General features: G+C 69.2%; 220 protein-coding genes, 1 tRNA gene and 1 pseudogene (1 of these 222 running past the window's edge). 129 read left to right on the top strand and 93 right to left on the bottom strand.

Annotation, left to right across the window (positions count from 1 at the left end; all coding sequences use genetic code 11):
• Positions 1-91: 91 nt before the first annotated feature.
• A complete protein-coding gene (locus AMYAL_RS0143905; protein ID WP_020637673.1) occupies positions 92-883 on the bottom strand; it encodes a hypothetical protein in 792 nt (263 codons plus the stop codon).
• Between the two features lie 130 nt (positions 884-1013).
• A complete protein-coding gene (locus AMYAL_RS0143900; RefSeq protein WP_020637672.1) occupies positions 1014-3065 on the bottom strand; it encodes a Stk1 family PASTA domain-containing Ser/Thr kinase in 2052 nt (683 codons plus the stop codon).
• A 184-nt stretch (positions 3066-3249) separates the two neighbouring features.
• On the opposite strand from AMYAL_RS0143900, the gene AMYAL_RS0143895 reads away from it, so the two are divergent.
• Positions 3250-3618 (top strand): Rv2175c family DNA-binding protein, encoded by a 369-nt coding sequence (locus AMYAL_RS0143895; protein ID WP_020637671.1) that lies wholly within the window; start codon positions 3250-3252, stop codon positions 3616-3618.
• Here AMYAL_RS0143895 and AMYAL_RS0143890 read toward each other — a convergent pair.
• The gene (locus AMYAL_RS0143890) at positions 3587-4765 is read right to left on the bottom strand and encodes an MFS transporter (protein WP_026467956.1); all 1179 of its coding nucleotides are present in this window, start codon (positions 4763-4765) and stop codon (positions 3587-3589) included. The genes AMYAL_RS0143895 and AMYAL_RS0143890 overlap by 32 nt on opposite strands.
• A gap of 22 nt (positions 4766-4787) precedes the next feature.
• Between AMYAL_RS0143890 and AMYAL_RS0143885 the strand changes: the two genes are divergently transcribed.
• Positions 4788-5339: a CGNR zinc finger domain-containing protein gene (locus AMYAL_RS0143885; protein WP_020637669.1), complete on the top strand. Its 552-nt coding sequence runs from the start codon at positions 4788-4790 to the stop codon at positions 5337-5339.
• Between the two features lie 135 nt (positions 5340-5474).
• Here AMYAL_RS0143885 and AMYAL_RS0143880 read toward each other — a convergent pair whose 3' ends face one another.
• The 5 genes from AMYAL_RS0143880 to AMYAL_RS0143860 form a co-directional block, all read right to left on the bottom strand.
• On the bottom strand, positions 5475-6260 hold the full coding sequence (locus AMYAL_RS0143880) for an LLM class F420-dependent oxidoreductase (RefSeq protein WP_020637668.1): 786 nt from the start codon (positions 6258-6260) through the stop codon (positions 5475-5477).
• Positions 6257-7186 carry a phytoene/squalene synthase family protein gene (locus AMYAL_RS0143875; RefSeq protein WP_020637667.1) on the bottom strand — a complete coding sequence of 310 codons (930 nt, stop codon included), beginning with the start codon at positions 7184-7186 and terminating at the stop codon, positions 6257-6259. The genes AMYAL_RS0143880 and AMYAL_RS0143875 overlap by 4 nt, the downstream gene beginning before the upstream one ends.
• Positions 7183-8658 carry a phytoene desaturase family protein gene (gene crtI, locus AMYAL_RS0143870; RefSeq protein WP_020637666.1) on the bottom strand — a complete coding sequence of 492 codons (1476 nt, stop codon included), beginning with the start codon at positions 8656-8658 and terminating at the stop codon, positions 7183-7185. Before crtI ends, AMYAL_RS0143875 begins: the two co-directional genes overlap by 4 nt.
• Positions 8658-9749, bottom strand: a complete 1092-nt coding sequence (locus AMYAL_RS0143865; protein WP_020637665.1) for a polyprenyl synthetase family protein — start codon at positions 9747-9749, stop codon at positions 8658-8660. The genes crtI and AMYAL_RS0143865 overlap by 1 nt, the downstream gene beginning before the upstream one ends.
• A gap of 68 nt (positions 9750-9817) precedes the next feature.
• Entirely contained in the window at positions 9818-10366 is a 549-nt protein-coding gene (locus AMYAL_RS0143860) for a CGNR zinc finger domain-containing protein (protein ID WP_020637664.1), read from the bottom strand.
• A 48-nt stretch (positions 10367-10414) separates the two neighbouring features.
• Between AMYAL_RS0143860 and AMYAL_RS0143855 the strand changes: the two genes are divergently transcribed.
• Positions 10415-11083: an AzlC family ABC transporter permease gene (locus AMYAL_RS0143855; protein ID WP_020637663.1), complete on the top strand. Its 669-nt coding sequence runs from the start codon at positions 10415-10417 to the stop codon at positions 11081-11083.
• Positions 11080-11385, top strand: a complete 306-nt coding sequence (locus AMYAL_RS0143850; RefSeq protein WP_020637662.1) for an AzlD domain-containing protein — start codon at positions 11080-11082, stop codon at positions 11383-11385. Before AMYAL_RS0143855 ends, AMYAL_RS0143850 begins: the two co-directional genes overlap by 4 nt.
• Here the strand turns inward: AMYAL_RS0143850 and merB are convergent.
• Complete coding sequence (gene merB, locus AMYAL_RS0143845) at positions 11382-12059, bottom strand: organomercurial lyase (protein WP_020637661.1); 678 nt, start codon at positions 12057-12059, stop codon at positions 11382-11384. The two genes, AMYAL_RS0143850 and merB, sit on opposite strands and share 4 nt — an antisense overlap.
• 137 nt (positions 12060-12196) lie before the next feature.
• Between merB and metF the strand changes: the two genes are divergently transcribed.
• From metF to AMYAL_RS0143825, 3 genes are all read left to right on the top strand, one after another.
• A complete protein-coding gene (gene metF / locus AMYAL_RS0143840) occupies positions 12197-13081 on the top strand; it encodes a methylenetetrahydrofolate reductase [NAD(P)H] (protein WP_026467955.1) in 885 nt (294 codons plus the stop codon).
• A 42-nt stretch (positions 13082-13123) separates the two neighbouring features.
• Complete coding sequence (locus tag AMYAL_RS0143835) at positions 13124-14809, top strand: DUF885 domain-containing protein (protein ID WP_039794998.1); 1686 nt, start codon at positions 13124-13126, stop codon at positions 14807-14809.
• A gap of 244 nt (positions 14810-15053) precedes the next feature.
• Positions 15054-15935 carry a DMT family transporter gene (locus AMYAL_RS0143825; RefSeq protein ID WP_020637657.1) on the top strand — a complete coding sequence of 294 codons (882 nt, stop codon included), beginning with the start codon at positions 15054-15056 and terminating at the stop codon, positions 15933-15935.
• Here the strand turns inward: AMYAL_RS0143825 and AMYAL_RS0143820 are convergent.
• Together AMYAL_RS0143820 and AMYAL_RS0143815 are read right to left on the bottom strand one after the other, a co-directional pair.
• Entirely contained in the window at positions 15932-16495 is a 564-nt protein-coding gene (locus tag AMYAL_RS0143820; protein ID WP_020637656.1) for a GNAT family N-acetyltransferase, read from the bottom strand. The two genes, AMYAL_RS0143825 and AMYAL_RS0143820, sit on opposite strands and share 4 nt — an antisense overlap.
• The gene (locus tag AMYAL_RS0143815; protein WP_020637655.1) at positions 16492-17022 is read right to left on the bottom strand and encodes a YbaK/EbsC family protein; all 531 of its coding nucleotides are present in this window, start codon (positions 17020-17022) and stop codon (positions 16492-16494) included. Before AMYAL_RS0143815 ends, AMYAL_RS0143820 begins: the two co-directional genes overlap by 4 nt.
• Before the next feature lie 221 nt (positions 17023-17243).
• Here AMYAL_RS0143815 and AMYAL_RS0143810 point away from each other — a divergent pair, with 221 nt between their 5' ends.
• The 4 genes from AMYAL_RS0143810 (at position 17244) to AMYAL_RS0143795 (ending at position 20602) form a co-directional block, all read left to right on the top strand.
• Positions 17244-17726 (top strand): SAV_6107 family HEPN domain-containing protein, encoded by a 483-nt coding sequence (locus tag AMYAL_RS0143810; protein ID WP_020637654.1) that lies wholly within the window; start codon positions 17244-17246, stop codon positions 17724-17726.
• 24 nt (positions 17727-17750) lie between these two features.
• On the top strand, positions 17751-18515 hold the full coding sequence (locus AMYAL_RS0143805) for a maleylpyruvate isomerase family mycothiol-dependent enzyme (protein WP_020637653.1): 765 nt from the start codon (positions 17751-17753) through the stop codon (positions 18513-18515).
• A gap of 236 nt (positions 18516-18751) precedes the next feature.
• Positions 18752-19420: a VOC family protein gene (locus tag AMYAL_RS0143800; RefSeq protein ID WP_026467954.1), complete on the top strand. Its 669-nt coding sequence runs from the start codon at positions 18752-18754 to the stop codon at positions 19418-19420.
• Positions 19421-19516: 96 nt separating this feature from the next.
• Positions 19517-20602, top strand: coding sequence for a GNAT family N-acetyltransferase (locus tag AMYAL_RS0143795; RefSeq protein ID WP_020637651.1), 1086 nt, complete (start codon positions 19517-19519; stop codon positions 20600-20602).
• An 18-nt stretch (positions 20603-20620) separates the two neighbouring features.
• Here the strand turns inward: AMYAL_RS0143795 and def are convergent, their stop codons facing one another.
• Together def and AMYAL_RS0143785 are read right to left on the bottom strand one after the other, a co-directional pair.
• Positions 20621-21121: a peptide deformylase gene (gene def, locus AMYAL_RS0143790; RefSeq protein WP_020637650.1), complete on the bottom strand. Its 501-nt coding sequence runs from the start codon at positions 21119-21121 to the stop codon at positions 20621-20623.
• 37 nt (positions 21122-21158) lie between these two features.
• The gene (locus AMYAL_RS0143785; RefSeq protein ID WP_020637649.1) at positions 21159-25781 is read right to left on the bottom strand and encodes an ATP-dependent helicase; all 4623 of its coding nucleotides are present in this window, start codon (positions 25779-25781) and stop codon (positions 21159-21161) included.
• Positions 25782-25942: 161 nt separating this feature from the next.
• On the opposite strand from AMYAL_RS0143785, the gene AMYAL_RS0143780 reads away from it, so the two are divergent.
• The 7 genes from AMYAL_RS0143780 (at position 25943) to AMYAL_RS0143750 (ending at position 32281) form a co-directional block, all read left to right on the top strand.
• Positions 25943-27853, top strand: a complete 1911-nt coding sequence (locus tag AMYAL_RS0143780) for an Hsp70 family protein (protein ID WP_020637648.1) — start codon at positions 25943-25945, stop codon at positions 27851-27853.
• 337 nt (positions 27854-28190) lie between these two features.
• Positions 28191-28385, top strand: coding sequence for a DUF3046 domain-containing protein (locus AMYAL_RS0143775; protein WP_020637647.1), 195 nt, complete (start codon positions 28191-28193; stop codon positions 28383-28385).
• A gap of 205 nt (positions 28386-28590) precedes the next feature.
• On the top strand, positions 28591-29631 hold the full coding sequence (gene recA, locus AMYAL_RS0143770; protein WP_020637646.1) for a recombinase RecA: 1041 nt from the start codon (positions 28591-28593) through the stop codon (positions 29629-29631).
• 77 nt (positions 29632-29708) lie between these two features.
• Positions 29709-30236 (top strand): regulatory protein RecX, encoded by a 528-nt coding sequence (locus AMYAL_RS0143765; RefSeq protein ID WP_093976639.1) that lies wholly within the window; start codon positions 29709-29711, stop codon positions 30234-30236.
• Between the two features lie 407 nt (positions 30237-30643).
• Positions 30644-31267, top strand: a complete 624-nt coding sequence (locus AMYAL_RS0143760; protein WP_020637644.1) for a VOC family protein — start codon at positions 30644-30646, stop codon at positions 31265-31267.
• A 50-nt stretch (positions 31268-31317) separates the two neighbouring features.
• A complete protein-coding gene (locus AMYAL_RS0143755; protein WP_026467951.1) occupies positions 31318-31758 on the top strand; it encodes an iron chaperone in 441 nt (146 codons plus the stop codon).
• An 85-nt stretch (positions 31759-31843) separates the two neighbouring features.
• Positions 31844-32281 carry a GNAT family N-acetyltransferase gene (locus tag AMYAL_RS0143750; RefSeq protein WP_020637642.1) on the top strand — a complete coding sequence of 146 codons (438 nt, stop codon included), beginning with the start codon at positions 31844-31846 and terminating at the stop codon, positions 32279-32281.
• Positions 32282-32325: 44 nt separating this feature from the next.
• On the opposite strand, the gene eda is transcribed toward AMYAL_RS0143750, so the two are convergent.
• Both eda and edd read right to left on the bottom strand, forming a co-directional pair.
• Complete coding sequence (gene eda, locus AMYAL_RS0143745) at positions 32326-32946, bottom strand: bifunctional 4-hydroxy-2-oxoglutarate aldolase/2-dehydro-3-deoxy-phosphogluconate aldolase (RefSeq protein ID WP_005164729.1); 621 nt, start codon at positions 32944-32946, stop codon at positions 32326-32328.
• A complete protein-coding gene (edd, locus tag AMYAL_RS0143740; RefSeq protein WP_020637641.1) occupies positions 32943-34832 on the bottom strand; it encodes a phosphogluconate dehydratase in 1890 nt (629 codons plus the stop codon). The genes eda and edd overlap by 4 nt, the downstream gene beginning before the upstream one ends.
• Before the next feature lie 263 nt (positions 34833-35095).
• On the opposite strand from edd, the gene AMYAL_RS0143735 reads away from it, so the two are divergent.
• Genes AMYAL_RS0143735 through AMYAL_RS0143720 form a run of 4 tightly spaced genes read left to right on the top strand, consistent with a single transcriptional unit; the run spans position 35096 to position 38930 of the window.
• Positions 35096-35383, top strand: a complete 288-nt coding sequence (locus tag AMYAL_RS0143735) for a hypothetical protein (protein WP_020637640.1) — start codon at positions 35096-35098, stop codon at positions 35381-35383.
• The gene (locus AMYAL_RS0143730) at positions 35380-36210 is read left to right on the top strand and encodes a hypothetical protein (RefSeq protein ID WP_020637639.1); all 831 of its coding nucleotides are present in this window, start codon (positions 35380-35382) and stop codon (positions 36208-36210) included. Before AMYAL_RS0143735 ends, AMYAL_RS0143730 begins: the two co-directional genes overlap by 4 nt.
• A gap of 54 nt (positions 36211-36264) precedes the next feature.
• Positions 36265-38181 carry a fumarate reductase/succinate dehydrogenase flavoprotein subunit gene (locus tag AMYAL_RS0143725; protein ID WP_020637638.1) on the top strand — a complete coding sequence of 639 codons (1917 nt, stop codon included), beginning with the start codon at positions 36265-36267 and terminating at the stop codon, positions 38179-38181.
• Entirely contained in the window at positions 38178-38930 is a 753-nt protein-coding gene (locus AMYAL_RS0143720; RefSeq protein ID WP_005164720.1) for a succinate dehydrogenase/fumarate reductase iron-sulfur subunit, read from the top strand. The genes AMYAL_RS0143725 and AMYAL_RS0143720 overlap by 4 nt, the downstream gene beginning before the upstream one ends.
• 299 nt (positions 38931-39229) lie before the next feature.
• Here the strand turns inward: AMYAL_RS0143720 and AMYAL_RS0143715 are convergent, their stop codons facing one another.
• Together AMYAL_RS0143715 and AMYAL_RS0143710 are read right to left on the bottom strand one after the other, a co-directional pair.
• Positions 39230-39640 (bottom strand): hypothetical protein, encoded by a 411-nt coding sequence (locus AMYAL_RS0143715; protein ID WP_020637637.1) that lies wholly within the window; start codon positions 39638-39640, stop codon positions 39230-39232.
• Positions 39641-39654: 14 nt separating this feature from the next.
• On the bottom strand, positions 39655-40125 hold the full coding sequence (locus tag AMYAL_RS0143710; RefSeq protein ID WP_020637636.1) for a hypothetical protein: 471 nt from the start codon (positions 40123-40125) through the stop codon (positions 39655-39657).
• Between the two features lie 353 nt (positions 40126-40478).
• Between AMYAL_RS0143710 and AMYAL_RS0143705 the strand changes: the two genes are divergently transcribed.
• Positions 40479-40550, top strand: a tRNA-Arg gene (locus tag AMYAL_RS0143705).
• A gap of 206 nt (positions 40551-40756) precedes the next feature.
• On the opposite strand, the gene AMYAL_RS0143700 is transcribed toward AMYAL_RS0143705, so the two are convergent.
• The 5 genes from AMYAL_RS0143700 to AMYAL_RS0143680 form a co-directional block, all read right to left on the bottom strand.
• The gene (locus tag AMYAL_RS0143700; RefSeq protein WP_020637635.1) at positions 40757-41200 is read right to left on the bottom strand and encodes a class I SAM-dependent methyltransferase; all 444 of its coding nucleotides are present in this window, start codon (positions 41198-41200) and stop codon (positions 40757-40759) included.
• A 124-nt stretch (positions 41201-41324) separates the two neighbouring features.
• Positions 41325-42233: an amino acid ABC transporter permease gene (locus AMYAL_RS0143695; protein ID WP_020637634.1), complete on the bottom strand. Its 909-nt coding sequence runs from the start codon at positions 42231-42233 to the stop codon at positions 41325-41327.
• On the bottom strand, positions 42230-42925 hold the full coding sequence (locus tag AMYAL_RS0143690) for an amino acid ABC transporter permease (RefSeq protein ID WP_020637633.1): 696 nt from the start codon (positions 42923-42925) through the stop codon (positions 42230-42232). The genes AMYAL_RS0143695 and AMYAL_RS0143690 overlap by 4 nt, the downstream gene beginning before the upstream one ends.
• 83 nt (positions 42926-43008) lie before the next feature.
• A complete protein-coding gene (locus AMYAL_RS0143685; protein WP_026467949.1) occupies positions 43009-43866 on the bottom strand; it encodes a glutamate ABC transporter substrate-binding protein in 858 nt (285 codons plus the stop codon).
• A 55-nt stretch (positions 43867-43921) separates the two neighbouring features.
• Positions 43922-44650, bottom strand: a complete 729-nt coding sequence (locus tag AMYAL_RS0143680; protein WP_209447355.1) for an amino acid ABC transporter ATP-binding protein — start codon at positions 44648-44650, stop codon at positions 43922-43924.
• A 383-nt stretch (positions 44651-45033) separates the two neighbouring features.
• On the opposite strand from AMYAL_RS0143680, the gene AMYAL_RS0143675 reads away from it, so the two are divergent.
• Positions 45034-45723, top strand: coding sequence for a response regulator transcription factor (locus tag AMYAL_RS0143675; protein ID WP_020637630.1), 690 nt, complete (start codon positions 45034-45036; stop codon positions 45721-45723).
• 4 nt (positions 45724-45727) lie between these two features.
• Positions 45728-47134: a sensor histidine kinase gene (locus AMYAL_RS0143670; protein ID WP_020637629.1), complete on the top strand. Its 1407-nt coding sequence runs from the start codon at positions 45728-45730 to the stop codon at positions 47132-47134.
• Here the strand turns inward: AMYAL_RS0143670 and AMYAL_RS0143665 are convergent.
• A complete protein-coding gene (locus AMYAL_RS0143665) occupies positions 47124-48035 on the bottom strand; it encodes a TAXI family TRAP transporter solute-binding subunit (RefSeq protein ID WP_026467948.1) in 912 nt (303 codons plus the stop codon). The two genes, AMYAL_RS0143670 and AMYAL_RS0143665, sit on opposite strands and share 11 nt — an antisense overlap.
• 16 nt (positions 48036-48051) lie before the next feature.
• Here AMYAL_RS0143665 and miaB point away from each other — a divergent pair, with 16 nt between their 5' ends.
• Both miaB and AMYAL_RS0143655 read left to right on the top strand, forming a co-directional pair.
• Complete coding sequence (miaB, locus tag AMYAL_RS0143660; RefSeq protein WP_020637627.1) at positions 48052-49566, top strand: tRNA (N6-isopentenyl adenosine(37)-C2)-methylthiotransferase MiaB; 1515 nt, start codon at positions 48052-48054, stop codon at positions 49564-49566.
• Positions 49563-50024: an Rv2732c family membrane protein gene (locus tag AMYAL_RS0143655; RefSeq protein WP_020637626.1), complete on the top strand. Its 462-nt coding sequence runs from the start codon at positions 49563-49565 to the stop codon at positions 50022-50024. Before miaB ends, AMYAL_RS0143655 begins: the two co-directional genes overlap by 4 nt.
• Here the strand turns inward: AMYAL_RS0143655 and AMYAL_RS0143650 are convergent.
• Both AMYAL_RS0143650 and AMYAL_RS0143645 read right to left on the bottom strand, forming a co-directional pair.
• Positions 50021-50479 carry a hypothetical protein gene (locus AMYAL_RS0143650; RefSeq protein WP_020637625.1) on the bottom strand — a complete coding sequence of 153 codons (459 nt, stop codon included), beginning with the start codon at positions 50477-50479 and terminating at the stop codon, positions 50021-50023. The genes AMYAL_RS0143655 and AMYAL_RS0143650 overlap by 4 nt on opposite strands.
• A 420-nt stretch (positions 50480-50899) precedes the next feature.
• Positions 50900-52213, bottom strand: coding sequence for a DUF349 domain-containing protein (locus tag AMYAL_RS0143645; protein ID WP_020637624.1), 1314 nt, complete (start codon positions 52211-52213; stop codon positions 50900-50902).
• A gap of 235 nt (positions 52214-52448) precedes the next feature.
• Between AMYAL_RS0143645 and AMYAL_RS0143640 the strand changes: the two genes are divergently transcribed.
• Genes AMYAL_RS0143640 through dapF form a run of 3 tightly spaced genes read left to right on the top strand, consistent with a single transcriptional unit; the run spans position 52449 to position 54875 of the window.
• Complete coding sequence (locus AMYAL_RS0143640) at positions 52449-53138, top strand: class III extradiol dioxygenase subunit B-like domain-containing protein (RefSeq protein ID WP_020637623.1); 690 nt, start codon at positions 52449-52451, stop codon at positions 53136-53138.
• On the top strand, positions 53135-54037 hold the full coding sequence (gene miaA / locus AMYAL_RS0143635; protein ID WP_020637622.1) for a tRNA (adenosine(37)-N6)-dimethylallyltransferase MiaA: 903 nt from the start codon (positions 53135-53137) through the stop codon (positions 54035-54037). Before AMYAL_RS0143640 ends, miaA begins: the two co-directional genes overlap by 4 nt.
• 10 nt (positions 54038-54047) lie before the next feature.
• Positions 54048-54875, top strand: a complete 828-nt coding sequence (dapF, locus tag AMYAL_RS0143630) for a diaminopimelate epimerase (RefSeq protein ID WP_020637621.1) — start codon at positions 54048-54050, stop codon at positions 54873-54875.
• On the opposite strand, the gene AMYAL_RS0143625 is transcribed toward dapF, so the two are convergent.
• Positions 54872-56116, bottom strand: coding sequence for an MFS transporter (locus AMYAL_RS0143625; RefSeq protein ID WP_026467945.1), 1245 nt, complete (start codon positions 56114-56116; stop codon positions 54872-54874). The genes dapF and AMYAL_RS0143625 overlap by 4 nt on opposite strands.
• A gap of 63 nt (positions 56117-56179) precedes the next feature.
• Here AMYAL_RS0143625 and AMYAL_RS0143620 point away from each other — a divergent pair, with 63 nt between their 5' ends.
• From AMYAL_RS0143620 to AMYAL_RS0143610, 3 genes are all read left to right on the top strand, one after another.
• On the top strand, positions 56180-56677 hold the full coding sequence (locus AMYAL_RS0143620; protein ID WP_020637619.1) for an ArsR/SmtB family transcription factor: 498 nt from the start codon (positions 56180-56182) through the stop codon (positions 56675-56677).
• Positions 56678-56720: 43 nt separating this feature from the next.
• Complete coding sequence (hflX, locus tag AMYAL_RS0143615) at positions 56721-58154, top strand: GTPase HflX (protein WP_020637618.1); 1434 nt, start codon at positions 56721-56723, stop codon at positions 58152-58154.
• A 516-nt stretch (positions 58155-58670) separates the two neighbouring features.
• Positions 58671-59684, top strand: coding sequence for an SdiA-regulated/phytase-like domain-containing protein (locus tag AMYAL_RS0143610; protein ID WP_026467944.1), 1014 nt, complete (start codon positions 58671-58673; stop codon positions 59682-59684).
• Between the two features lie 111 nt (positions 59685-59795).
• Here the strand turns inward: AMYAL_RS0143610 and lexA are convergent, their stop codons facing one another.
• Positions 59796-60512, bottom strand: coding sequence for a transcriptional repressor LexA (gene lexA, locus AMYAL_RS0143605; RefSeq protein ID WP_039794990.1), 717 nt, complete (start codon positions 60510-60512; stop codon positions 59796-59798).
• Between the two features lie 319 nt (positions 60513-60831).
• Between lexA and AMYAL_RS50695 the strand changes: the two genes are divergently transcribed.
• The 5 genes from AMYAL_RS50695 to AMYAL_RS0143580 all read left to right on the top strand — a co-directional run bounded on the left by AMYAL_RS50695 (position 60832) and on the right by AMYAL_RS0143580 (position 67788).
• On the top strand, positions 60832-61326 hold the full coding sequence (locus AMYAL_RS50695; RefSeq protein WP_026467943.1) for a LysM peptidoglycan-binding domain-containing protein: 495 nt from the start codon (positions 60832-60834) through the stop codon (positions 61324-61326).
• Between the two features lie 301 nt (positions 61327-61627).
• On the top strand, positions 61628-62116 hold the full coding sequence (nrdR, locus tag AMYAL_RS0143595; protein WP_026467942.1) for a transcriptional regulator NrdR: 489 nt from the start codon (positions 61628-61630) through the stop codon (positions 62114-62116).
• A 34-nt stretch (positions 62117-62150) separates the two neighbouring features.
• Positions 62151-66038, top strand: a complete 3888-nt coding sequence (locus tag AMYAL_RS0143590) for a vitamin B12-dependent ribonucleotide reductase (RefSeq protein ID WP_020637613.1) — start codon at positions 62151-62153, stop codon at positions 66036-66038.
• Positions 66039-66137: 99 nt separating this feature from the next.
• The gene (locus AMYAL_RS0143585; RefSeq protein ID WP_020637612.1) at positions 66138-67136 is read left to right on the top strand and encodes an outer membrane protein assembly factor BamB family protein; all 999 of its coding nucleotides are present in this window, start codon (positions 66138-66140) and stop codon (positions 67134-67136) included.
• The gene (locus AMYAL_RS0143580; protein ID WP_020637611.1) at positions 67126-67788 is read left to right on the top strand and encodes a hypothetical protein; all 663 of its coding nucleotides are present in this window, start codon (positions 67126-67128) and stop codon (positions 67786-67788) included. The genes AMYAL_RS0143585 and AMYAL_RS0143580 overlap by 11 nt, the downstream gene beginning before the upstream one ends.
• Here AMYAL_RS0143580 and AMYAL_RS0143575 read toward each other — a convergent pair.
• From AMYAL_RS0143575 to AMYAL_RS0143565, 3 genes are all read right to left on the bottom strand, one after another.
• On the bottom strand, positions 67776-68132 hold the full coding sequence (locus tag AMYAL_RS0143575) for a DoxX family protein (RefSeq protein ID WP_020637610.1): 357 nt from the start codon (positions 68130-68132) through the stop codon (positions 67776-67778). The genes AMYAL_RS0143580 and AMYAL_RS0143575 overlap by 13 nt on opposite strands.
• A 39-nt stretch (positions 68133-68171) precedes the next feature.
• Positions 68172-69221: a DUF2293 domain-containing protein gene (locus tag AMYAL_RS0143570; protein WP_020637609.1), complete on the bottom strand. Its 1050-nt coding sequence runs from the start codon at positions 69219-69221 to the stop codon at positions 68172-68174.
• A gap of 100 nt (positions 69222-69321) precedes the next feature.
• Entirely contained in the window at positions 69322-69909 is a 588-nt protein-coding gene (locus AMYAL_RS0143565) for a TetR/AcrR family transcriptional regulator (protein ID WP_020637608.1), read from the bottom strand.
• A 93-nt stretch (positions 69910-70002) separates the two neighbouring features.
• On the opposite strand from AMYAL_RS0143565, the gene AMYAL_RS0143560 reads away from it, so the two are divergent.
• Complete coding sequence (locus tag AMYAL_RS0143560; RefSeq protein WP_020637607.1) at positions 70003-70659, top strand: FMN-dependent NADH-azoreductase; 657 nt, start codon at positions 70003-70005, stop codon at positions 70657-70659.
• Entirely contained in the window at positions 70659-70973 is a 315-nt protein-coding gene (locus AMYAL_RS0143555) for a DMT family transporter (protein WP_020637606.1), read from the top strand. The genes AMYAL_RS0143560 and AMYAL_RS0143555 overlap by 1 nt, the downstream gene beginning before the upstream one ends.
• Positions 70974-71021: 48 nt before the next feature.
• Here AMYAL_RS0143555 and AMYAL_RS0143550 read toward each other — a convergent pair whose 3' ends face one another.
• The gene (locus AMYAL_RS0143550; RefSeq protein ID WP_020637605.1) at positions 71022-73028 is read right to left on the bottom strand and encodes a prolyl oligopeptidase family serine peptidase; all 2007 of its coding nucleotides are present in this window, start codon (positions 73026-73028) and stop codon (positions 71022-71024) included.
• 118 nt (positions 73029-73146) lie between these two features.
• Here AMYAL_RS0143550 and AMYAL_RS0143545 point away from each other — a divergent pair, with 118 nt between their 5' ends.
• From AMYAL_RS0143545 to AMYAL_RS0143535, 3 genes are read left to right on the top strand one after another with little or no spacing between them, the layout of a single operon-like run.
• Complete coding sequence (locus AMYAL_RS0143545; RefSeq protein WP_020637604.1) at positions 73147-74079, top strand: neutral zinc metallopeptidase; 933 nt, start codon at positions 73147-73149, stop codon at positions 74077-74079.
• Positions 74076-74558, top strand: coding sequence for a hypothetical protein (locus tag AMYAL_RS0143540; protein ID WP_026467941.1), 483 nt, complete (start codon positions 74076-74078; stop codon positions 74556-74558). The genes AMYAL_RS0143545 and AMYAL_RS0143540 overlap by 4 nt, the downstream gene beginning before the upstream one ends.
• 47 nt (positions 74559-74605) lie before the next feature.
• Complete coding sequence (locus tag AMYAL_RS0143535) at positions 74606-75037, top strand: CBS domain-containing protein (RefSeq protein WP_020637602.1); 432 nt, start codon at positions 74606-74608, stop codon at positions 75035-75037.
• Positions 75038-75096: 59 nt separating this feature from the next.
• On the opposite strand, the gene AMYAL_RS0143530 is transcribed toward AMYAL_RS0143535, so the two are convergent.
• Positions 75097-76662, bottom strand: a complete 1566-nt coding sequence (locus AMYAL_RS0143530) for a DUF4139 domain-containing protein (RefSeq protein WP_020637601.1) — start codon at positions 76660-76662, stop codon at positions 75097-75099.
• Positions 76663-76744: 82 nt separating this feature from the next.
• On the opposite strand from AMYAL_RS0143530, the gene AMYAL_RS0143525 reads away from it, so the two are divergent.
• The 3 genes from AMYAL_RS0143525 (at position 76745) to AMYAL_RS0143515 (ending at position 80780) form a co-directional block, all read left to right on the top strand.
• Positions 76745-78556 carry a Xaa-Pro dipeptidyl-peptidase gene (locus AMYAL_RS0143525; protein WP_026467940.1) on the top strand — a complete coding sequence of 604 codons (1812 nt, stop codon included), beginning with the start codon at positions 76745-76747 and terminating at the stop codon, positions 78554-78556.
• Between the two features lie 154 nt (positions 78557-78710).
• Positions 78711-79565, top strand: a complete 855-nt coding sequence (locus AMYAL_RS0143520; RefSeq protein ID WP_020637599.1) for a M23 family metallopeptidase — start codon at positions 78711-78713, stop codon at positions 79563-79565.
• Between the two features lie 150 nt (positions 79566-79715).
• Complete coding sequence (locus tag AMYAL_RS0143515) at positions 79716-80780, top strand: DUF4192 domain-containing protein (protein ID WP_020637598.1); 1065 nt, start codon at positions 79716-79718, stop codon at positions 80778-80780.
• On the opposite strand, the gene galE is transcribed toward AMYAL_RS0143515, so the two are convergent.
• The 3 genes from galE to AMYAL_RS0143500 form a co-directional block, all read right to left on the bottom strand.
• Positions 80755-81708, bottom strand: a complete 954-nt coding sequence (gene galE, locus AMYAL_RS0143510) for a UDP-glucose 4-epimerase GalE (RefSeq protein ID WP_093976540.1) — start codon at positions 81706-81708, stop codon at positions 80755-80757. The genes AMYAL_RS0143515 and galE overlap by 26 nt on opposite strands.
• A 114-nt stretch (positions 81709-81822) precedes the next feature.
• The gene (gene galK / locus AMYAL_RS0143505; protein ID WP_020637596.1) at positions 81823-83004 is read right to left on the bottom strand and encodes a galactokinase; all 1182 of its coding nucleotides are present in this window, start codon (positions 83002-83004) and stop codon (positions 81823-81825) included.
• A complete protein-coding gene (locus AMYAL_RS0143500) occupies positions 83001-83720 on the bottom strand; it encodes an iron-dependent transcriptional repressor DtxR (protein ID WP_020637595.1) in 720 nt (239 codons plus the stop codon). The genes galK and AMYAL_RS0143500 overlap by 4 nt, the downstream gene beginning before the upstream one ends.
• Before the next feature lie 109 nt (positions 83721-83829).
• Between AMYAL_RS0143500 and AMYAL_RS0143495 the strand changes: the two genes are divergently transcribed.
• Genes AMYAL_RS0143495 through AMYAL_RS0143485 form a run of 3 tightly spaced genes read left to right on the top strand, consistent with a single transcriptional unit; the run spans position 83830 to position 88603 of the window.
• Positions 83830-84678: a sulfurtransferase gene (locus AMYAL_RS0143495; RefSeq protein WP_026467938.1), complete on the top strand. Its 849-nt coding sequence runs from the start codon at positions 83830-83832 to the stop codon at positions 84676-84678.
• Between the two features lie 54 nt (positions 84679-84732).
• Positions 84733-85905: an acetoin utilization protein AcuC gene (locus AMYAL_RS0143490; RefSeq protein WP_020637593.1), complete on the top strand. Its 1173-nt coding sequence runs from the start codon at positions 84733-84735 to the stop codon at positions 85903-85905.
• Position 85906: 1 nt separating this feature from the next.
• Positions 85907-88603: a bifunctional acetate--CoA ligase family protein/GNAT family N-acetyltransferase gene (locus AMYAL_RS0143485; protein WP_020637592.1), complete on the top strand. Its 2697-nt coding sequence runs from the start codon at positions 85907-85909 to the stop codon at positions 88601-88603.
• On the opposite strand, the gene AMYAL_RS0143480 is transcribed toward AMYAL_RS0143485, so the two are convergent.
• Positions 88596-89486 (bottom strand): hypothetical protein, encoded by an 891-nt coding sequence (locus AMYAL_RS0143480; protein WP_020637591.1) that lies wholly within the window; start codon positions 89484-89486, stop codon positions 88596-88598. The two genes, AMYAL_RS0143485 and AMYAL_RS0143480, sit on opposite strands and share 8 nt — an antisense overlap.
• A gap of 28 nt (positions 89487-89514) precedes the next feature.
• Positions 89515-89940, bottom strand: coding sequence for an SgcJ/EcaC family oxidoreductase (locus AMYAL_RS0143475; protein ID WP_020637590.1), 426 nt, complete (start codon positions 89938-89940; stop codon positions 89515-89517).
• Between the two features lie 63 nt (positions 89941-90003).
• On the opposite strand from AMYAL_RS0143475, the gene AMYAL_RS0143470 reads away from it, so the two are divergent.
• Positions 90004-90609, top strand: coding sequence for a TetR/AcrR family transcriptional regulator (locus AMYAL_RS0143470; protein WP_020637589.1), 606 nt, complete (start codon positions 90004-90006; stop codon positions 90607-90609).
• Here AMYAL_RS0143470 and AMYAL_RS0143465 read toward each other — a convergent pair.
• The 4 genes from AMYAL_RS0143465 to AMYAL_RS0143450 form a co-directional block, all read right to left on the bottom strand.
• The gene (locus tag AMYAL_RS0143465; protein WP_026467937.1) at positions 90561-91658 is read right to left on the bottom strand and encodes an alpha/beta hydrolase family protein; all 1098 of its coding nucleotides are present in this window, start codon (positions 91656-91658) and stop codon (positions 90561-90563) included. The two genes, AMYAL_RS0143470 and AMYAL_RS0143465, sit on opposite strands and share 49 nt — an antisense overlap.
• 66 nt (positions 91659-91724) lie before the next feature.
• Positions 91725-93236 (bottom strand): long-chain-fatty-acid--CoA ligase, encoded by a 1512-nt coding sequence (locus AMYAL_RS0143460; RefSeq protein ID WP_020637587.1) that lies wholly within the window; start codon positions 93234-93236, stop codon positions 91725-91727.
• Complete coding sequence (locus AMYAL_RS0143455; RefSeq protein ID WP_020637586.1) at positions 93233-94306, bottom strand: acyl-CoA dehydrogenase family protein; 1074 nt, start codon at positions 94304-94306, stop codon at positions 93233-93235. The genes AMYAL_RS0143460 and AMYAL_RS0143455 overlap by 4 nt, the downstream gene beginning before the upstream one ends.
• 11 nt (positions 94307-94317) lie before the next feature.
• Positions 94318-95499: an acyl-CoA dehydrogenase family protein gene (locus tag AMYAL_RS0143450; RefSeq protein WP_020637585.1), complete on the bottom strand. Its 1182-nt coding sequence runs from the start codon at positions 95497-95499 to the stop codon at positions 94318-94320.
• A gap of 103 nt (positions 95500-95602) precedes the next feature.
• Between AMYAL_RS0143450 and AMYAL_RS0143445 the strand changes: the two genes are divergently transcribed.
• From AMYAL_RS0143445 to AMYAL_RS0143385, 13 genes are all read left to right on the top strand, one after another.
• On the top strand, positions 95603-95794 hold the full coding sequence (locus AMYAL_RS0143445; RefSeq protein ID WP_020637584.1) for a ferredoxin: 192 nt from the start codon (positions 95603-95605) through the stop codon (positions 95792-95794).
• A gap of 71 nt (positions 95795-95865) precedes the next feature.
• The gene (locus tag AMYAL_RS0143440) at positions 95866-96750 is read left to right on the top strand and encodes a 3-oxoacyl-ACP reductase (protein ID WP_020637583.1); all 885 of its coding nucleotides are present in this window, start codon (positions 95866-95868) and stop codon (positions 96748-96750) included.
• Positions 96751-96760: 10 nt separating this feature from the next.
• Positions 96761-97522 carry a glucose 1-dehydrogenase gene (locus AMYAL_RS0143435; protein ID WP_020637582.1) on the top strand — a complete coding sequence of 254 codons (762 nt, stop codon included), beginning with the start codon at positions 96761-96763 and terminating at the stop codon, positions 97520-97522.
• Between the two features lie 91 nt (positions 97523-97613).
• Positions 97614-98399, top strand: a complete 786-nt coding sequence (locus tag AMYAL_RS0143430; RefSeq protein ID WP_020637581.1) for an MlaE family ABC transporter permease — start codon at positions 97614-97616, stop codon at positions 98397-98399.
• A 1-nt stretch (position 98400) separates the two neighbouring features.
• Positions 98401-99249 (top strand): MlaE family ABC transporter permease, encoded by an 849-nt coding sequence (locus tag AMYAL_RS0143425; protein ID WP_005164605.1) that lies wholly within the window; start codon positions 98401-98403, stop codon positions 99247-99249.
• Positions 99246-100577, top strand: coding sequence for an MCE family protein (locus tag AMYAL_RS0143420; protein WP_020637580.1), 1332 nt, complete (start codon positions 99246-99248; stop codon positions 100575-100577). The genes AMYAL_RS0143425 and AMYAL_RS0143420 overlap by 4 nt, the downstream gene beginning before the upstream one ends.
• A gap of 274 nt (positions 100578-100851) precedes the next feature.
• Positions 100852-101889 (top strand): MCE family protein, encoded by a 1038-nt coding sequence (locus AMYAL_RS0143415; protein ID WP_020637579.1) that lies wholly within the window; start codon positions 100852-100854, stop codon positions 101887-101889.
• Positions 101886-102917: an MCE family protein gene (locus AMYAL_RS0143410; RefSeq protein ID WP_026467935.1), complete on the top strand. Its 1032-nt coding sequence runs from the start codon at positions 101886-101888 to the stop codon at positions 102915-102917. The genes AMYAL_RS0143415 and AMYAL_RS0143410 overlap by 4 nt, the downstream gene beginning before the upstream one ends.
• Positions 102914-104104: an MCE family protein gene (locus AMYAL_RS0143405; RefSeq protein ID WP_020637577.1), complete on the top strand. Its 1191-nt coding sequence runs from the start codon at positions 102914-102916 to the stop codon at positions 104102-104104. Before AMYAL_RS0143410 ends, AMYAL_RS0143405 begins: the two co-directional genes overlap by 4 nt.
• Positions 104101-105315 carry an MCE family protein gene (locus tag AMYAL_RS0143400; RefSeq protein ID WP_020637576.1) on the top strand — a complete coding sequence of 405 codons (1215 nt, stop codon included), beginning with the start codon at positions 104101-104103 and terminating at the stop codon, positions 105313-105315. The genes AMYAL_RS0143405 and AMYAL_RS0143400 overlap by 4 nt, the downstream gene beginning before the upstream one ends.
• Entirely contained in the window at positions 105312-106547 is a 1236-nt protein-coding gene (locus AMYAL_RS0143395) for an MCE family protein (protein WP_020637575.1), read from the top strand. The genes AMYAL_RS0143400 and AMYAL_RS0143395 overlap by 4 nt, the downstream gene beginning before the upstream one ends.
• Positions 106547-107035: a hypothetical protein gene (locus AMYAL_RS0143390; RefSeq protein ID WP_020637574.1), complete on the top strand. Its 489-nt coding sequence runs from the start codon at positions 106547-106549 to the stop codon at positions 107033-107035. The genes AMYAL_RS0143395 and AMYAL_RS0143390 overlap by 1 nt, the downstream gene beginning before the upstream one ends.
• Positions 107032-107526 carry a hypothetical protein gene (locus AMYAL_RS0143385; RefSeq protein ID WP_020637573.1) on the top strand — a complete coding sequence of 165 codons (495 nt, stop codon included), beginning with the start codon at positions 107032-107034 and terminating at the stop codon, positions 107524-107526. Before AMYAL_RS0143390 ends, AMYAL_RS0143385 begins: the two co-directional genes overlap by 4 nt.
• Here the strand turns inward: AMYAL_RS0143385 and AMYAL_RS0143380 are convergent, their stop codons facing one another.
• Positions 107527-108030: a hypothetical protein gene (locus AMYAL_RS0143380; RefSeq protein ID WP_020637572.1), complete on the bottom strand. Its 504-nt coding sequence runs from the start codon at positions 108028-108030 to the stop codon at positions 107527-107529.
• 175 nt (positions 108031-108205) lie between these two features.
• Here AMYAL_RS0143380 and AMYAL_RS0143375 point away from each other — a divergent pair, with 175 nt between their 5' ends.
• The 3 genes from AMYAL_RS0143375 to AMYAL_RS0143365 all read left to right on the top strand — a co-directional run bounded on the left by AMYAL_RS0143375 (position 108206) and on the right by AMYAL_RS0143365 (position 111915).
• A complete protein-coding gene (locus AMYAL_RS0143375; RefSeq protein ID WP_020637571.1) occupies positions 108206-109450 on the top strand; it encodes an aspartate aminotransferase type Ic in 1245 nt (414 codons plus the stop codon).
• A 357-nt stretch (positions 109451-109807) separates the two neighbouring features.
• Entirely contained in the window at positions 109808-110749 is a 942-nt protein-coding gene (locus AMYAL_RS0143370) for a ferritin-like domain-containing protein (RefSeq protein WP_026467934.1), read from the top strand.
• Between the two features lie 65 nt (positions 110750-110814).
• The gene (locus tag AMYAL_RS0143365) at positions 110815-111915 is read left to right on the top strand and encodes an FAD-dependent oxidoreductase (protein WP_026467933.1); all 1101 of its coding nucleotides are present in this window, start codon (positions 110815-110817) and stop codon (positions 111913-111915) included.
• Between the two features lie 243 nt (positions 111916-112158).
• On the opposite strand, the gene AMYAL_RS0143355 is transcribed toward AMYAL_RS0143365, so the two are convergent.
• Positions 112159-113955 (bottom strand): AMP-dependent synthetase/ligase, encoded by a 1797-nt coding sequence (locus tag AMYAL_RS0143355; protein ID WP_020637567.1) that lies wholly within the window; start codon positions 113953-113955, stop codon positions 112159-112161.
• 127 nt (positions 113956-114082) lie between these two features.
• On the opposite strand from AMYAL_RS0143355, the gene AMYAL_RS0143350 reads away from it, so the two are divergent.
• From AMYAL_RS0143350 to AMYAL_RS0143320, 7 genes are read left to right on the top strand one after another with little or no spacing between them, the layout of a single operon-like run.
• Entirely contained in the window at positions 114083-114493 is a 411-nt protein-coding gene (locus tag AMYAL_RS0143350) for a hypothetical protein (protein WP_020637566.1), read from the top strand.
• Between the two features lie 24 nt (positions 114494-114517).
• Entirely contained in the window at positions 114518-115306 is a 789-nt protein-coding gene (locus AMYAL_RS0143345) for a metallophosphoesterase family protein (protein ID WP_020637565.1), read from the top strand.
• 27 nt (positions 115307-115333) lie between these two features.
• The gene (locus tag AMYAL_RS0143340) at positions 115334-115774 is read left to right on the top strand and encodes an SRPBCC family protein (protein WP_020637564.1); all 441 of its coding nucleotides are present in this window, start codon (positions 115334-115336) and stop codon (positions 115772-115774) included.
• A 14-nt stretch (positions 115775-115788) separates the two neighbouring features.
• Positions 115789-116931 (top strand): ArsA family ATPase, encoded by a 1143-nt coding sequence (locus tag AMYAL_RS0143335; RefSeq protein WP_020637563.1) that lies wholly within the window; start codon positions 115789-115791, stop codon positions 116929-116931.
• Entirely contained in the window at positions 116928-117350 is a 423-nt protein-coding gene (locus tag AMYAL_RS0143330) for a hypothetical protein (RefSeq protein WP_020637562.1), read from the top strand. Before AMYAL_RS0143335 ends, AMYAL_RS0143330 begins: the two co-directional genes overlap by 4 nt.
• A 16-nt stretch (positions 117351-117366) precedes the next feature.
• A complete protein-coding gene (locus AMYAL_RS0143325) occupies positions 117367-118326 on the top strand; it encodes an ROK family protein (protein ID WP_020637561.1) in 960 nt (319 codons plus the stop codon).
• Between the two features lie 4 nt (positions 118327-118330).
• Complete coding sequence (locus AMYAL_RS0143320; RefSeq protein ID WP_020637560.1) at positions 118331-119200, top strand: NUDIX domain-containing protein; 870 nt, start codon at positions 118331-118333, stop codon at positions 119198-119200.
• 37 nt (positions 119201-119237) lie between these two features.
• Here the strand turns inward: AMYAL_RS0143320 and AMYAL_RS0143315 are convergent, their stop codons facing one another.
• From AMYAL_RS0143315 to AMYAL_RS0143305, 3 genes are read right to left on the bottom strand one after another with little or no spacing between them, the layout of a single operon-like run.
• The gene (locus AMYAL_RS0143315; RefSeq protein WP_020637559.1) at positions 119238-120380 is read right to left on the bottom strand and encodes a glutamate--cysteine ligase; all 1143 of its coding nucleotides are present in this window, start codon (positions 120378-120380) and stop codon (positions 119238-119240) included.
• Between the two features lie 20 nt (positions 120381-120400).
• Complete coding sequence (locus tag AMYAL_RS0143310) at positions 120401-120910, bottom strand: hypothetical protein (RefSeq protein WP_020637558.1); 510 nt, start codon at positions 120908-120910, stop codon at positions 120401-120403.
• On the bottom strand, positions 120907-121677 hold the full coding sequence (locus tag AMYAL_RS0143305; RefSeq protein WP_020637557.1) for an alpha/beta hydrolase: 771 nt from the start codon (positions 121675-121677) through the stop codon (positions 120907-120909). The genes AMYAL_RS0143310 and AMYAL_RS0143305 overlap by 4 nt, the downstream gene beginning before the upstream one ends.
• 214 nt (positions 121678-121891) lie before the next feature.
• Between AMYAL_RS0143305 and AMYAL_RS0143300 the strand changes: the two genes are divergently transcribed.
• Together AMYAL_RS0143300 and AMYAL_RS0143295 are read left to right on the top strand one after the other, a co-directional pair.
• The gene (locus AMYAL_RS0143300; protein ID WP_020637556.1) at positions 121892-122653 is read left to right on the top strand and encodes a lysophospholipid acyltransferase family protein; all 762 of its coding nucleotides are present in this window, start codon (positions 121892-121894) and stop codon (positions 122651-122653) included.
• Between the two features lie 20 nt (positions 122654-122673).
• Positions 122674-123159 (top strand): polyadenylate-specific 3'-exoribonuclease AS, encoded by a 486-nt coding sequence (locus tag AMYAL_RS0143295; protein WP_020637555.1) that lies wholly within the window; start codon positions 122674-122676, stop codon positions 123157-123159.
• Between the two features lie 528 nt (positions 123160-123687).
• On the opposite strand, the gene AMYAL_RS47505 is transcribed toward AMYAL_RS0143295, so the two are convergent.
• Positions 123688-124803, bottom strand: a complete 1116-nt coding sequence (locus AMYAL_RS47505) for a 3-deoxy-7-phosphoheptulonate synthase (protein ID WP_020637554.1) — start codon at positions 124801-124803, stop codon at positions 123688-123690.
• Between the two features lie 284 nt (positions 124804-125087).
• On the opposite strand from AMYAL_RS47505, the gene AMYAL_RS0143285 reads away from it, so the two are divergent.
• Positions 125088-126113, top strand: a complete 1026-nt coding sequence (locus AMYAL_RS0143285) for a 6-phosphofructokinase (protein WP_005164556.1) — start codon at positions 125088-125090, stop codon at positions 126111-126113.
• A gap of 132 nt (positions 126114-126245) precedes the next feature.
• On the top strand, positions 126246-127757 hold the full coding sequence (locus AMYAL_RS0143280; RefSeq protein WP_020637553.1) for an amidohydrolase family protein: 1512 nt from the start codon (positions 126246-126248) through the stop codon (positions 127755-127757).
• Here the strand turns inward: AMYAL_RS0143280 and AMYAL_RS0143275 are convergent, their stop codons facing one another.
• The 4 genes from AMYAL_RS0143275 to AMYAL_RS0143260 all read right to left on the bottom strand — a co-directional run bounded on the left by AMYAL_RS0143275 (position 127758) and on the right by AMYAL_RS0143260 (position 130642).
• Positions 127758-128195, bottom strand: a complete 438-nt coding sequence (locus tag AMYAL_RS0143275; RefSeq protein WP_020637552.1) for a VOC family protein — start codon at positions 128193-128195, stop codon at positions 127758-127760. It lies immediately after the preceding gene.
• A gap of 76 nt (positions 128196-128271) precedes the next feature.
• Positions 128272-129714 (bottom strand): aromatic amino acid ammonia-lyase, encoded by a 1443-nt coding sequence (locus AMYAL_RS0143270; RefSeq protein ID WP_020637551.1) that lies wholly within the window; start codon positions 129712-129714, stop codon positions 128272-128274.
• Positions 129715-129780: 66 nt separating this feature from the next.
• Entirely contained in the window at positions 129781-130251 is a 471-nt protein-coding gene (locus AMYAL_RS0143265) for a group II truncated hemoglobin (RefSeq protein ID WP_020637550.1), read from the bottom strand.
• Positions 130252-130333: 82 nt separating this feature from the next.
• Positions 130334-130642: an ArsR/SmtB family transcription factor gene (locus AMYAL_RS0143260; RefSeq protein WP_020637549.1), complete on the bottom strand. Its 309-nt coding sequence runs from the start codon at positions 130640-130642 to the stop codon at positions 130334-130336.
• Positions 130643-130806: 164 nt separating this feature from the next.
• Between AMYAL_RS0143260 and AMYAL_RS0143255 the strand changes: the two genes are divergently transcribed.
• The 8 genes from AMYAL_RS0143255 to AMYAL_RS0143215 all read left to right on the top strand — a co-directional run bounded on the left by AMYAL_RS0143255 (position 130807) and on the right by AMYAL_RS0143215 (position 140397).
• Positions 130807-132027 carry a glycoside hydrolase family 18 protein gene (locus AMYAL_RS0143255; RefSeq protein WP_020637548.1) on the top strand — a complete coding sequence of 407 codons (1221 nt, stop codon included), beginning with the start codon at positions 130807-130809 and terminating at the stop codon, positions 132025-132027.
• A 91-nt stretch (positions 132028-132118) separates the two neighbouring features.
• Positions 132119-132784, top strand: coding sequence for a DUF2461 domain-containing protein (locus AMYAL_RS0143250; RefSeq protein ID WP_020637547.1), 666 nt, complete (start codon positions 132119-132121; stop codon positions 132782-132784).
• 109 nt (positions 132785-132893) lie between these two features.
• A complete protein-coding gene (gene pyk / locus AMYAL_RS0143245; RefSeq protein ID WP_026467932.1) occupies positions 132894-134318 on the top strand; it encodes a pyruvate kinase in 1425 nt (474 codons plus the stop codon).
• Between the two features lie 147 nt (positions 134319-134465).
• A complete protein-coding gene (locus AMYAL_RS0143235; protein WP_020637544.1) occupies positions 134466-135365 on the top strand; it encodes an acyl-CoA thioesterase in 900 nt (299 codons plus the stop codon).
• Positions 135366-135824: 459 nt separating this feature from the next.
• Positions 135825-136712: a helix-turn-helix domain-containing protein gene (locus tag AMYAL_RS0143230; protein ID WP_026467931.1), complete on the top strand. Its 888-nt coding sequence runs from the start codon at positions 135825-135827 to the stop codon at positions 136710-136712.
• A 12-nt stretch (positions 136713-136724) separates the two neighbouring features.
• Positions 136725-136934, top strand: coding sequence for a DUF397 domain-containing protein (locus AMYAL_RS0143225; protein WP_020637542.1), 210 nt, complete (start codon positions 136725-136727; stop codon positions 136932-136934).
• Between the two features lie 160 nt (positions 136935-137094).
• On the top strand, positions 137095-137307 hold the full coding sequence (locus AMYAL_RS0143220) for a hypothetical protein (RefSeq protein WP_020637541.1): 213 nt from the start codon (positions 137095-137097) through the stop codon (positions 137305-137307).
• Positions 137308-137370: 63 nt separating this feature from the next.
• Entirely contained in the window at positions 137371-140397 is a 3027-nt protein-coding gene (locus AMYAL_RS0143215; protein WP_020637540.1) for a helix-turn-helix transcriptional regulator, read from the top strand.
• A 9-nt stretch (positions 140398-140406) separates the two neighbouring features.
• On the opposite strand, the gene AMYAL_RS0143210 is transcribed toward AMYAL_RS0143215, so the two are convergent.
• The 8 genes from AMYAL_RS0143210 to AMYAL_RS0143175 all read right to left on the bottom strand — a co-directional run bounded on the left by AMYAL_RS0143210 (position 140407) and on the right by AMYAL_RS0143175 (position 146103).
• Positions 140407-142029: a succinic semialdehyde dehydrogenase gene (locus AMYAL_RS0143210; protein WP_020637539.1), complete on the bottom strand. Its 1623-nt coding sequence runs from the start codon at positions 142027-142029 to the stop codon at positions 140407-140409.
• Positions 142030-142145: 116 nt separating this feature from the next.
• On the bottom strand, positions 142146-142964 hold the full coding sequence (locus AMYAL_RS0143205; RefSeq protein ID WP_020637538.1) for a hypothetical protein: 819 nt from the start codon (positions 142962-142964) through the stop codon (positions 142146-142148).
• A 103-nt stretch (positions 142965-143067) separates the two neighbouring features.
• The gene (locus AMYAL_RS0143200) at positions 143068-143661 is read right to left on the bottom strand and encodes a DUF3558 domain-containing protein (protein ID WP_020637537.1); all 594 of its coding nucleotides are present in this window, start codon (positions 143659-143661) and stop codon (positions 143068-143070) included.
• The gene (locus tag AMYAL_RS0143195) at positions 143658-144368 is read right to left on the bottom strand and encodes a hypothetical protein (RefSeq protein ID WP_020637536.1); all 711 of its coding nucleotides are present in this window, start codon (positions 144366-144368) and stop codon (positions 143658-143660) included. Before AMYAL_RS0143195 ends, AMYAL_RS0143200 begins: the two co-directional genes overlap by 4 nt.
• Entirely contained in the window at positions 144365-144748 is a 384-nt protein-coding gene (locus AMYAL_RS0143190; protein WP_020637535.1) for a hypothetical protein, read from the bottom strand. The genes AMYAL_RS0143195 and AMYAL_RS0143190 overlap by 4 nt, the downstream gene beginning before the upstream one ends.
• Positions 144745-145011: a hypothetical protein gene (locus AMYAL_RS0143185; RefSeq protein WP_020637534.1), complete on the bottom strand. Its 267-nt coding sequence runs from the start codon at positions 145009-145011 to the stop codon at positions 144745-144747. The genes AMYAL_RS0143190 and AMYAL_RS0143185 overlap by 4 nt, the downstream gene beginning before the upstream one ends.
• A complete protein-coding gene (locus AMYAL_RS47500; protein ID WP_020637533.1) occupies positions 145008-145367 on the bottom strand; it encodes a YbaB/EbfC family nucleoid-associated protein in 360 nt (119 codons plus the stop codon). The genes AMYAL_RS0143185 and AMYAL_RS47500 overlap by 4 nt, the downstream gene beginning before the upstream one ends.
• A 127-nt stretch (positions 145368-145494) precedes the next feature.
• Entirely contained in the window at positions 145495-146103 is a 609-nt protein-coding gene (locus tag AMYAL_RS0143175; protein ID WP_093976538.1) for a TetR/AcrR family transcriptional regulator, read from the bottom strand.
• A 110-nt stretch (positions 146104-146213) separates the two neighbouring features.
• On the opposite strand from AMYAL_RS0143175, the gene AMYAL_RS0143170 reads away from it, so the two are divergent.
• Entirely contained in the window at positions 146214-147365 is a 1152-nt protein-coding gene (locus AMYAL_RS0143170) for an acyl-CoA dehydrogenase family protein (protein ID WP_020637531.1), read from the top strand.
• A gap of 3 nt (positions 147366-147368) precedes the next feature.
• Positions 147369-148541 (top strand): CaiB/BaiF CoA transferase family protein, encoded by a 1173-nt coding sequence (locus tag AMYAL_RS0143165; protein ID WP_020637530.1) that lies wholly within the window; start codon positions 147369-147371, stop codon positions 148539-148541.
• On the opposite strand, the gene AMYAL_RS0143160 is transcribed toward AMYAL_RS0143165, so the two are convergent.
• Positions 148538-149062: a GNAT family N-acetyltransferase gene (locus AMYAL_RS0143160; protein ID WP_020637529.1), complete on the bottom strand. Its 525-nt coding sequence runs from the start codon at positions 149060-149062 to the stop codon at positions 148538-148540. The two genes, AMYAL_RS0143165 and AMYAL_RS0143160, sit on opposite strands and share 4 nt — an antisense overlap.
• A gap of 19 nt (positions 149063-149081) precedes the next feature.
• Positions 149082-149858, bottom strand: a complete 777-nt coding sequence (locus AMYAL_RS0143155; RefSeq protein ID WP_020637528.1) for a crotonase/enoyl-CoA hydratase family protein — start codon at positions 149856-149858, stop codon at positions 149082-149084.
• A gap of 132 nt (positions 149859-149990) precedes the next feature.
• On the opposite strand from AMYAL_RS0143155, the gene AMYAL_RS50090 reads away from it, so the two are divergent.
• The 5 genes from AMYAL_RS50090 to AMYAL_RS0143130 all read left to right on the top strand — a co-directional run bounded on the left by AMYAL_RS50090 (position 149991) and on the right by AMYAL_RS0143130 (position 152998).
• Positions 149991-150146: a hypothetical protein gene (locus AMYAL_RS50090; RefSeq protein ID WP_162182762.1), complete on the top strand. Its 156-nt coding sequence runs from the start codon at positions 149991-149993 to the stop codon at positions 150144-150146.
• A 349-nt stretch (positions 150147-150495) separates the two neighbouring features.
• Positions 150496-150978 (top strand): helix-turn-helix transcriptional regulator, encoded by a 483-nt coding sequence (locus AMYAL_RS0143145; RefSeq protein WP_020637527.1) that lies wholly within the window; start codon positions 150496-150498, stop codon positions 150976-150978.
• A 131-nt stretch (positions 150979-151109) separates the two neighbouring features.
• On the top strand, positions 151110-151994 hold the full coding sequence (locus tag AMYAL_RS0143140) for a lytic transglycosylase domain-containing protein (protein WP_020637526.1): 885 nt from the start codon (positions 151110-151112) through the stop codon (positions 151992-151994).
• 255 nt (positions 151995-152249) lie between these two features.
• A complete protein-coding gene (locus AMYAL_RS0143135; RefSeq protein WP_020637525.1) occupies positions 152250-152621 on the top strand; it encodes a hypothetical protein in 372 nt (123 codons plus the stop codon).
• Positions 152622-152644: 23 nt separating this feature from the next.
• Positions 152645-152998: a DUF3817 domain-containing protein gene (locus tag AMYAL_RS0143130; protein ID WP_020637524.1), complete on the top strand. Its 354-nt coding sequence runs from the start codon at positions 152645-152647 to the stop codon at positions 152996-152998.
• Here the strand turns inward: AMYAL_RS0143130 and AMYAL_RS0143125 are convergent.
• Positions 152995-154419 (bottom strand): MFS transporter, encoded by a 1425-nt coding sequence (locus AMYAL_RS0143125; RefSeq protein WP_039796121.1) that lies wholly within the window; start codon positions 154417-154419, stop codon positions 152995-152997. The two genes, AMYAL_RS0143130 and AMYAL_RS0143125, sit on opposite strands and share 4 nt — an antisense overlap.
• A 136-nt stretch (positions 154420-154555) precedes the next feature.
• On the opposite strand from AMYAL_RS0143125, the gene AMYAL_RS0143120 reads away from it, so the two are divergent.
• Positions 154556-155125 carry a TetR/AcrR family transcriptional regulator gene (locus AMYAL_RS0143120; RefSeq protein ID WP_020637522.1) on the top strand — a complete coding sequence of 190 codons (570 nt, stop codon included), beginning with the start codon at positions 154556-154558 and terminating at the stop codon, positions 155123-155125.
• 105 nt (positions 155126-155230) lie between these two features.
• Here AMYAL_RS0143120 and AMYAL_RS0143115 read toward each other — a convergent pair whose 3' ends face one another.
• Positions 155231-156805, bottom strand: coding sequence for a solute symporter family protein (locus tag AMYAL_RS0143115; RefSeq protein ID WP_020637521.1), 1575 nt, complete (start codon positions 156803-156805; stop codon positions 155231-155233).
• Positions 156802-157224, bottom strand: coding sequence for a DUF485 domain-containing protein (locus AMYAL_RS0143110; protein ID WP_020637520.1), 423 nt, complete (start codon positions 157222-157224; stop codon positions 156802-156804). Before AMYAL_RS0143110 ends, AMYAL_RS0143115 begins: the two co-directional genes overlap by 4 nt.
• Before the next feature lie 972 nt (positions 157225-158196).
• Between AMYAL_RS0143110 and AMYAL_RS0143105 the strand changes: the two genes are divergently transcribed.
• Genes AMYAL_RS0143105 through AMYAL_RS0143090 form a run of 4 tightly spaced genes read left to right on the top strand, consistent with a single transcriptional unit; the run spans position 158197 to position 163381 of the window.
• The gene (locus AMYAL_RS0143105) at positions 158197-161586 is read left to right on the top strand and encodes a sensor histidine kinase (protein WP_020637519.1); all 3390 of its coding nucleotides are present in this window, start codon (positions 158197-158199) and stop codon (positions 161584-161586) included.
• Positions 161583-162035 (top strand): roadblock/LC7 domain-containing protein, encoded by a 453-nt coding sequence (locus AMYAL_RS0143100; protein ID WP_005166055.1) that lies wholly within the window; start codon positions 161583-161585, stop codon positions 162033-162035. Before AMYAL_RS0143105 ends, AMYAL_RS0143100 begins: the two co-directional genes overlap by 4 nt.
• 7 nt (positions 162036-162042) lie before the next feature.
• Entirely contained in the window at positions 162043-162789 is a 747-nt protein-coding gene (locus tag AMYAL_RS50690; protein WP_020637518.1) for a DUF742 domain-containing protein, read from the top strand.
• 28 nt (positions 162790-162817) lie between these two features.
• Entirely contained in the window at positions 162818-163381 is a 564-nt protein-coding gene (locus tag AMYAL_RS0143090; protein ID WP_020637517.1) for a GTP-binding protein, read from the top strand.
• Between the two features lie 36 nt (positions 163382-163417).
• Here the strand turns inward: AMYAL_RS0143090 and AMYAL_RS0143085 are convergent, their stop codons facing one another.
• From AMYAL_RS0143085 to AMYAL_RS0143070, 4 genes are all read right to left on the bottom strand, one after another.
• The gene (locus AMYAL_RS0143085; RefSeq protein ID WP_020637516.1) at positions 163418-163975 is read right to left on the bottom strand and encodes a dihydrofolate reductase family protein; all 558 of its coding nucleotides are present in this window, start codon (positions 163973-163975) and stop codon (positions 163418-163420) included.
• Between the two features lie 122 nt (positions 163976-164097).
• On the bottom strand, positions 164098-164745 hold the full coding sequence (locus tag AMYAL_RS0143080) for a DUF899 domain-containing protein (RefSeq protein WP_020637515.1): 648 nt from the start codon (positions 164743-164745) through the stop codon (positions 164098-164100).
• On the bottom strand, positions 164742-165185 hold the full coding sequence (locus tag AMYAL_RS0143075) for an SRPBCC family protein (RefSeq protein WP_020637514.1): 444 nt from the start codon (positions 165183-165185) through the stop codon (positions 164742-164744). Before AMYAL_RS0143075 ends, AMYAL_RS0143080 begins: the two co-directional genes overlap by 4 nt.
• Positions 165178-165516 (bottom strand): ArsR/SmtB family transcription factor, encoded by a 339-nt coding sequence (locus AMYAL_RS0143070; RefSeq protein ID WP_020637513.1) that lies wholly within the window; start codon positions 165514-165516, stop codon positions 165178-165180. The genes AMYAL_RS0143075 and AMYAL_RS0143070 overlap by 8 nt, the downstream gene beginning before the upstream one ends.
• A gap of 135 nt (positions 165517-165651) precedes the next feature.
• On the opposite strand from AMYAL_RS0143070, the gene icmF reads away from it, so the two are divergent.
• Genes icmF through AMYAL_RS0143055 form a run of 3 tightly spaced genes read left to right on the top strand, consistent with a single transcriptional unit; the run spans position 165652 to position 170762 of the window.
• Entirely contained in the window at positions 165652-168888 is a 3237-nt protein-coding gene (gene icmF / locus AMYAL_RS0143065) for a fused isobutyryl-CoA mutase/GTPase IcmF (protein WP_020637512.1), read from the top strand.
• 42 nt (positions 168889-168930) lie between these two features.
• Complete coding sequence (locus AMYAL_RS0143060) at positions 168931-169776, top strand: LLM class F420-dependent oxidoreductase (protein ID WP_020637511.1); 846 nt, start codon at positions 168931-168933, stop codon at positions 169774-169776.
• Positions 169773-170762 (top strand): TIGR03557 family F420-dependent LLM class oxidoreductase, encoded by a 990-nt coding sequence (locus AMYAL_RS0143055; RefSeq protein WP_020637510.1) that lies wholly within the window; start codon positions 169773-169775, stop codon positions 170760-170762. The genes AMYAL_RS0143060 and AMYAL_RS0143055 overlap by 4 nt, the downstream gene beginning before the upstream one ends.
• Before the next feature lie 161 nt (positions 170763-170923).
• On the opposite strand, the gene kstR is transcribed toward AMYAL_RS0143055, so the two are convergent.
• Entirely contained in the window at positions 170924-171571 is a 648-nt protein-coding gene (gene kstR, locus AMYAL_RS0143050; protein WP_039796120.1) for a cholesterol catabolism transcriptional regulator KstR, read from the bottom strand.
• Between the two features lie 157 nt (positions 171572-171728).
• On the opposite strand from kstR, the gene AMYAL_RS0143045 reads away from it, so the two are divergent.
• From AMYAL_RS0143045 to AMYAL_RS48985, 4 genes and pseudogenes are all read left to right on the top strand, one after another.
• The gene (locus tag AMYAL_RS0143045) at positions 171729-173804 is read left to right on the top strand and encodes an acyl-CoA dehydrogenase family protein (RefSeq protein WP_020637508.1); all 2076 of its coding nucleotides are present in this window, start codon (positions 171729-171731) and stop codon (positions 173802-173804) included.
• A 115-nt stretch (positions 173805-173919) separates the two neighbouring features.
• Complete coding sequence (locus tag AMYAL_RS0143040; protein WP_020637507.1) at positions 173920-176685, top strand: DEAD/DEAH box helicase; 2766 nt, start codon at positions 173920-173922, stop codon at positions 176683-176685.
• Positions 176685-177860 (top strand): SWIM zinc finger family protein, encoded by a 1176-nt coding sequence (locus AMYAL_RS0143035; protein ID WP_020637506.1) that lies wholly within the window; start codon positions 176685-176687, stop codon positions 177858-177860. Before AMYAL_RS0143040 ends, AMYAL_RS0143035 begins: the two co-directional genes overlap by 1 nt.
• A gap of 275 nt (positions 177861-178135) precedes the next feature.
• Positions 178136-179004: pseudogene (locus tag AMYAL_RS48985) on the top strand (IS5 family transposase).
• Between the two features lie 15 nt (positions 179005-179019).
• Here the strand turns inward: AMYAL_RS48985 and AMYAL_RS0143020 are convergent.
• The gene (locus AMYAL_RS0143020; protein ID WP_020637505.1) at positions 179020-180279 is read right to left on the bottom strand and encodes an alpha/beta hydrolase; all 1260 of its coding nucleotides are present in this window, start codon (positions 180277-180279) and stop codon (positions 179020-179022) included.
• A 66-nt stretch (positions 180280-180345) separates the two neighbouring features.
• Between AMYAL_RS0143020 and AMYAL_RS0143015 the strand changes: the two genes are divergently transcribed.
• From AMYAL_RS0143015 to AMYAL_RS0142985, 7 genes are all read left to right on the top strand, one after another.
• On the top strand, positions 180346-181737 hold the full coding sequence (locus tag AMYAL_RS0143015; protein WP_020637504.1) for a WS/DGAT/MGAT family O-acyltransferase: 1392 nt from the start codon (positions 180346-180348) through the stop codon (positions 181735-181737).
• A gap of 84 nt (positions 181738-181821) precedes the next feature.
• Positions 181822-182886, top strand: coding sequence for an acyl-CoA dehydrogenase family protein (locus AMYAL_RS0143010; protein WP_020637503.1), 1065 nt, complete (start codon positions 181822-181824; stop codon positions 182884-182886).
• A gap of 2 nt (positions 182887-182888) precedes the next feature.
• Positions 182889-184061 carry an acyl-CoA dehydrogenase family protein gene (locus tag AMYAL_RS0143005; RefSeq protein WP_026467927.1) on the top strand — a complete coding sequence of 391 codons (1173 nt, stop codon included), beginning with the start codon at positions 182889-182891 and terminating at the stop codon, positions 184059-184061.
• Positions 184058-184972, top strand: a complete 915-nt coding sequence (locus AMYAL_RS0143000; RefSeq protein ID WP_020637501.1) for a bifunctional MaoC family dehydratase N-terminal/OB-fold nucleic acid binding domain-containing protein — start codon at positions 184058-184060, stop codon at positions 184970-184972. The genes AMYAL_RS0143005 and AMYAL_RS0143000 overlap by 4 nt, the downstream gene beginning before the upstream one ends.
• Positions 184969-185364, top strand: a complete 396-nt coding sequence (locus tag AMYAL_RS0142995) for a MaoC family dehydratase (RefSeq protein WP_020637500.1) — start codon at positions 184969-184971, stop codon at positions 185362-185364. The genes AMYAL_RS0143000 and AMYAL_RS0142995 overlap by 4 nt, the downstream gene beginning before the upstream one ends.
• Positions 185364-186533: a lipid-transfer protein gene (locus tag AMYAL_RS0142990; RefSeq protein WP_020637499.1), complete on the top strand. Its 1170-nt coding sequence runs from the start codon at positions 185364-185366 to the stop codon at positions 186531-186533. The genes AMYAL_RS0142995 and AMYAL_RS0142990 overlap by 1 nt, the downstream gene beginning before the upstream one ends.
• A gap of 73 nt (positions 186534-186606) precedes the next feature.
• Positions 186607-187176, top strand: a complete 570-nt coding sequence (locus AMYAL_RS0142985; protein ID WP_020637498.1) for a DUF5134 domain-containing protein — start codon at positions 186607-186609, stop codon at positions 187174-187176.
• Between the two features lie 283 nt (positions 187177-187459).
• Here AMYAL_RS0142985 and AMYAL_RS0142980 read toward each other — a convergent pair whose 3' ends face one another.
• From AMYAL_RS0142980 to kstD, 7 genes are all read right to left on the bottom strand, one after another.
• On the bottom strand, positions 187460-187915 hold the full coding sequence (locus AMYAL_RS0142980; RefSeq protein WP_020637497.1) for a riboflavin kinase: 456 nt from the start codon (positions 187913-187915) through the stop codon (positions 187460-187462).
• A 273-nt stretch (positions 187916-188188) separates the two neighbouring features.
• Entirely contained in the window at positions 188189-188938 is a 750-nt protein-coding gene (locus AMYAL_RS0142975; RefSeq protein ID WP_020637496.1) for a class I SAM-dependent methyltransferase, read from the bottom strand.
• 52 nt (positions 188939-188990) lie between these two features.
• A complete protein-coding gene (locus AMYAL_RS0142970) occupies positions 188991-189854 on the bottom strand; it encodes a MaoC/PaaZ C-terminal domain-containing protein (RefSeq protein ID WP_020637495.1) in 864 nt (287 codons plus the stop codon).
• Positions 189855-189864: 10 nt separating this feature from the next.
• Entirely contained in the window at positions 189865-190890 is a 1026-nt protein-coding gene (locus AMYAL_RS0142965; RefSeq protein WP_020637494.1) for a ferredoxin--NADP reductase, read from the bottom strand.
• A complete protein-coding gene (locus tag AMYAL_RS0142960; RefSeq protein ID WP_020637493.1) occupies positions 190887-191147 on the bottom strand; it encodes a hypothetical protein in 261 nt (86 codons plus the stop codon). The genes AMYAL_RS0142965 and AMYAL_RS0142960 overlap by 4 nt, the downstream gene beginning before the upstream one ends.
• Positions 191144-192283 carry a 3-ketosteroid-9-alpha-monooxygenase, oxygenase component gene (locus AMYAL_RS0142955; protein WP_020637492.1) on the bottom strand — a complete coding sequence of 380 codons (1140 nt, stop codon included), beginning with the start codon at positions 192281-192283 and terminating at the stop codon, positions 191144-191146. The genes AMYAL_RS0142960 and AMYAL_RS0142955 overlap by 4 nt, the downstream gene beginning before the upstream one ends.
• Positions 192280-193950 (bottom strand): 3-oxosteroid 1-dehydrogenase, encoded by a 1671-nt coding sequence (kstD, locus tag AMYAL_RS0142950; protein ID WP_020637491.1) that lies wholly within the window; start codon positions 193948-193950, stop codon positions 192280-192282. Before kstD ends, AMYAL_RS0142955 begins: the two co-directional genes overlap by 4 nt.
• A 99-nt stretch (positions 193951-194049) precedes the next feature.
• Between kstD and AMYAL_RS0142945 the strand changes: the two genes are divergently transcribed.
• From AMYAL_RS0142945 to AMYAL_RS0142920, 6 genes are all read left to right on the top strand, one after another.
• The gene (locus tag AMYAL_RS0142945; protein ID WP_020637490.1) at positions 194050-195648 is read left to right on the top strand and encodes an FAD-binding protein; all 1599 of its coding nucleotides are present in this window, start codon (positions 194050-194052) and stop codon (positions 195646-195648) included.
• A gap of 43 nt (positions 195649-195691) precedes the next feature.
• Positions 195692-196867 carry a 3-hydroxy-9,10-secoandrosta-1,3,5(10)-triene-9,17-dione monooxygenase oxygenase subunit gene (hsaA, locus tag AMYAL_RS0142940; protein ID WP_020637489.1) on the top strand — a complete coding sequence of 392 codons (1176 nt, stop codon included), beginning with the start codon at positions 195692-195694 and terminating at the stop codon, positions 196865-196867.
• Positions 196867-197715 carry a 4,5:9,10-diseco-3-hydroxy-5,9,17-trioxoandrosta-1(10),2-diene-4-oate hydrolase gene (hsaD, locus tag AMYAL_RS0142935; RefSeq protein WP_020637488.1) on the top strand — a complete coding sequence of 283 codons (849 nt, stop codon included), beginning with the start codon at positions 196867-196869 and terminating at the stop codon, positions 197713-197715. Before hsaA ends, hsaD begins: the two co-directional genes overlap by 1 nt.
• On the top strand, positions 197715-198629 hold the full coding sequence (hsaC, locus tag AMYAL_RS0142930; RefSeq protein WP_020637487.1) for an iron-dependent extradiol dioxygenase HsaC: 915 nt from the start codon (positions 197715-197717) through the stop codon (positions 198627-198629). Before hsaD ends, hsaC begins: the two co-directional genes overlap by 1 nt.
• The gene (hsaB, locus tag AMYAL_RS0142925; protein WP_020637486.1) at positions 198626-199192 is read left to right on the top strand and encodes a 3-hydroxy-9,10-secoandrosta-1,3,5(10)-triene-9,17-dione monooxygenase reductase subunit; all 567 of its coding nucleotides are present in this window, start codon (positions 198626-198628) and stop codon (positions 199190-199192) included. Before hsaC ends, hsaB begins: the two co-directional genes overlap by 4 nt.
• 99 nt (positions 199193-199291) lie before the next feature.
• Complete coding sequence (locus AMYAL_RS0142920; RefSeq protein ID WP_026467926.1) at positions 199292-200455, top strand: S8 family peptidase; 1164 nt, start codon at positions 199292-199294, stop codon at positions 200453-200455.
• Here the strand turns inward: AMYAL_RS0142920 and AMYAL_RS0142915 are convergent.
• Both AMYAL_RS0142915 and AMYAL_RS0142910 read right to left on the bottom strand, forming a co-directional pair.
• The gene (locus AMYAL_RS0142915; RefSeq protein WP_020637484.1) at positions 200443-200793 is read right to left on the bottom strand and encodes a hypothetical protein; all 351 of its coding nucleotides are present in this window, start codon (positions 200791-200793) and stop codon (positions 200443-200445) included. The two genes, AMYAL_RS0142920 and AMYAL_RS0142915, sit on opposite strands and share 13 nt — an antisense overlap.
• Before the next feature lie 31 nt (positions 200794-200824).
• Entirely contained in the window at positions 200825-201871 is a 1047-nt protein-coding gene (locus tag AMYAL_RS0142910; protein WP_020637483.1) for a fatty acid desaturase family protein, read from the bottom strand.
• A gap of 262 nt (positions 201872-202133) precedes the next feature.
• On the opposite strand from AMYAL_RS0142910, the gene AMYAL_RS0142905 reads away from it, so the two are divergent.
• Positions 202134-202592 carry a MarR family winged helix-turn-helix transcriptional regulator gene (locus tag AMYAL_RS0142905; protein ID WP_020637482.1) on the top strand — a complete coding sequence of 153 codons (459 nt, stop codon included), beginning with the start codon at positions 202134-202136 and terminating at the stop codon, positions 202590-202592.
• 209 nt (positions 202593-202801) lie between these two features.
• Here AMYAL_RS0142905 and AMYAL_RS0142900 read toward each other — a convergent pair whose 3' ends face one another.
• Entirely contained in the window at positions 202802-203410 is a 609-nt protein-coding gene (locus AMYAL_RS0142900; RefSeq protein ID WP_020637481.1) for a TetR/AcrR family transcriptional regulator, read from the bottom strand.
• Positions 203411-203577: 167 nt separating this feature from the next.
• Between AMYAL_RS0142900 and AMYAL_RS47490 the strand changes: the two genes are divergently transcribed.
• From AMYAL_RS47490 to AMYAL_RS0142890, 3 genes are all read left to right on the top strand, one after another.
• Positions 203578-204093, top strand: coding sequence for an SDR family NAD(P)-dependent oxidoreductase (locus tag AMYAL_RS47490; RefSeq protein WP_245193351.1), 516 nt, complete (start codon positions 203578-203580; stop codon positions 204091-204093).
• Positions 204090-204293 carry an SDR family oxidoreductase gene (locus AMYAL_RS50685; protein WP_020637480.1) on the top strand — a complete coding sequence of 68 codons (204 nt, stop codon included), beginning with the start codon at positions 204090-204092 and terminating at the stop codon, positions 204291-204293. The genes AMYAL_RS47490 and AMYAL_RS50685 overlap by 4 nt, the downstream gene beginning before the upstream one ends.
• A 737-nt stretch (positions 204294-205030) precedes the next feature.
• Positions 205031-206212 carry an HNH endonuclease signature motif containing protein gene (locus tag AMYAL_RS0142890; protein WP_084702352.1) on the top strand — a complete coding sequence of 394 codons (1182 nt, stop codon included), beginning with the start codon at positions 205031-205033 and terminating at the stop codon, positions 206210-206212.
• A 420-nt stretch (positions 206213-206632) separates the two neighbouring features.
• Here the strand turns inward: AMYAL_RS0142890 and AMYAL_RS0142885 are convergent, their stop codons facing one another.
• Positions 206633-207007 (bottom strand): nuclear transport factor 2 family protein, encoded by a 375-nt coding sequence (locus AMYAL_RS0142885; protein ID WP_020637478.1) that lies wholly within the window; start codon positions 207005-207007, stop codon positions 206633-206635.
• A gap of 88 nt (positions 207008-207095) precedes the next feature.
• On the opposite strand from AMYAL_RS0142885, the gene AMYAL_RS0142880 reads away from it, so the two are divergent.
• Positions 207096-208010, top strand: coding sequence for an RNA polymerase subunit sigma-70 (locus tag AMYAL_RS0142880; protein WP_020637477.1), 915 nt, complete (start codon positions 207096-207098; stop codon positions 208008-208010).
• Here AMYAL_RS0142880 and AMYAL_RS0142875 read toward each other — a convergent pair.
• Genes AMYAL_RS0142875 through AMYAL_RS0142840 form a run of 6 tightly spaced genes read right to left on the bottom strand, consistent with a single transcriptional unit; the run spans position 208001 to position 213766 of the window.
• On the bottom strand, positions 208001-208408 hold the full coding sequence (locus AMYAL_RS0142875; RefSeq protein WP_020637476.1) for an HIT family protein: 408 nt from the start codon (positions 208406-208408) through the stop codon (positions 208001-208003). The genes AMYAL_RS0142880 and AMYAL_RS0142875 overlap by 10 nt on opposite strands.
• 4 nt (positions 208409-208412) lie before the next feature.
• A complete protein-coding gene (locus tag AMYAL_RS47485) occupies positions 208413-209384 on the bottom strand; it encodes an acyl-CoA dehydrogenase family protein (protein WP_020637475.1) in 972 nt (323 codons plus the stop codon).
• Positions 209381-210310, bottom strand: a complete 930-nt coding sequence (locus AMYAL_RS0142855; RefSeq protein ID WP_020637474.1) for an acyl-CoA dehydrogenase family protein — start codon at positions 210308-210310, stop codon at positions 209381-209383. Before AMYAL_RS0142855 ends, AMYAL_RS47485 begins: the two co-directional genes overlap by 4 nt.
• The gene (locus AMYAL_RS0142850) at positions 210307-211440 is read right to left on the bottom strand and encodes an acyl-CoA dehydrogenase family protein (protein ID WP_020637473.1); all 1134 of its coding nucleotides are present in this window, start codon (positions 211438-211440) and stop codon (positions 210307-210309) included. Before AMYAL_RS0142850 ends, AMYAL_RS0142855 begins: the two co-directional genes overlap by 4 nt.
• On the bottom strand, positions 211440-212279 hold the full coding sequence (locus AMYAL_RS0142845) for an enoyl-CoA hydratase (RefSeq protein WP_005162224.1): 840 nt from the start codon (positions 212277-212279) through the stop codon (positions 211440-211442). Before AMYAL_RS0142845 ends, AMYAL_RS0142850 begins: the two co-directional genes overlap by 1 nt.
• Positions 212276-213766 (bottom strand): FadD3 family acyl-CoA ligase, encoded by a 1491-nt coding sequence (locus tag AMYAL_RS0142840; RefSeq protein ID WP_020637472.1) that lies wholly within the window; start codon positions 213764-213766, stop codon positions 212276-212278. The genes AMYAL_RS0142845 and AMYAL_RS0142840 overlap by 4 nt, the downstream gene beginning before the upstream one ends.
• A 71-nt stretch (positions 213767-213837) precedes the next feature.
• On the opposite strand from AMYAL_RS0142840, the gene AMYAL_RS0142835 reads away from it, so the two are divergent.
• From AMYAL_RS0142835 to AMYAL_RS0142820, 4 genes are read left to right on the top strand one after another with little or no spacing between them, the layout of a single operon-like run.
• The gene (locus AMYAL_RS0142835) at positions 213838-214956 is read left to right on the top strand and encodes an acyl-CoA dehydrogenase family protein (RefSeq protein WP_020637471.1); all 1119 of its coding nucleotides are present in this window, start codon (positions 213838-213840) and stop codon (positions 214954-214956) included.
• Positions 214953-215720: an SDR family oxidoreductase gene (locus tag AMYAL_RS0142830; RefSeq protein WP_020637470.1), complete on the top strand. Its 768-nt coding sequence runs from the start codon at positions 214953-214955 to the stop codon at positions 215718-215720. The genes AMYAL_RS0142835 and AMYAL_RS0142830 overlap by 4 nt, the downstream gene beginning before the upstream one ends.
• Before the next feature lie 7 nt (positions 215721-215727).
• Positions 215728-216330, top strand: a complete 603-nt coding sequence (locus tag AMYAL_RS0142825; RefSeq protein WP_020637469.1) for a TetR/AcrR family transcriptional regulator — start codon at positions 215728-215730, stop codon at positions 216328-216330.
• The gene (locus AMYAL_RS0142820) at positions 216323-217474 is read left to right on the top strand and encodes an acetyl-CoA C-acetyltransferase (protein WP_020637468.1); all 1152 of its coding nucleotides are present in this window, start codon (positions 216323-216325) and stop codon (positions 217472-217474) included. The genes AMYAL_RS0142825 and AMYAL_RS0142820 overlap by 8 nt, the downstream gene beginning before the upstream one ends.
• Here the strand turns inward: AMYAL_RS0142820 and AMYAL_RS47480 are convergent.
• Positions 217458-218597: an MFS transporter gene (locus AMYAL_RS47480; protein WP_020637467.1), complete on the bottom strand. Its 1140-nt coding sequence runs from the start codon at positions 218595-218597 to the stop codon at positions 217458-217460. The two genes, AMYAL_RS0142820 and AMYAL_RS47480, sit on opposite strands and share 17 nt — an antisense overlap.
• A 68-nt stretch (positions 218598-218665) precedes the next feature.
• On the opposite strand from AMYAL_RS47480, the gene AMYAL_RS0142810 reads away from it, so the two are divergent.
• On the top strand, positions 218666-219118 hold the full coding sequence (locus tag AMYAL_RS0142810; RefSeq protein WP_020637466.1) for a winged helix-turn-helix transcriptional regulator: 453 nt from the start codon (positions 218666-218668) through the stop codon (positions 219116-219118).
• 684 nt (positions 219119-219802) lie between these two features.
• Here AMYAL_RS0142810 and AMYAL_RS0142805 read toward each other — a convergent pair.
• From AMYAL_RS0142805 to AMYAL_RS0142785, 5 genes are read right to left on the bottom strand one after another with little or no spacing between them, the layout of a single operon-like run.
• On the bottom strand, positions 219803-221140 hold the full coding sequence (locus AMYAL_RS0142805) for an NAD(P)/FAD-dependent oxidoreductase (RefSeq protein ID WP_020637465.1): 1338 nt from the start codon (positions 221138-221140) through the stop codon (positions 219803-219805).
• A complete protein-coding gene (locus AMYAL_RS0142800) occupies positions 221133-221369 on the bottom strand; it encodes a ferredoxin (RefSeq protein ID WP_020637464.1) in 237 nt (78 codons plus the stop codon). Before AMYAL_RS0142800 ends, AMYAL_RS0142805 begins: the two co-directional genes overlap by 8 nt.
• Positions 221370-221403: 34 nt before the next feature.
• Positions 221404-222009 carry a ferric reductase-like transmembrane domain-containing protein gene (locus AMYAL_RS0142795; RefSeq protein ID WP_020637463.1) on the bottom strand — a complete coding sequence of 202 codons (606 nt, stop codon included), beginning with the start codon at positions 222007-222009 and terminating at the stop codon, positions 221404-221406.
• Complete coding sequence (locus tag AMYAL_RS0142790) at positions 222002-222769, bottom strand: DUF4142 domain-containing protein (RefSeq protein ID WP_020637462.1); 768 nt, start codon at positions 222767-222769, stop codon at positions 222002-222004. The genes AMYAL_RS0142795 and AMYAL_RS0142790 overlap by 8 nt, the downstream gene beginning before the upstream one ends.
• The gene (locus tag AMYAL_RS0142785; RefSeq protein ID WP_026467923.1) at positions 222753-223313 is read right to left on the bottom strand and encodes a hypothetical protein; all 561 of its coding nucleotides are present in this window, start codon (positions 223311-223313) and stop codon (positions 222753-222755) included. Before AMYAL_RS0142785 ends, AMYAL_RS0142790 begins: the two co-directional genes overlap by 17 nt.
• Before the next feature lie 236 nt (positions 223314-223549).
• On the opposite strand from AMYAL_RS0142785, the gene AMYAL_RS0142780 reads away from it, so the two are divergent.
• Together AMYAL_RS0142780 and AMYAL_RS0142775 are read left to right on the top strand one after the other, a co-directional pair.
• On the top strand, positions 223550-224101 hold the full coding sequence (locus AMYAL_RS0142780) for a sigma-70 family RNA polymerase sigma factor (protein WP_026467922.1): 552 nt from the start codon (positions 223550-223552) through the stop codon (positions 224099-224101).
• Positions 224098-224689 carry the 5' portion of an anti-sigma factor family protein gene (locus AMYAL_RS0142775; protein WP_020637460.1) on the top strand. It continues 158 nt past the right edge of the window, so only the first 592 of its 750 coding nucleotides appear in the window; it begins with the start codon at positions 224098-224100; its stop codon lies off the right edge, out of view. Before AMYAL_RS0142780 ends, AMYAL_RS0142775 begins: the two co-directional genes overlap by 4 nt.

The raw sequence follows: 224689 nt of genomic DNA, 5'->3' as shown, positions 1-224689 counted from the left end.
TGCTTGAGGACGTAACTCACGTGCTTGGAGGCGGAACTCCTGTGTTCCGGCTTCAAGCACGCGAGTCACGGCCAGGGACACGCGAGATACGTCAGCGAGCCCGGCGGGGGAGGCGGGTCGGCAGCGGCGCACCGCGTCGCGGCTGGTCCGCCGTCGCTTGAGCGGGCGGTGGCGACGGCGGTGACGTGCGTTTCGGCTGGGGAAGTGGAGGCGGCGCCTGTGACTCGCGGGGCCAGGCGGGGGTGATCATCGCCTGCGCCCCGACCCGGCGGAACGGCAGCCCGTGCGCCTCCCGCGCGGGCAGGCCGGGCCAGATCTCGCTCGCCTCCTTGGCGGCGTCGCGGATCGCGGTGCCGTCGAGCGGGGTGCGCGTCTCCTCGATGTCGCGGTCGAGCCACTGGACGATGAACTCCAGCGGCCCGTCGGGCGGCAGCGGCCACAGGAAGATCTCGTGGTCGACGTGGAACGACGTGCCGCCCAGCCCCTGCGCGCGCAGTACCGGCTGATCCGGTTTGGCGGCGGACGGCACGGAGATGGTCTCCGAACTGGCCCGGCGGCCGTCGGGGAACAGCACCCCGACCAGCAGCGCGTTGTAGTCCGGGACCCGTCGATGGTCGATCAGGCCTTCGCCGGGCTCGTCCAGCAAGAGATCCCGCGCGTACACCGACAGCTGGAAGGTCACCGACTCCGGCCACACCTCGATGCCGCGCAGCGCCACGATGGTCCGTTCGGCGCGGCCCAGCGGCATCGACCAGGGCAGGATCGCCGGGACGATGTACTCGTGCGGCGATTCCACCCACGGGCGGCCGTTGTAGCCGAACAGCTCCTGCTCCGGCACCGGGAAGAGAGGGCGGCCGCGGGGGCTGTCCGTGAAGAAGCTCATCGTGGACCGGGTGCGACCGGACGCGAGGTGAACCTGTCCGACCTGCCGCTCACGTCGTCAACGACCACCATGCGGTTCACGGTATCCGATGACCGCGCCGGTACTGAACGGTTTCACCGCACCTTTCGCGTCACCCGAAGACCCTGAGCCGCACTTTCGTGCCCTTCGGCACCTTGGCGCCCGGCTGCGGATCCTGCTGCACGACGAAGTCGAAACCACCGTTTCCGCCGCCGTGGCCATTGCCGTTTCCGTGACCCTCACGGTCGGCGTCCAGCCCCGCCTGGCGCAGGATCTGGACCGCCTCTTCCCACCGCTTGAAGGTCACATTCGGTACTTCGACGGCGTTCGAAACGAATACGCCGATCCGGCGGTTGCTCGCCTTGCCGCCGCCCTTCGGGTCGGTGCGGATCACCTGCCCGGCGACGAACTGGTCCGAGAACTCCTCGCCTGCCTGGAACGGCTGGAACCCGGCCTGCTGCAGGATCTGGAAGGCGGCGTCCTTGGCCTGGCCCGTGACGTCCGGGACCGGCGGCAGCGGCTCGGGGCCCTTCGACAGGATGAGCGTGACCTGCCCGCCGATGTTCAGCTGCGAACCGGGGCTCGGGTCGACGCGGATCACCTTGCCCTTGGCGACGTCGCTGTACTCCTGCTCGCCCTGGGCCGGGGTCAGCTGCGCGGCCTTGATCGCCGTCTCCGCGTCCTGCTGGCTCGTGCCGGCCTGGATGTCCGGCACGATCGGGCGGCCCTTCGACAGCACGACGTTGACCGTGGCGCCCGGCGCGAGCGACGTGCCCGCCGCGGGGTCGGACCGGATCACCGTGTGCTGCGCGGCGGTGTCGCTGTACTCCTCGGTGTAGGCGGGGGTCAGCTTCGCCGACCGGAGCGCGTCACCGGCGGCGGCCTGGTTCATCCCGGCCAGCTTCGGCACCGACGACGACGTCGGGCCGGTGTCGTTGAGGATGAAGGCGAACGCGCCGATCAGGCCGCCGAGGATCACCACGGCGGCCGCGATCATCAGGTAGAGGCGCTTGCGCGACCCCGGCTTCTCGTCGTCCGCGGGTGGTTTGGGACGCGGTGGAGAGGTCCGGGGCGGCTGGGCGGCGAAGTGGGGCTCCCGCTGCATCGCCTGCGTTCCGCGCGGTCCGGTGACCGGCATGGTCGCTTCGGCGACCGGCGTCAGCACCGTCGTCGCCGCGGTCGGGCTCGCCGCCGGGACGGCCGGGATGCCGGGGGTGGTGCGCTCGGCGTCGGTCTCCCGGTCGGCGTCCGCGGGCAGCGGCACGGGTACCGGGACCGGCGGGACACCGAGGGCGGTGCGCAGGTGGTTCAGTTCGGCGAGGAACGCCGAGGCGTCGGCCGGGCGCTGGCCGGGATCGCGCCTGGTGGCGCGCAGGATCAGCTCGTCCAGCATCGGCGGGATGTCCGGGCGCAGTTCGCTCGGGCGCGGGACGTCGTCGTTGACGTGCCGGTACGCCACCGAGATCGCGGTGTCGCCGGTGTAGGGCGCGCGTCCGGTGAGCATTTCGTACAGCAGGATCCCGGCCGAGTAGACGTCGCCGCTGGACGTGGTCGCGCCGGTGGAGACCTGTTCGGGCGAGACGTAGGCGACGGTGCCGAGGATGACGCTCGAACTCGTGGTGCCCGCGCTCGCGACCGCGCGGACCAGGCCGAAGTCGCCCACCTTGACCACGCCGCCCGAAAGCGCCGTGCCGCCGCGGCCGATGAGCACGTTCTCCGGTTTGACGTCGCGGTGCACCAGTCCGGCGGCGTGCGCCGCGGCGAGCGCGGACAGCACCGGTTCGGCGATGCTCAGCGCGAGCGCGACGTCCAGCGGGCCGCGTTCGGTGAGCAGTTCGCGCAGGGTCCCGCCGTCGACGAGTTCCATCACCAGGAACGCGCGGCCGGACTCCTCGCCGCCGGGGGTGTCGAAGCCCTGGTCGTGCACCGCCACCACGTGCGGGTGGTGCAGCCGGGCCGCCGAGCGGGCCTCCCGTTCGAAGCGCTCGACGAACGAGCGGTCGTCGGCGAACCGCGGGTCCATGATCTTGATGGCGACCTGGCGGTCCAGGCGGGTGTCGACGCCGCGGTACACCGACGACATCCCACCGCGTGCGAGCAGCTTGTCCACCCGGTAGCGGCCCTCGAGCAGAGTGCCCACCAACGTGGGATCCGTGCGTGTCACGGCTATGGATCGTACGGAAGTACCCATGTTCTGGTGTACGGGACCTGGCTCGCCGAGGATCACGATTTCCGGCAATTCGTCGAAACGGTGGTATGCGTGACCAGTCGGACACGTTCCGTCATGGCCGGGTCGTCACCCAAGCGTACTAACGGAGCGGAAGACGGAATGTGGCACAGTGTCACCTGTGAGTGGTATTCCCGTCGCCGACGACGTTCTCGATGCAGATGTGGCCGTTCTCCCGATCACGGAGGTCGCGACCGCGCTGAACGTTTCGGCCAACAAGGTCCGCCAGATGTTGCGCGACGGTCACCTGATCGCCGTCCGGCGCAAGGGCGACCTGTACGTCCCGGCCGCGTTCCTGGTGAAGGACGGCGTGGTCAAGGGCCTGGCGGGCACGATCACCGTGCTCGCGGATTCCGGCTTCAGCCGGACGGAGATGTTGCGCTGGCTCTTCGCCGAGGACGACACGCTGCCGGGGGCCACCCCGGTCAACGCGCTGCGCACCAGCCACGGCACCGAGGTCAAGCGGCGCGCTCAGGCGATGGCGTTCTAGTCCGCCCGGACGGTTTGACCAGTACATACGTCGCAGCCGCGAGCAGCTGACAACCCGCCGCGGCACTCAAGGCGGCGGTTACGGAGAGTGCGCTCAGCGGTCCTGCTGCCGCCGCTCCCGTCGCGAGTCCGGTGATCTTCACGCTCGCAGCCGTCGTGAAAACCTGAGCCCGGACGTCCGCGGGCGCTTCGCGATGCCGGATGGCGAAAAGCGCCGAAAGTTGTGGTCCCTCGGCGAAACCGGCGAGTACGGCCGCGGCCAGCAGGGTCACCGCGTCGTCGCCGGTCGCCGCGAGCAGAAAACTCGCGCCCAGCAGGACGGTGGTGACGAGCACGGTGCTGTCCGGCGGTGGTGGTTTGCGGGCCAGTACGGCGTTCGCGATCAGTGACGCGGCGGCCAGCACGGTGAGCAGGAGCGCGCCGAAACCCGGATTCCCCAGCCGCTGGGCGCCGAGCAGCGGATAGCAGACCAAGGCGACCCCGATCCCGACGAAGGACACCGTGGACGTCGCGGTGGCCCTCAGCAGCGAGCGGTTGCGGAAGAGGACCGCGAACCCGTCGGCGAGCCGGCGAAGGATCGGTTTCGCGGGCTTCGCTTCGACGGCGGGCAGCGACCAGGCCGCCGGGAACGCCACCGCGACCAGCGTGATCGCGACGGCGACCGCGGCCGGAGCGCCGGCGTACGCGGCCACGAGCCCGGCGAGTCCCGGCCCGGCGAGGCTCGCGGCGGTGAACGTCATCGCGTCCAGCGCGCTCGCCCTCGCCAGCGGTGTCCCGCCGCGGACATTCGGCAGCTGCGCCGTCCATCCGCCCGCCAAGGCGGGGTTGAGCAGCCCGGCCGCGACGGCCACCGCGATCGCGGCCGGGACTTCGACGAGGGCGAGCACCGCCCCGAGCCCGCCCGCGTAGGCCAGCAACGCCCACGCCAGCAGCCGACCCGGCCGGGGACTGCGGTCGAGCAGCGCGCCGAGCAGCGGCCCGCCCGCCGCGGCCGAGATCGTCAGGCCCGCGAGCAGTGCGGACCCGGTGGCTGCCGAGCCGTCGACGCTGAGCCCCAGCAAGAGCAACGCGGGTCCGGACAGCTCGTCGCCGGTCCTGGCGACCGTCGCGCCGGTCAAGTAGACGGCTAGCCTGTAACGGCTTCTCATAATCAAGACGTTACAGTGGGGTATGACTTCGGCGCAGCAGGATTTCCTACCCGGCCGTTCGGCGCGCGCGGGGGCGCAGCGGGCGGTCGACCTGCTGGCGGTCCTGCTCGTTCCGGAGCCCTCGGTTTCTGCGGTCCGGTCCGTGCTGGAGGCGCACGGCGAGACCTCTGTCGAGCTGGGGCCTTCGGATGTCGCTTCGTTGCGTGAAGCGGCTTCGGAGCTGCGTGAGGTCTTCGCGGCGCGGGACGCCGCGGAGGCGGCCGGGGTGCTGAACCGGCTGCTGGCCCGCTACGCGCACGCGCCGCGGCTGACCGACCACGACGCCGGGTTCGGCTGGCATCTGCACGTGGACGCCGCCGACGACGGACCGTGGGGCGCGTGGCTGGTGACGTCGTCCGCGCTGGTGCTGGCGGTCCTGCTGGCGGACCGTCAGGCGCCGCCGGGTGGGCTGTGTGCAGCTTCGGGCTGTGGGAAACCCTTCGCGCACTTGGGCGGAGGGAGCCCGCGCCGGTACTGCTCGACTCGGTGCGCCACTCGGGAGCGGGTCGCGGCGCACCGCCGGAAACGCTCGTGAGGGCGAGCAGAGCCAAGCGTGTCGTCCAGCCAGTCACGCCTGTCGTCCATTCAGCCGCACTGTCCGTGAAGGCCTCCTTCCCTACCTTGAGAGTAGGGAAGGAGGCCTTCACGGACTTTCGCCTCGCCCCAGAGCTCAGCCCTGCTTGTCCCGCCAAGCGATCCAGGACCGCAGCTTGTCGAGGTTGTAGTCCGGCCCGCCGGTCGCCACGGTGAACAGTGAGACACCGTGCTCCAGCAGCTTCGGACCCAGCTCCTCCGGCTCGCCTTCGACGGCGACCGAACGCTCGATCTCCTTCGGGTCCCGGCCGACGTCGGCGCAGTGCTGGTCGAGGATCTTCACCTTGCGCTCCACAACCTCCGGGTCGCCGAAGCCGTGCCAGATGTCGGCGTGCTTCGCGACCAGGCGCAGCGTCTTCTTCTCGCCGCCGCCACCGATCAGCACCGGGATGTCGCGGACCGGCTGCGGGTTCAGCTTGCCGAGCCTGCTCTCGATGCGCGGGAGCGCCTCGGCGAGGTTGTCGAGCCGCCCGCCGGCGGTGCCGAACTCGTAGCCGTACTCGTCGTAGTCCTTCTCGAACCAGCCGGAGCCGATGCCGAGGATCAGCCGTCCGTCGGAGATGTTGTCGACGGTGCGGGCCATGTCGGCGAGCAGTTCCGGGTTGCGGTAGCTGTTGCACGTCACCAGCGCGCCGATCTCGACCCGTGACGTGGACTCCGCCCAGGCGCCCAGCATGGTCCAGCACTCGTAGTGCAGGCCCTCGGGCTCGCCGTAGAGCGGGTAGAAGTGGTCCCAGTTGAAGACGATGTCCACGCCGAGGTCTTCGGCCTCCGAAGCCGCCCGGCGGATCGCCTTGTACTCGGCGTGCTGAGGCTGCAGCTGGACGCCGATCCGGATCTTCCTGTTCGAAGCAGAGGTCATGACCGAACCTTAAGCCTGGAGTTGCTCCACGTGCTCGCCAGCAGCCTCGGCAGGGCGACAGCCGCGCGACGACGGCGAGGGACGACGGCGCGGGTGTTCAGCACGTCGTAACCGAGGGCCGCGATCTCGTCGAGGATGCCTTCGTACAGCGTGAGCGCGGTCCGCACGCAGTCACGGGATTCCGGGCGCAGCAACGGGATCCCCGCTTCGGCGCGGCGGTACACCGCCCGGTTGCGCGCCACCGCGACGGCGAGCGCGCGCCGCACTCGCCGGTCCGGCAGCCCGCGCGCACGGGACCATTCGAGCAGTTCGCGGTCGACGCCGAACGCGGCCAGTTCACCGGTGGGCAGATACAGCCTTCCCCGGTCGAGGTCCTCGCCGACGTCGCGGAGGAAGTTGGTCAGCTGGAACGCCTCACCGAGCGCGGCCGCACCGGGCATCGCCTCCTCGACCGGTACCACGGTGCCGAAGACCGGCAGCATCTGCAGGCCGATCACCTCGGCCGAACCGTGGATGTACTCCTTGAGGTCGGCGTAGGTCGCGTACTCGGTGACCTTGAGGTCCATCGCCATGGACCACAGGAACGCGTCGAACAGTTCGCGGTCCAGGTCGTGGCGCCGCACCGTGTCGGCGAGCGCGGCCAGCACCGGATCGGCGGGTGTGCCGCCGTCGAAGACCTGCCCGACCATGACGGCGACGTCGTCCAGCGCGACGGCGGGATCGGTGCCGGGCGCGGGGTTGTCGACCACTTCGTCCGCCATCCGCGCGAAGCCGTACAGCGCGTGCGCGAACGGCCGCGTCCTGGCAGGCAGCAGACGGGTCGCGAGGAAGAACGTGCGGCCGTGGTGCGCGTTGATGCGGCGGCATTCGGTGTACGCGGCCCGCAACGCCGGTGCGGTGATACCCGCGGCGTCGAGTTCGCTCATCGGCCGGTGACCCTTCCCGCGGCGAGCCTGCCGGAGATCACCACCGGCGGGATGCCGACGCCCGGTGTCGTCCCGCAGCCCGCCAGTACGACGTTGTCCGCCGCCCGCACCAGGTTCCCCGGCCGGAACGGGCCGGTCTGGGCGAAGGTGTGCGCGAGCGAGAACGGGGTGCCCGCGGTGAGCCCGCGTTCCGCCCAGCCTGCCGGGGTGATCGTCTCGTCGACGGTGAAGCCGCCCGCGAAGCCGGCGAGACCGCGGTTTTCCAGTGTGCGCAGGAGTTCCGTGCGATACGCGGGCCCGACCCGGCCCCAGTCGATCTTGCCGCGGCGCAGGTTCGGTGCCGGGGCCAGCACCGAGATCACCTGGTCGCCGCCGGGGGCGAGGCCTGGTTCGGTCGCGGTCGGCCGGGTCACCAGCAGCGACGGATCGCTCATCAGCCTGCCCTCGTGGATGATCTCCGAGAACGTCTTCTCCCAGGCCTGACCGAAGAAGATGGTGTGGTGGCCCAGTTCCGGCCACGATTTCGGCGCGTGCCCGTGCAGCACGACGGCCGACGGCGAGTACCGCAGCGGCAGCGGACGACGCGGGCGTGCTCCGAGCAGCCGGTACGCGGTTCCGAGTTCGGTCGCGAGAACCACGGTGTCGCAAGGGATCCGCTCGCCCGAGCGGGTCCGTACCGCGCGCACCCGCGAGGAAACCCTTTCCAGCCAAGCGGCTTCGGTGCCGAAGCGCACCTCCGCGCCCGCGCGCTCGGCGGCGTTCGCCATCGACCGCGCGATCTCGCCCATCCCGCCCGACGGGTAGTAGACCCCGCCGACGGTGTCCATATAGGAGATGACGCCGTACGCGCCGATCGCGCGTGCCGGGTCGAGCCCCGCGTAGAGCGCCTGGAAGGAGAACAGGCGCCGCACCCGGTCGTCGTGCAGGAAACCGCCGATCTTCGGGCCGAGCCGCCCGAATCCGCCCAGCGCGGCCAGTTTCGCCAGTTCCGGGCGCACGAGATCGAACGGCGAGTCGAAGTTCGCGCCGATGAACTGATCCTTCTGCACCGCGTACAGCTCGGTCAGCCAGCGCCGCAGCCGCCGGTAGCCCTCGGCTTCGGCCGGACCGGCGGCCGCGCGGATCTCGGCCTCCATCGCCGCCGCCTCGGTGTGCACGGCGATCGTGCTGCCGTCGGCGAACCTCGCGCGGTACGCCGGGTCGAGCCGTGTCAGCGTCAGGTTGTCCGCCAGGGATTCGCCGACCGCCGAGAACGCCTCGTCGAGCAGTTCCGGCATGGTCAGCACGCTGGCGCCGGTGTCGACGGTGTTGCCGCCGAAATCCGCCTGACCGGCCCGGCCGCCGGGAGTCTTGTCCTGCTCCAGCAGGGTCACGCGGCGTCCGGCGCCGAGCAGATGCAGCGTCGCCGACAGCCCGGCGAGCCCGCCACCGATCACCACCACGTGGTCACTCGGACCGGTGACGGTGCGCATCAGTACGTCCGCTGGGTCGCCTTGACGACCAGCCCGGTCAGCGCGGCGGGAGCGGGCTCGGCCAGGTGGGCGCGGTCCAGCGCCGCCATCGCGGACTCGGTGAGCTCGTCGATGCGGCGTTCCACCGCGTCGACGGCGCCGACGTCCTGCAGTGCCTCGCGAACGGTCTCGACGGCGTCTTCGGACAGGTGCGCGTCGCCGATGGCGTCGGAAATGACCTTGGACGCGGCGTTCTTGCCCTGTTCGGCCGCGCGCTGGAGACCCAGCGCGACCAGCAGCGTCCGCTTGCCTTCGCGCAGGTCGTCGCCCGCGGGCTTGCCGGTGACCGACGGGTCGCCGAACACGCCGAGCAGGTCGTCCCGCAGCTGGAACGCCACGCCGACCTCGTCGCCGAACTCGCGCAGCGTCGCGATCAGGGCGTCGTCGGCGCCACCGAGCGCGGCACCGAGGTGCAGCGGGCGCATCACGGTGTACGCGGCCGTCTTGAGCTTGCAGATGTGCAGCGCGGCCTCGGGGGAGGCGTCGCCGGTGGCCTGGGTGCGGACGTCGAGGTACTGCCCGGCGAGCACCTCGGTGCGCATCGCGCGCCACGCGGGCCGCGCCGCCGCGAGGGCCGCGGGCGGGAGCGGGGCCTCGCCGAACATGTCGTCGGCCCAGGCCAGCGCGAGGTCGCCGACCAGGACGGCGGTCGCGAGCCCGAACGTGCTCGGCGAACCCAGCCAGCCGCTGTCGGCGTGCAGTTTGGCGCCCGCGATGTGCACCGTCGGGGAACCGCGGCGCGAATCGGAAGAGTCGATGAGGTCGTCGTGGATCAGCGCGCACGCCTGGATCAGCTCCAGGCTCGCCACCGCCTGCAGCACGCCTTCGACGTCCGGCCCCGACGGATCGCCGCCCGCGCCGCGCCAGCCCCACCAGGCGAACGTCGGGCGCAGCCGTTTGCCGCCGCCCAGCACGAACCCGGCCAGCGCGTCGATCCCGACGCCCACGGTCGGTTCGGTGCGGCGGATTTCGGCACCGGCGCGCTCGAGGAACCCGGCCAGCGCCCGCTCGACGTGGGCGGGCAGATCGGCGTCGTAGGCGGACGTGTCCATGAGCACATCCTCCGGGAAGGACACCGCCGTGACCCAGTCGGGTGCCTTCGAATGTGGCGAAACAGACGTCAGCCACGGCCCTTGTCGTAGTGCCGCTTCGCCCGCGCCCGGTTTCCGCAGTCCGACGAACTGCACCAGCGCCGCGACCTGTTACGCGTGTGGTCGGTGAAGATCCAGCCGCACCCCGGCCCCTCGCATTCCCGGATCCGTTCGAGGTCTCCGGAGCGAAGCAGGTCCTCGGCCGCCAGCGCGAGAAAGTGCGGCAGCGCGGCGCCGTCGGACAAGGGCACGGTCCACCGCAGCGGGAAGGACGGTGCGAGTTCGGCGTGCCGGTACGCCGAGAGCAGTGGCTTTCGCAGCGGTGTGACGTCCGGCGGAGCCGACACGAGCACGCGGTAGAGCGTCTCGCGGAAGGACTTCACCGCCTCCAGGACGGCCTCGGAGATCTCGATCCGTTCGGTGCCCGCGCCGACCAGGACGACCCACTCGGACAGCCTTTCCGGACTCGAAAGCCGGTCGTCCCGCCTGACCGGATCACGCCGCCAGGAAACGGTGTTGACCAGGTCCAACGGCACACTCCCGCCGATGCTGTCGTACCCGTCCCAGTGGCCGTCCATGGATCCTCCTAATGGTCAAAATCAGTTTAGCTTGTTAGGGTCGGGGGCATGACAACGCTCCGGCGGCACTATCTGGCCGGCGCCCGCGTCGGGCTCGGGCTGGGTGTCGCGACCTTCGTCCTCGGCGTCACCTTCGGCGCCTACAGTCAGACTCTGGGCTGGGGGATCGCGGCCCCGATCGTCGCTTCGATCGTCGTGTTCTCCGGCTCGGCCCAGTTCGCGATGGCCACCGCGCTCGCGGGCGGCGGCAACCTCGCCGTCGCGGTCGGCGCCGCGGCCCTGATCAACGCCCGGTTCCTGCCGATGGGCGCCGCCGTCGCCGCGGACCTGCGCGGCGGGCGGCTGCGCCGGGCGTGGGAGGGCCAGGCCGTCGTCGACGGTTCGTGGGTGGCCGCTCATCTCGGTGAAGGGCGCTTCGACCGCGAGAAACTCATCGGCTGCACGCTCGTCCAGCTGCCCGCATGGGTGCTGGGCACGGTGCTCGGGGTGCTGGCCGCGCCACCGCCGGACGTCGTCGCGCGGTTCGGGCTCGACGTCGTGTTCCCCGGCTTCTTCCTGGTCCTGCTCATCGACGAACTGCGCCGTTCGCGCCAGGCGGTCCGGACCGCGGCCCTCGCCGCCTGCCTCGCCGGGGTCCTGGTGCTGTTCGTCCCGGTCGGGCTCGCGCTGATCGGTGCCTCGGCCGCCGCGCTGCTGGGCCTGGGGGTGCGGCGATGACGCTCTGGCTCGCCATCGTCCTGGTGGCGCTGGTCAGTATCGGGTTCAAGGCGGTGGGCCCGGTCCTGCTCGGCGACCGGGAAATGCCGCCGCGCGTGGCAGGCGTGATCGCGCTGCTCGCGCCCGCGCTGCTGGCCGGTCTCGTGCTCACCGAGGTGACCGGCCCGGCCTGGTCCGGGGTCGACTGGACGCTCTGCGCGGGACTGGCCGCGATCGCGGTGACCTACGTGCTACGCGTCCCGGTGCTCGCCGCGATCCTCTGCGGCGTCGTCGTCACGGCCTTGCTGCGGTTCCTGGTCTAGCTCCAGAACGGGCCGCTCAGCCCGGCCTGGGTGAAGTACGCGGCCGCGGCGGCCGGGTCCCGGCGGGTGTAACCGTGCTCGAGCCTGCCGTCGTACCAGCCGGCCGCCAGCCGCCACAAGGTCGCCAGATCCATGACGTAACCCTTGTCCTGCCCCGTTTCCGTGAGCCATTCGTCCACACAGGACTCACCGCAGAACAGCCGCTGGTTGCCGCAGGTGTGCACGACGTCGTCCCACATCCGCGCCGCCGGGACCAGGAAATGCGCGACCAGCCCGCTCTTCGGCGGGGCCTGGTCGTTCACCATCAGGGCCTGCGGTTCGCCGCAACCCCGGCAGCGCGTGGACACCAGCACCTCGGGTTCGGCCTTGACCAGATGCGGGATCGCGAACGCGTCCCACGCGCAGCCGCCCCACCACAGCGTCCGCTCACCCATCACGGAGAACCCCAGCGGGATCGCCGCGAACGGGTGAGCCATCACGACGTGCTCGCAGTCGTCGAGCACCAGGTGCCGCTGCTCCGCGAGCCGGTGCAGCGCCTGTTTCGCCACCGCGAGCGATCCGTGGGCGGCGTCGGCCAGTTCCGGCGCCGTCGGCGGCCTCCCGTGCTCCGCGAACGCGCGGTAGACCGCGACGCGGACGTCCTCGTCCCAGCTGGTGTCGTTTTCGGCGCTCATGACGGCTCCTTGTGCTCGCCCCCGAGTCTCCCCAGGCGGGCGCCACTCGGCAACCGCTCGTGAGCGGCTGAAGCGGCACGCCCATAGCCTGAGAGGGGGCTCCCAGCAAGCGGACTTTCCCCCTTAACATGAGCGGTATGACGTCCGTGGTCGAGCGGTTGCAGGGTGATGGTCCCGTGTTCTCCATCGAGTTCTTCCCGCCTCGCGACACGGCGGACGAGGCCGTGCTGTGGAAGTCGATCCGGGAACTCGAGCCACTGGACCCGGCGTACATGTCGATCACCTACGGCGCCGGCGGCTCCAGCCGGGACGGCACGATCCGCAGCATCGCCCGCGTCGCCACCGAAACCACGCTGGTGCCGATGGCGCACCTCACCGCGGTGAACCACTCGGTCGCGGAACTGCGCAACGTCATCGGCTGGTACGCCGCCGTCGGCGTGCGGAACATCCTCGCGCTGCGGGGCGACCCGCCTGGCGACGTCTACGGCGACTGGGTCCCGCATCCGAACGGGCTCAACTACGCCGAGGAACTCGTCGAACTGGTGCGTTCCCTCGGCGACTTCTGCGTCGGCGTCTCGGCCTTCCCGTACGGCCACCCGAGGTCGGCGAACCTCGAAGCCGACACCGAGTACCTGGTGCGCAAGCTCCGCGCGGGCGCGGATTTCGCGATCGCGCAGCTGTTCTTCGAACCGGAAGACTTCCTCCGCCTGCGGGACCGGGTGGCGGCCACCGGCTGCGAGGCGCTGGTCATCCCCGGCATCATGCCGCTGACCACGCTGCGGACGCTGCACACGTCGATCAAGCTGTCCGGCGCGCCCGCCCCGCGGCGGCTGCTGGACCGGCTCGAACCGCTGGCCGATGACCCGAAGGCCTTCCGCGCGGCGGGAATCGACGCGGTCACCGAACTGTGCGAACGGCTCATCGCCGAAGGCGTCCCCGACCTGCACTTCTACACGTTCAACCGGTCCAAGGCCACGCGTGAGGTGGTCAGCAGGCTCGGCCTGGTCCCGGCTCGCGCGTAACTCCGTACCGAAGGCGCCCGCGGTCCGGGTAGCGTTCGCCGCATGGCTTCAACCGCGCAAAGTGTGCACCAGATCTGTGACCGGTACGTCGACGAGATCGCGGCGGCGGACCCCGTCGAGGCGACGATCCTCGGGGTCGCCGGGTACGACGATCAGCTGACCGACTTCTCGCCCGCCGGGCACGCGGCGCGGGCCGCGATCGCCGCCCGCGCGCTCGCCGACATCGAGGCGGCCGAACCCGCCGACGACGCGGAGCGCGCGGCCAAGGCGGTGTTCGCCGAGCGGATCGGGCTGGTGCTGGAGATCCACGAGGCGGGCCTCGACCTTTCGTCGCTGAACGTGATCGAGAGCCCGGCGCAGAACCTGCGGATGGTCTTCGACCTCATGCCCGCCGAGACCGAGTCGGACTGGGCGACGATCGCCGTCCGGATGGCGAAGCTTCCCGAGGCGCTGGGTCAGCTGAGGGCGGGGCTGCTCGCCGGTGCCGACGCGGGTCACGTCTCCGCGTTGCGCCAGGTCCGCAAGGTCGCGGAGCAGGCGGAGACCTGGGCCGGGCTCAAGGAGGACACCGGGTACTTCACCACGCTGGTCTCGGGGGCGAAGGACGTCAGCGACAGCCTTCGCACCGAACTCGGCCACGCCGCCACCATCGCGCAGGAGGCGTACGCCGAGTTCGCCGGTTTCCTCCGGGCCGAACTCGCCCCGCTGGCGCCGGTCAAGGACGCCGTCGGCGCCGAGGTGTACAAGCTGTGGTCACGGATGTTCACCGGGGCCACCCTCGACCTGGACGAGGCCTACGCCTGGGGCTGGGCCGAATTCACCCGCATCGAAACGGAGATGCGCGAGGTCGCCGGCCGGATCAAACCCGGCGCCACCCTCGCCGAGGCGGCCGCCGTCCTCGACGCCGACCCCAAGTACGTCGTCCGCGGCCGGGCGGAATTCCAGGCCTGGATGCAGAACCTGTCCGACAACGCGCTGAAGCTGCTGCGCGGCAAGCACTTCGACATCTCCGACCGGGTGATGGAGCTGGAGTGCAAGATCGCCCCGCCCGGCGGCACCGTCGGCGCGTACTACACCGGCCCGAACGAGGACTTCTCGCGGCCCGGCCGCATGTGGTGGTCGCTGCCGCAGGGCCGGGACGAGTTCACCACCTGGCGCGAGGTCAGCACCGTCTACCACGAGGGCGCGCCGGGCCATCACCTGCAGATCGCGACCGCGGTCGACCAGTCGGGCTCGCTCAACAAGTACCAGCGGATGCTGGCGTTCACCTCCGGGCACGCCGAGGGCTGGGCGCTGTACTCCGAGCGGCTGATGGAGGACCTCGGGTTCCTGTCCGACGACGGTGAACTGCTGGGCATGCTGTCCGAGCAGCTGTTCCGTGCCGCGCGCGTGATCGTCGACATCGGCATGCACCTGGAGCTGGAGATCCCGGCGGGCACCGGTTTCCACGAGGGCGAGCGGTGGACGCCCGAACTGGGCCTGGAGTTCATGCTCACCAGGACCGTCACCGACCCGGCCCACGTGCACGACGAGATCGACCGCTACCTGGGCTGGCCAGGGCAGGCGCCGTCGTACAAGCTCGGCGAACGCCTCTGGCTCACCGCACGCGACGAGGTCCGTGCCCGGCAGGGCGACGCCTTCGACATCAAGCAGTTCCACACGCGGGCCCTGGCGCTCGGCGGGATGGGCTTGGACACCCTCCGCGAAATGCTCGCGTCCCTGGACTGAAGTCCTCGTATGTCCGTGAAGGCCTCCTTGAGGGACTCAGAGTCCCTCAAGGAGGCCTTCACGGACTTCGGGCGGTATGTTCCCCTCGTGCACCGGATCTTTCTCGTCACCCCACCCCCCGCCTCCTGAGCGGGGTGTCTCCGGCCGCGCGGCGTTCCAGCCGCCCGGCCGATCCGTGCTGCACTGAAGCACCCCGCGTCGTCGACGTCCCTTCCGACCGACACAGACGCAGGAGCGTTTCCCCATGTCCGTTGCCGTACCCACGCGCGCCCGATCGTCGGCCGCGCTCGTCCTCGCCGGTGTCCTCTGGGGGACCGGCGGCCTCGCCGGATCCCTGCTCGCCTCCCGCGCGGGACTCCATCCGCTGAGCGTCGCCGCGTACCGGCTGCTCATCGGCGGCGTGATCGCCACCGGCTACCTCTGGCTCACCGGCGGCCTCCGCGGCCTTCCCCGTACTTCGGAGGTCCGCCGCCGTCTGCTGACGGTCGGCGGCCTGTTCGCGCTCTTCCAGACCAGCTATTTCGCCGCGGTCTCGCTGAGTTCCGTGAGCGTCGCGACCATGACCACCATCGGCAGCGCGCCCGTCCTGCTCGCCGTCGCGACGGCCGCCAAAACCCGCCGCCTGCCCGGAGCGCGGACGGCGGTGTCCCTGGCCGGGTCCCTTGTCGGACTCGCGTTGCTGCAAGGGACACCGGGGGAGAAGGTCAACGTCGCCGGAGTGTTCTTCGCGCTCCTCGCCGCGGCCGGATTCGCCGCGCTGACCCTGGTGACCGCGAACCGTGTCGAGGGCCTGGATCCCTTGCCCACCACGGCTTTCGGCTGCCTGATCGGCGGTGCCGCGCTCATTCCCGCCGCGTGGTGGTTCGGGATGGCCGTGCCGCTGCAGGCCGACGTGCTCGCGCTCGTCCTCTACTTCGGTGTCGTGCCCACGGCGCTGGCGTACGCGGCGTACTTTCGCGGTCTCGAAGGCGCGCATCCCGTGCTCGCGGCGCTGTCCGCCCTGCTCGAACCGTTGACGGCCGCGCTGCTGTCCACGGTCGTGCTGGGGGAACGGCTCGGCGCCGTGGGGTGGTGCGGCGCGGCGGTGCTCATCGCCGCGCTCGCCGTCGCCTACTCCAAACCCTAGAGGGGCAGTGTCCGGCCGAGGATCGCGAACGCGCGGGGATCCCCGGCGAAGTGGTAGTCCCGCAGCACATCGACGAATCCGACGCGCCGGTACAGGTTCCAGGCCCGGCTGGTGCCTTCCGGCGTGGAAAGGAGGACGTGGGCGCTGGGCACGCCGTCGAGCAGCCGTCGCAGGAGGTCCTCGCCGATCCGTTTCCCCTGGCTTCCGGGGCTGACGTGGATCTCGGTGAGCTCGAAGTAGTCGGACATCCAGTGCTCGGCGGCGGCCTGGCCGTCACGCCGGGTCAGGCCGTGGCGGACCTGCTCGTGCCACCACTGGCCGCCGCGGCCCTTGTAGCCGTAGGCGAGCCCGAGCAGGACACCGTCCGCGTCGAGCGCGGCCATGCAACGCCAGCCTTCGCGCAGCGCGTGCGTGAGCCACATCGGGGCGCGTTGTTCCGCCGTGCCCTCGGGGTAGCGCATGGCGTCGACGTAGATGGTCAGCGCCTCGGGGAGCCGGGCGCGGAACTCGTCCGCGGACAGCTGGACGTAACGAGTGCATTCCGAGGACATCGCGGTCACGGGCGCCCATCCTGCCCGTCGCCCGCGACGTCCGCGGGAGTGCCCCCGGTCAGCGCGACGAGGCCGTCGAACGTCGTGGGGTACACCGACTTCGGATGCCCGGCGGCGGCCCAGACGACGTCGTGAGCGCGTAACGCGGTGTCGACGAGAGTGGTCAACGCCTTCGGGTGACCGACCGGGGCGACGCCGCCGATGGGCTGCCCGGTGTGCGCGCGCACGAAATCCGCGTCCGCCTTGCCTATCTTGTCGGCGCCGGTCAGTGAAGCCAGTAGCCCGGTGTCGGCCCGGTGCGCGCCGGAAGTCAACACGAGCAGGGCCGTGTCCGTGTCGCCGGTGCGGCTGCGGAACACGAGGCTGTTCGCGATCGCGCCGACCTCGACACCGAGCGCTTCGGCGGCCTGCACGGCCGTGCGGACTTCGGCGGGGAGGATCCGGATCCCGTCGGCGGCGGCCTGCTGGCCCGCCTCGGCGAGTGCGGTCGCGACCTTCGCCACCGAGGGATGACCGGACTGGTCGATGGTGCTCATGAGCCTATGAGATCACGTGGCCGATCCCGTGTCCCGCACCACATGCGGCGATCACCCGGCTACGGGGTTGAAGAAATGGGCTGTTCGGGGTTACATTGGACTCGTTCGAACAGACGTTCGACATTCGGTGAGCGCGCACCGGTAGGTGCCCGGCGCGGGGGCGGGGGAAGCGCCTCGGCGCCGGGCACCGGCCGGCGCTCACGTACAGGAGGAGGGTCGTCATGTCCGTTTCGGTCGTGTCCCCCGACGAAGCCGAGAGGCCGGGGGGCACCGCGCAGCCCGCCCTGCCGATGTCGTTGCGCCCGCCGGCACCACCCGCGGCGGTCTCCTTGTACGCGCAGGCGAGGCGGGGGCTCGCCGAGGCAGAGCGGGAGGACGATCCCGCGGAGCGGTTCATCGGGGCCTATCTCGCCGCGCTGCGGGGCGCCGCGGCGGTCCTGGAGGCCCGCGGCCGGCCGCACCGGGGCCGTGCCCGGCCGGCGAGCGGCTGGGTGCTGCTCGACTCCGTCGCCCCCGAACTGAAGGAGTGGGCGGCGTTCTTCGCGGCCAACTCGGCGACACGGGCCGCCGCGCAGGCGGGCATCACCGGGAAGGTCACCGTCGAGATGGCGGACGAGCTGGTGCGGGCCGCCACCGTGTTCCTGGAACTGGTGCGACGGGTGGTGCACGGGCTGCCGATGGGTGATTCGGCGTATGTCGCCTGAGCCACCGCAGAGAGGGGGTGCCCGATGGCCGGGCAGGCCATGATCGACCAGAGCAGATTCCTGGAGGTGATCGGCGCCGAAACCGAGCTGATGGCTCAGGTGGCGCATACCGCGTCCGCCGACGCGCCGGTCCCGACCTGCCCAGGCTGGACGCTCGGCGAAGTGCTCAGGCACGTCGGCAGCGTGTACCGGGTCACCCGCCGCTGGATCACCGACGGACGCCGTCCCGAGCACTGGCAGCGCAAACCGGGGCCGCAGCAGACCCTGGAGGAGTACTTCCGCGAGGGCCGGGACGAACTGGTCGCCGAACTGTCCGCGCACGATCCGGACGAACTGGCGCCGACCTGGTGGCCGGCGGACCGCAGCTACGGGTTCTGGCGGCGGCGGATGGCGCACGAGGCGACGATCCACCGGATCGACGCGGAGAACGCGGCCGGACGGGAGGTGTCGGAGATCCCCGAAGACGTGGCGCTCGACGGCATCGACGAGGCGCTGGTGCTCTGGTTCGGCCAGCGGCTGCCGTTGCTGGGACTGTCCGGCACCAAGACCGGATCGGTCGGCGTGCGGACCGCGGGCCACACCTGGATCGCCAGAGCGGGGCCCACGGAAACGGTCGCCTGGCGATGCTCGGCCGAGGAGGCCCAGCGCGCGGACGATCTGATCACCGGGCAGCCGGACAAGATCTACCGCTGGCTCTGGGGCCGGGCGGGTCCGACGGCGGTGACGGTCAGCGGAGACCAGGACATGGCGGGACAACTCTGGGCCCTTTTGCGGCTCGCGACCCGATGACCGGTCGGTGGGGAAGCCAAACCGGTCAGCGCCAGTCGGCGGAGCTGAAGATGTGCCAGAGAAGTGACCGAACACGTGAACCCGCCCCGGCCGAAGGCCCCGCTATCGCGGTGGCAGGGCGCCCTGCTCGCTCAGCGTGACGTGCTTGACCGGCGAGCGCCCTGCCGACGTCGATCGCGGACGCGGGTTCACCTAAACGAACAAAAGTGTCGGTGGTGCCGTCTAGGTTCACCGGGGTGACAGCACGTCTGGTGAACCTGGTCTTCGACTCGGCCCTTCCCAGAGATCTGGCGGGTTTCTGGGAAGGGCTGTTCAGCTGGGACGCCCCGTTCGAACCGGCCTTCCGCTCCGAGCCGGGGGCCAAACAGGGCAAGAACCGGCTGCACCTGGATCTGGCGAGCCGATCGCCGGAACACCAGGCCGAGCTGGTGGACCGTGCGCTGTCCCTCGGCGCACGGCACACCGACGTCGGCCAGGGCCCGCCGGAGGAGAAACGGGTGCCGTGGGTGGTGCTGGCGGATCCCGAGGGCAACGAGTTCTGCGTCCTCGAGCCCCGCGAGCAGTACGCGGGCACCGGTGCGATCGCGTCGGTCGTCATCGACGCTCTCGACCCGGAGCGGCTCGCGCGGTTCTGGTCGGCCGCGCTGGGCTGGGAGATCGGCCTCCGGGAAGCGACGATCGTGGGCCTGCGGCCGCCGGACGGCCGCGGTCCGTGGGTCGAGTTCCTCGCCACGAGCGAGGAGAAACGGCGCCGGAACCGGCTGCGGTTCGAGATCGCGCCGCGTCGAGGCGGCAGCCGGGCGGCCGAGGTCCGGCGTCTGCGGGCGCTGGGCGCGACAGGGCAGAACGCCGAGGCGATGGCTGATCCGGAGGGCAACGAGTTCGGCGTGCTCACGCCCCGCTGAGTTGTTTCGTCCGGGTTGCGCCGCGGCATCGAACGCTGACCTGCGCGAAACACCCGCGCCGTTGGCAGGCAACAACCGGCCGGGACCGTGGAGGTCATGGAGACCTATCGAGTCCTTCCCGCCCCGGTCCACCTCGGTGACGAGACAGCGGCCGCGTCGGCCTGGCGGGTCCGCATCCGCGTCGACGACAGGCCCGGCACCCTGGCCAGGATCGCGATCCGGCTGGCCGACCTCGAATGCAACATCCTCGGGCTGTCGGTGCTCCCGGTCCCCGGCGGCGTGCTCGACGAGATCGTCCTGCGGCCCGCCACCGGCCTGCCGAAGCAGCTGCTCGTCGACGCGATCCGCGACGAAGGCTGCGAATGCTCCGCCGTCGTCGACGCGGATCTGGCCGAACTGGTCGATCCGGCCACCGCGACGCTCACCGCGGTCAAGAGAGCCGTCGAGGACCCCAGCGGCCTCGAGGAAGTGCTCCGCGGCGTCCTCGCGGCCGACGTCGTCACGAAGGTGCCGTCGATCGAGGCGAACCCGGCCCGGACGGAGGGCGGGCACCGGGCGGTGTTCCCGGCGGGGGACGGCACCGCGTTCGTCGCGCGCCGCCGGTGGTCGCCGTTCGTCGAACTGGAACTGAGCCGGGCGATCGCGCTCACCGGCCTGATGGCCGCGGTCCGTGACAACGTGACCGGGCCGATCGTGCTCGACCGGCCAGACGGCGCCGCGATCGTCCTGCGGAAGGGCGTCCCCGGCGACGCGGAAGCGGTGTCCGCGCTGCACCAGCGATGCTCGATGACCACGCTTTTCCACCGCTACCACACCGGGATGCGCACGGTGCCGCGTCGCTGGCTGCACCGGCTCCTGATGCCGCCGCGGGGGATCAGCCTGCTCGCGGTCTGCGGCCGGGACGTGATCGGTCTCGGCCAGCTGATCCCGTCGGCCGACGGCGGCGCGGCCGAAGTCTCGCTCCTGGTCGAGGATTCCTGGCAGCGTCAAGGCATCGGCACGGCCTTGCTGACCCGGCTGGCCGTCCTCGCCATGGCCAAGGGGGAGCGTGAACTCGCCGCTGTCTGCCTGCCCGGCGACGACTCCCTCTACCGCACCGCCACCCGCGTGGGGCTCCGCCCCGAACGCGTCACCGGCGACTCCGCCACCCTGCGCTTCGCCCTGCCCGACCCGCGCGTTTAGTCCGCTGAATGCGGTGGGTCAGCGGTTCCAGAACCAGTCTTTGCCACGGGCCTCGCCCAGCGCGCGCTTCTTGCGCTCGGGCGTGAGGCGCTGCAGGTACAGCTTGCCGTCAAGGTGGTCGATCTCGTGCTGCAGGCATTGGGCGAGCACCTCGGTGCCTTCGACCTCGACGGGCTCGTTGCGCAGGTCGACCCCGCGCACCACGGCGTGCTTCGCGCGGACGACCGGGAACCACAGCTCCGGCACGGACAGGCAGCCTTCGCCGATCTCGTGCGTCTCCTCGGACAGTGAGACGATCTCCGGATTGATCACGTACCCGCTCAGCCCGCCGACGTCGTAGCTGAACACCCGCAGGCCGACCCCGATCTGCGGTGCGGCGAGACCCGCGCGACCGGCCGGTTTCACCCCGTCCATCAGATCGGTCACCAGCGACGCGATCCTCTTGTCGAAGGTCGTGACCGGATCGCATACGGTCTTGAGCACGGGATCCCCGAAGTAGCGCAGGTCGCGCATCACCATGTTCGAACGTCCTTATCCACTGGCCTGAGCGAAGAGTCTAGGCCCGCAGCCGCAGTCCCTTGGGAGTCGCCCGGAATCCCGCCTCCTGAAGGACGGTCGAAAGCTCCGAGGTGAGCGCCACCTCACCGTCGGCCTTCTGCACCGCGAGCTGACCCAGCCAGCCTTCCCGCACCGCCGTGGACAGCGCCCGCGCGGCCGACCGCAACGTCTCCTGATCGTCGGTGAAACTCAGCAGCGACCGGCCGCCGCGTTCGACGTACATCGCGGGGACACCGTCCACGAGCACCGCCAGCGCGCCCGCTTTCCTTGCCGGACGGTGCTTCGTGTCGCCGGTCGCGGTGGGCCACGGCAACGCGGCACCGTAGGGCTGCGCGGGGTCGGCGGCGGCGAGCACGACCGCGCCCTCGGTGGTGGTGCGCTGGTTCCCGGACTGCGCGCGCAGCCTGTCGACGGCGCCCTTCGCCGCGAACTGCGCGGCACCGAGCCCTTCCACCACGTAACCCCGGACGACCTGGCCCGAATCCTCCATGCCGCGCAAAACCTTGTAGATCCCGGAAAAACCGCCCGTCACCCGCTCGGTGTCGAGCGCTCCCCTGGTGAGGACGCCGTGCCGTTCCAGGAACGCCTCTGTCCGCGCGTGCGCCCGCCTGGTCGGATCCGGTTCGCGGTCCGGGGTCAGCGCCCAGCGTCCGGCCACCGTCGGCGGCCCGGTGCGTGAGGGCATCGCCGGGCGCCCGGCCCGGAGCCGCGCGTACCGGCCGCGAGGAGCTTGCCGACGGGGCTTGTGCGCCGCGCCGGAACCGGAGACCTGTGCCCGCAGCGGGCCCAGCGTGTCCCCGGTGACCAGCCCTGCCCATACGAGATCCCACAGCGCGGCAACGACTTCGCCGTCGTTGGGCGGGGTTTCGACCAGGGGTGACGCACGCTCCACGAGCTGGCGGAAGAACTGCGCGCCACCCTCCAAAGTGGACAGGATGGCCTGATGGAGCGGGCCGGACGGCAGATCGTCTTCGAGGTCGGGAAGCAGCAGATCGGCGACGTCCGTGGGCGCGAGCGCCAGCCAGCCGTCCCCGCCGGAGAGGGAACCGCAGCCGCACCAGGTGACCTCACCCGCCGTCGTGAGTTCGTCCAGCAGTGACGGGGTGTAGCCCGGCAGCCTGCTCGGCAGGATCAGGGACTCGACAGCGCTCGCCGGCAGCGGTGCCCCGGCCAGTTGCTCGACCACGGACAGCACGTCGTCCGCCGTCGGCGCCGACCGCACTCGCGCGCCGATGCCGTGCCATGACGGCAGGAACCGGCCCAGTGCCGCCGGTTCGACCGGTTCGACCTCGGCCCGCAGCCGGGCCAGCGACGCCCTCCGGAGCCTGCGCAGCACCGACGCGTCACAGAACTCCATCCCCACGCCGTGGGTCTCCGGATGCCCGACCGGGCTCAGCTCGCCCCGGACCAGCCTGCCCTGGGCGGTCAGCCTGTCCAGCACACCGGTGACCACAGCCGTCCCGAGCCCGAAGCGCTCGGCGGCCTGGCGGGCGCTGAACGGGCCGCGGCTGCGCGAATAGCGGGAAAGCAGGTCTCCCACGGGATCCTCGACCGGCTCGGTGAACGCCTCCGGCACACCGACCGGCAGCGCCGTGCCCAGCGCGTCCCGCACCCGGCCCGCGTCCTCGATGGCGATGAAGCGTTCGCCACCGCCGATGCGCACCCGGATCACCCGCCGCGCGGCTTCCAGTTCCTCCAGCCATTCCCGCTGGATGCCCCTGGCAGCGGCTTCCTCGATCGAGAGATCCCCGAGGAACCGCAACAGATCCGCGGCCTCCTCGGCGTTGCGGGCGTGCCTGTCCGGATCGAGGCGCTGCAACGAGCGTTCGACTTCGGCGACGACCTCGGCGTCCAGCAGTTCCCGGATCGCCTCGGTGCCGAGCAGCTCGGCCAGCAGTGTCGAATCCAGCGCCAGCGCCGCCGCGCGCCGTTCCGCGAGCGGGGCGTCCGTCTCGTACAGGAACATCCCGACGTAGCCGAAGAGCAGGCTGCGCGCGAACGGGGACGCCGACGGTGTTTCGACCTCGACCAGCTTGACCTTCCGCGACCGCACGTCGGCCATCAGTTCGCGCAGCCCGCCGACGTCGTACACGTCCTGCAGTACTTCCCGCATCGCTTCCAGCACCACGGGGAACCGCTCGTACTTGGCCGCGACCGAAAGCAGTTGCGACGCGCGCTGCCGTTGCTGCCACAGCGGCGTGCGGCGGCGCGGATCCCGGCGGGGGAGCAGCAGCGACCGCGCCGCGCATTCCCGGAACCGCGCGGCGAACACCGCCGAGCCACCGACCTCGGTGACGATCAGCTGCTCGACCTCTTCCGGATCGAGCAGCACGTCCTCGACGCCGATGGTGACCTCGGCGCCGTCCATGTCCAGCGCCTCGGGCAGCCGCAGCACGATGCCGTCGTCGGAATGCGCCACCTGGGCGTCGACCCCGCGGTTCTCCCGCAGCCGGGCCGCGATCGCGAGCGCCCACGGCGCGTTGACCTGTGCCCCGAACGGCGAGTGCAGGATGACCCGCCAGTCACCCAGTTCGTCGCGGAACTTTTCCAGCAGCACGGTCTTGTCGTTGGGCACGTGCCGCGTGGCCGACTTCTGTTCTTCCAGATACGCCAGCAGGTTGTCGCACGCGTACTCGTCCAGCCCGGCGACGGCGGCGCGCTCCCTGGCCGCCGATGGCTCCGAAGTGGACAGTTCGCGGACGAACGCGCCCAGCGCCCGCCCCAGCTCCAGCGGACGGCCCGGTGCGTCGCCCTTCCAGAACGGCATCCTGGCGGGCTCACCCGGCGCGGGCACCACGATCACGCGGTCGTGGGTGATGTCGGTGACCCGCCAGGAAGAGGTGCCGAGCAGGATCGTGTCCCCGACGCGGGACTCGTAGACCATCTCCTCGTCGAGCTCGCCCACCCGCGACCCTGGTTTGTCGTCGGCTCCCGGCGTCATCACGGTGAACAGGCCACGATCGGGGATCGTGCCGCCCGAGGTCACCGCCAGCCGCTGAGAACCCGGACGGCCGTGCAGTTCGCCGCTGACCCTGTCCCAGGTGATCCGGGCGCGCAGCTCACCGAACTCCTCGCTCGGATACCGGCCGGCGAGCATGTCGAGGACGGCCAGCAGCGCGTCGTCCGGCAGGGACGCGAACGGCGCGGCGCGGCGGGCGAGGGCGGCCAGCTCGTCGACCGTCCACGATTCGAGCGCCACCATCGCCACGATCTGCTGGGCGAGCACGTCCAGCGGATTCCTCGGATACCGCACCGCTTCGATCGCCCCGGACGCCATCCGCTCCGCGACCACCGCGCAGGAGACGAGGTCGCCCCGGAACTTCGGGAACATCACCCCGCTCGACACCGCGCCGACCTGGTGCCCGGCCCGGCCGACCCGCTGCAGCCCCGAAGCGACCGTCGGCGGTGCCTCGATCTGCACGACCAGATCGACCGCGCCCATGTCGATGCCCAGTTCCAAAGAGGACGTCGCCACGACACACGCCAGCCGCCCGGACTTGAGCTCCTCTTCCACGTGCGTGCGCTGTTCACGGGACATCGACCCGTGGTGGGCCCGCGCGATCACCGGCGCCGCGCCGGTGGTGAGCCCGGACTGGCCGATCGCCTCGGCCGGATACCGCTGATCCGGCTCCAGTTCGCTCTGCTCGGCGACGAGTTCGTTGAGCCGGGCCGTCATCCGCTCGGTGAGCCGCCGCGAGTTGGCGAACACGATCGTCGACCGGTGCGCCTGGATCAGCTCGAGGACCCGCTCCTCCACCGCGGGCCAGATCGACGGCCGCCGCGGTGTGCCATCGACCTCGTCCAGCGATCCGGGGAGCCGCGCGAGGCCCGCGTCGAGGTCTTCGTTCTGCTTCGGCCCTTGTGGACCGTCGAGATTGGACATGTCCTCGACCGGGACCTCGACGCGGACCTCGATCGTCTTCGCGAGTTTCGGCTGGACGATGGTGACCGGCCTGCCACCGGCCAGGAACGACGCGACCTCGTCGATCGGCCGGACCGTCGCCGACAGCCCGATCCGCTGGGCGGGTTTCTCCAGAAGGGCGTCTAGCCGTTCGAGCGACAACGCCAGATGCGCGCCGCGTTTGCCGCCCGCGACCGCGTGGACCTCGTCGATGATCACCGTCTCCACGCCGCGCAGGGAGTCGCGCGCGGACGAGGTGAGGATGAGGAACAGCGACTCCGGCGTGGTGACCAGCACGTCCGGCGGCGTTTTGCCGAACGAGCGCCGCTCGGCGGCCGTCGTGTCACCGGTGCGCATGCCGACGCCGATGTCCGGCACCGGCAGCCCCAGCCGCCGCGACGCCTGCGAGATCCCGGCCAGCGGCGCCCGCAGGTTGCGCTGGACGTCGACCGCCAGCGCCTTCAGAGGCGATACGTAGAGGACGCGGCAGCGTTTCCGCGGTTCGGACGGCGGCGGCTCGACCGACAGCCTGTCCAGCGCCCAGAGGAACGCCGAGAGCGTCTTGCCGGAGCCTGTGGGGGCCACGACCAGCGCGTGTTCCTTCGCGTGCGCGGCACGCCACGCCCCCTCCTGCGCGCGGGTGGGCGCGGCGAAGGCCCCGGTGAACCAGTCCCTGGTCGCGGGGGAGAAGAGGTCGAGTACGTCTGCCACGCTGTCCATAGTGCGCCGGACCACCGACAGTTTCGCTCCGGGCCCTGTGACACGGGACGAGTTCGGCGGGTTCCGCACGTGCGGCGACGTCGCTCATGGGAGCATCACGCCCAGCGCGGCCGGATCGGTACTGGGGCGGCCGCCGTTCGTCTGTTGAAGGGGTATGAGCTGTGCGGATCCTGTCGGTGGACCTCGGGACGTCCAACACCGTGGCCGTCCTTTCGGCGCACGGGAGGCCGCCGCGGGTGGTCGAGGTCGACGGTTCGGCCAACATGCCGTCCGCGGTGTTCGCCACCGAGGACGGCACGATCATGGTGGGCCGGGACGCCGAGCGCCGGGCCCGGCTCGACCCGACCCGGTTCGAGCCCAACCCCAAGCGCCGCATCGACGAACAGACGCTCCTGCTGGGCACCGACGTCATCCCGGTCACCGAGGTGCTGGCCGCGATCCTGCGCCGCGTCCTCGACGAGACCACCCGTCAGCTCGGCGGCGAACTGCCCGACGAGGTCCGGCTCACCCACCCCGCGCAGTGGGGGCAGACCCGCCGCAACGTGCTGCTGTCCGCCGCCCGGCTCGCCGGGATGGGCGGCAACCTGGTGCTCGTCCCCGAGCCGGTCGCCGCGGCGGCGCATTTCGCGTCGTTCCCCGGCAAGACACTCGCGCCCGGCCAGGCGCTCGCCGTGTACGACCTCGGTGCCGGCACCTTCGACGTCGCGATCGTCGGCGCGACCCCGAACGGCGGCTTCACCGTCGTCGCCGAAGACGGCCTTCCCGACCTCGGTGGCCTCGACGTCGACCAGGCGCTGCTGGTGCACGTCGGCCGTGAGGTCTCGCACAAGGATCCCCAGCGCTGGCAGCGGGTTCTGCGGCCCGAGTCCACTCCGGACCGTCGTACGCGACGCGCGCTGCAGGAGGACGTGAAGGCCGCGAAGGAAGCCCTTTCGCGGCACCCGCAGACCGAGGTCCCGATGCCGGAGCCGTTCGAGGACGTCCTCGTCACGCGAGGCGAACTTGAAGCCCTCGTGCGGCCGTCGATGCTGCGCAGTGTCGAGCTGATGGCGCGGGTGGTCCGGTCCGCCGGGATGACCCCCGACCGGCTCGCCGGTATCTACCTCGTCGGCGGTTCGAGCAGGCTTCCGCTGGTCGGCAGCCTGATCGCGGAGAAGCTCGGCGTCGTTCCCGGCAGCCTCGACCAGCCAGAGACCGCGGTCGCCCTCGGCGCGCAGCACGTCGCCTCCGACGGCATCAGCACGCGGACGCAGGGCGTCGAAGGCCAGGTCGCGGCGGGAACGGGCGCGCATCAGGTCGGCCCCGGCGCTTCGGGCCCGTACGCGCCGCCGCAGCAGCAGGTCGCGTCGATCCCCGGTTATCAAGGCGGCCCCGGCCAGTCCGGTGGTTTCCCCCAGTCGGGTTATCCGAACAGCGGCCCGCAGCAGGTGCAGCAGCCCGCGCCGACGAACTTCCCGACGTACTCCCTCGCCGGGCAGACCGCCGGTGAGAAGGCGACGGCGAACAAGAAGAAGCCGCTCGTCATCGGCGCCATCGTGGCCGTCGTCGTGCTGATCGCCGCCGGACTCACGTACTTCCTGACGTCCTCGTCGGCGACCACCTACACGGCAGACGAGTGCAAGACACCCGCCGCGGCCGACGACAAAGGCCTCACCGGCTGCCTGCGCCAGCTCGCCGGGAAGATCGCCGACACCGGCGACTGCAAGCCGGGGATGGGCAACGGGCCGGCGAAACCGGCGGAGGACCTCGGCGTGACGTCGACCTGCTCCGCGCCGGGCCGTGCCGGGACCCAGGTGACCTACCTGCAGAGCGGTTCGGCGGAGAAACTCAAGGCCTACACCGACGGGCTGCTCAAGTCGGCGGGCGGGGACCGCACCGAGGCGAAGTGGGCGGGCAACGCCCTGGAAGGCCAGTACTCCTCGGCCGCCGGGCGGAACGCCGCCGTTCTGGTGTTCACCGTGACCGACCGGCCGCTGGTCGGCTTCATCTACCAGGTCCCGGCCGAAGGACAGACCCCGACGCCGGGCGAACTGGCCGATTACTTCGAAAAGAGCGTCCAGCCGGGCGAGTAGTCCCGTTTTATAGAGCGGTAGGGCAAAGGTCCTGTCGGATGCCAAGTCCGTGAAGGCCTCCTTCACTACCTTCAGGGTAGGGAAGGAGGCCTTCACCGCGGATCTTGTGGTCTCGTGGGCGGCGGAGTCCCGGAAGCGTTGAGAAAGCCCCTTTCGCAACCTTCAACGTTGCGGAAGTGGCTTTCGCGACACCCGAGGTCGGCGTGCGGGCGAGTGACTGAGCACGCCACCTTTGCCTTATCCCTCCAACCGCGCGTGAAAGCCCCTTCCCACGGCTCAGCTGCGGGAAGGGGGCCTTCACGCGTTTCGAGCCGGAGGCAGGGCTAGACTCCGCTCGATGCGTATCACGGTTTTCCGGCGGCTGATGGCCGACGAGTTCGGTCCTGGACGTGCGGAAACCCTGTCCAGGGATCACAGTTTCGGCGAACTCGGGGGCCGGACCGTCGAACAGGCCCTCGACGCGGGAACCTCGGCCAAGGACGTCTGGCGAGCGGTCTGCGACGCCTTCGAGATCCCGCCGGAGCGGCGCTGACCTCGGGATGAGGGCGAGCACCCTAGCGTGACGGCGTGTCGGCCACGGCCTCGAACACACGTTCGTCTATGGTGTTGTCCACAACGGGGTCAGCGATCCACAGCTTGGGCGCGAGGCCTGGAATTGTCGGTGGTCGCCCGTAGCGTCGGACCCGACAGCTCAGAACTGAACAAGCCCTACCGGCTCAACCAACGAGGTGGACTCCATGGCACCAGCAGCACCCGACAAGGACAAGGCGCTCGAACTGGCACTGGCCCAGATCGACAAGCAGTACGGCAAGGGCTCGGTCATGCGCCTCGGCGAAGAGGGCCGTGCCCCGATCGCCGTCATCCCCACCGGTGCCATCGCGCTCGACGTCGCGCTCGGGATCGGCGGCCTGCCCCGAGGCCGGGTCATCGAGATCTACGGTCCGGAATCCTCCGGTAAGACCACCGTCGCGCTGCACGCGGTCGCCAACGCGCAGAAGAACGGCGGCATCGCCGCGTTCATCGACGCGGAGCACGCGCTGGACCCGGAGTACGCCAAGAAGCTGGGCGTCGACACCGACGCGCTGCTGGTCTCCCAGCCGGACACCGGTGAGCAGGCGCTTGAGATCGCGGACATGCTGATCCGCTCCGGCGCGCTCGACATCCTGGTCATCGACTCGGTCGCCGCGCTCGTGCCGCGCGCCGAGATCGAGGGCGAGATGGGTGACAACCACGTCGGTCTGCAGGCCCGGCTGATGAGCCAGGCGCTGCGGAAGATGACCGGTGCGATGAACAACTCCGGCACCACCGCGATCTTCATCAACCAGCTGCGCGAGAAGATCGGCGTCATGTTCGGTTCCCCGGAGACCACGACCGGTGGTAAGGCGCTGAAGTTCTACGCGTCGGTCCGCCTGGACGTCCGCCGGATCGAGACGCTGAAGGACGGCGGCGAGCCCGTCGGTAACCGCACCCGTGTCAAGGTCGTGAAGAACAAGGTCGCGCCGCCCTTCAAGCAGGCCGAGTTCGACATCCTCTACGGCAAGGGTGTCTCCCGCGAGGGCTCGCTGATCGACATGGGTGTCGACCAGGGCATCCTGCGCAAGTCGGGCGCCTGGTACACCTACGAGGGCGACCAGCTGGGCCAGGGTAAGGAAAACGCCCGCAAGTTCCTGCTGGACAACCCGGACATCGCCAACGAGATCGAGAAGCGCATCAAGGAGAAGCTCGGTATCGGCGCCGTCGTCGACGCCGAAGCCGCCCCCGCGCCGGTCGACTTCTGAGTTCCAGCGCCCCGCCAGGGGTGAAGTCGCCGATCGATCGTTTCGACTGGAGTGATAGCTGAATGCGTGCGCCCAAAGTGGATCCGGCGGACCTGCCGCCGGACGAGCGGAGGAAGAAGGCCAAGGAGATCTGCTTCGATCTCCTGGCCGCGCGCCCGCGTTCCACGGATGAACTGCGTCAGGCCCTCAAGCGCAAGGGCTTCGACGAAGAGACGACGGAGACCCTGCTCGGTAAGCTGGACCAGGCAGGGCTCATCAACGACGCCGAGTTCGCCGAGATGTGGGTTCGTTCCCGTCATGCCAACATGGGGCTGGCGCGGAACGCTCTCGTGGCCGAACTCAAACGCAAAGGAATCGATGGGGATATCGCCGTCCAGGCCGCCGACGAGGTGGACCGAGAGGCAGAGGAGCAGCGCGCCCGAGAGCTGGTACGGAAGCGCCTGCGCTCCTTGGGCAACGTCGACGAGCAGACGGCGATCCGCCGCCTGCTGGGCTTCCTCGCCCGCAAGGGCTATCCCCAGGGGCTGGCCTACACCGTGATCCGCGAAGAACTCCGCGAGTTCGGTGCCGAATCGGCCCTCCTGGACGACGCCACCCTCGACTGAGCTTCCCCTTCACGCGAACTGCTCACCGGCCGAGCGGGCACCTGCCCGACGGCCGGTGTTTGCGTTCTCAAGGGGCACGGCAGCTGGGCGTAGAACCGGCGGCAGATCGCCAGACGGTGTCGCGAAAGCCACTTTCGGGACACCAGACGTCGCGAAAGTGGCTTTCGCGACACGCCTGAAGCCACGCTTGGCTTAGGTACCGAAGGTCGGACGACACACGTGACTGGATGGACGACTCGCGGTGAGACCTGGTCGCGAGCGTGTCGTCCGTCTGATCACATGTGACGTCCACTCAGTCACGCGAAAGAACTGGCTCGGCCCACCAAGCCGAGGCTCTGACCAGCGCCGATGCGAACGATCAGGAATCAAGAAGCACCGAAGGCCCGCCCGGAAATAGCGTTACCGGCATGAACTTCATCGACGCCATCACCCTCGAAGTGGCCGACACCGAGGCCGCCGGACGCTTCTACTCCACCGCCTTCGGGCTCGACAACCAGCTGCGTCTGCGTGCTTCGCAGGAGCCCTCCACCGGCTTCCGCGGCTACACCCTCTCCCTCACGGTTTCCCAGCCCGCCAACGTCGACGCGCTCGTCGACGCCGCCATCGCCGCCGGTGCGACCGTGATCAAGCCCGCCGCGAAATCGATGTGGGGTTACGGCGGCACCGTCCAGGCCCCGGACGGCGCGATCTGGAAGATCGCCACCTCGGCGAAGAAGAACACCGGCCCGGCCACTCGCGAGATCGACGACATCGTGCTGCTGCTGGGCGTCGCCGACGTGGCCGCGAGCAAGAAGTTCTACGTCGAGCACGGTCTCACCGTCGGGAAGAGCTTCGGCCGCATGTACGTCGAGTTCGAGTCCGGGTCGGACCCGGTCAAGCTGGCGCTGTACCGGCGCAAGGCCCTGGCCAAGGACGCCGGCGTGTCCCCGGAGGGCACCGGCTCGCACCGGATCGCGATCTGCGGCGCCGCCCCGTACACCGACCCGGACGGGTTCGCCTGGGAGACCGCCACCCTCGCCGCCCAGTCCTGATGTGCCACTTCCGGATGCCCCCGCTCGCCGCCTACCTCGGAGACACCGCCATGACCACCACGTACGAAGGATTCACGGCCGAAGAGAAGGCCGCGATGAAGGAACACGCCCAGGACATGAAGAAGGCCGCGCGCCGCGCTTCGACCGCGGACAAGGCAGCGGCGGCGGAGCAGGACGTGGTCGCGAAGATCGCCGAGATGACCGGCGAGGACCGGGTGCTGGCCGAACTGGTCCACTCCGTCGTGACGGCGAACGCCCCGATGCTCGCGCCGAAACTCTGGTACGGCCAGCCCGCTTACGCGCTGGACGGCAAGATCGTCTGCTTCTTCCAGGCGTCGGCCAAGTTCAAGACGCGGTACGCGACACTCGGCTTCAACGAGGCCGCCCAGCTGGACGACGGCGCGATGTGGGCGACAGCCTTCGCGCTGACCGACGCCACTCCTGCGGTGAAGAAGCGCGTCGCCGCTCTGGTGAAACAGGCCGTCAGCTGAGAGTGGCAGCCCGTTTTACCGCGTGAGTGGCCACTCGCGAGACGGCGGCGGAACCTTAGGCTCGGGTGATCACCGGGAGGACCACATGATCACCATCGAGCCACTGAAGACCGAAGACCGCGAAGCCTGGGAGAACCTGTTCCGCGCGTACATTGCCTTTTACGAACGTATTGCGCCCCAAGAGGTCTACGACCGCGCCTGGCGCGAATTCCGCACGGGGGAGCGGATGCACGCGTTCGGAGCCCATGTGGACGGCACACTCGCCGGGATCGTGCATTTCCTGGTGCATCCCAGCACTTCCGCGCTCACCGACGTCTGCTACCTGCAAGACCTGTTCACCGCGCCGGAAGCCCGCGGCAAGGGGGTCGCGCGGGCGCTGATCGAGGCAGTCGCCGACTGGGCGCGTGACCGAGGCTACGAGCGCGTTTACTGGCACACCAAGGAATCCAACGTCACCGCGCGCCGCCTGTACGACCGGGTCGCGGTCAACCGAGGGTTCATCCAGTACCAGCTCCCGCTCTGAAACTGTGAAGGCCACCTTCGCGAAGGTGGCCTTCACGAGAAGGATCAGAGCTTGGAAGCTTCGGCCGCGAAGGCCTCGATCTTCCCGAAGTCCTTGGCCGCCAAAGCGTCCTTCGGCGTCAGCCACGAACCGCCGATGCAGCCCACATTGGACAGTGCGAGGTAGTCCGGCGCGGTCTTCACGGTGATCCCGCCGGTCGGGCAGAAGCGCAGCCCCGGCAGCGGTCCGCCGATCGACTTCAGGTACGCGACGCCGCCGCTGGCCTCGGCGGGGAAGAACTTGAGGGCGGTCAGTCCGCGTTCGGCCAGCCGCATCGCCTCGGACACCGTGCTCGCACCCGGCAGGAACGGCAGGCCGGTGTCGAACGCGGCGTCCAGCACCGAGTCGGTGCAGCCCGGCGTGACCAGGAACTTCGCGCCGGCGTCGGCGGCCTGCTTGGCGTGCTCGGGCGCGGTGACGGTCCCGGCGCCGATCACGATCTCCGGGACCTCCGCGGCGATCCGTTCGATGGAGGCGAGCGCCGCCGGGGTGCGCAGGGTCAGCTCGATCACGCCGATCCCGCCCGCGAGCAGCGCCCGCGCGGTGGGCACCGCGTCGGCGGCGTCGTCGAGCACGACGACGGGCATCACGGGGGACAGGCCGAGCAGGTCGGCGCCGGTGGTCACTGGGTTACCTCCACAGGGTTCAACGTGTGCGCCGGAGCGCCGAAGTGTTCCGGCGTGAGCGGTCCGAACACGCTCGCGCCCTGATCGGCGGGACCGACCGCGCGGCGCAGCGCCGCGAACAGCTCCCGGCCGGTGCCGGTCCAGGATGCCTCCGAAGGCGGGGAGTCCACCAGTTCACGGCGGGCGAGTTCTTCGTCACCCACGAGGACGTCCAGCGTCCCGGCCCTGGCGTCGAGGCGGACGACGTCGCCGTCGGCGATCCGTGCGATCGGGCCGCCCGCGGCGGCTTCCGGGGTCACCTGGATCGCCGCCGGGATCTTGCCGGACGCACCGGACATCCGGCCGTCGGTGAGCAACGCCACCTGGTGCCCGCGGTCCATCAGCACCCCGAGCGCGGGGGTGAGCCCGTGCAGTTCCGGCATCCCGTTGGCCCGCGGGCCCTGCTGCCGGATGACCACGACGACGTCGCGGTCCAGTTCGCCCGCCTCGAAAGCGTCCTTGAAGGACTGCTGGTCGGTGAACACCCGTGCCGGGGCCTGGACGATCCGGTGTTCCGGGGCCACCGCGGACACCTTGATCACCGCGCGGCCGAGGTTGCCCGCGACCATCCGCAGCCCGCCGTCGGCGGCGAAGGGACGCCACGCCGGGCGGAGGACGTCCTCGTCGAGGCTGCGCGTCGGGACGTCCCGCCAGACCAGTTCGCCTTCGGAGAGGATCGGCTCCTGCTGGTAGCGGTGCAGCCCCGGTCCGGCGACGGTCTGGACGTCCTCGTGCAGCAGGCCCGCGTCGAGCAGGGTGCCGACCAGGAACTGGATGCCCCCGGCGGCGTGGAAGTGGTTGATGTCCGCGCTGCCGTTCGGGTACACGCGGGCCAGCAGCGGGATCACAGACGACAGGTCCGAGAAGTCGTCCCAGGTCAGCTGGATGCCCGCGGCCGCGGCGATCGCGACGAGGTGCATCGTGTGGTTGGTCGAACCGCCCGTGGCGAGCAGCGCGATGACGCCGTTGACGACGGCCTTCTCGTCGATCACCCGCGAGACCGGGGTGTATTCCTCGCCGCGCGAGAGCTTCACGACGCGGCGCCCGGCCTCTTCGGTGAGGACACGCCGCAGCGGCGAGTTCGGCTGCACGAAGCTGGCGCCCGGCAGGTGCAGGCCCATCACCTCGACGACCATCTGGTTCGAGTTGGCCGTGCCGTAGAACGTGCACGTTCCCGCCGAGTGGTACGAAGCAGCTTCGGCGTCGAGCAAGTCTTCGCGGGTCGCCTTGCCCTCGGCGTAAAGCTGGCGCACACGCGCCTTCTCCTTGTTCGGCAGGCCCGAGTTCATCGGCCCCGCGGGCACGAGGATCGCCGGGAGATGCCCGAACGACAGCGACCCGATCAGCAGGCCGGGCACGATCTTGTCGCAGACGCCGAGCAGCAGCGCCGCGTCGAACATGTCGTGGGAGAGCGCGATCGCGGTCGACATCGCGATCACCTCGCGGCTGAACAGCGACAGCTCCATCCCAGGGCGGCCCTGCGTGACCCCGTCGCACATCGCGGGCACGCCGCCGGCGAACTGGGCCACGCCACCCGCCTGGCGGACCGACCCCTTCAGCATCGCGGGGTACTCCTGCATCGGCTGGTGCGCCGAAAGCATGTCGTTGTAGGACGAGACGATCGCGACGCCCGGCGCCCGCAAGGCGCGCAGTGCCGCTTTGTCGACACCTTCCATGGCGGCGAAGCCGTGGGCGAGGTTGCTGCAGTCGAGTCCGCGCCGCACCGGCCCTTCTTCGTGGGCGGCGGAGACGCGCTCGAGGTACGCGGCGCGGGTCTCGGCGCTGCGGGCGGCGACGCGTTCGGTGACTTCGGCGATGATGGGGTGGACGTTCGGGGCGGTGCTCATTGTCCGGCTCCGGATCACTGGTCGTGGTGGTCCGCGGGACGGCAACGCTGACGCCGCTGGGTCGTGACAGTGGCCACAGTAACCCAGGGGAAAGCCCGAATCAAAATCGATACAGAAGATCGACTCGCGTGACCTCCGTCACGCCCTTAGGTTCTACTGTGCTACTTGTCACATTGCACAACGCGCGGCAGAGTCGAGATGGCGAGGATCGCTTGCCTTCGAAGGCTCAAGCGGCCAACCGAACCGACCATCGGGAGGTACCGATGTCCACCACAGAGATCGCCGAGCTTCGGCGAGCCATCGGTCAGCTGAGGCAGTGCGTCGGCGCGCTGCGGTCCCGATACGGCGACGCGTCAGCGGTGCAGCGCCTGGCGAACGACGTGGAGCGGCTCGACATCGACGCGACGGATCTGGACACGACCCCGCACGCGGTACCCGCGCAGGCGAAGGCCGCCGAACGCGTCCCCGTGCCGGATACGCCGTACGACCCGGCGCTGTGGCACGGCGCCGATGACGAAGGCGTCGGCGGCTACAAGCGCGACCAGCGGTGAGCGCCCCCGCCGGCCAGGGAGCCGGACGGGGTACGGGGGTCCGCGCACCGTCGCGGGCCCGGATCGCCGAGAAAACGCTGCGCACCGACCGGTGGTGGCTGTCCCCGCTGCTGACCGTCCTCGGCCTCTCCACCTTCATCGTCTACGCGACCATCAGGGCCTTCGTGCGCACCGCGTACTGGGTGCCCGAGTACCACTACCTGACGCCGTTCTATTCGCCCTGCGTCTCGGAATCCTGCGTCGAAGGCTCCCGGCATTTCGGGGCCTGGTTCGGCGAGCTGCCGGGTTTCATCCCGCTCGGCTTCCTCGTCCTGCCGTTCCTGCTGGGCTTCCGGCTGACCTGCTACTACTACCGCAAGGCCTACTACCGGGCCGTCTGGTTCTCGCCGCCCGCGTGCGCGGTCGCCGAGCCGCACGCGAAGTACACCGGGGAGACCCGGCTGCCGCTGATCATCCAGAACGTCCACCGCTACTTCTTCTACGTGGCCGTGGTCGTTTCGCTGATCAACACCTACGACGCGATCACCGCGTTCCACGGCATCGACGGCGGGTTCGGTTTCGGGCTCGGCAACATCGTGCTGACCGGCAACGTGATCCTGTTGTGGGCGTACACGTTGTCGTGCCACTCGTGCCGTCACGTGACCGGCGGCAGGCTCAAGCACTTCTCCAAACATCCGGTCCGCTATTGGATCTGGACCCAGATCACGAAACTCAACACCCGCCACATGGCGCTGGCGTGGACGACGCTCGGCACGCTCGTGCTGACCGATCTCTACGTGATGCTCGTGTCCAGCGGCGCGATTTCGGATCTGCGGTTCATCAACTAGCGGCGCGGGAATCTCCCGTCCCCCCGGCGACAAGCTTTCGAGGTGGCTCTTTCTATGACCGAGGTCGAACGGCTCAACTATGACGTGGTGGTGATCGGTGCCGGCGGTGCCGGTCTCCGCGCGGTCATCGAGGCCCGTGAACGCGGCTTCAGCGTCGCGGTGGTGTGCAAATCGCTGTTCGGCAAAGCGCATACGGTGATGGCCGAAGGCGGCTGCGCGGCGTCGATGGGCAACGCGAACTCGAACGACAACTGGCAGGTGCACTTCCGCGACACCATGCGCGGCGGGAAGTTCCTCAACAACTGGCGGATGGCCGAACTCCACGCCAGGGAGGCGCCGGACCGGGTCTGGGAACTGGAGACCTACGGCGCGCTGTTCGACCGCACCGCCGACGGCCGGATCAGCCAGCGCAACTTCGGCGGGCACACGTATCCGCGGCTGGCGCACGTCGGCGACCGCACCGGGCTCGAACTGATCCGCACGATGCAGCAGAAAATCGTTTCGCTGCAACAAGAAGACTTCAAGGAGACCGGCGACTACGAGGCGCGGATCAAGGTCTTCGCCGAATGCACGATCACCGAACTGCTGACCGAGGACGGCCGGATCTCGGGCGCCTTCGGGTACTGGCGCGAGAGCGGCCGGTTCATCCTGTTCGAGACACCGGCGGTGGTGCTGGCCACCGGCGGCATCGGGAAGTCGTTCAAGGTCACCTCGAACTCGTGGGAGTACACCGGTGACGGGCACGCGCTTGCGCTGCGGGCCGGGGCGACGCTCATCAACATGGAGTTCGTCCAGTTCCACCCGACGGGCATGGTCTGGCCGCCGAGTGTGAAGGGCATCCTGGTCACCGAAGGCGTCCGCGGCGACGGCGGGGTCCTCAAGAACACCGAGGACAAGCGGTTCATGTTCGAGTACGTCCCCGACGTGTTCAAGGGGCAGTACGCGGACAGCGAGGAAGAAGCCGACCGCTGGTACACCGATCAGGAGAAGAACCGGCGCACCCCGGACCTGCTGCCGCGCGACGAAGTGGCGCGCGCGATCAACTCCGAGGTCAAGGCGGGCCGGGGATCGCCGCACGGCGGGGTCTTCCTCGACATCGCCAGCAGGCTGCCCGCGGAGGAGATCCGCAAACGGCTGCCGTCGATGTACCACCAGTTCAAGGAACTCGCCGACGTCGACATCACGAAGGAACCGATGGAGGTCGGCCCGACCTGCCATTACGTGATGGGCGGGATCGAGGTCGACCCGGACACCGCGTCGTCGAGCGTGCCGGGGCTGTTCGCCGCCGGTGAGTGCTCGGGCGGGATGCACGGGTCGAACCGGCTCGGCGGCAACTCGCTTTCGGATCTGCTCGTCTTCGGCCGCCGGGCGGGTCTCGGCGCCGCGTCCTATGTCGCGGAACTGAAGGACCGCCCCAAGGTCAGTCAGTCCGATGTGGACGCTGCCGCGAAGATGGCGCTCGCGCCGTTCGACCCGCCGGGCGACGGCGTCGAGGAGAACCCGTACAGCCTGCACACCGAACTGCAGCAGTCGATGAACGACCTGGTCGGCATCATCCGCAAGTCGGAAGAGATCGAGCGGGCGCTGGAGAAGCTCGGGGAACTGCGCGAGCGGATCAAGCGGGTCACCGTCGAAGGGCACCGGCAGTTCAACCCCGGCTGGCATCTCGCCGTCGACCTGCGGAACATGCTGATGGTCAGCGAATGCGTCGCCAGGGCCGCGCTCACCAGGACCGAAAGCCGTGGCGGGCATACGCGCGACGACCATCCGGGCATGGATTCCCAGTGGCGCAACAAACTCCTGGTCTGCTCGGCCACACCGGGGGAGAACCCGGTGGTGCCGGACATCGGCATCGAGGTCAAGGCGCAGCTCCCGCTGCGGCAGGACCTGCTGGAGTTGTTCGAGCTGTCCGAGCTGGGGAAGTACTACACCGACGAAGAACTGACTTCGCACCCTGGGAGTCCGGCATGAGCTACAAGGCGAGTTTCCGGGTCTGGCGCGGCGACGCCGATTCCGGTGAGCTGCAGGACTACAGCGTCGAGGTCAACGAGGGCGAGGTCGTCCTCGACATCATCCACCGGTTGCAGGCCACCCAGGCCTCGGATCTGGCGGTGCGGTGGAACTGCAAGGCGGGTAAATGCGGTTCGTGCTCGGCGGAGATCAACGGCAAACCGCGGCTGCTGTGCATGACCCGGATGTCGACCTTCACCGAGGACGAGGTCATCACCGTGACGCCGATGCGGACGTTCCCGGTGATCCGCGACCTGGTGACCGACGTGTCGTTCAACTACACGAAGGCACGGGAGATCCCGTCGTTCACCCCGCCGCCGGAGCTGAAGCCGGGGGAGTACCGGATGCAGCAGGTCGACGTCGAGCGCTCGCAGGAGTTCCGCAAGTGCATCGAATGCTTCCTGTGCCAGAACACCTGTCACGTGGTGCGCGACCACGAGGAGAACAAGGAGGCCTTCGCCGGGCCCCGGTACCTGATGCGGATCGCCGAACTCGAAATGCACCCCCTCGACGTCGCCGACCGGCGTGACGAGGCGCAGGAGGAGCACGGGCTCGGCTACTGCAACATCACCAAGTGCTGTTCGGACGTGTGCCCGGAGGGCATCCACATCACCGACAACGCGCTGATCCCGATGAAGGAACGCGTCGCGGACCGGAAGTACGACCCCATCGTGTGGCTGGGGAACAAGCTGTTCCGGCGGGACAAGTAGCCGAAACCTCGTGAGGACGGTTCCACTGAGGGGCAAGGCGAAGCTGTCATGCTCGCTCATCGGTGTGCCGGCTTCGGGTGATGCGAAAGCCACTTTCACAACCTTCAACGTTGCGAAAGTGGCTTTCGCAACGTCGTCGGCTCACCAGCACCTCGACCCGATGCGCTCCGGCAGGACCCAACGTCGCGAAGGCCACTTTCGGGACATCAGACGTCCCGAAAGTGGCCTTCGCGATATCCGAAGCCGGCAGGCACGCGAGCGGTCGAGCACGGCACGTTTGCCTTACCCCTCAAGAGATGTCAGCCGTTGGGGTCGTAGGTGACGTCCCGTTCGGTCGAGAGCGACGCCTTCGACGGCGGTGCCGCGTTGAACGTCACCGACACCTTGACGTGCTTCGAAACGAGTGGCGCCGGATTCGGCAGATCCACGTACGTGACGGGAAAAGGCGTCTGTGTGTCGTTGATGGCGGGCTGGAACTTGCCGGACCGGATCACGGCGCCGTCCGAGGACACGGTCCAGTCCGCGTCGTAGTCGCCCCCGGTGACGGGCTGGCAGGTGTACAGCCCGCCCCATTCGATCGCGCTGCCGAGATCTCGCCCCGCGATGTTCAGCTGGCCCCAGCAGGCCGGGAAGCCGGCTTGCGCGACAGCGGGAATCGACGTCATGGCCAGGGTCGCCACACCGGCGAGCAGCCAGGTCTTCTTGTTCATGGCAAACCCCTCCCTCAGCTCCAGCAGACGACGCCTGAGTCCTGGGTCAGCGTGCCGCCGCCCGACGGGTCTCCGGCCACGCCGCTGTAGTACACGGTCGCCGAAGCGCAGTACTGGTCGAAACCGGTGGGCGGAGCGCTGGCCTGGGCGAGCATCTGGCGCGCGTTCGGCGGTCCCTTGACCAGGTGGTTGCCCGTGGTCGGGCCGACGAATTCGGTCCGGCTGCCGTTGCTCGCGATGCCGTAGAAGAGCAATTCGGTCTGGATCTGCAGGACGAGTGGCTCGTTCGCGTTGCAGCCGGAAGAAACGTTGAGCTGTTCCCAGGAACCGGACTGATCGGACGTCGTGAAACCCTGTAACCGGGCCGTGCAATTGCCCTTGCCGAATGGCGTGTCCGTGTCCGCGTAAGCCGGTGACGCCAGGAACAAAGCCGCCGATAATCCCGCGGTGGCGACGATTCCCGCCGCCTTGTGAATGGCTTTCATGAATACTTCCCTCCCCAGGGGAATCTCGACTCTCAGCCAGCGCCCCCTGCGCTTCGACAATCGATCACCAAAAACGTAGCAGTATGGTGAACAGGTTGCAACAGGCGTCTGACCAGCATGTTCGTTCGGGTGGAAAAGAAATTGACCACGATCGGGTGGTCACGGAAGATGGTCGCAGACACCCGCCGAGGAGGCCGAATGACGAACATGATGTGGCGACGCGAGTTCGCCGACGCATGTCCGGCTCGCCTCGGCATGGTGAAAAAGAACGGCTCCCCGTCGTCGTCCTAGTGCGACGTCGCAGAGGTGGAGCCGCCCTTCGGGAAACCGAACGGGCGGCTTTTTCGTGATGAACCCTTGTAGCTCAACGGAAAGAGTACGGCGCTACGAACGCCGGGGTCCAGGTTCGATTCCTGGCAGGGGTACTTCTGGAACGAAACGCCTCCGGTGCGCAGTGTGCGCCGGAGGCGTGTTCCAGGCCAAACCCCCGGCACGGCGGGGAAACCTGTTCCGTCGTACCGGTGCGGCGGTGTGGGGTCCGTGCGTTCCACACCGCCAGAACGCGCACGGTCCGGCGACCGGCCGGGATTCATAGCCCCGGCCAGCCTGGCTCGACACCAGGGTGCGCGACTCAGGACGCCTTGCGGGCGCTGTGCACGTCGCCGCTTTCGTGGCGGTGCCGCACGATGTCCTGGAAACCGTTGTCACGCAAGCTTTCCTCCAGCGAGATCCCGGTGGGCGCGACGATCACGAGCAGTCCGCCGGGTGCGAGGCTCGCCGCGACGCGGCCGAGCGGGCCGGGCGAGTCCAGAAACGCTGTCACGATGTCGAAGGTCCCCATCACCGGCAGCCGGGCGAGCTGGTGGACCTCGTAGGAGATCCCGGCCGGGTCGCGTTCCTCTTCGCGTTGCGCCACCGCGATCAGCGCCTGATCCGCGTCGACCCCGACCACCCGGCGGGCACCGTTGCCGCGGAACAGACGGGGAAAGCGGCCATCGCCGCACCCGACGACCAGGACCGCCCTGCCCGCCAGGTCCGGCAGCGCTTCGAGCAACGCCCCGGCCTGGTCCGCCATACGGACGACGCTAGCCGACCGGACCGCCGTCCCGACAGGACCAACAGGCCTATCCCGAAGTACATGAAGGCCCCCTTCCTGTGCCCAGGAGCAAGGAAGGGGGCCTTCGTGTACTTCTCCGGAGCTACAGCGCCCCGCCGCTCGCGTCGTCGCGGGTGAGGACGACATTCGCTGTCGCCGCCATGACCGGCGCGGCGCCCTTGGGCGCCTTCTTCCGCCGGGCCAGCTTGTTCTCCAGCCAGCGGGCGAACTGGGTCAGGAGCAGGTTCAGCACGATGAAGATGATCGCGACGACGATCAGCGTCGGGATCGTGTTGCTGTAGAGACCGGTGAGCGGACCGGAAGCCCGGATCAGCTCGTCGAAACCGATGGTCAGCTGACCGGCCAGCGCGGTGTCCTTCAGGATGACGACCAGCTGGCTGACCAGCGCGGGCAGCATCAGCGTGACCGCCTGCGGAAGCAGGACGTTGATCATCGTCTGGGTCTTGCGCAGGCCCAGCGCGGACGACGCCTCCGCCTGCCCCTTGGGCAGCGCCAGGATGCCCGCCCGGAACACCTCGGCCAGGACTGAACCGTTGTAGAGCACCAGACCGGTCACCGCGGCGAAAAGCGGGCGGATCTCGGAGTCGATGCCGGTGTAGTACGCGTAGAAGGCCGCGGCGAAGACCATCAGCAGCAGCACCGGGATGGCCCGGAAGAACTCGACGATCCAGCTGACCGGCAGCCGGATCCACTTGTGCTCGGACAGCCGTCCGATGCCCAGCAGCGCACCGATCGGCAGCGCGATCACGATCGAAAGCCCGGCCGCCTTCAAGGTGTTGAGCAGCCCCGGAAGGAGGAATTGTGTCCACGTCGCACCGTCGACGAAGGGCTTCCAGAGCGCGCCCGCCCACTGGCCCTTCTCGTCGAAGCCGGTGTAGACGAGGTAGACCACCAGCGCCAGGACGAGTACGAAAAGAACGCTGTAGAGCCAGTTCCGTGCCCGTGCCTTGGGACCGGGGATGTCGTACAGGACGGTCTGCGTGCTGCTCATCGCTTGACCTCGACCTTCTTGGCGACCCAGCCCAGCAGCAGGCCGAGGGGGAGGACCAGGATGACGAACCCGAGGGCGAAGATGAGGAAGACCAGGAGCAGCGAGTCGGACTCGTTCTCCACCATCGTCGACATCAGCAGCGAGGCTTCGGCGACACCGATGATCGAAGCGACCGTGGTGTTCTTCAGCAGCGCGATCATGACGTTGGTCAGCGGCGCGATCACCGACCGGAACGCCTGCGGCAGCACGATCAGCGTCAGCACCTGGAAGAAGCCGAGGCCCAGCGCGCGGGCCGCTTCGGCCTGGCCGACCGGGACGGTGTTGATGCCCGACCGCAGCGATTCACAGACGAACGTCGCCGTGTAGGCGATGAAGCCGAGGATCGCGAGCCGGAAGGCGTTGTCCTCCAACGACGTCGTCGAATCCTGCGAGGCCAGGTTGATCCCCAGCGTGGAGGACAATCCCAGCGACGTGAAGACGATGATCACCGTCAGCGGGGTGTTCCGGAAGATGTTGACGTAGGCGGTGCCGAACGCCCGCATGATCGGAACCGGGCTCACCCGCATCCCCACCAGGATCGTCCCCCAGATCAGGGAACCGATGGCGGAGAAGAAGGTCAGCTTGATCGTCATCCAGAAGGCGCCGAGCAAGTCGTAATTGGGATTGTCGAGGAAATCGAACAAGGTGCTCAACCCAGCCTCGGTATGGGAACGGTGCGCCGCGGTACACGGCGCACCGTTCGATTCCTTCAGTTCAGCGGCTCAGGGGAGCCGGGTCACGAGATGGCCGGGGGCTCCGGGATCTTGTAGCCCGACGGGCCGACGTTCTTCTCCAGAGCGGCCTTCCACGCGCCGTCCTGCTGCATCTTCTTGATCGCGTTGTTGATCGCGGTGATGCTCTCGGTGTCGTCCTTCTTCAGGCCGACGCCGTACTTCTCGTCGGTGAAGCCCTTGCCGACCAGCTTCAGCTTGCCGGGCTGCTGCGCGGCGTAGCCGGCGAGGATCACGTCATCGGTGGTCATCGCGTCGACGGTCTTGTTGAGCAGCGAGGTGACGCAGTCGGTGTACTTGCCGCGCTCTTCGAGCTGAACTTCCTTGGCGTACTTTTCCTTGACGTTCTGCGCCGGGGTGGAACCCTTGACCGAGCAGAGCTTCTTGTTGCCGGTCAGCGACTCCGGGCCGGTGATGTCGGTGGAGTCGGCGCGGACCAGCAGGTCCTGGTGGGCGATGAAGTACGGGCCCGCGAAGGACACGTCGTTCTTGCGCTTGTCGGTGATCGAGTAGGTGGCGACGATGTAGTCGACCTCACCCTTCTTGATCAGGTCCTCACGCTGCGCGGACTGCGCTTCCTTCCACGTGATCCCCGACTCTTCGACGCCGAGCTCCTTGGCGATGTACTTCGCCACGTCGACGTCGAACCCGGCATAGCTGCCGTCCTGCTGCTTCTGGCCGAGGCCCGGCTGGTCGAACTTGATGCCGATGGTCAGCTTCTTGTCGTTCTTGGCCTTCGCCACCACGTTCTTGGCGCCGCTGGAGCCGCTGCCGGCGTCGGACCCGCCGCCGCCACAGGCGGACAGGGCGAGACCGGCCGCCACGACGGCCGCGCTCATTCGCAGAACTCGGTTCAACCGCATGCTTCTCAGTTTCCTTCCGGATCTTGTCCAGCCATACCGGCCGGCGGGGAAGTCCTCAGTGGGTCAGGATCTTGCCGAGGAAGTCCTTGGCACGGTCCGTCTTCGGCTTGGTGAAGAAGTCGTCCGGGGTGGAGTCCTCGACGATCTCGCCGTCGGACATGAACACCACCCGGTTCGCCGCGCGCCGCGCGAAGCCCATCTCATGCGTGACGACGAGCATCGTCATCCCGTCCTTCGCGAGCGTGGTCATCACGTCGAGGACCTCCTGGACCATTTCCGGGTCCAGTGCCGAGGTCGGCTCGTCGAACAGCATCACCTTGGGGCGCATGGCCAGCGCGCGGGCGATCGCCACGCGCTGCTGCTGCCCGCCGGAAAGCTGCGCGGGGTACTTGTCGGCCTGGTTGGCGATGCCGACGCGTTCGAGCAGGTCCATCGCGGTCTTGCGGGCTTCGGCCGAGTTGACCTTGCGGACCTTCATCGGCGCGAGCATGACGTTCTCGAGGATCGTCTTGTGCGCGAACAGGTTGAACGACTGGAACACCATGCCGACGTCGGCGCGCAGCGCGGCCAGCGCCTTCCCTTCGGCGGGCAGCGGAACGCCGTCCACCGCGATCTCGCCGGAGTTGATGGGTTCCAGCCGGTTGATCGCCCGGCACAGCGTCGACTTGCCAGACCCGGACGGCCCGAGCACCACCACGACCTGCCCACGCGGCACCTCGAAGTTGATCTCCTTGAGCACGTGCAGGTCGCCGAAGTACTTGTTCACGGCGGCCGCCTTGATCATCGGCGCCGCCACCTCCGCGGTCATCTGGCCTCCAGGAGCGTTCGTTTGCAGGGGACTGCGGGGTCAGGCACCACGCGATGGCGGAAACCTACTCCCGTCGGACCGCTTGTAAAGACGGCTTGACCAATACTTAGGGTTTCAAGTCCGTATCGTTCTCAAGCCACCGGACGGCCCGATCCGCCACCGTCCGGCGCTGATCAGCCTAGACAAGGCAGGGGTATCCCGTAACCGGGGTCACAACAGATCTGTGACGCATCGTGACCATTACCGCGTGCGACGGGTCGCTCACAAGGCCGGGACAGGCAGCGCGAGGGGTGACTCACCCCATAGAGTCGTTCTTCAAGTCGTCGCGGTGCGGGGACGGCGTGAAAGGGAAAACACGGGTGCGGGTACTGCTGGTGGAGGACGACGACCGGGTGGCGGGCGCCCTGACGCCCGCGCTGGCGCGGCGCGGCCTGACGATCAAACGCCTGGCCTCCGGCGCCGGGGTGCTCGATCTGGTGCACGAGGTCGACGTCGTGCTGCTCGACCTGGGGCTCCCCGATATCGACGGGATCGTCCTGTGCCGCCGGATCCGCGAGGTCAGCGACGTCGCGGTGATCGTCGTTTCGGCGCGGGGCGAGGTCGACGACCGGATCCAGGGCCTGCGGTCCGGTGCCGACGACTATCTGGTGAAGCCCTACGACGTCGACGAGCTCGTCGCCAGGGTCGAGGCCGTACGTCGTCGCCGCGGTGAACGCCCGGCCGCGCCAGAACCGCCCGGCGTCATCCAGGCGGGTGATGTCTCGGTCGATATCGGGCGCCACGAGGTGCAGGTCGACGGGCAGCCGGTTTCGTTGTCCCGCAAAGAGTTCCAGGTACTCGCGCTGGTGGTCACCGCCCGCGGGGCGGTCTGCGCCCGTGACCACGTGCTGAACGAGGTCTGGGGGCATCGGGGACCGGCGGAGAGCCGCTCGCTCGACGTCCACGTCGCCACCCTGCGGACCAAACTGGGCAGGCCCGCGCTGATCGAGACCGTCCGCGGCGTCGGGTACCGCCTCGGCGGCGCCTACGGCCCGGCCGAAGAGGGCTGAGCCGGTGCGCGTCCGGCTCCAGGCGATCGTGCTGACGCTGGTCGCGGCGCTCGTGTTCGGCCTCGGCATCCCGCTCGCGCTCAGCGTGGCGGCCAGTGTGCAGCTCGACCTCTTCCTCGACCGGCTCACCGACACTTCCCGGTTCGCGTCGCTGGCCCAGCGCCCGCTGGTGGAGAACCGGCCGGACCTGATCGTGGACGAGCTCCGCCGCTACACCGAGGTCTACGGGGTGCCGGTCGCGATCGCCGACCAGGACGGCGAGGCCGTGGCCCGAGGGCCCGAGGCGGCCGCGATCGACCTCAAGGACCCCGTCATCGCCGCACATCTGCAAGAGGCGCTGGCGGGACGGCGTTCCGAGCCGGGACCGCTGCTGATGCCGTGGACCACCGAGCCGCTGGTGCTGGCCGAGCCGATCCTCATCGACGGCGAGGTGCGGGGCGCGGTGATCACCGTGTCCTCGACCGGCAAGGCCCGCACCGAACTGCTGTGGTGGTGGCTGCTCATCGCGGCGGGCGCGGTGCTGGCCTTCGGGTTCGCGCTGCTGATCGCGGTGCCGGTGGTGCGCTGGATCCTGCGCCCCGTCCGGCGGCTCGACGACGCCACCGGCGCACTGGTCGCCGCCGTGGTCAGCGGGCGCGAGGTGAAACGGGTCGAGGAATCCGGCGGGCCGCCGGAACTGCGCCAGCTCGAACGGTCCTTCGACCGGATGGCCGCCAGCGTCGACGAGGCACTGTCGGCGCAGCGCGCGTTCGTCGCCGACGCCTCCCACCAGCTGCGGAACCCGTTGACCGCGTTGAAGATCCGGCTCGGCAACCTCGACGGCCACGTCGACGACGACCTGGCCGCCGCGGACCTCGAAGCCGCCGTCGTCGACGCGCGACGGCTCAACCAGATCCTCGACGAACTCCTCTCGCTGGCCCGCGCCGAGGCCTCCGGCGGCGAGCTGGTCCCGGTCGGCCTCGACGAGGTGGTGGGCGCCAGGGTCGCCGACTGGACCGTGGTCGGCGCGGCGCGCGACATCCCGCTGGCCGCGTCCGGGCTGGGCGGCGGACTGCGGGTGCGCACCCCCGCGCGCGGGCTCGAAGTCGTGCTCGACGCGCTGCTGGACAACGCGCTCAAGTTCACCGAGCCGGGGACGGAGGTCACCGTCACCGTCGGCGTCGTGGGGGAGAAGGTCGAGATCGCCGTCCGCGACCACGGGCCCGGCCTCCGCGACGACGAACTCGAGCGCGCCGCGGACCGGTTCTGGCGCAGCACCGCACACCAGAACGTGCCCGGATCCGGCCTCGGCCTGGCGATCGTCACCGAGATCATGATCCGCTCGGACGGCTCGCTGCGGCTGAGCTCACCCGAGGGCGGCGGGCTCGAAGTGACCGTGACCCTGCCGGTCGCCGGCGGTGCTAGTCCTTGAGCGACCGGAAGTACCGCAGCGCACCGGGATGCAGCGGCAGAGGAGAGGTCTCGATGGCGGGATGGACGTCGATCGACAGCGCCGCCCCGGCCGCCTCGACCAGCTGACCCCGCGCGTCGAACAGCCCGCGCACCAGCGCCTCGGCGACGTCGTCGCGCATCGACGTGGGCACCACCAGGAAGTTCGGCAGGACGAGCGTGGTCACCGGCTGCGACAGGTTGTAGGCGGTCACCGGGATGGTCGCCGTGCGGTACACCGGGCTGCTCTCCCGCAGGGCGTCCGCCAGGTCGGTGATGTCGAGCAGCCGCAGCCCGACCGTCCGGATCCGTTCCGTGATCGACGGCGTCGGCAGGCCACCCGACCAGATGACCGCGTCGATCTGCCGGTTCTCCAGCGCGGGCAGCGCCTCGGTGAGCCCGAGGTTGCGCCGGTCGATCGCGCCGGTCAGCCCGGACGCCTTCAGCAGCTGCTTCGACAGGAACTCGACGCCCGAATCCGGCGAGCCGATCGCGACCTTGCGCCCGCGAAGCTGGGTGAACGACTGGATCGAAGAGTCGGCGCGGACGATGACGTGCAGGTAGTCGTCGTGCACACGGGCCAGCGCGGCCAGCCCGGCGGTGTTCTCGGTGGCGACGTCGGCGGCCACGAACGCGACGTCGGCCTTGCCCGCGCGCACCCGGTTGACGTTGTCCAGTGAACCCTGCGTCTCCTGGATCTCGGGCCGCCGGGTGCCCAGCTGCGAGGCCCACGCGGTGGCCAGCGCCTCGGCCAGTTTGTCGTAGACGCCGCCGTTGAGCCCCGCCGCGATCCGCACGTTCGTGTCGGACAGATCCGGTCCGCACCCGGTGACCAGGGCGCAGACCACGGCGATCACCGCCGCCAGTACGCCTGGTCTCCTCATGAGGGTCGATCGTGCCATGGAACGCCGCCCGCGTACCCTCGGAGTCGAGATGAGCGCGCGTACTTACCAGATCCGCACCTTCGGCTGCCAGATGAACGTGCATGACTCCGAACGTCTTGCCGGGCAGCTCGAGGACGCCGGCTACGTTCCGGGTGACGGCGAGGCCACACCCGACCTGATCGTGTTCAACACCTGCGCGGTGCGGGAGAACGCGGACAACAAGCTGTACGGCACCCTGGGGCACATCCGGCCGCAGAAGACCGCGAAACCGGGCATGCAGATCGCCGTCGGCGGCTGCCTCGCGCAGAAGGACCGCGGCGAGATCGTCAAGCGCGCGCCCTGGGTCGACGTCGTGTTCGGCACGCACAACATCGGCGCGCTGCCGACGCTGCTGGAACGCGCGCGGCACAACGCCGAGGCCGAGGTCGAGATCCTCGAATCGCTCGAGACCTTCCCCTCGACGCTCCCGGCGAAGCGCGACTCGGCGTACGCGGGCTGGGTGTCGATTTCGGTCGGCTGCAACAACACCTGCACCTTCTGCATCGTCCCGGCGCTGCGCGGCAAGGAACGCGACCGCCGCCCCGGCGAGATCCTGGCCGAGGTCGAGGCGCTCGTGGCCGAAGGCGTGCTCGAAGTGACCCTGCTCGGCCAGAACGTGAACTCCTACGGCGTCGAATTCGGCGACCGGCTCGCCTTCGGCAAGCTCCTGCGCGCCTGCGGTTCGGTGGAGGGCCTGGAGCGCGTCCGCTTCACTTCGCCGCATCCGGCGGCGTTCACCGAAGACGTCATCGACGCGATGGCCGAGACGCCGAACGTGTGCCACCAGCTGCACATGCCGCTGCAGTCCGGCTCGGACCGGGTGCTGCGCGAGATGAAGCGGTCCTACCGGTCGGCGCGCTACCTCAAGATCCTCGACCGCGTGCGCGAGTCGATGCCCGACGCCGCGATCACCACCGACATCATCGTCGGCTTCCCCGGCGAGACCGAGGAAGACTTCCAGGCGACGCTCGACGTCGTCGCGCAGGCGCGGTTCTCCAGCGCGTTCACCTTCCAGTACTCGATCCGGCCCGGCACGCCCGCCGCCGAGATGGACGGGCAGCTGCCGAAGGAGGTCGTGCAGGAGCGCTACGAACGGCTCGTCCAGCTGCAGAACGACATCTCCTGGGACGAGAACAAGAAGATCGTCGGACGCCGGGTCGAGCTGCTGGTCGCCTCCGGTGAGGGTCGCAAGGACACCGAGACCCAGCGGATGAGCGGCCGCGCCCGTGACGGCAGGCTCGTCCACTTCACGCCGACGGGAGCCCTGGTCGACCGCTCGGTGCGGCCGGGTGACGTCGTCGAGACCGTGGTGACCTACGGCGCCCCGCACCACCTGGTCGCCGATGGTGACCTGCTGTCGCACCGGCGCACGAAGGCGGGCGACAACTCCGAGGCCGGACTCCGGCCGAAGACCAGCGGCGTGACCTTGGGGCTGCCGAGCTTCGGCGCCCCCGCCGTCACACCGGAACCGGTGAGCGGGTGTGCACTGTGACCGAACCGAAGATCGACGAACTCGCCGCCGAGATCGACGAGGTCGGCGAGCGCGCGGCCAAGACGATCGAACTCGGCAGGCGCGGGTTCTCCATCGCCGTGCTGGTGTTCGTGCTGCTGATCGCGCAGCTGCTGCCGTGGGTCGGCGAGCACGCGGGCTGGGAGGTGCTGCTCGGCCGGGGCGGCGGGATCCCGCAGCTGTTCGCGGCGACCTCCACCGGGATCGGGGTGTTCGCCGGCGCCGTCACGCTGGTGACCCGGCGCTGGTGGCTGGCCTGGGTCTGCGCCGCGGGCGGCTGGTTCGCCTCCGTCGACGGCATGCTCGCGATCTGGTCCCAGCAGTCCTCGCACGCCACCGGCGCGGCCGGTGGCGGTCCGGGCTTCGGGATGCTCCTCGCCTGGTTCGCCACCGTCGCGCTGGCCATCTACTGGATGCGGTCCGCGTTCTCGCGCAGCTAAACGACCACGACGCCGAAGACGCTCGACGTCGCGCTGGCGTAGAGCGTGGTTTCCGGGTGGTACACCCTCAGCGTGAGTGAGGCTTTGACGCTGAAGCTCAGGCTCAGCACGAAGCTGCCGTTGGGCTTGCAGGAGCCGTTGCTCAGGTCGACCCAGACGCCCGCGACGAGCTTCTGGACGACGATGAGCTCCAGGGCGTCGGCCGCGTCCCTCCCGTCGTCGGCGACGACGTCGAGACGGCCCTTGAGCTTGGTCTCCTCGCCGACCTTGACCTTGCTCTTGTCGGCCTTCGCCTCGAGTTTGACCTTTTTCTTCTTGTGGACGCTCGTCTGCTCCGACGAGGTCGGCGACGCGGGTGCCGCGACGGCCGCCGCCGGGACGAGCCCGGCCAGGACGATCCCTGTCACCAGGACGGCGAACGTCTTGGTGATCCGTGAAATCGGCGTGTGGTTCATGACCGCAGTGGAGCACGGCTGAGCGCCGAGAGCGCCCCGATACGCACGAACGTGCGAGCCTTCGCTCCACAATGGAGTGACACGCGTGAAGGGCGAAGGTGGTGTGATGCGTGCGCTGCCGGATGTCGCGAAAGCCACTTTCGAGACGTCTGATGTCCCGAAAGTGGCTTTCGCGCCGCCGCCTGCGTTGCCGTACTGGCGTGAAGTCCCGAGCGCCACGTTCGAGACCCACCCAGATGGAGATTCGTGACCGGCACGGCCTTGATCAAGGGAGGGTCGGGGACGTTGAGTGTCCCGATTCCGGTCGGTTCGTGTGACGGGACGGACGACACGCGCACGGCCGGGCGCTTGCTGCCCAAGTACATGAAGGCCCCCTTCCTTGCGCAAGGAAGGGGGCCTTCATGCGGTTCGGGTCAGGAGTTACCGGTCCGCGATGGCCGCTTCCGCCGCTTCGAGCCACTCACGCCACTGCGCGGCCTGCTCGTCCGCCTTCTTCGCGCGGCGTTCGTCGCCTGCCGCACGGGCCTTCTCCGCCTGCGACTCGAACTGCTCGACCCGCTCGCGGAACTGCGCCGCCCTGGCCTGCGCCTCCGGGTCCGTCCGGCGCCACTTGCTGTCCTCGGCCGACTTGATCCCGTCCTGCACGGTCTTCAGGCGACCGTCCAGCTCGCGGATGCGCTCGCGCGGGACCTTGCCGATCTCGTCCCACTGCTCCTGGATCTTGCGCAGGTGCTGCTTCGCCGCGTCGAGGTTCGCCGCGGGGTCGATCTTCTCGGCCTCGACGAGCAGTTCCTCCTTTTGCTGCGCGTTGGCCGCGAACTCGGCGTCCCGCTCGGAGAACACCGAAGACCGGCGCGCGAAGAACTTGTCCTGCGCGGCGCGGAAGCGCTGCCAGAGGGCCTCGTCGCTGTCCTTGGGCGCGCGACCGGCGGCCTTCCACTCGGTCATCAGGTCCTTGTAGCGGCCCGCCGTGTCGCCCCAGTCCGACGACTCCGAGATCGCCTCGGCCTCGGCGATCAGCTCTTCCTTGCGGTTCTTGGCACCCGCGCGCTGCTTGTCGAGCTCGGCGAAGTGCGAGCCGCGGCGCCGGTTGAACGCCTCGCGGGCCTTGGAGAACCGCTTCCACAGCTCGTCGTCGGTCTTGCGGTCGACACCCTTGACGGTCTTCCACTCGTCCAGGATGGCGCGCAGCCGGTCTCCGGCGGCCTTCCACTGCGTCGACTCGGCGGCCAGCTTCTCGGCTTCGTCGGCGAGCGCCTGCTTGCGGACGACGGCGGCCGCGCGGGCCTCTTCGCGCTCCTGCTTGGCCGAGGCCAGCGCCTTCTCGGCGTGGGCGATGACCTGCTCGATGCGGCCGCTCAGCGCGGCGATGTCGCCGACGACGGCGGCTTCGGCGAGGCCGTCACGCAGCTGCGTGGCCGTCGCCAGCGCGTGCTTCGGGTCGCCCGCGCCGGACTCCAGCCGCGTCTCCAGCAGCTCGACCTCGGTGCGCAGGTCGTCGAAGCGGCGCGCGTAGTGGAGCAGACCCTCGTCCGGGCTCCCGGCCTGCCACACACCGACCGCACGCTCGCCGTCGGCCGTGGTGACGTAGACAGTTCCTTCTTCGTCGACCCTGCCCCAAGCGGACGGGCTCGGCTCGGCGGGCGGCACGGGGGGTGCGGCGTGCCCGCCACCGAGCGCGTGCGGCACGGGGTGCGGTGCCGGGGTACCGGTGGACGTGTTCTCCTGGGCCATCGCAGGCTCCTTATCGCCTGTACGCCCGCTGGTGCGGGCGCCCCGCCTAGCGGCGGGGCCGGGTAATGCGTTGCCGTCTTGCTTCGGGGGTATCAACCCCTTGCGGCATTCAAGCAGCTCAGCGTCCACCGTGGAACCAGATGAATCACCAGAGGGCAGTGATCCTACTTCCGGTGGACCCTCCGTGTCGGTCGGTTGCGGGTGGTGAAGGGCGGGGAAGGTAACGTCGGCGGCCGTGATCCGCCGTGTCGCCGTGCTCCCGCAACCCCCGCTGCTCATCCCCGAACTGGCCGCCGGAGCGGCGGACGAGTGCGCCGAGCTGCGCGAAGCCTGTCTTGCCGCCGCGAGGCGCCTGACCAGTGCTTCGCCGGACTGGGTCGTCGTCGGCGCGGCCCCTGGCGCCCCCGCCGTGCCGGAACACGCGAGCGGTTCCTTCCGGGGGTACGGCGTCGACCTCGGCGTCTCACTCAGCCGGGTGACAGCGCCCGAAACCGAGCTGCCGCTGCCCGCACTCGTGGCCGGATGGCTGCGCGAACGGGCAGACGCGTCCTCCGTCCGCGTCCACCTCGTCGACCCCGCGACCCCTCCCGGCCAGTGCGAACTGTTCGGCCGTCGGCTGGGGGAGCCCGCCGCGGTCCTCGTCCTCGGCGACGGTTCGAGCAGGCATGGGCCCCGTTCCCCCGGCGGCGAGGACGACCGGGCGGGGTTCTTCGACAACCGTGTCCGCGACGCGCTGGCCGAAGCCGACGCGCACTCTCTCGGCGGGCTCGATCCGGATTTCGCCGTGGAACTCGGGGCGGGCGGCCGCGCGCCCTGGCAGGTTCTCGCCGGGTTGGCGGCGGGCGGCGACTGGACCGCCGACGTCCTCTACTCGGCCGCGCCGTTCGGTGTCGGCTACCACGTCGCCGTCTGGGAGCAGGCGTGATCAGGCCGGTCGCGGTCGTCGGTCCCACGGCGACCGGGAAGACCGCGCTCGCCGTCGAACTCGCCCTCACCCTCGGGGGTGAGGTGGTCAACGCCGACGCGCTGCAGCTGTACCGCGGGATGGACATCGGGACGGCCAAGGCGACCGCCGAGGAGCGGCGAGGCGTGCCGCATCACCTGCTGGACGTCCTCGACGTCACCGAGACGGCGTCCGTCGCCGCGTACCAGCGCGACGCCCGCGAACGCGTCGAAGAGCTCCTCGGCGCCGGTCGTGTGCCGATCCTCACCGGCGGGTCGGGCCTCTACGTCCAAGCCGTGCTCGACGACCTCAAGTTCCCCGGCACCGATCCCGCCGTGCGCACCAGGTTGACCGCCGAAGCCGACGAGATCGGCGTCGCCGCGATGCACGCCAGGCTCACCGAACTGGACCCGATCGCCGCCACGGCCATCCTGCCGACCAATACGCGCCGGATCGTGCGGGCACTGGAAGTCATCGAGATCACCGGTGAACCGTTCTCGGCGAACCTGCCGAAACCGGGACCCGCGCGGTACGGCACGGTCCTGATCGGCATCGACCGCGAACCGGCCGAACTCGACGCCCGCGTCGACCGCCGCGTCGAGATCATGTTCGAGGCCGGACTGGTCGGCGAAGTCGAGACGCTGCTGGGGCTAGGACTCCGTGACGGGCTCACCGCGTCGAGGGCGCTGGGCTACCAGCAGGTGATCGCCGCGCTCGACGGCGACGGCGACTTCCAGGCCGCCGCCGAGGCGACCGCGCAGGCCACCCGGAGGTTCGTGCGCAGGCAACGTTCCTGGTTCCGGCGGGACAAGCGCGTCGAGTGGTTCGACGGTGGTTCGGACCGGCTGGCCGAGCGCGTCCTCGAGGTGGCGGCCCAGTAATCTGGACGCCATGGGCGGCATCGAATTCCTTAAGGGACACGGCACACAGAACGATTTCGTGCTGCTTCCCGACCCTGAAGGCCGCCTCGAGCTGACCGAGGCGCGGGTGGCGGCGCTGTGCGACCGCCAGCGTGGTCTCGGCGCCGACGGTGTGCTTCGCGTCGTGCGGTCGGCCTCGCTGGGCGTGGAGTCCGGTGGCGAATGGTTCATGGACTACCGCAACGCCGACGGATCCATCGCGGAGATGTGCGGCAACGGCGTCCGGGTCTTCGTCCGCTACCTGGTCGACACCGGTCTCGTGGCCGAGCGCGACTTCGTCATCGGCACCCGCGCCGGCGACCGGCCGGTCGAGATGCACGCGGACGGCTCGGTGACCGTGCAGATGGGACCCGCGACGATCACCGGCACCTCGGTCACCGTCGTCGCCGGGAAGCCGTTCTCCGGCGTCGCGGTGAACGTCGGCAACCCGCACCTGGTGTCGGTCGTCGAGGACGACGTCGACGAGCTCGACCTGCGCGATCAGCCCGATTTCGACTCCGACGTGTTCCCGGAGGGCGTGAACCTCGAGTTCATCAATCTCCTGGGCGACAACGCGCTGAAGATGCGCGTCCACGAACGCGGCGTCGGCGAGACACGGTCCTGCGGCACCGGCACGGTCGCCGCGGTCGCCGCCGCCCTGCACCTCGCGGGCACCGACACCGGCGAAGCGACCGTCGACATCCCCGGCGGCCGTGTGGTGGTCGAGGTGCGCCGCGGCGGATCCACGCTGACGGGACCGGCGGAGATCGTCGCCCGCGGCGAACTCGACGAAACCTGGTGGGCCGGGCTCGGCGCTTAGCCGACCGCGAGAGGCGTCTTGGGAAGGTCGCGAAGCTTCCGGATCGGGGAGAAGACGACCCACAGCAACGCGGCCGTTTCGCCGACCGCGACGAACCACAGCGTTCCCCGGATACCGATCGACCCGCCCAGCACGCCGCCGATCAGCCCGCCCAGCGGCAGCATTCCCCAGACCACGAAGCGCACGCTGGCGTTCATCCGGCCGAGCAGCCGGTCCGGGCAGACGGCCTGCCGGTACGAGACCTGCGCGACGTTGTAGACGATGATCCCGAACCCCGCGATCGCCAGCGCCGCGGGGAACAGCACGATCCGCCAGCCCGGCGCGGCGAGCGGGAGCAGCAGCTGGAACGGCCAGGTCAGCAGCGGGACGAGCCAGATCGACCGCGCCTGCCCGATCCGCCGGGTGATGGTCCTGGCGAAGAACGCCCCGACGATCCCGCCGATGCCGCCGGTCGCCAGGACGAGGCCGATGATCCCCGGTGACAGGCCCAGCTCCCGGTTCAGGAACAGGATCTCCACCGCGGTGAAGGCGCCGTTGAACAAGTTGGAGGTCGCGGTGCAGGCGACGATCGAGCGGAGCGCGGGGTCGGTGAACACGAACCGCAGTCCTTCGGCGATCTGGGGGAGCAGCCGCGTTTCCTCATGCCGCTCGGGCACCTCTTCGACGGTGCGGATCCGCAGCAGGCACAACGCGGAGGTCAGGAAGCCGAGCCCGGTCATCAGCACGGCGTTGGCCGCCCCCGCGAGCTGTACCAGCCCGCCGCCGATGCCCGGTCCGCTCAGGAACGCGACCGATTGGCTGGCCTGGAGTTTCGCGTTGCCTTCGAGAAGATGCTCCCGGCCGACCAGCGACGGCAGGTACGACTGGTAGGCGACGTCGAAGAACACCGTCGCGACCCCGACGAGCGTGGCGACCACGATCAGCTGCGTCAACGACAGCACCCCCGCCCACCAGGCGAGGGGGATGGTGAACAGCAGCACCGCGCGGACGAAGTCGGCCCGCAGCATCAGCACGCGCCGTCGCATCCGGTCCACCCACACCCCGGCTGGCAGCCCGATGATCAGGAACGCGATGGTCTCGGCCGCGGTCAGTAGTCCCATCTGGAACGGTGTCGCGGCCAGCACGGTGGCCGCGAGCAGGGGAATCACGGTGTTGCCTGCGAAGGCGCCCACCTGGCTGGCCGTGTCACCCGCCCAGAGCCGACGGAAGTCCGCGTGGAAGAAGAGAGAGTCTCTGCGCACGACGCACACCTTGGCGCGAGTGATTGGAAACTGTCAATCACTTTTGGCTTCTAGGCTGTCGCGGTGCCCACTCCACGACGCGCCGCCACCGAGGCCGAGATCACCGCCATGGCCTCCGGAATAAGGCTGCGCATCATCCGGTTGACCCACTCCGAGGCGCTGACCAACAAGGAACTCGCCGAACGGCTCGATCGCGACCCGGCGACGACACTGCACCATGTGCGCAAACTCGTCGACACGGGGTTCCTCGAAGCGCTCCCGCCGCGACGCGGCACGCGCGGTGCGAAAGAAATTCCGTATCGCTCGACCGGGTTGTCCTGGCATCTTGATTCCCGCGACAGGGGGATCGATCAGGCGATCTTCGAGGCCTATCTGGCCGAAATCGCCGATGTGGGATTCGACGAGGTGCAGCAGACGCGCATGGTCGTCCAGGTACCGGACGAGCAGATCGCCGAGTTCGAAACCCGGTTGATGGAGCTGCTCGACGACTTCATGAACCGGCCGGTCGACCCGGCCGCGAAACGCACGGCCCTCTACCTGTCGAAGTATCCCAGCAGGTAATGAATTCGGTCCCGCCGCCGAAACGTGGGACCATGGAGGCACGATGACGGAACTGACACACAACGATCTGAACGACATGGACCCTTCGACCGGCGAACTGGAGCTCGAGGACCGCGCCTCGCTCCGCCGGGTAGCGGGCCTGTCCACCGAACTCGCGGATGTCACCGAGGTCGAATACCGGCAGCTGCGCCTGGAGCGCGTCGTTCTGGTCGGTGTGTGGACCGAGGGCAGTGCCCTCCAGTCCGAGGCCTCGCTCGCCGAACTTGCCCGGCTCGCCGAAACGGCGGGCTCCGAGGTACTGGAAGGCCTGGTGCAGCGGCGGATCCGCCCGGATCCCGCCACCTACATCGGCTCGGGCAAGGTCAAGGAACTGCGCGAGATCGTCGCGGCCACCGGTGCCGACACGGTGATCTGCGACGGTGAACTCTCGCCGGGCCAGCTGCGCCAGCTGGAGGAGAAGGTCAAGGTGAAGGTCATCGACCGCACCGCCCTGATCCTCGACATCTTCGCGCAGCACGCCAGTTCCAAGGAAGGCAAGGCCCAGGTCGAACTGGCCCAGCTGCAGTACCTGATCCCGCGGCTTCGCGGGTGGGGTGCGGCGCTGTCCCGGCAGGCCGGTGGCCGGGCGGGCGGCGCCAACGGTGGTGTGGGTCTGCGCGGTCCGGGTGAGACGAAGCTCGAAACCGACCGGCGGCGGATCAACAAGCGCGTGTCGAAGCTGCGCCGCGAGATCGCCGCGATGGACACCATCCGCGAGACCAAACGGGGTCGCCGGGTGGCCAACGAGGTGCCGAGCGTCGCGATCGTCGGCTACACCAACGCCGGCAAGTCGAGCCTGCTCAACGCGCTGACCGGCGCCGGGGTGCTGGTCGAGGACGCGCTGTTCGCCACGCTGGATCCGACCACCCGCCGGGCGCAGACCCCCGACGGCCGCACCTACACGCTGACCGACACCGTCGGTTTCGTCCGGCACCTGCCGCACCAGCTGGTGGACGCGTTCCGTTCGACGCTGGAGGAGGCGGCTAGCGCCGACCTGCTCGTCCACGTCGTCGACGGTTCCGACCCGACGCCGGAAGAGCAGGTCAACGCGGTGCGCGAAGTGCTCGCCGAGATCACGAAGCGCCGTTCCGAGCCGCTCCCGCCGGAGCTGCTGGTGATCAACAAGGCCGACGCCGCCGACGAGGTGTCGCTGGCCCGGTTGCGGCACCAGATGGCCGGTTCGGTGCAGGTGTCGGCACGGGCGGGCACCGGGATCACGGAGCTGGCCGAGGTGATCGCGGACCGGCTGCCGCGGCCGGAGGTCGTGGTCGAGGCGCTGATCCCGTACTCGCGGGGTGAGCTCGTCTCGCGCGCCCACGCCGACGGCGAGGTGCTGGAAGAGGAGCACGTCGAGACCGGCACGCGGCTGCTCGTCCGTGGACGGCCGGACCTGGCCGCGGCGCTGAGCGAATTCCAGACGGACGGTTCGGCTCTGTAGCGAGTACATGAAGGCCCCTTCCTTGCGTTAGGCGCAAGGAAGGGGGCCTTCATGTACCTCAGGTGGGCAAGGGCATCGGTACTGAGCCGGTCGGGGTGGTCGTGAGTGGCGTTTCGGGTTAGGGCCATCCGTGTCTCAGGTACCTACTGGCGGGCGGTTTCGTGTGACCGGCTGGACGACACCTGTGTCCAGGTGGACGACTCACGGCGGGCACCCGGCCGCGATCGTGTCGTCCACGCAGTCACGCGTGTCGTCCGTCTGATCACACGAGCCGTCCGGCCGGTCACGCTGCGGTGAGACGTCGGTACAGCTGGTCGTGAGTGGCGATTCGGGTTGGAACACGAATCGCCACTCACGACCACCCCGACCCAAGCGTCCCTAGTAGCCACGAGTCGTTAGTGGCCGAAGTGGCCTTCGCGACATTCCGCCTCATCTCGGGCTTCGCACCGAACTGCGTGCCGCCCCGGACGTCTCCGTAGTGTGGGGCTTCAGGGGTTCCACGACACGGAGGTGGATGTGCGGGGGATTGTCGCGGCGATGGTCGTGCTGGGGGCGTTCGTCGGCGGGACGAGTCCCGCCGTGGCGCAGGAAGTACCGGCCCCGCAGCCGGTGTGCACCAACGGCGATTCCCGGCTCAGTGAGCTTTCGGGTCTCGTATCGGACGGCGAGCACCTGTACGCGCTCAACGACGGCGGCACCAAGACACAGGTTTTCGTGCTCGGCCGCGACTGCAAGGTCCAGAAGGTCATCTCGTCCTCGACGGATCCTTACGACCCCGAAGATCTCGCCCGCACCGCCGACGGCACCTTCTGGCTGTCCGACACCGGCGACAACCGCAAGCGGCGGGACACCGTCGCGCTGATCTCACTGACTCCGCAGGGCGAGGCGAAGATCCACCGGCTCACCTATCCCGACGGGCAGCACGACGTCGAGGCGCTGATCATGGACCGTTCGGGCACGCCGTACCTGATCACCAAGGACCTCTTCGGCAGCTCCAAGGTGTACCGGCCGACAGGACCGCTCGCCAGCCCCGGTCCGACGCCGTTGGAAAGTGTGGGGTCGCTGCAGATCAAGGAGACCTCTACGCCGGGCGGGCCTGCCGGGTCGATCGGCTCGATGACGGTGACCGGCGCGGCGTCGATGGCCGACCATTCGGTGGTCGCGTTGCGGACCTACACCGACGCCTATCTCTACGCCGTCCCCGACGGAGATCTGAAGAGCGCGTTGCAGCGCGAACCCGTGCGCGTGCCCCTGCCGAACGAGAAACAGGGGGAGGCGATCGCCTTCGACCCCGACGGGACCTTGTTGTCCGGCGGAGAGGGTGTCGGAGAGCAGATCCGCGCGGTGAAGGGCGCGGCGGCACTCGCCGTGGACGCGGCGAAATCCGAGGGCAGCACATCGGGCGGGACGTCCGCGGCCGGTGGCGCGGACCAGGGATCCGGTTTCCCTTATGTGCAGGTCGGTATCGCCGCGATCGTCGTGATCGGCGGCCTGCTGCTGGTCGGCAAGCTCCGCAAACGGCGCGCCTGACCGAAGCTTGCCGAGCCTGACCCTGGTCTCGTGTGACCTGGGATCCCGGCGCGCTCCGGTTTGGACTACGAGGGCTTGAACTACGAGGGCTTGGACTACAGCGGCTCCGGACTACAGCCTGCGGAGTACGGCGACGACCTTGCCGAGGATCGTGGCGTCGTCACCCGGAATGGGCTCATACGCCTCGTTGTGCGGCATCAGCCAGATGTGGCCGTCCTTGCGCTTGAACGTCTTGACCGTCGCCTCGCCGTCGATCATCGCCGCCACGATCTCGCCGGGGTCGGCCGTCGGCTGCTGGCGTACGACGACCCAGTCGCCATCGGTGATGGCGGCGTCGACCATCGAGTCACCGGTGACGCTGAGCAGGAAGAGCTCACCTTCACCGACGATCTCCCTCGGCAGCGGGAAGACGTCTTCGATCGCCTGCTCCGCCAGCACCGGTCCACCGGCCGCGATCCGGCCGACGAGCGGAACATACGCGGCCTTCGCGGCCGATTGCGGCTGTTCGACTTCGATGCCCATCGGGTTGTCGTCCGTCGTGGCGAGCACACCGACCGCACGCGGGCGGTTCGGGTCGCGTCGCAGATAACCCTTGCGCTGCAGGGCCTGCAACTGGTGCGACACCGACGAGGTGGAGGTCAGCCCGACCGCCTCACCGATCTCACGCACACTCGGCGGGTAGCCGAACCGGCTCACCCACAGTTTGATCACGTCGAGAACCTGCTGCTGACGCACGGTCAGGGTCTCGTCCACCTCGTAGACCTCGGGCAAGGCGCGCACCTTGCCCGAGCGCCTAGGCGCGTTCCCCGCCTTGCTCTCCTTAGCCACCGTCTCGCTCCTTCATCTCTGCGTCGCCTCCCAGTGCGTCCGGTTCCCCGGACCGACTTCGCGTGTCTTCGCCGGTGGCGGACGATCTTCCCGCCCACGGCACCGGCGGCGTCCGCGCAGCAGACGCCCTGGTCAACGACGTTAGCCCGCCGGGGCGACGATTTCAAACATCTGTTCGATGGACACGCCGTGTCGCTCGATTTTTGTCGGTGGAAGGTGGTACACATTCGCACGGGCGTTCGATAGAACGCGTGTTCGATCTTGACCGCCGGGTCCCGGCCCGGCGCCGAGTGCAGCAGGAGTTGCGAGGAGGTTCCCGATGTCGATTCTGGCTGATCGAGGACTGGTGCGGCCCAGTTCCCCAGGGCCCGTTCCGGCAGGGCTCACCAGGCCCGTGCGAGTGATGCGGGGCAGGCGCGCCGAACCCTTGCATCCGCCGACGAGGGCGCGGGTCGTGGCGGGCCGCCGCCCCGGCGTGGCCACTCCCGCTCCGGCGTGTCCGGCGCCCCGGCGGCTCCCGCTCCGGTGGCCGTCGCTCGTCGGGATGGCCTTGCTCATCGCCGGAGTCATCACCGGATTGGGTCTGTTCCTGGCCGGTGTTCCGGGTGCGGCGGTGCCCGAACGGACCACGACGGTGTCCGTTTCCGCGGGGGAGACGCTCGCGGATCTCGCCGCACGATTCGCGCCAGGCAGTGACACCGGCGCGGTCATCGACAAGATCAAGGAACTCAATTCCCTGGAAGGCGCCGTTGTCGTGCCCGGACTGCCGCTCACGGTCCCGGTCGCGGCAGGGGTCGCGGAGGGTGGGAGGTGATCCTGAAGCTCGCTCTCACCCGTCGTGGGTGACCTCCCCTTTCGTGTCTGATCGACCCGGCTGTCGCGCTTGCGTGCGTCTTACCTGCGATCTACTCTCCACCGCTATATGTAGTAGTTACATGGCTGTAGTTGGTCCATAGCTTGGGGTAGACTCGGTACCAGTTGTCCACAGCTGGCCGGTGTTCACCCACCGGATGTCCACAGATCGATCCACATGTCGATCTTTCCCGTCGTTGCGTGGCGACGGGGGCGGGCGTCCATTCGGGACCGGCCGGCGCGGAGGGGAAGGTGATCGGCGGATGAGGTGCCCGTTCTGCCGGCATGCGGACTCTCGGGTCGTCGACTCCCGAGAGGTGGATGAAGGTCAGGCGATCCGGCGGAGGCGCTCGTGCGCCGCTTGCGGCCGGCGCTTCACCACTTCGGAGACGATGGTGCTCGCCGTCGTCAAACGGTCCGGGGTCACCGAGCAGTTCAGCCGGGACAAGGTGGTCCGGGGGGTGCGCCGCGCCTGCCAGGGCAGGCCGGTCGACGACGACGCGCTGCAGCAGCTCGCGCAGCGGGTCGAGGAGTCGATCCGGTCGGCGGGGCTGGCGGAGATCCCGAGTCACGAGGTCGGCCTGGCGATCCTGGGTCCCCTGCGCGAACTCGACGGCGTCGCCTATCTCCGGTTCGCCAGTGTCTACCGCTCCTTCTCCTCGGTCGAGGACTTCGAGAAGGAGATCTCGGACCTCCGTGAGGCCATGGCTGCCGCACCGGACGAGAGCGATCGAGACGCGAAAGACGGCTGATGCCGCTTCCCGCGTGGGAGTGAGGGAAAGACCCATGACCGAGACCGTGGGAACAGGCAACCCGGCCACAGCGCGGACGAGTGGGAAGAAGAAGCAGCAGGCCGGTGGGCTCACCGTGCGGCGCGTCTTCACCACCGAAGGCGTCCACCCGTACGACCAGGTCACCTGGGAGCACCGGGACGTCGTGATGACGAACTGGCGCGACGGCACGGTCAACTTCGAGCAACGCGGGGTCGAGTTCCCCGACTTCTGGTCGGTCAACGCGACGAACATCGTCACCAGCAAGTACTTCCGCGGCGCCGTCGGCTCGCCTCAGCGCGAGCAGAGCCTCAAGCAGCTGATCGACCGCGTCGTCCACTCCTACGTCAACGCTGGCCGTGAACACGGCTACTTCGCGAATCCAGCCGACGCCGAGGTCTTCGAGCACGAGCTGACCTGGATGCTGCTGCACCAGGTGTTCAGCTTCAACTCCCCGGTGTGGTTCAACGTCGGCACGACATCAAAACAGCAGGTCTCGGCCTGCCAGCCGTACGACGCCTTGGTCAACACTCCCGCCGGTGCGGTCCCCATCGGGCGCATCGTCGAGCTGAACGCGGTGGGCGCGAAGGTCTACGACGCGCACGGTCTCACCAAGGTGATCGCCACGAAGGCGAACGGGGTCAAAGAGGTTCTCCGCCTCACGACGAAGTCCGGTCACCGCCTCGACGTGACGGCCGATCACCTCGTCTGGCGTTCGACCGGGAGTGGCGGTTCCTTCGTGCCCGCCGGGGAACTCCTGGTCGGGGACACTCTCGAATGGCACCGACGCGATGCCTTCGGCGAGACGGAGATCAACGAGCGGGACGTGGCCGAAGCCGCGCTCGCGGGCTGGCTGCAATCGGATGGCTTCGTCGGCCAGTACGAGGGGACGAACCGCTCGCTGACGATCGAGGCCATGACGGTCACCGACGCCGAACTCGCGTGGGTGCAGCGCGCTCTCGACCGGGTCTTTCCCGAAGTCCACCGGCACGAGCGGAAAGTCGAAACGCAGGACCCGGCACTGGACTGCCGTCGCACCCGTCTTTACGGGACCGAACTGGAATCCTTCGTGAGCGAGTGGGGTCTGCGTGCTCGCGGCGTCGACATGACGGTCCCCGAGGATCTGAACACCGCGCCGCTGCCTGTCGTGGCCGCCTATCTCCGCAGCGTCTTCCAGGCCGAAGGCTACGTGTCCGAACGTGAGAGTTCGACGCTGGTCGGGCTCGACATGATCAGCGAAGACCTCATTCGCGGGCTCCAGCACCTTCTGTCCAGGTTCGGTATCTTCGCGCGGGTCGCCCGCGAGACGGAGAAGCGGGACAACCGGCACGACCTGTGGGGAATCCGGATCCAGAACGCGGGAGATCGCCGGATCTTCGCCGACGCCATCGGTTTCCTCGACCCGGTCAAGGCCGCGAAGCTCGAGGCGTCGTTCGAGAAGCCGGGGCGTCCCGCTCTGGAGACGAAGCGGCTGCAGATCGCCGATATCGAAAGCCGCGGCGAGATGCCGGTCTTCGACATCCAGACGGAGTCCGGCGAGTACCTGTCCGGCAACCTCCGGGTGCACAACTGTTTCATCCTCGCGGTCGACGACACCATGGAGTCGATCCTCAACTGGTACCGCGAGGAGGGCCTGATCTTCAAGGGCGGCTCCGGGGCAGGCCTGAACCTCTCCCGCATCCGTTCCTCGCGTGAGCTGCTGTCCTCCGGTGGCACCGCGTCCGGCCCGGTGTCCTTCATGCGCGGCGCCGACGCCTCCGCGGGCACCATCAAGTCCGGCGGTGCCACCCGGCGCGCGGCGAAGATGGTCGTCCTCGACGTCGACCACCCGGACGTCGAGGAGTTCGTGCGGACCAAGGCCCGCGAAGAGGAGAAGATCAAGGTCCTCCGCGACGCCGGGTTCGACATGGATCTCTCCGGTTCGGACATCACCTCCGTCCAGTACCAGAACGCGAACAACTCGGTCCGCGTCTCCGACGAGTTCATGCGGGCTGTCGAGAGCGAGGGCGACTTCGGCCTGCGTGCCCGGATGACCGGTGAGGTCCTCGACCGGGTCGACGCCAAGAAGCTGTTCCGCACCATCGCGCAGGCCGCGTGGGAGTGCGCGGACCCCGGCCTGCAGTACGACGACACGATCAACGACTGGCACACCTGCCCCGAATCGGGCCGGATCACCGCGTCCAACCCGTGTTCCGAGTACATGCACCTGGACAACTCCAGCTGCAACCTCGCTTCGCTGAACCTGCTCAAGTTCGCCACCGAAGACGGCGGTTTCGACGCGCCGCTGTTCGCGAAGGCCGTCGAGCTGGTCATCACCGCGATGGACATCTCGATCTGCTTCGCCGACTTCCCGACCGAGGCGATCGGGGACACCACCCGTAAGTTCCGTCAGCTGGGCATCGGGTACGCGAACCTCGGCGCGCTGCTGATGGCGCTCGGGCACGCCTACGACTCCGACGGCGGCCGCGCGCTCGCCGCCGCGATCACGTCACTGATGACAGGCGTTTCGTACCGGCGCTCGGCCGAGCTCGCCGCGGTCGTCGGGCCGTACGAGGGCTACGCCCGCAACGCCGAGGCGCACCAGCGGGTCATGCGCAAGCACGCCGCCGCCAACGACCTGGTGCGGACCTACCACTCGAACGACGCCGCGGTTCGTGCCGTCGCGACCCAGGAATGGAAGCGTGGCATCGAACTGGGCGAGACCAGTGGCTGGCGCAACGCGCAGGCCTCGGTGCTCGCTCCCACCGGCACCATCGGCTTCATGATGGACTGCGACACGACCGGCATCGAGCCGGACTTCTCGCTGGTCAAGTTCAAGAAGCTGGTCGGCGGCGGTTCGATGCAGATCGTCAACCAGACCATCCCGCGCGCCCTGACCGCACTCGGCTACCAGGCCGAGCAGGTCGAAGCGATCGTCGAGTACATCGCCCAGCACGGCCATGTCGTCGACGCCCCCGGCCTGCGCCAGGAGCACTACGAGGTGTTCGACTGCGCGGTGGGGGAGCGGTCCATCGCGCCGATGGGGCACGTCCGGATGATGGCCGCGGTGCAGCCGTTCCTGTCCGGCGCGATCTCGAAGACGGTCAACATGCCGGAGTCGGCGACCGTCGAAGAGGTCGAGGAGATCTACTTCCAGGGCTGGAAGTACGGCCTCAAGGCGCTCGCGATCTACCGCGACAACTGCAAGGTCGGCCAGCCGCTGTCCACCGGCAAGAAGGAGAAGGCCGAGCCCGAGGCCGAAAAGGTCGTCGAGTACCGGCCGGTCCGCAAGCGCCTGCCGAAGAAGCGCCCGAGCCAGACGGTGTCGTTCACCGTCGGCGGAGCCGAGGGCTACCTGCACGCCGGTTCCTACCCGGACGACGGGCTCGGCGAGATCTTCGTGAAGCTCGGCAAGCAGGGTTCGACCCTCTCGGGCGTGATGGACGCGTTCTCGATGTCGATCTCGGTCGGCCTGCAGCACGGGATCCCGTTGGAGTTCTACGTTTCGAAGTTCTCCAACCTGCGCTTCGAGCCCGCCGGCATGACCGACGACCCGGACATCCGGATCGCCACCAGCGTCATGGACTACCTGTTCCGCAGGCTGGCGCTGGACTACCTGCCGTACGAGAAGCGTTCACAGCTCGGCATCTTCACCGCCGACGAGCGCTCGGCGCAGGTCGAGGCGACCTACGGCGCCACTCCCGCCGCGGAACCGGAGAACGTCGACATCGACGCGCTTCGGTCCACAGTGGACTCTTCCGCCGCGGCCCCCGCCAAGGTGGCGCATTCGACGGCGGAACTGGTGGAACTGAACCTCGGCACCGCCTCCGACGCGCCGCTCTGCATGACCTGCGGCACCAAGATGCGGCCCGCCGGTTCGTGCTACGCCTGCGAAGGATGCGGCGCCACCTCCGGCTGCAGCTGAATCGACAGCCTGCTTCGGCGGACGGCCGACGTCGTCCGCCGAAGCAGGCCTCGGCGAACTCGGTTGTGCGGCGGCCGGTCGAACTGCTGAACTGGTCCCGTGTTCGACGTCCGCTGGGAACGGCCGCTGCATCAAGCCGGTTCGCCGTCCGCGCTGGCGGTCACCGCGCGCCACGTGGTCGTGCACGAGCGGAGCACGAGACTGGCCGGTCTCGAACCCGCCGATGGTTCAGTGCGTTGGGACGTCGGGGTCGGGACGTGGCCACGAGACGTCGTGGTCGAAGGCCGGTACTGCCTGGTGATCCCTCAGAACGTCAGCAGGCTGCTCTGCCTGGACGTCGAAACCGGGGAAGACGTCTGGCAGGGTGAGCCGGGCTCCTTCGCGGGCCATATCGCGGCGAACGAAGACGTCGTACTCGTGGGCGGCTGGCGCGGTTACACGCCTTTGTCCGCGGTGGACCTTCATACCGGCGGCCTGCTTTGGCAGGCGAAGGATCGCGGCAGCACGGCACTTCCGGCCGCCACCGCGGCCGGGTTCCTGCTCGGCGAACCGGGTGGCGACTCCGTGCGCTTGATCGACCGGCGCGACGGACGGGAGCTGATCACGTGGTTCTTGCCGGGTCCGCTCCTCGGGCCCGACACCGGGCCCGCGTTCGTCCCGGACGGCGCGGGCGGCTTCCTCGTGCGGTGCGGCGATCGCTCGGTCGTCCGTCTCTGCCCGTCCGAGAGGAAAGCCCTGACGCTGGCCCGTGCCGAGCACGACCTGCTTCCCCGTGCCGTGGAACGGTGCGGTGGCCTGGTGTGGCTGGCCGAGCGGCGGGGTGGCTGCACGGTGGTCGACGCGTCGGACGGAACGGTGCGGTGGAGGATCGATCACGACCGGCGATTCGTGTCCTCGGTCGTGTCGGTCGACGGCGGGTTCGCGATCGCCGACGAGGGCGGGCTGCTGTTCCGGATCGACCAGGACGGCGCGGTGCGCGAGCGCGTCCGGATCACCCGGCGCATCAGGGACCTTCGCGGTCAAGCGCGGTCGGGGCTGGTCCTGCTCACAAAGGGTTCGTTGCTCGCTGTCGGGAATGGAGGCCTCGATGACCACTGACGGTGAAATCGCCGATCCGTTCGGCACGCTCAAGCAGGCGCTGTGGATCTGCGGCGGCCAGTGGGCGGGAAAGTCCACCGTCTCCCGGCTGCTGGCGCACCGCCATGGCATCACCGTCTACCACTACGACTTCCACGACGCGCGCGCCCATCAGGACCGTCGAGTGGCCCACCGCGTCGGCAACGGGTTGCCCGCCGCGGATCCCGACCCGGACACCGTCTGGGTGGACACCACGCCCGACCGGATGGCGGCCGACACGATCGCCGGGTTCCCGGCACGGTTCGAGTGGGCACTGGACGATCTGCGCGCGCTGGTCTCCGGGCGCCCGATCCTTGCCGAAGGCTGGGGACTGCGCCCGGAACTCGTCACGCCGCTGCTGGATTCGCCGCGGCGGATGATCGTCATGGTGCCCACCGACGACTTCCGCGAGCATCAGCTCCGCGTCCTGCCCCGCGCCGCCGCGGTCGTACAGCGGGTCAGCGACCCCGAGCGGGCGCAGCGCAACCGGATCGAGCGAGACCGGCTTGTCGCCGAGGACGCCGTCCGTACCGCGATAGGGCTCGGCATCCGGGTGCTGGAGATCGACGGCACACGCGACGCCGACGCGGTCGCGGACGTCGTCGCCGAGCACTTCGCTCCCTACCTGGCCTGAGCGAGATCGAGGACGAAGGTCGCCACGGCCAGCGCGAGAAAGCCGCCGGGGAAGGCGATGTTGTAGAGGACGCGGGCGCGCACGTGGGTGATGACGGCGCCGATGTAGAACAGCACGAGCCCGGCGGCCGCCGCGGTCCCGACGAACGGCATCCCGAGCAGACCGAGCAGCAGCCCGCCCGCACCGGCCGCCTTCAAGGACGCCAGCGGCGGAATCCAGGACGGGGGCACGTCGACTTCGGCGGAGTTCTTGAGCACGAACGGCACCCGCGCGAAGTCGGCGGCGGCGATCCCTGCGTTGATCACGATCGTCACGATGGCCACGGTGAGGTAGGCGGAGTTCATGCTTCCCGGACGAGGTCCGCGCCTGGAACGTGACAGCGCTCAGGAACGCCAGCGATCGAGCACGGCTTCGATGGCGGGATGGATCCTGTCGCGGGCGGCCTGCCGCTCCACACCCGCCATGAGGAGGTCGTCGTAGTCGGTGTCGAGGTGCCGGATCGAGGCGACGACGGCGAGGAACACCGCCCGTTCGGCCAGTTCCCGTCCGGCGGCGGACCGGCCCACCCGGCCGCTGCCGCGCAGGCCCGCGTGTTCGGCGATGGCGCGCGCTCGCTCCGGCGGGCAGCCGGGGAACATCTCGGTGATCGCGGTGAAGAACCGGCCGGTGAACTCGACGTCTTCCTGCGCGCGCCGCTCGCGATCACGGCCGCGGCGCCGTTCCCGGACGTCTTCGTCGGCGAGGCATTGGTCCTCGGCGCTGCGCAACGCCGCGTCCTCGACCAGGAGTCCTTGCCGCTCACTGCGTTTCCGTGACCGGTTGAACCGGGTGACGACGGCGGAAAGCCGGCTCGCCTTCTTCGCGCGCCGGGTCAGCGCGGTGTCGCCCGAAGGCAGGAAGACCAGGTGTCCGAGGTCGGCGCAGTCGAGGCAGTGCGGCTTCTCGTTCTCCAGGAAGAACAAGTCACCGGTACCGCCGCAGTCGGCGCAGATCCAGTCCTTCAGCGCCACGGACACGACGAGATCCGGCGCCTTCTTCTGCCGGGCGACGACTTGCGCCCGTTTGGCGTCGGACAGTCCCGGCATGATCCACTGCGTCTTGAACAGAGGTTCGAGTCCGACCAGCTCGCCCGACGTGGCTTTCAGCGGGGCTCGGTCGCGGGTCGCCCCGACGTGCTCGATCTCCGTGCTTTCGAGGGCCTTTCCCTTCGCCCAGCGTTGAAGCGCGTTCAGGGCGAAGGTCAGCTTCTCCGGGGGCACCGACAGCGCCGCTGTCAGCACGGGGACCCGGCCGCGGTGCCAGGCGTCGACGACGTTGTCCGTCAGCCAGCCGATCCCGGTCAGGACGTCGAGCGCGGTCACCGATTTCCGTTTGGACAGCAGCTTTTCCGCCGTCTCCACGACGCGCTGCTCCAGTTTCGCCTCACCTTGCATCGCCGGGAATCCTAGCGATCAGGCGGTTGCGTCGCGGGCGAGGGCGGGCGCCGCGCGACGTGAGCACTGGCAGGCCGTGATGAAGCTCGTCGCCCGCTGATCAGGACAACGCTCGCCGCGCCTGCTCGCTCAGTGCGTCGGTGATCCGTTCGGCGCTCAGGCCGAGTTCACCCGTCTGGTAGAGGAAGACTTCCGGGGCGAGTGGCGCCAGCAGGATGTCGGCGAGCGCGTCCGGATCCTTCGCGCCCGCCTGCTCGGCGAGGAACCGGACATGGGTGCGCCACAACCGGTACGGGCCGGTGGTGAACCGTGAGTGCCCGACCTCGGTGCCGAGGACGAGATGCGCGTGCCGGGCGAGCAGGCCGGCCATCGCCGCGTAGAACGCCGCCAGCCGCTCGGCAGGTGACGCTCCGGGGCCCAGCGGGGGAGGGCCGGTGAGCAGCCGCTCCTGCAGTTCCCGCTCGTGTTCGTCCAGCAGGGCGACGGCGATCGCCGAGCGGTCCGGATAGCGGCGGTACAGCGTGGCGCGACCCACCCCGGCGGCTTTGGCGATGTCCTCCATGGTGACCTCCGCCGCCGGACGTGCGGCGAAGAGCTCTTCGGCGGCCTTCAGGATCTTCGCGCGGTTACGGGCGGCGTCCGAGCGTTCCCGTCCAGGGCCGTTCGCGAGCAGATCTTCCGTCGGCATGTCCGCAGCCTAGGGAATATCCGGACGGGTCGTCCACTTGTACCCGGCGAAGCAAGTGGACGCCGTGTCCACTTCCTGATCCGGGAGGCCCCGATGAGCCACCTTCTCCACCTCGACTCCAGCGCCCGCAGCGCGTCCTTCTCCCGTGAGCTGAGCGCTCGCTTCGCCGACGTCTGGCGTGCTGCGCGTCCCGGCGCGGGCTACACCTACCGCGACGTGGCCGCCGCTCCGGTACCGCCGATCGGCCAGGCCTGGACCGAGATCTGCGACGCCCTCCTCGCCGCCGGGATCACCGATCCGGACGGCTACGCCTCGGTGGTGAAGACGCCGGAACAGCGCGAGGCCTGGGCGGTCATCGAGCCGCTGCTGGCCGAACTGCTCGCCGCCGACGTCGTGCTGATCGGGGCGCCGATGTACAACTTCTCGATCCCCGCGACGCTCAAGCTGTGGATCGACCAGGTGACGTTCCCGAAGATGTCCTTGGCGGGCAAGGCTTTCGTGGTCGCGGGAGCGCGCGGCGGCACGTACTTGCCGGGGACGCCGCGGGAGCCTGTCGACCATCACGAGCGCTACCTGCGCGACTTCTTCGCCGGGCATTACGACGTCCGCGACGTCACGTTCCTGCATTCCGAGCTCACGAACGCGCTCGTCGACCCGCGGCTGGGCCCGCGCGACCCCGATCGGATCGCGTCACGCGAAGAGGCGCTTCTGGCAGCTGAAAAGCTGGCCGCGAACGGAAAGGGAGCCTGATGGGCTGGGGAATCCTGCTGGCCGCCGGAGTCGTCGAGGTCGCCTGGTCGCAGAGCATCAAACCGACGGAGAACTTCACCCGGTTCTGGCCGACCGTGCTGTGCTTCGTGCTCGGCGTCGCGGCGGTCTACCTGCTGTCGAAGGCGATGGACACCCTCCCGGTGGGAACCGCGTACGCCGTGTTCACCGGCATCGGCGCGGTGGGCGCGATCGTCTTCGGCATCGTGATCCACAAGGACCCGCTCAGCTTCGGGCGGTTCGCCGCGATGGCACTGATCGTGGGAGGGGTGGTGCTGGCGAAGGTGGCGGAGTGAGCCGGGCCGGGGAAGGGGGCTTCCGGGGTAGCCCCCTTCCCCGGACGGTCAGGCGAGCTTCTCCCACAGGAATTCCAGCATCAGCGCCCATTTGAACGCCAGCTGCTCGTTGTCGGCCGCCGCGCCGTGCCCGCCCTCGATGTTCTCGTGGTAGCGCACGTCGTGACCCTGCTCCAGCAGCCGCGCGACCATCTTGCGCGCGTGCGCGGGATGCACCCGGTCGTCCCTGGTGGAGGTGACGAACAGGACCGGCGGATACCCGGCCTCGCTCCGGACGTTCTGATACGGCGAGTACTTCCCGATGAAGTCCCATTCCGCCGGGTCGTCGGGGTCGCCGTACTCGGCCATCCACGACGCCCCCGCGAGGAGCTTGTGGTAGCGCTTCATGTCCAGCAGCGGCACCTGGCTCACGATCGCGCCGAACAGGTGCGGATAGCGCGTGAGCATGACGCCCATCAGCAGCCCGCCGTTGCTGCCGCCCTGGATGCCGAGGCGGGACGGCTCGCTGATGCCGCGCTCGACGAGGTCGGCGGCGACGGCCGAGAAGTCCTCATAGACCTTGTATCGCTTGGCTTTGGTCACCGAGGTGTGCCAGTCCGGCCCGTATTCCCCGCCGCCGCGGATGTTCGCGACGACGTAGGTGCCGCCGCGTGACAGCCAGCCGCGGCCGATCACGCCGCTGTAGCCGGGGGTCAGCGAGACTTCGAAGCCGCCGTACCCGGTCAGCAGCGTCGGCCCTCCTTCGGCGCCGGAGGGGCGTACGACGAAGTACGGGATCTTCGTGCCGTCTTCGGAGGTCGCGAAGTACTGCGAGACCGTCATGCCTTCGCTGTCGAAGAACGACGGAGCGCGCTTGAGGACTTCGACGTCTTCGCCGATATGTCCGTACTTCAGCGTCGACGGCTCGGTGTAGCCGCTGGAGTCGAGCAGGTATTCGTCGCTGACGTCGGGGTCGGTTCCGGTGATCTGCGCCGTGCCCAGTTCGGGGGCGCCGGCGAGCGGCTGAGAGGCCCAGCCGTCCGAAGGCGTGAGCACCCGTAGTTCGGTCCGGACGTCGGACAGCGTCGAGAGCAGCAGGTGGTTGTGCGTCCACACCCAGTACTCCAGCGACGTGTGCGCGTCCGGGGTGAAGAGGGTCGTGAAGGTCCGCTCGCCCGCCATGAACGCGTCGAACCCGGAGGCGAGCAAGGTGCCGGCGGGGTAGGTCGTGCCTTCGACGGTCCATTCCGAACGGAGCCGGATCAGCAGCCATTCGCGGTGCGAGGATGTCTGCGCGTCTTCGGGGACCTGGATCCGCTCCAGTCCGTCAGCCGTCCGGAGATACCGTTCCGTCCGGTAGAAGTCGATCGACCGGTAGACGAAGTCGCGCTCCCAGCCCTCGGTCGGGTCGTGGTGGGCGGAGACCGAGACGTCGTCCGGTTTGCCCTCGAAGACCACCGTCGCCTCTTCGAGCGGGGTGCCGCGCCGCCATTCCTTCGCCAGCCTCGGATAGCCAGAACTGGTCAGTGTCCCGGTGCCGAAGTCGGTTCCGATGTAGACACGGTCGCGGTCGATCCAGCCGATCCGGGTCTTGGCTTCGGGCACGAAGAACCCGTCTTCGACGAAACGGCGTTCGTCGAGGTCGTACTCGCGCACCACGGTCGCGTCGGCGCCACCACGCGACAGTTCGACCAGCGCGCGGTGATAGCCCGGCCGGAGGACGGCCGCGCCCTGCCACACCCAGTTCTCGCCGTCGGCCTCGGCCAGCGCGTCGACGTCGAGCAGGAGTTCCCACTCCGGCTTGTCGCGCCGGTACTGCTCGAGAGTGGTGCGGCGCCACAGGCCGCGGGGATTGGCCGAGTCCTGCCAGAAGTTGTACAGGTATTCGCCGCGGCGCCGGATGTACGGGATCCGGTCGTCGGCGTCGAGGACCTCGCGGACCTCGTCGCGGATCCCGGCGAACCGCTCGCCGCCGGACAGTTCCGCCAGCGCCTCGGCGTTACGGGCTCGCACCCAGTCCAGCGCCTTTTCGCCGGTCACGTCTTCCAACCACAGGTACGGGTCCTCGTCGTTCATGCCGACAGTCTCGCCGGGGTTTCCGTCCCGGCGCCACCAGGTGCCCGTTTTCGGCGCGTGTCTTCGCCTGACCCCGCCCTCCTCCGTATGCTGAGAGTTCGCACGTTTGGGGGACACCATGACCGGCACCGACGAGGTACCCGGACCGTTCGCGCCCGCGCCGCCTCGTCCTGAAAGCCCCCGCAGCACCGGTACCGCGGTGGTCGGCCTGCTTATCGTCGCCGCCTTGACCACCACCGGGATGGCGATGGCGGGCGGACCCCGGAAGATCGACGGTCAAGCCTTCCCCGCGTCCGGCGCGCTCACCTCGGAAGGGGCCAAGGGTCCGGCGGGGACCGCGAAACCCGCGCCCAAGGAGGTGCGGGAACTGGAGACGAACCCGCTGCTGGCCGAGGGGATCGCCCTCGGCGCGGTCGCCTGCCGCCTGCCGGCGATCAGCCGTGACCCCGCGAAGCTGGAGACCTACTACAAGACCTTCGCCGCCTGTCTCGCCGAGGCCTGGAAACCAGCCCTGGACCAGGCGAACGAGCCCGCGTCGACGGTGACCGTGCAGGTGACGCTGCCCGAGAGCAGTGCCTGCGGCAAAGCGCCGAGCGAGGACGAGGCCGTCGCCTACTACTGCGGCGGCGACACCACGATCTACGCGCCGACGCAGTGGATGCTGAGCGACGCGGGCCTCGAACGGTCCCGTCACCTCGCGACGATGGCCCACGAGTACGGGCACCACGTCCAGCGCTCCAGCGGGATCCTGTCGGCGGCCGCGGAGAAGATGTCGTCGCCGGACGAGGACTCCCCGGCGGACAAGGAACTGGTCCGCCGCATCGAACTACAAGCGAACTGCTTCGGCGCGCTCGCCCTCTCGGCCGCCGCCGGTCGCGGTTCGATCAGCAGGTCACTGGCCGACGCGGCGCTCGCCGACTACGGCCGCGCCGACGACAGCGACACCCACGGCACCCGTCGTAACCAGCTGAAATGGGCGAAAGCCGGGTTCTCCGGGAAGACGACGTCGGCGTGCAACACCTGGGCGGCTTCGCCCGCGGACGTGAAATGACCGACGACGTGATGGCCGAGATCAACACCGGCCTCCAGCAGCACATCTCCGGTGACCGGGCGGGCGCGCGCGAGAAGTTCGCGGCCTTGTGGGAGCGGATCGGCGAGGACGGCGACCCGCTGCACCGCTGCGCCCTCGCGCACTACATGGCCGACGTCTGCGACGACCCCGCCGACGAACTCGCCTGGGATCTCCGCGCGCTCGCGGCGGCCGATTTGCTCACCGACGAACGGGCCCAGGAGTACCACGCGACTCTCGCCGTGCGCGGCTGCTACCCCTCGCTGCGCCTGAACCTCGCCGAGGATTACCGCAAACTCGGTGATCACGAGTCCGCGAAGACCCACTGGGAGCTCGGGCAGGGCACCCTCGGCGCGCTCGGCGACGACCCTTACGGCCTGGGGATCATCGAGGCGTATCGCGCGCTCGCCACCAGGCTGGATATCGAATCGGACTCTCCGGACTTTCGCGCTCGCCGGTGAGGCCATAACCTGGAGTGACTCAGGTCACCCATCCGGGAGGAGCGCGTATGCGGATTTCCGATCTGTTGCGGAACAAGGGGGCGGCCGTCGCGACCGTCTCGCCGGAGACGAACGTAACCGAACTGCTCGAAAGACTCGCGGAGCACAACGTCGGGGCGCTGGTCGTCGTCGACGACGAGGGCGAGATCGTCGGGATCGTCTCCGAACGGGACGTGGTGCGCCGGCTGAACGAACGCGGACCCCAGCTGCTCGACGGATCGGTGGCCGCGATCATGACGAAGCTGGTCGCCAGCTGCGCCCCCGAGGATTCGGTCGATCAGCTTTCGGTCCTGATGACCGAACGCCGCATCCGGCACGTCCCGGTCCTGGTCGACGGCAGGCTCGCGGGGATCGTGAGCATCGGCGACGTCGTGAAGACGCGGATGGAGCAGCTGGAGAAGAGCCAGGAACAGCTGGAGGCGTACATCTCGCAGGGCTGATCCCGGTCCGGCAAGGTCCGTTCCCCGCGAACCCGCGGGGAACGGACCTTGCATGTCGGCTACTCGCGCCACCCTGACAGCTCGACACCCTTCGCGACGTCCACCCGGTACCCGAGCGTCACGACGCCCTTCGCGCTCGGAGCGAGCGTCAGCCGCCAGGTGAACTCGCCCAGCTCGGTCCGCTCCACCGGATCCGGCGTCGTGCGGACGTCCCGGACCGTGATCGCGTCGTCACGGGAGACCGGCGCCTGGTCCAGCACGGTCACGACGGCTTCGCGCGGGCTGTGGTTGACGATCGTGGTGGTGTAGGCGGCCTCCCGCTTGCGGACGCCGGACAGCGTCGCCTTGCTCGCCGTGCGGTGCGCGAGTTCCCGTTCGACGCGGATCCGGTCGTCCACGCCGAGGGCGAGTTCGAGTTCCTCACCCGGCGCCCAGACGTCGAGCCGCGTGGTGCCGACGAACTCCGTTTCGTGGAACACCGACGCCTTCCCCGGCCGCAGCGTGTGCTCCGAGGTGTTCACCACGGTCGCCCGCAGGAACGCCTCCGGCGACACCGCCGGAGCGGTGATGTAGCCCAGTTTCGCGGTCAGGTCCAGCTGCGCGAGCGTCGTGCGGTGGCCCTGCGCTCCCGACGGCACCGCCACCGGGCGGCCGGGCCGGTAGGTGACCGCGGTGGCGCCCTGGTCGACGGACGCGGTCCGCGCCACCATGGCGGGCGCGGCGGGGGCCGCCATGGCCACCGACTCCGGGATCCCGCCGCCCGCGGGCGACGCGCTGCCGTACGCGGCGCGCGCCATCAACGGCTGGACCGGTCGCACGCGGTCGAGGAACCACGGTTCGAGCTCGGGCACCTCCACGGTGTTCGCCGGGCGCGCGGTGGACAGGGCCAGTTCGCATTCGGGCCAGTCCTCGCCGGTGTGCTGGGTGATCCGCCCATACCAGGTCACCGCGACGTCTTCCCCGCGCACGCGGACGTCGTAACCCGGTTCCCAGCCGGCGTTCGCGACCACATAGGACAGTTCGAGGCCGATTTCCGCGCCGTCCTCCTGGCTCTCCAGCTCGACCGTGACCGTCGCGCTGTCCACTTCGGACGTGCCTTGCTTCGCCTCGATGTCCCGGTCCAGCGCCTTGAGGTCGTCACGGAGCCGGGCGAGGCGGATACCGAGTTCGCGTCGCTTCCCCAGTGCTTCGGCCAATTGGACGCCGAGCGCGTCGGTGACTTCGGCGACACGGGGCGGTTCCGCCGTGCCCGCCGCGAGCGCTTTCGCGAAACTCTTTCCACTGCGGGTCGCCAGGCCGGTCAGCAGATCGACCTTCGCCGTTTCCGCGGAGACGGCGTCCGCGACCTCGTCGACCACCGCCTGATCGGTCTTGCGCCGTTCGGTCAGCGCGCGCAGGGAAGCGTCCGCGGGGGCGGGGTGGCGCTCGACGGCGACGTCGACCCCGGCGATGACCGCCGGACCGGAACCGGTGACGCGGACCGAATCGGTGTCCAGGTTCCACGGCAGGCCCGCGAAGGCGAAGCGCGTTTCCCCGTCGAGGCGTGCCGACGCCCGCCTCGTGATCCGGGCATGGTGGGGGTAGACGGTGACGGCGACGATCGGTGCTTCCACGATGCTCGGCATGCCTCCGACGTTAGTCGCTTGACACCTGTTCGGGGGGCCGGAAACCTCAGCTGGGTCTTGCCCGCCCGCCTTTGGGGGTCACGTGAGAGTCGCCAGACTCGCCGCCTTGTTCACCGCCGTCCTGGTCCTCCCGGCGACGGCGCTGCCGGCGCAAGCCGACGCGCCACCGACGCCGGTTTTCAAGGACGGCCAGGCGCAGCCGGTGTTCGACCCGGCGGACGTCATCCGGGAAAACGTCTGGGTCACCGCGCCGGTCGACAGCGACCATGACGGCAAGGACGACCTCGTGCACGCCGAGGTCGTGCGGCCCCGCGCCACCCAGCAGGGCATGAAGGTCCCGGTCGTCTACCAGGCCAGCCCGTATTACGCGGGCGGCAACGACGTCGCGAACCACAACGTCGACGTGGAGCTGTACGTACCCGGAGCCAAGCGCGCGCCCGCGGGCCCGAAGATCGCGACCAAGACCGTCGGCCCGAACCCGGCGCCGATCAACTGGGGCTACCAGAACTACTTCATCGCCCGCGGCTTCGCCGTCGTGTACGGCGAGTCGCTCGGCAGCGGCCAGTCCACCGGCTGCCCGAGCACCGGCGACGTCAACGAGACCATCGGCGCGAAGTCCATTGTGGACTGGCTGAACGGCCGCGCGACGGCTCGGGACGCGGCGGGCAAGGCCGCGGTCGCGGACTGGAGCACCGGCAAGACCGGCATGATGGGCGTCTCCTACAACGGGACCCTGCCCAACGCGGTGGCCAGCACCGGGGTCAAGGGACTGGAGACGATCGTCCCGATCGCGGCGATCTCTAGCTGGTACGACTACTACCGCAACGACGGCGCCGTCGTCGCGGCGGGCGGTTACCAGGGCGAGGACGCGGACGTGCTCGCCGACTACGTCCACACACGCCAGGATCGGGCGGTCTGCCGCCCGCTGATCGACAAGATCGCCGTCGACCAGGACCGGGTGACCGGTGACTACAGCCGCTTCTGGGACGTGCGGAACTACCGCAACGACGTCAACAAGGTGCGGGCCTCGGTGCTCGTGGTGCACGGCCTCGGCGACTGGAACGTCAAGACCGACCAGGGCACCCGCTGGTACGAAATGCTCAAGGCGCGCGGCGTCGAGCACAAGATCTGGCTGCACCAGGCCGGGCACGCCGACCCGATGAGCCTCCGTCGCGACGTCTGGCTCGTCACCCTGAACAAGTGGATGTCGCATTACCTCTACGGCATCGACAACGGTATCGAGCGCGAGCCGAAGGCCACCATCCAGCGCGAGGACAAGTCGTGGGTGGACGAGCCGGAGTGGCCGCTGCCCGGCGCCCAGGACGTGAAGCTCTACCCGTGGCCCGGTGGCTCCTCGAAGGGCAAGCTCGACACCCGCAACCCCGTGCCCGGCAAGGCCACCGTCGAGAAGCTGGCCGACGACGCGAGCAAGACCGTCGAACAGCTCGCCAACGCGGCCTCGTCGGGTAACCGGCTGCTGTACTCGACCACGGCGGCGAACCAGCCCGTCCGTCTCTCCGGCACGGTGAAGGCCGACCTTTCGCTGTCCTTCGACAAGCCGGCCGCGAACGTGACGGCGGTGCTCATCGACCGGGCCCCGAACGGGTCCGCGAAGGTGATCACCCGCGGCTGGACCGACCCGCAGAACCGGCACGACCCTGCCAAGACCGAGCCGATCACCCCTGGTGAGAACTACCGGATCGAGGTCGAACTGGTCGCGAAGGACTACCTGCTCGCGGCCGGGCACAAGATCGAGTTCCTGGTGGCCTCCAGCGACCACGACTACACGCTCCGGCCCAAGCCCGGCGCCGGTGTCTCGGTCGAGCTGAACCGGACTTCGCTGGTGCTGCCCGTGGCGGGCGGCAAGCCCGCGCTGCGCGCCGCTTTCGGCTGAGCACGTCCGCTCCGGATGCCACGTCCCGCCCTCGGGACGTGGCATCCGGCGTTTCCGGTGGAAAACGCCGACCGGACCTCGTGCTTGTATGGAAAATGTATTTCCTCCCGCTTTGCTTCGGCGCGTCCGGCTTCCCCACCCGTTGGAGGTCTCCATGTCCAGGTTGCGCCGCTTCGCAGTGCTCGCCGCGGCGGCCGTCGTCCCCGCGCTCGGCCTGACCCTCGCCGGTACGACGCAGGCGTCGGCCGCTCCGAACTTCCAGGTCCCGTTCAAATGCGGTGTCACGGTCACGGCCGCCACGTTCAGCGGGCACAGCCCGGCGAACTCGGTCGACTTCCAGAAGTCGGGGATCACCGGGATGCCGGTGCTCGCCGCGGCGGGCGGCACGGTCAGCCGGGTCGCCAACGAAGGCAGCACGAGCTACGGACGCTGGGTCGAGGTCGACCACGGTGGTGGCTGGACCACCCGGTATGCCCACCTGTCGACCCAGTCGGTCTCGGTCGGCCAGGCCGTCAGCCTCGGCAAACAGCTCGGCACGGCCGGGGCGACCGGCGGTGTGTCCGGTCCTCACCTGCACTTCGAAGAGCGGCTCAACGGAGTTGCGCAGAAGGCGAAGCTGAACGGCGTCGCGGTGCCTTACTACGCCCACACCGACTTCACCAGCAAGAACTCGTGCGGCGGGAACCCGTACGAGGCCACGGAGGTGTGCGGCAGCGGGTATTCGGTGGTCGACTCGCAGGCGCTCGCCGGTGGCTCCGGCACGGCGTACCTGCTCTACAACTCGTCGACCAAGGGCAACTGCGTGACCACGTTGAAGTCGGTTTCGCTCGGCACCGCGTCGCCGGTGTCGGCTTTCCTCGAAGTCCAGGGCTCGGCTCGCACGACCGACTCCGGCAGCTTCACCTATTACGCCGGGCCGGTGAAGAAGACGGCCGCGGCGACCTGCGTCAAGTGGGGCGGCTCGGTCGGTTCGAACGCCTACGAGAGCCCGTTCGAACACTGCGACTGATCCCGCGGGGCCGGGCACGGTAGACCACCCCACCGACAATCCGGCATCCCCTCGGCCGGTCCCGGTGACGGTTGTGCACAACGGTCCCGGCTGTCCACAGATGTGTCCCACCCCCACCCAGCGGCTCCATTCCCGCCGCAGGGTGGGGGTATGACCACAGCCACCCCGACCGGCAGGACCAAGGTCGATCTGAAGGATCCGGCGGACCTGCTCGCCGCGATCCCGTACATCCTCGGGTTCCACCCCGAGAACTCCGTCGTCGTCTTCGGGCAGAAGGGGCCGGACCGCAAAGGGCAGGGCCTCACGATGCGCGTGGACCTCCCACCACCCGCCCTGGAGAAAGACCAGGCGCGCGACCTCGCCATCCGGCTCGCCGTCACCGGCCACACCGGTGCCACGGTGGCCGTCGTCGGCGGCGGTTCCCCGAATCCGGCCGGGCGGCCACCTCGCCGCCGCTTCCTCCGGCGTCTGGAATCCTCGCTCGCCGAATACGGCATCCCGTTGCTCCACTCGCTGTGGGTGCCGTCCATCACCGAAGGCGCGCGGTGGCGGTGCTACCGCGACCAGGCCTGCGGCGGCGTCTTGCCCGACCCCGGCAAGTCGGTGGTCGCTGCCGTCATCACCAGGGAAGGCCACATCACCCGCGAGAGCAGGGCGGAGGTGGAGCGCCTTTTCGAGGCCGGTCCGCCGGAAACGCTCGCGCGCCGGGCAGACCTCCTGACCAGGCTGGCCGATCCGCCCTGGGGAAACGACGCTCCCGTCGAGGCGGGGCTCGCCGAGGTGAACGCCGCGCTGGCCCGCGTCGAGCGGGGCGACCACGCGATCACCGACGAGCAGGCCGTCCGGCTCGCGTGGGCGCTCTCCCTCGTCGAGGTCCGGGACGCCTGCCTGCTCACCGCGGTCCCCGCGGGCTCACGACTGGCGCGGGTCGCGGAAGGCCTCTGGCTGAGTCTCGCCCGCGAGTTGCCCGAACCGGAATCCGCCGAGGCGCTGTGCCTGAAGGCACACGCCGCCTACATCCGCGGTGACCTGGCCAGCGCCGGTATGGCGCTGGCCAGGGCCATCGAGGTCGATCCGGAACACCGGATGGCCGGACTGCTGACAGCCGCTCTGGACGGGATGCTGGCTCCGTCCGAAGTGGCCGGGATCGTCCTGCGGCAGCGGGCGGAAGAGCCGCCCGTGCTCGGTCTCAGACCGTCTGGCGGGACTGAGTGAACGCCCACGCGTCGGCCACGATGCCGTCGAGGTCGGTGCGCTCGGGCTTCCAGCCGAGTTCGCCGCCCGCCCGTTCGCTGGAGGCCACCAGCACCGACGGGTCGCCCGCCCGGCGCGGAGCGACCGCGGCGGGGATCTCGTGACCGGTGGTGCGGCGGCACGCCTCGATCACCTCGAGCACGGAGAAACCGGTGCCGCTGCCGAGGTTGTAGATGCGGTGCTCGCCGTCGACGGCGTGACGCAGGGCCAGCAGATGCGCGTCGGCGAGGTCGACCACGTGGATGTAGTCGCGGATGGCGGTGCCGTCCGCGGTCGGGTAGTCGTCACCGAAGATCTGGATCCGGCCGCGGTCCCCGGTGGCGACCTGGAGCACGAGGGGGATCAGGTGGGTTTCGGTGGTGTGCCGCTCACCGAAGGAGCCATAGGCGCCGGCGACGTTGAAGTAGCGCAGGCTGACGGCGGCGATGCCGTGGGCGCGCGAGAACGACGTGATCGCGTGGTCGATGGCCAGCTTCGTCGCGCCGTAGGTGTTGGTCGGCTGCGTCGGCGCCGTCTCCGGGATGGGGGAGGACTCGGGCTCGCCGTAGGTGGCCGCGGTGGAGGAGAACACCAGCCGCTTCGTGCCGTGGTCGCGCATCGCTTCGAGCAGGCGAAGCGAGGTCAGGACGTTGCCCTCCCAGTACTTCGCCGGATCCGTCATCGACTCGCCGACCAGCGACTTGGCGGCGAAGTGGAGGACACCGTCGAAGCCGTCGCCGAGAACGCGCCGGGCGACCTCGGCGGCGTCGCCTTCGATGAAGGTGGCGTCCGGGTGCACCGCGTCGGCGTGCCCGGTGGAGAGATCGTCGACCACGGTGACGTCGTGCCCGGCCTCGATGAGGCGGGCCGCGCAGACGCTGCCCACATAACCGGCTCCGCCCGTCACCATCAGCTTCAGGGTCTTGGTCGGTTCGTCGGTCACGTTCGCGCCTTTCTGCTGCGGATGCGGTCGCGGCCCAGTCTCCTCGCCCCCTGGCGCCCGGCGCGTCCGGGGGTGAGGGTCCTACGGTTCGTCGCGGCCGGCGCCGCGCGACGGCACCGCGGTGAACAGTCTGGGGTGGCGCAGATCCGCCGCTTCGTACGCGGCCTTCACCGCTCGACCCACGGTGTCCACATCGGACTCGCGGACCAGCGCGATCGCCGAGCCGCCGAAACCGCCGCCGGTCATCCGCGCGCCGAGAGCCCCGGCTTCGCGGGCCGAGTCGACGGCGAGGTCGAGTTCAGGGGTGGAGATCCGGTAGTCGTCGCGCATGCTGACGTGCGAGGCGTCCAGCTGGGGGCCGATCTCGGCGATCCGGCCGTCCCGCAGCAGAGCCACGGTGTCGAGGACCCGCTGGTTTTCCGTCACCACGTGGCGCACCAGCGGCACGAGCTCGTCCGGCAGCTTCGCGAGCGCGGCGCCGAGCCCGTCGGCGCCGATGTCCCGCAGCGCCTTCACCTCGAGCAGTTCCGCGGCGCGTTCACAGCCCCTGCGGCGTTCGCCGTAGCCGCCCTCGGCGTGCGAGTGCTTCGTGCGGGTGTCCATGATCAGGATCCGGACGCCGGATTCCTCCAGCGGGAACGGCACCTGCTCCAGCTCTCCGGAGCGGACGTCGAGGAACAGCACGTTCGATTCCGTGCAGCACAGGGACGCGGTCTGGTCGAGCAGGCCGGTCGGAGCCCCGACGAAGTCGTTCTCCGAACGCTGCACCCAGCGGGCCACTTCGTGCAGGCTCGGCGAACCCGCGCCGGTCCCCGGAGTGATACCCGCCAGCCCGAGGAGGGCGAGCGCGACAGCGCATTCGAGCGCGTGCGAAGAGGACAGCCCCGCCCCCGAGGGCACGTCCCCCGCGATCGCCAGGTCCGCGCCGGAGCCGAGGCCCTGGTCGCGCAGCACCCAGGCGACCCCCGCCGGGTACGCGGTCCACCCTTCGACGGAGCCGGGCTTCAGGTCGGCGATGGTGAGCGGGCCCGATTCCTGGACCCGGCCGTCCGAGCCGAGCGTGGCCACGGTGAGCACGCCGTCCTCGCGCGGGGCCGCCGCGGCGGCGAGCCGGTGCGGGAGGGCGAACGGCAGCACGAAACCGTCGTTGTAGTCGGTGTGCTCGCCGATCAGGTTCACCCGGCCCGGCGCCGACCAGACCCCGGCCGGAGCGCGGCCGTGGAGGGCCCGGAAGGTCGCCGCGGAGTCGGACGCGGCGCTCACCTGGCCTGCGCCAGCACGGCGTGCAGTGCCGAGGTGGCGACCTGGGCGGTGTTGCTGCCCCCGGTGACCTCGATGGTCCCGCCGGGCGCCGCCTTGCCGACCTTGACCCGGCTGCCGGGCACGATGCCGACCGACTTGAGCTCCGTCATCAGGCTCTCGTCCAGCTGGACGTGCTCGGCGATGCGGCGGATCTCGACCTCGCCGCCACCCATCCGGGCGAATTCGTCGAGCCGGATGAGGTCGGCTTCGGCCGGCGGGGCGGGATCGCCGTCGCCGAGCTTGTCCAGTCCGGGGATCGGGTTGCCGTAGGGCGAGGTGGTGGGATGGTCGAGCAGCTTGACCAGCTTGCGCTCGACGGCCTCGCTCATCACGTGTTCCCAGCGGCAGGCCTCGTTGTGGACGTGCTCCCACTCCAGGCCGATGACATCGACCAGGAGGCGCTCGGCCAGCCGGTGCTTGCGCATGACCGCGATGGCGAGCTCGCGACCGTGCTCGGTCAGCTGCAGGTGCCTGTCGTCCGCGACGACCACCAGGCCGTCACGTTCCATCCTGGCGACGGTCTGGCTCACGGTCGGGCCGCTCTGCTGCAGGCGCTCCGCGATCCGGGCCCGCAGCGGGACGACACCTTCTTCTTCGAGCTCGTAGATGGTACGCAAGTACATCTCTGTGGTGTCGATGAGATCGTTCACGCTGTCCCCTTCGTCCGCGTTGCTCATCGTAGTCGCTGGCACTGACAGCGACGCAGGCGTGGGGACAACAAGCGCCGTGGCGGGAAAAGTCCTCCCAAGCTGGGCGTGGAGCCGCGAAGCGCGGGAAGATGGCCGTATGCGCCCCATGATCACCACCAGCGAACTCGCCGCGCAGCTCTCCGGCCCGGAATCGGCACGCTCCGTAGTCCTCGACGTCCGCTGGCGGCTCGCCGGCCCGCCCGGCGCCGATTCCTACCGTGAGGCACATCTCCCTGGCGCGGTGTACGTCGATCTCGACACGGCGCTCGCCGGGGAGCCGGGTGACGGCGGCCGCCATCCGCTGCCCGAAGCCGGGACGCTGCAGCAGCACCTGCGGGCGGCGGGGGTCCGTGCCGGTCACCCGGTCGTGGTTTACGACGACTCCGACGGGTCTGTCGCGGCCAGGGCGTGGTGGCTGCTGCGCTGGGCAGGGCATACCGAGGTCGCCGTGCTGGACGGAGGGTTCGCCGCCTGGGCCGAGGAAGAGCGCCCGCTCACCGGCGAGGTCCCCTCGCCGCCGGAGGGGGACATCGTCGTCGAGCCCGGCGGAATGCCGGTGCTGGACGCGGCCGGGGCGGCCACGCTCGCCAGGGACGGGCTGCTCTTCGACGCGCGGGCTAAGCCGAGGTACGCGGGGGAGACGGAGCCGATCGATCCGCGCGCCGGGCACATCCCCGGCGCGGTCAACGCGCCTTTCTCCGGGCATCTCGCGGAGGACGGCCGCTGGCGCGACGCCTCGGAACTGGCGGAGCGGTTCGAAGGGCTCGGCGTGACGCCGGAGACACCGGTCGGTGTCTACTGTGGATCGGGCGTAACCGCCTCGTCGGTGGTGCTCGCGCTCGAGGTCTCCGGTCATCCGGCGCCCGTGGCGCTGTACACGGGTTCCTGGTCGCACTGGTCCCGCGATCCGGAGCGCCCGGTGGCCACGGGGGACCTGCCCGGCTGACGCGCGGCGTCCGGGACGGGGCAGGAGCCGCTTCCGGGCACTAGAGTCCGTGCCATGCGAGCACCGGCCGTCGTATGGGACTCCTCGCTGCTGGGTTACGACCTCGGCGGCGAGCATCCGTTCAATCCGGTGCGGCTCGAACTGACCATCCGGCTCGCCACCGAACTCGGCGTGCTCGACGGGGTCGAGCTGCTCGTCCCCGACGCCGCGGGAGAGGACGAGTTGCGCCGCGTCCACATCGGCGAGTACATCGAGGCCGTGCGGCAGGCGCCGATGACCGGCGCCGATTTCGCGCACGGGCTCGGCACCGAGGACAACCCGGTGTTCACCGGCATGCACGAGGCCTCGGCGCTGGTCGTCGGCTCGACGCTGCTGGCCGCGCGCAAGATCGCCGACGGCGAGGCGACCAGGGCGGTGAACATCGCAGGCGGGCTGCACCACGCGATGCCGGGCAAGGCGTCGGGCTTCTGTGTCTACAACGACTGCTCGGTGGCCATCTCGTGGCTGCTGGACCACGGCTTCGACCGGGTCGCCTACGTCGACACCGATGTCCACCACGGCGACGGCGTGCAGACGGCGTTCTACGAAGACCCCCGTGTGCTGACCGTTTCCCTGCACCAGCACCCGTTCACGCTGTGGCCGGGCACGGGCTACTCGGCGGAGACCGGCAAGGGCGGGGCCGAGGGCACCGCGGTCAACGTGCCGCTGCCGCCCGGCACCCGCGACGGCGGCTGGCTGCGGGCGTTCGAGGCGGTGGTGCCGTCGCTGCTGGAGCAGTTCCGGCCGCAGATCCTCGTCACCCAGTGCGGTGTCGATTCGCACGAGGAAGACCCGCTGGCGGATCTCTCGCTTTCGGTGGACGGTCATCGCGCCATCTATCGGCGGCTGAGGGAACTGTCCGAAGCTCACGCCGGTGGCCGCTGGCTCGCCGTGGGCGGCGGGGGCTACCAGCTGATCCGGGTGGTGCCGCGGTCCTGGACCCATCTGCTCGGCACCGTGCTCGACCGCGACGTCGACCCGGCGACGGCCCTGCCGCCGGACTGGGTCGCGTCGATTTCCAGGGCCGCGCCGAAGGCCGAGATCCCGCCCGGCATGTCCGACGGCCGCGAAACCGCCTTCGTCCCGTGGGGCGACGGGGCCGACGAACCGGTCGACATCGCCATCCGCGACACCCGCCGCGCGATCTTCCCGCTGCACGGCCTCGATCCGGACGATCCGAGGGACTGACATGGCCAGTGAGGACATCACCAAGCGCGACCCCTACGACTTCCCGCGCGAGTGGGAGGCCGACGTCCTGCTCTCCGACGGCGGCACGGTGCATCTGCGCCCGGTGATCCCCAGCGACGCCGACGGGCTCGTCGCCTTCCACGGGCGGTTGTCCGAACGCACCCGCTACTTCCGGTACTTCGGCGCCTATCCGCGGATCCCGCAGCGGGACCTCGAACGGTTCTCCGTCGTCGACCACCACGACAGGGTCGCTTTCGTCGCGCTGCTGGGCGACGACATCGTCGCGGTCGGCCGCTACGAAAGGCTCGAACACGGGCCGTCGGCCGAGGTCGCGTTCGTCGTCGACGACGCCCATCAGGGCCGCGGGCTCGGGTCGATCCTGCTGGAGCATCTGGCCGCCGCCGCGTCGGAATCCGGGCTGCGCCGCTTCGTCGCCGAGGTGCTCGCCGAGAACGCGGCGATGGTCCGCGTGTTCCGCGACGCGGGCTACCAGGTCAGCCGCGAGATCGAAGAAGGCGTGCTGCACCTGGAGTTCGACATCGACCCGACCGAGGAGTCGCTCGCGGTCGCCCGGTCACGGGAGCAGGCAGCCGAGGCGCGCAGCGTGCACAACCTGCTGCATCCGAAGTCGGTCGCGGTGATCGGCGCGTCCACCGATCCGACGAAGATCGGCTACGTAGCCCTCACGAACCTGCTCAGTGCCGACTTCGCCGGCACCGTCTACCCGGTCAATCCCGAGCACAAGTCCGTGCGCGGCGTGCGGGCGTATCCGTCCGTCGTGGACATTCCCGACGCCGTCGACCTGGCGCTGGTGGCCGTCCCCGCCGAGGCCGTCGAGTCCGTTTTGGACGGTGCGCTGGCCAAAGGGGTCAAGACCCTCCTGATCGTCTCGGGCGGCTTCGCCGAGGCCGGGCCGCACGGGTTGCACGCCGAGCTGAGGCTGGTCGGAGAGGCCAGAGCCCACGGCATGCGCGTCGTCGGCCCGAACGCGCTGGGCGTGCTCAACACCGACGCGTCGGTCCGGCTCAACGCGACCCTCGCGCCCCGCCTGCCCGCACGCGGCCGCACCGGGTTCTTCTGCCAGTCCGGCGCGCTGGGCACCGCGATCCTCGCCGATGCCGAAGCACGCGGCCTCGGGCTCTCCACCTTCGTCTCGGCCGGCAACCGGGCCGACGTCTCCGGCAACGACCTGCTCCAGTACTGGGAGACCGATCCGGCGACCGACCTCGTCCTGCTGTACCTCGAATCGTTCGGCAACCCGCGCAAGTTCGCCCGGCTCGCCAGGCGGCTGGCGCGGACGAAACCGGTGGTGGCGGTGAAATCCGGCAGGCACGCGGTCCGCCCGCAGCTCGCCGCGACCTCGGCGGAGGTCGACGAGTCCAGCGTCCAGGCCCTGTTCGAGCAGGCGGGAGTCGTCCGCGTCGACACGCTCGCGCAACTCTTCGACACCGCGCTGGTCTTCGCCCACCAGCCGCTGCCCGCCGGGCCGCGCATCGCGATCGTGGGCAACTCCAGCGCCATCGGGTTGCTCGCCGCCGACACCGCGCGGGCGCACGGCCTCCGGCTGACGTCCGATCCGGTCGACGTCGGGCCGCAAGCCGGTCCGGAGGAGTTCGCCGCCGCCGTGCGCGAAGCCCTCAATTCCCCGGAGACCGACGCGCTCGTCGTGGTCTTCGTGCCCCCGCTCGCGATCCCTGGCACCGCCTACGCCCGCGCGCTGCGGGAGGCCGTCGTCGAGATGGACAAGAACAAGCCGATCGTGTCGACCTTCCTCGCCGTCGAAGGCGTGCCGGACGAACTGGCCGTGCTGTCCGAGGACGGCGTGCCGACGCGGGGTTCGGTCCCGTCGTATCCCAGCCCCGAACGCGCGGTGAACGCGCTCGCGCGAGTCGTGCGGTACGCCGCCTGGCGGCAGCGGCCGCAGGGCAACCTCGTGCGGCCCGCCGGTCTGCACGCCGAACAGGCGCAGGTCATCGTCGGCGAGCTCCTGGCAGGTGAAGACGGCAAGACGACCTTGCTCTCCGATGACGACGTGGTCCGGCTCCTGGGCTGCTACGGCATCGACGTCGTCCCGTTCGAGGTCGCGACCTCCGCGGACGAGGCGGTGAAAGCCGCCGAGGACCTCGGTTTCCCGGTCACGCTCAAGGCCGTCGACGAGCGGCTGCGCGGCAGGCCGGACCTCGCCGGGGTGCGGCTCGATCTGTCCTCTTCGGACGGAGTGCGCCGGGCGTACCTCGATCTGCGGGAGATCTCCGGCGACGACGAGGTCTACGTCCAGCGGATGGCGCCCAAGGGCCTGTCGTGCGTGATCGGGCTGCAGGACGACCCGTCGTTCGGCTCGCTTGTCTCGTTCGGTCTCTCCGGCCTGGTCAGCACGCTGCTGGGGGACCGGGCCTACCGCGCCGTCCCGCTCACCGACGTCGATGCCGCCACCCTGCTGCGCGAACCGCGCACGTCGCCGCTGCTCACCGGGTACCGCGGCGACGAACCGGCGGATCTGGCCGCGCTCCAGGACATCGTGCTGCGCGTCGCCGCGCTCGCCGAGGACAACCCCGAGGTCCGCTCGATGACGCTCGACCCGATCCTGGCCTCGCCGGACGGCGCCTTCGTCGCCAACGCCCGGATCGTGCTGGGCCCGCCGCCGTCCCGTCCCGACACCGGGCCGCGACGGCTGCGGCCGATCAACGCCCCTATTTGAGGCCGGGCAGCACGACCGCGAGCACGCTCACGGCCAGCGGGGCGAGGATTCCGAACGCCGTCGTGACGGTCTTGCCCACCGTGGTGTCGGTCCCGAGGAGCTGCGCCAGCCGGGCGCGTCCGGCGAGCCACTCTTCGGTGGGCCGCGCGTCGGGCGGCACCGGGTAGAGCTCGTCGACCAGCCGCAGGCAGCGGGTCTTCCACGCGAGGAACACCGGGACGTACAACAGGAGCGAGATCGCGGTGAACAGCGCGCCGTAGAGCAGCACGCTCTCCGGCGGGAAGGACTGCTTCGGGGTGCCGGTCGCGAGGAACGCCCGCCGCTGGGCCCCGGCGTCGATGACCGCCGCCGACACGATGAGCGCCAGCGCCGTGAGACAGATCCCGTTGGCGCGCTTGCATTCGAGGAGTTCGCCGAGTACGTCGGACGCCTGCGCCCGCTCCTCGCCGTCGAGTACTCGCGAGATCCGGCGCAGCCGCGTGTGACTGAGCCACAACCCCAGCACCGAGGGTGCCGCCGCGATCAGGCCGAGGCCGAGCAGGGTCCGCGAGATCCCGATCGCGGTCGTGGGCTTGAGATCCCCGATCGGCGAACCGGTCTTCCACTGGAACGCGAACAGGATCACCGCGAAGATCGCGTACGCCAGCGCCGGTTTCCACACCGCGACACCGGCCAGACGGTGCCAGCCGGTCAAGGGGAGCGAGTGCGCGAACAGGAAGGCGATCAGCACCGACCACACCCCGAACTCCGCCGTGTCCGCCAGTGCCTTGTTGCTCCGCGAGCCGAGCACCGCCCTGGTCAGCAGGCCGAGCCCGGCGAAGGCGCCGAGGGCGAGCACGCTGATCACGAGCGGCCAGAGCCAGTGCTTCCTCAGGCGCGTCACGCCGTCAGTCTGCCGCGAACGGCGTCCGTCAGGAATCCCACTCTTGGGGCGAGCGCGCGGCGAGATCCGCGTCGTGGCCGGTGAACGTCGCTATGTCGCCCCGGATCGTGTTGTGGAACGCGACGACCCGCCCGTCACGGATGAGCTGCGTCTGCACCCCGCGTTGCTCCCCGGCGAGGTGGCCCGCCGGGATGGACAGCACGGTCTCGGTGTGCACGAGGTCGATGCCGCCGCCGAGCGGACGGCTCGACAACTGGCGGATTTTCAGCGTGCTGCCGCGGTAAATGGTGTCGAAGATCTTCTGGCTCTCCCGCGCGATGGTCGCCCGGCCGCGCTGGATCCGGCCGACGACGTCGACGAAATCCACGTCCTCGGCGAAATTCGCGGCCCACGCCTCGCCGTCACCCGCGTTCCAAGCGTGTTCCAACGCGGTGATGAGCTCCTCGGTGGTCATCGCCCTCCTCCTGTAACATCGATCCATTAGTTAGAACAACGTTCCAACTTTCTGGGAGCATACATGCCCGCGGACCTTCCCGGCATCGTCCGGTTGCGCGACCGCCGCGAGGCGCTGACGCTGCGCACGATCCTGACCGCGGCCCGCGGGCTGTTCGCCGAACGCGGGTACGCGCGGACCCCGATCCGCCTCATCGCCCAGGAAGCGGGGGTGTCCCCGCAGACCATCTACGCCCACTTCGGCTCGAAGGCCGGTGTCCTTGGCGGGCTCGTCGACCTCCTCGACGACGAGGCCGGGATTCCCGACCTCGTCGCCGAGGCGGCGCGAACCGAAGATCAGGTCGCGTTGCTCGGCCTGCTGGCCACGGTCGCCCGTCAGGTGCGGGAACGCTGTGGCGACATCGTCACGACGCTGGGCTCCGGCGCCGCCGTCGATCCCGACATCGCCGCGACACGGGCGAAAGGTGCCCGGCGTAACCGGCTGGGCGTCGAGATGGTCATCGACCGGGTCCGGAACGGCGACCGCGCCCTGGTGCCCAGGGCCGTGGACATCGCCGTCGCGCTGATGAGCGCCGACGTCCACACCAGCCTCGTCGCCGAGGCCGGGTGGAGTCACGGCGACTACGAGGCGTGGCTCAAGGACACGCTGGTCTCATCGCTGCTTCGGTGACGCAGGTTCTTGCCGAAGAACGCCGAGACCTCGGCGCGCTGCACGGCGACACTCCGCACCGGATCGATGGTGCCGACGTACGCCGCCGGGGCGTTTCCCAGTTGCGGCAACAGGGTCTGGTAGTCGGCGAAGCTGAAATGCTCGCCGTCCGGCAGCCGTGTCTCGCCGGTCCAGCCGCGCTGGTTGCGCTGGAATTCCTGCCAGGACGCGTCCGACGCGGCGCTGTGATCGCCGGAGCTCATCAGCAGGAACGGCCGATCCAGTCCTTCGTCGGCGACGCGGCCGAAGATCCGCTGAGACTGCGAGTGGGCCATGCTGCCGTCGAGGTTCGCCCCGGCGACGATGCGCCGGTCGGTCACCATCGTCTCGCCCGCGGTGAACCCGCCGGCGGAGTGGCCGAACATGCCGACCCGGTTCAGGCCGAGCGAGTCGAGGACGAACCGCGTGTCCCGGACGCGGGTGTCGATCATGCGCTTCGACACCTCGATACTCGACGGCGGCAGGGCCTTCTTCTCGACGCGGCCACCGGGGAACTCGACCGCTTCCGCCTCGTGGGTGTGGTCGATGGCCACGACGACGTAACCCTCGCTCGCCAGCTGTTCCTGCAGCGTGGTGCCGTGGGAACGCGACAGGCTGCCGCCGGGCGAATACAGCACGACAGGCCGCTTGCCGCCGATCGCGGGCGCGCCGAGCCGTGAGTTCGTGGGGAAGCGGTAGTCGAGCTGATCCGCGTCGATGCCCAGTTTGGCGGCGTCACCCTCGGCCACCGTCTTCGCGACTCCCGGAGCCATGTACAGCGCTTTCGGTTTCCCGCTCGGCAACGCCGGATAGCGCACGGTCACCATGAGTTCCCTGGTGGTGCCGGGGACCCACGGATCCTGGCGGGAGCGGTCGATCAGGTGGAGATCGGTACTGCCGACCGCGTACGAGCCCGTCGGCGCGGGCAGGCTGAAGCGGACGGGAGCCGCCGACGCCGCCGGGGCGGCAAGTGCGGCAGGCAAGGCGAGAACCGTGGCCAGTACACCGATCCTGGGTGGAATTCGTGTCATGGCAACGAAGGTAGGGAGCGATCAGGTGCCGGGGCATCGGGAAGATCACCGGTACCGACCCTGGGATCAGTGCCGGGGATACCGGAGTTCCCAGGCGGTTCCGGTTCCGTCCGCGGCCAGTTCCCGTTTGAGCACCTTGTGCGTCGCCGTCTGCGGCAGCGCATCGACCACCCGCACGAAGCGGGGCCACTGTTTCGGACCGAGATCGCCTTGCGCGGCGACGAAAGCGGCGAACTCGCCCGCGTCGACCGGCGAACGGCAGACCAGCGCGGCCATCACCTGGTCGCCCACCCGCGGATCCGGCACCGCGTACACGGCGGCTTCGCGGACGGCGGGATGGCGGAGGAGCGCGCGTTCGATCGGGGCGGTGCCGAGGTTCTCACCATCGACGCGGAGCCAGTCGCCGAGCCGCCCCGCGAAATAGCAGTAGCCGTCCGCGTCGAGGTACGCCAGGTCGCCGGTGTGGTACATCCCGTCGCGCATCCGCTCGGCCTCGGCGGCGGGATCGCCGTAGTACCCGGCGAAGAAGCCCGGCCCGCCGGTGTTGACCAGCTCGCCGACGGCCTCGGCGGCATTGAGCAGTTTCCCGGCCGCGTCGAATTCCGCCGGGGGGCAGGGTTTCCCGGTCTCCGGATCGAGGACGGCGACGCCGTCGAGCAGCCTGCCCAGTGAACCGGCCGGGGTGGTGGCGTCCCGGCCGAAGTTCACGCCGCCCTCGGTCGAGCCGAACGCGTCGACCACGTGGCAGCCGAATCGCGTGCCGAACACGGCGAGGTCGGCTTCGGCGCCCTCGTTGCCGTAGACCAGTTTCAGCGAGTTGTCCGCGTCGTCGTCCCGCTCGGGGGTGGTGAGCACGTAGGACAGCGGCTTGCCGACGTAGTTGGCGTAGGTCGCCCCGAACTTCCGGACGTCCGGAAGGAAACCGGAGGCGGAGAACCGCCGCCGCAGCGCGATCCCCGCGCCCGAAGCGAGCCCGACCGACCAGCCCGCCATGATGGCGTTGGAGTGGAACATCGGCATCGACACGTACACGGTGTCCTGTGTGGACAGACCGAACCGGTCGGCCAGCATCTCGCCGGGGAACGCGACCTTGTCGTGCGTGCACCGGACGGCTTTCGGGTCGCCGCTGGTGCCGGAGGTGAAGATCAGCATGAGCAGGTCTTCGGGTTTCGCGGCCACGGGAACGACCGTCTCCCGCGACGGTTCGAGCTCGCTCAGCGGCCGCACCGGGACACCGGCCTCGGACAGCAGCGGGAGGTACTTCTCCTCGGCGAACACCAGCTCGCAGTCGGCCAGCGCGACGTCACGCGCCAGCGCCGCGCCCCGTCGTGTCGGGTTCAGGCCGACCAGCACGTGCCCCGACAGCGCGGCACCGCCGAGCAGGAACGAGAACTCGGGGACGTTGTCGGCCAGCAGCCCGAAATGTCCGCCGGGGCGCAGGAGCCCGCTCAACGCGGCCGCGTATCCGGCGCAGGCCCGGACATGCTCGGCCCAGGACCAGCGCCGGTCTTCGAACAGCAGCCCGGTCGACTGGTCCTCCGCCCTGGCGAGCAGGAGCTCCGTGACCGTCGAGGTCATGCCGGGTCCGCGGCCAGGAGATCGCCGAGCCCCCGCAGCTGCGTGGTCGCGCCGCCCAAGGTGAACTCGAGCCGTTTCGCCGCGACGAAGTAGCGGTGCAGCGTGTGGTCGACGTCGATGCCGACCCCGCCGTGGACGTGCACGGCGGTGTGCGCGACGCGGTGACCGGCCTCCGCGGCCCAGAACTTCGCCGTCGCGACCTCTTCGGCCGCTGGAAGTCCTTCGCTCAGTCGCCAGACGGCCTGCCACAACGTCAGCCGGACGGCTTCGACGTCGACATAGGCGTCGGCGAGCCGCTGCCGCACCGCCTGGAAACTCCCGATGAGATGGTCGAACTGCTTGCGTTCCCGCGCGTACGCCGCGGTCAGCTCAAGCGCCCGTTCGACGACGCCGAGCTGCTGCGCGCAGGCACCGATCGTGCCGCGCAGCCGCAGCCATTCACCGATGTCACCCAAGGAGACGCCTGCCTTGGCGCCGGACAGTTCGACGAGCGCCGCGTCGGCGTGGTCGACGGTCCGCTGCGGCGAGACGGTCACCGCGTCCCGGTCGAGCAGGAACACCTGCCGCCCGCCGTCGATGGCGGCTTCGACGAGGAAGCCGTGCGCGAACGCGCCCGACGCCACCGCGGTCTGCGCGCCGGTCAGCCGCCAGCCGTCGCCGTCGGCCTCGGCGGTGAACCCGCACGGCACGCCGTAATCCGGCAGCGCGACCGCGAGGACGTGGTCGCCGCGCAGCACCGGCACGACCCAGCGTTCGGCCAGCTGTCCATCGCCGAATTCGGCGACCGCCGCCGCGCCCGTCACGACCGACGTCAGGTACGGCACGGGTGCGACCGCGCGGCCGATCTCGGCCAGGACGGAGCACTGCTCCAGCAGCCCGAACCCGCCGCCGCCGACCGACTGCGGCAGCGCCGCGTCGATCACCCCAGCCTGCGCGAGCGCCGTCCACAGTGGAGCGTCGAAGCCGCCGGAACCGTGCGGTCCCAGCACGTCGGGCGTGACCTTGTCCGTCAGGATCCGGCGCGTGAGCGACGCGAGATCCTGCTGCGCTTCGGTGAGCGTGAAGTCCATCGGTGTCTCTCCTAGCGCGTGACGGGCAGGCCGAGGGCGGTCGCGGCGATCATGTCCCGCTGGATCTCGTTGGTGCCGCCGCCGAAGGTCAGGATCAGGGACGAGCGGTGCAGCCGTTCGATCCGGCCGCGCAACTGGGCGCCGGGGGAGCCTTCGCGGACCACGGCGCCCGCGCCGAGGATCTCCATCATCAGCCGGTACGCCTCGGTCGCGAACTCGGTGCCGAACACCTTGGTCGCCGACGCCTCCGCCGGGCCGAGGTCGCTGCTCGCGGCCGCCCAGGCGATCCGCCAGTTCCGCAGTTTCAGGTACTCGGCGTGCGTGTGGATCCGCGCCAGGTGCAGCCGGACCCACGGCTGGTCGACGACGCGGGTGCCGTCGGGCAGCTTGGTCGTCTGCGCCCAGGTCCGCACGTCGCGCAACGCCGTCTGGATCGGCGCGGCCGAGGTCAGCGCGACCCGTTCGTGGTTGAGCTGGTTCGTGATGAGCGGCCAGCCCTCGTTCTCCCCGGCCACCCGCGAGGTCACCGGGACGCGCACGTCGTCGTAGTAGGTCGCGCTCGTGCCCGGCCCGGCGACCGTGTGCACCTTCGTCCAGGAGAAACCCGGCGCCGACGTCGGTACGATCAGCATGCTGAGGCCCTTGTGCTTGCGGGCCTCGGGGTCGGTGCGGGCGGCCAGCCAGATGTAGTCGGCGTACTCGATCAGGCTCGTCCACATCTTCTGGCCGTTGATGACGTAGTCGTCGCCGTCGCGGACCGCGCGGGTGCGCAGGGACGCCAGGTCGGTGCCCGCGCCCGGCTCGGAGTAGCCGATCGCGAAGTGCAGCTCGCCGGCGGCGATCTTCGGCAGGTAGAACGCCTTCTGTTCTTCGGTGCCGTAGCGCATGATCGTCGGCCCGACGGTGTTCACCGTGAGGAACGGGACGGGCACCCCGGCCGCGGCCGCCTCGTCGGTGAAGATGAGCTGGTCGAGCATCGGCCGGTCCTGGCCGCCGTACTCGCGGGGCCAGCCGAGCGCGAGCCAGCCCGAACCGCCGAGGTCTCGGACGATTTCCTTGTACACCAGGCCGTCACCGTATTCACCGCCGTCGCCGGCCAGCGCCTCACGGCGTTCGGGGGTCATCAGCCCGGCGAAGTACTCCCGTAGTTCCCCGGCCAGTGCCCGCTGCTCCGGCGTGTAGTCGATCCGCATCCGTCACCTCTGCCGTCGGTGCTCGTTACTGGTGCCATGGCCGCCCTCGGCGGTAAGGTAGAACCTGTTCTAGTTGTACCAGGTGTGGCGGCGAGGAGGGAATATGGAGATCGGCGTCGATCGCTCGCTGTGTGAGGCGAACGCGATCTGTGTCGGCTTCGCGCCCGAGGTCTTCGATCTCGACGATGACGAGGAGCTTGTCCTCGCGTCGGCCGAAGTTCCACAGAATCAGGTAGAACGTGTTACTCAAGCTGTGGCGAGCTGTCCGAAAAACGCGCTGCTCATACGCAGTTAGCACCGTTTATTTAGGTCTTGCATGCAGCAGTAACAGATTCTAGTCTGTCGGCAGAGGCAAGGAGGCCCGGAGTGAGTTTGGACGGCAAGACGGCCATCGTGACCGGCGCCGGCGCGGGACTCGGCCGGGCCGAGGCGCTGGCGCTGGCCGCGGCGGGGGCGTCGGTGGTGATCAACGACGTGTCGACCGCCGCCCAGGTGGTGGCCGACGAGATCGAGGCCGAAGGCGGCAAGGCGGTCGCGGTCACCGGCGACGTGTCCGAGTCCTCGACCGCGGACGCGCTGCTCACCGCCGCCGTCGACCACTTCGGCGGACTCCACATCCTGGTCAACAACGCGGGTGTCCTGCGCGACCGGATGCTGTTCTCGATGTCCGACGAGGACTGGGACACGGTACTCGGCGTGCACCTGCGCGGCCATTTCCTGCTTTCCCGCAACGCCGGGGCCTACTGGCGCGACAAGTCCAAAGTGGACGGCGCACCGGTGTACGGCCGGGTGGTCAACACCGCGTCGGAGTCGTTCCTGCTCGGCGCGCCGGGCCAGCCGAACTACGGCGCGGCCAAGGCGGGTATCGCCGCGCTCACCGTCTCCACCGCGCGCGGCCTTTCCCGCTACGGCGTCCGCGCCAACGCGATCTGCCCGCGCGCCCGCACCGCGATGACCGAAGGCGTCTTCGGCGCCGACGCGCCGGAAGGGATCGACCCGCTGTCGGTCGACCACGTCGCGCCGTTTGTGTCCTTCCTCTGCTCGCCCGAGTCCGACCGCGTCAACGGCCAGGTCTTCCTCGTCTACGGCGGGATGGTCGCGCTCATGCGGCCGCCGTCGGTGGAGCAGCGGTTCGACACCGTCAACGGGACGTGGACCCCCGAAGAGCTCGCGGGCAGCGTGGGCGGTTACTTCGCCGACCGAGATCCCGAACGCATGTTCTCCGCATCCGAAATCATGTCGCTGCCGTGAGGAGATGACGATGGGCAGGCTCGACGGCAAGGTGGCCCTGATCACCGGTGGTGCCCGCGGCCAGGGCGAGGCGGCCGCACGGCTGTTCGTCGCCGAGGGCGCGCGGGTGGTGATCGCCGACATCAACGACCTCGACGGCAAGAAACTCGCCGCGGACCTCGGCGAATCGGCCGTGTACCAGCATCTCGACGTCGGCGACGAGGCCGAGTGGGATGCCGCGATCGAGCGCACCGTCTCCGAGTTCGGCCCGCCGACGGTGCTGGTCAACAACGCAGGCATCCTGCACTTCTCGGAGCTCGGGAAGACCACGCTCGCCGACTACGAACGTGTCATGCGGGTCAACCAGATCGGGGCGTTTCTCGGGATGCGCTCGGTCGTTGAACCGATGACCGGGGCCGGAGGCGGCTCCATCGTCAACGTGTCCTCAGTGGAAGGACTCGCCGGGATGCCGTACCTCGTCGCCTACACCGCGAGCAAGTTCGCGATCCGCGGGATGACCAAGGTCGCCGCGCTCGAACTCGGTGCGAAGAACATCCGGGTCAATTCGGTTCATCCCGGCGCGATCGACACGCCGATGGTCGCCGCGGCGGCGGGCGGGCAGAAGATCGACATGTCGTGGGTGGGCAAGAAGGTCGCACTGGGACGCGTCGGGCAGCCGGAGGACATCGCGAAACTCGTCCTGTTCCTGGCCAGCGACGACAGTTCGTACAGCACGGGCTCGGAGTTCGTCGCCGACGGCGGCGCGACCGCGACGCACGCCCTCAAGATCTAGCGCGGGGGTGCCGAGAGCAAAGTGAACACCGCTAACGCAACGGTGCGTCAGCGGGTGGAGTAAGACTCGGGGCAGGCGACTGGGAGGTTCTGTGGGAGCGACGGTGTCCGTCCCCGGTACGGGTGCGCTCACACAGGTCGGCAGGCTCGCGACCCTGTCGTGGGAAGTCCTGCGGGCGATCTTCAAACGCCCGTTCCAGTTCCGCGAATGGATCCAGCAGTGCTGGTTCTTCGCCAGCGTCACCATTCTGCCGACGGCGCTGGTGGCGATCCCGTTCGGCGCGGTCATCGCCCTGCAGCTGGGTTCGCTGACCCAGCAGATCGGCGCGCAGTCGTTCACCGGCGCGGCGAGCGCGCTCGCGATCGTGCAGCAGGCGAGCCCGCTGATCACCGCTTTGCTGGTGGCGGGCGCGGGCGGCAGCGCGGTCTGCGCCGACATCGGCGCCCGCAAGATCCGCGAAGAGATCGACGCGATGGAGGTCCTCGGGGTCAACCCGATCCAGCGCCTGATCGTGCCCCGTGTCCTGGCGGCGATCGTGGTTTCGGTGCTGCTGAACGGTTTGGTCAGCGTCGTCGGGGTGCTCGGCGGCTACTTCTTCAACGTCGTCATGCAGGGCGGCACCCCTGGCGCGTACCTCGCCAGCTTCAACGCGCTCGCGCAGGTGCCGGACCTGTGGGTCAGCGAGATCAAGGCGCTCCTCTACGGTTTCGTCGCCGGGGTGGTCGCGGCCTTCCGCGGGCTGAACCCGGCGGGCGGGCCGAAGGGCGTCGGCGACGCGGTGAACCAGGCCGTGGTCATCACGTTCCTGCTGCTGTTCCTGATCAACGTCGTGCTGACCGCGATCTACCTGCGGATCGTGCCGCCGAAGGCGATGTGACATGGCAGGCGAACCCGCGGTTTCGGACCGCACGCTCGAGATCATCGCGCGTCCCGGCGCGATGCTGGAAGGCTTCGGCGGCCAGCTGTCGTTCTACTTCCGGGCACTGGCCTGGGCCCCGCGCACGATCCGGCGCTACGGCCGCGAGATCTTCCGCCTGCTGACCGAAGTCAGCTTCGGCACCGGCGCGCTCGCGGTGATCGGCGGGACGCTCGGCGTGATGATCGGGATGACGCTGTTCACCGGTCTCATCGTCGGCATGCAGGGCTACTCGGCGCTGAACCAGCTCGGCACCGCCGCGCTGACCGGGTTCATCTCCGCCTACTTCAACACCCGCGAGGTCGCGCCGCTCTCGGCGGGGCTCGCGCTCTCGGCCACCGTCGGCTGCGGGTTCACCGCGCAGCTGGGCGCGATGAAGATCTCCGAGGAGATCGACGCGCTCGAAGTGATGGGTGTGCCGAGCCTGCCGTACCTCGTGACGACACGGGTGATCGCGGGCGTCACCGCGGTCATCCCGCTCTACGCCGTCGGGCTGCTCTCGTCGTATCTCGCCTCGCGGCAGATCACCATCTGGCTCTACGGCCAGTCGGCGGGCACCTACGACCACTACTTCACGCTGTTCCTGCCGCCCGAGGACGTGCTCTGGTCGTTCCTCAAGGTGATCATCTTCAGCGTGCTCGTCATCCTTTCGCATTGCTATTACGGCTATACCGCCAGCGGTGGGCCCGCCGGGGTGGGGATCGCGGTCGGCCGCGCGGTGCGGACGTCGATCGTGCTGATCTCGGTCCTCGACTTCTTCCTCAGCCTCGCGATCTGGGGCGCCACGACGACGGTGAGGATTTCCGGGTGAACAGGGGGATTCTGCTGCGGCGGCTTCGGCACCAGGTGCTGGGGCTGGTCTTCCTCGTGGTGGTCGTGCTGTTCTTCGTCACCACCATCGCCTTCTACCAGAAGGCCTTCACCACGGTGACCCTGGTGAAACTGGAGACCGACCGCATCGGCAACCAGATGCGCGAGGGCGCGGACGTCAAGGTGCGCGGGATGGTCGTCGGCGAGGTGCGGTCGATCCAGGCCCACGGTGACCACGCGACGATGGACCTGGCGCTGCAGCCGGACAAGACGTCGGTCATCCCGTCGAACGTGTCCGCGCGGCTGCTGCCGAAGACGCTGTTCGGCGAGCGGTATGTCGCTTTGCAGATCCCCGAGCTGCAACATTCCAAAGAAGCTTCACGGCACATCGGCGAGGGCGACGTCATCCCGCAGGACCGCAGCAGCAGCGCGATCGAGCTGGAAACCGTGCTCGGCGACGTGATGCCGCTGCTGCAGGCCGTGCAGCCGGAGAAGATGGCCAGCACGCTCAACGCCGTCGCGTCCGCTTTGGACGGTCAGGGCAAACAGCTCGGTTCGACGATGGCGGGACTTTCGGACTATCTCGGGAAAGTGAACCCGTCGCTGCCCGACCTCAAGGCCGACATCTCCGGGCTGGCCGACGCCGCCAAGATCTACGACAAGGCCGCGCCGGATCTGCTGGCCGCGCTGTCGGATCTGACCACCACGAGCAAGACGCTCGTCGAGAGCCAGCGCGGTCTCGCCGACGTCTACTCGACCGTGACCGCCGCTTCGCTCGACCTGACGAGCTTCCTGAAAGTGAACCAGGACAACCTGATCCGCCTCACCACCAGCCTCCAGCCCACGCTGGACGTCCTGGCGAAGTACGCGCCGGAGTATCCGTGCCTGCTCAAGCAGCTCGCCGGATCGGTGCCGCGCGCGGAACTCGCGTTCGGCAAGGGCACCGCGCATCCCGAGGTCAGCCGGGTGACCATCGAGTTCACGCCGAGCCGCGGCAAGTACCTCCCCGGCGTCGACGAGCCCAAGTACAACGACAAACGCGGCCCGCGGTGCTATCCGGAGGTGCCGCCGCCGGGACGCTGGCCGCAGTATCCGCCGGACGGCGCGATCGACGACGGGTCGTCGAAACCCGCGCCGCCGCGTGACCCGGACGGGACCCTGCCCGCCGGCGGGAGCGCCGGTGGTTCGGTCGTGAACACACCGGACGAGCAGCGGCTGATCGACCTGCTCGTGTCGCCGGCGATGGGCACGACGCCGGACCAGGTGCCGAACTGGGGCAGCCTGCTGGTGGGGCCGCTGTACCGCGGGGCGGAGGTGGAACTGAAGTGAGCTGTGTCGTGAACCTGCGGTGGGTGGTGGGTGCCGGTTCCGTGAAGGCCTCCTTCCCTACTCTCAGGGTAGGGAAGGAGGCCTTCACGGACCGCCGCTGCGAGCTTGAGTGCCGTTGGGGCTTGCCCGGCGCACTCCACGTGTTCCGGTCACGTCGCGAAAGCCACTTTCGCGACGTCACGTGTCCCGAAAGTGGCTTTCGCGACACGCTCGTGGTGGGTCAAGCGGGTCAAGCGGGTCGTGCGGGTCGTGCGTCCGGCGGGAGGGCGGTCCGATGAGGTCCTTCGTCCCGGATCTGGTCAAGATCCTCGTCTTCGCCGTGGTCACCGTGCTGCTCACCGCGATCCTCGGCGCCACCATCGCGAACACCAACTTCGGCGACACCTCGGGCTACACGGCCAAGTTCACCGACGCGTCCGGGCTCAAGGAGGGCGACGACGTCCGCATCGTCGGCGTGAAGGTCGGGCAGGTCGGCTCGATCGAGGTCGAGGAGGGCGAGCGGAACTTCGCCCAGGTCCACTTCGACGTCCAGACCACGCACCGGCTGCCGGCGTCGGTGACCGCGACCATCAAGTACCGCAACCTGGTCGGGCAGCGCTACCTCTCGCTCGGCACGGACATCGGGGACGAGAAGTCGTTGCCGCGCGGCGGGATCATCCCGCCCGAGCGCACCAAACCGGCCCTGAACCTGACCGTCCTCTTCAACGGGTTCAAACCGCTCTTCCGCGCGCTGAACCCCGAGGACGTCAACAAGCTCTCCTACGAGATCATCCAGGTCTTCCAGGGCGAGGGCGGCACGATCACCAGCCTGCTCGCGCACACCGCGTCGGTCACGTCGGCCATCGCGGGCAAGGACAAGATCATCGGCGACGTCATCGCGAACCTCAACACCGTGCTCGGCACGGTCGAGAAGCGCTCGCCGCAGCTGGGCGAGCTGATCGACCAGACCCAGCGGCTGGTCACCGGGCTGGCCGAGCAGCGGCAGCCGATCGGGGACGCGGTCAAGGCGCTGGGCGACCTCACCGTCACCACGACGGGCCTGCTCGCCGACGCCCGGCCCGCCATCAAGGACGACGTCGTCCAGCTCGGCGCGCTGTCGCAGAACCTCGGCGATTCGGAGCAGCTGCTCGACCATCTGCTGCAGGTGCTGCCGGGCAACCTGCAGAAGTTCACCAGGACGCTGAGCTACGGCAGCTGGTTCAACTACTACCTGTGCGGGATCTCCGGCAGCATCGGCATCAAATCGCTCAACATCGAACTGCCGATCACGCCGCTGCCCGGTACGCAGCGACCGGAGAGGTGCGGGCCGTGAAGCCGCTCAAGGAACGCGACCAGGCCGTGGTGGGCGGAGTGGCGCTCATCCTGATCGTGCTGGTCACGGCGACGACGTACTTCTCCGACCGGATCCCGCTGTTCGGCAGCGGGACGACGTACTCCGCGTACTTCGGCGAGTCGGCCGGGCTGGCGCCGGACAACGAGGTCCAGGTCGCCGGGGTCAAGGTCGGCCAGGTCAGCTCGGTCGAACTGGCAGGCAAGAAGGTGCTGGTGAAGTTCCGGGTCAAGGACGTGCGGGTCGGCGACGCCACCGCGGCGTCGATCGAGATCAAGACGCTGCTCGGCGAGAAGTACCTCGCGCTGACCCCGAAAGGCAAGGCGAGCCAGGACCCGAACGCCACCATCGGGCTCGACCGCACGCGGACGCCGTTCGAACTGCAGGACGCGTTCCAGCAGCTCTCGGGCACGGTCGGCGAGATCGACACCGCGCAGCTCGCGTCCAGTTTCACCGTCCTCTCCGACGCGCTCAAGGACAGTCCCCAGTACCTGAAGGACGCGCTGGGCGGGCTTTCTTCCTTGTCCAAGACGGTTTCTTCCCGCGACGGTGACCTGAAGACGTTGCTGGCCAACACGAGCAAGGTGTCGAAGACACTGTCCGATCGCAACGCCCAGCTGAAACGGATCCTCGACGACGGCAATCTCCTGCTCGCCGAACTGCAGAACCGGAAGGACGCGATCAGCACGTTGCTCAAGGGCACCCAGCAGGTCTCCGCGCAGCTGTCCGGGCTCGTCGCCGACAACCGGCAGCAGATGAAGCCGACCCTGGAGAAGCTCGGCAAGGTCACCGACATCCTGCAGCGCAACCAGGACAACCTCGACCGCAGCCTCAAGCTGATGGCACCGTTCGCCCGCGTCGGCGCGAACGCGACCGGCAACGGGCGCTGGTTCGAGGGCTACCTGTGCGGGCTGCTGCCGCCGACGATCATCGCGGGCGCGTTCCAGGTCAACCCGGAAGGCTGCACCCCGCCGATCGCGGCGCCGAACCAGGGAGTGGGCAGGCGATGACCATCCACACGCGCACCGGACGCACGCTCTACACCTGGGTCGCGTTCGCCTGCGTCCTCGTGCTGATCGCGACCGCCGGTCTGTGGCTAGTGTTCAAAGAACCAGGCGGGACGCGGATCAGCGCCTACTTCGGCAAGACCGTGGGCCTCTACGCGGGGTCGTCGGTCCGGGTGCTCGGGGTGAAGGTCGGCGAGATCACCGGGGTCACGCCGCAGGGCGAGGCGGTCCGGGTCGACATGCGGATCGACGAAGACACCCCGGTCCCGGCCGACGCCGGAGCCGTCGTCGTCGCGCCGAGCCTGGTGAGCGACCGGTACGTCCAGCTGACCCCGGCCTACGAGAGCGGCCCCGAAATGGCCACGGACACGGTGATCGCCAAGGAGAAGACGGCGACACCGGCCGAACTCGACGACCTCTACACGAGCCTCGACAAGCTCTCGACCAGCCTGGGACCCAACGGCGCCAACAAGAACGGCGCGCTGTCGGACCTGCTCGACACCGCGGCGGCGAACCTCGACGGCAACGGGAAGAACCTCAACACCACGGTGACCCGGCTGTCCGAACTGGCCAAGACCTTGGACAGCTCCAAGGGCGACCTGTTCGGCACGATCCAGAACTTGAACTCCTTCACCGGCGCGCTGGCCGACAGTGACAAGCAGCTCAACGAGTTCTACCGCCGCGCCGCGGACGTGAGCGGGTTCCTCGCCGCGGACTCCGCAGACGTGGGGGCCGCGCTGAACTCCCTGGCGACGGCGATGGGCGACGTCGAGAAGTTCGTCGCGGAGAACAAGGATCTGCTCTCGTCCAATGTGGACAAACTGGCCGGATTGACGAAAGTGCTCGTGGACCAGCGGGCTTCGCTCGCCGAGGTGATCGATATCGCGCCGACAGGGGCGACCAACTTCATCAACTCCTACGACGCGGCGTCCGGCACGATCGCGGTGCGGGACAACCTGAACGAGCTCACGCATCCGCCGATCCTGACCGTGTGCCGCCTGATCAGCGCGAGCACGCCGAAGCCGATCCCGGACGCGCTGGGCAACATCTGCAAACAGCTCGCGCCGGTCCTCGACGGCACGCTGAAACTCCCGTCGATCCCGCAGATACTGGCGTCGCTGCAGAGCGGTGAACTGCCGCCGCTGCCGCTCCCGCTGATCGACGTCATGGCCAAGGGGCTCCCGAAATGAGGCGGCAGCGGCAGAAGATCGCGGGGGTGATGGCGGGCGTCCTGGTGCTGGCCGGGTGCAGCGACGGCGGTTTTTCGGGGCTGTACAACACACCCTTGCCGGGTGGCGCGGATCTCGGCGACCACCCGTACCGGATTTCCGCGCAGTTCTCCGACGTCCTCGACCTCGTACCGCAGGCGAGTGTGAAGGTCAACGACGTCCCGGTCGGCCGGGTCGAGAACATCGACCTCGCGCCGGACACGCGTTCGGCGTGGGTGAACATGGTCGTCAACGGCGACATCGCGCTGCCCGCGAACGCGCTCGCCGAACTCCGCCAGTCGAGCCTGCTGGGGGAGAAGTTCGTCGACCTGCACGCCCCCGAAAAGCCGCAGGGAACGCTCGCCGAGGGCGCGAAGATCCCGCTGGACCGCACGAACCGCAACCCCGAGGTCGAAGAGGTCCTCGGCGCGCTTTCCCTGCTGCTCAACGGCGGCGGGGTCGAGCAGATCCAGAAGATCAGCCACGAACTGAACGACGCGCTCACCGGCAACGAGGCCGAGGTCCGTGGGCTGCTGTCCCAAGTGGACAAGCTGGCCACCGAACTCGACGGGCACAAGGGCGAGATCCTGCGCGCCATCGACGGTATCGACAAGCTGTCGAAGACCCTGGTCGGCCAGACGCAGAACCTCACGAACGCGCTCGACAACCTCTCGCCGGGGCTCAAGATCGTGACCGAGCAACGGGATCAGCTCGTCGGCATGCTGCAGTCGCTGAACACGCTGTCCGGGGTCGCGACCGAGACGATCAACGCCAGCAAGGACTCGCTGGTGGCGAACCTCCGGGCGTTGCAGCCGACGCTGAAGAAGCTGAGCGAGGCGGGCCAGGACCTGCCGACCGCGCTGCGGATCCTGCTCACGTACCCGTTCCCGGACTACGCGGGCAACGTGATCAAGGGCGACTACGCGAACGTGGAAGCCAAGATCGACCTGAACCTGGACACCTTCCTGGAGAACATGAACAACTCGTCGCAGCCGATCATCGGACTGCCGGGGACCAAGGGCACCGGGGCGCCTGGCGCGATCCCGTTCAACAATGGCGCCGCGCCACCGGTGCTGCCGCTGCCCACCGGTGATCTCCCGCAGGCGCCCCGGACACCTCAGGCGCCCCAAGGGGACGTCCTGGGCGGCGTGCTCGGCGGGATCCTCGGGCCGATTCTGGGAGGTGGCCGGTGATCACGCGCAAGACCAAGATCCAGATGGCGGTGTTCCTCGTCATCGCGGTGGTTTCGGTCGTCTACGCGGGCGGCAAGTACGCCGGGCTGGACAGGCTCTTCGGCACCCGCGGCTACCTCGTCACCGCGCAACTCGTGGACTCCGGCGGCATCTTCGTCAACGCCGAGGTCTCCTACCGCGGCGTCGCGGTCGGCAAGGTCGCCTCGATGACACTCACCGAGCACGGGATCGACCTCGGCCTCGACATCGATCAGGGCGCGCCGAAGATCCCCGCGGACACCAAGGCCGCGGTCGCGAACCGGTCGGCGGTGGGGGAGCAGTACGTCGATCTGCTGCCCATGCACGAAAACGGGCCGTACCTGGCCGAAGGTTCCGTCATCAAACGGGACAAGACGTCGATCCCGCTCGCGCCGGACACCGTGCTGTCCAATTTGGACAAACTGGTGTCGAGCGTGAAGCCGGAATCGCTGAAGACCGTCGTCGACGAGACCTACGAGGCGTTCGCGAACGCCGGCCCGGATCTGCGGCAGCTGCTGGACAGCACCGGTTCGCTCACCGCGACCGCGACGCAGTATCTGCCCGACACCCAGGGCCTGCTGGCGAACTCACGGACGGTGCTGGACACCCAGCGGCGGCAGGCGGACAACATCACCCGGTTCTCCAGCGGGCTCAAGACGATCGCCGCACAGCTGAAGACGTCCGACCCGGATTTGCGGCGCGTGATCGACGAAGCGCCCAAGCTGAGCCGCCAGATCAGCGACGTCCTCGCGGTTTCGGGGACGGACCTCGGGGTGCTGTTCGCGAACACGCTCACCACCGCGCAGATCACGTCCGCCCGCACCGACGCGATCGAGGAACTCCTGGTCGCGTACCCGATCATCTCGGCGTTCTCGCGGTCGACGTCGCCGGACGGCACCGGGCACCTCGGCGTCGTGTTCAACTTCTTCGACCCGGTCTCGTGCACGAAGGGTTACGAGGGCACGAAACAGCGTCCGGCCAACGACACCACCGAAGCGCCGGTGAACACCCAGGCGTACTGCGCCGAGCCACCGGGAAGCCCCACAGGCGTGCGAGGCTCGCAGAACGCCCCGTACGCGGGGAAGCCGCCCGCGGTCCCGGAGAAGCCGAAGCAGACCCCTCAGGCGGCGGAATCCGCCCAGCTGCCGGGTGTGCTGAACCTGCTCACCGGATCCGTACCGGGCGGACTGGGCGCGTTGCTGGGCGGTAAGTAGTGCTCACCCGTGCCCTCACCCTGGTCGCCGCCCTGGCGGTCGTCGCGGCCGCCTGGTTCGGCTGGTCGTGGTGGAGCGCCGCCCGTGACGACGGCCTGGCACGAGGCCGGGAACGGGAGGCCGTCCTCGCCGCCGCGTCCGGCCAGCTCGAAGTGCTGAACACGATCGACTACCGCAGCGGGGCCAAGGACGTCGACCGCTGGCTCGGCGTCACCACCGGACGGCTCGGCAAGGACCTCACCGGTGACCGGCAGATCCAGATCGACCGGGCGAACACGAGCAAGACCGTCGCCACGGCGAAGCTCAAGCAGGCCGCGGTCACCGAACTCGACGCCACCGCGGGCACGGCGCGGCTGATGGCGGTGCTGGACGTGAAGGTCAGCACCGGCGGCGGATCGGCCGCGCCCAAGGTGAGCAGGCTGACCGTCGACTACCAGCGCGTCGAGGACGGCTGGAAGGTCAGCGCGGTACAGGCGGCGGGCTCGTGACCGGGCGCGTCCCGCGGCTCCTGATCGCGATCATCGTGCTGGCCACCGGCTGCGCGGTGTGGTTCGGCCTCCAGGCGTCCTTCCTGGGCTCGGACGGCAACGCGGCGCTCGTGGACCAGGCCGCCACGGCCGAGGTCGCCGACCAGGTCGGCGCCGGGGTCAAGGCCGTCTTCTCCTACGACTACAGCAACCTGGCGCGGACCGAGCGGGCCGCGGCCGACGTGCTGACCGGCGAGGCGACCGGGCAGTACCGGGACCAGTTCGCCTCGGCGCGGAAACGGGCCGAAGAGCAGAAACTGGTGCGCACGACGACGGTCCGTTCGCTCGGTGTCCGGTCCCTGCGCGGCGACCGGGCCGAAGTGCTGTTGTTCCTCGATCAGCAGACGATCGCCGCCGGCGGAGGTGCCCCGCAGTCGGCGGTCTCCCAGCTTTCGGTCACCGCGCAGCGCGTCGACGGCCGGTGGAAGATCTCGCAGCTGACCGCGCTCTGATCACGAGAGCCGTTTCATGCTCGACCCGGTGATCGCACCGCCGGAAACGGTGTAGGAACCGGAAAAGACGCGGAGCGAGCCATCGGTCTGCCGAGCCGTGAGATCGACGTACACGGTGTTCCCGCTCGTGCTCCGCACGGTGAGCGCGGCCCACGAAGTCGTCGCGTATCCGTTGCTCCAGGAGGCATAAGTGCCGCCTTTCGCCAGTCGACGGCCCCCGAGATTCCACGCGGTCAGGAAATCACGCCGGTTGATCGCGTCGTAGAAGGCGATCACCGTTTGCGCAACCGGAACCGCCGGTGCGGGATAGACCGTCTGCGTCGCGGGTGGTGCGACATAAACCGTCTGCGGCGGGGCCGCGACGGCGGGTGGCTGAATCACGATCGTGTTCGGTGGAGCGGCCACCGCGACAGCCGGAGTCGCCGTTCCCTGATTCGGTACCGCGCATGCCGCCAAGGTACCCGCGGCCATGAGTGTCACCGCGGCCCACTTCCTCGGTTCCATTTTCTCCCCTTTTCCTCGTGATACCGAGAATGCGCGAACGGCGGACTTCCCAATAGGGGATTTGGCCTCGTTACGAATGGTGAAAAACGCGCCGGAACCGTTATCCGATCTTGGGTGCGCGAGCCTAGGGCCACCCTCGTCTCACGCCGGACCGCCGCCGGGTTTAGCGTTAGGCATGACCACTGCACCTGTCGATGTCGAGAGCGCCCGCCGCGACTACGCGGCCCTCGTCGACCGTGGCCTCTCCCTGGACATCACCCGCGGCAAGCCGTCCCCCCGCCAGCTGGACCTCGCCGACGGGCTGCTCGCTCTCCCCGGAGACGTGCGCAAGGCCGAGGACGGCACGGACATCCGCAACTACGGCGGCCTCAAGGGCCTGCCCGAGCTGCGCCGCATCTTCGCCGGACCGCTGCAGGTCCCGGCCGAGCAGCTGCTGGCCGCGGGCAACTCCAGCCTGGAACTCATGCACGACTCGATCGTGCAGGCCTTCCTCAGCAAGGTCCCCGGCGCCGAGCGCCGCTGGGCCGACGAAGCGAGCGTCAAGTTCCTGTGCCCCGTGCCCGGCTACGACCGGCACTTCGCGCTCGCCGAGCGCTTCGGCATCGAACTGATCCAGGTCCCCCTCACCGAGACCGGCCCGGACATGGACGTCGTCGAGCGTCTCGTCGCCGAAGACGCCTCGGTCAAGGGCATCTGGTGCGTGCCGAAGTACAGCAACCCGACCGGCGTCACCTACAGCGACGACACCGTGCGCCGCCTGGCCGCGATGACCACGGCCGCCCCGGACTTCCGGATCTTCTGGGACAACGCCTACGCCGTGCACCACCTCACCGACGTCGAGGCGCCGCTGGCCGACCTGTTCGCGCTGGCGGGCGAGGCGGGCAACGCCGACCGTGTGCTCGTCTTCGGCTCCACTTCGAAGGTGACCTACGCCGGGGGCGGGGTCGGCTTCTTCGGCGCGTCCGAGGCCAACCTGGCCTGGTGGACCGGCCTCATCGGCAAGCGGACCATCGGCCCGGACAAGGTCAACCAGCTCCGGCACGCGCAGTTCCTGCGCGACGAGGACGGCGTCCGTGCGCACATGCGCAAGCACGCCGAGCTCATCGGGCCGAAGTTCGCGGCCGTCGACGAGATCCTGACCAAGGAACTGGGCGACTCGGGCCTCGCGTCCTGGACCAAGCCGACCGGCGGGTACTTCATCTCGCTGACCGTGCCGTCCGGGACCGCCAAGGAGGTCGTGCGGCTGGCCAAGGAGGCGGGTATCGCCCTGACCCCGGCCGGCGCGACGCACCCGTACGGCGACGACCCCGAGGACGCCGTCATCCGCATCGCGCCGACGTTCCCCGAGCTGGCCGAGGTCGAAGAGGCCATCCGCGGTCTCGCCGTCTGCGTTCGCCTCGCGGCGGCGACGAAGAGCTAGTTCGAGGTTTTCCTGGGGCGCCGAGTTACCGGCGTGCGCTCATCCGGTGGTGATGTCCGTGAAGGGCCCCTTGCCTACCTTCAGGGTAGGCAAGGGGCCCTTCACGACGTTGCCGGCCTGATCTGGACGGACTTCTGGGGCCAGGGCGCGTGTCGCGAAAGCCACTCTCGGGACATCAGACGTCCCGAAAGTGGCTTTCGCGACATGATCGCCGGGGAGCGCGCAGGTAACCCCGCCCGAATCGATCCCGGCGTCCGTCTTCGCCTGACTCCAGAGAATCTTCTCCAATCCGGGCCACGAGTGGTTCCGAACGTCCGAGTGGGTGGGTGTGCACCGCAAAGACGAGAGGAACCACTCGTGTTCGGAAAGCCCTTTGTTCGCACCCTGATATCGCGCAGTGCCGAGAACCGCACGGATCGCCGCCGGTTCTTGAAGGCCGCCGGCGCGGCGGGGCTCGGTGTCGTCGGCGCGACGTACCTCGGGGTGCAGGCCACCTCGACCGCTTCGGCGACAGGTGAAGCCGCCGCGGCCGCTCCCAGCGACTCGGCCGTGCTCAATTTCGCGCTCAACCTGGAGTACCTCGAAGCCGAGTTCTACTCCTTCGCCGTCTACGGCCACGGGTTGCCGGACGATCTCACCGGCGGCGCCGGTACCCAGGGCGGGGTGCGCGGCGGCAAGAAGGTGATGTTCCACGACAAGGCGCTGCACCAGTTCGCGAAGGAGATCGCGGGCGACGAGGTCGCGCACGTCAAGTTCCTGCGTGGCGCGCTCGGCGAGGCCGCCGTCTCCCGGCCGGAGATCGACCTCAAGGACAGCTTCACCGCCGCCGCGAAGGCGGCCGGGCTGATCAGCGGGTACCAGCAGTTCGACCCGTTCGCCCACGAGAAGAACTTCCTGCTCGCGGCGTTCCTGTTCGAGGACGTCGGCGTGACGGCGTACAAGGGCGCCGCCCCGCTGATCACCAACAAGACGTTCCTGGACGCGGCCGCCGGCATCCTGGCCGCCGAGGCGTATCACGCCGCCACCATCCGGACGTCGCTGTTCGACCGGGATCTCGGCGACGCGGCGGCCAAGATCTCCAACGCCCGCGACGCTCTCGACGGTCCCGGTGACGACGACCAGGGTGTCCTGCTCGGCAACCAGGCCAACATCGTGCCGACCGACAACAACGGGATCTGCTTCGGCCGCGGCGCCGACCGGGTGCTCAACGTCGTCTACCTGAACCCTGGCCCGGTGAAGGAAGGCGGCTTCTTCCCCAAGGGGGTCAACGGCGACATCGTCGCCAGCGGCGGCGCGTGATCCCTCTGTCGTGTCGCCGTTTCCCCGGTACCGTCGGGGCACGGCGACACGACAGGGGGTCCGCGGTGAAGGCAGTGATCATCGGCGGCGGCATCTCGGGCACGGTGACCGCGATGGCGTTGCGGCAGGCCGGGATCGAGGCGAGCGTCCACGAGGCGCATCCGTCCGGCGGTGAGGACGCGGGCGCGTTCCTGACGATCATGCACAACGGCATGGACGCGTTGCACGCGATCGGCGCCGACGGGCCGGTGGTCGACAACTCCTTCGCCGCCGCCGGGCTGGAGCTCGTCACACCGGACGGGAAGACCGTCGAGCGGCGGTCCTTCGACGTGGACGGCCTCGCCGGACCGCGCACGTTGACGCGGGCGGTTCTTTATCGCGCGCTGCAAGAGGAAGCGATCTCGCGCGGGATCACCTTCGAGCGCGGGAAGCGGCTGGTGTCCGCCTCGCCGGGGATCGCGCGGTTCGAGGACGGTTCCACCGCCGAAGGCGACATCCTGATCGGCGCCGACGGCCTGCGGTCGGTCGTCCGGAACATCATCGACCCGGCGTGCCCGCCTCCGCGCTCGACGGGTCTCGACGTCGTCTACGGCTACACGACCGACACGAGCGTCCCGCAGGCGCCGTCCCTCTATCGGATGATCCAGAGCCTGCACGCCTTCTTCGGCTACACGAGCGCCCCCGACGGCTCGACGTACTGGTTCGCGCGGCTTCCCACGGCCGAAGGAGTGTGGTCGGGCCTGTCCCCGGCCGAATGGCGCACGGCGGCTTTCGTCGCTTTCGACGGGGAACCGTTGCCCGCCGCGGAAATCATCGAGTCGACCGGCGACGAGGTCTTCGGCGGTCACTCCTACGACGTGCCTTCGACGCCGGTGTGGTTCACCGAGTCGATGGTGCTCGTGGGCGACGCGGCGCACGCGGCCTCGCCCGCCGCGGGGCAGGGCGCGTCGATGGCGCTGGAGGACAGTGTCGTGCTGGCCCAGTGCCTGCGGGATCTTCCTGACGCGCCAACGGCTTTCGCGGCCTACGAGCGGCTGCGGCGGCCGCGGGTCGAGGAGCTGGTGGCGAACAGCGCCGCGGTTTCGTCGGGGACGACGTCGGACCGGGACCGGAACTGGCTTTACCGGCACCACATCGACTGGGACGCGACGATCCCCCGCACTTAGCCACTTACTTGCGCTGCCGATGCGTCGCGTGCTTGAAGCCGGATCTCGCGTGGTTGAAGGCGGATCTCGCGTGCTTGAAGCCGTAACTCGTGAGTTCCGCCTTCAAGCACGCGAGTCACGTCTCCAAGCACGCGAGATCCGTGTTTGATCACGCGAGTTCCGCGTTCAGTCACGGCCCTAGATACATGAAGGCCCCCTTCCTGTACCTAGGCGCAAGGAAGGGGGCCTTCATGTACCGAAGGGTTACTTCTTGTACAGCGCTTCGATGTCGTTCGCGTAGTTCTTGTTCACGATGTTGCGCTTCAGCTTCAGGCTCGGCGTGATCTCCCCGCCTGCCTCGGTGAAGTCCTTCGAGAGGATCGTGAACTTCTTGATCGCCTCGGCCTGCGACACCGCGCTGTTGGCCTGGTCGACGGCTGTCTGGATCTCGGCGCGCAGCTCGGCGTCGCCTGCCAGATCGGACACGGAGGCGCCGGAAGGCTTGCCGTGCTGCGACTTCCACGACGGGAAGTACTCCTCGTCGATGGTGATCAGCGCGCCGATGAACGGCCGCTGGTCGCCGACCACCATCGCCTGGCTGACCAGCGGGCTGGCCTTGATGGTGTCTTCGAGCCCGGACGGGGCGACGTTCTTGCCGCCCGCGGTGACGATGATCTCCTTCTTTCGCCCGGTGATCTTGAGGAACCCGTCGCTGTCCAGCTCGCCGAGGTCACCGGTGTGGAACCAGCCGTCTTCCAGCGCTTCGGCGGTCGCCTCGGCGTTGTTGAAGTAGCCGCCGAACACGACGTCGCCCTTGAGCAGGATCTCGCCGTCGTCGGCGATCCGGACCGAGGTACCGGCGACCGGCCGTCCCACGGTGCCGACGCGGAACCCGTCCTGGGTGCCGACGCAGGCCGCCGCGGACGTCTCGGTCAGGCCGTAGCCCTCGAACACCGGGACGCCGATGCCGCGGAAGAAGTGCGCCAGCCGCACGCCGAGCGGGGCACCGCCGGACACCGCGGCGATACACCGGCCGCCGAGGGCCGCGCGCAGCTTGCTGAAGACGAGCTTGTCGAACAGCGCGTGCTTGACCTTGAGGCCCAGCCCGGCGCCGCCGGTGTCCTGTGCCTGGCTGTACGCGACGGCGGTGGCTTCGGCGGCGTCGAAGATCTTGCCCTTGCCGTCGCCGTGCGCCTTCTGCTTCGCGCTGTTGTAGACCTTTTCGAACACGCGCGGCACGGCGACGACGAACGTCGGCCGGAACGTGCCGAGGTCGGCGACGAGGTTCTTGACGTCCGAGGTGTGCCCGAGGGTCACCCGCGCGCTGAGCGCGGTCACCGCGATGGCGCGGGCGAGGACGTGCGCGAGCGGCAGGAACACCAGCAGCGAGTTGCCCTGCTCCATCAGCTGCGGGAACGCGGCGATGTCGGCGCGGATCTCGGAGAGGAGGTTCCGGTGGGTCAGCTCGACGCCCTTGGGGCGGCCGGTGGTGCCCGAGGTGTACACGATCGTGGCCAGGTCCCCGGCCTTCACAATGCGGCGGCGCTCGTGCAGGTCGTCGTCGCTCAGCTCGGCGCCCTGCGCGGTGAGGCGGTCGACGGCGGGCTCGGCGGCCTCGATTTGCCAGGTGTGCTCGAGCGTGTCGAGGCGTCCCTTGACGGACTCCAGCGTCGCGAGGTGCTCGTCGGTCTCGACGAACACACCCTTCGCCGCCGAGTCCGAAAGGATCCAGTGGACCTGCTCGGCCGAGGAGGTGTCGTAGATCGGGACGGTGACCGCGCCGGCGGCCCAGATCGCGAAGTCGATCAGGGTCCATTCGTAGCGGGTCTTGGACATGAGCCCGATCCGGTCGCCCGGCGCGATGCCCGCCTGTGCCATTCCCTTGGCCACGGCCAGTACCTGGGCGGCGAAATCCTTGGCGGTGACGTCCAGCCAGGTTCCGTCGACCTGGCGGCGGAAACTCACGACATCGGAGAACCGCTCGGCGTTCGCCCAGACGACGTCCGCGAGGTTCTCGTCGTCGGTCACCGGATTGGCGGCGGGGGCGCTGTATTCGCGCACGAGGAACCTCCGTGTTCGCGTGCAAAGTGGTGTGACCGGTGTTACCCGCCAGTCAACTTAGCGTGCCGTGCACCTTAAGACCATGCTGACGAATCGGCCATACCGAGGGCATGACATTCTGCCGCTTGTGAACCAGGCGCCGCCAGCTCTCGACATCGTCGACGAGACCTTCCTCGTGGTCCCGCCCTCCACCGTGGCCGCCGCTTTCGCCGATCCGCGATCTTGGTCACGTTACTGGCCGGACCTCGTTCTCGAGGTCTACACCGACCGCGGGGACGAAGGATTGCGCTGGACCGTGCGCGGTGCCTTGATCGGTACCATGGAGGTCTGGCTCGAGCCGGTGCTCGACGGCACTCTGCTGCATTACTTCCTGCGTGCCACTCCCGCCGGTCCGGACGGGGAGCCCCGCGCGCTCCAGGCTCGGGACCTGCGGCGGGAGTTCGATCGCAGGGCCCGTGCCGCCAAGGCGATCGCGCTCGGGCTCAAAGAGGTCCTGGAGGACGGGCGCGAGCCCGGAGCAGGGCCACGCGGCGACTAGGCACGGGGAAGCACGGGGGAGAACATGCGGGTTCACGTGGTGTCGGACGTGCACGGAAACGCCGACGCGCTCAAACGCGCGGGAGACGGCGCCGACGCGCTGATCGTGCTGGGCGACCTGCTGGACTTCGTCGACTACCGCGAGCACGACAAGGGCATCATGGGCGCGCTGTTCGGCGCCGAGAAGGTCGGCGAGTTCGCGAGGCTGCGGCGCGAGGGCACTCGTGATGAGACCGTTGCCTTCTCGCGATCGCTGTGGGCCACTTTGGCCGATCCGGCGGCCGCCGTCGGCGAGGCGATCCAGGACCAGTACGCCGTCCTGTTCGGCGCCCTCACCGCGCCGACGTTCGCGACTCCGGGCAACGTCGACGACCCCTCGCTGTGGCCCGAGTTCGCCGGCGACGGCATCCGGGTCCTCGACGGCGAAGTGGCCGAGTTCGGCGGGCTGCGCTTCGGGTTCATCGGCGGCGCGCTGCTCCCGCCGAACGTGGTCCCGCGCCGCAACGGCTTCTGGCGGCCGTACCTGCGCACCCGCGAGGAGTACGACACCGCGGTCGGCGCGCTGGAGAACGTCGACGTCCTGTGCACCCACGTCCCGCCCGCCGTCCCGGAACTGACCTACGACGTGATCGCGCGACGGTCCGAGATCGGGTCGGCGGCGCTGGTGGGCCTCATCCGCGAGCAGCGGCCGCGCTGGTCGGTCTTCGGGCACGTCCACCAGCCGCTGTCCGCGCGGACGAGGCTCGGCAGGACCGAATGCCGTAACGTCGGTCACTTCAAAGAGACGGCACAGCCGTACGTGCTTCGCTGGTGACGGCCGGTCCCGGCTAGAGTTCGCGTCATGGCCGAGCAGTCCACGCAATCCATCGAGGTCGACGCCGAGCCCGAGCGGGTCATGGCCGTCATCGCCGACTTTCCCGCGTACCCGGAATGGGCCAAGGCCGTCCGGGAGACCGAGGTACTCGGCGAGGACGGCGAGGGTCGCGCCAAGCAGGTGAAACTCACTCTCGACGCCGGACCGATCAAGGACGTCTACACCCTCGAGTACGACTGGGACGCCGACGGCCAGGGAGTCAGCTGGCGCCTGGTCAAGGGGCAGATGCAGAAGGCCCAGAACGGCCGTTACGCCCTCGAAGCGCTGGGCACCGGCCGCACCAAGGTGACGTATACGCTGTCCGTCGAGCTGGCGCTGCCGATGATCGGGCTGCTGCGCCGCAAGGCCGAGAAGATGGTCATGGACACCGCGCTCAAGGAGCTCAAGAAGCGCGCTGAAGCATCCTGAGTCGAAGGGTAGGCATGCGGATCCTGCTGTTCACCGGCAAGGGGGGTGTCGGCAAGACCACGCTGGCCGCGGCGACGGCGGCGGCACTGGCCGGGCGGGGCAGGAAGACACTCGTGGTCTCCACCGACCCCGCGCATTCCCTCGGTGACGCCTTCGGCCGCGTCCTCGGCGCCGAACCGTCCGAAGTGGACACGCTCCTGCACGCGGCGCAGATCGACACCCGAGGCCTCGTCGACAGCACCTGGCGCGAACTCCGGCAGGAACTGCAGAACGCGCTCGCGGGAGCGGGCCTCGACTCGCTCGACGCCGAAGAACTGACCGTCGTGCCCGGCGTCGACGAACTCCTCGCCCTCACCGAGGTCCAGCGTCTCGCCGAGCACGGTCCCTGGGAGACGGTCGTCGTCGACTGCGGGCCGACCGCGGAAACCCTGCGCCTGCTGGCCTTGCCCGAGGCCGTCTCGGGCTATCTGACGCGGGTGTTCAAACCGGGTGCGCGGCGGACGGCGGCCGCGGTGCGGCGCCTCGGCGCGCATCTGGAGTCGCTGCGCACCCTGCTGACCGATCCGGCCACCACCACCGTGCGGCTCGTGCTGACGCCGGAACGCGTCGTCGTCGCGGAAGCCCGCCGCACCCTCAGTTCCCTGGCCCTGCGCGGAATCCTGGTCGACGGCCTGATCGTCAACCGGCTGATGCCCGCGCCAGGGTTCTGGCGCGGGGCCGCGGCCTCGTGGATGCGGACCCGGCGCACGCAGCAGAACGCCGTGCTCGCCGAACTCGACGGCGCGGGCTTCGGGCCCGCGCAGGTGAAGCCCGTCGAGCATCGCGCCGTCGAGCCCGTGGGCCTCGCGGCGCTGCAGGAAATCGCGTACGAGCTCTACCAGGGTCTGGATCCCCTGGCGGGTAACGAAAAAGGTGTCACCCCGCTCTTGCAGGTGTCCGAATCGGACGGTGGGTACCGGCTGCGGATCGCCGTGCCGTTGCACCGCGATTCCGAAGTGGACCTGGCCAGAGTGGACGATGATCTCGCCGTCACCGTGGACGGTTTCCGGCGGCTGATCGCGCTGCCGGAGATGTTGCGCCCGTGCCGGATCACCGGTGCGGAATCCGACGCGCACGGCCTGGTCGTGAGCCTGGCCGGGAACCGGGGACCAGGGTGAGCGAGAACAGTGAACACACACGGACCGACGGCCTCAAGCTGGCCGAGGAGATCCGGCTGCTGGTCGAACTGGTCGTCGAGCACGCCGCGCCGTGGCTGGAGGGCCTGATCTCCGCCGGGCACGGCTGCTCGGAGCACGAGACCGGCGGCGGCTGGTGCCCGCTCTGCGCGATCGTCGAGGTCTTCCGCGGGGAGCGGCCCGAGTTCGTGGCACGCTTGATGGAGCAGGCCGCGCAGCTCGTCGCGCTGCTGCGGGCGGTGCTCGCCGACCGCTGGGAGCCCGAGGGCGGGGTGCACATGCCGGGGTTCCAGCCTGCGCGGAAGGAGCCCGCGCGGGAAGATGCGCCGGTGGGAGCTTCGCGGGTCCAGCACATCACGGTGACCAAGAGCGACGCTTGGCAGCCGGACCAGGAGAACTGAGTTGCTGACGGTAGGGGTGGACGTCGGGGGCACGAGTGTGCGCGCCGGCGTGGTGGACGAGCACGGCTCGCTGATGGACACCGCCAGGGTCGGAACCCCCGGCGAGGAGGACGCGCTCGAAGACGCCATCGCCGGGGTCATCGAGGACCTCCGCAACCGGCACGACGTCTCCGGTGTCGGGCTCGCGGTCGCGGGGTTCGTCGCCAAGGACCGGCGGACGGTGATGTTCGCGCCGCATCTGTCCTGGCGTGCCGCGCCGGTCGCCGACCGGATCGAGAAGCGCGTCGGCCTCCCGGTCACCCTCGAGCACGACGCCAACGCCGCCGCCGTCGGCGAGTACCGGTTCGGTGCCGCACGGGGTGCCCACGTCGCCGCGCTGATCGCGCTCGGCACCGGGATCGGTGCGGGACTGCTGCTCGACGGCAAGATCTACCGGGGCGCGCACGGCGTCGCGCCGGAGCTCGGGCATCTGACCGTCGTCCCCGGCGGGCGGGCCTGCCCGTGCGGGAAGTACGGCTGCTGGGAGCGGTACTGCAGCGGGACGGCGCTGGCCGCGACGGCCGTCGAGCTGCTCGCGCGGCACCCCGGCCGCTCGACCGTGCTCGCCCGCGAGACCAGGGGAGACCCCGGCTCGGTCACCGGGCGCCGCGTCGCCGGGGCGGCCCGCGACGGCGACCCGATCGCCCAGCGCGCGATGACCGAACTGGCGAAATGGCTGGCCGAGGGGCTGGCGCTGGTCGCCGACGTCTTCGATCCCGAGATCATCGTGATCGGCGGCGGGGTGTCCGAATCGGCCCCGCTGTTCCTCGACGAAGCGCGTGAGCACTACGCGGGCAAGATCACCGGCGCGGGACACCGGCCGCTGGCGAGGATCCGCACCGCGCACCATGGGGACGACACCGCCATCGTGGGCGCCGCGGCACTCGCCGTCGACACGGCGAAGGCTCCCGGCGCCGAGGTCGGTGTGACAGGCTGAAGCCGTGACCCGGCAGGACGGCAACGGCTTCGTGAAATGCGACTTCGGGCATCGTCACTGGGGTTTGCACGGCGCCGCCGGGCTGCTGCTGTCCGATCCCGCGCGCGGTGTCCTGCTGCAGCGCCGGGCGTGGTGGGTCCACCATGGACGGACCTGGGCGTTGCCAGGGGGCGCCGTCGAGGCGGGGGAGAGCGCGCGTGAGGCCGCCACCCGCGAGGCGCACGAGGAGGCCGACATCCCGCCCGGCCTGGTCCGTCCGCTGTCGGCGTCGCACGTGGACCACGGGAACTGGCGCTACACCACGATCCTGGCCGCGCCGATCGGCACGCTTTCGGCCAGGGTGAAGAGCGCGGAGAGCGCGGAACTGCGCTGGGTCCGCGCGGGAGAGGTCGCCCGGTTCCGGCTGCACCGGGATTTCGCGGTGGCGTGGCCGGGATTGAGGGAACACTTGGATCGCAGGCTGGTTTTGGTGGTCGACGGCGCGAACGTCGTCGGATCCCGGCCGGACGGCTGGTGGCGTGACCGGCGCGGCGCCGCGGAACGGTTGCGGGACAAGCTCGCGGTCCTGGCCGGGACAGGGCTCGCCGATCCGGGGCTCCCCGGCGGCGGGGAGTGGTCGTGGTGGCCGAAGATCGTGCTGGTCGTCGAGGGCAAGGCGCGCGGTGTCGCGACGGTGCCCGGCGTCGAGGTCGTCGACGCCGAGGGCGAAGGCGACGACAAGATCGTCGCGGTGGCGCGCGAGGCCCGAGAGGCCGGACCGGCCGACCACGTCGTCGTGGTGACGGCCGATCGCGAACTGCGGTCCCGTGCCGAGGCCGTGGGCGCTTCCCCCTTCGGCCCCGGCGCTCTACTGGGACACCTCGATAGCGTTTAGTCCTCTGGATGCGGTTCTTGGACGAAACGCGTGAGGGTCAGGGGCGCGGGATCGTCCCTTCCCGCATCTCCGAGATGAGCGAAGCGACGACGGCGCGCAGGCTGCCGTTGTACTGCTTCGCCACCGCGCGCTGACGCAGGTAGCTGGGCCCGTAGCGCAGGATCGTCTCGACCGACCGCAGTTCGTCGGCGCAGTCCAGGCGCCGGGCCACCGGCTCGAGCCGGTTCAGCAGTTCGTAGGTGTCTTCGGTGACGAGCCGCTCGTTGCCCGCCGCGTCGAGGATGACGATCGCGTCGACGCCGTAGCGCGCCGCTCGCCACTTGTTCTCCTGGACATGCCACGGCGGCAGCGTCGGCAGGATCTCGCCGTCGTCGAGGCGGGCGCTGAAGTCGTCGACCAGGCACTGGGTCAGCGCCGAGATCGCGCCGACCTCTTCCAGCGTCGGCAGCCCGTCGCAGACCCGCATCTCGATCGTCCCGAAATGCGGGGCGGGCCGGACGTCCCAGCGGATCTCGGAGAAGTGGTCGATCACGCCCGTGGTGAACATGTCGTCGACGTAGCTCTCCAGCTCCTCCCACTTCCGGAACTGGAACGGCAGCCCGGCGGTCGGCAGCTGCTGGAACATCAGCGCGCGGTTCGACGCGTACCCGGTGTCCTCCGCGCCCCAGTACGGCGAAGACGCCGAAAGCGCTTGCAGATGCGGCGCGTAGTTGAGCAGCGCGTCCAGGATCGGCAGGGCCTTGTCGCGGTGGTCGAGGCCGACGTGCACGTGGACGCCGTAGATCAGCATCTGCCGTCCCCACCACTGGGTCCGGTCGATGAGCTTGGCGTACCGCTCCTTGTCGGTGACCTTCTGCTGGTACCACGTCGAGAACGGATGCGACCCGGCCGAGAACAGCTCCACGCCCAGCGGGTCGAGCACCGAGTGGACGACGTCGAGCGAGGTGTTCAGATCGGCCTTGACCTCGGCGATCGTGTCGCAGATCCCGCTGATCACCTCGATGGTGTTGAGCAGCAGCTCCTGCTTGATCTTCGGGTGCTCTTCCTCGCCGTCGGGGCGGACGGCGTCGAGCACCTTCTCCGCGACGGACGAGAGTTCACCGGTCCGCCGGTCGACGAGGGCGAGTTCCCATTCCGCGCCGACCGTCGACCGGCGCGAGGAAGTGAAGTCGATCTTCATGTTCGGAATTGTCCGGTAGTTCAGACCTGTGCGCCGTTGTGCGGGTCCGCACCGGGCGGCGGCCCCTGGCGGACCCGCAGCAGGAGCAGCGCGAGCGCGGTCGCGAGGGCGAGGATGCCGAGCGGCGTGCCGAGCCGCGTGCCCATGCCGATCAGGGTGGGCGCGATCAGGAGCAGCAGGCCCAGCAAGAAGAACAGCAGGACGACGAACGCGCCCTTGCGCGGACGCGGCAGGGGAGGCGGTTCGGGCGGCACGAAGTGGCCCTCGTCGTCGCTCGATCCAGGATCGCCCTCGAAGACGGTCTTGTCCCAGGTGGTGCCGCCGCCTCGCCAGCCCGGTTCGGGATCGGCTTCCGGGGTCTCCGGCCGGGGAGTCTTCTCCGACGGCTTTTCCGCCCTCTCCACGGGTTTCCCGGCCGGTTTCTCCAGATCCTCTTCGGGGAACAGTCCGACACCCTCCGCACGGAGGTCGGCCACGATCTCGGCGAACGTCGCGTCGACGTCCTCCGGCCCGTCCTTGCCTCTGCTCATCCGGCGTCCACCTGTCCCGCCCGGCGCACGGACCGGGCGAAGTCCACCGTACGCGTGAAGATCAGGCCCGCGTCGTTGTCCTGGGTGGCGACGTGGAAACTGTTCTCCAGCACCACCTCGGTGACGTCGTCGCTGCCGATCCCGTCGAGGATCACCTGGGAGTTGACCGGTTCCACGATGTGGTCGACGGCCGAGTGGAGCAGCAGCACGGGCTGGGTCACCTTGGGCAGATCCGCGCGCGTGAGCTTCCACAGCTTCGCCAGGCTCGCCGCGGCGCGCACGGGCGTCCGCGAGTAGGCCAGCTCCGTCTCACCCGGCTTCGCGATGTCGTTGGCCACGCCCGGCACCGAAGGCAGGATCCTCGACAGGACGGGCAGCAGCTTGGCGTCCCACCGCAGCGTCAGGACCGACGGGTTCACCAGCACGATCCCGGCGATCCGGTCGCCGAACTCCTCGGCCAGCCGCAGCGTCAGCGTCCCGCCCATCGACATCCCGGCGACGAACACCGAGTCACAGGTCGAGAAGAGCGCGAGAAGCTCCTCACGGACCGCGCCGTACCAGTCCTCCCAGCCTGTCCGGTTCATGTCCTGCCACCTGGTCCCGTGTCCGGGGAGCAGCGGGCAGCGCACGGTGTAGCCCGCTTCCGCCAGATGGTCGCCCCACGGCCGCATACTCGCGGGGGTGCCGGTGAACCCGTGGCACAGCAGGAACCCTGCTTCGGTCGAACCGGTGTGAGCGAACGGTTCCGCGCCGGCGAGGACGGCCATGCGATCGCCTTCCGTGAGAGCTGGGTAGGTCTACTATGTTCGCACGAGCGGACCGGCTTGTGGGCCCCCGGCCGCTTCCGGAATCGGGCAGGATCGGGTGTGAGATCCGTCGCTGGGTGCCGGTAACCGGGTGGACTTCATTGTGCCGGGGTAGCGCGATTCGTAGTCTTGACCATCGGGCACAGGGGTTGAGCTGCTAGGAGGAGTTTTCGCAGTGCTGTACTGGCTCATGAAACACGTGTTTATCGGGCCACTGCTCAAGGCGCTGTGGCCCACCAAGGTGGTCGGTGCGGAGAACATCCCCGACGACGGTGGCGTGATCCTCGCGGGCAACCATCTGGCGGTGGCGGACTCCTTCTTCATGCCGCTGCGGGTGAAGCGCAAGGTGACCTTCCCGGCGAAATCCGAGTATTTCACCGAGAAGGGCCTCAAGGGCCTGCTGAAGAAGTGGTTCTTCACCGGCGTCGGCCAGTTCCCGATCGACCGCTCCGGCGGCAACGCGGCACAGGCCGCGCTCGACACCGCGACCCGGCTGGTCCGCGAAGGACACCTGCTCGGCATCTACCCCGAGGGCACCCGGTCCCCGGACGGCCGCCTGTACAAGGGCAAGACCGGTGTCGCGCGGATCGCGCTCGACTCCGGCGGCCTCGTGGTCCCGGTGGCCATGGTCGGCACCGACAAGGTCAACCCCATCGGCTCGAAGATGTGGTGGCCGCGCCGCCTCGAGATCCGCTTCGGCAAGCCGCTCGACTTCTCGCGCTACGAGGGTCTTGCCGGTGACCGCTTCATCGAGCGGTCCATCACCGACGAGATCATGTACGCGCTCATGGAGCTCTCCGGCCAGGAGTACGTCGACATCTACGCCGCCAAGGCGAAGGAACTGCTCGCCGCGGACGAGGCCGGGCTCCGCCCGAAGGTGCCCGCGCAGCCGTCCGCCCAGGACGTCGCCCGTATCCCGGACACCAAGGTCGGCTGAGCCCCCACTAGGGTTCTGCGGTGCGCTTTTTCTACGACACCGAATTCATTGAGGACGGCGTGACCATCGATCTGGTGTCGATCGGTGTCGTGGACGAAAGAGGCCGCGAGTTCTACGCGGTCTCGACCGATTTCGATCCCGGCAAGGCCGGCCCTTGGGTCCGCGACAACGTGCTCCCGAAACTCCCGTCGCCCGCCGACCCCGCGTGGCGCAGCCGCGAGAAGATCCGCTCGGATCTGCTCGAGTTCTTCGGCAAGCCGCCCGGCGGGATCGAACTGTGGGCCTGGTTCGCCGCCTACGACCACGTCGCGCTGGCGCAGCTGTGGGGGCCGATGCCCGCGCTGCCGCGTCAGCTGCCGCGGTTCACCCGTGACCTGCGGCAACGCTGGGAGGACGCGGGCAAGCCGAAGCTGCCGGCTGCCCCGGACGACCAGCACGACGCGCTGGCGGACGCGCGGCACAACTACCAGCGCTGGCAGATCATCGAGAGCTACTGGCACCGGTAGCGGGAAGGTCGGGACGTTGAACGTCCCCAATGCCCTCCGCTGTCACGTCGTCCAACACTGGACGTGGCCCGCACGGCCTTGATTTGCCCGGCGCAGGTTGTGAAAGCCACTTTCGCAACGTTGAAGGTTGCGAAAGTGGCTTTCACATCACGCCGCACCCCGCCCCAGCGGTCCCGCCCTAGCTGTTCCGGCGGCATCGAGCGTCGCGAAAGCCACTTTCGGGACACTGGACGTCCTGAAAGTGGCTTTCGCGACACGGCGCAGTGAGTCGTCTGAATGCCCCGGCTGCCGGACCGGTGCGACCCCGCCGCACGACCAGCTGTACCGACGTCTCACCGCAGCGTGACCGGTCGGACGGCTCGTGTGATCAGACGGACGACACGCGTGACTGCGTGGACGACACGATCGCGGCCGGGTGCCCGCCGTGTGTCGTCCATCTGGACACAGGTGTCGTCCAGCCGGTCACGTGTGTCGTCCGTCCAGTCACACGAAACCGCCCGCCAGTGAGTACCTGAGACACGGATGGCCCTAACCCGAAACGCCACTCCCGACCACCGCGGCGGGGGTGCAGCGGCGCGAGTCGACGGCTTCCGCGAGGGTGTCCAGCAGCTCGGCCGTCGTCTCCCACCCCAGGCAGGCGTCCGTGATCGACTGCCCGTAAGTCAGCGACGCGGCGGAGCCCAGCGTCAGGTCCTGGCGGCCCGCCACCAGGAAGCTCTCCAGCATCAGGCCCGCGATACCCCGCTCACCGGCGCCGATCCGCCCGGCCAGCTCCCGCACCACCGAAGCCTGCCGCACGTGGTCTTTCGCGCTGTTGCCGTGGCTCGCGTCGATGATCACGCGTTCCGGCAGCCCCGACTTCGCCAGCCGCGCCAGTGTGTCGGCCACCGTCGCGGAGTCGTAGTTCGGACCGGCGGAACTGCCGCGCAGGATGACGTGACAGTCCTCGTTCCCCGCCGTGGTGATCAGCGCGGCGAGCCCGTCGGGGTTGATGCCGGCGAACACGTGGCTCGCGGCGGCCGCGCGGGTGGCGTCGACGGCGACCTGGACATCGCCCTCGGTCGAGTTCTTGATCCCCACCGGCATCGACAGCGCGCTGCACAGCTGCCGGTGCACCTGGCTCGCCGCGGTCCGCGCGCCGATGGAACCCCAGGTCACGGTGTCGGAGATGAACTGCGGGGTGATCGGGTCGAGGAATTCGCAGCCGACCGGCAGGCCGAGCGCGGAGATGTCCAGCAGCAGTTTGCGCGCCATCCGGAGGCCGTGGTTGACCTCGTAGGTGCCGTCGAGGCCCGGATCGTTGATCAGGCCCTTCCAGCCGAGCGTGGTCCGCGGCTTCTCGAAGTAGACGCGCATGACGATGTGCAGGTCGCGGCGGTGTTCTTCGGCCTTGGCGGCGAGGCGGCGGGCGTAGTCGAGCGCGGCGTCCGCGTCGTGCACCGAGCAGGGCCCGACGACGACGAGGAGCCGGTCGTCCCGGCCGTCGAGGATGTCGACGGCCGAGGCCCGCCCGGCTAGGACGGTATCGGCGGTTTCCGCCGTCATCGGATGTTCGTGCCGCAGCATCGCGGGCGACAGCAGCGGGTTGATGGCCGCCGTGCGGTGCCCGTCGAGGGCGATCAGGGTGTCAGCGGAGGGAGACATCGCGGGTCTGGTTCCTTTCGAAAGGGATACCGACCCGCGGGACCTCGCCGAGCCGGTGTGATTCCGGCTCGGGGTGGTTCGTCAGCGCAGGTTCACGCCGCCGTGCCCACCCTGGGCCGGCTTCGTAAACCAGAAATAGCGCTGCATGACGCCAAGCTAGCACATCGCCTCGCGTGTACCGATTCCCGAGGTGGTCCGCCCTGCACCGATCCAGAGATCTGCCGCTACGCTGGCGTCGGGACATGTGACTGTCATCTCTACGGAACACAAGACGGAGGCTTCTGATGCGTGTCGGTGTGCTGACCGGCGGTGGCGACTGCCCTGGTCTCAACGCGGTGATCCGCGGTGTGGTGCGCAAGGGCATCGAGGTGCACGGCTGGGACATCGTCGGGTTCCGCAACGGCTGGAACGGTCCCCTCACCGGGGACAGCCGCCCGCTCGGCCTGAACGACGTCGAGGACATCCTCACCCGCGGTGGCACGATCCTGCGGTCGTCGCGGACCAACCCGTACAAGGTCGACGGCGGCGTCGACAAGATCAAGGCCGTGCTCGCCGAGCAGCAGGTCGACGCGCTGATCGCGATCGGCGGCGAAGACACCCTTGGCGTCGCGAAGCGGCTCACGGACGACGGCGTCGGCGTCGTCGGGGTGCCCAAGACGATCGACAACGACCTCGGCGCCACCGACTACACCTTCGGCTTCGACACGGCCGTTTCGATCGCCACCGAGGCCATCGACAGGCTGCACACGACGGCCGAGTCGCACCACCGCGCCCTGGTCGTCGAGGTCATGGGACGGCACGCGGGCTGGATCGCGCTGCACTCCGGGCTCGCCGGTGGCGCGAGCGTGATCCTGGTGCCGGAGCGGCACTTCAACGTCGACCAGGTCGTTTCGTGGGTCGAGCGCCGCTTCGAGAAGGAGTTCGCGCCGATCATCGTGGTCGCCGAGGGCGCGCTGCCCGAGGGCGGCGAGGAGAAGCTGCTGACCGGTGAGAAGGACGCCTTCGGGCACGTCCGGCTCGGCGGCATCGGCACCTGGCTCGCCGACGAGATCGCCGCCCGCACCGGCAAGGAGTCCCGTGCGGTCGTGCTCGGGCACGTCCAGCGCGGCGGCACCCCGACGGCGTACGACCGGGTGCTCGCCACCCGGTTCGGTCTCAACGCGGTCGACGCCGTGGCCGACGGCGACTTCGGCGTGATGGTCGCGCTGCGCGGCACGGACATCGTCCGCGTCAAGCTCTCCGAAGCGACCGCCGAACTGAAGACCGTCCCGGCCGAGCGGTACGAAGAGGCCGAGGTCTTCTTCGGCTGAGCTGTGTTTCAGGAGAAGGCCCCTTACTTTGTGCTGTGCTCGGGTAAGGGGCCTTCCCCTTCCTTGCGGCCCCGCCGTCACGGCGAGTTGAATCGGCCACCTGGGGGATCTGGGTGGAAGGGCGGGGTTCTCATGGCGGTAGCGGGACCGAGCAGGCGCGAGTTCCTGAGATGGCTGGCCGCGAGCGGGACCGGGGTGGCGCTCTCCGGGCTGCTGCCCGGTACGGCCGCCGCGGCCGACGGCGAGATCGTCGTCATCGCCCAGGTCACGCTGATCGACGGCACGGGTTCGGCGCCGCGGCGCGACGTTTCGGTCGTGCTCGTCGGCGACCGGATCGCCTGGGTCGGCGGTTCCGGCCAGGTCCCGGAGACCGGTGGCGCGCGGGTGATCGACGGCCGCGGCAAGTACCTCATCCCAGGGCTGTGGGACATGCACACGCACGGCGCGGACCTCGAAGAGATCGTCCCGCCGCTGCACCTGGCCCACGGTGTCACGGGCGCCCGCGAGATGTGGGGGTACGCGGAGAACCGCGCGACCCGCGACCGGATCGAACGCGGTGAGCTGCTCGGCCCGCGCATCGTGCTGGGGAGCGGGATCGTCGACGGACCGGTCACCCTCCTGGAACCGCCGGTGCTCCAGGTGTCGACGGCGGCCGAGGCCCGCGCCGCCGTCCGCGCGGAGAAGGCCGCGGGCGCCGAGTTCGTCAAGATCTACTCCTACCTCGGCCCCGACGAGGTGCGCGCGGTCGCAGACGAAACCCGTGACCTGGGACTGCGGTTCTCCGGGCACTGGCCGTACAAGCTGTCCCACTTCGAGACGAGCGATCTCGGCCTGCACAGCTTCGAGCACTTCTTCGGGGTCTCCATCCATTGCTCGTCCCGGCGGGACGAGATCCTCGCCAGGCTCAAGGCGACGCCTTACGACCCCGCGGCGCCGCGAGCCTTCTTCGACCTGGCGCGGCGGCTGGAGTTCGAGTCGGTCTCCACCTACAGCCCCGGCGCCGCGCGGGCCTACTTCGGCAGGCTGCGGCGCAACGGCACCTGGCATTCGCCGACCCTCACGATCAACCGGGTCGTCACGCAGCCCGCCGAGACCCACAAGCTGGACGCGCGGCTGAAGTACCTGCCCGCCGACATCCGGAAGAGCTGGGTCGCAGGCATCGAGCGGTTCGCGCCGAAGACCCCGGCGGAGATCGTCCTGCAGGAGCGGTACTACCAGGAGACGCTGCGGCTGGTCGGGTCCGCGCACGAAGCGGGTGTCGGGATCGTCGGCGGCACAGACTGCCTCAACCCGTACACCTTCCCCGGCAGCGGGCTGCACGAGGAGCTCGCCTTCCTGGTCGAGGCCGGGCTCTCACCGGTGCACGCGCTGAAGACCGTCACGGGCGACGCGGCGAAGTTCCTCGGCAGGGAGCGGACGTCCGGCACGATCGCGGCGGGGAAGGAGGCGGACCTCGTGCTGCTGGACGCGAACCCGGCCGCCGACATCCGCAACGTCGCGAAGATCGACCTGGTGATCACCCGCGGCCGCGTCCTCGACAAGACGGCACGGCGCCGGATGCTCGACGCCGTCGAGGTCGCCGCGAACCGGCCGGTCACGAACGCCCGGCTCCGGTCCCTCGCCCGCCGGGGATGCTGCTGCTGATCAGCCGAGCTTTTCGGCGAGTTCGAGGATGATCCCGCCGGGGCCGCGCAGGTAGCAGAGCCGGAAGCTGTTCTCGTAGTTCACGACCTCGCCCACGAGTTCGGCGCCGTGCGGCTTCACGCGGCCGAGGACGGCCTCGACGTCGTCGACCTGGAAGGCGAGGTGGCGCAGGCCCAGGGTGTTGGCCGGTGCTTGAGGGTCGCCGGGGTGGGCCTCGGGGGTGAGGTACTGGATGAGTTCGAGGCAGCCTTGACCACCGGGGACGCGCACCATCGCGATCTCCGATCTGGCCTTCTCGACCGCGGTGATGCGGTCTGCGAGCTCGCTTTCCATCGTCATCCTGCCGTCGAGTTCGAGTCCGAAATCGACGAAGAACGCGATGGCGGCCGTGAGGTCGTCGACGATGACGCCGACGTGGTCCATCCGCTGGATGCTCATGCTGTGGTCTCCCTCGCTGTGGTGCTTCCGGCCCAGGGACGGCGCCGCTTCGCCGTTCTCGACATCCTCCGCGCAATCAGATGAGCGCGAAGGTGTCCAGGAGTGACACGGCACGCGCGATGTCCTCGGTGAGCGGCCGGTCCTCGACGCTCGGGTCGAGCACGGCCGCGGCGGTCTCGTAGGCGTCCCGTGCGGGCAGGGCGACGAGTTCGGCCTTCCGCATCCGCAGTGCCCGGACGGCCGCGACCAGTTCGCACGCCAGCACCTGCTGATACGCCGCCCCGGCCGCGGTCGCCGCCCGCGCGGCCTGCGTGGAGAAGCTCGCGTGGTCCTCGATCCCGCGGGAGACGACGGCGGTGCCCAGCGTCGCCGGGAGCGCGGCCTGCCGTAGTTCGGTGAGCGCGTCGTGGGCGACGTACTCCAGGATCATCACGCCCGAGCTGCCCGACGGCCCGGCCGCGAGGAACGGCCGCAGCCCGGTGAACTCCGGTTCCACCAGGTCACCCAGCCGGGCCACCGACAGTTCGGCGACTTGGTGGACGGTCGCGCGCACCTGGTCGAGCGCCGTCGAGACGTACGCGGTGTGGAAGTGCGCGTGATGGTAAGCGTCCTGATGGACCGTCGAGATCATCGGGTTCTCGGTGCTGGCGTTGATCTCCACCGCGAGCACGTCGCGCAGGTAGTGGATCGCGTCCAGCGCGGGCCCCTGCACCTGCGGGAACGCCCGCAGCCCGAACGGGTCCTGGATCCGCCTGCCGGGTTTGGGCGTGCCCTCCATCCCGAGCAGCCGCCGCATCTCCGCCGCGCACGCGACCTGCCCGGCGTGCGGACGTGCTTCGTGCACCGGGGTCGCGTACGCCTCCGGGTTCCCGTCGAGCGCTATATAGGTCAGGGCCGCGACGACGTGGCTCGCCCGCGTCAGGGTGTCGAGCCGCATCGCCGCGAGGGTCGCTTCGGCCAGCGTCGCGGCGTTGCTGCTCATGAACGCGAGCGCGTCACCCGCCCGCACCGGCACCGGAGGCACGCCGCCGACGAGCCACGGCCGTTCGCCGGTGAGGGCGAGCGCGGTTTCGGCGAGCGGCGCGAGGTCGCCGGTGCCGATCGCGCCGAGCCGGTGCACCAGCGGCAGCGACCCGGTCCGCACCGCGGTGGCCAGTGCCCCGATCAGCTCGGGGCTGAGCCCGGCGCGGCCCGCCAGCAGCTGGTTGAGCCGGATCAGCATCATCGCCCTGGTCTGGCCGGGGGACATGACGTCACCGCTGCCGCCGGCGTGACTGCGCAGCAGCCGCAGCCCGTGATCGGGAGACTCGCCCTCGCCGACCGGGTCCTCCTTGTTGGCGCCGACGCCGGTGGTGCGCCCGTAGACGATCCGGCGTGTGCTCAGCTCCTCGGCGAGTTTCCACGCGCTTTCGGCGCCGCGCAGCGCGGCGATCGAGACGTCAATGCCCAGCGGTCCCTCGGTGCCCGCGGCGGTCACGACGTCCGCGCAGCGCAGGGTCCGGCCGTCCACCCGGATCACGGCGGCCTCCTTTCACGACCGCCCCACTATGGACGCCGTCAGCCGGACGCCGTCAGCCGGACGCCGTCAGCCGGACGGCGGCTGCCAGGGCGGGCGGTTGCCCCAGTCCCACTTCGGCATCGGCTCTTCGACGGTGACCTCGCGGCCGGGCTGCGAGAACATCACCGCGAGCCTGCTGCCCCATTCGACGTACGCGGCGAACGCGGAGCGGAACTCGGGATCGGACGGCAGACCGGCCTCGTCGGCGGCGTCGAAGAGCAGGTTCACCCAGCGGCGGCGCTGCTCTTCGGTGATGGCCCGGCCGAGATGCCGCCCGACCATGTGCCGGTGCCCGCCGTGGTCGTGGCTGTAGGTCTCCGGGCCGCCGAACACCTCGGCGAGCCAGACCGCGACGTGCTCCGGGTGGCCGGGGTCCATGTGGCGGAAGACCGGCTCCAGCACCGGGTCCTTGAGCACGTGGCCGTAGAAGACGGTGGTCAGCCGTCGCAGGGCGTCCAGCCCGCCCGCCCATTCGTACAACGTCGGCGTCTCGGTCACTCGATGTCCTCCCAGCGCGGTGATCCCCGGTCAGGCAAGGCAACACCACTGTCCCGCCGGGCGGCAACCGGCCGTTACCTATTCACTGACTGTCTTCGTCCAAGTGCTGTTCGAGCGCGTCGATCCGGCCCTCCCAGAACCGGCGGTACGGCGCGAGCCAGGCGTCGACTTCCGCGAGCGGCTCCGGGCGGAGCCGGTAGCACCGGCGCTGGGCGGCGACGCGCACGCTGACCAGACCCGCCTCGCGTAGGACACGCAGGTGTTTCGATACGGCCGGTTGGCTCAATTCGAGGACCTCGACCAGCTCGTTGACCGACCGTTCGCCGTCGCGAAGGAGGTCGAGGATGGTCCTCCGCCGCGGCTCGGCGAGGATCTCGAAAGTCTGCATCATCCGGGAAATGTGCCTTGTACGGCATATTTCCGTCAAGGAATGTTCGAAAATGTCCATCCGAAAGTCTTGGTCTGAACCATTGACGGAGTGGTCTAGTCCACTTAACTTGTGCGTGTCCCGCCGCAGTCCTCTCGTCACCGCCGGTGACCGTGAAGGGAGAACGCATGTCCCGTTTGAGCAGGCTCACCGCGATCGTGGGTGCCGCGGCCGTCGCGCTCGGCGCGCTGGCCGTCGCCGCACCGGCGCAGCAGGCGACCGCCGCTCCCGAGGCGCCGGACGCCTCGGTCGGCAAGGTCCTCGGGTACTTCGCCGAATGGGGCGTCTACCAGCGGAACTATCATGTGAAGAACATCGAGACGTCGGGTTCGGCGAGCAAGCTGACCCATATCAACTACTCGTTCGGCAACGTCACCAACGGCGGTTGCGCCCTGGGTGACGCCGAAGCCGCGACCAGCAAGTTCTACGACGCCGCCGGCAGTGTCGACGGGGTCGCCGACAGCTGGGACAACGGCGCGCTGCGCGGGAACTTCAACCAGCTCAAGAAGCTCAAGGCCAAGCACCCGGACCTCAAGGTGCTGTGGTCCTTCGGCGGCTGGACCTGGTCCGGTGGCTTCGGCGAGGCGGCGAAGAACCCCGCCAAGTTCGCCGAGTCCTGCTACAACCTCGTCAACGACCCCCGCTGGGCCGGGGTCTTCGACGGCATCGACATCGACTGGGAGTACCCGAACGCCTGCGGTCTCTCCTGTGACACCAGCGGCGCGGCCGCGATCAAGAACCTGGCGCAGGCCCTGCGGGAGAAGTTCGGCTCGAAGCTGGTCACCGCCGCGATCACCGCGGACGGTACCGACGGCGGCAAGATCGACGCCGCGGACTACGGCGGCGCGGCGCAGTACTTCGACTGGTACAACGTCATGACCTACGACTACTTCGGCGCCTGGGCCGCGCAGGGCCCGACAGCCCCGCATTCGCCGCTGAACGACTACGTGGGCATCCCGACCGCCGGCTTCCACTCCGACGCGGCGATCCAGAAGCTGAAGAGCAAGGGTGTCCCGGCGAACAAGCTGCTGCTGGGCATCGGTTTCTACGGCCGTGGCTGGACCGGCGTCACGCAGGAGGCCCCCGGCGGCACCGCGACCGGTCCGGCGGCGGGCACCGAGCCGGGCATCCAGGACTACAAGGTCCTCAAGACCACCTGCCCGGCCACCGGCACCGTGGCGGGTACCGCCTACGCCAAGTGCGGCAGCGACTGGTGGAGCTACGACACCCCGGCGACCATCGGCGGGAAGGTCGCCTACGCCAAGAACCAGGGTCTCGGCGGTGCCTTCTTCTGGGAGCTCTCCGGTGACACGGCCGACGGTGAACTGATCACCGCTCTGGCCAAGTAGCACCGAAGTACATGAAGGCCCCCTTCCTTGCGCCTAGGTACAGGAAGGGGGCCTTCATGTACCTGCCGGCGGCGAGGATTAACGTCAGCGCATGGGTTTCGAGGGTTTCGGCGAGTACGCGATCGACTTCTACGACGGTCTCGAGGCCGACAACTCCAAGTCCTACTGGGACGCGAACCTCGCCACCTACCAGGCCGACGTCCGTGCCCCGATGGAGGCCATGCTCGCGGAGCTGGTCCCGGAGTTCGGCGACGGCTTCGGCGAGGGGAAGGTCTTCCGCCCGTACCGGGACGTCCGGTTCGCCAAGGACAAGACGCCGTACAAGACCCATTGCGGCGCGGTGATCGAGCAGGGCCGCGGCGGTGGCGCGTACTACGTCGAGGTCGGCCCGGCCGGGCTGCGCGTCGGCGGCGGCTGCTTCCACTTCGAGTCCGATCAGCTGGCCCGCTTCCGCAAGGCCGTCGACACCGAACTGCGGGGCGCCGAGCTGGCCAAGATCCTCGCGAAACTGGAGAAAGCGGGCTGGGAGGTCAAGGGGGACAGGCTCAAGTCGAAGCCGCGCGGGTTCGCGGAGGATCACCCGCGGATCGACCTGCTGAGGTACCGCTCGGTGTACGCGGTCCGTGGCTGGGAGCCGGACGACGTCCTGCACGAACGTGGCGCGCTCGACAGGGTGCGCAAGGCGTGGCGGCAGGTCCGCGCGTTCAACGAGTGGGCGCGGGACCGGGTCGGGCCGAGCGAGAAGCCGCGCCGATAACCACCGAATCCGGTTCGGCGGTTGCCGTCTCCCAGGTCAACTGACACTTTTCTTGAACTTTCGGTATCGGTAAAGACGTAACACCGATGAGGGACTACGCTGTGCGAACGTGAGCCGACGCGCGAAGATCGTTTGTACCCTGGGCCCCGCGACCGCTACGCCGGAGAAGATGCGGCAACTCGTCGACGCCGGGATGGACGTCGCGAGGATGAACTTCAGTCACGGGACGCACAGCGACCACAAGCAGGTCTACGACCTCATCCGCACCGCCGCCGCCGAATCCGGCCGCGCGGTGGGCATCCTCGCCGACCTCCAGGGGCCGAAGATCCGTCTCGGCACCTTCGCGGGCGGTCCGGTCGAGTGGCACAACGGCGACATCGTGCGCATCACCGTCGAGGACGTCGCGGGCACGCACGACCGCGTCTCGACCACCTACAAGGGACTCGCCGACGACGCGAAGCCCGGCGACCGTCTCCTCGTGGACGACGGCAAGGTCGGCCTCGTGGTCAAGAAGGTCGAGGGCCCGGACGTCGTCTGCGAGGTCACCGAAGGCGGGCCCGTCAGCAACAACAAGGGTGTTTCCCTGCCCGGCATGGACGTCTCCGTGCCCGCGCTGTCCGAAAAGGACATCGAAGACCTCGAGTTCGCGCTCGAACTCGGCGTGGACTTCATCGCGCTGTCGTTCGTCCGCTCGCCCGCCGACATCGACCTGGTCCACCAGGTGATGGACCGCGTGGGCAAGGGCCGCCTCCCGGTCGTCGCGAAGATCGAGAAGCCCGAAGCGGTCTACAACCTCGAAGCCATCGTGCTGGCCTTCGACGCGGTGATGATCGCCCGCGGTGACCTGGGCGTCGAACTGCCGCTGGAGCAGGTCCCGCTGGTGCAGAAGCGCACCATCCAGATCGCCCGCGAGAACGCGAAGCCGGTCATCGTCGCGACGCAGATGCTCGAGTCGATGATCAACAGCTCCCGCCCGACCCGCGCGGAGGCCTCGGACGTCGCCAACGCGGTGCTCGACGGCGCGGACGCGCTCATGCTCTCGGGCGAGACCAGCGTCGGCCGCTACGCGATCGAAGTCGTCCAGACCATGGGCCGGATCATCGAGGCCGTCGAGACCGACTCCCCGGTCGTCCCGCCGCTGTCGCACGTCCCGCGTACCAAGCGTGGCGTGATCTCCTACGCGGCCCGTGACATCGGCGAGCGGCTGAACGCCAAGGCGCTGGTCGCGTTCACCCAGTCCGGTGACACCGTCCGGCGGCTCGCGCGGCTGCACACGCGGCTGCCGCTGCTGGCGTTCACGCCGGAGGAGAGCGTCCGCAGCCAGCTCGCGATGACCTGGGGCACTACCACCCGGATCGTGCCGAAGGTGGGCTCCACCGACCAGATGATCCAGCAGGTCGACCACGCGATGCTCGAAATGGGCAAGTACGCCAAGGGCGACCTGGTGGTCATCGTCGCCGGCTCCCCGCCGGGGACCGTCGGCTCGACCAACCTCATCCGGGTGCACCGCCTCGGCGAGGACGACCACGCCTGACGTTGTCTTGAAGTACATGAAGGCCCCCTTCCTCGCGCCTAGGTACAGGAAGGGGGCCTTCATGTACTTCGTCGCGAAGGTGGCCTTCGCGACAAACGTCCCGCCTCACCGAGGCTCCGGGCACCCGGACGGCCTAAAGTTCAGGGCATGACTGAGATGGCCAGGGAAGCCGCGGCCGGTTTCGACAGCACCGGCGGCGTCGGCGGTCAGCCGGTGCTCGACAAGCTGGTCGCCCTGCTGGACTTGGAGAAGATCGAGGAGAACATCTTCCGCGGTGTCTCGCCGGCGCATTCGCCGGTGCGGGTGTTCGGCGGGCAGGTCGCGGGGCAGGCACTGGTCGCCGCCGGCCGCACCGTCCCCGAGGAGCGGAAGGTCCACTCGCTGCACGCGTACTTCATCCGCGGCGGCGACCCGAGCGTCCCGATCGTCTACGAGGTCGACCGCATCCGCGACGGCCGCTCGTTCACCACCCGCCGCGTCGTGGGCATCCAGCACGGCAAGGCGATCTTCTCGCTGTCCGCGTCCTTCCAGAAGGACGAGGGCGGCATCGAGCATTCCGAGGGCATGCCGGACGTCCCGGACCCCGAGTCGCTCCCGACGTTGCAAGAGCGGGCCGAGGGCTACTTCATCGGCCACCACGACCGGCCGCGCCCGATCGACCTGCGCTACGTCAACGACCCGCCGTGGGTGACCAGGAAGTCCGGTGAGCTGCCCGCCCGCAACCAGGTCTGGATGCGGGCCGACGGCAAGCTCCCGGACCAGCAGCTGCTGCACGTCTGCGTCCTGACCTACGCCTCCGACATGACGCTCCTGGACTCGGTCCTCGCGCGCCACGGCGTCTACTGGGACCTCGACAAGGTGATCGGCGCGAGCCTCGACCACGCGCTGTGGTTCCACCGCCCGTTCCGGGCCGACGAATGGTTCCTCTACGACAGCGCGTCGCCGACGGCGTCGGGCGCCCGCGGTCTGGCCACCGGCCGGTTCTTCGCCGCGGACGGAACGCATATCGCCACCGTTGTGCAGGAAGGCCTTCTCCGAGTGGTGTGAACGGTGACGTTCCGCATCCGAGAAGCGCCTTGTCCACTCTTTAGAGGGAATGGCGAAATGCAATAACATCTGAGATCAGAGCATTACGGAATGGCTCGGAATAAAGGGAGGGCCGGAACCGATCGGGGGACGGCTCCGGCCCTGCACCGGGGGTGAATCCGGCTTCGACGGGTATCCTCGCGGAAGCCCATCGGTGCAGCTCGCGGCCCCGCGCCCGTGCCGCGAGCGGATCCGCCATCGCCGATGAAGGCGGGCGTACCGCGTTGCACAATGCTCAACCTACAACGGCAATCTGCAAATTGCAGGATGAAAGTCCGGGCGTGCCGGAAAAATGGACGTGTGACCATCTCACCGAATGTGTCGCGGGCTGGTTAGATGTGCTTCGGCGGGGTAACTGAACACTGTTCTCCTCGCCGCGTCGTGATCGGTGTTGCTCGGACAGCTTGTGGAGGTGCCGTGATGACGAGGGGTCAGGGACCCACTGTGCGCCGCCGGCGGCTGGCGAGCGAATTGAGGCGGTTGCGCGAAGCGGCCGACCTCACGATCGACGAGGTGAGCGAGAAACTCGAATGCTCGGCGTCGAAGGTCAGCCGCATCGAGACCGGGCACGTCGGGGTCACCCCGCGCGACGCGCGCGACATGCTCGAGCTGTACGGCATCGCGGGTGACGAGCAGGAGGCGCTCGTCCAGCTGGCCAGGGAAGCCCGCAAACGCGGCTGGTGGCACGCGTACAACGAGGTGTTCACCGGCACCTTCGTCGGTTTGGAGGCGGACGCGAGTTCGCTGCGGGCCTTCCAGGCGCTGCTGGTGCCGGGGCTCCTGCAGACCGAGCGTTACGCCAGGGCCGTGATCAGGGCGATGCGGCCCGACGCCGAGGAGGCCGAGATCCGGCGCCGGGTGGCGGCGCGGATGGCGCGGCAGGAGCTGCTGACCGACCCCTCGCCCCCGGAGTACTGGGCGGTGATGGACGAGGCCGTCCTGCATCGCACGGTCGACGGGGCCGAGGTGATGGCGGAACAGCTGTACCGGATGGTCACGATGGCCGCGCGGGCGAACGTGACCGTCCAGATCGTGCCGTTCGGCGCGGGTGCCCATCCCGGAATGGAGGGTCCGTTCCTCGTCATGGGCTTCCCCGAACTGGCCGACACCGACGTGGTCTACGTCGACAGCACCTCCACTGGGCTCTATCTGGAGGAACCCCCGGACGTCCGGCGATACGCGTTGATGTTCGACCATCTCCGTGCCGCCGCGTTGAAGCCGGACGACTCGGTCGAGCTGATCGCCGAGGCAGCCGGGAGGTTCGCCGAACAGGCGGCCCTGCCGGAGAAAGTCCCCGGAAACGAGTAAGGAGTGGGGAGCATGACGCCCAACGATGATCTTTCCCAGGCCCAGTGGTTCAAGAGCAGCCACAGTGGCGGCGGCAACGACTGCGTCGAGGTCGCCTTCACCGGTTCCGGTGCCGCCCTGAGGGATTCCAAGGATCCCGAGGGAGGTGCCTTCCGCCTGTCGCCGCACGCTTGGCGGGGGCTGCTCGGCGCGGTGCGCCCGAGTGGCCCGGCACACGACTAGAGACACTGAGATTCGACCCCTTACGCCCCCCGAGCAGGGGATGGGCCGGCGTAAGGGGTCGAATCACGTCCGGGTGTAGGTGATCACCCGATGCCTCAGGGCACCCCTCAGGACGAATCTCATCACTACCAACGAGGCAGTGAGTTCCTAAGGGGAAATGATGAACACGAACGACGCTCTGCTCACCGGAGTGCTGGCCGAAATCGAGTACCGCCGGGAGGAGCTGCAGCGAGCGGGTCGCAGCGTATGGGTCGACAGGGCCCGCCGGGCGGGCAAGCGGATCCGCGCGCACCGCGCCGAGGTCCAGGTGCCCGCTCAGCAGCGCCGCGAGGCCGGGCAGCTGCCCGCCCGCAGCGGCGAGATCACCCGGTAGAGGTCGAGTGCGATGAAGCTCTCGGCCAAAACCCAGGCGAAGTTGTCGGCCCGGTAGGCAAGAATGCACCTCGTGCCCCGTCTTGGCTCCGGAATCCCGATCGTCGCCCGCACTCAGGAGATGCGGCAGCTCCGCGCCGCCTTCGCCCGTGCAGAACGGGCCGAGGCAGGCGCGGTGCTGCTCTCCGGTGATGCCGGCGTCGGCAAGACCCGTCTCCTGACCGCGCTCGGCGAGTTCACCGCAGGCGCGGGCGCCCTGGTGCTGACAGGGCGCTGTATCGACGTCCGCGACGGCGGTCTTCCTTATCTTCCGTTCGCCGAGGCCCTGGCGCCGCTGGCGACGACGTCCGATCCCGCGGTCACCGCCGCGGTCCGGGCCCGGCCGGCGCTGGGCAGGCTGCTCCCGCAGATGCAGCAGGCGGAGGAGTACCCCGCCATCGAAGACGGTCAGCTCACCGCGAGCGAACAGGTGTCGACGCAACGGCTCGGGCCCGAACAGGACCTCGGCCAGCTCCAGCTGTTCGACGCGGTACTGGGGGTGCTGACCGTCATCGCGCAGCGCCGGCCCGTGGTGATCCTGCTGGAGGATCTGCACTGGGCCGACGGCTCGACCCGGAACCTGCTGTCCTTCCTGCTGACGAGGCTGCGCACCCAGCGGCTGCTGGTGGTGGCGAGCTATCGCGAGGAGGACGTCCACCGGCGGCATCCGCTGCGGGCCCTGCTCTCGGAGGTGGTGCGGCTCGGCGCGGTCGAACGTGTCGAGGTCAAGCCGTTCGGCGCCGAGGACGCGCGCGCGTTCGTCGAGGCACTGGCCGACGAGCCGATCGGCCAGGACCTGATCGCCGACATCGTCTCCCGGTCCGAGGGCAATCCGTTCTTCGTCGAGGAGCTGCTCGCGTCCGCGAAGGACTGCCGCGAGCTGCCCGCCGGGCTGGCCGAGGTGCTTCTCGCCCGCGTGGAGCAGCTTTCGCCGATCACCCGCCGGATCCTGCGGGTGGTCTCGGTCGCCAGGGACTCGGTGGCGCACGCCGCCCTCGCCGAGATCTCCGGGCTGGACGAACTCGAACTCGACGAGGCACTGCGCGAAGCGGTGCAGCATCACGTGCTGGTGATCGAGAACGGTTTCTACACCTTCCGCCACGCGCTGCTGCAGGAAGCGGTGTACGGCGATCTGCTGCCGGGGGAGCGGGTGCGCATGCACGCGGCCTACGCGACCCGGATCCGCACCCGGACCCAGGGCCGCGGCCAGGACGCCCGCCTCGCGCACCACAGCCTGGAGAGCAAGGATTTCGTCACCGCGCTGGCCGCGTTGCTGCGCGCGATCGTCGAGGCCGAGAAACTCGGCGCTCCCGGTGCCGCGCTGCGGCACGTCGAGCAGGCACTGTCCATTTGGGACGCCGTGCCGGAGCAGGACCGGCCCTCGGACATCGACGAGCTCAACCTGCTGCACGAGGCCTCCTATTTCGCGAGCACGTCCGGCGAGCCGGAACGGGCGGTCGCCTATTCACGGTCCGCGACCGAGGCGCTCGGCCCGGAAACCGGCAACGAGCGATCCGCCAAGGTCTGGCGGCGGCACGCGGAGGCGCTGCTTTCGGTCGACGGCACGCTGGACGAGGTCGTCGAGGCGATCGACAAGGCCTGGGAACTGGTCGAACACACCGAGGCGAGTTCCGCGCGGGCCTGGGTGCTCGCCACGAGGGCGGGGATCCTGCGGCTGATCGACAGGCACGAAGAGGCGCTGCAGTGCGCGCTGGCCGCCGTCGCCGACGCGAGGGCCGTCGGAGCGGGCGGGGCGGAGGCGGCCGCGCTGGTCTCACTCGGGACGCTGGCCGACTCGGCGGGCGACGTCGAGGAGGCGCGGGAGCGGTTGCGCCAGGCCGAGCGGAAGGCCAGGGATTCCGGCGCCCTCAACGGCGAACTGCGGGCGCTGCACTTCCTCGGGCTGAGCTACGACGACAGGGCCGAGATCGGCTCCGCGCTGAAGTACTACGCCAAGGGCATCAGCCGGGCCAAGGAGACCGGGCTGACCTGGAGTTCGTTCGGGATCGAGCTGCGGACCAAACATCTCCAGCTGCGGTACGTCAGCGGGGACTGGCCGGAAGACGACGACGCGGGCCGGGCGGCCCGTGGCGTTTCGAGCGTCGTCGCCGGGCGGTTCCTGGGCATCTGGGCGCAGTTCGTCGTCGGCCGGGGCCGGTTCGCGGACGCGGACAAGATCCTGCCCAGCCTGCGGCAGCACTGGAGCACCGACTACTCGATCGCGCTCGCGTCGGCGGACGCCGCCATCCAGCTCGCCTCGTGGCGGGGGGACCACGCGGGTGCGGTGCGGGAGGCACAGGGGCTGATCGACTGGCTCGAAAGTGTCGAGCCCGCGGTTCTCGGCGGGATCAGGATCAGCGTGCACGGTCTCGCGGCCGCCGTCGCGCAGGCCGCCGAAGCCAGGGTGCGCGGGGATCTGGCGACCGTCGAGGCCGCCGTGGCGTCGGGGGAGAAGCTGCTCGCCCACGGACGCTATTGCGCCGAACACGGCGTCCCGCGTTCGGTGACGCTGGGGCCGGAGGCGCTGGCGTGGCTCACCCGGCTTGAGGCGCTCGGCAGCTGCCTTCGCGGCGCGGGTGACCCGGCGTTGTGGGCGAAGGCGGTCGAAGCGTTCGGCTACGGCGCCGTGTACGAGCAGGCCATGTGCCGCCTGCAGCACGCGAAGGCCCTGTTCGCATCGGACGGCGACACCGCGCTCGCCGCGTCGGAACTGCTGGCCGCGCACGAGGTGGCCGATCGGCTGGGCGCCTGCCCGCTGCGCGAAGCCGTCCGGGAACTCGGTCACCGGGCACGCGTCGAGCTGCCGGGAGAGCCCGCGGCACCCCGTCGTGACGTCGTCGACCCGCTCACCGACCGCGAGCGCGACGTGCTGGAGCGCGTCGCGCTCGGCCGGACGAACCGGCAGGTCGGCGAAGAGCTGTACATCAGCGAGAAGACGGTGAGCGTCCATCTTTCGCGCGTGATGGCCAAGCTCGGTGCGAGCCGCCGGGCCGAGGCCGTCGCGATCGCCTACGACCGTGGCCTGCTGGCAGCGCCCACCTCGTCCTCCTGACGCGTTTCGTCAGCGGCGGGGGAGGCGGCGAAGCGCCTTGAGGCTCACGCTCAGGCTCTTCGCCCACAGCTTCGGGGGGATTCCGCGACCGGGGCGCAGCGGCATCCCGCGCTGCACCGCGATCGCCTGGGCCTCGGTGTACTTGAGCAGCCCTTCGACGCCGTTGCGCCGTCCGACACCGGATTCCTTCATCCCGCCCATCGGCAGCCCCACGGTCCCGAAGGTCGCTGCGAAGCCCTCGTTGACGTTGACGGTCCCCGCTTTCAGCCGCGCCGCGACCTCCCAGCCTGCCCGGCCGTTGCGCGACCAGACGCTCGCGTTCAGCCCGAACTTCGTGTCGTTCGCGCGGTCGATCGCCTCGGTGACGTCGGTGTAGCCGTAGATCGACACGACCGGCCCGAAGGTCTCCTCGGCGAACAGCTTGACGTCCTCGGTGACGTCGGTGAGCACGGTCGGCTCGTAGAACAGCGGGCCGAGGTCTGGCCGGGCCTTGCCGCCGGTGAGCACTTTCGCGCCCTTGGAGCGGGCGTCCTCGACATGCGCCGACACCGTCGCCAGCTGGTCTTCCGAGGTCAGGGAACCCATCTGTGCCTGGTAGTCCAGCGCGCCCCCGAGCCGCAGCGCGGCCGTCTTCGCGACGAAGGCCCGCGTGAACTCCTCGCGGATCGACTCGTGGACGTAGATCCGCTCGACCGAAACGCACAGCTGGCCCGCGGAGGAGAAGCACGCGGTCACCGCGCCCGCGGCGGTCTTGGCGATGTCGGCGTCGGGCAGCACGATCATCGGGTTCTTGCCGCCGAGTTCCAGCGAGTAGCTCGTCAGCCGCTCCGCCACCCTCGCGGCCAGGCCCTTGCCCGTGGGCGTGGATCCGGTGAAGCAGAGATAGTCCGACTCCTCGACCAGCGCGTCGCCGATCCGTGAACCCCGGCCGAGCACGATCTGCCATACACCGGCGGGCAGCCCGGCCTCCTCGGCGAGCTCCTGCAGCCACAGCGCCGAGAGCGCGGTCTGGTTGTCCGGTTTCTGCACGACGGCGTTGCCCGCCGCGAGCGCGGGCAGGACGTCCATCGCGGTCAGCGCGAGCGGGTAGTTCCACGGCGAGATGATCCCGACGACACCCTTGGGGTGCCGGAGCTCGCCGACCTTCGTCAGCACCGGGATCAGCCCGGCGGCGCGGCGTGGCGAAAGGATCTTCGCGCTGTGCTTGCCGTAGTAGGCGGCGACGAGCGCGGTGGCACTGACCTCGTCGAAGGCGTCCATCCGGGCCTTGCCCGCCTCGATCTGCACGAGGTCGAGCGCTTCTTCCTGACGCTTCAGGACCAGGTCGTGGAGGCGGATCAGGATGCGCTGGCGGTCTTCGACCGGCCGGTCGGCCCACGAGCGCTGCGCTTCCCGCGCCTGGCCGAACACGGCACGGACGTCGGCGTCGGTGGCCTGGGGCAGCGTCGCGATCGGCCGCCCGGTGAAGGGCGCGCGCATCTGGACCTGCGCGGAGACGGTGGTGTTCTCGCCACCCACGACCCGCCGCACGAGCCGGTCCGCCCTCGCCATGGCCGGGGCGCCGGGGACGCCGCCGATGGTGGCCGGTTCTTCGGTGTGGTGGCCCGCGCTCGCCGGTGCCGTGCTCGTCATGCCGTCTCCGTTCCATGCCGCGTGGAGCCGGGAGGCGCCACGCAGAGCCCAGGTGTTACCGACGAGTACAGCATACTGCCGGTATGGAGACTGTCCACCGCTGATGTGAATAGTTTTCACATATTGCCGGGTTGTGGCGGATTGTCGGGCGACGGGCGCAGGATGTCCTGCTGCTGCAACGCCGAGCCCGCTGGCGGCGTCGGCGGTGCGGGCGGCTCGTAGGCCTGCGGTTGCGGCGGATAGTGCTGCTGGGGGACGCCGGGCGCGTAAGGGGTGAAGGTGGCCGGGTAAGGGACCTGCCGGGGCGCCGCCGGTTCACGGCGGTTGGCCACGATCGCCAGCCCGATGGTGAGCAACGCCACGAGCCCGCCGGCGAGCAGGATCCAGAACCCGCTCCCGGTCCCGTAGCGCGAGACGAAACGGCCGGTGTCCTGCCCGAAGCTCAGGCTCGCCGAGATGTCCATGCCGAGCATCCAGACGCCGATCGCGGTCCCCGCCCCGCCGGCGACCAGCAGCGTCCTCGCCGTCGTCGCGGCGGGCGAGGTCGAACTGCGCCGGTACGAGGCGAAGCCCACCGCGGCCCCGGCGAACAGGGTCAGCGCGGCGGCGGACAGCGGGATGCCGTAGCGGGCGACATGGGTCTTGTCGTAGAACTCTTTCTCCTCCGCCGACGGTTCGATGTCGAAGCTCCGTGTCCAGCCGGTCTCGGCGAACTTCGTCACCGACTTGCCTTCGGAGAGCTGTTCGTACGTCGACTGCGGAAGAAAGGTCGCGACGAGTACCAGCAGACCGGCGAAGACGCCCATCATCGCGGCGAACAGCCGGGGGAGCCGTGAGTCGGACGGCGGCGGTGGGGCCGCGACGGGAGTTTGGACGGGCTGCATTGCGCCGAACGGGCCAGTCGGTTGGTACGGCTGCTGCTGCGGCGCGCTCATGGTCGGCTCCTCCGCCGGTTTTGTTCTCCAGCAAGGAATTCCATCACGGATCGGCCGTCGAGATAAGTGTCACCTGTGCTCTGGTCAACGGCTTTCGCGCGTGCTACGAGCGAAGGTTCTCGATGACGAACTCCGTGATCTTCTTGGCCGCACCGCAAGGGTCGTACTGCCACGGGCCCGCCTCCGCGCGTTCGTCGACGTTGGTGCCGACGTACATCAAGGTCCGTTCGTCCAGTCCGAGTGCCAGCCGGCAGGCGAGCGGTCCCTTGTCCTGACGGCCGGGCACGTTCTCCTCGGCCCAGACGACCACCACCGGATAGCCCTTGATCGTCAGCTCTTCCCATCGGTTCCCGGTGTCCTTGCCGGTCGCGTGGTCGGTGTAGAGGGTGTCGAGGGTTTCCCGCAGCGGGCTCAGCCACGAGGTCTGTACCCGGACGACCGGGCCGAAGGCGAGAACGCATTGGGTGTCACGGCCGGTGTCGCGGGCGCCGTCGCTGAAACCGATGCTTTCGACCTGTTCCACGGCGATCGCGCTGCAGGGATCGGCGATGAACTTGGCGCTGTCGAGCGGAACCGGGATGGGCGGTGCCAGGTGCATGGCCGAACCCGGCGACGGGCCCGCGGCGGGCTTGCCGCATCCGGCGGCGAGCATCGCCAGGAGAACGATCACCGCGTACCGTCGTGCCAGGTACCTCATGCCGGGTCCGCGTCGGGCTTGATCCGCCAGCGCTTCGGATCGGCGACCACCACCGTGCTCGTGCCCACGGACGGGATCTTGGGGAAGTTCCGCTCGATGACCCGGAGCTGGAACCCGGCGCCGATCAACGCCGTCATGTCGGTGAGCAGTTTGGTGAGACCGGCGTTGCAGTCCCGCCAGAACGTGGTGAACGCGGAATTGATGCCGTCGATCAGATCCTTGATCGCCACCGGGGTCAGCGGCGGGAAGACCGCCGAGCCGAGGACCACGCCGAACTTCCCGCCGAGCTGGGCGAGGGTCGAAGCGCAGTTGCCCAGCAATTCGAGCAGGTTCTTGTAGGTGTCGATGATGGTGGTGGCAAGATTCACCACGATCGTCGTCAGCGCCCCCAGCGACGCCTGCCCGGCATCGAGGGCTTTCGTCGTTTCGTCGGCGTACGCCGCGAACTGGTCGAAACCGTCGCCCTGCCAGGCTGTCCGCAACGACAGTTTCGTGTCCGTGACGCGTTCGGACGCCGTCTTGAGTTTGCTCTGCGAGGCGAAGGTGTCCGCCAGCGCCAAGGACTTCCGCAGATCGCCGAGCAGGAATTTCTTGAGATTGTCCAGGAGTTCGAGGATGCCGTCCGCGCCGATCAGGTCGGCGTAGAAGCGGACCTCCTGATCGGCCTTCCGGGGGTACAGGAGCTCGGTCGAGGTTCGGCCGGTCACCGGATTCCTCCTTCGAGCTTCTTGAGCTCGTCATAGGCGTGCCGATCGAGTCGTTCGTAGTGTTCGGCGGCGCGATGGAGGGCGGCGCTCAGTTCGCCCAGTTCGGCGGAGTTGGACACCGAGATCTCCCGGACCTGGTCCACGGCCCGGTTGTAGGCGTCGACCGTGCCCGCGCCCTGTACTCCGCGCATCAGCTGGGTGAGGGTGCCCGGCAGGCCCAGATCGGCCTGTGCCAACCGGACGTCGGCCAGATCCGTGAGCGCGAAGGCGCGGAGGAGATCCGCCGCTTGGTCGATCGCGTCCGCCGCGGCGCGCAGCTTGTCCGGATAGACGTGATAACCCTGTCCCGGCCCGGATTCGAAGGGAAGCGGCTGACTCATGCGATCCCTCCGTCCCGCTCGGCCCGCTGGATGCCCGCGAGCAGCTTCCGCGACAGGCTCGCGGCGGAGTAGGACTTCACCACCGAGGCGTTGAGGGACACGTCCACCAGTTCGCCCGCTCCGGTGGTGGTGAACGTCCCGATCTCTCCTGGCAGCTGCCACGTTCGCCGCGCCCGCGCCGCCGCCCGTGACGCGTCCTTGGCCCTCGCGACCTTCGCGTCTATTTCTTTCGCGAGGTGATAAAGATCGTCTTCGTGATTCATCGAAGTTCCTCGCTCAGGAAATCGAATTCTTCGAAACTCTCCTCGTCTTCGCGGACTTCCGGAGATCTTCGGCGCCGGTGATCCTGTTCGCCGAACACCGCCCGCATTGTGGTCAGACCTGTTTCCGCCGCCGCTCTTCTCGCCGCGTGAACGGCTTCCACCACGGCGGGTCCCGCCAGTTGCGGATGCGGCATTCCGGTCGCGTGATCCGCGAGCAACAGGCCGACCAGCCTGCCTTGACCGGTCACGACGGCCAGGGCCAGCCCGTCATGGGACCGGCCGGGAAATCTTCGCCGTGCTAATTCCGCGTCGATTTCGACGGCGCGGTGCGTGAGTTCCTCCGCGTTCCAGGACACGTCGGTATCGCCTCCCCTGCGTGACTGCCCGGATATGCAGCGTAGTAAACGCAGGTAGGGCTTGTCTTCTTTCTCATGCTTCCGTAGGTGTGGTGCCCGTGCCTTTGCGAATTCGCACTTTTCGCGGCTACGTGGCGGCGTCCTCGTAGAGCATCACCGCGACGCGCTTCCATTCGTCGAGCAATTGCCGCCGCCGGTTCGGATCGCCGCCGAGTTCGGCGTCCAGTGCCAGCCCGCGGGTGAGGTTCACGGTCAGCCAGAACAGGATCTCCGCGCGCTCCTTCGGCAGGTCCCCGGCGACCGCGGTGATGTGTTCCAGCGTCGAGCGGCCCAGTGCCTTGTCGACCGGGCGGATCGCCGCGCGGAGTTCGGGGTCGGTGCGCGCCGCGACCCACAGTTCCGTGGCCGCGGTGGACAGCGTGCCCGAGTAGCCCTCCCATAGCAGGTCGATCGCCGCCGCGACCCCCGAGGCGCCGCCGGGAAGCGCCGAGATCGAGTTCGCGAGCTGTCCGCGCAGCTTCTCCGTCAGGTGCTCGACGGCGGCCGCCATGAGTTCGGCCTTCGCGGAGAAGTGATGCTGCACGGCGCCTTTCGAGACCCCGGCGCGGGCGCAGATCTCCTGGACCGAGGTGCGCGCGTAGCCGAGGTCGACCAGGCAATCGACGGTCGCGTCGAGCAGGGCGGTGCGGGTCTGCTCCCGTCGTTCGGCCTGGGTGCGATGGGTCCTGCCGATCACGCTCACCTGATCCGACCCCCTTTACGTGCAGCTCGGTACGGATGTACATTCCGGTTGGAACTTACATCCTAAGCGTCATGTTTTCCAGGTCCGATCAGGAGGCGTAGGCCGTGCCCTTGCAGATCCAGAAGAGTTCGTGGAGCACGACGGAGCTCGAAGACCTCCGGGACCTCGCCCGGACGTTCTGCCAGAAGGAACTCGCGCCGAACCAGGAGCGCTGGGCGGCCGAGAAGAAGGTCGACCGCGAACTGTGGACGAAAGCGGGCGAGGTCGGCCTGCTGGCACTGTCCATCCCGGAGGAGTACGGCGGTGGCGGCGGCACGTTCGCCCACGAGGCCGTGCTCTACGAAGAGCAGGCACGGTCCGGCGACAGCGCCTGGGGCGTCACCGTCCACAGTGGAATCGTCGCGCACTACCTGCTGGAGTACGCCAACGAAGAGAAGAAGCGGGAGTGGCTGCCGAAGTTCGCGTCCGGTGAGATGGTCGGCGCCGTCGCGATGACCGAGCCCGGTACGGGTTCGGACCTGCAGAGCATCAAGACCCGCGCGGTGCGCGACGGCGACCACTACGTGATCAACGGCGCGAAGACGTTCATCACCAACGGTTTCCACGCCGACCTCGTCGTCGTCGCGGTGAAGACCGACCCGGACGCGGGCGCGCAGGGGGTCTCGCTGATCGCCGTCGAGACCGACACCCCCGGTTTCAGCCGTGGCCGTGTCCTCGACAAGATCGGGCTCAAGGGCCAGGACACCGCGGAGCTGAACTTCGACGACGTCCGCGTGCCCGTCGCCAACCTCCTCGGCGACCAGGAAGGCCTCGGCTTCATCCAGCTCATGCAGCAGCTGCCGCAGGAACGGCTGATCATCGCCGTCACCGCGGTCGCCGGGATGGAGGCCGCGATCGACCAGACCATCGCCTACACCAAGGACCGGCAGGCGTTCGGCCGCCCGATCTACCACTTCCAGAACACGAAGTTCAAACTCGCCGAGGCCGCCACCGAAGCCGCGGTGTCGCGCGCGTACCTCGACCAGTGCATCGAACGGCACCTGCGCAAGGAACTCGACGTGCAGGGCGCGGCGATGGCGAAGCTGTGGACCACCGAACGGGTCAACAAGGTCGTCGACGACTGCCTGCAGCTCTTCGGCGGCTACGGCTACATGTCCGAGTACCCGATCGCGCGCGCGTGGGCCGACATCCGGATCTCCCGGATCTTCGGCGGCACCAGCGAGATCATGAAGGAAATCATCTCCCGCACGCTCTGAGCGATGACCGGCGCAGAAAGGAAAGACGTGGCGAAGAAGGCCGGCCCCCTCAGCGGGCTCAAGGTCGTCGAACTGGCCGGGCTCGCCCCGGCGCCGTTCGCCTGCACGATCCTCGCCGATCTCGGTGCGGAGGTGGTCCGGATCGACCGGGCGACCCCTGGCAACGACGTCATCGGCTTCCCGAACGATCCGCTCGCCAGGGGCAGGCGGTCGATCGGGATCAACACCAAGACCCCGGAGGGGGTCGAACTGGTACTGAAACTCGCCGACGACGCCGACGTGCTCATCGAGGGTTTCCGTCCCGGCGTCGCGGAACGGATGGGCATCGGACCGGATCAGGTCCACGCCCGCAATCCGCGGCTGGTCTACGGCCGGATGACCGGCTACGGCCAGGACGGCCCGCTGGCGGCCGTCGCCGGGCACGACATCAACTACATCGGCATCTCCGGCGCGCTCGAACCCATCGGGCACGCCGGGCAGCGGCCGGTGGTGCCGCTCAACCTCGTCGGCGACTTCGGCGGCGGTGGCCTCCTGCTCGCGATGGGGGTGCTGGCGGCGCTGTTCGAACGCCAGTCCTCCGGCAAGGGGCAGGTGGTCGACGCGTCCATGGTGGACGGGGCGGCGCTGCTGACCACCAGCCTGCACGGGCTGCTGGACTCCGGGCTGTGGCCGGGCGGGCGTGGCGAGAACATGCTCGACGGCGGCGCGCCGTTCTACGACACCTACGAGACCGCCGACGGCAAGTACGTCGCCATCGGCGCGATCGAGATGCGGTTCTGGGGCGACCTGGTGAAGGTGCTCGGCCTCGATCCCGAGCAGATCCCGGTCCACGTCGACAAGAACGAGTGGCCGAAACTGCGCGAGATCGTCGCCGAAGCCGTCGCGAAGCACACTCGCGACGAACTGGTCGCGAAAGCCGAGGGCACCGACGCGTGCCTGACGGCGGTGCTTTCGCCGCGTGAAGCGCCGTCGCATCCGCACAACGTCGCGCGCGGGACGTTCGTCGACGTCGGCGGCATGATGCAGCCGGCGCCCGCGCCGAGGTTCGACCGCACCCCGGCGGCGACCCCCGAGCCGCCGCGGCCCAAGGGCGGCGACACCGCCGACGTCCTCGCGGAACTGGGCGTGGACGCCGACGGGATCGAGCGGCTCAAGGCCGCGGGCACCATCGTTTAAGGACGTTCCAGATCGGACCGCAGCATCGAATAGAGGATGTGGTCGCGCCAGGCCCCGTCCCGGAATCCGTAGCCGCGCAGCACGCCCTCCCTGGTGAAGCCCGCCTTCGCCAGGGAGCGCTGCTCGGCGGCGTTGCCCGCTTCCGTCGACGCCTCGACCCGGTTCATCTGCGTGTGGGCGAAGAGGTAGCGGACGAGCAGCCGCTGGGCCTCGGTCCCGTGGCCGTGCCCTCGGGCCTCGGGAATGAGCACGAGACCTGCGTTCCAGCAGTACGACGTCGACCCGGTCCTGGTCTTGTGCCACGAGACGAAACCGAGCCGCCGCCCGTCGAGTTCGATCATCAGCATCCCGTTGTCCGCCGCGAGCATGCCGGTCTCGGCCCAGCGTCGGCGCAGGAAATGCGGGTCGTGCCAGCCGTGCCATTCGAACTTGCCCACGGCCTGGGGATCGTTCGTGAGCGCTTCGAGCATCGGCAGGTCTTCTTCGGACACCGGTCTGAGCGCGACTCCGGTTTCGTTCATCCGACAGACATTAGGACTGTCAGGCGCCGAAGCTGCCGTGACGCCCCGCGCCGTCACTGAACCGGCTGGCGCCTTCGACGGCTTCTTCGGCGAGCCCACCGCCGGTCAGCGCACGCGAGAACTCGGCCCGCATCGCCTCCTCTTCGGTCAGCCCGAACTGGCCGTACGCGGACGCGCGGTCCGCGCGCAGGCAGGCTTGCGGGAACGCGGCCAGTTCACGCGCCAGGGCTTGCGCGGCCGCCGTCGCCTCGCCGTCGGGAACGACCCGGTTCGCCAGCCCGATCGTGAGCGCCTCGTCGGCGTCGACCGGCCTGCCGGTGAGGATCAGGTCCAGCGCCCGCGAATGCCCGATCAGCCGGGGGAGGCGCACCGTGCCGCCGTCGATCAGCGGCACTCCCCAGCGACGGCAGAACACGCCGAAGACGGCCGTACTGTCGGCGACCCGCAGGTCGCACCACAGCGCCAGCTCGAGACCGCCCGCGACGGCGTGCCCGCGGACCGCGGCGATCACCGGCTTCGACAGCGTCATCCGCGTCGGCCCCATCGGCCCGTCACGCACCGGATCGAGTGAGTTGGTGCGGTCGGTCCCGACGGCCTTCAGATCGGCTCCGGCGCAGAAGGCGTCACCCGAACCGGTGAGGACGGCGACCGCGGCCCCGTCGTCGGCGTCGAAGGCGCGGAACGCTTCCGCCAGCGCGGCCGCGGTCGGCCCGTCCACCGCGTTGCGGGCTTCGGGCCGGTTCAGCGTGATCGTCGTCACCGGTCCGTCCCGGTGGACGAGAACGTTTTCGCTCATCGATCGCTCCCTCGGGGAATCAAGGTGGGCACCAGGCCCCGAATTTCCTTAAAGTGGTGACAAAGTCCGCAGTGCGCGCGGAGTCATCGTCTGGACACTACGGTGTGATGGGATGGAGCCATGTCGCCCGGCTTGAAGAAATTCGTTGTGATCGCTGTCGTCGCGCTCGTGCTCTTCTTTCTGATCAGCAGGCCGACCCAGTCCGCCGACGCCGTCCACACCGCGCTCGGCTGGCTCCGGTCCGGTGCCGAAGCCATCGTGACGTTCGTCCGGAGCCTCTTCTCCTGATCTGCCGCCATGATCACCGGCGTCCCTCGTGGCGCCGGTGATCACCGTGCGCATTCACCAGCGATTATCACTCAGCGTCACCCGTCTCGTATTTCGGTCGAACGACTCGACCATCCGGGTGGATTGCCCCCGAAAACCCGCTGGTCGACGAATTCGTGCCCTGGAAGCTCTGGCGGAAAAGACCTCCGCGCCCCTACGGTGCTCACATTGCGTGATCGGTTGGTCCTCCAGCCGCTGGAGGCAGCCTCCTGGGGATGCGTTTCCGCAGGTGCAAGCCCCAAGCAGCGGAAACTTTCAGCCGGGCAAGTAAGTCAGGACTTGTCAGTCGGGGAATCATGAGGAGGCAGGGATGACCGGAGATCCCGGAGTCGATGCGTTGATCCGGCAGTGGGCGGCCGAGCGTGAGCAAACCCCCGAGGAGCAGGAAACGGACAGGATCGCGTCCGCGTGGCTCGCCGACGCGCCCCGTCAAGTTCCCGGTATCCCCGGTCAGCGTCAGCAGTCCGGCCAGGCGCGCTGGGCGCCGGTCGAGGCCGCGGACCCCGGCTACGTCGACGCCATGAGCAGCCGTCTGCCCGGCGTCCCGCGCGACCTGCTCGTCGAGGCCGCGGGCTGGTGGCAGATGGTCGGTGGCGTCACCGAGGCCGAAGCTTGGTGGGACGCCGGCCTCAGCCCGCTCGACCAGCGCGCCCTCGACTACCGCGCGGCCGGGCTCACGCCGTCCGACCTGGGCCGCCGTCTCGGCCCGATGACCGTCTTGCAGCACCTTCGCCGCGGCAGCGCCCCGGCCTGGTGCGTCGCGCGGCTGGCAAGGCAGCAGAAGTCCGCCTGATGAGAACTTCTCGCACGCGCGGGTGAACCGGCGTGGCAAGGGCGATCTCGGCAACCGCGTAACGCTAACCTGCGCGGGCTCGTTGTTCGAGCATCGGTCGTGATCGCCGCCCACGCTGGAGGACCCGCTTCGTGCGCACCACCCCGGAAAACGACGAGCTCGTCGAAGACCCGGCCATGCCCGCTCCGCCACGCCGCGGGGTGGGCGCCGCCGTACTCGGCAGGCTGGTGATCGTGCTGGCCGTGCTCGGCCTCGCCGGCGGCGGGATCTGGCTGGTGACCAAGGCGTCCGCCCCGGTCGCGAGCCCCACGACGATGGAGATCCCCGCGCTGCAGGTCAAGGCGGCGGACGTCAAACCCGGTTCGGTCGCCCCGGTCAACGCCACCCTCGCGGGCGGCGCCGCCCAGCAGACCGTGCCGCAGCAGGTGCAGCCCAAACCGGGCAAGGACCCGCTCGCCGCGTGGGCCGACCGGGCGGCGCAGGCCACCACCATCCCGGCCAGGGCGCTGCTCGCCTACGGCAACGCCGAACTGGCGATGCGCCAGATGCAGCCGAACTGCAAGATCTCCTGGGCCACCCTGGCTGGCATCGGCCGGATCGAGTCGAACCACGGCCAGTACGGCGGCGCCGTCCTCGGCCAGGACGGACGGCCGTCGAAGCCGATCATCGGCGTCCCGCTCGACGGGTCGCCCGGCGTGAAGGCCATCGGCGACACCGACGGCGGCCAGTTCGACGGCGACCCGGCCGTCGACCGCGCGGTCGGCCCGATGCAGTTCATCCCCAGCACCTGGCGCCGGTACGCCGCCGACGGCAACCGCGACGGCGTCGGCGACCCGCAGCAGATCGACGACGCTTCGCTGGCGGCGGCGCGCTACCTGTGCGTGAACAACCGGGACATGTCGGCCGCATCGGGGTGGTGGCAGGGGATCCTGTCGTACAACAACTCGACCGAGTACGCGCAGAAGGTCTTCGGGCTGGCGGACGACTACGCGAAGGCCGTCGCGGCCGCCAAATGACCCGGCGGCCGCGGTAAGGCAACCGCGGCGCCGCACTCGCGTGATCCACCACGGATCTCGCGTGATCAGAGACGGATCTCGCGTGATCGAGCGCCGCACAACCGAGTGCGGAGTCCAGTCACGTGAGTTCCGTGGTGAATCACGCGAGTCACGCCTTCGGTCCCGGCCGCAGGGCCCGGCGGAGCGGCCGGGACCAAGGTCCCGACCGGCCCGGTCGCCGAACTTTCGCCCCGAGCCCAGTGCTAGCGTCGATGCGTGCCCGCATCGTCCGTCGCCCTGCGCCGTCTCGGCATCGCCGGCGTCTGCCTGGCGAGCCTGGCGCTGTGCTGCGGGCTCGCCTGGTGGCAGTGGGAGCGGTTCTCCTCGGCCAGCGGGACGTTCCAGAACCTCGGTTACGTCCTGCAGTGGCCGCTGTTCGGGCTGTTCCCCGCGTTCATGTTCTGGCGGATCCGCAAACTCCGCCGCCGCGCCGCCGAGGCCGACGCCCAGGAGACGGTGGCCGAGACCGCCGTCCCCGAGGTGCCTGCGTCCCGGCAGCGGCGTGCCCCGGCGCCGCAGCCGCCCGAGGACGACGAGCTCGCCGCCTACAACCAGTACCTGCGCGAACTCAACGCCCGCGACAAGTAGTCCCCAGAGAGGTTCGAGACCCTATGACCACCCGAACTGACGACGCCGCCCCGGCCCGCCCGGTCTCGCTGGGCGGACCGCTGATCCGGTTCCGCGTCGCGGCGTACGCCACCGGTGTGGCCCTGCTCGGACTGGTCGTCGAGATGCTGCTGCAGTACGTCTTCGGCGTGGAACTGCCCCAGTTCGTGAAGATGATCCCCATGGTCCACGGCGGGCTCTACCTGATCTACCTGCTGCTCGCGGTCGACCTCGCGATCAAGGCCCGCTGGTCGATGAAGGGCACGCTGCTCGTGCTGATCGCCGGCTGCATCCCATTCTTCTCCTTCGTGATGGAGCGCAAGGTCACGCACAAGGTCCACGCGGGCGCGAAGCTCTAAGCGGTCCGGCGCCGGAAGCTCAACGCCACCAGGAACGACACCGCCGTCACCACGGCGGCGGCGGTGAAGGCCGCGGTCATCCCGTCGACCGTGGTCTCCGCCGGGCTCCCCGACGGGGTCCGCGTCACCGAGCCGAACACGGTGATCAGGATCGCCAGCCCCAGCGTCGCCCCGACCTGCTGCAACGTCTGAAGCGCGCCGCCGGCGGCACCCGCGTCGTCGGTGGGCACGGTTGCCATGATGATCACGCTGAGCGGGGAGAACGCCAGCCCCGCACCGAGGCCCATCAGCAGCATCGGCCCGAGCAGATGCGAGAAGTATCCGCTGTCCGTGGTGAGCGTGGTCAGCCAGACGACCCCGCCGGTCATCAGCGCGGTCCCGGTCATGGCGAGCGGTTTCGGCCCGAACCGGGGGAGCAGCTTCGGGATCAGCCTGCTGAGCCCGAACATGCAGGCCGCCATCGGCAGGAACGCGAAACCGGTCTCCAACGCGGCGAAACCGGCGATGTCCTGCAGGAACTGGGTCAGGAAGAAGAACATCGACATCATGGCCATCGGCCCGAGGAAGAAGTTGACGTAGGCCGCGGCCCGGTCGCGTTCGGCGAACAGGCGCAACGGGATCAGCGGTTCGCTCACCCTGGTCTCGATGGTGACGAACGCGGCCAGCATCGCCAGCCCGGCGGCGAGGGTGCCGAGGGTGATCGTGTCGCTCCAGCCGTTCGAGGCGGCATGGGTGAAGGCGAACACGAGCGAGCCGACGCCGAAGGTGCCGGTGATCGCGCCGGGAAGGTCCAGCCGGGCGCGCCGTCGCGGAGGATCGGCGACGTACCTCGAGGTGAGCAGGACGATCGCGAGTCCGAACGGGACGTTGATGTACAGCGCCGCGCGCCACGAGATCCATTCGGTGAGCAGCCCGCCGAGCAGCAGGCCGATCGCGAAACCGCCGCTGGACATCGCCGAGAACAGCGCCAGCGCGCGCACCCTGGCCTTGGCCTCGGTGAACGTGCTGGTGATCAGGGCCAGTGTGCTCGGCCCGGCGAGCGCGGCGCCGACGCCTTGCGCGACACGGGCGGCGATCAGCAGTTCCGCCGAACCGGCGAGGCCGCCGAGCAGGGACGCGGCGGTGAACACGGCCGCGCCGACGACGAACATCCGGCGGCGGCCGAACAGGTCGCCCGCCCGTCCGCCGAGCAGCAGCAAGCCGCCGAAGACGAGGCTGTACGCCGTCATCACCCAGGACAGGCCCGTGTCGGTGAAGCCGAGTTCGGACTGGATGCGGGGGAGCGCGACGTTCATCACCGTCGCGTCGAGGATGAGCATGAGCTGGCAGGTCAGGATGATCGGCAGGACCAGCGAGTGCGGAGGCGGTGGGGCCCCGGCAGTCTCGGGCCTAGGCTCGGCACGCAAGGTTCGCTCGGTCAAGGAATACTCCAAAGACGTAACGAGATGAAGCGGAGAGACTCTCCACTTGAGGTCGTGAGCGATGATATGGAGAGTGTCTCCGCTTACGCAAGTGGATTCGGAGAATGTCTCCGTTTTCGTCGCCCGAGGAGGTCAGATGGACACGGCCGATCCGGCCCGCCCCATGCGTGCGGACGCGCGGCGCAACTACGAGCGCATCGTGGCCGTGGCGAAGGAGGCGTTCACCGCCGACGGGGTCGACGTGCCCGCCGACGACATCGCCAAACGCGCCGGGGTCGGCGCGGGCACGCTGTACCGGCACTTCCCGACACGGGACAAACTGATCGAGGCCGTCTACCGCGACGAGATCGACGGGCTGGCGCAGCAGGCCTACGACCTGCTCGAAGAGCTGCCGCCGGGCAAAGCGCTCGAGACGTGGCTGGCCACGCACATCGTCTACGTGGTCGAGAAGCACGGGCTCGCGATGACGCTGAAGGCGTCCGTCGACGCCGGGTCCGAAGTCTTCGGCTGGTGCCGGGTACGGCTGCACGCCGCGGCCGACACGATCGTGAAGGCGGCTCAGGACGAAGGCACGATCCGGGCCGACGTCACCGGCCCCGACATCCTGCGGTTGGGCCACGGGGTGGGCTCGGCCGCGAGCAAGGCGTCGCCCGAGGACACGGAGCGGCTGCTCACGATCGTGCTGGACGGCCTCCGGAAGCAATGAGGCTCACTGCGGACTGGACCTTCGCACCTCGCCGCAGTACATGAAGGCCCCCTTGCTTACGCCAGGCGCAAGCAAGGGGGCCTTCATGTACTGCGAGAGCGCCCGTCAGGAGCCGATCCCCGTCAGGGACCGCACCTCCATCTCCGCGTGCTTGACCGGATCGGCCTTCGACCGGCCGACGAACGTGCCCACGATCCCGCACAGGAACGAGAACGGGATCGACACCAGGCCGGGGTTCTTCAGCGGGAACCAGTGGAAGTCGACGCTCTTGACGATCGAGTCCGCGGCCCCGGACATCACCGGCGAGAAGAACACGAGCACCAGGCTCGCGATCAGCCCGCCGTAGATGCCCCACAGGGTGCCGGTGGTGTTGAAGCGTTTCCAGAACAGCGAGTACAGCAGCGTCGAGAGGTTCGCCGACGCCGCGACCGCGAACGCCAGCGCCACCAGGAACGCGATGTTCTGGCCGTTCGCCAGGATGCCGCCCACGATCGCGAGCGCCCCGACGGCGACCGCGGTCAGCCGGGCGACCCGGACCTCCGCGGCCGGTTCCGCCTTGCCGCGTTTGAAGATGTTCGCGTAGACGTCGTGGGCGAAGGAGGCCGACGCGGTGATCGTCAGCCCGGCGACGACGGCGAGGATGGTCGCGAAGGCCACCGCCGAGACGATGCCGAGCAGCAGGGTGCCGCCGATGTTCAGCGCGAGCAGCGGCGCCGCCGAGTTCTCCCCGCCCGGCGCGTTCTTGATCGTCTCCGGGCCGACCAGCGCGGCCGCGCCGAAGCCGATGACCAGGGTGCAGAGGTAGAAGATGGTCATGCACGCGGTCGCCCACACCACCGAGCGCCGCGCCTCGCGCGAGTTCGGCACCGTGTAGAAGCGCATCAGCACGTGCGGGAGCGCGGCGGCGCCGAGGACCAGCGCGAGCGCCAGCGAGACGAAGTCGAGTTTCGTGACCTCGCTCTTGCCGTACGAGCCGCCGGGCTCCAGCAGCTCGTCGCCGAGCGGGCTGTTGTCGGCGGCGGCCGAGAGCAGGTTCGAGAAGCTGAAGCCGAACTTGCCGAACAGGAACACGGTGATCAGCGCGCCGGTCAGCAGCAGGATGGTCGCCTTGATGATCTGCACCCACGTGGTGCCCTTCATCCCGCCGACCAGCACATACAGCACCATGACGATGCCGACGACGCCGATCACCAGCGCCTGGCCGATCCCGCCGTGGATGTCGAGCAGCAGGGCGACCAGCCCGCCGGCGCCCGCCATCTGCGCGAGCATGTAGAAGAAGGAGATCACCAGTGTCGACGTCGCGGCCGCGGCGCGGACCGGTCGCTGCTTCATCCGGAAGCTCAGCACGTCGCCCATGGTGAAGCGGCCGGTGTTGCGCAGCAGTTCCGCGATCAGCAGCAGGTCGACCATCCAGGCGACGAGGAACCCGATCGAGTACAGGAAGCCGTCGTAGCCGTGGATCGCGATCGCCCCGGCGATACCGAGGAACGACGCCGCCGAGAGGAAGTCGCCCGAAAGAGCGATTCCGTTCTGCCGTCCGGTGAAGGCGCTGCCCGCCGCGTAGTAGTCCGAAGTGGACGAGTTGCGTGTACTGGCGCGATACACCACATACAGGGTGATCGCGACGAACAGCGCGAACACCGCGATGTTCAGGGCCGGGTTGTTGTCGGGGATGCTCATCGCTCACCCGCCCCGACCGAAGCCCGCAGCCGTTCGACCTGGGGATCGAGCCGCTTGTTGGCGAACTTCAGGTAGGCGATCGTGATCAGGACGGTGCTGGCGAACTGGCCGAGCCCGAGCAGGATGCCGACATTGACCTCGCCCCACACCTTCCGGCTCATGAAGTCGTGGGCGTAGGCCGCCAGCAGCACGAACGTCATGTACCAGGTGAAGAACAGCAGGCTCATCGGGAACACGAACCGCCGGAAGGTCTTGCGCAGCGCGACGAACTCCTTGCCGTGCTGGATCCGGTCGAAGTCCGGGCCGGTGCTGCGCGGCGGCGGGGTAGCGGGCTTGCGCTCGCGGGCGAACAGCGCGGGCATCTGCCCGGTGTCCTCCAGGGCGTTGCTCGCCGCGTAAGGACGCGCGACGTCGGGCATGGGTTCCTCCGGGGCTTGCTTGCATCCGTGGCGCGGTACGGGAGCGCACATACTAACTACGGCTTCACGCGCGCTGAATAGGCGACCCCGCTTCCACGACAGTGCGAGGCTATATTCCCTTTGTCATCGGAATAGTGTTCCCGTAAATCGTTTCGGCCGAAATGATCCGGCTTTATCACTCGTAATAGTGAGCACGATTGTCACGCGCGGTTGTCGCCCGAACGGCCCACTGCGGCAAACGATGGATCATGACCACGCTCTGTCCCACTTTCTGGTGACAGATCGTAGTTTCGCTTTCCGGTCGCGATGGGCTTCGATACGGTGCCCGCCGGTCCGGACCGGGGAAGACCTCCAGGCTCGGCGGGTGTCCGGAAAGAAATCACCATGTCGGGCGACATCTTGCCGACTTGAGTGTCAAGGCCACAACATCGGGCACATATTTGGGCTTGACCCACCCGTTGGGGGCACGGAAAGTAGTTCGACCGGGCTACGTGGCTACCGTCCGTAGGCTGATCGGGTGATGAGGGCACCCTGTGTATCGCCGCAAGTTGTAACCGGAATTCCCTCGTTTGTGACGCGAAGACGGATTTCGAGCCTTGTACATCGTTCGGCCGCACACTTTTCCCTGGTCAGCACGTGTGTGCCGAACGGAATTGACGGCACCCGGATTGGTGTACGATTCTTTGGCCCGACTGACCCGCAGTGATCGATTGGCAAAGAAAAGTTGATCTCGACGACCATGCACTTCGCAGGTTGCGACCTGCACGTGCAGGTGCAAGACCTCCCGAAGCGGACCGATGTTCCTGGGGACATCCGGATCGCCGGACGGGGTCCCTCGTGTCGCGATCGATCACGTGGTCAGGCCGGGGCCGAGTTCTCCGCAGGCAGGTACCTCGCGGGAACGGACGCCTCAGACCGTGCCAGGACGCCGGACAGGGAGTCACCTACGTGACCGTTGCAGGAGAAGGCCAAGTGCCGGTCGGGGAGCTGCTGGGACGCACTCCCCGGCCCTCTCGATGGGCCACCGGCTGGCGTGCGCTCGTGCGCTGGCGGGACTGGAGCCTGCCGGTGAAGCTGTCGGCGGTGACGCTGGTGCCGATCCTCATCGCGCTCGCGCTCGGCATCGCCACCATCGCGGGCCAGGTCGGCCGTTCCGACGGCTACCAGCGGCTGGACCGGCTCGTCGCGTTGAGCGGGCAGATCCGCACCCTCGCCGACGGGCTCGGCCGCGAACGCACCCAGTCCGCCGCCGGGCTGACCGCCGGCACCGTCGGCGGGACCCTCGAACTCGGCTCGGCCCGCGCCGACGTCGACACCGCCATCCCGCTTTACGGGGCCGCCGCGTCCAGGGCCGTCCAGAACGAGCCGTCGCTCAACCAGGCGCGGGACGCCGCGGCCGTCCAGCTGGACAAGCTGGCAGGCATCCGGCAGCGGGCCTCCGCCGGGCAGCTCGATCCCATCCAGGCCGTCGGCGAGTACACCGACATCACCACCGCGCTGCTCGCCCTCGACACCGCGTTGTCCGCGGGCGCCAGCGAAAACGTCCTCGGCGGCACCCCCGCCGCGCTGCACGACCTCGCCGTGATGAAGGAACAGCTGTCGCTGAGCCAGGCGCTGGTCTCCTTCGGCATCGCCCGGTCGAGCCTCGCGCCGAGCGAACTCGACCAGCTGCGCACCTCGGAACTGCGCCTGGCCGACCGGTTCACCGACTTCAAGGCCGCCGCTTCGGAACAGCAGCGCCACGAGTTCGGTTCCGCCGTCACCGACGACGCGATGGAGAACCGCGACAGGCTCGCGAAGACCGCCCTCGGCGAACAGGGCACTTCCTCCACGCAGGCGTTCCGCACGATGTCCGCGCAGGGCTGGACCGACGCCTCGACCGGTGTGATCACCAAGGTCGGGGAGGTCGCGAACAAGTTCGGCGGCGAGACGAGCGCGGTGTCGGCCGAACTGGTCGACGACGCCAGCAGCGGCGCGGGTCTGCTCGCGGTCCTGCTGTTCGGCGCGATGGTGCTCGCCGTCGCCGTCGTCTTCCTCATCACCCGCCAGTTGCTGCGCTCGCTGAAGGTGCTGCGCGCCAGCGCCCTCGACGTCGCGGAGAAACAACTGCCCGACGCGGTCCGCAACATCCAGGAGGGCCGCTCGCAGGGCACCGACGTGCAGCCGGTCCCGGTCGGCGGAGACGACGAGATCGGCGAGGTCGCCAGGGCCTTCGACAAGGTCCACCATCAGGCGCTGCGCCTGGCCACCGAGCAGGCCTCGATGCGCACCGGCTACAGCAACGTGTTCGTCAACCTCTCCCGCCGCAGCCAGAGCCTCGTGCAGCGGCAGCTGCAGCTGATCGAGCGCCTCGAGCGCGACGAAGAAGACGCCGACCAGCTCGCCACGCTGTTCCAGCTCGACCACCTCGCCACCCGCATGCGGCGCAACAACGAGAACCTGATGGTCCTCTCCGGCGCCGAGCCGGGCAGGCGGTCCGGTCAGCCGGTCTCCGCCACCGACGTGGTGCGCGCGGCGGTCTCCGAAATCGAGCAGTACCAGCGGGTCACCGTGCAGAACCCGCCGCCGGTGCGGCTGGTCGGGTACGCCGCCAACGACCTCATGCGCCTGATCGCCGAACTGCTGGACAACGCCACGGCGTTCTCCGCCCCGGAAACCCACGTGACGGTCGCGACCCGGCTCGTCGAAGACGGCTCGTTCGGCATCGACATCCTCGACAAGGGCATCGGGATGAACGAGGCCGAGGTCGCCGAGGCCAACGCCCGGCTCACCGAGGCCCCCAACGTCGACCTCACCACCTCGCGCCGGATGGGCCTGTTCGTGGTCGGGCGGCTGGCGAGCAGGCACCGCATCGGTGTCTCGCTGCACGGCGGCAAGGACATCGTCGGTGTCCGTGCCACGGTCTCGGTCCCGGCGGACCTCGTGATGGTGCCGCAGGGGGGAGATCCCGGTCCCGCCACCGGCCCGATCACCCAGCGGATCGCGCCGGTGCCGCCGCAGCAGCCGGGCGGCCTGCCCCGCCGCCAGCGGCCGACGAACGGCTCGCGGCCCGGAACGCCGAGTGTGCCCTCGCAGGGCGGCGAGCGCTGGCCGTCGGCGAACGATCTGGCGGGGCACACCAAAGCCGGGACGAACGGGCACGGCAGGCCCCAGGAGTCGCGGCCGCCGTCGAATCTGGAGATTTCGGGAACGGCGCTGTTCAGCCCGATCCCCCAGGGCGAGACGGCCCAGCCCGCCGTTCAGCCGCCGGCGCCGCAGCCCCGCCTGCCGGAGCCCGAGCCGGTCGCCGAGGAGACGGCGGAGCCCGCCGCGTCCGCTCCGGCGGAAGACGAGCTGCCCAGCGGCAAGGAACTGTTCGAGGCCAAGAACAGCACCACGCTGAGCGAATGGTGGAGCCAGGCGACCACGCCGCCCCCGGCCGCGCCGCCGCCGCCCACCGCGTCGGAGACGACGCCGATCTTCGACGAGATGCTCTCGGCGTGGTTCCGTTCGCCCGTTCCGGAAAAGCCCGCGGCCAAACCTGCGGCCAAACCCGCGGTCGAGAAGGAGGAGCCGGGGAAGAAGGAGCCCGAGGAGGCGAAGGCTCCCGAGCCCGCCGCCGAAGCCGAAACCACCGCCGAGCAGGACGCCCGCAACTGGGACTTCGCCAGCGACAAGGCTTTCCGCACGGTCCAGGAGGTCTCGCAGCACGCCCCGTCGACGTTCACCCAGGCCGGGTTGCCGCGCCGTCGCAAGGGTGAGCAGCTGCTTCCGGGCAGCGCGGCGTCGTCGGTCCCGGCCGCCGAACCCGCCACCGGTTCGGACCTGCCCGTCCGAGACCCGGCGAACGTGCGCGGCAGGCTCAGCAGCTTCCAGCAGGGTGTCCGGCGGGGTCGCAAGGAGACGGCGGACAAGGCCACCCCGGCCACCACGCAGCTCCCCGCCACTCAGCCGGAGCCCGAGCCGGTGAAGGCGGCGAAGGCAGTGGAGCCTTCGGAGACGGCCGCGCGTCCGGTGGTGCCGCCCGCCGCGTTGCCGAGCCGGAAGCCCGAGAAGAAACCGCAGGCAGCGGAACCGGTCGCTGCCGCAGAGGAGACCGACGCCTGGAACTTCGGCTCCGACGAAGGCTGGAAAGCCGCCCAAGCGGTGTCCCAGTCTGTGCCCTCGAAGATGACTTCGGCAGGATTACCCAGGCGCCGTCGCGGGGAGCAGCTGCTTCCGGGCAGCGCGGGACCCCCCGCCGGGGCGGTCACCCCCCGACCACAGCGGGACGCGCACGACGTGCGCGGTCGCCTGAGCAGTTTCCAGCAGGGCATCCAGCGCGGACGGCACCACACAGCCCAGGCGACCGAAGGCAACCACGAAACCCTGGAGGGTGAATGACCTCGCCGAACCCGGCCCAGCCCCAGCAAAACCAGTTCGGGTGGCTGGTGAACGACTTCGCCGAGCGGGTACCCGGAGTGGCGCACGCCGTGGTCGTGTCGGCGGACGGCCTCCTGCTCACCGCGTCCAGCAGGCTCCCGCTCGACCGCGCCGACCAGCTGGCCGCGGTCGCGTCCGGCCTGGTGAGCCTGACCCAGGGCGCCGCGCGCTGCTTCGAGGCGGGCGCGGTCAACGAGACCGTCGTCGAGATGGAACTCGGCATCATGGTGCTGATGTCCATAAGCGACGGTTCGTGCCTGGCCATCCTCGCCGCCCCGAACTGCGACATCGGGCAAGTCGCCTACGAGATGACCATGCTCGTCGACCGCGTCGGTCAGATCCTCACGCCGGAACTCCGCGCACAATTGCAGGGCGCCGGCGGGTCGCTGATCGGCGAACCGGTGGGATGATGTCCCGATGAGCACCGGATCCGGATCCTTCGGCGACCCGCCGGGGACGGGTGAACACCAGCCTCCGTACGCGGGGGCTGCCCATGCTGCCGGTTCACGGGACGACGGTACCTTCGCTGACGTCCTGAACGGCTTCACCCTGGATTCGGGCCGTGGTCGTCGGAAGCGCAAGAAGAACAAGCAGTCAGACGATTCCCAGGTGGGCGGAGCACACGCCGCCGGGGAACAGGCAGTCCCGCAGCCGACCGATCAAGGAGACCGCGTGACCTCACTTGCCTCTCCACCCGACAGCGGCGCAGGCGCCGTCGGGCCGAGACCAGGTGGTCTTTTCGACCCCGGTCCACCCAGTGGCGAGTTCATCATGCCCGCCGTGTTCGAGCAGGCGCCGTCGCCACTCGAAGAGACGGCGATCGTCCGCCCCTATGCTCTCACCGGTGGCCGGACCAAGGCGAACTACGCTCTCGAGCTGGAGACCCTGATCTCCACCAAGGACCATGTCGCCGCGGGTAGCCTCCCCTCGGTGGCCGCGGAGCAGATCGAGTGCGTTTCGATCATCGAGGAGTGCCGCACCCCGCGTTCGGTCGCCGAGATCGCGGCGACCTTGCGCGTACCGCTGGGTGTGGCACGCGTGCTGATCAGCGACGCGGCGGACGCGGGACTGGTCAGCGTGCACAAGACGATTTCGGGCAATGACGGCGCCGAGGCACATCTGGTGTTGATGGAAAGGGTTTTGAGTGGACTCCGTCGGCTTTAAGGCACCGCGGGACACCGCGCCCCCGACCATGACATCCGCGAAGATCGTCGTGGCGGGTGGCTTCGGTGCGGGCAAGACGACCTTCGTCGGATCGGTGTCGGAGATCGTCCCGCTCACCACCGAGGCGATGATGACCGACGCCAGTCGGGGGATCGACAACCTCGACCAGACGCCCAACAAATCGACCACCACGGTCGCGATGGACTTCGGCCGGGTTTCCCTGGACGCGGACCTGATCCTCTACCTGTTCGGCACGCCGGGGCAGCAGCGGTTCTGGTTCATGTGGGACGACCTCGTCCGCGGCGCGATCGGCGCCGTGGTGCTGGCCGACACGCGACGGCTGGCCGATTCGTTCGCGCCGATCGATTTCTTCGAGGACCGGGGCCTGCCCTACATCGTCGGGGTCAACACCTTCGACGGCATCCTCGAACACGACATCAACGACGTGCGTGAGGCGCTGTCGATCGACCCCAACATCCCGATCGTCCGTTGTGACGCGCGGGAGCGGGAGTCGACGAAGCAGACGCTCATCACGCTGGTCGAGTACGCGATGCGGCAGTGGATCGCGTTGCGAGCGAGCAACTCGAGGTGACCCCGACGGCGGCAGCGTAGGGGCTGCCGCCCCGGTTCACGCCTTTTCGTAGGTCAGCAGTACCGCGCGCCCGTCGAAAGTGCGGGTGCCGGTCAGCCGCAGGTCGGCACGGGCACCGCCCGCGAGCACCTGCTTCCCGCCGCCGAGCACGACCGGATGCACGACGACGTGGAACTCGTCGACCAGACCGTGGCGGGCGCACGCGGTGGCCAGTTCGGTCCCGCCCGTGAGCAGGAGATCCTTGCCCGGCTTCGCCTTGAGTTCGGTCATGCGCCCGGCGAGGTCGTCGTTGATGACCTCGGTGTCCCAATCCGCCTTCTCCAGTGTCCGGGAGAAGACGATCTTCGGCGTGTTCCGCCAGATCGGCGCGAAATCCAGGACATGCGGGTGGGTCGACTTCTTCTCGGCCTCCGGCCAGAACGACGCCATCATCTCCCAGACGCGCCGCCCGTAGACGAAGGTGTCGGAGCGGTCGGCCAGCTCCTTGGAGTGGCCGGACAGCTCGGGGCCCATCTCGGGCCAGTCGAACTCGCCGTCCGGGCCCTCGATGCGGCCGTCGATCGAGGTGTGGACGAAGTAGACGAGCTTGCGCATGGCCGATCCCTTTCGGTGTGGCGCCCGCTTTCGGGCGCCGGATACCTAGGGGTCGGAGCGGGCGCGCTGTTCTCGACACGCCTCGACAGCATTCAGAGGACTGGTTTGCGCGGAGGCGGGGCTCAGTACTCGTCGTGTCGCTTCCACCAGTGACCGGGGCCGTCGGTCCCGCGGCCGGACTCCTCCCACGCCTCCTGCCGCCCGAGCGGCGTCAGGTCCAGGTACCGCAGCGTCCCCACCAGCTGATCCCCGCCGCGGGCGGTGGTGAAGTACGTCCGGAACACCTCGTCGCCGTCGCGCAGGAAGACGCTGATGCCGAACCCGCCGTCGATGCCGCAGTCCGGGTTGAAGCCGTCGCCTGTCGAGACCCACGGGACAGTCCAGCCCATCCGCTCCTTGTACCGCTCGATCTCGGGCAACGTCGCCGGAGCGACCACGTACAGCGTGGTGTCGCGGGCGTGCAGGTGGGCGAGGTGGCCGATGTTGTCCACGACGATGGAGCAGCCGGGACAGCCCGCCTCCTGGCCGGGGGCGAGCATGAAGTGGTAGACGATCAGCTGGCGGCGGCCTTCGAACAGGTCCAGCAGTGAGACCGGGCCGTCCGGGCCTTCGAACTCGTACTTGCCGTCGAAGCGGACCATGGGCAGCCGCCGGCGTTCGGCGCTGATCGCGTCGGTGGCTTGGGTGAGTTCCTTTTCCTTGACCATCAAGGCGTCCCGCGCGGTCTGCCATTCTTCGCGCGACACGATTTCGGGTAGTGCGATGCTCATCGGTTCGTCTCCTGCCTGGTCAGGTGTGCGGTGAGGTCTTCGAAGGTTTCGGACCACCCGGCGCGGTGCTCGTCGCGGGAGTCCGCGGAGCGGAATTCGCCCTGGTGGAAAGTCATTCCGGTCTTGTCGCCGAGGTCGGTGAAGTCGACCGTCACCAGGGTCGCCTCCTCGGGTGAGGACACCCAGGAGAAGGTGAACACCAGCCGTTCCGGCGCGGAGATCTCGCGGTAGACCCCGGCCGCGGTGTGCTCGTCGCCTTCGAGGTTGCCGATGGTCACTCGCCAGGCGCCGCCCTCGGCGAGGTCCATCTGCACGCCGGAGGCGGTGAACCCCTTGGGGCCCATCCAGTTCGCGAACTGCTCGGGAACCGTCCACGCCTGGAACACCAGTTCGCGCGGCGCGTCGAAGACGCGGGTGATGGTCAGCTCCTTCTCACTCATCCGGCTTGCCTTTCTGGAGTTCGGTCAGGTGCTCGTCGAGACGGTCGAAACCGTCGTCCCAGAACCGGCGGTAGCGCTCGACCCAGTCCGAGATGTCGCCGAGTGGCCCCGCTTCGAGGCGGCAGGGCCGCCATTGAGCCGTCTTGCCGCGGCTGATCAGGCCCGCGCGCTCGAGGACCTTCAAGTGCTTCGAGATGGCCTGGAGGCTCACGGTGAAGGGCTCCGCCAGCTCGTTCACCGTGGCCTCCCCGCCGGACAGGCGCGCCAGGATGGCGCGGCGGGTGGGGTCCGCCAGCGCGGCGAACGTGGTGCTGAGCTGATCAGTGGTCATCTGTGCTCAATCAGTCGGTTGATTAACCTGATGGTTGAATATAGTGGCATGAGCCGGGCTGTCAAGGACGAGTGAGAGCGCCGTCACGCGAGTAGGCGGGTTTAAAATAGTCGGAAGTCCAAGTATTTTGGGGGGATGAGCAGCGACCTGCACCGGCCCGTGAACCCCGTTCGCTTCGTGACGGCGTCGAGTCTCTTCGACGGGCACGACGCGTCCATCAACATCATGCGGCGCATCCTGCAGTCGCAGGGCGCGGAGGTGGTGCACCTCGGGCACAACCGGTCGGTCGACGAGGTCGCCACCGCGGCCATCGCCGAGGACGTCCAGGGGGTGGCCATCAGCGCCTACCAGGGCGGGCACGTCGAGTACTTCAGCTACCTGGTCGAGCTGCTCGACGAACGCGGCGCGGGGCACATCAAGGTGTTCGGCGGTGGCGGTGGCGTCATCGTCCGCGAGGAGATCGACCTGCTGCACTCGCGGGGTGTCGCGCGGATCTTCTCGCCCGAGGACGGCTACGAGATGGGCCTCCCCGGCATGATCAACCTGATGATCAAGGCCTGCGACACGGACCTGTCCGCGCAGTCGCCAGGCGCGCTCGACAAACTGCTTTCGGGTGACATCCCGGCGCTGTCGCGCGTCATCACCCAGCTGCAGCGCGAGGCCCTGCCGCAGGACTGGCTCGCCAAGATCACCGAGACCGCCAAGTCGCGGACGGTGCCGGTCCTCGGCATCACCGGAACGGGTGGTTCGGGCAAGTCGTCGCTCACCGACGAGCTGATCCGCCGGTTCCGGCTGGACCAGGAGGACAAGCTCCGCATCGCCGTGCTCGCCGTCGACCCGTCGCGCCGCAAGGGCGGGGGAGCGCTGCTCGGCGACCGCATCCGGATGAACTGCCTCGACGGCAGCCCGGTCTACTTCCGCTCGCTCGCCACCCGCACCACCAGCGGCGAGATCCCCACCGGGCTCTCCGAGTCGATCCTCGCCTGCAAGGCGGCGGGCTTCGACCTCGTGATCGTCGAGACGCCGGGTATCGGCCAGGGTGACGCCGGCATCGTCGACTACGTGGACCAGTCGCTGTACGTCATGACGCCGGAGTTCGGCGCGGCGTCGCAGCTGGAGAAGATCGACATGCTCGACTTCGCCGACGCCGTCGCGATCAACAAGTTCGAGCGCCGCGGCGCCGAAGACGCCCGTCGCGACGTCGCGCGCCAGCTCGTCCGCAACCGTGAGGCGTTCAGCTCCTCGCCCGAGGACATGCCGGTCTACGGCACCAGCGCCGCGAAGTTCAACGACGACGGCGTCACCGCGCTCTACCAGCACCTGCGCGACACCCTCGCCGAGCGCGGCCTGACCGTCTCACCCGGTGTGCTCCCGAAGGTCGAGGGCAAGGTGTCGACCGACGCCAGCACGATCATCCCGGCCAACCGGACGCGCTACCTCGCGGAGATCTCCGACACCGTCCGCGGCTATCACACCAAGACCGGGCAGCAGGTCGCCGCGCTCCGCAAGCACGAACACCTCGCCGCGGCCAAGGAGGCGCTGGCCGCCGTCGACGCGAGCACCGACGCGCTCGACGGGCTGCTCGCCGCCGCCGAGTCCGATGTGGACGGTGAGTCGACAAATCTGCTGTCGCGCTTCGCCGAGCTCGCCGAGTCCTACCGCGCCGACGAGCTGGTCGTGAAGATCCGCGACAAGGAACTGCACACCCAGCTCTGGCGCGACACGCTGTCCGGCAACCGGATCCCGCGCGTGGCGCTGCCGCGCTACACCGAGTCCGGCGAGCTGCTGTCGTTCCTGCGCCGCGAGCACCTGCCCGGATACTTCCCTTACACCGCGGGCGTCTTCCCGTTCAAGCGCGAGGGTGAGGACCCGGCGCGGATGTTCGCCGGCGAGGGCGACCCGTTCCGCACCAACAAGCGTTTCAAGCTCCTGTCGGCCGACTCCGAGGCGAAGCGCCTTTCGACCGCCTTCGACTCGGTCACCCTCTACGGGCACGACCCGCACACCCGCCCCGACATCTACGGCAAGGTCGGCACCTCCGGCGTCTCCATCGCGACGCTGGAGGACATGGAGGTCCTCTACGACGGCTTCGACCTGACGTCGCCGAGCACGTCGGTGTCGATGACGATCAACGGCCCGGCGCCGACGATCCTCGCGTTCTTCCTCAACACCGCGATCGACCAGCGCGTCGAGGCGTTCAAGGCCGAGCACGGCCGCGAGCCGTCCGAAGCCGAGGCCGCCGAACTGCGCGAATGGGCGCTGCGCAACGTCCGCGGCACCGTGCAGGCGGACATCCTCAAGGAGGACCAGGGGCAGAACACCTGCATCTTCTCCACCGAGTTCAGCCTGCGCATGATGGCCGACATCCAGGAATGGTTCATCGACCACGGCGTCCGGAACTTCTACTCGGTGTCGATCTCCGGCTATCACATCGCCGAGGCCGGGGCGAACCCGATCTCACAGCTGGCGTTCACCCTGTCGAACGGGTTCACCTACGTCGAGAGCTACCTCGCGCGCGGGATGAGCATCGACGACTTCGCGCCGAACCTGTCGTTCTTCTTCTCCAACGGCATGGACGCCGAGTACTCGGTGCTGGGCCGGGTCGCGCGCCGGATCTGGGCGGTCGCGATGCGGGAGCGCTACGGCGCCAACGAGCGTTCGCAGAAGCTCAAGTACCACGTGCAGACCTCCGGCCGGTCGCTGCACGCGCAGGAGATGAGCTTCAACGACATCCGCACCACGCTGCAGGCGCTGTGCGCGCTGTACGACAACGCGAACTCCTTGCACACCAACGCCTTCGACGAGGCGATCACGACGCCGTCGGAGAGTTCGGTGCGCCGGGCGATGGCCATCCAGATGATCATCAACAAGGAATGGGGACTGTCGAAGAACGAGAACCCGTTGCAGGGCTCGTTCATCATCGACGAGCTCACGGACCTGGTCGAAGAGGCTGTCCTGCTGGAATTCGACCGGATCTCCGAGCGCGGTGGCGTCCTGGGCGCGATGGAGACCGGTTACCAGCGCGGCAAGATCCAGGACGAGTCGATCCTCTACGAACGCCAGAAGCACGACGGCACGCTGCCGATCATCGGCGTCAACACCTTCCGCAACCCGCACGGCGGCGAGAACGACGTCGAGGTCGAGCTTGCGCGGGCGACCGAGGACGAAAAGGTGTCGCAGCTGAACCGGCTGGAGGACTTCCAGCACCGGCACCACGCCGAGGCGCAGGTCGCGCTCAAGACGCTGCGCGAGGCGGCGACCCGCGGCGGCAACCTGTTCGGCGTGCTGATGGACGCGGCGCGGGTGTGCTCGCTCGGCCAGATCACCGAGGCGTTCTTCGAGGTGGGCGGGCAGTACCGGCGCAACGTCTAGCCGCCGGGAATATCGCGGGGCGTGTCCGGGTAGTTGCTGGACATGGAGATCGGAATCGCCACCTTCATCACCGATGAAGGCATCAGGCCGGACGTCCTCGCCGCCGCCGTCGAAGAGCGCGGGTTCAGCTCGCTGCACATCGCGGAGCATTCGCACATCCCGGTCAGCCGGGAAACGCCGTATCCCGGCGGCGGGGATCTGCCACGCGTGTACTACCGGACGCTGGACCCGTTCGTCGCGCTGACGGCGGCGGCCGGGGCCACGTCGAACCTGCGACTGGGCACGGGCGTCGCGCTGCTGCAGCAGCGCGACGTCATCCACACGGCGAAAGAAGTCGCCTCGCTGGACCTGGTCTCCCGTGGCCGGTTCGACTTCGGCGTCGGAGTCGGGTGGAACCGGGAGGAAATGCGCAATCACGGCACGGATCCGCGGACACGGGGCGCGCTCGTCGACGAGCAGCTCGCCGCGCTGAAGGAGATCTGGACCAAGGACGAGGCCGAGTTCCACGGCAAGCTCGTCGACTTCGACCCGATCTTCGCCTGGCCCAAGCCGGTGCAGAAGCCGCATCCGCCGATCTACATCGGTGGCGCCGGCGAGAAGGCGATGCAGCGGATCGCGAAATACGGCGACGGGTGGCTGCCGCACGCCCACACCCCGCCGGAGGAGCTTCGCCGGGCCCGTCAGTGGCTGGCAGACCAGGGCCGGACCGACCTCAAGTTCTCGGCCTTCGGTGCCACCCCGGAGGAAGGCGCGCTGGGCAGGCTGGTCGCAGGCGGCGTCGACGAGGCCACGATCTTCCTGCCGACCGAGCCCGAAGCGGCGACACTGGAGCTACTCGACCAGTACGCGAAGGTCGCCGAGAGCTTTCGAAAGGGGCAGCAGGCGTGACTGAGGTGCAAATCGGCTTGGCCGCGGCGCTGGAGCAGTTCTCTCCGCGCGAGTCGATCCGGCTGGCGGCGCTGGCCGAGCAACACGGGTTCTCCGGTCAGATGGCCGCCGACCACTTCCAGCCGTGGGTCCCTCAACAGGGTGAAGCTTCCTTCGTATGGAGCGTGCTCGCCTCGTTGGCGGAGAACACCACCGGCGACCTCGGGCCGGGCGTGACCTGCCCGTCGTTCCGGCTGCACCCGTCGATGGTCGCGCAGGCCGCGGCGACCCTGGAGGCGACGTATCCGGGCCGGACCTGGCTCGGCATCGGCTCCGGCGAGGCGCTCAACGAGCACATCATCGGCGGCTACTGGCCCGAGGCGCCCGAGCGCGTGCGGCGGATGTTCGAGGCGCTCGAGGTCATCCGGAAGCTGTTCACCGGCAAGGACGTCAAGCACAGCGGCGAGTTCTTCAAGCTGCACACCACGCGGCTGTGGACGCTGCCGGACGAGCCGCCGCCGATCTACATCGCTTCGGCGGGCCCGTACACCTCGCGCAAGACCGGTGAGCTGGCGGACGGGCTGATCACGCCCGGCGCGTCGATCGAGAAGCTGGCGGGGATCCTCGACAACTTCGGCACCGGCGCGCGCAAGGCGGGCAAGGACCCGGACTCGATGCCGAAGCTGCTCCAGGTGCACCTGTCGTGGGCCGAGGACGACGAGACGGCGTGGGCCAACGCGATGGACCAGTGGCCCAACGGCGGCATGAAGTTCCCGAAGGCCGACATCCGCTCGCCGTTCGACTTCGCGCAGATGGCGAAGCTGGTGCGGCGCGAGGACTTCGAGGGCCGCATGGTCGTCTCGTCCGACCCGGACGTGCACCGCGCCGCGCTGCAGAAGTACGTCGACGCCGGCTTCAACCGGATCTACGTCCACAACGTGGGGCGGAACCAGGACGAGTTCATCGAGACCTTCGGCCGGGACGTGCTGCCGAAGCTGACGGCTTGACGAAGCCGAAGGGCGCTTTCCCGCATCCGATGCGGGGAAAGCGCCCTTCACCCGTCTCGGCACTGTCCTGAAGGCCCCTTTGAGACCTTCAACGTCTCAAAGGGGCCTTCAGGACACGCGGCTGGGCTGTGAGTGGTAAGGCTGGTTAACGGAACCGGATGTCAGACGTTCTTGTCCAGCAGCAGGTGCACCGAGAGTTCCAGCCGGTTCGCGACGTCGGCGGCCGAAGCGCGCCGTGTCACCCAGGCGACCAGGTTCGCCATCCAGACGTCGGCGATGACGTGGAAGATGTCGCGGTCGGCCTCGGTCGGGTCCTCGATGCCCATGGCCTTGGCGAACATGTTCTCCATCAGCCGTCCGACCTGCTCGACCTCGGCGGCCGCGGTGGTGTCGGCGAACATGAACGCGCGGACCATGGCCTCGGTGAGGTGCGGGTCCCGCTGCATCAGCCGGGTGTTGCGGCCGAGGACGACCATGAGCCGCTCGCTCGGGGTGTCGCCGGGGATGGTCGCGCGGTCGAGTTTCTCCTGCGCGCGTTCGAATTCCCTGGCCAGCCCGGAAACCAGCAGATGGATTTTCGAGGGGAAGTAGCGGTACAGCGTGCCGAGCGCGACGTCCGCCTTCTCGGCGACCGCCCGCATCTGGACGGCGTCGTACCCGCCCTTCGCGGCGAGGGTGAGGGTCGCGTCGATGATGCGACGCCGCCGGTCACGTTGTGCCGCGGAGCCGAGTTCCTCGCCGCCCAGCGCGGAGAGACCGTTGCCGCTTCGCGCCTTCGCGCTCGTGGGTGCCTTGGCCTTCCCTGGCATCGCCACGTCCCCCTTCATCGAACCGATCTTCGGAACTTGTTCCACTTTCCCCGCGTAGCGTACCTAAGCGGACGAACTGTTCAAGACGTGACCCACTGGGCAAGAAACTGTAACACGTTCTACACTCACGGGTAGGTCCGGCGAGGAGGTCTCACCCGTGTCGATCGCGCTCACCGAGGAACAAGCGGCGCTGGCCGCGTCGATCCGTGCTTGGGCGGCTTCCGCCCGGCCCGTCGACGCCGTCCGGAGCGGCCGGGTCACCGAACCGCCACCAGGACTGGCGGAACTCGGGTTGTTCGGCGTGGCGATTCCCGAAGACGTCGGCGGCGCGGGCGGCACACTCGCCGATCTGGCCGCCGGGCTCGCCGAAGCGGCCGAAGCGCTCGTGCCCGGTCCTGTCCTCGGGACGGCCTTGGGCGGCGCGCTGCTCGCGACGGTTCCTCAAGCCGTCAAGGAGATCCTGCCCGGTCTCGCGGACGGGACCGAACGGCTGGCGGTGGTGCTCGGCCGGGATTTCCGTATCGCGGATTCAGTGGTCGACGGCGAATCGGGGCCGGCACTCGACGTTCACCCGTCGGCGTGGTCGTTGGTCTCCGACGGCGAGGTCTCCGCGCTCATTCCACCTGGGACGTCCGGAGTGGACATCGAGGAGTGCGAACCGTTCGACGTCTCCCGGCCGGTCGGCCGCGTCCGGTGCGCGAGTGTGCGGCCCGAGGCGGTTTTCGACGCTCTTCCCGTGGATGCCTACGCGGCCACGCTCGGTGCCGCCGAGGCGGCGGGGATCGCCCGGTGGTGTCTTCGGACCGCCGTCGAGTACGCGAAGGTGCGAGAGCAGTTCGGCCGTCCCATCGGGTCGTTCCAGGCGATCAAGCATCTGTGCGCGGAAATGCTCTGCCGGGCCGAAGCCACCGACGCGCTCGCATGGGACGCGGCGAGGGCGGCCGAAGACCCGGCGCAGCATGCCCTCGCAGCCGCGACGGCGGCGTCATACGCCCTTGACGCGGCAGTAGAGAACGCGAAGGACTGCATCCAGGTCCTCGGTGGCATCGGCTTCACCTGGGAGCACGACGCGCACTTCTACCTGCGCCGCGCCGTGGCCCTGCGCCAGTGGCTCGGGGGTTCCGCCCGCTGGCGCCGCCGTGCCGCCGATCTCGCGCTGCGCGGTGACCGCCGGACGTTGCGCGTCGAGGTCGGCGAAGACGCCGGACTCCGTGACCTGGTCGGGGAAATCGCCGCCCTGCCCGAACCGGGACGGCGGGTCGCGCTGGCCGATTCGGGGCTGCTGGCCCCGCACTGGCCCGCGCCGTACGGCCGGGGCGCCACCGCCGCCGAGCAACTGCGGATCGACGCCGCCCTCCACGGTGCCGGCGTCCGCCGCCCGGATCTGGTCATCGGCGCCTGGGCGGTGCCGACGCTGCTGGAACACGGCTCCGACGCCCAGCGCGAACGGTTCGCCGCCGCCACTTTGCGCGGCGAGATCACCTGGTGCCAGCTGTTCAGCGAGCCCGAGGCGGGCTCCGATCTCGCGTCGCTCCGCACGACGGCCCGGCGCGCCGACGGCGGCTGGCTGCTGAACGGCCAGAAGGTGTGGACCTCGCTCGCGCGCGAAGCCGATTGGGCGATCTGCCTGGCGCGCACCGACCCGGACGCGCCGAAACACAAGGGGATCACCTACTTCCTCGTCGACATGACCGCCGCCGGGATCAGCACGCGGCCGCTGCGCGAGATCACCGGCGACGCCGTCTTCAACGAGGTGTTCCTCGACGACGTCTTCGTCCCGGACGACATGGTGGTCGGGGAGGTCGACGGCGGCTGGCGGCTCGCTCGGACGACGCTGGCGAACGAACGCGTCGCACTCGGCAGCGGGTCCGCGGTGGGGGAGGGCGTCGAGAACCTGCTCGCCACCCTGGGCGAGGGCGCGGACCTGGAGAAAGTCGGCGCGCTGATCGCCGACGGGAGCGCGTGTTCGGTCCTGGACCTGCGGGCGACGCTGCGGCGGCTCGACGGTCAGGATCCGGGCGCCGAGTCGAGCGTGCGCAAGCTCCTGGGCGTCCGGCATCGGCAGGCGGTGGCGGAATTCGCGCTGGAGGCGCTCGGGGAAGAGGCCCTCGTGGGCGGTGATCCCGCGCAGCACGAGTTCCTGCTGACCCGGTGTCTCAGTATCGCGGGCGGCACGACTCAGGTGCTGCTGTCCTTGACGGCTGAACGGCTGCTGGGGCTTCCACGGTCCTGAAAGTTCCTGTCATCGCATCGCGAGGTGCCGTGACCGGTCATTTCACGGCTCGTGGTGTGGTGAACGGACCGTTCACCACACCGCTGCCCGACGGCTGTCGGTCCCGTGCTCTAGCGTGCGGGTCGTGGAGTTCGGCACAGGAACCCAAGCCACCTTCGTCCCCTCGGATCCCCCGCGGGACGGCGTGCTGGCGCTCTGGGGAGACGGCGTAGCGGGTGACACCGCGATCGAACTCGTGCTGCCGGTCGGAAAGGTCTTCCGGCGCACGAAGGTCGACGCGGCGCTCGTCCCGTTGTCACGCGTGATTCCCCGGCTGCTGACCGCCGAGGGCGACCTGAGCCCGGCCATCGCGGCGTGGTCGGCCGTCGCCGAAGCCGGGGTGAACCTCATCGCCCGCGGCAGGCTGCTGCCCGCGGCCTCACCCGGCGGGGTGGATTCGTGGCGGGTCGGCCCGCTCGACGTCGCCGACGAGGAGATGCTGCGCGGTCTCGCCGCCGCGCTGCCACCCGAGGCGCACGCGCTGCCGTTGTCCGGGCTGAAACGGATCCGGCTGCACTCACCGGAGTCGTTGATCAGGGCGTTCTGGGACGCGACGGCGGACGTGCTGGTCCGCACGCCCGCCGCGAGGGTCGCGGCGGGTGGTCCGGCGTTCGCCTCGGCCGAGCCGACGCTGGTCGGGCCGGACGGTGCCGCCTGGCTCGCGGAACTGAGCGCGCGGCAGGCGCAGGGCGCGCATCTCGTGCTGCGCATGGAGGTGCACGAACCCGAAGATCCCGAAGGCGAGCCCGCGTTCGCCGCCGTCGTCGCCGTGCGGAGTACGGCCGATCCGAGCCTCATCGTCGAGGCGGAGACCTTGTGGGACGCGCCGGAAGCCGTGCTGGAACGGCTGGGCGAGCAGGTCGAGACACAGTTGCTGCTCGGTCTGCGCCGCGGTGCCAGGGCGTGGGCGCCGCTCGGGCGCATCCTCCAGTCGGCCGCGCCGACCGAGCTGGCACTGGACTACGACGAGGTCGTCGACCTGCTGACCCACGGGGACGCGGCGCTCGGCGGCGCCGGCATCGAGGTGCAGTGGCCGAAAGACCTCTTCTCGGGCGAACTCAAGGCCAAGGCGAGCGCGACGCAGGCACCCGGCAGCGTCACCGGGCCCCAGTTCACGCTCAAGAGCCTGTTGCAGTTCCGCTGGCGGCTGAGCCTCGGGGACGAGGAACTCACCGACGCCGAGGTCACCGCGCTCGCGGAGGCGAAACGGCCACTGGTGCGGCTGCGCGGCAAATGGGTCAAGGTCGACGCACGGCTGATCGCCAAGGTGCGCGCGCATCGCACGAAGAAACTGTCCGGGGCAGAGGCGCTCGCCGCGGCGCTCACCGGCGAACTGGAACTGGACGGCGAGAAGGTCGAGTTCACCGCCCCGTCGGCGCTGACGGGGCTGCTGGAGAGAATCCGCGAAAGCGCCGGGGAACCGATCGAGCAGCCCGCGGAACTGAAGGCCACCCTGCGGCCGTATCAGAAGGCGGGGCTCGCCTGGCTGGCGACGATGACCGGACTCGGCCTCGGCGCCTGCCTCGCCGACGACATGGGGCTCGGCAAGACGATCCAGCTCATCTCCCTGCATCTGCACCGCCGCCCGCGCGGGGAGGGGCCCACGCTCGTCCTGTGCCCGACGTCGTTGCTGGGCAACTGGGAACGCGAATTCGCCCGGTTCGCGCCGGACATCCCGGTGCGAAGGTTCCACGGCGGCGGGCGGAATCTCGACGAGGTCGCGCCGGACGAGGTCGTGCTCGCCACGTACGGCGTGCTCCGCCGGGATCGCGAGACACTGTCCGAAGTGGACTGGGGGATGATCGCCGCCGACGAGGCGCAACACGTCAAGAACCCGCTTTCGGTCACCGCCAAGGAACTGCGGAAGATCCCGGCCGCCGCCAAGGTCGCCCTGACCGGGACGCCGATGGAGAACCGGCTCACCGAGCTGTGGTCCATTGTGGACTGGACGACGCCCGGCCTGCTCGGCTCCCTCGACGGGTTCCGTCGCAAGGTCGCCCGCCCGATCGAACGCGACCGGGATGCCGCCGCGACCGAACGGCTGGCCGCGACCGTGCGGCCGTTCCTGTTGCGCCGCAAGAAGACCGACCCGGACATCGCCCCCGAACTCCCGCGCAAGACCGAGACCGACCGGTTCGTCCCGCTCACCGCCGAGCAGACGACGCTGTACGAGGCCGTCGTCCGGGAGAACCTCGCGATGATCCGCGAGCTGGACGGGGCGGCCCGGCGCGGCCAGGTGCTCAAGCTGCTCACCGAACTCAAGCAGATCTGCAACCATCCGGCGCAGTACCTCAAGGAACCAGGGGTGCTGCACGGCCGGTCCGGCAAACTCGCCGCGTTCGAGGAACTGCTCGACGTCATCCTCGACGAGGGCGACAGTGTGCTCGTGTTCAGCCAGTACGTCCAGCTGTGCCGCCTGCTGGAGAAACGCCTGGCCGAACGCGGGCTGCCGACGATGCTGCTGTCCGGGTCGAGCACGCCCAAAGCCCGTGAAGAGATGGTCGCCCGCTTCCAGGCCGGCGAAGTGCCGGTGTTCTTGCTGTCACTGAAGGCGGGCGGCGTCGGGCTCAACCTGACCAAGGCCACCCACGTGATCCACTACGACCGCTGGTGGAATCCGGCCGTCGAGGACCAGGCCACCGACCGCGCGTACCGGATCGGGCAGGACAGGCCGGTCCAGGTGCACCGGCTGATCGCCGAAGGCACCCTGGAAGAGCGCATCGCCACGGTCCTGGAGACCAAACGCGGGCTGGCCGACGCGGTCATCGGCGCCGGCGAGAACTGGATCACCGAACTGTCCGACGACGAACTCGCCGACCTCGTCCGGCTCGGGGAGACCTGATGCCGGGCGCGACCGGGCGGAAACGGCGCACCTTCGGCAACACCTGGTGGGGCACGGCATGGGTCGAGGCGCTGGAAGAGCGCGCCAAGCTCGACCCGAACCGGCTGCCGCGCGGCCGGACGTACGCGCGCAAAGGCACGGTCAGCAAACTCGCCGTCGGCGCGGGGGAGGTGACAGCCTGGGTGCAGGGCAGCCGGGCGGTGCCGTACCGGGTGACCATCCAGATGCAGGCGTTCACCGACGCGCAGTGGGAGAGCCTGCTCGGCATGGTCGGCTCCCGTCTCGGGCACGTCGCCGCCCTGCTCGACGGCGAACTGCCCGGCGAGGTGGCCGAGGACGCGCGGGCGGCGGGCGCGGACCTGCTCCCCGGTCCCGGCGATCTCCGCCCGAAGTGTTCGTGTCCCGACAGCGCGAATCCGTGCAAACACGTCGCCGCGGTGTACTACCTGGTCGCGGACGAGGTCGACGCCGATCCGTTCGTGCTGTTCCTGTTGCGGGGCAGGCCGAGGGAGGCCGTGCTCGCGGAACTGCGGTCCCGCCGCGCTCCCGCGAGCAAGCCGGGTAAACGGGTGCGTGCTCCCGCCGCGCCCGGAGTGGATCCGAAACGGGCCTACGCCCGGCGGATCGCCGCGCTGCCACCGAGGCTGGCCGTCCCCGGCACGGTCGGGCCGCCCGCTGTCCTCGACGTCGACCCGCCGCACCGCACCGGCTGGAGCAGTGACACGTTCGCGGAGCTGGCGGCCGACGCCGCCGCGAGGGCCTGGGAACTGCTGGTCATGGGGCCCGAGCGGGCAGCGGAGCTGTCCTTCGAGGAGGACCTCGCGCGCCGGGCTGCCGCAGGCGATCCCGGCGAACTCGCCGAGGCCGCGGACGTCCCGCTGCGAGACCTGGCCGCCTGGGCGCAAGCCTGGCGTGAGGCGGGCAGGGGCGGGATGGCCGTGGTCCGGGAGGTCTGGCGGCCGTCGCAGGCGCCGCTCGCTCAAGCCAAGGCGGACCTCGCCGAATCGGGGTTGCCGGGAACGCCGAAGACCTGGCGGAACCGGATCACCCAGGGCGACCTGCAACTGCGCTACGGCCGCGACGAACGCTGGTACCGCTTCGTCCGCGACGGCGAGGGCTGGCGCGTCGACGGCCCGGCGTCGTCGCGGCCGACGGACGTGATCTACCCGCCCTGACCTCGCGCCTCGTGAGTGGCAAGGCCGCTTGTCACTCACGTTGACCTGGGCAAACGCGGTGTCGCGAAAGCCACTTTCGAGACATCAGGTGTCCCGAAAGTGGCTTTCGCGACACCTCCAGGTCGCCTTCTCTTGAGGGTAAGGCGAAAGTGCGTCTTGTCTGGGCTCAAGGTGAGCGATGGCGTAACTCGCGTGACTGGATGCCGCACTCGGGTGTGCGGCGCCTAGGGCGTGTCCTGTAAGTGATCTAGCTGGGGTTCGGTTGGATTGCGGTCGTGGTTGGTCGTGGTGAGTTGACGGATAAGGCATGGGCGGTGATCGAGCCGTTGCTGCCGCCTCAGCAAGGTGGTGGGCGGCGGTGGCGGGATCATCGCCAGGTCATCAACGCGATCCTGTGGAAGTTGCGCACTGGAGCGCCCTGGCGTGACCTGCCTGATCGTTACGGGCCTTGGAAGACGGCGCATGAACGGCTGCGGTTGTGGACCAAGGACGGCACCTGGGACCGGATTCTCGACCGGGTGATCGTCAAGGACGACGCCGTCGGCGACCTCGAGTGGATCGTTTCCGTCGACTCGAGCGTGGTTCGGGCGCATCAGCATTCCGCCGGCGCCCGGAAAAAGGGGGACGCAGCGACGGAATCGAAGCCCTCGCCCTCGATGGGGAAGGACTCGGGCGGTCCCGTGGCGGGCTGAGCACCAAGATCCATCTCGCCGTCGACGGACGAGGCCTGCCGATGCGGTTCCTGCTCACCCCCGGCCAAGCCGGAGACAACCCGGAGCTGGTTCCGCTGCTGGACGGCATCACCGTCGCCCGGATCGGTCCCGGCCGGCCACGCTGCCGACCGGAGACGGTGATCGCGGACAAGGCGTATTCGCATCCGTCAACCCGCCGGGCGATGCGAGACCGGCGGATCAGGTTCGTCAGTCCGGAACGGGACGACCAGGTCGCCCGCCGCGCAGCCAAAGGCCGCAGCGGCGGGCGACCACCAGCGTTCGACGCCGAGGTCTATAAGCAGCGCAACGTGGTCGAACGGTGCTTCAACCGGCTCAAACAGTTCCGCGACCTGGCCACCCGCTACGCCAAACGCGCCGCCTACTACCAGGCCGAACTCACCATCGCCGCGATCATGCTCTGGCTCCAATGACTTACAGGACACGCCCTAGTCGCGTGAGTGCGGTGCCGGGCTGGACCGCCGCCAGGTGCGGTAGCTCCATTCCAGGAACCGTTCCACCCCGCGGACCACGTGTGCGCTGCGGATCGAGGGGAAGACGTCGAAGGCGTGCTGCGCGCCGGAGATCTCCGCGTACGCGACCTCTCGCTGGGACTTCTCGCGCAGGCGCCGCACGAACTCGCGGGCTTCGCCCACCGGGACCAGCGAGTCGTGGACGCCGTGGACGACGAAGAACGGCGGCGCGTCCTCGGTGATGCGGTCCAGTGGTGACGCGGCGATGTAGTCGTCGAGGAAGTTCACCGGATCCCGGTCCGCCTCGAAGACGTGCCGGGCGATCAGCGTCTTCAGCCGGGTCTGGCTGGAGCGCCGCCCGCTGGTCGCGGCGAAGTCGTACACGCCGTAGTGCGGGGCGCACGCCTGGATGCTCGTGTCCGCCTCGGTGAAGCCGGGCTGCAGTGCCGGGTCGTTCGCGGTCAGTGCCAGGAGCGACGCGAGATGCCCGCCCGCCGAACCACCGGTGACGGCGACGAACGACGGGTCGCCGCCGTAGGATCCGGCGTTGTCCCGGATCCAGGCCAGCGCGCGTTTCGCCGCGACGATATGGGCGGGCCAGCGGGCGGCGGGGGAGAGCGGGTAGTTGATCGCGATGCAGATCCAGCCGCGTTTGGCCATGTGCAGCATCAGCGGCAGGCCCTGCTGGTCCTTGTTGCCGATCACCCACGCGCCGCCGTGCACCTGCAGCAGGATCGGCGCGCCGGTGACCGGTTCGCGCGGGGCGTAGACGTCGAGGAGGAACCGCTTCCCGCCGGGCGCGTAGGCGACATTCCGTGTCCGCCGGACCCCTGGTTCGCGCATGCGGAACGGCATCGCCAGCTGGCCCCACGGGGTCGCGAGATCGGTCGGGCTCGGCGGGTGATCGAGTTCGTCGGAGTAGGTCTTGCCGATACCTTCGGCCAGCGCCGTCTCGATCTCGCCGCGGGCTCGCTGGGACTGCGCGATCAGCGTGCCGAGACCGGCCGCCGACGCGGTCGCGAGAGCGAGACCGGCCTTGCTCGACCCGCCCCGGTGCCGCGCGACGTGCGCCGCCGCGTCGGCCGCGGTGAGCGCGAGCAGGTGCGGGGCGAGTTCCCCGGTGAGCCAGCCCGCGAAGAACGCCGGGACCGCCGTCCGGGCACCTCTCGGCGGCTTCAGCGCGTTCGCGGTGAGCGCGAGCTGGAGTGCCTGGCGGACGACGAAACTCGGCTGCATGGGCACCGATCCTACCGCCGGGTGACCGCGTAGAACCGGTTGCAAAGTTCACTTAAGGTGATTCTCATGCAGAGACTGAGTGGTCTGGACGCGAGTTTCCTCTACCTGGAGACACCGGCCCAGGTCCTGCACGTCTGCGGGCTGCTCACCCTCGACGGTTCGACCATGCCCGGCGGCTACGACTTCGAGCGCTTCAAGGAGAAACTGGCCGAACGGGTCCAGCTGATCCCGGCATTCCGGCGCAAGCTGCACAATCCACTCTGGAATCTCACGCATCCGGTCTGGGTCGAGGACGAGGACTTCGACCTCGAAGCCCACGTTCACCGGATCGGCGTACCCGCACCCGGTGACCGGCGGGAACTGGCCGAACTCTGCGCCCACATCGTGGGACAGCGGCTGGACCGCGCGCAGCCGCTGTGGCAGTTGCACGTCATCGAAGGCCTGGCGAGCGGCGAGATCGCGGTCCTGCTGAAGATGCACCACGCCAGTGTCGACGGGGTCAGCGGCGCGAACCTGATCACCTATCTCGCCGGTCTCGAACCGGACGCCCCGCCGCCGGAGATCGCGCGCGACGATCGCCGCAACGCGGGTGTCCCCGGCAGGCGCGCGCTGTTCGGCGCGGGGCTGACGTCGTTCGTGAAACGGCCGGCCGAGGTGGTGAAACTGCTGCCGGACCTGCTCGGACTCGTGCCGAAATGGCTGGGCAAAGCGTTGCAGGGCAAGGGGATGCCGGTGCCGTTCACGGCGCCGCGCACGTCGTTCAACGGGACGATCACCGCGCACCGCAGCGTCGCCTACACCTCCCTCGACCTCGATGAGGTCAAACGGATCAAGAACGCCTTCGGGGTGACCGTCAACGACGTCGTCCTCGCCGTCGTTTCCGGCGCGCTGCGCCGGTTCCTGCGCGATCGCGGCGAACTGCCGGAAGACCCGCTGGTGGCGACCGTGCCGGTGTCGGTGCACGAACGCACCGAACGCGACCACGGCAGCAACAAGGTCTCGGCGTTCTTCGCCTCGCTGCCCACCCATCTGGAGGATCCCGCCGCCCGCGTGTTCATGCTCGCGGAGTCGAACCGGCACTCCAAGGACCACCACCACGACATTCACGCCGACATGCTCGGAGACTGGGCCCAGTTCTCGGCGGCGACCATGTTCGGTCTCGCGGTGCGCGCGTATTCCGCGCTGCGCCTGGCCGAACGGCATCCGGTGGTGCACAACCTGGTGGTGTCCAATGTGCCCGGTCCGCCGATGCCGCTGTACCTGCTGGGCTGCCGGATCACCGGGCTCCACCCGCTCGGACCTGTGTTCCACGGCGCCGGGCTCAACGTCACCGTGCTGTCGAACGCGGGGCGCGTCGACGTCGGCCTGCTCGGCGCCCGCGAACTCACCGGGGACCTGTGGCCGCTCGCGGACCACTTCCCGGACGCTCTCGAGGAACTGCTCGAAGCCACCTCCTAGATCCCCCTTGCCGTACGGGCGCCTTCCGGTTAAGACTAGAACAGGTTTCAGTATTGTGCCCGTTCGCCCCGGTGAGGAGCCAGTGTGGACTTCCAGTTCGACGAGACGCAGACCGAGGTCACCGCGCTGACCGCGCGCGTGCTCGGGAAGGAGCGCGACCCCGGCGGCACGTGGCGCGCGCTCGCCGACGCCGGTCTGCTCGCGCTGGCGCTGCCCGCCGAACTCGGCGGTGACGGCCTCGGCGTCGCCGAAGTCGCCTTGGTGCTGACCGAACTCGGCCGCGTCGCCTCGCCGACGCCTGCGCTGGCGTCGCTGGCCTTCGGTGTCCTGCCGGTGACGGCGCTCGGCGGCCCGGATCAGCGTGCGGCGCTGCTGCCGCCGGTCGCCGCGGGCGAATCCGTGCTCACCGCCGCGCTGCACGAACCTTCCGCGCCGTTCACCACCCGGCCCGCGACCGCCGCGGAATCGGCCGGGGACTGGCGGCTGAGCGGGGTCAAGGTCGGCGTGCCGTTCGCGGCGGAGGCCACCCGGATCCTGACGCCCGTCTCGCTGCCCGGCGGCACCGGTGTCTTCCTGATCGATCCCCGTGCCGACGGCGTGACACTGACCCCGACGAGAACTTCCTCCGGCACACCGGACTACACGATGACGCTGGATTCGGTGACCGTCACCGACACCGACCTCCTGAACGGGCACGGTCCGGGCGAGTCGATCGCGACCCTGCACCGGTTCGCGCTCGCGGGCAGCGTGGCTTTCGGTGACGGGCTGCTCGCCGGCGCGCTCGCGCTGACCACCAAGCACGTCGGCGAACGCGAGCAGTTCGGGCGGCCGCTGGCGGCGTTCCAGGCGGTGGCGCAACAGATCGCGGACGTCTACGTCGCTTCGAGAACGGTCCAGCTGGCCGCGCGTTCGGCGGTCTGGCGGCTCGCGGCCGGGCTCGACGCCGAGGCGGAGCTCGACATCGCGGCGTACTGGCTGGCGGAGGAGGCGCCCGAGGCGCTGGCCGTCTGCCATCACCTGCACGGCGGGGTCGGGGTGGACGAAACCTATCCACTGCACCGGTTCTCGTCGGCGGTCAAGGATCTGGGACGAACGCTCGGCGGCGCCTCGCATCGGCTGGCCGCCTTGGGCGAACTGGTGGCGGGGTGAAGATGCTGATCGAACTGACCACGGCGCAACACCAGCTGCGCGCCGAACTGCGAAAGTACTTCGCCGGTTTGGTGAGCGCCGACGAGCGGCGCGCGATGCTGCGGGAGCGGCACGGACCGGTGTACCGCGAGATCGTGCGGCGGATGGGCCGTGACGGCTGGCTCGGCGTCGGCTGGCCGGAACAGTACGGCGGCCGGGGTTTCGGCGAGATCGAGCAACACCTCTTCGTCGACGAAGCCGCCCGTGCCGACGTCCAGCTGCCGTCGGTGACCCTGCAGACCGTCGGGCCCACGTTGCAGGCGTTCGGCACCGAGGAACAGAAATCGCTGTTCCTGCCCAAGATCCTCGCGGGCGAGGTGCACTTCGCCATCGGCTACACCGAGCCCGACGCGGGAACGGACCTCGCGTCGCTGCGGACCACCGCCGTACGCGAGGGCGACGAGTACGTCGTCAACGGCCAGAAGACCTTCACCACCGGCGGGCACGACGCCGACTACCTCTGGCTCGCCGTCCGGACCACGCCGGACGCGCCGAAACACAAGGGGATCTCGATCCTCATCGTGGACACACGGGATCCCGGCTACTCGTGGACGCCCATCATCACCTGCGACGGCGCGCACCACGTGAACGCCACCTACTACTCGGACGTCCGCGTGCCCGCGAACATGCTGGTGGGCAAGGAGAACGAGGGCTGGCGGCTGATCACCACCCAGCTGAACCACGAACGCGTCATGCTCGGCCCGGCCGGGCGGATCGGCGGTCTCCACGACCGCGTCCGCGACTGGGCGGCGTCGAGGAAGGCGCCGGACGGCACACCGCTGCTCCAGCTGCCCGACGTCCGCGGCGTGCTCGCGGAAGCCCTGGCGGCCGCCAGGGTCAACGAACTGCTGAACTGGCAGGTCGCGGCGTCGTCGGCGACCGGACCGGTGGCGGTGGCCGACGCTTCGGCCACCAAGATCTTCGGTTCCGAACGCATCCAGCGGCTGGCCAGGGGACTGGAGGAGATCGTGGCGCGACACGGCGATCAGGCCGACGCCGAAACCGAGGACCTGGCGCGATGGCTGGACGTGGTGGCCAAACGCAATCTGGTGCTGACCTTCGGCGGCGGCGTCAACGAGATCCAGCGCGAGCTGATCGCGACCGCCGGACTCGGCCTGCCGAGGGTGCCGCGATGAGCATCCAGGAAGCCGCCGAACGCATCGCCGCACAAGGGGAATCCGAGCCGAGGGCCGCCCGTGACGCGGTCAACCAGGCGATGGTGAACAACTGGGTCGAAGCCATCGGCGACCGCAACCCGGTGTACGTCGACGAAGAGTTCGCCGCCCAGAGTGTCCACAAGGGACTCGTCGCGCCACCCGCGATGGCGCAGGTGTGGACGATGGGCGGGCTGCACTGGACCAGGGCGTCGGACGATCCGCTCGGCGCGATGATGGAGGTCCTCGACGAAGCCGGGTTCACCTCGGTCGTCGCGACCAACTCCGAGCAGAACTACTTCCGGTATCTGCGCCACGGTGAGCGGGTCGAGGCGACCGCGAAACTCGAAAGCGTCGTCGGCCCGAAACGCACCGCGCTGGGCGAAGGCTGGTTCGTGACCACGAAAACCACCTGGTACGTCGGTGACGAGGCTGTCGCGGACATGGTGTTCCGGGTGCTGAAGTTCCGCCCGCCGGGCGCCGAACCCGCCAAGCAGACGGCCCCGGTCCTGCGGCCGGTGATCAGCAAGGACACCGAGTTCTTCTGGGCCGGTCTGCGCGAAGGGGAGCTGCGGATCCAGCGCTGGGGCGAGACCCTGCGGCATCCGCCGGGTCCCATGCCGCCGGACGGCGACCTCGACGCCAAACCGGACTACGTCGTCGCGTGCGGACGCGGCACGGTCTACAGCTACGTGGTCCACCACCATCCGAAGGTGCCCGGCAAGGATGTGCCGTTCGTGGTCGCGCTCGTCGAACTGGAGGAGGGCGTCCGGGTGATGGGCGAGCTGCTCGGCGCCGACCCCGAGTCCGTCCACATCGGACTATCCGTGGAAGCGGCCTTCGTGAAGATCGACGAGGAACTGACGTTGCCCGCTTGGAGGGTCGCGCGATGAAAGACTGTTCGGTCGGCACCGAGCTGCCGCCGCTGACGATCGAGGCCACCCCGACCTTCGTGGTGAGCACCGCGCTGGCGACACGGGATTTCCAGGATGTCCACCATGACCGCGATGCCGCCGTGCGGCGCGGGTCGAAGGACATCTTCCTCAACATCCTCACCGACACCGGCCTGGTGCAGCGGTTCGTCACCGACTGGGCGGGACCGGAGGCGTTCGTGCGGTCGATCAAGATCCGGCTCGGTGTGCCCTGCTACGCCGGTGACACTCTGACTTTCACCGGCCGGGTGACGGAACGCGACGGTGACGACGTGGTGATCGCGGTGTCCGGAGTGGACGGTCTCGGCGAACATGTGGTGGGCACCGTGGCGATCACGCTGGGAGGCGAGTGATGACCCTGTCCGGACGGGCGGCGATCGCCGGGATCGGCGCGACGGAGTTCTCCAAGGATTCGGGGCGCAGCGAGCTTCGTTTGGCGGCGGAGGCGGTCTCGGCGGCGCTGGCCGACGCGGGCCTTGAAGCGTCCGATGTGGACGGTCTGGTGTCGTTCACCATGGACGGCAACAGCGAGATCGCCGTGGCGCGGGAACTCGGCATCCCCGAACTCAAGTTCTTCAGCCGGATCCACTACGGCGGCGGCGCGGCGGCGGCGACCGTGCAGCAGGCCGCGATGGCCGTCGCGACCGGCGTCGCGGACGTCGTCGTCGCGTACCGGGCTTTCAACGAACGGTCCGGGATGCGGTTCGGGCAGGTGTCCTCGGCCGCGGCGGGACAGGTGAACTCCTCCGGCGTCGACAACGCGTTCCATTACCCGATGGGGATCGCGACGCCCGCCGCGACCGTCGCCATGCTCGCCCGGCGCTACATGCACGAGTACGGCGCGACCAGCGAGGACTTCGGCCGGGTGGCCGTCATCGACCGCGCCCGCGCGGCGACGAACCCGAAGGCCTGGTTCTACGGCAAGCCGATCACGCTCGAAGAGCATCAGGCGTCCCGCTGGGTCGCCGAACCGCTGCACCTGCTGGACTGCTGTCAGGAGAGCGACGGCGGGGTCGCCCTGGTGATCACCAGCGCCGAACGGGCGCGCGACCTGCCGCACCGGCCCGCCGTGATCGCGGCGGCCGCGCAGGGGAGTGGTCCGGACCAGTACGTGATGACCAGCTACTACCGCGACGATCTCCCGGCGCTGCCCGAGATGGGCGTCGTGGGGCGGCAGCTGTGGGAGCAGTCCGGGCTCGGGCCCGGTGACATGGATCTCGCCGTGCTGTACGACCACTTCACCCCTTATGTCCTGATGCAGCTTGAGGAACTCGGCTTCTGCGGGAAGGGCGAGGCCAAGGACTTCATCGGCGGTGGCACCCTGGAACTCGACGGGAAACTCCCGCTCAACCCGCACGGCGGGCAGCTGGGGGAGGCCTACATCCACGGGATGAACGGGATCGCCGAAGGGGTCCGGCAGTTGCGGGGCGACGCCGTCAACCAGGTCGACGGGGCCGCGCGGGTGCTCGTGACCGCCGGAACCGGCGTACCTACGAGCGGACTGGTCTTGACCGCGGGCTGAGATCACCTCAATGCCCGCTGGTGTACTAGTGCGCCACCTGAGACGGTGAGAGGCATACCGGCCAGGAGGTGACATGTCTGGACCACTCGTCGTCGCGTGGGCCCTGACCGCGGTGTTCGCCGCGCTGGTCCTGCCGTGCGTGCTGAGACTCGTCCGGCTGGACTACGGCCGCCATGGCGCGGCCGTCCGCAACGGAGATCTGGCCGAACTGCTGCTCGTCGTCGGCATGGTCGCGATGCTGTCCCCGGTCGGCGGCCCCATTCCCGCCGCGGGCTGGCAGGCGGTACTCGCCCTGACGGCGGGCTGGTTCGCCGTCTCGTGGTGGAAGGGACGGCGGTCCGGGCACGCCTCCTGCGGGCATCACGCGGTCTCCGCCACCGCGATGCTGTTCATGGTGACGTTCATGCCGCACAGCGAGGTCTCGCACGGTCCGTGGCTGGTGATGTCCGGCCCCGGCGGCGTTTCGGCGCTGTGGCTTTCGCTGGTCTTCGGTGCGGTGGCCGCGTATTTCGCGGTGGACGCGGTGCGCGCCGGTGTCCTGGCGGCGCGGGGAACCGCGGGCGAGGGTCAGGTCTCGCGCCGCGTGTGCCGGGTGATCATGGGCGCCGGGATGGGCTACATGCTCATCGGCGCGGCCCTCTGACGGGCACTCAGAGGACTAAACGCGCCGTGTGTGGCGTCCCGCATGTTGCGAAAGCCACTTTCGAGACACTCAACGTTGCGAAAGTGGCTTTCACAACGTCCGCGACAGACTAGGCCGGATGTAGCGAAGGCCTCCTTGCCTACCCTGAAGGTAGTGAAGGAGGCCTTCACTACATGGGCTGGCGTGCACGGGGTGAGCCAGACCAAGGAGGCGTGTCGCGAAAGCCACTTTCGAGACACCAGGCGTCGCGAAAGTGGCTTTCGCGACACGTGCGCCCGGCAGCTCAGGCGGCGATCCGGCGCACGACCCCGTCCTCGGCGCTGCCCGCGTCCGGCAGGTCCTCGGCCGGGTTGTCCGCGGCCCACTTGCCCGCGTCGGCGATGTCCTTGTCGAGCGCGGTGATCAGCGCCTCCGACGACGGGTACGCCTTCTGCTCCCGCAGGTGGTGCCCGAGCCACACGGTCAGCACCTCGCCGTAGAGGTCGCCGCTGAAGTCCAGCAGATGCGCCTCGACGAGCCGGTAGCCGTCCGCGCCGTAGTACGTCGGCCGCCTGCCGACCGAGACCGCGGCCGCGATCCGCGTGCCGTCGGCGCGTTCGGCCCAGCCCGCCCACACTCCGTCGCCGACCTGGCCGTCCTGGTCGCGCAGCGCGATGTTGGCGGTCGGGAAGCCCAGTTCCCTGCCCCGCTGATCGCCCTTCTCCACCTGGCCACGGACCACGAAGTACTCCGCCGTCATGCCGCCCCCGTCCTCGCTGTCACGAAAGCCATGAATACCACGCCTCGCAGCGGAGGTCGACCGCCGTCCACGCGGCGAGAGCCGTCCATTGTGTACTGAATCACGTGGTGAACCCGCGTCCGCGATCGACGTCGGCAGGACGCTGCCTGGTCATCTACGTCACGATGCCCGTACAGGGCGTCCTGCCACCGCGATAGCGGGGCCTTCGGCCGGGGCGGGTTCAGGCATGGCGTCCTTTGCCGGGGCACCTCTCAGCTCCGCCACCTGGCGCGGTCACGTAGTGACGAGCCGGTATCCCAGGTCGAGTTCCGTCCGGCCCAGCAGGCCGACGTGATGCCGGTGCCAGTGCCCGTCGGCGAGGTCGGCGCGCAACCGGCCGACGGCGTCGGCGACGACGTTCTGGTCCAGCAGCGCCACACCGGACATCCCCGCGCGCACCCGCTCGGACAGGTAGGCCTCCGGCCTGCGCCAATACGCGCCGAGGAACCCGTCGACGCAGTCCGAGGGCACCGGAAGGGGTGCCACCGTCGGCGTCTCGCCCGCCGCGCTCAGTTCCTCGACGATCCTGTCGAGGCAGGCGAGCCGGCTCTCGTGCTCGGCGATCTCCGGCAGGTAGTCCCGCACCAGCCAGAACCGCGCGAACACCGCCTGGTCCCAGGTCACGATCACCTGGCGGCGCGACACCCGCCGCAACTCGGCCAGCCCGGCGGTCACGTCCGTCCAGTGGTGCACGGTGAGCACCGCCAGGGCGGCGTCGAAGGCACCGTCGGGGAAGGGCAGTCCTTCCGCGCAGGCCTGGACGGCGGCGGCCGCGGTGGCCGGACGCTGCGCGATCATCCGCGAAGACGGCTCGACGGCGACCACGTCGCGATCACCCGGCTCGTAGGAACCGGCTCCGGCGCCGACGTTGACCACCGAGCGCGCGTCGCCGAGAGCGGCTGTCACGGCGGCCGCGATCCGGGGGTCCGGACGTCTTGATCGCGCGTAGTCCCGGCCGAGTTCGGCATAGGGGTCCGAGATCAAGGGGCGCACCCGGCCGAGTCTAGCCAGACCCGCTACCAGCGGGAACGATGATTCAGTCTGTCGTGGTCAAGAAAGTGTCGGAAAGAACGGGAGCCTCGTCCCGATCCGGCGCCGTCGTCGTGATCAGCAGCCCGGCGGGCTCACGCCAAACGCGGGTCCGCAGCGGCTCGCCGGGGAAGACGACGCCGGCGAACTTGGCCGAGAACGACGCGACGCGGGAGGTGTCGCCGTCGAGGAACTCGTCGGTGACGGCCTTCGCGATGACGCCGTAAGTGCACAGGCCGTGCAGGATCGGCTTGTCGAACCCGGACGCCGCGGCGAACGCGGGATCGGCGTGCAGGGGATTGCGGTCCCCGCAGAGCCGGTAGAGCAGCGCCTGCTGCGGCAACGTCGGGGTGTCGATGACCGCGTCCGGCTCCCGCGACGGGAGCTCGACGCGATCGGACGGGCCGCGTTCGCCGCCGAAACCCCCTTCGCCACGGGCGAAAATACTCGACCGCAGTGTCCACAGTGGAGTTCCGCCGGAGTCGGTGGCGACCGTCTCGTTCACGATCACGGCCGCCTTGCCCTTGTCGAAGACGTCGACGATCCGCGTCCGCGCCACGGCCTTGCCCGACGTCGGGATCGGCCGGTGCGCGATGACCTCCTGCTTGCCGTGCAGCACCTTCCCGAGGTCGACCTCGACGCCGGGGAAGGAGACCGCGGGTGGTTCGAACACGCGCAGGTTCGCCGCCACGGTGGCGAACGTCGGCAGTACCTGGAGGCCGTCCTCGTAGGTGTAGCGCAGCTCCCGCGGGCTCATCGGATCCGATCCGGCGCCCAGGGCCAGGTGGTAGAGCTGCACGTCCGACGCGGTCCAGGCGAAGCTCACCTCGCCGAGGTCGGCGCCGATCGCGACCGAAGGATCGATGGGCACGGGAGAACTCCTACTCGTAGGTGACGGTGACCTCGTCGGTCAGCGGCAGGGACTGGCACGCCAGCACGATGCCTTCGGCGATGTCGTCGCCGTCGAGGACCTCGTTGTGCAGCATCTTCACCTCGCCGGAGGTGATCCGGCAGGCGCAGGCGCTGCACTGGCCCTCGCGGCAGGAATACGGCGCGTCGAAACCCTTTTCCAGCAACAGGTCCAGCAGTTTCGTCCGGCGCGGCCAGTCGAGCTTCCTGGTCTCGCCGTCGAGAGTGACTTCGACCGCCGCAGGGCTCTCGGCCTCTTCGACGGCGACGGGCTCGGCCACCTCGAACGGATTCCCGCCGAGGGACAGGAACCGCTCCAGGTGGATGCGTTTGCGCGGCAGCCCGAGCTCCTTGAGTACCGTGCGCGCGGCGTCCATGAACGGACCAGGGCCGCAGATGAACGCCTCGTGCGCGGTGTACGGCGACACCAGCGCGCGCAGATGCGCCTCGGTCGGCAGCCCTTGCAGGCTCTCCAGCCAGTGCAGCACGACCAGCCGGTCCGCGTGCTTCGTGGCGAGGTCCGTGAGTTCCTTCGCGAAGATGACCGACGCTTCGTCGCGATTGGCGTAGAGCAGGACCACCCTGCCGGTCCCGTGCTCCAGCGCGGACTTGAGGATCGACATCACCGGCGTGATGCCGCTGCCACCCGCGAGCAGCAGGAAGTCCTCGTCGAGCGACGCGGGACTGAATACCCCGGCCGGCGGCAGGACCTGGACCTCCTGGCCCGCCTGGAGGTTGTCGCAGAGCCAGTTCGAGCCGTAGCCGTCGGCGGTGCGTTTGACGGTGACCTGGACGCGGTTCTCGTGTGGCGCGCTGGAGAGCGAGTAGCAGCGGGCCACCGATCCGGTCCGCTCGCTCGGCACCCGGACGGTGAGGAACTGCCCTGGCGTGTATGCGAAAACGGAGGCGTGCTCGGCCGGGATCTCGAACACGATCGAGCGCGCGTCGGCGGTCTCGGTGATCACCTCGGCCACGGTCACGGTGACGGGACCGCTCATTCGGGCACCTCCAGCAGGCCGTCCTTCAAGGCGATCTCGATGCTTTCGCTGAGATTGCCGCAGGTGTCGAGCAACGCCGTCTGCGCTCCGGCGGCCTTCTGCTCCGCGAACACCGGGCAGCTCCGTGACGCGTCGCTCGTCCACTGGATGCTGGTGTGCTGCATGCTGTTCTTCTTGACCAGCACGCACGTCCCGCACGAGCGGCAGTTCAGCGGCCGCAGCCCGGCGGTGAGGAACTCGACGGTTTCGGGCTTCACACCCCGGCCTCTTCCGCCTGCTGCCTCGCCAGGTTGTCGGCCACCTCCGCCGCCCAGACCTCGTTGGCGCGGCTGGTGTCCACTTCGAACTCGAAGCGCTGGGTCATGTCCTCGGTGACGTCGGCGGCGTCCACATAGAACTGGTCGTACCAGCGACGCAGCTGGTAGACCGGCCCGTCCTCTTCGCACAGCAACGGGTTGTCGATCCGGGTCTTGTTGCGCCAGATCTCCACGTCCTGCAGGAAGCCGACGCCGATGCCCTTGGCGAACTTGCCGGCGATCTTGTCCGCGTGCTCGTCGGAGACGCCCTCGAACTTCTTCACGCTCACGCCCCACTGCAGCACGAACGAGTTCTCGGTGACCGGGTAGTGGCAGTTGATCAGCACGTTCTCGATCTCGAAACCCTGGTATGTGTTGAGCAGCTTGTTGATCATGTACGAGGGCCCGAAGTACGACGCCTCCGACCGCAGCAGGTTCTCCTCGCCGCCGTAGTTGGACGCCATTCCCTTGTCCGGGCGGCCCTTCGTGTTCAGGTACTGGGTGGCGACATGCCCCTCGAACACGTTCTTGAAGTAGGTCGGGAAGGCGTAGTGGATGTAGAAGAAGTGCGCCATGTCGACCATGTTGTCGATGATCTCGCGGCAGTTGGAGCCCTCGATCAGCACCGAGTCCCAGGTCCAGTTGCTCCACTCGCCGGTGAACACGCCCTCGATCCGCGGGATGACGACGTCCTCGGGCGGCGGGTTGCCCTCCGGGTCGTGCCAGACGAACAGCTGCTTGTTCTCCTCCAGCACCTGCCACGTCTTCGTCCGCGCGCGCAGCGGAACCCGCTTGGCGTAGGGGATCGAGACGCATTTGCCGTTGCCGTTCCAGCGCCAGTCGTGGAACGGGCAGGCGATCTCGTCGCCCTTGACCTCGCCCTGGGTGAGGTCGCCGCCCATATGGCGGCAGTACCCGTCGAGCACGTTCAGCTTGCCGGACGAATCGGCGAAGACCACCAGTTTCGTCCCGAACGCCGTGATGGCGTGCGGCTTCCCGTCCCGGAACGACTCGGCCAGGCCGAGACAGTGCCAGCCGCGCGCGAACCGCGAAGGGAGCGCGCCCGCGTCGATCTGCCGTACGGATTCCGTCGTCATCGGCTGCCTCCCGTTTGACCGTGATCTTGCTTCGCGAGGTGCTCGGCCGCAAGGTAGCCGAACACCATCGCCGGGCCGATCGTCGCGCCGGGGCCGGCGTAGGTGCGGCCCATCACCGCCGCGCTCGTGTTGCCCGCCGCGTAAAGTCCGTCGATCACCGAACCGTCTTCGCGCAGGACACGCGCGTGCGGATCGGTCCGCAAACCGCCCTTGGTGCCCAGGTCGCCGGGCACGATCTTCACCGCGTAGTACGGCGCGACGTCCAGCGGGCCCAGGCTCGGGTTGGGCTTGTTCCGCGGGTCGCCGTAGTAGTGGTCGTACGCGCTGCGCCCGCGGTGGAAGTCCTCGTCCACGCCGCTCTTCGCGAAGCCGTTGAACCGCCGCACGGTGTTCTCCAGCGCTTCGGCCGGGACCTCGATCCGCTCGGCGAGTTTCGCGATCGTGCTCGCTTTGACCGCGATGCCCGCTTTGAACCACCGGCCGGGTAGTGGCTGGCGCGGGCCGAGGCCGGTGAACATGTACCGGTTGCGGTTGCGCTGGTCGAACACCAGCCAGGTCGGGATGTTCTCGCCGGGTCCGTCACCTTCGCCGTACATCGCGTGTACTGCCTCGACATAGGGCGCAGACTCGTTGACGAAGCGCTCGCCCCGCGTGTTGACCATCAGGCAGCCCGGCCGCGACCGCTCGGCGAGCGCGAACCACGGGCCGCCGGTCAGCGGGATGGACGGGCCCCACCAGGCGTCGTCCATCAGGTCGACGGCCGCGCCGAGTTTGAGCCCGGCGTCGATGGCGTCGCCGGTGTTGGCCTCGGCGCCGACGGTCCAGTCCGTGCCGATGGGCGCCCGCTGGTACTTGACCCGCATCTCTTCGTTGCGCTCGAACCCGCCCGCGCCGAGGACGACGCCGAGCCGCGCGCGGATCAGCTTCTCCTCGCCCTCGTGGCGGACGACGACGCCGACCACGCGATCGCCCTCGACCTTCAGGTCCACGAGCGGCGTGTTCAGCCAGACCGGGACATCCGCCCGCCGCAAACCCTCACGCAGCCCGGCCGCAAGCGCTTGCCCCATGGAAAGAAGCCGCTGACGGCGGATCCGGCCGACCAGCCAGCGGCCACCGAGACCGAGGACGCGGAGGATGCCGCGCGGGTGCCGGGCGAGCAGGCTCAGCCACCGGTAGTCCGCCTGGGTGATCGGGACGCCCAGCGGGGGAGCGCTGTACGGCGGCTCCAGATTCGCCAGCTCCGGCCCGAGCAGGTTGCCGTCGAACGCGGCCGGTTCGACCGACCGTCCACCGGGCCGCCCGCCAGGAGCCTCCGGGTGGTAGTCCGAGTAACCGCGGACCCAGCGGAAACGCAGCGGCGTCTTGTCGCAGACGAAGGACAAGACCTCGGGACCGCGGTCGAGGAAGGCCGACCGGAGTTCCGCCGGGACGACGTCACCGACGATCGACTCGAGGTATTCGTGCGCCCGCTCCGGGGGTTCGGAGATCCCGGCGGCACGCAGCGCGTGGTTGCCAGGGATCCAGACGCCGCCGCCGGACCGCGCGGTCGAGCCGCCGAAGTGGGCGGCCTTCTCCACGACCAGGACGTCGAGCCCCCGATGGGCCGCGGACAGTGCGGCGGTCATCCCGGCGGCACCACTGCCCGCCACGATCACGTCGTAGTCCATACGCCCCTCACCTGAAACACGTTGTAGGAAGCATGTGGCAGCATCTGCGCTGCTCCAGTCACCATAGACGAGAACGTGTTCTAGTTCTAGGGTGGGGTCATGGACTCCCTCGTCGCGGATGTGGTGATCGTGGGCTTCGGGGCGGCCGGCGCCTGTGCGGCGATCGAAGCCGCCGACGCCGGGGCCAAGGTGCTCATCCTGGAGCGGTTTTCCGGCGGTGGCGCGAGCGCCGTCAGTGGAGGTGTCGTCTACGCCGGCGGCGGGTCGGCGCAGCAGCGGGACGCGGGCGTCGACGACAGTGTCGACGCGATGTACGACTACCTGCGGCTCGAGGTCGGCGACGTCGTTTCCGAGGAGACCCTGCGGCGGTTCTGCGCGGGGAGTACGGAGATGATCTCCTGGCTGGAGGGCAACGGCGTGCCCTTCGAGGGCAGTCTCTGTCCCTATAAGACGTCGTATCCGAGCGACAAGCACTATCTGTACTACTCGGGCAGCGAGGCGGCGGGCGGCTTCCGTGATGCGGCCAAGCCCGCGCCGCGCGGGCATCGGGTCAAAGGTCCGGGGACCTCCGGCAAGCTGCTGATGAAACGACTGGCCGAGGCGGTCCGGCGGCGCGGCATCCAGGTGCTGCCGCAGACTGCGGCTCGAAATCTGATCGTGGACACCGACGGGAGCGTGACCGGTGTCGTCGTGTCCACCCTGCGGGACGCGCCCGCGCGTGTGCGGGCGACGCATCGGAAGCTGGCCGCGTACGCCGCGAAGCCGGGGATCTACGTGCCATCGTTGCGGAAGTCGCTGCATCGGCGGGTGGAGCGCATCGAACGTCGCTACGGCCGTGAGCTGCGGATTTCCGCCTCGCGCGGGGTTGTGCTCGCGGCGGGCGGGTTCATCGCGAACCGCGAGATGGTGCGTGAGCACGCTCCCGCGTATCGCGGAGGCCTGGCGCTCGGGACCTCCGCCGACGACGGATCCGGGATCCGGATGGGGGTCGAGGCGGGCGGGGCCACCGCGGAACTCGGGCGGATCTCCGCCTGGCGGTTCATCACCCCGCCGTCGGCGTTCCTCGGCGGCCTGCTCGTGAGCAAGACGGGCGGCCGGATCATCGACGAATCCCGGTACGGCGCGGCCGTCGGCGAACGCATGATCACCGAACACGAAGGGCGCGGCTGGCTGCTGGTCGACGACGCCATCGTCGGTGAGGTGCGCCGTGACGCGCGGAAGCAAAGTCAATGGTTCCAAGGACTTCAGGTGCGCTACCTGCTGCGGCAACGCGTCGTCGCGGGCTCGCTCGAAGACGTCGCGCGCAAGGCCGGGGTGGATCCCGCCGGGCTGGCCGCCAGTGTCGAAGCCTCGCGCTCGGGTGCGGATCCGATGGGCAAACCCCCGGAATTCGCGCGTCCGCTGGATCAGGCGCCGTACTCGCTGATCGACGTCTCGATCAAGCCGAACCTGGGCTACCCGTGCCCGATGCTGACGCTGGGCGGCCTGGTCGTGGACGAGGAGACCGGCGCGGTTCGTTCTGGCGCGGGTGTCCCGATCCGCGGTCTGTACGCGGCGGGCCGGACCGCGGTGGGAATCTGTTCTAGGTCCTATGTGAGCGGTCTGTCGCTGGCCGACTGCGTGTTTTCCGGGCGGCGTGCGGGAGCGCACAGTGCCCTCGACCGGGGATCGGTCGACAAAAACGAGAACGTGTTCTAGTCTTGGATCCGGTTCACGGAGTACGGCGAGAGAGGGAACGCATATGAGCGAGCACGCCGCGCAGGACGTGATCGCGGGGATCCGGGAGCTGCTGCCGGTCCTGCGGGAACGCGCGCAGGAGGCGGAGGACGCCAGGCGCGTTCCCGAGGCATCCGTCAAATCCTTGCAGGAGACCGGATTCTTCAAACTCCTGCAGCCGAAGACCTTCGGTGGTCTCGAAGCCGACCCGGTCAGCTTCTACACCGCGGTCAAACTCGTCGCGAGCGCGTGCGGGTCCACGGGCTGGGTCGCCTCCATCCTCGGCGTCCACCCGTGGCACCTCGGCCTGTTCGAGGCGCAGGCGCAGCAGGACGTCTGGGGCGACGACGTCGATGTCCGGATCTCCTCGTCGTACGCGCCGATGGGCAAGGCGGACGTCGTCGACGGCGGCTACCGGCTCAGCGGGCGCTGGAGTTTCTCCTCCGGCTGCGACCACGCGACCTGGGTGCTGCTGGGCGGGCCGGTGTTCTCCGGCGGCAAGCCCGTCGACTTCTGCACCTACCTGGTGCCGATCTCCGACTACACGATCGAAGACGTCTGGGACACCGTGGGCCTGCGCGGCACCGGGTCCAACGACATCATCGTGAACGACGTCTTCGTCCCGAAACACCGCGCGCTCAGCTTCATCGCGACGTCGAAGTGCAAGACGCCGGGCCAGGAGATCAACCCCGGTCCGCTGTACAAGATGCCCTACGGTTCGGTGCATCCGAGCACGATCACCGCGCCGATCATCGGGATGGCGCAGGGTGCCTACGACGCGCACGTCGAGTATCAGGGCAAGCGGGTCCGCGCGGCGTACGCTGGTGAGCAGTCCAAAGAGGACCCGTTCGCCAAGGTGCGGATCGCCGAGGCGGCGAGCGAGATCGACGCGGCCTGGCTTCAGCTGACGCACAACATCGACGAGCTGTACCAGCTGGCGTGCCAGGGCGAGAAGCTGCCGTTCCCCACGCGGTTGCGGGTCCGTCGTGACCAGGTCCGCGGTACCGAGCGCGCGATCTTCGCGATCGACAGGCTCTTCGAGAACTCCGGTGGCCGTGCTCTGAAGGCCGGGACGCCGATCCAGCGCTTCTGGCGTGACGCCCACGCCGGCCGGGTGCACGCGGCGAACGACGCCGAGCGCGCGTACGTCATGTTCGGAACCGGCGCCTTCGGGCTGCCCGTCGAGAATGCGATGGTCTGATGACCGAAGGCAAGTACGTCACTGTCCAAGGTGGACTGAAGCTGCATTACCACGAAGCGGGCGTCGGGCATCCGGAGACGGTGATCCTCCTGCACGGCGGTGGTCCGGGCGCGTCGGCGTGGAGCAACTTCGGCCGTAACCTGCCGGTGTTCGGCAAGAACTACCGGACCTTGGCGATCGACCAGCCCGGTTTCGGTCGCTCGGACAAGCCGACCGAGCATCCGCAGTACTTCCGCCACAGTGCGGACGCCGTCGTCGGGCTGATGGACGAACTCGGCATCGAGCGGGCTCATTTCGTCGGCAACTCGCTCGGCGGCGGGGCTTCCGTGCGGCTCGCGCTCAACCATCCGAAACGCGCCGGACGGCTGGTCTTGATGGGGCCGGGTGGGCTGAGCGTCAATCTGTTCGCGCCCGATCCGACCGAGGGCATCAAGAACCTGGGCCGGTTCAGCGCCCCGCCGGGGCCGAGCCGCGAGAAGCTCGAAGCCTTCCTGCGGATCATGGTGCACGACCAGTCGCTGATCACCGAGGAACTGATCGACGAGCGGTTCGCCGTCGCGAGCGCGCCGGAGTCGCTCGCCGCGATGAAGGCGATGGGCAAGTCGTTCGCCCAGCCCGAAACCTACGAGGAGGGCATGCTCTGGCGTGAGGCGCATCGTCTCCGTCAGCGGGTGCTGCTCATCTGGGGGCGGGAGGACCGGGTCAACCCGATCGACGGAGCGCTCCTCGCGCTCAAGACGATCCCGCGTGCCCAGCTGCACGTGTTCGGCGGCTGCGGGCACTGGGCGCAGCTGGAGAAGTTCGACGAGTTCAACCGGCTGGCACTCGACTTCCTGGGAGCCTCCTGATGGGTATCCGTTCGCTCGCCTACCTGCGCATCGAAGCCACCGACATGGCCGCGTGGCGCGAATACGGGCTGAAGGTCCTCGGCATGGTCGAGGGTTCCGGCACGAATCCGGAAGCGCTCTACCTGCGCATGGACGATTTCCCGGCGCGGCTGGTGATCTTCCCCGGTGAACACGACAGGCTCGCCGTGGCGGGCTGGGAGGTCGCCACCGCCGGCGAACTCGACGAGATCCGGGACTCGCTGGACGCGCACTCCGTGCCGTACAAAGAAGGCACGCCGGATCAGCTGGCGGATCGCCGGGTCGACGGCCTGGTGTCCTTTGAGGACCCTTCCGGCAACACGCTCGAAGTATTCCACGGCGTCGCGCTGCAGCACCGGCGCGTGGTGAGTCCGTACGGCCACAAGTTCGTGACCGGTGAGCAAGGCCTCGGACACGTCGTACTGTCCACTCACGACGATGACGCGTCCCTGCGCTTCTATCGTGACGTGCTCGGGTTCCGGTTGCGGGACTCGATGAAACTGCCGCCGCAGATGGTCGGCAGGCCCGCCGACGGAGCGCCCGCGTGGCTGCGGTTCTTCGGCTGCAACCCGCGTCACCACAGCCTCGCGTTCCTCCCGATGCCGACCCCGAGCGGCATCGTGCATCTCATGGTCGAAGTGGAGAACACCGACGACGTCGGCCTCTGCCTCGACCGGGCCATCCGCCGGAAGGTGCCGATGTCGGCCACCCTCGGGCGGCACGTCAACGATCTGATGCTCTCGTTCTACATGAAGACCCCCGGCGGATTCGACGTCGAATACGGCTGCGAGGGAAGGCAAGTGGACGACGAGAGCTGGATCGCCCGAGAGAGTACGGCGGTTTCGTTGTGGGGACACGACTTTTCAGTCGGCGCCCGTCCGCCGGGTCAGTCGTGACCCCGGTGACGGAAGTCAGTTCTGACAGCGCTGCGGAGATCGATCCGGCACGGTTCCGCTCGGTGCTCGGGCACTTCTGCACCGGTGTCGCGGTGGTGACCGGGCACGACGGTACGGCGCCGGTGGGCTTCGCGTGCCAGTCGTTCGCGGCGCTCTCCCTCGATCCGCCGCTGGTGCTTTTCTGCCCCGCCAAGACTTCCCGGACATGGGCGGTCCTCGCCGAGTCCGGGCGGTTCGCCGTCAACGTGCTCGCCGAACATCAGGAGGACGTCAGCGCGGTGTTCGGCGCACGGGGCGCGGACAAGTTCGCGTCGGTCGACTGGGCGCCCGCTCCGTCCGGATCTCCTTTGCTGGCAGGGGCTTTGACATGGATCGACTGCACGCTCGAAGCCGTCCACGAAGCGGGTGATCACTACGTCATCGTCGGCAGGGTGACCGCGCTCGGGGAACCTTCCGACGATCGGCCGCTGCTGTTCCACCGCGGGCGGTACACGGTGACCGAACCGGTGACGGACGCGCTCGCCGCGTTGATGCCTTGGCCGCGTCCTGATGATTGGCTGTAAACGGATAACTGTATAAACGGATAAATGTAAAGCTGTCCTTTCCGGTGGCTTCCGCTTAGCGTTTTCGGCGGAAGCTCACCAAGGAATGGGGACAGCAACGTGAATTCTCGCAGACTGGCCGGAATCGGGTTGGCCGCCGCCGTCGTCACGGTCTTGGCAGGCGTGACGCCGGCGCAGGCCGCCGAGGGCGCGATCGTCGGCGCCGGTGCCGACGGCGCCATCGCCGACAGCTACATCGTCGTGCTCAAGGATGGTTCCACCGCCGACAAGCCTTCGCTGGCAAGCAAGTTCGGCGGCACCATCGGACGGCAGTACGCGCAGGGCATCAGCGGTTTCTCGGTGGCGCTGGGCGAGCGGCAGGCCAAGCGCCTCGCGGCCGACCCGGCTGTCGCCTTCGTGGAGCAGAACAAGGTGCTGCACGCCGAGGAGACGCAGACGAATCCGCCCTCCTGGGGGCTCGACCGCATCGATCAGCGGAACCTTCCGCTGGACAACAAGTACACTTACTCGACGACCGCTTCGAATGTGAACGTGTACGTTCTCGACACCGGGATCCGCGCCACGCACACCGATTTCGGCGGCCGGGTGAAGCAGGGCTACGATTTCGTCGACAATGACACGAACGCGGACGACGGTTATGGCCACGGCACGCATGTCGCGGCCACCATCGCCGGCGCGAAATACGGTGTCGCCAAGGGTGCTTCGCTGTATCCGGTGCGGGTCCTCGGTTCCGACGGCAGCGGTACGACCGCGGGCGTGATCTCCGGCGTCGACTGGATCACCAAGAACGCCAAGAAGCCCGCCGTGGCCAACGCCAGCCTCGGTGGTGGCGCGTCGACGGCGCTGGACACCGCGGTGCGGAACTCCATCAAGGCGGGGGTCACCTGGACGATCGCCGCCGGTAATTCCAACGTGAACGCCGCCAACACCTCGCCCGCCAGGGTCACCGAGGCGTTGACGGTCGCCGCGTCGGACCGCACCGACCGCCGCGCTTCCTTCTCCAACTACGGTTCCGTCGTCGACCTGTTCGCGCCGGGCGTCTCGATCACCTCGGCCTGGAAGGACAACGACACCGCCACCTACACCGGTGACGGCACCTCGTTCGCCGCTCCGCACGTCGCCGGTGCCGCCGCGCTGTACCTGTCTTCGCACACCGGCGCCACGGCGGCGCAGGTCGCTCAGGCGCTGATCAGCGCCTCGACTCCGGGGAAGGTCACCAACCCCGGTAGCGGCAGCCCGAACCGCACGCTCTACGTCGGGTAGGTTCCCTCGGTGGTGGCTCGGTCCCGGCGTTGTGCCGGGACCGAGCTTTTCCGTCCGCGTGGCCGGGGCGGGCCGAGCAGGGAACGCAACGCCAGCGGCGGCAGGGACAACAGCTGTTCGAGTTCGACGAGCGCCCGGAGGGATTCCGGGCGTTCCGGTCTGCGTCTGCCGGACTGCCAATGGCTCAGCGTCGGCACACTGATGGAGACGCCTCGGAGTTCGAGGCGGTGGCGGATCCGGTCCAGCGGGAGCCCGCTGGCCGTGATCGCCGCGCGCAGGGCCCGCGGGAACGGTTCGGGATGCAGGGTGGCGCCGGGGAAGATCTTGGAGGGCGTCATGCACTGAACGTAAGAAGCCGTATCTGGAGTGTCAACGACGTCCGGCGGCAGTCCCAGCCGGTGAACCCTCCGAAAGTCGGATCGGCTCACCCGCTTCGTGCAGGCTGCGCAACGCGAGCCGGTACGACTCGATCAGCCCCGTCTCGTGATACGGGACGCCGATTTCCGCGCAGTATCCTTGGACGATGGGCCTGGCGCGGCGAAGATGCGGCGAAGGCATGCTCGGGAACAAATGGTGCTCGATCTGGTAGTTGAGCCCGCCGAGCGCGACGTCGACGAACCTGCCGCCGCGGACGTTGCGGGACGTGAGCACCTGCTTGCGGAGGAAGTCGAGTTCGGTGTCGCCGGACAGGATCGGCATGCCCTTGTGGTTGGGCGCGAAGATCGATCCCATGTAGACACCCCACAGTGCTTTGTGGACGATGAAGAACACGAGCGCCTTGCCAGGGGAGAGAACGGAGAGCAGCGCGCTGAAGTAGAACGCGAAATGCGCCAGCAGCAAGGCCGCTTCGAGCCCGCGTCGCCGGAGGCCCGGCTTGGAAACCGCGCGAATGCCGGAGAAGTGCAGGTTCAGGCCTTCGAGGGTGAGCAACGGGAAGAACAGGAACGCCTGATAGCGGCCGATGAATCGCGGGAGTCCCTTGCTGGCCCTCGCCTGCTCCTTCGACCACACCAGGATGTCCGGATCGACGTCGGGATCGAGGTCCTCGTGGTTCGGGTTCGCGTGGTGACGGGTGTGCTTGTCCATCCACCACCCGTAACTCATGCCCACACCGAGATTGCCCGCGATCCGGCCGGCGATCTCGCTCGGACGGCGGGTCCGGAACACCTGGCGGTGCGCGAGATCGTGCGACAGCAACGCGATCTGGCCGAACATCACCGCCTGGAAGACGGCGATCCCCAGCTGCCACCAGGAATCCCCGATCGCGAAGAAGGCGACCCAGCCGGAGACGAAGAGGGTGGCGACCAGGCCGATGCGGAAGACGTAGTAGCCGGGGCGGCGGTCGAGGAGGCCCGCTTCGCTGACGCGGCGGGACAGGCGGGCGAAATCGCTGCCTGTGCGGAGGTTTGCGGTCACCGTTGTGAGTCTGGTTCGGGGGCGGGGCGGGGTGAATGCGGTGCGCCGGTGGGTTGGTGCGGGGGTTGGCCCTACCCTGAGGGCGGGACAGGGGAGTGATGCGCTGGGGTGCGTTCCCGTCGCTTCGAGCGGGTATGGGACAAGGCCCTCGGTGGGCAGGAGGGCTGAGTGTGGGCGCAGAGCTTGCCCTCGACCGCGCTGGAGGTTCTACCGTCTGCACGGTGTGCGGGTTCCGCGCAGAAGTACCCGGAGGAGACAGGGCATGACGACTCGGCAGATGTCCGACGGTGAGCTGGCCGGGCAACCGGCCGCGTATTGGACCGGTGTCGCCTACGAGGCGCTCATCGCGTACACCCGTGCCCGACAGGCCGAAAAGGGCTACACCCAGCCCCAGTTCTGGCTGCTGCGCAATCTGTCGGCGAACGACATCTCGCCCGACGGCCAGGGGATGACCTTGGCAGAACTGCGAGAGGCGATGGTCTCCTACATCCGTCCCGAGGACGATCTGGCGGCGGAGGCTGAAGTGCTCGTGGAGCGTGGCTGGCTGACCCGTGGCACCGGGAACCGGCTGTGGCTCACCGAGGAGGGGGAGCAGGCTCGCGTCGACCTCGCACGCAACGCCCCTGCGATTCGTGCCGCCCTGCACGAGGGTATCGACGATGCGGACTACGTGACGACAGTGAAGGTGCTCCAGCGGCTGATCCGCAATGCGGGTGCTTAGTGTCGGCTTCGGAAGTCCTTCGGGGGTTGACTTGAGTACTCGTCTTGCGGAGTCCGGGTAGCGGAGCAGACGTGCCACCGGTGTCCTTGCGCATGACGCCGGCGTGGCCCATCGGTGGCCAGCCGGGAGATCCGGATGTGGACCTGGTCCGTGGCAGCGGATGTGCCCCATTTCCGTCTGCGGCTTCCGGGCTGGTCGGCCGCTGCGGGTCAGCCGCGCACCGCAGCCATGCACTCGTCGTACAGGTCCATGATGTCGCCCTTGCCGTCGTTGGCGACCCACGTCATTGATGCGGCATCCAGGCATGCGAACGCCGTCGCGATCACCGCGCGGACCCTCGGATCCGTCCTGCCGGCAGCAGCGTCCATACGCGACTCGATGAGTGGCAGCAGGTCCTCTTGGAACCGTAGTCGCTTTTCGAGCAAACCGGCACGCAGCGAGGCGGTGTTATGCACGAGACGGAACCTCTCCAGGGCCTGTTCGCGGCTGTCATGCAAGGCCAGTACGGCGGCAACCCCTGCGCGCAGGGCCTCCCAGACACCGGCTTCGGCGGGCTGTTCGCTGATCGTGTCCGTCAGGACTTGCCCGAACCGGGTCTGGTCGCCGCCGAGAAGGTCCTCCTTGGTGCCGAAGTAGCGGAAGAGGGTGCGCTGGGAGACGCCGGCCTCTCGGGCGATCTGGGCGATGGTTGTCTCGTCGTAGCCCTGCTCGGCGAATAGGCGCAGAGCCGTCTCGAGGATCTCTTGGGAGGCCAGCTGCCGTGTCCGGTCCCACAGCGTCGTCGGTGCGCCCGTCGCTGTCTTGGCTTCCTGCTTCATGCCACCAGATTAGCTCGGCACTGCCAGACCGACACTCACATCATACTTGGCAGCGACTGCCAATCTGGCGTACGCTACCAATGGTGGTCCTCGTGGCACGGCCCCGTCGCCCTATGGGTCGGAACCGCTTATCCCTTACGTCCCAGGAACACGCAAAGGAACGCACCATGTCTGCACCTGCAGCTTTGATCACCGGTGGAACCAGCGGCATCGGCAAGGCGACCGCTGAACTGCTCCACTCCCGCGGCTATCGCGTCATGGTCACCGGCGTCGGCAATGTCGCCAACGCCGGACTTCCCGAAGACGTCGTGATCGTCCGGGCCGACGCACGGTCCCTGCCGGATATCGACCAGGCGATGGACCAGGCGCGCCGGCAATTCGGCTCCCTCGACCTGCTCTTCCTCAACGCGGGCATCTCCCGTCCCGGCTCGATCGAGTCGACCGACGAAGACGCCTTCGATGCCCTGTTCGACATCAACGTCAAGGGCAACTTCTTCACCCTGCAAAGGGCGCTCCCGCTCCTCAACGCGGGCGCCTCGGTCGTGTTCACCGTGGGCGCCGGTGAAGGGCTCGGGGCCGCGATGACGGCCGCCAAGGGGGCTCTGCTGCCCCTCATGCGGTCCCTCGCGCTCGAACTCGCCCCCCCCGCCGCATCCGCGTCAACGCCGTCAGCCCTGGAATGATCAACACCCCTGCCTACGGCAAGATGGGCGTCTCCCAGGAAATGATCGACTCCTGGACTCGTGACGTCCCGCTCGGCCGCGTTGGCGCTCCCGCCGACATCGCCGAAGCCGTGGCGTTCCTCGCCTCGGACGCCGCCGGCTACATCACCGGCGACAACCTCACCGTCTCCGGCGGCATCGGTGTTCACTCCAACGCCTGACGAGTAATGTGGCTCTGACCTGGAAGGTTCACCGGGCCCGATGCTCAGGCCGCGGCGCTGGCGAGCCGACGGCCCGTGTGCTCCGCCGTGCCCTTGGAACTGACCGCTGCCGAGCGCCACTGGCTCAAGAAGATGGCCTACGGCCACAAGACTCCGCACCAGGCACGCCGGCGGGCGACGATCGTGCTTCTGGCAGCACTTTCCGAGCGGGGTGCCGTCGAAGATGTGCGCGTACAGGTCCAGGACCCCCGCTGTCGCTGCCATCCCACCCTGGCCTACCTGGCCGCCTACGACATCCAACGGGCCGAGGTCTTCGGCCGCTGCGAACAGAGCACAGGCATCGTGCCGTTCATGGGACTGGTCGAGCAGGTAATGGGCAACGAACCCTACGCCAGTGCGAAACAGGTCTTCTCCATCGTCCAGCGCAGGGTCGTCTCACCCAAACGACTTCACAGACCTCGACGAGGTCCGAAACCGGCTCCGGGCATTCGAAGACCGCTACAACGCCACAGCACAGCCGTTCCAGTGGAGGTTCACCACTTCCGACCTGGACGATCTGCTGGCCGGGCTCGACCGGCATACTGCCGATCACCCAGAAGAATTCTCCGTTGCCATGGCAGCGTGATCAACCCCCGAAGGACATTCGGGGCTGACCACTTAGCCGGCCAGGACGTGGGCTTCCTGAGTGTCAGTCTCATTCGTGGCGCTCGAACGCATGTTCGAGTATGATCATGGTCATGACCACAACTCTTGCTTTCAATCCGAAAGCCGCTCACCTTCTCGATGCCGCCAACGCCGAAGAAGTTTCGCTTCGGCAGGCGCAGGGTCGTCAGGTGCGGTACATAGCCGAGTTCGCCGCGGTGGGTGGTTCGCGAAGATCGGTGACCGAGGAGCTCGCCTTGTGCTTCTCGGTCTCTCGCAATCAAGCCTTCCTGCTGGTCGAAACCTCCTGCGCGCTCGTGGCGCGCTTGCCGAACACGTTGGCGGCGCTGGAGAAAGGTGATATCGACCTGTACAAGGCGTCGAAGGTCAGTCAGCTGACCCGTGAGGTCTCGGACGAGATCGCCGCGCAGGTGGACGCGTTCATGGCCGGACGGCTCGCCAAGCGTGATGCCAGGGCGATCGGCAGATCGGTGAGCGGCGCGGTGCAGAAGTTCGACCGGGCGGGTTACCAGGCGCGGGCGGAAAAGAAACGCGCGCAACGGCATATTTCGTTGCACCACGAAGACGAGACGATGTCCACCCTTTCCGGCCATTTGCCGTCCGAGGTGGCGAGTTCGATTTACGCGTCGATGAGCCGCGCCGCACGGGCGCGCCGGGCGCAGGACAAAACCCGGACCCTGGATCAGCATCGCGCGGACATTTTCGCCGAACGGCTGCTGGCCGAGGACGGTCACGGCAAGCCTCGCGCGCATATCCATGTGTACGTCGACTTCCTGACCCTGGCCGGTGCTCGCGACGATCCCGCGACCTTGGCCGGGTACGGGCCCATCCCCGACTGGCTCGTACGAGAGATCGCCTCCGACCCCGGCTCGACCTGGTCACGGTTGATCACCGACCCCGCGACCGGGCAACTCTTGGAAGCCGGTGCAGAGCAGTATCGCTCCCCGGCTTCGCTGGCCCGGTTCATCAAAGCTCGGGACCGGGAATGCACTCATCCCGGCTGTCACCGTCCCGCCGAGTTCTCCGAGATCGACCACATCATCGCCTGGGCCCGTGACGGCAAGACCAATCACCATAACTGTCACGGCGCCTGCACGATCCACAATCTGCTCAAGGAAGAGCCCGGCTGGTCCGTGGTGCCCACCGGCAATGGCGGCATGACCATCACCACCCCGTCCGGACGTACCTACGACGCGGCACCGGAACCGCTCCACGACCCGCGGCCCGAGCCGGAGGACGACGCCCCGCCCTGCTGACCGGCACGAACGTCCTCGCAGCCGGCAGGACGCGCGCCACCGGGTCGCTTGGAACCCGTGCGCCGGTGCGGTCGTGAGAGATGTCGTGTTCTGCCGATGCCATGTTTCAGGACACTGTGAGCAGGACCGCGTGCAGGACACCGCGTGCAGGACACCGTTCTTTCCGGAAAGCCTGTGGCGAGGGCACAGCGGGGATCCGCTCCCCGCGCCACCCGCCTCTCGCCATCACCGTCCACTTCGGGCGCGGTGATGGCGGAGACGGTGCCGACCTGACGCGAACGGTCCTCTGCCGGATCCGGCGTGATCATCGACGGACCCCGCGATAGCAAGTCCCACCCGCCTGTTCGAGTACGCATGCTCTTCGTCCTACGCATGCTCTTCGTCCTACGCATGCTCTTCGTCCTACGCAGACTCTTCGTCCTACGCCGACGCTCCGGCAGCCGCCTCCCTCGCCGCATCGAAAGGAGCCCGATCGAACACGATCCGCAATTCCACGATCCTCCCGTCCCGAACGGTCACCAGCTCGGCTCCGGGAGCGCTCGCCACCGGCAGGGTCGCCGTGTCGTACATCAGCAGCGCCTTCGTTTCGTCGCCGAACGCGGAAAGCAGCGTGGACCCGGTCAGGATCCCGGTGAACGGGCCCATGAACCCGCGAAACGCCTCCGCGCCGGAGAGCTGCCCGCCGGGTGTGTGGCAGACGATGTCGTCGGCGACGTAGGTCATCGCCTTCTCGAAGTCCTTGCCGGTCCACGCCCGGTGGTAGGAGAGCGCGACGTCCAAAGCCGGACTGGTCATGATGGTTCCTTTCGTCGATGCTTCACTCCGTCAGACACCACCGCCGCCCGGAACGGAACGGTGCGCCACGAAGTGACAGGATCGGCTCGTGAGGACATCGGACGAGCAGGACTTTCGGGAGCTCGCCGCCACCTACCGGCACGAGCTGCACCTGCACTGTTACCGGATCCTCGGCTCCCTCACCGAGGCCGAGGACGCGGTTCAGGAGACGCTCTTGGCCGCCTGGCGGGGCCTGGACGGTTTCGAGGGACGCTCGTCGCTGCGCACCTGGCTGTACCGCATCGCCACCAACCGCTGCCTCAACGCCCTGCGGGACGCGGGCCGCCGCCGGCCACCCGAGCCGGTGCCGCCGTTCGACCCGCCGGAGCCCAGCCGCCGCGGCGAGGTGACCTGGCTACAGCCGTACCCGGACGAGCTCCTCGAATGTGTCGCCGACAGCGACCCCGGCCCCGAAGCGCGCTACACCGCCAGGGAGGCGATCGAACTCGCCTTCGTCACCGGCCTCCAGCTCCTGCCACCGAGGCAGGCAGCCGCGCTGGTCCTGCGGGACGTCCTGTGCTTCCCGGCCGGTGAGGTCGCGAGCATGCTCGGCACTACCGAGACGGCGGTCAAAGGCGTCCTTCAGCGTGCCCGAGCCTCGCTCGACAAGCATCGCGGCGGCACCGGGCACCGGCCCTCATCTCATGAACGCGAGCTGACCAGGCGGTTCGCCGACGCCTTCACCGCGGGTGACCTTGACGGCGTCCTCAGCCTGCTCACCGACGACGCCTGGCTCACCATGCCGCCCGCGCCGCACGAGTACCACGGCCTCGAAGCGATCGCCGGCTTCCTCCGCGTCTCCATGGCGGTTCCGGTTCCCGAAGGCTTCACGATGACGCCGACGCGGGCCAACAACCAGCCCGCGTTCCTGTGCCACCACGGCGAGATACCCGCCGGGCTCATGGTCCTCACGATCGACGGCGACCGGGTCCGGGCCGTCACCCGGTTCCTGGATCAGAAGTAGCTCGCCAGCCGGTCACAGAGCGCGTCGATGTCCATGACCGGCGCACCGCTCCACGAAGGACCGGCCATCCACCCGATCTCCGAGGGGGTTCCTCGATGCCGCGCGAAAACGTGCTGATGGAAATGCGCGACAGTCCGTCCGGCGATGGCGGAGAACACGTGCTCCGGAGCCAGCTCCGCCCGCAGGCCGCGTGCCGCGCACCAAGCAGCCCGTGAAACCGCCGTGACCTCGTCCTGGGTCAGCTCGTCCAGCGCGGCCACGTGCCGCCGGGTTTCCACGAACAGATACCCGGCGAACCCGCCAGGGCGGTGCGACACAATGACCAGTTCGTCCGCCCGGACGACCGGTCCCACGAGCGTGCCGTCGCCACGATGCTTGGCGCAGATCGCGCAGTCCACCGGCTCACGATATCGGCGGGCGCACCCGCCCCAGGTGGTCACCGGGCGAGCCGAAGAGCTGCGCAGCTCCGTGCGCCCGCTTGAAGTAGCGGTGCGCCGGATGTTCCCAGGTGATCGCGATCCCGCCGTGCAGCTGGATCATCTCGCCCGCCACCGCCGCCAGCGCCTCCGAACAGTGGACCTTCGCCACCGCGGCCAGCCTGCTCGACTCCGGAGCCGCGTAGGCCGCCGAGCGCGCGGTTTCCACCAGGACGTGAAGATCGGCCATCCGGTGCTTCAGCGCCTGGAAGCCGCCGATCGGCCTGCCGAACTGGTGACGTTGCTTGCTGTACTCCACCGTCAGCTCGAAAGCGCGCGCCGCGGCCCCGGCCTGCTCGGCGGCCAGGACGGCGCACGCGACGTCTCGCAGCGCGCCGAGGTCGACGGGGCCGAGCAGCCGGGCCGGATCACGGTCGAAGGTCACACGCGCCAGCCGCCGCGTTTCGTCCATCGCAGGGGTGCGCAGCGGCCGCGCGCCGGTGACCTCGTACAGCGAGCCATCGGCCACCACCAGGAGGATCTCGGCCTCGTCACCGTGGAGGACATAGTGCGCCTCACCCGTCACGGCGGAGTCGGCGACACGGCAGGCCGGCGCGTCCCAACGGCCCTCGGCGTCGGTCCATGCCACCGCGCCGATGGCACCTTCGGCGAGGCGGGGGAGCAGCCGCTCGCAAGCCTCGTCGTCGCCGGTGGCCAGGACCGCGTGCACGGCGAGCACGGCCGAACCGAGGAACGGGACATCGGCGAGGACTCTGCCCAGTTCCTCCGCGACCACCTGCAGTTCCGCCGTCCCGGCGCCGAGCCCGCCGAACCGTTCGGGAACGGCCAACGCCGCCACGCCGATCTGTTCGCACAGCTCAGGCCAGGGATCCGCTTCCCGGTCCAGCAGTTTCCGGACGCTGTCCCGCAGCGCGTCCTGCTCGGCGGTGAACGTCATGACAGCACCCGGTCCCGGTGGAACCGGGGCGTGCCCCAAGCGCCGACCAGCGCGCGGACCCTGGTCAGCCGCAGACCGAGCGCGTGTTCCGCGGTGTAGCCGATCGCGCCGTGCACCTGCAGCCCGGTCCGGGCGGCGAGATGCGCGGCGTCACCGCACGCCACCTTGGCCGCCGAGACGTCGCGCGGATCCAGGGTGACGGCCGCGCCGAACAGCAGCGGTTCGGCCAGCGCGAGCCCGGTCGCGACGTCGGCGAGCAGATGCTTGACCGCCTGGTACCCGCCGATCTCCCGGCCGTACTGCTTGCGTTGCGCGGCGTACGCGACCGACGTGTCGAGCAGCCAGCGTCCCGCGCCGAGAAGATGCGCGGCGGTGGCCAGGCAGCCCAGCTCGAAAGCACGGCCCGCGTCGAGTGCCGTGCCGAGGTCGTCTCCCGCCACCGGCCGGAACAGCCGCCGGGAACCGTCCACAGAGGACAAAAGATCGCCGGGAGTGAACGCACGCAGCCTGCCGTTCTCGACGGCGATACGCGCGTCGGCGACGTCGGAATCCAAGGCGTACGGCACATGGGGGGCGAAAGCGACCGACGCCAGCGTCTCGCCGGACGCGACCGAGGTCAGCAGCTCGTCGTCCAGTAACGACGGCAGCATGGCCACCGTGTCGGTCCACGGGCCGGGCACGCAGTGGTACCCGAGCCGTTCGAAGCCGACGGCCAGGTCGACCGGCGTCGCCCCGAGCCCGTCGTACTTCTCGGGGACGGCCAGCGCGGTCACCCCGAGCTCCGCCAGCCGCCGCCAGATCTTGAGACCGGGGCCGTGATCACCCGCCGCCCAGGACCGGTTGGCTGTGTCGGCGTCCATATCGGACAGCAGATCGTGCAGGCTCGAGGAGAACTGCTCCTGTTCAACGGAAAGCGCGAACCTCATCGGGCCCCCTTCGGCAGGCCGAGCAGTCGTTCGGCGACGATGGACCGCTGGATCTGGTCGGTCCCGCCGTAGATCGGGCCCGCCAGGGAGAACAGCCAGCCGTCGCTCCAGCGGCCCCGCAGCTCGGCGTCCGGGCCGAGTACGTCGAGTGCGGTCTCGTGCAGGGCGACGTCGAGATGGGACCAGAACAGCTTGTTGACACTCGATTCCGGCCCGAGCTCGGCGCCGCCCGCGAGCCGGGTGACCGTGCCGAGGGTGTACAGCTGGTAGGCCCGCGCACCGATCCACGCGTCGGCGACCCTGTCGGCGGTGTGCGCGGGGCGCCCGGCGTCGTTCCAGAGCGAGACCAGCCTGTCCGCCGCGGCGAGGAACCGGCCGGGACTGCGCAAGGACAGGCCGCGTTCGTTGTTCGCCGTCGTCATCGCGACCCGCCAGCCCTCACCGGGCGCGCCGATCACGTCCTCGTCGGGGACGAAGACGTCGTCGAAGAAGATCTCCGCGAACCCCGGTTCACCGTCCAGCTGGGGGATCGGCCGGACGGTGACACCCTCGGACCGCAGATCCGCCATCAGATAGGTGAGACCTTTGTGCCGCACCGACTCCGGATCACTGCGGAACAGGCCGAACGCCCGGTCGGCGAACGTCGCCCGTGAACTCCAGGTCTTCTGCCCGCTGACCCGCCAGCCGCCGTCGCAGCGGGTCGCGGTGCTCCGGAGAGCCGCGATGTCGCTGCCCGCTTCGGGTTCCGACCAGGCCTGAGCCCAGACCTCTTCCGAACGCGCCATTTTCGGCAGGATGCGCCGTTGCTGCTCCTCCGTGCCATGGGAGAACAGTGTGGGCGCGAGCATGAAGATGCCGTTCTGGTTGACCCGCAGCGGCGCTCCCGCCGCGTAGTACTCCTCCTCGAACAGCACCCACTCCAGGAGGCTCGCGTCCCGGCCGCCGAATTCGCGTGGCCAGGAGACGACCGACCACCGGGCGTCGGCCAACCGGGATTCCCACTCGCGGTGCTGCGCGAATCCTTCGGCGGTGTCGAACGACTTCAGCGGCTCGGCGGGAACGTTCGCGGCGAGCCAGGCGCGGGCTTCGTCGCGGAAGGCGAGCGTGCGCTCGTCGAGATCGAGATCCATCACGAGGTCCTGTTCGCGTCACGCATCGAGCGCGCGTCCTGCCCGCCCAGCGAATCCCCGCCGGACATTTCGGCGTTGTGCGCGTGCGCGAAATGATGCAGCCCGAACACGGAGTCCATTCCGGACCGCAGGCCCATCAGGTCTTCGGCCTGGTTGACGGCCTTCTTGGCGAGCGCGAGCCCCATCCGCGGCATCACCGCGATCTTCTCCGCCAGCGCCATGGTCTCGGTTTCGAGGTCGGCGCGGGGGACGACGCGGTTCAGCATGCCCCATTCCTTGGCCTGCTGCGCCGTGAAGCGCTCACCGGTGAACAGCACTTCCTTGGCCGCGCGCGGACCGAGGACCCAGGGGTGCGCGAAGTACTCGACACCGGGAATCCCCATGCGCACCACTGGATCGGCGAAGAACGCGTCATCGGAGGCGACGATCATGTCGCACACCCACGCCAGCATCAGCGCGCCCGCGATGCACGCGCCCTGCACACTCGCGATGGTCGGCTTCGGGATCTCACGCCATCGGCGGCACATGCCGAGATAGACCTCGGACTCGCGGGCGAACCGCTGGTCACCGCCCTCGGCGCCGACGTGATCCCACCAGAGGACCGCTTTGCGCTCGAAGGAGACGTCCACGTCGCGTTCCGGCGTCCCGATGTCGTGCCCGGCGGAGAAATGCTTGCCTGCCCCGGCCAGCACGATCACCTTGACCTCGGGATCGTCGACGGCACGGCCGAACGCGGCGTCGAGCGCGTAGGTCATCGCCGAGTTCTGCGCGTTCCGGTACTCCGGCCGGTTCATCGTGACGACGGCCACCGGCCCGCGTCGCTCGTACTCGACGGTCATCCGTTTTCCTCCCGCAACACGCGTTTCAGCACCTTCCCCGACAGATTTCGCGGAAGCTCCGCAACGAAGTCGACAAATCGAGGAATCTTGTAGTTGGCCAATTCGGCCTTGCAATACGCCAGTACGTCCTCTGTGGACAGTTCCGCTCCGGGGCGCGTCCGGACGAAGGCCTTGCCGACCTCGCCGAGCCGCTCGTCCGGCACGCCGACGACGGCGGACTCCGCGACGCCGTCCAGCCTGCTCAGCACCTGCTCGATCTCGGCAGGGTAGACGTTGAACCCGCCGCAGACGTACATGTCCTTGATCCGGTCGACGATCTTCAGATAGCCGCGTTCGTTCAGCACGCCGACATCGCCGGTGTGCAACCACCCGTCGGCATCGACGGCCTTCGCGGTGGCCTCGGGATCGTCGAGATAGCCGAGCATCACGTTCGGTCCGCGCAGCAGGACTTCGTCGTGCTCGCCGAGCTTCACCTCGAAGCCCGCCGTCGCGCGGCCGCAGTAGTTCGCCACCAGTTCGGCGTCGTCCTCGGGACGGGACATCGTGGCCACCACGGCTTCGGTGAGGCCGTACGCGGTGAGGACGGTGTCGAGGCTCAGTTCCTTCCGCATCCGTTCCACGAGCGTGACCGGCACGGTGGCGGCCCCGGTGACGGCGAGCCGCAGGCTGGACAGGTCGTGGTCCGCGCGTTCGGGCGCGTCCAGCAGCACCTGGTAGATCGTCGGCGCGCCGGGGAGCACGGTGATCCGCTCGGATTCGATGAGCCGCAGGGTTTCGCGGACGTCGAAGGTGCGCTGCGGCAGCATCGTCGCACCGCGCAGCACCGCGGCGACGATCCCCGCCTTGTACCCGAAGCTGTGGAAGAACGGGTTGATCACGAGGTAGCGGTCTTCCGCGGTGAGGCCACCGCAGTCCGCCCAGGCCTCGGCGACGCTCAGTACCTGCCGGTGGCTGCTCATCGCGCCCTTGCTGCGGCCGGTGGTCCCGGAGGTGAACAGGATGTCACTGACGTCGCCTGGCTCCACGCGGCTGACGAAATCGCTGTCGAGGCCGGCGAGCACTTCCCATTCCGCGACGCCGTCCACCGGGTCTTCGGTGCCTTCGACGGGGATCCGCAGCACCGTGCGGGGCAGGGAGGTGCCGAGGTCGGCCAGCCTGTCCGTACCGAGGAACGTGCCGGTGATCGCCAGCGCGGAAACCTCCGCGCGCTCGAGGACGTCGATGGTCTCGCGAGCGGTGAACCGGGTGTTCACCGGGATGAGCGTCGCGCCGGCGTACAGCGCGCCGAGCCCGGCGACGACCCAGTGCCAGGTGTTGGGGGAGCAGATCGCGACCCGTTCGTGGCCCTCGAAGAACCGTGCCGCCTGCCGCGCCCGCCGCGCGAGTTCGGCATAGGTGAGCCGGACTTCGCCGTCGACGAGTGCTTCTCGTGCGGCGAAGCGTTCCGCGGCCTCGTCGAGCGCCGCCGGGATGGTTCCCTCACTCATCGAATCTCCCTAGCAAGTGCTTGGTAGGGTAGCCTACGCAGCAGGCTCTGGTTTGGCTAGAGGAGGCATGTGTGGCTCAGGACGGTTTCCGCGACCGTGTGCGCACCTGGCTGGCGGACAATCTGCCGCCGGAACTGCGCGGTTTGGGCGGTCCGGGACGTGAACACGAGGCCTTCGACGAACGGGTGGAGTGGGAACGGCGGCTCGCCGCGGCGGGCTGGACCTGCGTCGGCTGGCCGTCCGAGCACGGCGGTCAGGGCGCGACGCTGGATCAACAGGTCGTCTTCCACGAGGAATACGCGCGAGCGGGCGCGCCGGCGCGGGTGAGTCACCTGGCACAGGAACTCCTGGGGCCCACCTTGATCGCGTTCGGCACGCCGGAGCAACGGGAACGGTTCCTCCCGCCGATCGTGGCCGTCGAGGAACTGTGGTGCCAGGGCTATTCCGAACCCGGCGCCGGATCCGATCTCGCCGCGGTGTCGACCACCGCGACCCTCGAAGGCGACGAGTGGGTGCTGCACGGCCAGAAGGTGTGGACGTCGCTCGCGCACGTGGCCGACTGGTGTTTCGTCCTCGCCAGGACCGAACCCGGCTCGAAACGCCACAAAGGACTGTCCTATTTGCTCGTTCCGATGCGGCAACCGGGGGTCGAGGTCCGCCCGATCCGGCAGCTCACCGGGACGTCGGAGTTCAACGAAGTCTTCTTCGACGGCGCCCGCACGGCGAAGGACCTCGTCGTCGGCGAACCCGGTGAAGGCTGGCGGGTGGCCATGGGCACCCTCGCGTTCGAACGCGGTGTCGCGACGCTCGGGCAGCAGGTCGGCTTCCGTCGGGAACTCGAAGAACTGACCAGGATCGCGCCGGACGACCCGGTGATCGCGGAGCGGATCGACCGCGCGTGGGTCGGCTTGGAGGTCATGCGGGCGCAGGCGATCCGCACCCTGGGCGACTCGTCACCCGGCGTGGCCGAAGTGTCCAAACTGGTCTGGGCGAACTGGCACCGGGACCTCGGCGAGCTGGCGATGCTCGTCCGCGGCGCGCGGGGCATGCTCGCGGAAGACGGGCTCGACGCCTGGCAGAGCCTCTTCCTCTTCACCAGGGCCGACACGATTTACGGCGGCTCCAACGAGATCCAGCGCAATGTCGTCGCCGAGCGCGTGCTCGGCCTGCCGAGAGAGGTGCGACCGTGATTCCGGTGCCGAAGTACCCCGAGGGGGCGAATCTCCTGCGGGACAAGGTGGTCGTGGTGACGGCGGCGGCCGGAACCGGGATCGGTTCCGCGGTGGCGAAGCGCGCGCTGGAGGAAGGCGCCCGCGTCGTGATCAGCGACTGGCATGAGCGGCGGCTCGGGGAGAAGGCGGCCGAACTAGGTGACGTCCACGCCATTCCCTGTGACGTCACGCAAGAAGACCAAGTGCGGGCGCTCATCGACGGAGCCGCCGCGCACTACGGCCGGATCGACGTGCTCGTCAACAACGCCGGCCTCGGCGGCACGAAGTCCATTGTGGACATGGCCGACGAAGAGTGGTCGCGGGTCATCGACGTGACCCTCAACGGCACCTTCCGCGCGACGAGGGCCGCGGTGAACCGGTTCATCGCGCAGGGCGGCGGCGGGGTCATCGTCAACAACGCCTCGGTGATCGGCTGGCGTGCGCAGGCCGGACAGGCGCACTACGCGGCGGCGAAGGCGGGCGTCATGGCGCTCACCCGCTGCGCGGCCGTCGACGTCGCCGAGCACGGCATCCGGGTTAACGCCGTCGCGCCGAGCCTGGCGATGCATCCGTTCCTGGCCAAGGTGACCAGCGAGGAACTGCTCACCGAACTCACCGCCCGCGAGGTCTCGGGGAGGGCGGCGGAACCCTGGGAAGTGGCGAATGTGATGGTGTTCCTCGCCAGTGAGTACTCGTCGTACCTCACCGGCGAGGTCTTGTCCGTGAGTTCCCAGCATGCGTGAGGTAGCAATGAAAGCCAGTCCAGGGTCCCGCCGCGCCGAACTGCTCGCCCTCGCGGCGAAGCTGTTCGCCGAGCGCGGGTACGTCTCCACCACCGTGCGGGACATCGCGGACGCGGCGGGCATCCTTTCGGGCAGCCTCTACCACCATTTCGACTCGAAGGAGTCGATGGCCGACGAGATCCTCACCGTGTTCCTCGACGAACTCTTCGGCGCCTACGCCGAGATCGTCGCGGAAGGCCGAGGCCCGCGGGAGACGCTCGAAGCCGTCGTCGTGGCGTCGTTCGAGTCCATTCACCGGCGGCCCGCCGAGGTGGCGATCTACCAGTCCGAAGCGAAGCACCTGATGCAGTTGCCGCGGTTCGGCTACCTCACCGACCGCAACACCGAGTTCCGCAAACTGTGGAACGGGATCCTCACCGACGGCATCGCGGCCGGTGTGTTCCGCGAGGACCTCGACGTCGAACTCACCTACCGGTTCATCCGCGACACCGTCTGGGTGGCGGTGCGCTGGTACAACCCCGACGGATCGCTGAGCGCGGACGACGTCGCGCAGCAGTACCTCGGGATCCTGCTGGACGGCATTGCAACCAAAAGGAGGCGGCGTGGCTGAGGCGTATGTACTTGACGCGGTCCGGACCCCCGTCGGCAAACGCGGGGGATCGCTCAGCGGCGTCCATTCCGCGGATCTCGGCGCCCACGTCATCCAGGCCGTCGTCGAACGATCGGGGGTCGACGCGGACCTGGTCGACGACGTCATCCTGGGCTGCACCGACACGCTCGGACCGCAGTCGGGGAACATCGCGCGGACGGCGTGGCTCGCGGCGGGATTCGGGCATCACGTGCCCGGTGTGACGGTCGACCGGCAGTGCGGTTCGAGCCAGCAGGCCGTGCACTTCGCCGCGCAGGCGGTGCTGTCCGGGACGATGGACCTCGTGCTCGCCGGCGGCGTGCAGAACATGAGCGCTATCCCGATCAGCGCGGCGATGCTCGCCGGGCGCGAGTACGGCTTCGAGGACCCGTTCTCCGGTTCGAAGGGCTGGCAGGAGCGGTACGGCAGCGTCGAGGTTTCGCAGTTCCGCAGCGCCGACATGATCGCCGAGCACTGGGACCTGACCCGCGAGGCGATGGAGGAATTCGCCTTCCGCAGTCATCAGCGCGCGATCGCGGCCATCGACGAAGGCCGGTTCGCCGCCGAGATCACGCCGTTCGCCGGTGTCGGCCTGGACGAAGGGCCCAGGCGGGACACCACGCTGGAACGGATGGCCGGGCTGAAGCCGCTGAGCGAGGGTTCGCGCATTACCGCGGCCGTGGCCAGCCAGATCTCGGACGGCGCCAGCGCGACCCTCATCGCGTCGGAGAAGTTCGTCGAGGAACACGGCCTCACCCCGCGCGCCAGGATCCACCATCTTTCGGTGCGGGCGGCGGATCCGGTGTGGATGCTGACCGGGCCGATCCCGGCGACCGCGCACGCGCTGCGGAAGACCGGGCTGAGCATCGAGGACATCGACCTGTTCGAGGTCAACGAGGCGTTCGCGAGTGTCGTCCTGGCGTGGATCGAGGAGACGGGCGCCGATCCGGACCGGGTCAACGTCAACGGCGGTGGGATCGCGCTCGGTCACCCCATCGGGGCGACCGGGACGAAACTGTTCGCGACCCTGCTGCACGAACTCGAACGCCGCGGCGGACGCTACGGGCTGCAGACGATGTGCGAGGGCGGCGGGACGGCGAACGTCACGATCATCGAGCGGCTTTGACGCTCCACGTGGCGAGCGCCAACGCGCTGAAGGCCGCGCCGAGCAGGCAGACGCCGGTCCAGCCCGCGATCGCGTAGACGGCCGTCGAGCCGATGGCTCCCACGCCGCTGCCGACGGAGTAGAAGATCATGTACCCGCCGATCAGCCTGCTGCCGGCGTCCGGCCGGAGCGGGTAGATCAGCGTCTGGCTCGTGACGTGCACGGCCTGGACGGCCAGATCGAGCAGGATCGCGCCCGCCGCCAGGGCCCACAGTGACACGCGCGTGAAACCCAGCGGCAGCCACGAGAGCAGGAGCAGACCGAGCGCGAGCCCGGTCGTCCACTGTGCGCGGCCGCGGTCCGCGAGCCGTCCGGCGGGCGCCGCCGCCAGCGCGCCCGCCGCCCCGGCCAGCCCGAACGCGCCGATGGCGGTATGCGACAGGCCGTCCTCGCTGAGCGGCAAGGCGACCGAGCTCCAGAGGGTGCCGAAAGCGGCGAAGATCAGCAGCGCGAGCGTTCCGCGCGTCCGGAAGACCGGTTCCCGGACGAAAAGCGCCAGGGTGGAACGCAGCAGCCGCCGGTAGCCCATGCCGTTTCCGGTCGAGGAGGGCAGCACGCGGTACAGCACGATCGCGATCAGCACGGTCACCCCGGCGGACACCACGTACACCGCGCGCCAGCCGGCGAGGTCGGCCAGCGTCCCGGACACCGTGCGCGCGAGCAGGATCCCGAGGACGACGCCGGTCGTCACGAGGCCGACCACGCGCCCGCGCCCGGCCGGGTCCGCCAGCGAGGCCGCGAACGCGACCAGCAGCTGCGTGACCACCGCGAGCACGCCGATCGCCGCCATCCCGGCGAGCAGTACGACCTCGTTCGTAGCGGTCGCGGCCACCAGTTCGGCCACCGCGAGCAGGGTCAGCAGCCCGACGACGAGCCGCCGCCGGTCGAGCAGGTCGCCGAGCGGGACCAGCAGGAACAGGCCCAGGCCGTAGCCGAGCTGGGTGAGCGTGACGATGCCGCCCACGGTCGACGCGGCGATCCCGAGGTCGGCGCCCATGGTGACGAGCAGGGGCTGGGCGAAGTAGATCGTGGCGACGGCCGTCCCGGCGGCCACGGCGAACAACAGGACGACTCCGGATCGCACACATCCTCCAAGTGGTTTCAACTTGCTACCACTGGGACGGTAGAACAGTCCGGTTGTAAGATGCAACCATGGTGAAGCGGACGACGTTCGACGAAGCTCCGTGCCCGGTGGCGCGCTCGCTCGACACGATCGGCGACTGGTGGTCACTCCTGATCGTGCGCGACGCCTTCGACGGCGTCCGCCGCTTCGGTGAGTTCCAGCGCGGTCTCGGCGTCGCGAAGAACATCCTGTCCGCCCGGCTGCGGGCACTCGTCGGGCACGGGGTGCTCGACGTGGTCCCGGCTTCGGACGGGAGCACCTACAGCGAGTACGTCCTGACGGCGAAGGGGCGCGACCTGTTCCCGGTGATCGTCGCGCTGCGGCAGTGGGGCGAGGCGCACTTCTTCGCCGAGGGCGAACCGCGGTCGGAACTGGTGGACCGCGACGGCGGGCGCCCGCTGCGGGCGCTGGAGGTCCACGCCTCGGACGGGCGTCTCGTCGGCCCGGACGACACGGTGGTGGTGAAGGCACCGGTCTCGTGAGTGGCGAGCGTCTGTGCCGGGCGAACGCCCCTGCGCCCTGGCCGCTACCTCGGCGGGCGGTGTCGTGAAAGCCACTTTCAGGGCATCAGGTGTCCCGAAAGTGGCTTTCGCGACACCCGGAGCCGGCCCGGTGCGGTGACGTGGGAAAGCAGTGCCGCGGGAAACCGGTGCCGCGGGAAGCAGTGCCGCGGGAAAGCAGTGCCGCGAAAGCCACTTTCGCAACGTTGAAGGTTGCGAAAGTGGCTTTCGCAACGCGTTCCGCCGCGTGCGCTCGACGCGCAGGGAGCCGTCCGCGCGCGCGATGCGGTGAAGTCCACCCGCACTCACGTGATGCGACACCGCACTCACGTGATCAGAGACGGAACTCGCGTGATCAGAAGCCGCACACCCGAGTGCGGCATCCCGTCACGCGAGTTCCGCCCTCGATCACGCGAGTCACGTCCCTGATCACGCGAGTGACGAGTTCATCGATCGGGGCCCTCCCAGGTGAGTCAAGCCTGGAAGGGCCCCGACCGGATACGGGGAGCCAGAAGGGCGGTATCCGACGGAGCCCGAATCACCGTCGGACCCGGATCCTCCCGGCGTCCCCAGGGGGTGGCGGTGGGCGCGGAGGCCCAGCTGCCCACCGCCACCTGAGGGGACCGCGGCCGCCGCGCGCGGCCCCGGTCCGTTCGCGATCCCGTGTCACCCGGCGGGAACGCGAGCCCAGGGCATCTCCTCCTGCGCGGGTACGGCCGCGGTCGGGGTGTCGGACAGGAAGTCCCGTTCGAACGGGGCGAGGACGTCCTCCCCGATCGGCGTCGACTCCGCCGCGGCGAACGAAGGCCCGGCGACGGCGGGAGCGGGGAACACCGGCTCGGGCACCGGCAGCCGCCGGTCGAGTTCGGCGGTCCAGTGGATCATCGCCTTCGGCCGATCCCAGCCCGCCGCGCCGACGAGCCTGCCTTCGCGCACGAAACCGGTGACCCCGTCGGAAAGTTCGATCGTGTCCTTGCCCAGCGACGGCATCCCGACGGTCTGCAGTCGCGTGTCGTACAACGACGACCAGGCGCGGGGGAGCGGCGTGTACGGTCGCGCGCTGCCCCGGCCCAGCATCAGGCTTTCCGCCGCCGCCCGCCCGGATTCGACACCGTTCATCCAGTGCTCGACGCGGCGCGGGGTCTCGTCGATCCGCAGGTTCGGCCACTTCGCGACGTCGCCGGCGACCACGACGTCTTCCGCCCCGACGGCGAACAGCGTCGCCTCGCACAGGACGCCGTCGTCGATGGTCAGCTCCGAGCCGCGCAGCCAGTCCACGGCCGGCACGCTGCCGATCGAGAGCACGACACAACTGGCCACCAGGAACTGGTTGTTGGTCAGGTGCAGCCCGACCGTCTCCTTGGTGCTGATCCAGTTCCGCACCTCGGTGTTCATCGCCAGCTTCGCGCGATGGTGCTGGTGTTCCTTGGCGAGCGCCGACGCGATCCGCTCCCCGAAGCGGTGCAAGGGCGCCTTCGCGTGGCCGATGAGCGTGACGTCGCGGCCCAGGTACCGCATCGACGCGGCGAACTCGTTCCCGATCAGGCCGCTGCCGATCACCACGACGGACTTGTTGCTGTTCCCCAAAGCCCGCCGGACGGCCAGTGAATCCTCCACGGTGCGCAGCACCCGGACACGGGGGTCGTGGCGCGGAGAGCCGGGGAGATGCCGGGGATAGACGCCGGTCGCGACGATGAGGCCGTCGTACCAAAGGGATTCCCCGCCCGGCAGGTGGACCGTGCGTTCCTTCGTGTCGAGCCAGGTCGCGCGGGTGCCGAGCCGCCAGTGGACGTCCAGGTCCAGATACGGCTCCAGGCTCGCGGCCACCGGTTTCACCCCGCCGGTGACGAGCTCCTTCGACACCATCGGCCGGTGGTAGGGCTTCCGCGGTTCGTCGCCGACCAGCACGATCTCGCCGTCGAAACCGAGTTCCCGCAGGCGTTCCGCGGAACGGAGCCCGGCGACACCCGCGCCGACGACGACGATCCGGTCTCCGTCACTCATCGTCGTACGCTCCTTCTCCCTTGACTCTGATGGCTTGTTTCGGGCAGAGCCTCGCCGCGGAGATGGCCTGGTCCAAACCGTCCCGGCCGACCATCCGGCGGATGCGGAGCTTGCCGTCCGGCCCGATCTTGAACGTGGCAGGCGCCTCCATCTCGCAGAAGCCGAAGATCTCGCACCGCTCGTTGTCGACGCTGACGCGAGTGCCGCGCCGTACGTTTCCGAAGATCATTTTTCTCTTTCCTCCAAGTCGTTCCGCGCGGCCGTCAGACCAGTTCCTCGACCAGGCCCAGCCGTTCCAGGTACCGGGTGGGGGTGAACCGCAGCGCGGTCAGCAGGACCGCGGGGACCAGCAGCGTGATCCCGCCGAACCACAGGAGGCCGAGATGCCCGTTGGCCATGGCGCCGAAGAACGAATGCAGCGCCGTGATCGCGACCGCCGGATAGGCGAGCCGGTGGATCCACAGAAAGCGCCGGTAGGAGCTGAACCGGCTGATCCCGCCGGTCAGCGCGACGGCGATCATCACCTCGAGCCCGATGACGCCCAGTTCGTGCCGCGCGAGCGTGCCCGGCAGCAGCGGGACCGAGATCTGCGCCAGGGTGAATCCGTCGGGCAGGAACAGGAACGACATCGCGTGCACGACACCGAACGACAGCGCCAGGATGCCGAGCACCATATGCGAGTTGCGCAATGCCTTCCGCCCGGTCAGCGACTTGATCCAGCCGGTCGCGGTGAACACGCCCCAGCACAGGGTCAGGCACATGAAGCCGTAAGAGATCCGGGCGGAGGTCTGCGCCATCCCCTTGATTCCGGGGTCGGTGTCCGTTTTCTGGGTCAGGACGAGCACCACCTCGGACCACTGGTCATACATGGATCTCTCCTGGGGCACTGGGAACCGGTTCCGGTTCGGCGGCGGCCGCGCGTTTGCGGGTCCGGGTGTTCTTGCTGCGCAGGGTCCGGATGGCGAAGAACAGCCCGCCACCGAGCGCCACCGCGAGCAGCAGGCCGAGGGCGAGGTCGCCGAAACCGACGTCCGTCGCCGCGTTGGCCGTGTTCGACTGCGGCACCGGGGCTTCCGGCATCAGCGAATGGTCGACGACGCCAGTGCTCTCCAGCAGGGTCATGTGGCGCAGCACGGCCTGGTTGGCCGTGGTGGCGTAGTCACGCACGACGTCGTTGCGGGTACCGGCCCTGACCTGGGCGATGAGGGGGAACAGCACGCCGTGCGCGTACCGGAGCCGGTTCGCGAAGATCCGGTCGAACTCGCTGTCGTCGCGGGCGGCCTTCATCTCGCCGAGCCACGCTGCCTGCTGATCCGACGGCTCGGTCGGCAGGGTGATGCCGAACCGGTCGGCGATGGAATGCGTCGCGGTGTCGAGCCTGCCGTGGTCGATCATCAGCGTCCGGCCGACTTCGCGGACCCGTTTGCTCTTCCCGCGTTCCTGCGCCCACATCCCGGCTGGCATTTCCCACAGCCCGGCCAGTTTGACGTTGACGATCAGGTTCTTGTCCGCCGCGGACAGCTGCTGGGCGTGCGCGGCGCCGACGGGGCCGAACAGGGTCGCCGCGGCCGTGAGCAGCAGGACGAGCAGCGAGCGGGAGAGTCTGGGGAGGTCAGATGCCGAGGTCATCGGCCTGCCAGGTGTCCGCGGTGAGCAGCACTTTCGTGCCGTCCGGTTTGGCCGGGAACCACGCGTTGTCGGCACCCTGCCCGCCGGTGTTGCCGGGCATCGCGTCCTTGGCGTTGCGGTAGAGCGGCCAGCCCGCGAGCGTGATCTGCTCGGTGCCGTCGTCCCTGGTCACGGTGCCGACCAGGGCGCGATCGATCCCGGTCACCACGAGATCGCCGCCTGCCTTGGCGGGAATCCAGGTGCGCGAACAGGTTTCGGCGCAGTTCGACTTGGGCGGGTTGACCGTGTCCTTGTCGTAGCGGTAAAGCGTGAAGCCGTTCGTGTCGGTGACGATCGGTCCGAGGTCGAACAGGATCGCCGCCGTGACACCGGGGGCCGGTTCGGCCGCCGGGTCGGGCATGCCGGGGATCCGGGCGGCTCCGGCGGCGGGAGCCGCGCCCGGAGAGCCGTTCGGTCCCGCGGTACCGGTGGTGCAGGCCGAGGTCAGCGCGATCGCGGACAGGGTCAGGGTCAAAGGTATGACCGAGCGTGACACGGGGTTCACGGAAATCCTCCTGTCGGGGCCAGAGGAGTGTGCGCAGGCAGGTTTAAGTACACTGTGGACAGTCATGATCCACAGTGGATTCGGCGATGCGGGGGACAGCGCCGGGTCGGGGTCTTCGGTAGTGGATACGGTCACGAGTCGGGAACGGTTCAAAAAACTTTCACCGCGCGAAGAAACCGGTACCGAACGGTTTTGGTACTGGACTTATCGCCCCTGAGCCCACAAAGATGTGCCGCGTGGGACGCCACTCTCGGATACTGCAGCCAATTGTCGATCATGACCCCGTGTCGAACGGGCATGACGACCTCATCAGGGCGTTGTACCAGGAGTTCGGGTCGAGCCTGATGGCGTTCGTGCTGAAGCTGACCGGTCACGATCGTCAGTGGGCCGAGGACGTGGTACAGGAAACGCTCATCAAGGCGTGGCGCAACGCAGGCAAGCTCGACCGGCAGCCGGAGATGCTGCGCGCCTGGCTGTTCACCGTGGCCAGGCGCATCGTCATCGACGGCTGGCGGAGCCGGAGCGCCCGTCCTCAAGAGGTGGAGGAACTGGAGTCGGATTCGATCGGAGTACCGGACGAATCGGAGAAGACGCTCGCGGCCATGATCGTTTACGAGGCCCTGCGCAATCTTTCCCCGGAACAACGTGAGGCCGTCCAGCAGACCTACTTGCGTGACCGCACCGTGAACGAGGTCGCGGCGACGCTCGGGGTTCCGCCGGGTACGGTGAAATCGCGGATCCACCACGCTGTGCGCGCGCTGCGCAGGGCGTTGCAGGAGCGGGGGTGAGCGAGGTGTCCGGAGCGCCGCACACGGATATCGCCGCCTACGTGCTCGGCGTCCTCGGCGAGGAGGATCACGCCGGATTCGAAGCGCATCTGCTGGAGTGTCCCGAGTGTCAGGTCGAGCTGGTGGAGATGTACCACCTGCCCGACATCCTGGACATGGTCAAGAAGAGCTGGCCGGACCCGCCGGTGAAGGGGCCGGGGCCGCGGGTGCTGCGGATGCTGCTCGCGGACGCCGCCAAGGCGAACCGTCGTCGCAAGATCGTCCGGCTCGCGACGGCCGCCGCCGTACTCGTGCTCGTCGTCGGCGGACCGCTCGTCGTTCTCTCGGTCACGAACCGTGAACCGGTTGTCACGCAGGCCGCGCCCTCGATCGTCACGTCGGTGGTGTCCTCTCCGTCGCCGTCCAGGGAGGTGGGCCCGGAAGGCGGCGCCGCCCCGTTCGGCTGGTCCGAGGCGGGCAACGCGGTCGCCGCGGAGGTCACGGTCCAGGAGAAGGAGTGGGGCAGCGCGGTCGAACTCGAACTGCGCGGCCTCATCGGGCCGATGACCTGCCAGCTCTTCGCCTACTCCCACGGTGGAGAGGCCTACG

The organism is Amycolatopsis alba DSM 44262 (assembly GCF_000384215.1).
Classification (GTDB): domain Bacteria; phylum Actinomycetota; class Actinomycetes; order Mycobacteriales; family Pseudonocardiaceae; genus Amycolatopsis; species Amycolatopsis alba.
This window is presented reverse-complemented; position numbering and strand designations above follow the sequence as displayed.

Excerpts from the sequence above, each read along its gene's own strand:
- AMYAL_RS0143905 (WP_020637673.1), bottom strand. The coding sequence starts at position 883 with ATGAGCTTCTTCACGGACAGCCCCCGCGGCCGCCCTCTCTTCCCGGTG.
- AMYAL_RS0143890 (WP_026467956.1), bottom strand. The coding sequence starts at position 4,765 with ATGAGAAGCCGTTACAGGCTAGCCGTCTACTTGACCGGCGCGACGGTC.
- AMYAL_RS0143885 (WP_020637669.1), top strand. The coding sequence starts at position 4,788 with ATGACTTCGGCGCAGCAGGATTTCCTACCCGGCCGTTCGGCGCGCGCG.
- AMYAL_RS0143880 (WP_020637668.1), bottom strand. The coding sequence starts at position 6,260 with ATGACCTCTGCTTCGAACAGGAAGATCCGGATCGGCGTCCAGCTGCAG.
- AMYAL_RS0143875 (WP_020637667.1), bottom strand. The coding sequence starts at position 7,186 with ATGAGCGAACTCGACGCCGCGGGTATCACCGCACCGGCGTTGCGGGCC.
- crtI (WP_020637666.1), bottom strand. The coding sequence starts at position 8,658 with ATGCGCACCGTCACCGGTCCGAGTGACCACGTGGTGGTGATCGGTGGC.
- AMYAL_RS0143865 (WP_020637665.1), bottom strand. The coding sequence starts at position 9,749 with ATGGACACGTCCGCCTACGACGCCGATCTGCCCGCCCACGTCGAGCGG.
- AMYAL_RS0143860 (WP_020637664.1), bottom strand. The coding sequence starts at position 10,366 with ATGGACGGCCACTGGGACGGGTACGACAGCATCGGCGGGAGTGTGCCG.
- AMYAL_RS0143855 (WP_020637663.1), top strand. The coding sequence starts at position 10,415 with ATGACAACGCTCCGGCGGCACTATCTGGCCGGCGCCCGCGTCGGGCTC.
- AMYAL_RS0143850 (WP_020637662.1), top strand. The coding sequence starts at position 11,080 with ATGACGCTCTGGCTCGCCATCGTCCTGGTGGCGCTGGTCAGTATCGGG.
- merB (WP_020637661.1), bottom strand. The coding sequence starts at position 12,059 with ATGAGCGCCGAAAACGACACCAGCTGGGACGAGGACGTCCGCGTCGCG.
- metF (WP_026467955.1), top strand. The coding sequence starts at position 12,197 with ATGACGTCCGTGGTCGAGCGGTTGCAGGGTGATGGTCCCGTGTTCTCC.
- AMYAL_RS0143835 (WP_039794998.1), top strand. The coding sequence starts at position 13,124 with ATGGCTTCAACCGCGCAAAGTGTGCACCAGATCTGTGACCGGTACGTC.
- AMYAL_RS0143825 (WP_020637657.1), top strand. The coding sequence starts at position 15,054 with ATGTCCGTTGCCGTACCCACGCGCGCCCGATCGTCGGCCGCGCTCGTC.
- AMYAL_RS0143815 (WP_020637655.1), bottom strand. The coding sequence starts at position 17,022 with ATGAGCACCATCGACCAGTCCGGTCATCCCTCGGTGGCGAAGGTCGCG.
- AMYAL_RS0143810 (WP_020637654.1), top strand. The coding sequence starts at position 17,244 with ATGTCCGTTTCGGTCGTGTCCCCCGACGAAGCCGAGAGGCCGGGGGGC.
- AMYAL_RS0143805 (WP_020637653.1), top strand. The coding sequence starts at position 17,751 with ATGGCCGGGCAGGCCATGATCGACCAGAGCAGATTCCTGGAGGTGATC.
- AMYAL_RS0143795 (WP_020637651.1), top strand. The coding sequence starts at position 19,517 with ATGGAGACCTATCGAGTCCTTCCCGCCCCGGTCCACCTCGGTGACGAG.
- def (WP_020637650.1), bottom strand. The coding sequence starts at position 21,121 with ATGGTGATGCGCGACCTGCGCTACTTCGGGGATCCCGTGCTCAAGACC.
- AMYAL_RS0143785 (WP_020637649.1), bottom strand. The coding sequence starts at position 25,781 with ATGGACAGCGTGGCAGACGTACTCGACCTCTTCTCCCCCGCGACCAGG.
- AMYAL_RS0143775 (WP_020637647.1), top strand. The coding sequence starts at position 28,191 with ATGCGTATCACGGTTTTCCGGCGGCTGATGGCCGACGAGTTCGGTCCT.
- recA (WP_020637646.1), top strand. The coding sequence starts at position 28,591 with ATGGCACCAGCAGCACCCGACAAGGACAAGGCGCTCGAACTGGCACTG.
- AMYAL_RS0143760 (WP_020637644.1), top strand. The coding sequence starts at position 30,644 with ATGAACTTCATCGACGCCATCACCCTCGAAGTGGCCGACACCGAGGCC.
- AMYAL_RS0143755 (WP_026467951.1), top strand. The coding sequence starts at position 31,318 with ATGACCACCACGTACGAAGGATTCACGGCCGAAGAGAAGGCCGCGATG.
- AMYAL_RS0143750 (WP_020637642.1), top strand. The coding sequence starts at position 31,844 with ATGATCACCATCGAGCCACTGAAGACCGAAGACCGCGAAGCCTGGGAG.
- edd (WP_020637641.1), bottom strand. The coding sequence starts at position 34,832 with ATGAGCACCGCCCCGAACGTCCACCCCATCATCGCCGAAGTCACCGAA.
- AMYAL_RS0143735 (WP_020637640.1), top strand. The coding sequence starts at position 35,096 with ATGTCCACCACAGAGATCGCCGAGCTTCGGCGAGCCATCGGTCAGCTG.
- AMYAL_RS0143725 (WP_020637638.1), top strand. The coding sequence starts at position 36,265 with ATGACCGAGGTCGAACGGCTCAACTATGACGTGGTGGTGATCGGTGCC.
- AMYAL_RS0143720 (WP_005164720.1), top strand. The coding sequence starts at position 38,178 with ATGAGCTACAAGGCGAGTTTCCGGGTCTGGCGCGGCGACGCCGATTCC.
- AMYAL_RS0143715 (WP_020637637.1), bottom strand. The coding sequence starts at position 39,640 with ATGAACAAGAAGACCTGGCTGCTCGCCGGTGTGGCGACCCTGGCCATG.
- AMYAL_RS0143710 (WP_020637636.1), bottom strand. The coding sequence starts at position 40,125 with ATGAAAGCCATTCACAAGGCGGCGGGAATCGTCGCCACCGCGGGATTA.
- AMYAL_RS0143700 (WP_020637635.1), bottom strand. The coding sequence starts at position 41,200 with ATGGCGGACCAGGCCGGGGCGTTGCTCGAAGCGCTGCCGGACCTGGCG.
- AMYAL_RS0143695 (WP_020637634.1), bottom strand. The coding sequence starts at position 42,233 with ATGAGCAGCACGCAGACCGTCCTGTACGACATCCCCGGTCCCAAGGCA.
- AMYAL_RS0143685 (WP_026467949.1), bottom strand. The coding sequence starts at position 43,866 with ATGCGGTTGAACCGAGTTCTGCGAATGAGCGCGGCCGTCGTGGCGGCC.
- AMYAL_RS0143680 (WP_209447355.1), bottom strand. The coding sequence starts at position 44,650 with ATGATCAAGGCGGCCGCCGTGAACAAGTACTTCGGCGACCTGCACGTG.
- AMYAL_RS0143665 (WP_026467948.1), bottom strand. The coding sequence starts at position 48,035 with ATGAGGAGACCAGGCGTACTGGCGGCGGTGATCGCCGTGGTCTGCGCC.
- miaB (WP_020637627.1), top strand. The coding sequence starts at position 48,052 with ATGGAACGCCGCCCGCGTACCCTCGGAGTCGAGATGAGCGCGCGTACT.
- AMYAL_RS0143650 (WP_020637625.1), bottom strand. The coding sequence starts at position 50,479 with ATGAACCACACGCCGATTTCACGGATCACCAAGACGTTCGCCGTCCTG.
- AMYAL_RS0143645 (WP_020637624.1), bottom strand. The coding sequence starts at position 52,213 with ATGGCCCAGGAGAACACGTCCACCGGTACCCCGGCACCGCACCCCGTG.
- dapF (WP_020637621.1), top strand. The coding sequence starts at position 54,048 with ATGGGCGGCATCGAATTCCTTAAGGGACACGGCACACAGAACGATTTC.
- hflX (WP_020637618.1), top strand. The coding sequence starts at position 56,721 with ATGACGGAACTGACACACAACGATCTGAACGACATGGACCCTTCGACC.
- AMYAL_RS50695 (WP_026467943.1), top strand. The coding sequence starts at position 60,832 with ATGTCGATTCTGGCTGATCGAGGACTGGTGCGGCCCAGTTCCCCAGGG.
- nrdR (WP_026467942.1), top strand. The coding sequence starts at position 61,628 with ATGAGGTGCCCGTTCTGCCGGCATGCGGACTCTCGGGTCGTCGACTCC.
- AMYAL_RS0143590 (WP_020637613.1), top strand. The coding sequence starts at position 62,151 with ATGACCGAGACCGTGGGAACAGGCAACCCGGCCACAGCGCGGACGAGT.
- AMYAL_RS0143580 (WP_020637611.1), top strand. The coding sequence starts at position 67,126 with ATGACCACTGACGGTGAAATCGCCGATCCGTTCGGCACGCTCAAGCAG.
- AMYAL_RS0143575 (WP_020637610.1), bottom strand. The coding sequence starts at position 68,132 with ATGAACTCCGCCTACCTCACCGTGGCCATCGTGACGATCGTGATCAAC.
- AMYAL_RS0143570 (WP_020637609.1), bottom strand. The coding sequence starts at position 69,221 with ATGCAAGGTGAGGCGAAACTGGAGCAGCGCGTCGTGGAGACGGCGGAA.
- AMYAL_RS0143565 (WP_020637608.1), bottom strand. The coding sequence starts at position 69,909 with ATGCCGACGGAAGATCTGCTCGCGAACGGCCCTGGACGGGAACGCTCG.
- AMYAL_RS0143560 (WP_020637607.1), top strand. The coding sequence starts at position 70,003 with ATGAGCCACCTTCTCCACCTCGACTCCAGCGCCCGCAGCGCGTCCTTC.
- AMYAL_RS0143555 (WP_020637606.1), top strand. The coding sequence starts at position 70,659 with ATGGGCTGGGGAATCCTGCTGGCCGCCGGAGTCGTCGAGGTCGCCTGG.
- AMYAL_RS0143550 (WP_020637605.1), bottom strand. The coding sequence starts at position 73,028 with ATGAACGACGAGGACCCGTACCTGTGGTTGGAAGACGTGACCGGCGAA.
- AMYAL_RS0143545 (WP_020637604.1), top strand. The coding sequence starts at position 73,147 with ATGACCGGCACCGACGAGGTACCCGGACCGTTCGCGCCCGCGCCGCCT.
- AMYAL_RS0143540 (WP_026467941.1), top strand. The coding sequence starts at position 74,076 with ATGACCGACGACGTGATGGCCGAGATCAACACCGGCCTCCAGCAGCAC.
- AMYAL_RS0143535 (WP_020637602.1), top strand. The coding sequence starts at position 74,606 with ATGCGGATTTCCGATCTGTTGCGGAACAAGGGGGCGGCCGTCGCGACC.
- AMYAL_RS0143530 (WP_020637601.1), bottom strand. The coding sequence starts at position 76,662 with ATGCCGAGCATCGTGGAAGCACCGATCGTCGCCGTCACCGTCTACCCC.
- AMYAL_RS0143520 (WP_020637599.1), top strand. The coding sequence starts at position 78,711 with ATGTCCAGGTTGCGCCGCTTCGCAGTGCTCGCCGCGGCGGCCGTCGTC.
- AMYAL_RS0143515 (WP_020637598.1), top strand. The coding sequence starts at position 79,716 with ATGACCACAGCCACCCCGACCGGCAGGACCAAGGTCGATCTGAAGGAT.
- galE (WP_093976540.1), bottom strand. The coding sequence starts at position 81,708 with ATGGTGACGGGCGGAGCCGGTTATGTGGGCAGCGTCTGCGCGGCCCGC.
- AMYAL_RS0143500 (WP_020637595.1), bottom strand. The coding sequence starts at position 83,720 with ATGAGCAACGCGGACGAAGGGGACAGCGTGAACGATCTCATCGACACC.
- AMYAL_RS0143495 (WP_026467938.1), top strand. The coding sequence starts at position 83,830 with ATGCGCCCCATGATCACCACCAGCGAACTCGCCGCGCAGCTCTCCGGC.
- AMYAL_RS0143490 (WP_020637593.1), top strand. The coding sequence starts at position 84,733 with ATGCGAGCACCGGCCGTCGTATGGGACTCCTCGCTGCTGGGTTACGAC.
- AMYAL_RS0143485 (WP_020637592.1), top strand. The coding sequence starts at position 85,907 with ATGGCCAGTGAGGACATCACCAAGCGCGACCCCTACGACTTCCCGCGC.
- AMYAL_RS0143475 (WP_020637590.1), bottom strand. The coding sequence starts at position 89,940 with ATGACCACCGAGGAGCTCATCACCGCGTTGGAACACGCTTGGAACGCG.
- AMYAL_RS0143470 (WP_020637589.1), top strand. The coding sequence starts at position 90,004 with ATGCCCGCGGACCTTCCCGGCATCGTCCGGTTGCGCGACCGCCGCGAG.
- AMYAL_RS0143465 (WP_026467937.1), bottom strand. The coding sequence starts at position 91,658 with ATGACACGAATTCCACCCAGGATCGGTGTACTGGCCACGGTTCTCGCC.
- AMYAL_RS0143460 (WP_020637587.1), bottom strand. The coding sequence starts at position 93,236 with ATGACCTCGACGGTCACGGAGCTCCTGCTCGCCAGGGCGGAGGACCAG.
- AMYAL_RS0143455 (WP_020637586.1), bottom strand. The coding sequence starts at position 94,306 with ATGGACTTCACGCTCACCGAAGCGCAGCAGGATCTCGCGTCGCTCACG.
- AMYAL_RS0143450 (WP_020637585.1), bottom strand. The coding sequence starts at position 95,499 with ATGCGGATCGACTACACGCCGGAGCAGCGGGCACTGGCCGGGGAACTA.
- AMYAL_RS0143445 (WP_020637584.1), top strand. The coding sequence starts at position 95,603 with ATGGAGATCGGCGTCGATCGCTCGCTGTGTGAGGCGAACGCGATCTGT.
- AMYAL_RS0143435 (WP_020637582.1), top strand. The coding sequence starts at position 96,761 with ATGGGCAGGCTCGACGGCAAGGTGGCCCTGATCACCGGTGGTGCCCGC.
- AMYAL_RS0143425 (WP_005164605.1), top strand. The coding sequence starts at position 98,401 with ATGGCAGGCGAACCCGCGGTTTCGGACCGCACGCTCGAGATCATCGCG.
- AMYAL_RS0143415 (WP_020637579.1), top strand. The coding sequence starts at position 100,852 with ATGAGGTCCTTCGTCCCGGATCTGGTCAAGATCCTCGTCTTCGCCGTG.
- AMYAL_RS0143405 (WP_020637577.1), top strand. The coding sequence starts at position 102,914 with ATGACCATCCACACGCGCACCGGACGCACGCTCTACACCTGGGTCGCG.
- AMYAL_RS0143400 (WP_020637576.1), top strand. The coding sequence starts at position 104,101 with ATGAGGCGGCAGCGGCAGAAGATCGCGGGGGTGATGGCGGGCGTCCTG.
- AMYAL_RS0143380 (WP_020637572.1), bottom strand. The coding sequence starts at position 108,030 with ATGGAACCGAGGAAGTGGGCCGCGGTGACACTCATGGCCGCGGGTACC.
- AMYAL_RS0143375 (WP_020637571.1), top strand. The coding sequence starts at position 108,206 with ATGACCACTGCACCTGTCGATGTCGAGAGCGCCCGCCGCGACTACGCG.
- AMYAL_RS0143345 (WP_020637565.1), top strand. The coding sequence starts at position 114,518 with ATGCGGGTTCACGTGGTGTCGGACGTGCACGGAAACGCCGACGCGCTC.
- AMYAL_RS0143340 (WP_020637564.1), top strand. The coding sequence starts at position 115,334 with ATGGCCGAGCAGTCCACGCAATCCATCGAGGTCGACGCCGAGCCCGAG.
- AMYAL_RS0143335 (WP_020637563.1), top strand. The coding sequence starts at position 115,789 with ATGCGGATCCTGCTGTTCACCGGCAAGGGGGGTGTCGGCAAGACCACG.
- AMYAL_RS0143315 (WP_020637559.1), bottom strand. The coding sequence starts at position 120,380 with ATGAAGATCGACTTCACTTCCTCGCGCCGGTCGACGGTCGGCGCGGAA.
- AMYAL_RS0143310 (WP_020637558.1), bottom strand. The coding sequence starts at position 120,910 with ATGAGCAGAGGCAAGGACGGGCCGGAGGACGTCGACGCGACGTTCGCC.
- AMYAL_RS0143305 (WP_020637557.1), bottom strand. The coding sequence starts at position 121,677 with ATGGCCGTCCTCGCCGGCGCGGAACCGTTCGCTCACACCGGTTCGACC.
- AMYAL_RS47505 (WP_020637554.1), bottom strand. The coding sequence starts at position 124,803 with ATGTCTCCCTCCGCTGACACCCTGATCGCCCTCGACGGGCACCGCACG.
- AMYAL_RS0143285 (WP_005164556.1), top strand. The coding sequence starts at position 125,088 with ATGCGTGTCGGTGTGCTGACCGGCGGTGGCGACTGCCCTGGTCTCAAC.
- AMYAL_RS0143280 (WP_020637553.1), top strand. The coding sequence starts at position 126,246 with ATGGCGGTAGCGGGACCGAGCAGGCGCGAGTTCCTGAGATGGCTGGCC.
- AMYAL_RS0143275 (WP_020637552.1), bottom strand. The coding sequence starts at position 128,195 with ATGAGCATCCAGCGGATGGACCACGTCGGCGTCATCGTCGACGACCTC.
- AMYAL_RS0143260 (WP_020637549.1), bottom strand. The coding sequence starts at position 130,642 with ATGATGCAGACTTTCGAGATCCTCGCCGAGCCGCGGCGGAGGACCATC.
- AMYAL_RS0143255 (WP_020637548.1), top strand. The coding sequence starts at position 130,807 with ATGTCCCGTTTGAGCAGGCTCACCGCGATCGTGGGTGCCGCGGCCGTC.
- AMYAL_RS0143250 (WP_020637547.1), top strand. The coding sequence starts at position 132,119 with ATGGGTTTCGAGGGTTTCGGCGAGTACGCGATCGACTTCTACGACGGT.
- AMYAL_RS0143235 (WP_020637544.1), top strand. The coding sequence starts at position 134,466 with ATGACTGAGATGGCCAGGGAAGCCGCGGCCGGTTTCGACAGCACCGGC.
- AMYAL_RS0143230 (WP_026467931.1), top strand. The coding sequence starts at position 135,825 with ATGACGAGGGGTCAGGGACCCACTGTGCGCCGCCGGCGGCTGGCGAGC.
- AMYAL_RS0143225 (WP_020637542.1), top strand. The coding sequence starts at position 136,725 with ATGACGCCCAACGATGATCTTTCCCAGGCCCAGTGGTTCAAGAGCAGC.
- AMYAL_RS0143220 (WP_020637541.1), top strand. The coding sequence starts at position 137,095 with ATGAACACGAACGACGCTCTGCTCACCGGAGTGCTGGCCGAAATCGAG.
- AMYAL_RS0143215 (WP_020637540.1), top strand. The coding sequence starts at position 137,371 with ATGCACCTCGTGCCCCGTCTTGGCTCCGGAATCCCGATCGTCGCCCGC.
- AMYAL_RS0143210 (WP_020637539.1), bottom strand. The coding sequence starts at position 142,029 with ATGACGAGCACGGCACCGGCGAGCGCGGGCCACCACACCGAAGAACCG.
- AMYAL_RS0143205 (WP_020637538.1), bottom strand. The coding sequence starts at position 142,964 with ATGAGCGCGCCGCAGCAGCAGCCGTACCAACCGACTGGCCCGTTCGGC.
- AMYAL_RS0143200 (WP_020637537.1), bottom strand. The coding sequence starts at position 143,661 with ATGAGGTACCTGGCACGACGGTACGCGGTGATCGTTCTCCTGGCGATG.
- AMYAL_RS0143190 (WP_020637535.1), bottom strand. The coding sequence starts at position 144,748 with ATGAGTCAGCCGCTTCCCTTCGAATCCGGGCCGGGACAGGGTTATCAC.
- AMYAL_RS0143185 (WP_020637534.1), bottom strand. The coding sequence starts at position 145,011 with ATGAATCACGAAGACGATCTTTATCACCTCGCGAAAGAAATAGACGCG.
- AMYAL_RS0143165 (WP_020637530.1), top strand. The coding sequence starts at position 147,369 with ATGACCGGCGCAGAAAGGAAAGACGTGGCGAAGAAGGCCGGCCCCCTC.
- AMYAL_RS0143160 (WP_020637529.1), bottom strand. The coding sequence starts at position 149,062 with ATGAACGAAACCGGAGTCGCGCTCAGACCGGTGTCCGAAGAAGACCTG.
- AMYAL_RS0143155 (WP_020637528.1), bottom strand. The coding sequence starts at position 149,858 with ATGAGCGAAAACGTTCTCGTCCACCGGGACGGACCGGTGACGACGATC.
- AMYAL_RS0143145 (WP_020637527.1), top strand. The coding sequence starts at position 150,496 with ATGACCGGAGATCCCGGAGTCGATGCGTTGATCCGGCAGTGGGCGGCC.
- AMYAL_RS0143130 (WP_020637524.1), top strand. The coding sequence starts at position 152,645 with ATGACCACCCGAACTGACGACGCCGCCCCGGCCCGCCCGGTCTCGCTG.
- AMYAL_RS0143120 (WP_020637522.1), top strand. The coding sequence starts at position 154,556 with ATGGACACGGCCGATCCGGCCCGCCCCATGCGTGCGGACGCGCGGCGC.
- AMYAL_RS0143115 (WP_020637521.1), bottom strand. The coding sequence starts at position 156,805 with ATGAGCATCCCCGACAACAACCCGGCCCTGAACATCGCGGTGTTCGCG.
- AMYAL_RS0143110 (WP_020637520.1), bottom strand. The coding sequence starts at position 157,224 with ATGCCCGACGTCGCGCGTCCTTACGCGGCGAGCAACGCCCTGGAGGAC.
- AMYAL_RS0143100 (WP_005166055.1), top strand. The coding sequence starts at position 161,583 with ATGACCTCGCCGAACCCGGCCCAGCCCCAGCAAAACCAGTTCGGGTGG.
- AMYAL_RS50690 (WP_020637518.1), top strand. The coding sequence starts at position 162,043 with ATGAGCACCGGATCCGGATCCTTCGGCGACCCGCCGGGGACGGGTGAA.
- AMYAL_RS0143090 (WP_020637517.1), top strand. The coding sequence starts at position 162,818 with ATGACATCCGCGAAGATCGTCGTGGCGGGTGGCTTCGGTGCGGGCAAG.
- AMYAL_RS0143085 (WP_020637516.1), bottom strand. The coding sequence starts at position 163,975 with ATGCGCAAGCTCGTCTACTTCGTCCACACCTCGATCGACGGCCGCATC.
- AMYAL_RS0143080 (WP_020637515.1), bottom strand. The coding sequence starts at position 164,745 with ATGAGCATCGCACTACCCGAAATCGTGTCGCGCGAAGAATGGCAGACC.
- AMYAL_RS0143075 (WP_020637514.1), bottom strand. The coding sequence starts at position 165,185 with ATGAGTGAGAAGGAGCTGACCATCACCCGCGTCTTCGACGCGCCGCGC.
- AMYAL_RS0143070 (WP_020637513.1), bottom strand. The coding sequence starts at position 165,516 with ATGACCACTGATCAGCTCAGCACCACGTTCGCCGCGCTGGCGGACCCC.
- icmF (WP_020637512.1), top strand. The coding sequence starts at position 165,652 with ATGAGCAGCGACCTGCACCGGCCCGTGAACCCCGTTCGCTTCGTGACG.
- AMYAL_RS0143060 (WP_020637511.1), top strand. The coding sequence starts at position 168,931 with ATGGAGATCGGAATCGCCACCTTCATCACCGATGAAGGCATCAGGCCG.
- kstR (WP_039796120.1), bottom strand. The coding sequence starts at position 171,571 with ATGCCAGGGAAGGCCAAGGCACCCACGAGCGCGAAGGCGCGAAGCGGC.
- AMYAL_RS0143035 (WP_020637506.1), top strand. The coding sequence starts at position 176,685 with ATGCCGGGCGCGACCGGGCGGAAACGGCGCACCTTCGGCAACACCTGG.
- AMYAL_RS0143020 (WP_020637505.1), bottom strand. The coding sequence starts at position 180,279 with ATGCAGCCGAGTTTCGTCGTCCGCCAGGCACTCCAGCTCGCGCTCACC.
- AMYAL_RS0143015 (WP_020637504.1), top strand. The coding sequence starts at position 180,346 with ATGCAGAGACTGAGTGGTCTGGACGCGAGTTTCCTCTACCTGGAGACA.
- AMYAL_RS0143005 (WP_026467927.1), top strand. The coding sequence starts at position 182,889 with ATGCTGATCGAACTGACCACGGCGCAACACCAGCTGCGCGCCGAACTG.
- AMYAL_RS0143000 (WP_020637501.1), top strand. The coding sequence starts at position 184,058 with ATGAGCATCCAGGAAGCCGCCGAACGCATCGCCGCACAAGGGGAATCC.
- AMYAL_RS0142995 (WP_020637500.1), top strand. The coding sequence starts at position 184,969 with ATGAAAGACTGTTCGGTCGGCACCGAGCTGCCGCCGCTGACGATCGAG.
- AMYAL_RS0142990 (WP_020637499.1), top strand. The coding sequence starts at position 185,364 with ATGACCCTGTCCGGACGGGCGGCGATCGCCGGGATCGGCGCGACGGAG.
- AMYAL_RS0142985 (WP_020637498.1), top strand. The coding sequence starts at position 186,607 with ATGTCTGGACCACTCGTCGTCGCGTGGGCCCTGACCGCGGTGTTCGCC.
- AMYAL_RS0142980 (WP_020637497.1), bottom strand. The coding sequence starts at position 187,915 with ATGACGGCGGAGTACTTCGTGGTCCGTGGCCAGGTGGAGAAGGGCGAT.
- AMYAL_RS0142965 (WP_020637494.1), bottom strand. The coding sequence starts at position 190,890 with ATGAGCGGTCCCGTCACCGTGACCGTGGCCGAGGTGATCACCGAGACC.
- AMYAL_RS0142955 (WP_020637492.1), bottom strand. The coding sequence starts at position 192,283 with ATGACGACGGAATCCGTACGGCAGATCGACGCGGGCGCGCTCCCTTCG.
- kstD (WP_020637491.1), bottom strand. The coding sequence starts at position 193,950 with ATGGACTACGACGTGATCGTGGCGGGCAGTGGTGCCGCCGGGATGACC.
- AMYAL_RS0142945 (WP_020637490.1), top strand. The coding sequence starts at position 194,050 with ATGGACTCCCTCGTCGCGGATGTGGTGATCGTGGGCTTCGGGGCGGCC.
- hsaA (WP_020637489.1), top strand. The coding sequence starts at position 195,692 with ATGAGCGAGCACGCCGCGCAGGACGTGATCGCGGGGATCCGGGAGCTG.
- hsaD (WP_020637488.1), top strand. The coding sequence starts at position 196,867 with ATGACCGAAGGCAAGTACGTCACTGTCCAAGGTGGACTGAAGCTGCAT.
- hsaC (WP_020637487.1), top strand. The coding sequence starts at position 197,715 with ATGGGTATCCGTTCGCTCGCCTACCTGCGCATCGAAGCCACCGACATG.
- AMYAL_RS0142915 (WP_020637484.1), bottom strand. The coding sequence starts at position 200,793 with ATGACGCCCTCCAAGATCTTCCCCGGCGCCACCCTGCATCCCGAACCG.
- AMYAL_RS0142905 (WP_020637482.1), top strand. The coding sequence starts at position 202,134 with ATGACGACTCGGCAGATGTCCGACGGTGAGCTGGCCGGGCAACCGGCC.
- AMYAL_RS0142900 (WP_020637481.1), bottom strand. The coding sequence starts at position 203,410 with ATGAAGCAGGAAGCCAAGACAGCGACGGGCGCACCGACGACGCTGTGG.
- AMYAL_RS47490 (WP_245193351.1), top strand. The coding sequence starts at position 203,578 with ATGTCTGCACCTGCAGCTTTGATCACCGGTGGAACCAGCGGCATCGGC.
- AMYAL_RS50685 (WP_020637480.1), top strand. The coding sequence starts at position 204,090 with ATGATCAACACCCCTGCCTACGGCAAGATGGGCGTCTCCCAGGAAATG.
- AMYAL_RS0142890 (WP_084702352.1), top strand. The coding sequence starts at position 205,031 with ATGACCACAACTCTTGCTTTCAATCCGAAAGCCGCTCACCTTCTCGAT.
- AMYAL_RS0142885 (WP_020637478.1), bottom strand. The coding sequence starts at position 207,007 with ATGACCAGTCCGGCTTTGGACGTCGCGCTCTCCTACCACCGGGCGTGG.
- AMYAL_RS47485 (WP_020637475.1), bottom strand. The coding sequence starts at position 209,384 with ATGACGTTCACCGCCGAGCAGGACGCGCTGCGGGACAGCGTCCGGAAA.
- AMYAL_RS0142855 (WP_020637474.1), bottom strand. The coding sequence starts at position 210,310 with ATGAGGTTCGCGCTTTCCGTTGAACAGGAGCAGTTCTCCTCGAGCCTG.
- AMYAL_RS0142850 (WP_020637473.1), bottom strand. The coding sequence starts at position 211,440 with ATGGATCTCGATCTCGACGAGCGCACGCTCGCCTTCCGCGACGAAGCC.
- AMYAL_RS0142845 (WP_005162224.1), bottom strand. The coding sequence starts at position 212,279 with ATGACCGTCGAGTACGAGCGACGCGGGCCGGTGGCCGTCGTCACGATG.
- AMYAL_RS0142840 (WP_020637472.1), bottom strand. The coding sequence starts at position 213,766 with ATGAGTGAGGGAACCATCCCGGCGGCGCTCGACGAGGCCGCGGAACGC.
- AMYAL_RS0142825 (WP_020637469.1), top strand. The coding sequence starts at position 215,728 with ATGAAAGCCAGTCCAGGGTCCCGCCGCGCCGAACTGCTCGCCCTCGCG.
- AMYAL_RS0142810 (WP_020637466.1), top strand. The coding sequence starts at position 218,666 with ATGGTGAAGCGGACGACGTTCGACGAAGCTCCGTGCCCGGTGGCGCGC.
- AMYAL_RS0142805 (WP_020637465.1), bottom strand. The coding sequence starts at position 221,140 with ATGAGTGACGGAGACCGGATCGTCGTCGTCGGCGCGGGTGTCGCCGGG.
- AMYAL_RS0142800 (WP_020637464.1), bottom strand. The coding sequence starts at position 221,369 with ATGATCTTCGGAAACGTACGGCGCGGCACTCGCGTCAGCGTCGACAAC.
- AMYAL_RS0142795 (WP_020637463.1), bottom strand. The coding sequence starts at position 222,009 with ATGTATGACCAGTGGTCCGAGGTGGTGCTCGTCCTGACCCAGAAAACG.
- AMYAL_RS0142790 (WP_020637462.1), bottom strand. The coding sequence starts at position 222,769 with ATGACCTCGGCATCTGACCTCCCCAGACTCTCCCGCTCGCTGCTCGTC.